The 230,686-nt window shown below is 59.1% G+C and carries 221 protein-coding genes, 5 tRNA genes and 3 pseudogenes (2 of these 229 cut by a window edge); 66 read left to right on the plus strand and 163 right to left on the minus strand.

Annotated elements, in window-relative coordinates; translation table 11 throughout:
- The 5 genes from ACO9S2_RS13180 to ACO9S2_RS13200 form a co-directional block, all read left to right on the plus strand.
- On the plus strand, window positions 1–958 hold the 3' portion of the coding sequence (locus ACO9S2_RS13180) for a molybdopterin-dependent oxidoreductase (protein ID WP_423722838.1). It extends 80 nt beyond the left edge of the window; 958 of the gene's 1,038 nt are visible here — the last part of the coding sequence; its start codon lies off the left edge, out of view; its stop codon occupies window positions 956–958.
- Between the two features lie 223 nt (window positions 959–1,181).
- The gene (locus ACO9S2_RS13185; RefSeq protein WP_423722839.1) at window positions 1,182–1,628 is read left to right on the plus strand and encodes a hypothetical protein; all 447 of its coding nucleotides are present in this window, start codon (window positions 1,182–1,184) and stop codon (window positions 1,626–1,628) included.
- A gap of 96 nt (window positions 1,629–1,724) precedes the next feature.
- The gene (locus tag ACO9S2_RS13190) at window positions 1,725–2,276 is read left to right on the plus strand and encodes a hypothetical protein (RefSeq protein WP_423722840.1); all 552 of its coding nucleotides are present in this window, start codon (window positions 1,725–1,727) and stop codon (window positions 2,274–2,276) included.
- Window positions 2,277–2,869: 593 nt separating this feature from the next.
- On the plus strand, window positions 2,870–3,601 hold the full coding sequence (locus tag ACO9S2_RS13195) for a hypothetical protein (protein ID WP_423722841.1): 732 nt from the start codon (window positions 2,870–2,872) through the stop codon (window positions 3,599–3,601).
- Between the two features lie 110 nt (window positions 3,602–3,711).
- Window positions 3,712–4,593, plus strand: a complete 882-nt coding sequence (locus tag ACO9S2_RS13200) for an alpha/beta fold hydrolase (protein WP_423722842.1) — start codon at window positions 3,712–3,714, stop codon at window positions 4,591–4,593.
- A gap of 120 nt (window positions 4,594–4,713) precedes the next feature.
- On the opposite strand, the gene ACO9S2_RS13205 is transcribed toward ACO9S2_RS13200, so the two are convergent.
- The 3 genes from ACO9S2_RS13205 to ACO9S2_RS13215 form a co-directional block, all read right to left on the minus strand.
- A complete protein-coding gene (locus ACO9S2_RS13205) occupies window positions 4,714–5,880 on the minus strand; it encodes a hypothetical protein (RefSeq protein ID WP_423722843.1) in 1,167 nt (388 codons plus the stop codon).
- A gap of 290 nt (window positions 5,881–6,170) precedes the next feature.
- On the minus strand, window positions 6,171–6,410 hold the full coding sequence (locus ACO9S2_RS13210; protein WP_423722844.1) for a hypothetical protein: 240 nt from the start codon (window positions 6,408–6,410) through the stop codon (window positions 6,171–6,173).
- A gap of 211 nt (window positions 6,411–6,621) precedes the next feature.
- Entirely contained in the window at window positions 6,622–7,239 is a 618-nt protein-coding gene (locus ACO9S2_RS13215) for a pseudouridine synthase (RefSeq protein WP_423722845.1), read from the minus strand.
- A 451-nt stretch (window positions 7,240–7,690) separates the two neighbouring features.
- Between ACO9S2_RS13215 and ACO9S2_RS13220 the strand changes: the two genes are divergently transcribed.
- On the plus strand, window positions 7,691–7,885 hold the full coding sequence (locus ACO9S2_RS13220; RefSeq protein WP_423722846.1) for a hypothetical protein: 195 nt from the start codon (window positions 7,691–7,693) through the stop codon (window positions 7,883–7,885).
- A gap of 161 nt (window positions 7,886–8,046) precedes the next feature.
- On the opposite strand, the gene ACO9S2_RS13225 is transcribed toward ACO9S2_RS13220, so the two are convergent.
- Window positions 8,047–8,439: a hypothetical protein gene (locus tag ACO9S2_RS13225; protein ID WP_423722847.1), complete on the minus strand. Its 393-nt coding sequence runs from the start codon at window positions 8,437–8,439 to the stop codon at window positions 8,047–8,049.
- 22 nt (window positions 8,440–8,461) lie between these two features.
- Between ACO9S2_RS13225 and ACO9S2_RS13230 the strand changes: the two genes are divergently transcribed.
- Together ACO9S2_RS13230 and ACO9S2_RS13235 are read left to right on the plus strand one after the other, a co-directional pair.
- On the plus strand, window positions 8,462–9,034 hold the full coding sequence (locus tag ACO9S2_RS13230) for an OmpA family protein (protein ID WP_423722848.1): 573 nt from the start codon (window positions 8,462–8,464) through the stop codon (window positions 9,032–9,034).
- On the plus strand, window positions 9,022–9,204 hold the full coding sequence (locus tag ACO9S2_RS13235) for an OmpA/MotB family protein (RefSeq protein WP_423722849.1): 183 nt from the start codon (window positions 9,022–9,024) through the stop codon (window positions 9,202–9,204). The genes ACO9S2_RS13230 and ACO9S2_RS13235 overlap by 13 nt, the downstream gene beginning before the upstream one ends.
- Before the next feature lie 282 nt (window positions 9,205–9,486).
- Here ACO9S2_RS13235 and ACO9S2_RS13240 read toward each other — a convergent pair whose 3' ends face one another.
- Window positions 9,487–9,780 carry a hypothetical protein gene (locus ACO9S2_RS13240; protein WP_423722850.1) on the minus strand — a complete coding sequence of 98 codons (294 nt, stop codon included), beginning with the start codon at window positions 9,778–9,780 and terminating at the stop codon, window positions 9,487–9,489.
- A gap of 129 nt (window positions 9,781–9,909) precedes the next feature.
- On the opposite strand from ACO9S2_RS13240, the gene ACO9S2_RS13245 reads away from it, so the two are divergent.
- Complete coding sequence (locus tag ACO9S2_RS13245; RefSeq protein WP_423722851.1) at window positions 9,910–10,935, plus strand: S1C family serine protease; 1,026 nt, start codon at window positions 9,910–9,912, stop codon at window positions 10,933–10,935.
- On the opposite strand, the gene ACO9S2_RS13250 is transcribed toward ACO9S2_RS13245, so the two are convergent.
- The 12 genes from ACO9S2_RS13250 to ACO9S2_RS13305 form a co-directional block, all read right to left on the minus strand.
- Entirely contained in the window at window positions 10,921–11,715 is a 795-nt protein-coding gene (locus ACO9S2_RS13250) for an ABC transporter ATP-binding protein (protein ID WP_423722852.1), read from the minus strand. The genes ACO9S2_RS13245 and ACO9S2_RS13250 overlap by 15 nt on opposite strands.
- Before the next feature lie 9 nt (window positions 11,716–11,724).
- A complete protein-coding gene (gene aroC, locus ACO9S2_RS13255; protein ID WP_423722853.1) occupies window positions 11,725–12,888 on the minus strand; it encodes a chorismate synthase in 1,164 nt (387 codons plus the stop codon).
- A gap of 15 nt (window positions 12,889–12,903) precedes the next feature.
- Window positions 12,904–14,667 (minus strand): aspartate--tRNA ligase, encoded by a 1,764-nt coding sequence (gene aspS / locus ACO9S2_RS13260; RefSeq protein ID WP_423722854.1) that lies wholly within the window; start codon window positions 14,665–14,667, stop codon window positions 12,904–12,906.
- Window positions 14,664–15,512, minus strand: coding sequence for a pseudouridine synthase (locus ACO9S2_RS13265; RefSeq protein WP_423722855.1), 849 nt, complete (start codon window positions 15,510–15,512; stop codon window positions 14,664–14,666). The genes aspS and ACO9S2_RS13265 overlap by 4 nt, the downstream gene beginning before the upstream one ends.
- A 100-nt stretch (window positions 15,513–15,612) precedes the next feature.
- Window positions 15,613–17,169: a glutamine-hydrolyzing GMP synthase gene (gene guaA / locus ACO9S2_RS13270; protein WP_423722856.1), complete on the minus strand. Its 1,557-nt coding sequence runs from the start codon at window positions 17,167–17,169 to the stop codon at window positions 15,613–15,615.
- A 99-nt stretch (window positions 17,170–17,268) separates the two neighbouring features.
- The gene (gene guaB, locus ACO9S2_RS13275; RefSeq protein WP_423722857.1) at window positions 17,269–18,735 is read right to left on the minus strand and encodes an IMP dehydrogenase; all 1,467 of its coding nucleotides are present in this window, start codon (window positions 18,733–18,735) and stop codon (window positions 17,269–17,271) included.
- A 32-nt stretch (window positions 18,736–18,767) separates the two neighbouring features.
- Window positions 18,768–21,737, minus strand: a complete 2,970-nt coding sequence (locus ACO9S2_RS13280) for a 6-bladed beta-propeller (protein ID WP_423722858.1) — start codon at window positions 21,735–21,737, stop codon at window positions 18,768–18,770.
- 205 nt (window positions 21,738–21,942) lie between these two features.
- Window positions 21,943–23,007, minus strand: a complete 1,065-nt coding sequence (gene scpB / locus ACO9S2_RS13285; protein WP_423722859.1) for an SMC-Scp complex subunit ScpB — start codon at window positions 23,005–23,007, stop codon at window positions 21,943–21,945.
- Window positions 23,004–23,810, minus strand: coding sequence for a segregation and condensation protein A (locus tag ACO9S2_RS13290; protein WP_423722860.1), 807 nt, complete (start codon window positions 23,808–23,810; stop codon window positions 23,004–23,006). Before ACO9S2_RS13290 ends, scpB begins: the two co-directional genes overlap by 4 nt.
- 77 nt (window positions 23,811–23,887) lie before the next feature.
- Window positions 23,888–24,988, minus strand: coding sequence for a pentapeptide repeat-containing protein (locus tag ACO9S2_RS13295; RefSeq protein ID WP_423722861.1), 1,101 nt, complete (start codon window positions 24,986–24,988; stop codon window positions 23,888–23,890).
- Between the two features lie 111 nt (window positions 24,989–25,099).
- Window positions 25,100–25,552, minus strand: coding sequence for a hypothetical protein (locus ACO9S2_RS13300; RefSeq protein WP_423722862.1), 453 nt, complete (start codon window positions 25,550–25,552; stop codon window positions 25,100–25,102).
- Between the two features lie 101 nt (window positions 25,553–25,653).
- Entirely contained in the window at window positions 25,654–26,151 is a 498-nt protein-coding gene (locus tag ACO9S2_RS13305) for a hypothetical protein (RefSeq protein WP_423722863.1), read from the minus strand.
- Window positions 26,152–26,477: 326 nt separating this feature from the next.
- On the opposite strand from ACO9S2_RS13305, the gene ACO9S2_RS13310 reads away from it, so the two are divergent.
- Window positions 26,478–26,831, plus strand: coding sequence for a cupredoxin domain-containing protein (locus ACO9S2_RS13310; protein WP_423722864.1), 354 nt, complete (start codon window positions 26,478–26,480; stop codon window positions 26,829–26,831).
- 145 nt (window positions 26,832–26,976) lie between these two features.
- Window positions 26,977–28,470 carry a class I SAM-dependent methyltransferase gene (locus tag ACO9S2_RS13315; protein ID WP_423722865.1) on the plus strand — a complete coding sequence of 498 codons (1,494 nt, stop codon included), beginning with the start codon at window positions 26,977–26,979 and terminating at the stop codon, window positions 28,468–28,470.
- A 9-nt stretch (window positions 28,471–28,479) separates the two neighbouring features.
- Here ACO9S2_RS13315 and ACO9S2_RS13320 read toward each other — a convergent pair whose 3' ends face one another.
- The 8 genes from ACO9S2_RS13320 to recG all read right to left on the minus strand — a co-directional run bounded on the left by ACO9S2_RS13320 (window position 28,480) and on the right by recG (window position 37,611).
- Entirely contained in the window at window positions 28,480–29,013 is a 534-nt protein-coding gene (locus ACO9S2_RS13320) for a hypothetical protein (protein ID WP_423722866.1), read from the minus strand.
- Window positions 28,992–29,189, minus strand: coding sequence for a hypothetical protein (locus ACO9S2_RS13325; protein ID WP_423722867.1), 198 nt, complete (start codon window positions 29,187–29,189; stop codon window positions 28,992–28,994). Before ACO9S2_RS13325 ends, ACO9S2_RS13320 begins: the two co-directional genes overlap by 22 nt.
- 174 nt (window positions 29,190–29,363) lie before the next feature.
- On the minus strand, window positions 29,364–31,550 hold the full coding sequence (locus tag ACO9S2_RS13330; protein WP_423722868.1) for a hypothetical protein: 2,187 nt from the start codon (window positions 31,548–31,550) through the stop codon (window positions 29,364–29,366).
- Between the two features lie 509 nt (window positions 31,551–32,059).
- Window positions 32,060–32,941 carry a hypothetical protein gene (locus ACO9S2_RS13335; protein WP_423722869.1) on the minus strand — a complete coding sequence of 294 codons (882 nt, stop codon included), beginning with the start codon at window positions 32,939–32,941 and terminating at the stop codon, window positions 32,060–32,062.
- A 93-nt stretch (window positions 32,942–33,034) separates the two neighbouring features.
- On the minus strand, window positions 33,035–33,505 hold the full coding sequence (locus tag ACO9S2_RS13340) for a hypothetical protein (RefSeq protein WP_423722870.1): 471 nt from the start codon (window positions 33,503–33,505) through the stop codon (window positions 33,035–33,037).
- A gap of 189 nt (window positions 33,506–33,694) precedes the next feature.
- Window positions 33,695–34,660 carry an exopolyphosphatase gene (locus ACO9S2_RS13345; RefSeq protein ID WP_423722871.1) on the minus strand — a complete coding sequence of 322 codons (966 nt, stop codon included), beginning with the start codon at window positions 34,658–34,660 and terminating at the stop codon, window positions 33,695–33,697.
- Complete coding sequence (locus ACO9S2_RS13350) at window positions 34,657–34,980, minus strand: hypothetical protein (protein WP_423722872.1); 324 nt, start codon at window positions 34,978–34,980, stop codon at window positions 34,657–34,659. Before ACO9S2_RS13350 ends, ACO9S2_RS13345 begins: the two co-directional genes overlap by 4 nt.
- A 99-nt stretch (window positions 34,981–35,079) precedes the next feature.
- Window positions 35,080–37,611: an ATP-dependent DNA helicase RecG gene (gene recG, locus ACO9S2_RS13355; RefSeq protein WP_423722873.1), complete on the minus strand. Its 2,532-nt coding sequence runs from the start codon at window positions 37,609–37,611 to the stop codon at window positions 35,080–35,082.
- Window positions 37,612–37,769: 158 nt separating this feature from the next.
- Between recG and ACO9S2_RS13360 the strand changes: the two genes are divergently transcribed.
- Window positions 37,770–39,197 (plus strand): peptidase MA family metallohydrolase, encoded by a 1,428-nt coding sequence (locus ACO9S2_RS13360; protein ID WP_423722874.1) that lies wholly within the window; start codon window positions 37,770–37,772, stop codon window positions 39,195–39,197.
- 20 nt (window positions 39,198–39,217) lie between these two features.
- On the opposite strand, the gene ACO9S2_RS13365 is transcribed toward ACO9S2_RS13360, so the two are convergent.
- The 22 genes and pseudogenes from ACO9S2_RS13365 to ACO9S2_RS13470 form a co-directional block, all read right to left on the minus strand.
- Window positions 39,218–40,099: a hypothetical protein gene (locus tag ACO9S2_RS13365; protein ID WP_423722875.1), complete on the minus strand. Its 882-nt coding sequence runs from the start codon at window positions 40,097–40,099 to the stop codon at window positions 39,218–39,220.
- 143 nt (window positions 40,100–40,242) lie between these two features.
- Window positions 40,243–40,662 carry a DCC1-like thiol-disulfide oxidoreductase family protein gene (locus tag ACO9S2_RS13370; protein WP_423722876.1) on the minus strand — a complete coding sequence of 140 codons (420 nt, stop codon included), beginning with the start codon at window positions 40,660–40,662 and terminating at the stop codon, window positions 40,243–40,245.
- A 373-nt stretch (window positions 40,663–41,035) separates the two neighbouring features.
- On the minus strand, window positions 41,036–42,118 hold the full coding sequence (locus ACO9S2_RS13375) for an SAM-dependent methyltransferase (RefSeq protein ID WP_423722877.1): 1,083 nt from the start codon (window positions 42,116–42,118) through the stop codon (window positions 41,036–41,038).
- Entirely contained in the window at window positions 42,115–42,552 is a 438-nt protein-coding gene (locus tag ACO9S2_RS13380) for a hypothetical protein (protein WP_423722878.1), read from the minus strand. Before ACO9S2_RS13380 ends, ACO9S2_RS13375 begins: the two co-directional genes overlap by 4 nt.
- A complete protein-coding gene (locus ACO9S2_RS13385) occupies window positions 42,549–43,373 on the minus strand; it encodes a tetratricopeptide repeat protein (RefSeq protein WP_423722879.1) in 825 nt (274 codons plus the stop codon). Before ACO9S2_RS13385 ends, ACO9S2_RS13380 begins: the two co-directional genes overlap by 4 nt.
- Window positions 43,374–43,385: 12 nt before the next feature.
- Window positions 43,386–43,979: a hypothetical protein gene (locus ACO9S2_RS13390; protein ID WP_423722880.1), complete on the minus strand. Its 594-nt coding sequence runs from the start codon at window positions 43,977–43,979 to the stop codon at window positions 43,386–43,388.
- Window positions 43,980–44,083: 104 nt separating this feature from the next.
- Window positions 44,084–44,323, minus strand: a complete 240-nt coding sequence (locus ACO9S2_RS13395; RefSeq protein WP_423722881.1) for a hypothetical protein — start codon at window positions 44,321–44,323, stop codon at window positions 44,084–44,086.
- 119 nt (window positions 44,324–44,442) lie between these two features.
- Complete coding sequence (locus tag ACO9S2_RS13400; protein ID WP_423722882.1) at window positions 44,443–44,976, minus strand: peroxiredoxin family protein; 534 nt, start codon at window positions 44,974–44,976, stop codon at window positions 44,443–44,445.
- Between the two features lie 145 nt (window positions 44,977–45,121).
- A complete protein-coding gene (locus ACO9S2_RS13405) occupies window positions 45,122–45,442 on the minus strand; it encodes a PilZ domain-containing protein (protein WP_423722883.1) in 321 nt (106 codons plus the stop codon).
- 54 nt (window positions 45,443–45,496) lie between these two features.
- Entirely contained in the window at window positions 45,497–46,927 is a 1,431-nt protein-coding gene (purF, locus tag ACO9S2_RS13410; protein ID WP_423722884.1) for an amidophosphoribosyltransferase, read from the minus strand.
- Between the two features lie 24 nt (window positions 46,928–46,951).
- Window positions 46,952–49,192: a phosphoribosylformylglycinamidine synthase subunit PurL gene (gene purL / locus ACO9S2_RS13415; RefSeq protein ID WP_423722885.1), complete on the minus strand. Its 2,241-nt coding sequence runs from the start codon at window positions 49,190–49,192 to the stop codon at window positions 46,952–46,954.
- A gap of 38 nt (window positions 49,193–49,230) precedes the next feature.
- Window positions 49,231–49,563, minus strand: a complete 333-nt coding sequence (locus ACO9S2_RS13420; protein WP_423722886.1) for a hypothetical protein — start codon at window positions 49,561–49,563, stop codon at window positions 49,231–49,233.
- A 49-nt stretch (window positions 49,564–49,612) separates the two neighbouring features.
- Complete coding sequence (purQ, locus tag ACO9S2_RS13425; protein ID WP_423722887.1) at window positions 49,613–50,311, minus strand: phosphoribosylformylglycinamidine synthase subunit PurQ; 699 nt, start codon at window positions 50,309–50,311, stop codon at window positions 49,613–49,615.
- Window positions 50,312–50,428: 117 nt separating this feature from the next.
- Complete coding sequence (gene purS, locus ACO9S2_RS13430; RefSeq protein WP_423722888.1) at window positions 50,429–50,668, minus strand: phosphoribosylformylglycinamidine synthase subunit PurS; 240 nt, start codon at window positions 50,666–50,668, stop codon at window positions 50,429–50,431.
- Window positions 50,669–50,842: 174 nt separating this feature from the next.
- Window positions 50,843–51,061 (minus strand): hypothetical protein, encoded by a 219-nt coding sequence (locus ACO9S2_RS13435; RefSeq protein ID WP_423722889.1) that lies wholly within the window; start codon window positions 51,059–51,061, stop codon window positions 50,843–50,845.
- A gap of 152 nt (window positions 51,062–51,213) precedes the next feature.
- Entirely contained in the window at window positions 51,214–51,918 is a 705-nt protein-coding gene (gene purC, locus ACO9S2_RS13440) for a phosphoribosylaminoimidazolesuccinocarboxamide synthase (RefSeq protein ID WP_423722890.1), read from the minus strand.
- Between the two features lie 23 nt (window positions 51,919–51,941).
- Window positions 51,942–52,733 (minus strand): chlorite dismutase family protein, encoded by a 792-nt coding sequence (locus ACO9S2_RS13445; protein ID WP_423722891.1) that lies wholly within the window; start codon window positions 52,731–52,733, stop codon window positions 51,942–51,944.
- Complete coding sequence (purB, locus tag ACO9S2_RS13450) at window positions 52,730–54,070, minus strand: adenylosuccinate lyase (protein WP_423722892.1); 1,341 nt, start codon at window positions 54,068–54,070, stop codon at window positions 52,730–52,732. The genes ACO9S2_RS13445 and purB overlap by 4 nt, the downstream gene beginning before the upstream one ends.
- A gap of 145 nt (window positions 54,071–54,215) precedes the next feature.
- Complete coding sequence (gene nusB / locus ACO9S2_RS13455; protein ID WP_423722893.1) at window positions 54,216–54,668, minus strand: transcription antitermination factor NusB; 453 nt, start codon at window positions 54,666–54,668, stop codon at window positions 54,216–54,218.
- An 80-nt stretch (window positions 54,669–54,748) separates the two neighbouring features.
- Window positions 54,749–55,207 (minus strand): annotated as a pseudogene (gene ribH / locus ACO9S2_RS13460) (6,7-dimethyl-8-ribityllumazine synthase); the annotation flags it as partial.
- A gap of 151 nt (window positions 55,208–55,358) precedes the next feature.
- Window positions 55,359–56,567 (minus strand): bifunctional 3,4-dihydroxy-2-butanone-4-phosphate synthase/GTP cyclohydrolase II, encoded by a 1,209-nt coding sequence (locus tag ACO9S2_RS13465; RefSeq protein WP_423722894.1) that lies wholly within the window; start codon window positions 56,565–56,567, stop codon window positions 55,359–55,361.
- A 126-nt stretch (window positions 56,568–56,693) separates the two neighbouring features.
- Window positions 56,694–57,890, minus strand: coding sequence for an MFS transporter (locus ACO9S2_RS13470; RefSeq protein WP_423722895.1), 1,197 nt, complete (start codon window positions 57,888–57,890; stop codon window positions 56,694–56,696).
- 130 nt (window positions 57,891–58,020) lie between these two features.
- On the opposite strand from ACO9S2_RS13470, the gene ACO9S2_RS13475 reads away from it, so the two are divergent.
- The 3 genes from ACO9S2_RS13475 (at window position 58,021) to groL (ending at window position 61,269) form a co-directional block, all read left to right on the plus strand.
- Window positions 58,021–59,025 (plus strand): sigma-70 family RNA polymerase sigma factor, encoded by a 1,005-nt coding sequence (locus tag ACO9S2_RS13475; RefSeq protein ID WP_423722896.1) that lies wholly within the window; start codon window positions 58,021–58,023, stop codon window positions 59,023–59,025.
- Between the two features lie 266 nt (window positions 59,026–59,291).
- Window positions 59,292–59,591, plus strand: coding sequence for a GroES family chaperonin (locus ACO9S2_RS13480; protein WP_423722897.1), 300 nt, complete (start codon window positions 59,292–59,294; stop codon window positions 59,589–59,591).
- A 40-nt stretch (window positions 59,592–59,631) separates the two neighbouring features.
- The gene (gene groL, locus ACO9S2_RS13485) at window positions 59,632–61,269 is read left to right on the plus strand and encodes a chaperonin GroEL (protein WP_423722898.1); all 1,638 of its coding nucleotides are present in this window, start codon (window positions 59,632–59,634) and stop codon (window positions 61,267–61,269) included.
- Between the two features lie 534 nt (window positions 61,270–61,803).
- Here the strand turns inward: groL and ACO9S2_RS13490 are convergent.
- Window positions 61,804–63,537 (minus strand): hypothetical protein, encoded by a 1,734-nt coding sequence (locus ACO9S2_RS13490; RefSeq protein ID WP_423722899.1) that lies wholly within the window; start codon window positions 63,535–63,537, stop codon window positions 61,804–61,806.
- Window positions 63,538–63,573: 36 nt separating this feature from the next.
- On the opposite strand from ACO9S2_RS13490, the gene ACO9S2_RS13495 reads away from it, so the two are divergent.
- The 6 genes from ACO9S2_RS13495 (at window position 63,574) to ACO9S2_RS13520 (ending at window position 70,433) form a co-directional block, all read left to right on the plus strand.
- Window positions 63,574–65,874 (plus strand): hypothetical protein, encoded by a 2,301-nt coding sequence (locus tag ACO9S2_RS13495; protein ID WP_423722900.1) that lies wholly within the window; start codon window positions 63,574–63,576, stop codon window positions 65,872–65,874.
- A 143-nt stretch (window positions 65,875–66,017) separates the two neighbouring features.
- A complete protein-coding gene (locus ACO9S2_RS13500) occupies window positions 66,018–67,118 on the plus strand; it encodes a Fic family protein (RefSeq protein ID WP_423722901.1) in 1,101 nt (366 codons plus the stop codon).
- Between the two features lie 210 nt (window positions 67,119–67,328).
- On the plus strand, window positions 67,329–68,315 hold the full coding sequence (locus ACO9S2_RS13505) for a hypothetical protein (RefSeq protein WP_423722902.1): 987 nt from the start codon (window positions 67,329–67,331) through the stop codon (window positions 68,313–68,315).
- Between the two features lie 272 nt (window positions 68,316–68,587).
- Window positions 68,588–69,610 carry a hypothetical protein gene (locus tag ACO9S2_RS13510; protein ID WP_423722903.1) on the plus strand — a complete coding sequence of 341 codons (1,023 nt, stop codon included), beginning with the start codon at window positions 68,588–68,590 and terminating at the stop codon, window positions 69,608–69,610.
- Between the two features lie 236 nt (window positions 69,611–69,846).
- Complete coding sequence (locus ACO9S2_RS13515; protein ID WP_423722904.1) at window positions 69,847–70,143, plus strand: type II toxin-antitoxin system Phd/YefM family antitoxin; 297 nt, start codon at window positions 69,847–69,849, stop codon at window positions 70,141–70,143.
- Window positions 70,140–70,433, plus strand: coding sequence for a type II toxin-antitoxin system RelE family toxin (locus ACO9S2_RS13520; RefSeq protein WP_423722905.1), 294 nt, complete (start codon window positions 70,140–70,142; stop codon window positions 70,431–70,433). The genes ACO9S2_RS13515 and ACO9S2_RS13520 overlap by 4 nt, the downstream gene beginning before the upstream one ends.
- A 65-nt stretch (window positions 70,434–70,498) precedes the next feature.
- Here ACO9S2_RS13520 and ACO9S2_RS13525 read toward each other — a convergent pair whose 3' ends face one another.
- Both ACO9S2_RS13525 and ACO9S2_RS13530 read right to left on the minus strand, forming a co-directional pair.
- The gene (locus ACO9S2_RS13525; RefSeq protein WP_423722906.1) at window positions 70,499–71,449 is read right to left on the minus strand and encodes a PilZ domain-containing protein; all 951 of its coding nucleotides are present in this window, start codon (window positions 71,447–71,449) and stop codon (window positions 70,499–70,501) included.
- Window positions 71,450–72,056: 607 nt separating this feature from the next.
- A complete protein-coding gene (locus ACO9S2_RS13530) occupies window positions 72,057–72,368 on the minus strand; it encodes an RNA recognition motif domain-containing protein (RefSeq protein WP_423722907.1) in 312 nt (103 codons plus the stop codon).
- 1,248 nt (window positions 72,369–73,616) lie between these two features.
- On the opposite strand from ACO9S2_RS13530, the gene rnhA reads away from it, so the two are divergent.
- Together rnhA and ACO9S2_RS13540 are read left to right on the plus strand one after the other, a co-directional pair.
- Window positions 73,617–74,108: a ribonuclease HI gene (gene rnhA / locus ACO9S2_RS13535; protein WP_423722908.1), complete on the plus strand. Its 492-nt coding sequence runs from the start codon at window positions 73,617–73,619 to the stop codon at window positions 74,106–74,108.
- 135 nt (window positions 74,109–74,243) lie between these two features.
- Window positions 74,244–75,248 (plus strand): hypothetical protein, encoded by a 1,005-nt coding sequence (locus tag ACO9S2_RS13540; protein WP_423722909.1) that lies wholly within the window; start codon window positions 74,244–74,246, stop codon window positions 75,246–75,248.
- Window positions 75,249–75,486: 238 nt separating this feature from the next.
- Here the strand turns inward: ACO9S2_RS13540 and ACO9S2_RS13545 are convergent, their stop codons facing one another.
- From ACO9S2_RS13545 to ACO9S2_RS13595, 11 genes are all read right to left on the minus strand, one after another.
- The gene (locus tag ACO9S2_RS13545; RefSeq protein ID WP_423722910.1) at window positions 75,487–76,269 is read right to left on the minus strand and encodes a cyclic nucleotide-binding/CBS domain-containing protein; all 783 of its coding nucleotides are present in this window, start codon (window positions 76,267–76,269) and stop codon (window positions 75,487–75,489) included.
- Window positions 76,270–76,357: 88 nt separating this feature from the next.
- Window positions 76,358–77,920 (minus strand): ferredoxin--nitrite reductase, encoded by a 1,563-nt coding sequence (locus ACO9S2_RS13550; protein ID WP_423722911.1) that lies wholly within the window; start codon window positions 77,918–77,920, stop codon window positions 76,358–76,360.
- Window positions 77,921–77,937: 17 nt separating this feature from the next.
- A complete protein-coding gene (locus tag ACO9S2_RS13555) occupies window positions 77,938–78,159 on the minus strand; it encodes a hypothetical protein (protein WP_423722912.1) in 222 nt (73 codons plus the stop codon).
- Window positions 78,160–78,296: 137 nt separating this feature from the next.
- Complete coding sequence (gene cynS / locus ACO9S2_RS13560) at window positions 78,297–78,737, minus strand: cyanase (RefSeq protein ID WP_423722913.1); 441 nt, start codon at window positions 78,735–78,737, stop codon at window positions 78,297–78,299.
- A 56-nt stretch (window positions 78,738–78,793) separates the two neighbouring features.
- Window positions 78,794–79,624 (minus strand): formate/nitrite transporter family protein, encoded by an 831-nt coding sequence (locus ACO9S2_RS13565; RefSeq protein WP_423722914.1) that lies wholly within the window; start codon window positions 79,622–79,624, stop codon window positions 78,794–78,796.
- 321 nt (window positions 79,625–79,945) lie between these two features.
- Window positions 79,946–81,355 (minus strand): type I glutamate--ammonia ligase, encoded by a 1,410-nt coding sequence (glnA, locus tag ACO9S2_RS13570; protein ID WP_423722915.1) that lies wholly within the window; start codon window positions 81,353–81,355, stop codon window positions 79,946–79,948.
- Window positions 81,356–81,407: 52 nt separating this feature from the next.
- Window positions 81,408–84,092 carry a [protein-PII] uridylyltransferase gene (glnD, locus tag ACO9S2_RS13575; protein ID WP_423722916.1) on the minus strand — a complete coding sequence of 895 codons (2,685 nt, stop codon included), beginning with the start codon at window positions 84,090–84,092 and terminating at the stop codon, window positions 81,408–81,410.
- The gene (locus ACO9S2_RS13580; protein ID WP_423722917.1) at window positions 84,089–84,427 is read right to left on the minus strand and encodes a P-II family nitrogen regulator; all 339 of its coding nucleotides are present in this window, start codon (window positions 84,425–84,427) and stop codon (window positions 84,089–84,091) included. The genes glnD and ACO9S2_RS13580 overlap by 4 nt, the downstream gene beginning before the upstream one ends.
- 110 nt (window positions 84,428–84,537) lie before the next feature.
- Entirely contained in the window at window positions 84,538–85,857 is a 1,320-nt protein-coding gene (locus ACO9S2_RS13585; protein ID WP_423723110.1) for an ammonium transporter, read from the minus strand.
- A gap of 104 nt (window positions 85,858–85,961) precedes the next feature.
- Window positions 85,962–86,804 carry a DUF6733 family protein gene (locus ACO9S2_RS13590; protein WP_423722918.1) on the minus strand — a complete coding sequence of 281 codons (843 nt, stop codon included), beginning with the start codon at window positions 86,802–86,804 and terminating at the stop codon, window positions 85,962–85,964.
- A gap of 167 nt (window positions 86,805–86,971) precedes the next feature.
- Window positions 86,972–88,738, minus strand: coding sequence for an NAD+ synthase (locus tag ACO9S2_RS13595; RefSeq protein WP_423722919.1), 1,767 nt, complete (start codon window positions 88,736–88,738; stop codon window positions 86,972–86,974).
- Window positions 88,739–89,132: 394 nt separating this feature from the next.
- Here ACO9S2_RS13595 and ACO9S2_RS13600 point away from each other — a divergent pair, with 394 nt between their 5' ends.
- On the plus strand, window positions 89,133–90,005 hold the full coding sequence (locus ACO9S2_RS13600; protein ID WP_423722920.1) for a hypothetical protein: 873 nt from the start codon (window positions 89,133–89,135) through the stop codon (window positions 90,003–90,005).
- A gap of 168 nt (window positions 90,006–90,173) precedes the next feature.
- On the opposite strand, the gene ACO9S2_RS13605 is transcribed toward ACO9S2_RS13600, so the two are convergent.
- From ACO9S2_RS13605 to zorA, 68 genes and pseudogenes are all read right to left on the minus strand, one after another.
- Entirely contained in the window at window positions 90,174–91,436 is a 1,263-nt protein-coding gene (locus tag ACO9S2_RS13605; RefSeq protein ID WP_423722921.1) for a GAF domain-containing protein, read from the minus strand.
- Window positions 91,402–92,601 (minus strand): 3-dehydroquinate synthase, encoded by a 1,200-nt coding sequence (gene aroB, locus ACO9S2_RS13610; protein WP_423722922.1) that lies wholly within the window; start codon window positions 92,599–92,601, stop codon window positions 91,402–91,404. Before aroB ends, ACO9S2_RS13605 begins: the two co-directional genes overlap by 35 nt.
- 346 nt (window positions 92,602–92,947) lie before the next feature.
- On the minus strand, window positions 92,948–94,906 hold the full coding sequence (gene pilQ, locus ACO9S2_RS13615) for a type IV pilus secretin PilQ (RefSeq protein ID WP_423722923.1): 1,959 nt from the start codon (window positions 94,904–94,906) through the stop codon (window positions 92,948–92,950).
- A complete protein-coding gene (locus tag ACO9S2_RS13620; RefSeq protein ID WP_423722924.1) occupies window positions 94,903–95,481 on the minus strand; it encodes a pilus assembly protein PilP in 579 nt (192 codons plus the stop codon). The genes pilQ and ACO9S2_RS13620 overlap by 4 nt, the downstream gene beginning before the upstream one ends.
- 64 nt (window positions 95,482–95,545) lie before the next feature.
- Window positions 95,546–96,187, minus strand: coding sequence for a type 4a pilus biogenesis protein PilO (locus tag ACO9S2_RS13625; protein ID WP_423722925.1), 642 nt, complete (start codon window positions 96,185–96,187; stop codon window positions 95,546–95,548).
- Between the two features lie 3 nt (window positions 96,188–96,190).
- Entirely contained in the window at window positions 96,191–96,742 is a 552-nt protein-coding gene (locus tag ACO9S2_RS13630) for a PilN domain-containing protein (RefSeq protein ID WP_423722926.1), read from the minus strand.
- The gene (pilM, locus tag ACO9S2_RS13635) at window positions 96,739–97,842 is read right to left on the minus strand and encodes a type IV pilus assembly protein PilM (RefSeq protein ID WP_423722927.1); all 1,104 of its coding nucleotides are present in this window, start codon (window positions 97,840–97,842) and stop codon (window positions 96,739–96,741) included. Before pilM ends, ACO9S2_RS13630 begins: the two co-directional genes overlap by 4 nt.
- 746 nt (window positions 97,843–98,588) lie before the next feature.
- Window positions 98,589–99,455, minus strand: coding sequence for an RNase adapter RapZ (gene rapZ, locus ACO9S2_RS13640; RefSeq protein WP_423722928.1), 867 nt, complete (start codon window positions 99,453–99,455; stop codon window positions 98,589–98,591).
- A gap of 318 nt (window positions 99,456–99,773) precedes the next feature.
- Entirely contained in the window at window positions 99,774–100,337 is a 564-nt protein-coding gene (hpf, locus tag ACO9S2_RS13645; protein WP_423722929.1) for a ribosome hibernation-promoting factor, HPF/YfiA family, read from the minus strand.
- A 57-nt stretch (window positions 100,338–100,394) separates the two neighbouring features.
- Window positions 100,395–101,903, minus strand: a complete 1,509-nt coding sequence (gene rpoN, locus ACO9S2_RS13650) for an RNA polymerase factor sigma-54 (protein ID WP_423722930.1) — start codon at window positions 101,901–101,903, stop codon at window positions 100,395–100,397.
- A gap of 18 nt (window positions 101,904–101,921) precedes the next feature.
- On the minus strand, window positions 101,922–102,704 hold the full coding sequence (gene lptB / locus ACO9S2_RS13655; RefSeq protein ID WP_423722931.1) for an LPS export ABC transporter ATP-binding protein: 783 nt from the start codon (window positions 102,702–102,704) through the stop codon (window positions 101,922–101,924).
- On the minus strand, window positions 102,701–103,294 hold the full coding sequence (locus ACO9S2_RS13660) for an LptA/OstA family protein (RefSeq protein WP_423722932.1): 594 nt from the start codon (window positions 103,292–103,294) through the stop codon (window positions 102,701–102,703). The genes lptB and ACO9S2_RS13660 overlap by 4 nt, the downstream gene beginning before the upstream one ends.
- The gene (gene lptC, locus ACO9S2_RS13665) at window positions 103,269–103,841 is read right to left on the minus strand and encodes an LPS export ABC transporter periplasmic protein LptC (RefSeq protein ID WP_423723111.1); all 573 of its coding nucleotides are present in this window, start codon (window positions 103,839–103,841) and stop codon (window positions 103,269–103,271) included. The genes ACO9S2_RS13660 and lptC overlap by 26 nt, the downstream gene beginning before the upstream one ends.
- A gap of 162 nt (window positions 103,842–104,003) precedes the next feature.
- Entirely contained in the window at window positions 104,004–104,435 is a 432-nt protein-coding gene (gene rplQ / locus ACO9S2_RS13670) for a 50S ribosomal protein L17 (RefSeq protein ID WP_423722933.1), read from the minus strand.
- 21 nt (window positions 104,436–104,456) lie between these two features.
- Window positions 104,457–105,458, minus strand: a complete 1,002-nt coding sequence (locus ACO9S2_RS13675; protein ID WP_423722934.1) for a DNA-directed RNA polymerase subunit alpha — start codon at window positions 105,456–105,458, stop codon at window positions 104,457–104,459.
- Window positions 105,459–105,544: 86 nt separating this feature from the next.
- Complete coding sequence (gene rpsD, locus ACO9S2_RS13680) at window positions 105,545–106,171, minus strand: 30S ribosomal protein S4 (RefSeq protein WP_423722935.1); 627 nt, start codon at window positions 106,169–106,171, stop codon at window positions 105,545–105,547.
- Between the two features lie 79 nt (window positions 106,172–106,250).
- Window positions 106,251–106,634 carry a 30S ribosomal protein S11 gene (gene rpsK / locus ACO9S2_RS13685; RefSeq protein ID WP_423722936.1) on the minus strand — a complete coding sequence of 128 codons (384 nt, stop codon included), beginning with the start codon at window positions 106,632–106,634 and terminating at the stop codon, window positions 106,251–106,253.
- A gap of 39 nt (window positions 106,635–106,673) precedes the next feature.
- Window positions 106,674–107,057: a 30S ribosomal protein S13 gene (rpsM, locus tag ACO9S2_RS13690; RefSeq protein ID WP_423722937.1), complete on the minus strand. Its 384-nt coding sequence runs from the start codon at window positions 107,055–107,057 to the stop codon at window positions 106,674–106,676.
- Window positions 107,058–107,113: 56 nt separating this feature from the next.
- On the minus strand, window positions 107,114–107,227 hold the full coding sequence (gene rpmJ, locus ACO9S2_RS13695) for a 50S ribosomal protein L36 (RefSeq protein WP_423722938.1): 114 nt from the start codon (window positions 107,225–107,227) through the stop codon (window positions 107,114–107,116).
- A gap of 18 nt (window positions 107,228–107,245) precedes the next feature.
- Entirely contained in the window at window positions 107,246–107,464 is a 219-nt protein-coding gene (gene infA, locus ACO9S2_RS13700) for a translation initiation factor IF-1 (RefSeq protein ID WP_423722939.1), read from the minus strand.
- Between the two features lie 17 nt (window positions 107,465–107,481).
- Window positions 107,482–108,258: a type I methionyl aminopeptidase gene (map, locus tag ACO9S2_RS13705; RefSeq protein WP_423722940.1), complete on the minus strand. Its 777-nt coding sequence runs from the start codon at window positions 108,256–108,258 to the stop codon at window positions 107,482–107,484.
- Complete coding sequence (locus ACO9S2_RS13710; protein WP_423722941.1) at window positions 108,255–108,911, minus strand: adenylate kinase; 657 nt, start codon at window positions 108,909–108,911, stop codon at window positions 108,255–108,257. Before ACO9S2_RS13710 ends, map begins: the two co-directional genes overlap by 4 nt.
- A 6-nt stretch (window positions 108,912–108,917) precedes the next feature.
- Window positions 108,918–110,237, minus strand: coding sequence for a preprotein translocase subunit SecY (secY, locus tag ACO9S2_RS13715; protein WP_423722942.1), 1,320 nt, complete (start codon window positions 110,235–110,237; stop codon window positions 108,918–108,920).
- Window positions 110,230–110,679 (minus strand): 50S ribosomal protein L15, encoded by a 450-nt coding sequence (gene rplO / locus ACO9S2_RS13720; protein WP_423722943.1) that lies wholly within the window; start codon window positions 110,677–110,679, stop codon window positions 110,230–110,232. Before rplO ends, secY begins: the two co-directional genes overlap by 8 nt.
- Complete coding sequence (rpmD, locus tag ACO9S2_RS13725; protein WP_423722944.1) at window positions 110,676–110,894, minus strand: 50S ribosomal protein L30; 219 nt, start codon at window positions 110,892–110,894, stop codon at window positions 110,676–110,678. The genes rplO and rpmD overlap by 4 nt, the downstream gene beginning before the upstream one ends.
- Complete coding sequence (rpsE, locus tag ACO9S2_RS13730) at window positions 110,891–111,403, minus strand: 30S ribosomal protein S5 (RefSeq protein WP_423722945.1); 513 nt, start codon at window positions 111,401–111,403, stop codon at window positions 110,891–110,893. The genes rpmD and rpsE overlap by 4 nt, the downstream gene beginning before the upstream one ends.
- Before the next feature lie 58 nt (window positions 111,404–111,461).
- The gene (gene rplR, locus ACO9S2_RS13735) at window positions 111,462–111,827 is read right to left on the minus strand and encodes a 50S ribosomal protein L18 (RefSeq protein ID WP_423722946.1); all 366 of its coding nucleotides are present in this window, start codon (window positions 111,825–111,827) and stop codon (window positions 111,462–111,464) included.
- Between the two features lie 7 nt (window positions 111,828–111,834).
- A complete protein-coding gene (rplF, locus tag ACO9S2_RS13740; RefSeq protein WP_423722947.1) occupies window positions 111,835–112,371 on the minus strand; it encodes a 50S ribosomal protein L6 in 537 nt (178 codons plus the stop codon).
- Window positions 112,372–112,410: 39 nt separating this feature from the next.
- Window positions 112,411–112,806 (minus strand): 30S ribosomal protein S8, encoded by a 396-nt coding sequence (gene rpsH, locus ACO9S2_RS13745; protein WP_423722948.1) that lies wholly within the window; start codon window positions 112,804–112,806, stop codon window positions 112,411–112,413.
- A 44-nt stretch (window positions 112,807–112,850) separates the two neighbouring features.
- Entirely contained in the window at window positions 112,851–113,036 is a 186-nt protein-coding gene (locus ACO9S2_RS13750; protein ID WP_423722949.1) for a type Z 30S ribosomal protein S14, read from the minus strand.
- A 44-nt stretch (window positions 113,037–113,080) separates the two neighbouring features.
- Window positions 113,081–113,734, minus strand: coding sequence for a 50S ribosomal protein L5 (gene rplE / locus ACO9S2_RS13755; protein ID WP_423722950.1), 654 nt, complete (start codon window positions 113,732–113,734; stop codon window positions 113,081–113,083).
- A 15-nt stretch (window positions 113,735–113,749) separates the two neighbouring features.
- Window positions 113,750–114,079, minus strand: coding sequence for a 50S ribosomal protein L24 (gene rplX / locus ACO9S2_RS13760; RefSeq protein WP_423722951.1), 330 nt, complete (start codon window positions 114,077–114,079; stop codon window positions 113,750–113,752).
- Window positions 114,080–114,101: 22 nt separating this feature from the next.
- Window positions 114,102–114,470, minus strand: a complete 369-nt coding sequence (gene rplN / locus ACO9S2_RS13765; protein ID WP_423722952.1) for a 50S ribosomal protein L14 — start codon at window positions 114,468–114,470, stop codon at window positions 114,102–114,104.
- Window positions 114,471–114,516: 46 nt separating this feature from the next.
- Window positions 114,517–114,768, minus strand: coding sequence for a 30S ribosomal protein S17 (rpsQ, locus tag ACO9S2_RS13770; RefSeq protein WP_423722953.1), 252 nt, complete (start codon window positions 114,766–114,768; stop codon window positions 114,517–114,519).
- A gap of 24 nt (window positions 114,769–114,792) precedes the next feature.
- The gene (gene rpmC, locus ACO9S2_RS13775; protein ID WP_423723112.1) at window positions 114,793–114,984 is read right to left on the minus strand and encodes a 50S ribosomal protein L29; all 192 of its coding nucleotides are present in this window, start codon (window positions 114,982–114,984) and stop codon (window positions 114,793–114,795) included.
- 41 nt (window positions 114,985–115,025) lie between these two features.
- Window positions 115,026–115,439, minus strand: a complete 414-nt coding sequence (gene rplP / locus ACO9S2_RS13780; protein WP_423722954.1) for a 50S ribosomal protein L16 — start codon at window positions 115,437–115,439, stop codon at window positions 115,026–115,028.
- An 18-nt stretch (window positions 115,440–115,457) separates the two neighbouring features.
- Entirely contained in the window at window positions 115,458–116,123 is a 666-nt protein-coding gene (gene rpsC / locus ACO9S2_RS13785) for a 30S ribosomal protein S3 (RefSeq protein WP_423722955.1), read from the minus strand.
- A 58-nt stretch (window positions 116,124–116,181) separates the two neighbouring features.
- On the minus strand, window positions 116,182–116,538 hold the full coding sequence (rplV, locus tag ACO9S2_RS13790; RefSeq protein ID WP_423722956.1) for a 50S ribosomal protein L22: 357 nt from the start codon (window positions 116,536–116,538) through the stop codon (window positions 116,182–116,184).
- 46 nt (window positions 116,539–116,584) lie between these two features.
- Window positions 116,585–116,872 carry a 30S ribosomal protein S19 gene (rpsS, locus tag ACO9S2_RS13795; protein WP_423722957.1) on the minus strand — a complete coding sequence of 96 codons (288 nt, stop codon included), beginning with the start codon at window positions 116,870–116,872 and terminating at the stop codon, window positions 116,585–116,587.
- Entirely contained in the window at window positions 116,865–117,707 is an 843-nt protein-coding gene (rplB, locus tag ACO9S2_RS13800; protein WP_423722958.1) for a 50S ribosomal protein L2, read from the minus strand. Before rplB ends, rpsS begins: the two co-directional genes overlap by 8 nt.
- Window positions 117,708–117,732: 25 nt before the next feature.
- Entirely contained in the window at window positions 117,733–118,026 is a 294-nt protein-coding gene (locus tag ACO9S2_RS13805) for a 50S ribosomal protein L23 (RefSeq protein ID WP_423722959.1), read from the minus strand.
- Window positions 118,023–118,646: a 50S ribosomal protein L4 gene (gene rplD / locus ACO9S2_RS13810; RefSeq protein ID WP_423722960.1), complete on the minus strand. Its 624-nt coding sequence runs from the start codon at window positions 118,644–118,646 to the stop codon at window positions 118,023–118,025. The genes ACO9S2_RS13805 and rplD overlap by 4 nt, the downstream gene beginning before the upstream one ends.
- A 3-nt stretch (window positions 118,647–118,649) precedes the next feature.
- Window positions 118,650–119,270 carry a 50S ribosomal protein L3 gene (gene rplC / locus ACO9S2_RS13815; protein WP_423722961.1) on the minus strand — a complete coding sequence of 207 codons (621 nt, stop codon included), beginning with the start codon at window positions 119,268–119,270 and terminating at the stop codon, window positions 118,650–118,652.
- Window positions 119,271–119,298: 28 nt separating this feature from the next.
- On the minus strand, window positions 119,299–119,610 hold the full coding sequence (rpsJ, locus tag ACO9S2_RS13820) for a 30S ribosomal protein S10 (RefSeq protein ID WP_423722962.1): 312 nt from the start codon (window positions 119,608–119,610) through the stop codon (window positions 119,299–119,301).
- Between the two features lie 36 nt (window positions 119,611–119,646).
- Window positions 119,647–120,852, minus strand: a complete 1,206-nt coding sequence (tuf, locus tag ACO9S2_RS13825) for an elongation factor Tu (RefSeq protein WP_423722963.1) — start codon at window positions 120,850–120,852, stop codon at window positions 119,647–119,649.
- Between the two features lie 40 nt (window positions 120,853–120,892).
- Window positions 120,893–122,974: an elongation factor G gene (fusA, locus tag ACO9S2_RS13830; protein ID WP_423722964.1), complete on the minus strand. Its 2,082-nt coding sequence runs from the start codon at window positions 122,972–122,974 to the stop codon at window positions 120,893–120,895.
- A gap of 115 nt (window positions 122,975–123,089) precedes the next feature.
- Window positions 123,090–123,560 (minus strand): 30S ribosomal protein S7, encoded by a 471-nt coding sequence (rpsG, locus tag ACO9S2_RS13835; RefSeq protein WP_423722965.1) that lies wholly within the window; start codon window positions 123,558–123,560, stop codon window positions 123,090–123,092.
- A 31-nt stretch (window positions 123,561–123,591) separates the two neighbouring features.
- On the minus strand, window positions 123,592–123,963 hold the full coding sequence (gene rpsL / locus ACO9S2_RS13840) for a 30S ribosomal protein S12 (protein ID WP_423722966.1): 372 nt from the start codon (window positions 123,961–123,963) through the stop codon (window positions 123,592–123,594).
- 122 nt (window positions 123,964–124,085) lie between these two features.
- The gene (gene rpoC / locus ACO9S2_RS13845) at window positions 124,086–128,267 is read right to left on the minus strand and encodes a DNA-directed RNA polymerase subunit beta' (RefSeq protein ID WP_423722967.1); all 4,182 of its coding nucleotides are present in this window, start codon (window positions 128,265–128,267) and stop codon (window positions 124,086–124,088) included.
- 47 nt (window positions 128,268–128,314) lie between these two features.
- Complete coding sequence (gene rpoB / locus ACO9S2_RS13850) at window positions 128,315–132,271, minus strand: DNA-directed RNA polymerase subunit beta (RefSeq protein ID WP_423722968.1); 3,957 nt, start codon at window positions 132,269–132,271, stop codon at window positions 128,315–128,317.
- 78 nt (window positions 132,272–132,349) lie between these two features.
- Window positions 132,350–132,730, minus strand: coding sequence for a 50S ribosomal protein L7/L12 (gene rplL / locus ACO9S2_RS13855; RefSeq protein ID WP_423723113.1), 381 nt, complete (start codon window positions 132,728–132,730; stop codon window positions 132,350–132,352).
- Between the two features lie 48 nt (window positions 132,731–132,778).
- Window positions 132,779–133,285, minus strand: a pseudogene (rplJ, locus tag ACO9S2_RS13860) (50S ribosomal protein L10); the annotation flags it as partial.
- A 43-nt stretch (window positions 133,286–133,328) separates the two neighbouring features.
- Window positions 133,329–134,021 (minus strand): 50S ribosomal protein L1, encoded by a 693-nt coding sequence (gene rplA, locus ACO9S2_RS13865; protein WP_423722969.1) that lies wholly within the window; start codon window positions 134,019–134,021, stop codon window positions 133,329–133,331.
- A gap of 34 nt (window positions 134,022–134,055) precedes the next feature.
- Window positions 134,056–134,481: a 50S ribosomal protein L11 gene (rplK, locus tag ACO9S2_RS13870; RefSeq protein ID WP_423722970.1), complete on the minus strand. Its 426-nt coding sequence runs from the start codon at window positions 134,479–134,481 to the stop codon at window positions 134,056–134,058.
- A 65-nt stretch (window positions 134,482–134,546) separates the two neighbouring features.
- Window positions 134,547–135,083, minus strand: a complete 537-nt coding sequence (nusG, locus tag ACO9S2_RS13875; RefSeq protein WP_423722971.1) for a transcription termination/antitermination protein NusG — start codon at window positions 135,081–135,083, stop codon at window positions 134,547–134,549.
- A 64-nt stretch (window positions 135,084–135,147) separates the two neighbouring features.
- Window positions 135,148–135,342, minus strand: coding sequence for a preprotein translocase subunit SecE (secE, locus tag ACO9S2_RS13880; protein ID WP_423722972.1), 195 nt, complete (start codon window positions 135,340–135,342; stop codon window positions 135,148–135,150).
- 89 nt (window positions 135,343–135,431) lie between these two features.
- A tRNA-Trp gene (locus ACO9S2_RS13885) sits at window positions 135,432–135,506 on the minus strand.
- A gap of 38 nt (window positions 135,507–135,544) precedes the next feature.
- Complete coding sequence (rpmG, locus tag ACO9S2_RS13890; protein ID WP_423722973.1) at window positions 135,545–135,694, minus strand: 50S ribosomal protein L33; 150 nt, start codon at window positions 135,692–135,694, stop codon at window positions 135,545–135,547.
- Window positions 135,695–135,731: 37 nt separating this feature from the next.
- Entirely contained in the window at window positions 135,732–136,937 is a 1,206-nt protein-coding gene (tuf, locus tag ACO9S2_RS13895; RefSeq protein ID WP_423722974.1) for an elongation factor Tu, read from the minus strand.
- 94 nt (window positions 136,938–137,031) lie between these two features.
- Window positions 137,032–137,107 (minus strand) — tRNA-Thr (locus tag ACO9S2_RS13900).
- A gap of 40 nt (window positions 137,108–137,147) precedes the next feature.
- A tRNA-Gly gene (locus ACO9S2_RS13905) sits at window positions 137,148–137,222 on the minus strand.
- Between the two features lie 87 nt (window positions 137,223–137,309).
- Window positions 137,310–137,395, minus strand: a tRNA-Tyr gene (locus ACO9S2_RS13910).
- A gap of 225 nt (window positions 137,396–137,620) precedes the next feature.
- Window positions 137,621–138,565: a hypothetical protein gene (locus tag ACO9S2_RS13915; RefSeq protein WP_423722975.1), complete on the minus strand. Its 945-nt coding sequence runs from the start codon at window positions 138,563–138,565 to the stop codon at window positions 137,621–137,623.
- A gap of 42 nt (window positions 138,566–138,607) precedes the next feature.
- Entirely contained in the window at window positions 138,608–140,635 is a 2,028-nt protein-coding gene (locus tag ACO9S2_RS13920; protein ID WP_423722976.1) for an ATP-dependent helicase, read from the minus strand.
- A gap of 210 nt (window positions 140,636–140,845) precedes the next feature.
- Window positions 140,846–144,430, minus strand: coding sequence for an SNF2-related protein (locus tag ACO9S2_RS13925; protein WP_423722977.1), 3,585 nt, complete (start codon window positions 144,428–144,430; stop codon window positions 140,846–140,848).
- A gap of 140 nt (window positions 144,431–144,570) precedes the next feature.
- Window positions 144,571–146,208: an EH signature domain-containing protein gene (locus ACO9S2_RS13930; protein ID WP_423722978.1), complete on the minus strand. Its 1,638-nt coding sequence runs from the start codon at window positions 146,206–146,208 to the stop codon at window positions 144,571–144,573.
- Complete coding sequence (locus ACO9S2_RS13935; protein ID WP_423722979.1) at window positions 146,205–146,930, minus strand: OmpA/MotB family protein; 726 nt, start codon at window positions 146,928–146,930, stop codon at window positions 146,205–146,207. The genes ACO9S2_RS13930 and ACO9S2_RS13935 overlap by 4 nt, the downstream gene beginning before the upstream one ends.
- A 3-nt stretch (window positions 146,931–146,933) precedes the next feature.
- On the minus strand, window positions 146,934–148,904 hold the full coding sequence (gene zorA, locus ACO9S2_RS13940; protein ID WP_423722980.1) for an anti-phage ZorAB system protein ZorA: 1,971 nt from the start codon (window positions 148,902–148,904) through the stop codon (window positions 146,934–146,936).
- Window positions 148,905–149,286: 382 nt separating this feature from the next.
- Here zorA and ACO9S2_RS13945 point away from each other — a divergent pair, with 382 nt between their 5' ends.
- The 4 genes from ACO9S2_RS13945 (at window position 149,287) to ACO9S2_RS13960 (ending at window position 154,282) form a co-directional block, all read left to right on the plus strand.
- Window positions 149,287–150,135, plus strand: coding sequence for a hypothetical protein (locus ACO9S2_RS13945; protein WP_423722981.1), 849 nt, complete (start codon window positions 149,287–149,289; stop codon window positions 150,133–150,135).
- A gap of 77 nt (window positions 150,136–150,212) precedes the next feature.
- Window positions 150,213–152,372 carry an alpha-glucan family phosphorylase gene (glgP, locus tag ACO9S2_RS13950; protein WP_423722982.1) on the plus strand — a complete coding sequence of 720 codons (2,160 nt, stop codon included), beginning with the start codon at window positions 150,213–150,215 and terminating at the stop codon, window positions 152,370–152,372.
- An 8-nt stretch (window positions 152,373–152,380) separates the two neighbouring features.
- Window positions 152,381–153,769 carry a HEAT repeat domain-containing protein gene (locus ACO9S2_RS13955; protein ID WP_423722983.1) on the plus strand — a complete coding sequence of 463 codons (1,389 nt, stop codon included), beginning with the start codon at window positions 152,381–152,383 and terminating at the stop codon, window positions 153,767–153,769.
- Window positions 153,770–153,784: 15 nt separating this feature from the next.
- Window positions 153,785–154,282 carry a hypothetical protein gene (locus tag ACO9S2_RS13960; protein ID WP_423722984.1) on the plus strand — a complete coding sequence of 166 codons (498 nt, stop codon included), beginning with the start codon at window positions 153,785–153,787 and terminating at the stop codon, window positions 154,280–154,282.
- Window positions 154,283–154,284: 2 nt separating this feature from the next.
- Here ACO9S2_RS13960 and ACO9S2_RS13965 read toward each other — a convergent pair whose 3' ends face one another.
- The 4 genes from ACO9S2_RS13965 to ACO9S2_RS13980 all read right to left on the minus strand — a co-directional run bounded on the left by ACO9S2_RS13965 (window position 154,285) and on the right by ACO9S2_RS13980 (window position 157,053).
- Window positions 154,285–155,118 carry a HEAT repeat domain-containing protein gene (locus ACO9S2_RS13965; protein WP_423722985.1) on the minus strand — a complete coding sequence of 278 codons (834 nt, stop codon included), beginning with the start codon at window positions 155,116–155,118 and terminating at the stop codon, window positions 154,285–154,287.
- 24 nt (window positions 155,119–155,142) lie between these two features.
- Window positions 155,143–155,352: a hypothetical protein gene (locus tag ACO9S2_RS13970; RefSeq protein WP_423722986.1), complete on the minus strand. Its 210-nt coding sequence runs from the start codon at window positions 155,350–155,352 to the stop codon at window positions 155,143–155,145.
- Window positions 155,353–155,456: 104 nt separating this feature from the next.
- Entirely contained in the window at window positions 155,457–156,125 is a 669-nt protein-coding gene (locus tag ACO9S2_RS13975) for a septal ring lytic transglycosylase RlpA family protein (RefSeq protein WP_423722987.1), read from the minus strand.
- Window positions 156,126–156,426: 301 nt separating this feature from the next.
- Window positions 156,427–157,053, minus strand: coding sequence for a hypothetical protein (locus ACO9S2_RS13980; protein WP_423722988.1), 627 nt, complete (start codon window positions 157,051–157,053; stop codon window positions 156,427–156,429).
- A gap of 253 nt (window positions 157,054–157,306) precedes the next feature.
- Between ACO9S2_RS13980 and ACO9S2_RS13985 the strand changes: the two genes are divergently transcribed.
- From ACO9S2_RS13985 to ACO9S2_RS14000, 4 genes are read left to right on the plus strand one after another with little or no spacing between them, the layout of a single operon-like run.
- Window positions 157,307–158,296, plus strand: coding sequence for an ABC transporter ATP-binding protein (locus ACO9S2_RS13985; protein WP_423722989.1), 990 nt, complete (start codon window positions 157,307–157,309; stop codon window positions 158,294–158,296).
- On the plus strand, window positions 158,293–159,063 hold the full coding sequence (locus ACO9S2_RS13990) for an ABC transporter permease (protein WP_423722990.1): 771 nt from the start codon (window positions 158,293–158,295) through the stop codon (window positions 159,061–159,063). The genes ACO9S2_RS13985 and ACO9S2_RS13990 overlap by 4 nt, the downstream gene beginning before the upstream one ends.
- Entirely contained in the window at window positions 159,060–160,583 is a 1,524-nt protein-coding gene (locus tag ACO9S2_RS13995; RefSeq protein WP_423723114.1) for a GldG family protein, read from the plus strand. The genes ACO9S2_RS13990 and ACO9S2_RS13995 overlap by 4 nt, the downstream gene beginning before the upstream one ends.
- A gap of 6 nt (window positions 160,584–160,589) precedes the next feature.
- Window positions 160,590–161,969 carry a DUF4340 domain-containing protein gene (locus tag ACO9S2_RS14000; RefSeq protein ID WP_423722991.1) on the plus strand — a complete coding sequence of 460 codons (1,380 nt, stop codon included), beginning with the start codon at window positions 160,590–160,592 and terminating at the stop codon, window positions 161,967–161,969.
- Between the two features lie 299 nt (window positions 161,970–162,268).
- Here ACO9S2_RS14000 and ACO9S2_RS14005 read toward each other — a convergent pair whose 3' ends face one another.
- Both ACO9S2_RS14005 and ACO9S2_RS14010 read right to left on the minus strand, forming a co-directional pair.
- Entirely contained in the window at window positions 162,269–162,604 is a 336-nt protein-coding gene (locus ACO9S2_RS14005; RefSeq protein ID WP_423722992.1) for a DUF86 domain-containing protein, read from the minus strand.
- On the minus strand, window positions 162,588–162,887 hold the full coding sequence (locus ACO9S2_RS14010; protein WP_423722993.1) for a nucleotidyltransferase family protein: 300 nt from the start codon (window positions 162,885–162,887) through the stop codon (window positions 162,588–162,590). The genes ACO9S2_RS14005 and ACO9S2_RS14010 overlap by 17 nt, the downstream gene beginning before the upstream one ends.
- A 134-nt stretch (window positions 162,888–163,021) precedes the next feature.
- On the opposite strand from ACO9S2_RS14010, the gene ACO9S2_RS14015 reads away from it, so the two are divergent.
- From ACO9S2_RS14015 to ACO9S2_RS14030, 4 genes are all read left to right on the plus strand, one after another.
- A tRNA-Arg gene (locus tag ACO9S2_RS14015) sits at window positions 163,022–163,098 on the plus strand.
- Between the two features lie 398 nt (window positions 163,099–163,496).
- Window positions 163,497–164,339 (plus strand): hypothetical protein, encoded by an 843-nt coding sequence (locus tag ACO9S2_RS14020; protein ID WP_423722994.1) that lies wholly within the window; start codon window positions 163,497–163,499, stop codon window positions 164,337–164,339.
- Window positions 164,336–165,136, plus strand: coding sequence for a HEAT repeat domain-containing protein (locus ACO9S2_RS14025; protein WP_423722995.1), 801 nt, complete (start codon window positions 164,336–164,338; stop codon window positions 165,134–165,136). Before ACO9S2_RS14020 ends, ACO9S2_RS14025 begins: the two co-directional genes overlap by 4 nt.
- Window positions 165,136–165,639, plus strand: coding sequence for a hypothetical protein (locus ACO9S2_RS14030; protein WP_423722996.1), 504 nt, complete (start codon window positions 165,136–165,138; stop codon window positions 165,637–165,639). The genes ACO9S2_RS14025 and ACO9S2_RS14030 overlap by 1 nt, the downstream gene beginning before the upstream one ends.
- 412 nt (window positions 165,640–166,051) lie before the next feature.
- On the opposite strand, the gene ACO9S2_RS14035 is transcribed toward ACO9S2_RS14030, so the two are convergent.
- Together ACO9S2_RS14035 and ACO9S2_RS14040 are read right to left on the minus strand one after the other, a co-directional pair.
- Complete coding sequence (locus ACO9S2_RS14035) at window positions 166,052–166,189, minus strand: hypothetical protein (RefSeq protein ID WP_423722997.1); 138 nt, start codon at window positions 166,187–166,189, stop codon at window positions 166,052–166,054.
- 16 nt (window positions 166,190–166,205) lie between these two features.
- Window positions 166,206–168,953: an SBBP repeat-containing protein gene (locus tag ACO9S2_RS14040; RefSeq protein WP_423722998.1), complete on the minus strand. Its 2,748-nt coding sequence runs from the start codon at window positions 168,951–168,953 to the stop codon at window positions 166,206–166,208.
- A 390-nt stretch (window positions 168,954–169,343) separates the two neighbouring features.
- Between ACO9S2_RS14040 and ACO9S2_RS14045 the strand changes: the two genes are divergently transcribed.
- The 3 genes from ACO9S2_RS14045 (at window position 169,344) to ACO9S2_RS14055 (ending at window position 171,677) form a co-directional block, all read left to right on the plus strand.
- Window positions 169,344–170,831, plus strand: coding sequence for a hypothetical protein (locus ACO9S2_RS14045; protein WP_423722999.1), 1,488 nt, complete (start codon window positions 169,344–169,346; stop codon window positions 170,829–170,831).
- A 154-nt stretch (window positions 170,832–170,985) separates the two neighbouring features.
- Complete coding sequence (locus ACO9S2_RS14050) at window positions 170,986–171,240, plus strand: Lrp/AsnC ligand binding domain-containing protein (RefSeq protein ID WP_423723000.1); 255 nt, start codon at window positions 170,986–170,988, stop codon at window positions 171,238–171,240.
- Window positions 171,237–171,677, plus strand: a complete 441-nt coding sequence (locus ACO9S2_RS14055; protein ID WP_423723001.1) for a hypothetical protein — start codon at window positions 171,237–171,239, stop codon at window positions 171,675–171,677. Before ACO9S2_RS14050 ends, ACO9S2_RS14055 begins: the two co-directional genes overlap by 4 nt.
- Window positions 171,678–171,732: 55 nt before the next feature.
- Here the strand turns inward: ACO9S2_RS14055 and ACO9S2_RS14060 are convergent, their stop codons facing one another.
- From ACO9S2_RS14060 to ACO9S2_RS14125, 14 genes are all read right to left on the minus strand, one after another.
- On the minus strand, window positions 171,733–173,145 hold the full coding sequence (locus ACO9S2_RS14060; protein WP_423723002.1) for a sigma-54-dependent transcriptional regulator: 1,413 nt from the start codon (window positions 173,143–173,145) through the stop codon (window positions 171,733–171,735).
- 9 nt (window positions 173,146–173,154) lie between these two features.
- Complete coding sequence (locus tag ACO9S2_RS14065) at window positions 173,155–174,309, minus strand: sensor histidine kinase (protein ID WP_423723003.1); 1,155 nt, start codon at window positions 174,307–174,309, stop codon at window positions 173,155–173,157.
- Window positions 174,310–174,550: 241 nt separating this feature from the next.
- On the minus strand, window positions 174,551–176,803 hold the full coding sequence (malQ, locus tag ACO9S2_RS14070) for a 4-alpha-glucanotransferase (RefSeq protein ID WP_423723004.1): 2,253 nt from the start codon (window positions 176,801–176,803) through the stop codon (window positions 174,551–174,553).
- 210 nt (window positions 176,804–177,013) lie between these two features.
- Window positions 177,014–177,871: a universal stress protein gene (locus tag ACO9S2_RS14075; protein WP_423723005.1), complete on the minus strand. Its 858-nt coding sequence runs from the start codon at window positions 177,869–177,871 to the stop codon at window positions 177,014–177,016.
- A 22-nt stretch (window positions 177,872–177,893) separates the two neighbouring features.
- Window positions 177,894–178,823: a 1-phosphofructokinase gene (gene pfkB, locus ACO9S2_RS14080; RefSeq protein WP_423723006.1), complete on the minus strand. Its 930-nt coding sequence runs from the start codon at window positions 178,821–178,823 to the stop codon at window positions 177,894–177,896.
- Window positions 178,824–178,868: 45 nt separating this feature from the next.
- Complete coding sequence (locus tag ACO9S2_RS14085) at window positions 178,869–179,708, minus strand: formate/nitrite transporter family protein (RefSeq protein WP_423723007.1); 840 nt, start codon at window positions 179,706–179,708, stop codon at window positions 178,869–178,871.
- Window positions 179,709–179,716: 8 nt separating this feature from the next.
- Window positions 179,717–182,542, minus strand: a complete 2,826-nt coding sequence (gene fdhF / locus ACO9S2_RS14090) for a formate dehydrogenase subunit alpha (protein WP_423723008.1) — start codon at window positions 182,540–182,542, stop codon at window positions 179,717–179,719.
- Window positions 182,539–184,086 carry an NADH-ubiquinone oxidoreductase-F iron-sulfur binding region domain-containing protein gene (locus ACO9S2_RS14095; protein ID WP_423723009.1) on the minus strand — a complete coding sequence of 516 codons (1,548 nt, stop codon included), beginning with the start codon at window positions 184,084–184,086 and terminating at the stop codon, window positions 182,539–182,541. Before ACO9S2_RS14095 ends, fdhF begins: the two co-directional genes overlap by 4 nt.
- On the minus strand, window positions 184,083–184,553 hold the full coding sequence (locus ACO9S2_RS14100; protein WP_423723010.1) for an NAD(P)H-dependent oxidoreductase subunit E: 471 nt from the start codon (window positions 184,551–184,553) through the stop codon (window positions 184,083–184,085). Before ACO9S2_RS14100 ends, ACO9S2_RS14095 begins: the two co-directional genes overlap by 4 nt.
- Window positions 184,522–185,925 carry a hypothetical protein gene (locus ACO9S2_RS14105; protein WP_423723011.1) on the minus strand — a complete coding sequence of 468 codons (1,404 nt, stop codon included), beginning with the start codon at window positions 185,923–185,925 and terminating at the stop codon, window positions 184,522–184,524. Before ACO9S2_RS14105 ends, ACO9S2_RS14100 begins: the two co-directional genes overlap by 32 nt.
- The gene (locus tag ACO9S2_RS14110) at window positions 185,909–186,133 is read right to left on the minus strand and encodes a DUF2934 domain-containing protein (RefSeq protein WP_423723012.1); all 225 of its coding nucleotides are present in this window, start codon (window positions 186,131–186,133) and stop codon (window positions 185,909–185,911) included. The genes ACO9S2_RS14105 and ACO9S2_RS14110 overlap by 17 nt, the downstream gene beginning before the upstream one ends.
- Before the next feature lie 33 nt (window positions 186,134–186,166).
- Window positions 186,167–187,120 (minus strand): universal stress protein, encoded by a 954-nt coding sequence (locus ACO9S2_RS14115; protein WP_423723013.1) that lies wholly within the window; start codon window positions 187,118–187,120, stop codon window positions 186,167–186,169.
- Entirely contained in the window at window positions 187,117–187,545 is a 429-nt protein-coding gene (locus ACO9S2_RS14120; RefSeq protein ID WP_423723014.1) for a hypothetical protein, read from the minus strand. Before ACO9S2_RS14120 ends, ACO9S2_RS14115 begins: the two co-directional genes overlap by 4 nt.
- A gap of 34 nt (window positions 187,546–187,579) precedes the next feature.
- Window positions 187,580–188,062, minus strand: a complete 483-nt coding sequence (locus tag ACO9S2_RS14125; protein WP_423723015.1) for a universal stress protein — start codon at window positions 188,060–188,062, stop codon at window positions 187,580–187,582.
- A gap of 477 nt (window positions 188,063–188,539) precedes the next feature.
- On the opposite strand from ACO9S2_RS14125, the gene ACO9S2_RS14130 reads away from it, so the two are divergent.
- The 7 genes from ACO9S2_RS14130 (at window position 188,540) to ACO9S2_RS14160 (ending at window position 194,097) form a co-directional block, all read left to right on the plus strand.
- Complete coding sequence (locus tag ACO9S2_RS14130) at window positions 188,540–189,403, plus strand: universal stress protein (RefSeq protein WP_423723016.1); 864 nt, start codon at window positions 188,540–188,542, stop codon at window positions 189,401–189,403.
- Window positions 189,404–189,416: 13 nt separating this feature from the next.
- Complete coding sequence (locus ACO9S2_RS14135) at window positions 189,417–189,584, plus strand: FmdB family zinc ribbon protein (RefSeq protein WP_423723017.1); 168 nt, start codon at window positions 189,417–189,419, stop codon at window positions 189,582–189,584.
- Window positions 189,584–189,949: a c-type cytochrome gene (locus tag ACO9S2_RS14140; protein WP_423723018.1), complete on the plus strand. Its 366-nt coding sequence runs from the start codon at window positions 189,584–189,586 to the stop codon at window positions 189,947–189,949. The genes ACO9S2_RS14135 and ACO9S2_RS14140 overlap by 1 nt, the downstream gene beginning before the upstream one ends.
- 95 nt (window positions 189,950–190,044) lie before the next feature.
- On the plus strand, window positions 190,045–190,626 hold the full coding sequence (locus ACO9S2_RS14145) for an isochorismatase family protein (RefSeq protein ID WP_423723019.1): 582 nt from the start codon (window positions 190,045–190,047) through the stop codon (window positions 190,624–190,626).
- Window positions 190,623–191,957 (plus strand): nicotinate phosphoribosyltransferase, encoded by a 1,335-nt coding sequence (locus tag ACO9S2_RS14150; protein WP_423723020.1) that lies wholly within the window; start codon window positions 190,623–190,625, stop codon window positions 191,955–191,957. The genes ACO9S2_RS14145 and ACO9S2_RS14150 overlap by 4 nt, the downstream gene beginning before the upstream one ends.
- A 50-nt stretch (window positions 191,958–192,007) precedes the next feature.
- Complete coding sequence (locus ACO9S2_RS14155; RefSeq protein ID WP_423723021.1) at window positions 192,008–193,438, plus strand: pentapeptide repeat-containing protein; 1,431 nt, start codon at window positions 192,008–192,010, stop codon at window positions 193,436–193,438.
- A complete protein-coding gene (locus tag ACO9S2_RS14160; RefSeq protein WP_423723022.1) occupies window positions 193,435–194,097 on the plus strand; it encodes a dienelactone hydrolase family protein in 663 nt (220 codons plus the stop codon). The genes ACO9S2_RS14155 and ACO9S2_RS14160 overlap by 4 nt, the downstream gene beginning before the upstream one ends.
- Before the next feature lie 7 nt (window positions 194,098–194,104).
- On the opposite strand, the gene ACO9S2_RS14165 is transcribed toward ACO9S2_RS14160, so the two are convergent.
- Complete coding sequence (locus ACO9S2_RS14165) at window positions 194,105–194,638, minus strand: adenylyl-sulfate kinase (protein ID WP_423723023.1); 534 nt, start codon at window positions 194,636–194,638, stop codon at window positions 194,105–194,107.
- A gap of 78 nt (window positions 194,639–194,716) precedes the next feature.
- A complete protein-coding gene (locus ACO9S2_RS14170) occupies window positions 194,717–195,805 on the minus strand; it encodes a phosphotransferase family protein (RefSeq protein ID WP_423723024.1) in 1,089 nt (362 codons plus the stop codon).
- Between the two features lie 450 nt (window positions 195,806–196,255).
- On the opposite strand from ACO9S2_RS14170, the gene ACO9S2_RS14175 reads away from it, so the two are divergent.
- Both ACO9S2_RS14175 and ACO9S2_RS14180 read left to right on the plus strand, forming a co-directional pair.
- On the plus strand, window positions 196,256–196,810 hold the full coding sequence (locus tag ACO9S2_RS14175) for a cold shock domain-containing protein (RefSeq protein WP_423723025.1): 555 nt from the start codon (window positions 196,256–196,258) through the stop codon (window positions 196,808–196,810).
- Entirely contained in the window at window positions 196,811–199,234 is a 2,424-nt protein-coding gene (locus ACO9S2_RS14180; RefSeq protein ID WP_423723026.1) for a Lon protease family protein, read from the plus strand.
- Between the two features lie 143 nt (window positions 199,235–199,377).
- On the opposite strand, the gene ACO9S2_RS14185 is transcribed toward ACO9S2_RS14180, so the two are convergent.
- The 4 genes from ACO9S2_RS14185 to ACO9S2_RS14200 form a co-directional block, all read right to left on the minus strand.
- Window positions 199,378–199,767, minus strand: a complete 390-nt coding sequence (locus tag ACO9S2_RS14185; RefSeq protein WP_423723027.1) for a response regulator — start codon at window positions 199,765–199,767, stop codon at window positions 199,378–199,380.
- Window positions 199,768–200,026: 259 nt separating this feature from the next.
- On the minus strand, window positions 200,027–200,416 hold the full coding sequence (locus ACO9S2_RS14190) for a response regulator (protein ID WP_423723028.1): 390 nt from the start codon (window positions 200,414–200,416) through the stop codon (window positions 200,027–200,029).
- A gap of 253 nt (window positions 200,417–200,669) precedes the next feature.
- On the minus strand, window positions 200,670–201,455 hold the full coding sequence (locus ACO9S2_RS14195) for a L,D-transpeptidase (protein ID WP_423723029.1): 786 nt from the start codon (window positions 201,453–201,455) through the stop codon (window positions 200,670–200,672).
- A 145-nt stretch (window positions 201,456–201,600) separates the two neighbouring features.
- A complete protein-coding gene (locus tag ACO9S2_RS14200) occupies window positions 201,601–201,750 on the minus strand; it encodes a hypothetical protein (protein WP_423723030.1) in 150 nt (49 codons plus the stop codon).
- Window positions 201,751–202,058: 308 nt separating this feature from the next.
- Between ACO9S2_RS14200 and ACO9S2_RS14205 the strand changes: the two genes are divergently transcribed.
- The gene (locus tag ACO9S2_RS14205; protein WP_423723031.1) at window positions 202,059–202,475 is read left to right on the plus strand and encodes a hypothetical protein; all 417 of its coding nucleotides are present in this window, start codon (window positions 202,059–202,061) and stop codon (window positions 202,473–202,475) included.
- Window positions 202,476–202,504: 29 nt separating this feature from the next.
- On the opposite strand, the gene ACO9S2_RS14210 is transcribed toward ACO9S2_RS14205, so the two are convergent.
- The gene (locus ACO9S2_RS14210) at window positions 202,505–204,289 is read right to left on the minus strand and encodes a glycoside hydrolase family 15 protein (protein ID WP_423723032.1); all 1,785 of its coding nucleotides are present in this window, start codon (window positions 204,287–204,289) and stop codon (window positions 202,505–202,507) included.
- 48 nt (window positions 204,290–204,337) lie between these two features.
- Between ACO9S2_RS14210 and ACO9S2_RS14215 the strand changes: the two genes are divergently transcribed.
- Together ACO9S2_RS14215 and otsB are read left to right on the plus strand one after the other, a co-directional pair.
- A complete protein-coding gene (locus ACO9S2_RS14215; protein WP_423723033.1) occupies window positions 204,338–206,587 on the plus strand; it encodes an alpha,alpha-trehalose-phosphate synthase (UDP-forming) in 2,250 nt (749 codons plus the stop codon).
- Complete coding sequence (gene otsB / locus ACO9S2_RS14220; RefSeq protein WP_423723034.1) at window positions 206,584–207,411, plus strand: trehalose-phosphatase; 828 nt, start codon at window positions 206,584–206,586, stop codon at window positions 207,409–207,411. Before ACO9S2_RS14215 ends, otsB begins: the two co-directional genes overlap by 4 nt.
- A 50-nt stretch (window positions 207,412–207,461) precedes the next feature.
- On the opposite strand, the gene ACO9S2_RS14225 is transcribed toward otsB, so the two are convergent.
- Window positions 207,462–207,716 carry a hypothetical protein gene (locus ACO9S2_RS14225; protein WP_423723035.1) on the minus strand — a complete coding sequence of 85 codons (255 nt, stop codon included), beginning with the start codon at window positions 207,714–207,716 and terminating at the stop codon, window positions 207,462–207,464.
- Window positions 207,717–207,884: 168 nt separating this feature from the next.
- Entirely contained in the window at window positions 207,885–208,094 is a 210-nt protein-coding gene (locus tag ACO9S2_RS14230; RefSeq protein WP_423723036.1) for a hypothetical protein, read from the minus strand.
- Between the two features lie 214 nt (window positions 208,095–208,308).
- On the opposite strand from ACO9S2_RS14230, the gene ACO9S2_RS14235 reads away from it, so the two are divergent.
- The 10 genes and pseudogenes from ACO9S2_RS14235 (at window position 208,309) to ACO9S2_RS14280 (ending at window position 222,038) form a co-directional block, all read left to right on the plus strand.
- The gene (locus tag ACO9S2_RS14235; RefSeq protein ID WP_423723037.1) at window positions 208,309–209,145 is read left to right on the plus strand and encodes a hypothetical protein; all 837 of its coding nucleotides are present in this window, start codon (window positions 208,309–208,311) and stop codon (window positions 209,143–209,145) included.
- A 48-nt stretch (window positions 209,146–209,193) separates the two neighbouring features.
- Window positions 209,194–210,462 (plus strand): hypothetical protein, encoded by a 1,269-nt coding sequence (locus ACO9S2_RS14240; protein WP_423723038.1) that lies wholly within the window; start codon window positions 209,194–209,196, stop codon window positions 210,460–210,462.
- Window positions 210,463–211,223: 761 nt separating this feature from the next.
- Window positions 211,224–212,366: a glycosyltransferase family 4 protein gene (locus ACO9S2_RS14245; protein ID WP_423723039.1), complete on the plus strand. Its 1,143-nt coding sequence runs from the start codon at window positions 211,224–211,226 to the stop codon at window positions 212,364–212,366.
- Window positions 212,359–213,705, plus strand: coding sequence for an MFS transporter (locus ACO9S2_RS14250; protein WP_423723040.1), 1,347 nt, complete (start codon window positions 212,359–212,361; stop codon window positions 213,703–213,705). Before ACO9S2_RS14245 ends, ACO9S2_RS14250 begins: the two co-directional genes overlap by 8 nt.
- Before the next feature lie 92 nt (window positions 213,706–213,797).
- A complete protein-coding gene (locus ACO9S2_RS14255; protein WP_423723041.1) occupies window positions 213,798–214,523 on the plus strand; it encodes a BON domain-containing protein in 726 nt (241 codons plus the stop codon).
- A complete protein-coding gene (locus ACO9S2_RS14260; RefSeq protein ID WP_423723042.1) occupies window positions 214,523–215,812 on the plus strand; it encodes an MFS transporter in 1,290 nt (429 codons plus the stop codon). The genes ACO9S2_RS14255 and ACO9S2_RS14260 overlap by 1 nt, the downstream gene beginning before the upstream one ends.
- A gap of 12 nt (window positions 215,813–215,824) precedes the next feature.
- Window positions 215,825–217,990, plus strand: a complete 2,166-nt coding sequence (locus ACO9S2_RS14265) for a glycogen debranching N-terminal domain-containing protein (RefSeq protein ID WP_423723043.1) — start codon at window positions 215,825–215,827, stop codon at window positions 217,988–217,990.
- A gap of 345 nt (window positions 217,991–218,335) precedes the next feature.
- Window positions 218,336–219,360 (plus strand): annotated as a pseudogene (locus ACO9S2_RS14270) (cation:proton antiporter).
- A 332-nt stretch (window positions 219,361–219,692) separates the two neighbouring features.
- Window positions 219,693–221,189 (plus strand): OmpA family protein, encoded by a 1,497-nt coding sequence (locus ACO9S2_RS14275; protein WP_423723044.1) that lies wholly within the window; start codon window positions 219,693–219,695, stop codon window positions 221,187–221,189.
- A 651-nt stretch (window positions 221,190–221,840) separates the two neighbouring features.
- Window positions 221,841–222,038, plus strand: a complete 198-nt coding sequence (locus tag ACO9S2_RS14280; RefSeq protein WP_423723045.1) for a hypothetical protein — start codon at window positions 221,841–221,843, stop codon at window positions 222,036–222,038.
- 180 nt (window positions 222,039–222,218) lie between these two features.
- Here the strand turns inward: ACO9S2_RS14280 and ACO9S2_RS14285 are convergent, their stop codons facing one another.
- Genes ACO9S2_RS14285 through ACO9S2_RS14295 form a run of 3 tightly spaced genes read right to left on the minus strand, consistent with a single transcriptional unit; the run spans window position 222,219 to window position 223,699 of the window.
- Entirely contained in the window at window positions 222,219–222,653 is a 435-nt protein-coding gene (locus tag ACO9S2_RS14285; RefSeq protein ID WP_423723046.1) for a cyclic nucleotide-binding/CBS domain-containing protein, read from the minus strand.
- Between the two features lie 10 nt (window positions 222,654–222,663).
- Window positions 222,664–223,119: an HPP family protein gene (locus ACO9S2_RS14290; protein ID WP_423723047.1), complete on the minus strand. Its 456-nt coding sequence runs from the start codon at window positions 223,117–223,119 to the stop codon at window positions 222,664–222,666.
- A gap of 58 nt (window positions 223,120–223,177) precedes the next feature.
- The gene (locus ACO9S2_RS14295; RefSeq protein WP_423723048.1) at window positions 223,178–223,699 is read right to left on the minus strand and encodes a hypothetical protein; all 522 of its coding nucleotides are present in this window, start codon (window positions 223,697–223,699) and stop codon (window positions 223,178–223,180) included.
- 339 nt (window positions 223,700–224,038) lie between these two features.
- Here ACO9S2_RS14295 and ACO9S2_RS14300 point away from each other — a divergent pair, with 339 nt between their 5' ends.
- From ACO9S2_RS14300 to ACO9S2_RS14320, 5 genes are all read left to right on the plus strand, one after another.
- Window positions 224,039–224,944 carry a universal stress protein gene (locus tag ACO9S2_RS14300; protein WP_423723049.1) on the plus strand — a complete coding sequence of 302 codons (906 nt, stop codon included), beginning with the start codon at window positions 224,039–224,041 and terminating at the stop codon, window positions 224,942–224,944.
- Entirely contained in the window at window positions 224,937–227,738 is a 2,802-nt protein-coding gene (locus ACO9S2_RS14305; RefSeq protein WP_423723050.1) for a cation-translocating P-type ATPase, read from the plus strand. The genes ACO9S2_RS14300 and ACO9S2_RS14305 overlap by 8 nt, the downstream gene beginning before the upstream one ends.
- Window positions 227,739–227,740: 2 nt before the next feature.
- The gene (locus ACO9S2_RS14310; protein ID WP_423723051.1) at window positions 227,741–229,072 is read left to right on the plus strand and encodes an efflux RND transporter periplasmic adaptor subunit; all 1,332 of its coding nucleotides are present in this window, start codon (window positions 227,741–227,743) and stop codon (window positions 229,070–229,072) included.
- An 89-nt stretch (window positions 229,073–229,161) separates the two neighbouring features.
- Window positions 229,162–230,394, plus strand: a complete 1,233-nt coding sequence (locus tag ACO9S2_RS14315) for an ABC transporter permease (protein ID WP_423723052.1) — start codon at window positions 229,162–229,164, stop codon at window positions 230,392–230,394.
- Window positions 230,395–230,403: 9 nt separating this feature from the next.
- Window positions 230,404–230,686: the 5' portion of a helix-hairpin-helix domain-containing protein gene (locus ACO9S2_RS14320; protein ID WP_423723053.1), read on the plus strand. 623 nt of this gene lie beyond the right edge of the window; only the first 283 of its 906 coding nucleotides appear in the window; the start codon lies at window positions 230,404–230,406; its stop codon lies off the right edge, out of view.

A 230,686-nucleotide genomic window follows, 5' to 3' on the forward strand; every position in this document is an offset into this window, starting at 1 on the left:
AACCGGCGGCTGCGACGCCGTCGGCTCTGTTTTTGGACGCATGTTTGCGATTCCGCCGCGGGAAACCACCTACTTTACTCCGAACGCGAAATTCTACGTAGTGAACTATGCCGACAGCGCCGTCTCCGTGTCGCGCGAAGTCAATATTGAGCAGTGGAAACTTCAGATCAAAGGCGTCGTCAAGAACCCGCTGTCGCTGGGGTGGCGCGATATTTTGAATCGCGATTCCTATGATCAAGTCTCCACATTGATGTGCATCGACACCTTGCCCGGCGGCGACAGCATGGGCAACGCGACATGGCGCGGCATTTCGCTCAAGAAACTCCTGCAAGAGGCAGGGGCCGATGAAGACAGCGCGCGCGATGTCATCTTTCGCGGCATCGACGGCTACGACGACAGCATTCCCTTCACGCGGGCCATGCAAGACGACGTCATGCTCGCCTTTCTGATGAACGGCGAAAAGCTGCCGAAAGAACATGGTTTCCCGATCCGCCTCATCGTGCCGGGGCTGTATGGCATTAAAAATGTGAAATGGATCGTCGAGATCGAAGTGTACCCCGGAGATTATCAAGGCTACTGGCAGCGCAAAGGCTGGACGGACGACGGCACCATCAAGATTTTCTCCCGCATCGATTCACCCGGCCATTACCAAGGATTGCGAGGCCCCGAACACAAATTCCGCGGCATCGCGTTCGGGGGACCGAACAGCATCAGCAAGGTGGAATTGAGCTTCGATGCCGGCCGCACGTGGAACGAGTGCGAGATCGAGAAACCCATGTCGCTCTACTCCTGGGTGATCTGGAACTACACGTGGAAGCCGCCGAAACGCGGAAAATTCCAAACGGTCGTACGGGCGTGGGACACGAAAGGGCACCTACAGATTGCAGACATCGTCAGACCCCAGCCGGCGGGAGCAAGCGGGCTGCACACGATTATCGCGGAGGTCGACCATGTGTGAGTCCCCCTCTGCGGGCAGCTGTCGTCGCTCGGCTTCACACCCGAGAAGTCAAGCCTTTCGACCAAGACAACCATTTCTGCCCGTCCATATCATTTCACTGATATTCGTGGTCATCTCCCTCCCGGGATGCTCAGCTTATCTGGCTATGCAGCAACCCGAACAAAGGCACCTCAGCGCTCTTGAACCGGGAACACCTCGTGCCGCAGTCATTGGAACATTGGGCATGCCCGAGAGCGCACAGATCGACCAGGGTACAAGAATCGACCTGTTCCACTTCAAAGAGGGCTACGCCAGGGAAGTGAAGGTACTCCGAGCCACTTTTCATATCACCGCAGACGCGTTTACGCTCGGAATGTGGGAACCATTCGGGATTCTTTTTGAGCATTGGGCCAGCGGGACAGACGTCAGGTTGCGAGTGCACTACGATGCGCAGGATCGCGTGAAGACCTTCGACATCCTTTCCACTGCGAACGCGCTACTTATTACCGCACCCTCAAAAACTCCCCCTGCCCTGGCAGAAGTTCCCCTTTCGCCTTCCATGACTTCGGTTCTCATGCCGCAGCTTATCACCGCGTACCCTCAAAGACTCGCGGTGATTCTTCCGCAAGCGGGACCGACCTCGTCGTTCGTCTCCTCCGGCCTCGATCTCACATTGGCCTACCTTCGATAATTCCACCCGTCGATGACCATCGTGGAACGCGAAAGTCTCGAACCGATGACACAAGAACTCCTCTTGCAGCACACAGGCAGAGTGCAGGACGACACGATGACCCGAATCGGGGGATGGAAAGGGGCGGACGCGCTCCTCATGGTGAGGATTGAACAAACACCGGCTGGCCGGCTTGAGAATATTGCACAGCGCGGGGGCGAAGAGGTTCAAGCGGTTGAAATCCGCTTGGCTCAGGTCGAAAGCGGCCTACTCCTGTTCCGGCAGACGGCAGTGGCCACCATCCAGGTTCCGGCTCCGGAATCAGATCGAATATGGCCGGATGAGGTTCTGGAGACCGCCCAGCGCAGAACACTCAGGGCCGCCTACACCCATGTACTGGCAGCATTGGCAGCTTCGTTTGGCGACAATCCCTTGGGGCTGGTGCCGGATGTGACAACTCGCGGAGGAGGAATCCGGCATCTGGGCCTGCTCCACGGTAGCCCTGGGCATTATGCCGACCTCAGACAAGGCGACCTCGTCATCGAAGCGGATGGCAAACCTTACGTGAGCGTGACACAGCGCCTCGCACTTCCAGTAACGCCGCTCGTGGAAAGGGATGGCGTGCGAAAGGCAGTCCGTGTTTTGCCGGTGAGGGAGAGTGGAGGATGATGATACGTCCGCAGCCGACCGGCGCAAATGGACGGCACACCATCGTGCCCGGGATGGAATCAGTCCGACAACAAGATCCGCCCGGCGTTGTCCCGAAGGTTTAATGTTTACCGCCCTCGCATGTCCGATCCAACACCTCTCTGAGTCTTTATTTCTGAAGCACGTGCTGGATAATCCATCAAAGCCACGGCTGGCGATCCACGCTTACAGGATCCGCCGAACATCAACCTTCGAGCTCACCTCACACAACTTGAGTCCTGACACGGCAACGGTAGTCACGGACAATGGCGGCCGGGCGTCCTGCCAATGCCGGAGATCCGGCCTCGGGCGCCTTTCAGCAGGCAGGGAACCGTGCTCATCATGGCCATCCGGCCGCCGACCTCAGAACGCTCCTTTGCCCTCGCCGGGCTGATCGAGAAACCATCCTTCGGCATCACCCCGATCGCATGTAGGCAATGCGGGCAATCTCGACACGATCCTCAGGATAGACACCAGTCATCCACTCTCCTCGCTCACAAGGCCTCCGGCATAACATCCCACGCCCCTTGCTCCTTCTTTGCCGTTTTGATACAAGCCGGTCCACCGGATCACCCATGTCGTTGACCATTGTCTTCATCGTAGCCATCACCGCCGCCATTCACGCCCTGTTTGGCGTGGGGCTGCTGCTGTTCGGCACTCCGCTTCTGCTCATCCTCGGGTACGACTACCTGACCATCCTGCGCTGGCTGCTCCCGATCGCCCTGGCGATCAATCTGCTCCAAGTCTGGTTTTATGCGTCACGTGTCGACTGGGCCTTCGTGCGCACCTGTGTGCTCTTCAGTCTTCCCGGCGTAGTCGCTTGCTCTCTGGTCGTGACGCGCTTCGATCTGGCCATCAGACCGATCGTGGGGGTCCTCCTGATCCTAGCAGCAGTGCAACGCCTGTCCTCCTCGACCGATCGAGCGCTTGCGCACGTCATGCGCCACACCGCGCTCTACTGCGTCGTCATGGGAGCCGTACAAGGTCTCACCAGCTTAGGGGGATCGTTGCTGAGCGCGCTCATCCACTCAAAAGCGTACGACAAGGACCGCGCGCGAGCCACGACTGCGGCGACCTACGGAATTTCCCTGATCGTCCAACTGCTCTTACTGTTGAGCGTCACCCCTTCAGGCACTACGCCCATCGGCTACCCCCTGCTGTTGGCCGCTATCGGATTGGGCACCTTCGCGCTGGTGGAGCAAACACTCTATGCCGCGCTAGACCGGGATCGGTATCACGCCATTCTCGCGGGTTTTCTCTTCGCCTCCGGCCTCCTACTTCTGGGAAAGACCGCCCTTTCGTACTAAACCAGAGCCACCCGACAACCGGGTGAAATGCCCCTCTAGCACGCACCCACGGGATTCGCTATCCTCCCGATGTCCACCGGCTCATGCATCGACCTCAACTGGAGGAACCCATGCCATTGATCATCGTCTTGATTCTTACCTCATTGACTGTCATGACAGGCTGCAACACCGTGCCCTCCGCATCGTCTTCCTCATGGACGTCCCAGGCCGCATCGGAGCCTCACCGGCGATCGATCGCGATAGATGGCGTCACACTCAGCATCTTGGAAGCCGGCACCGGTGATCCAATCATCTTCGTGCACGGCGTCGTCACCACCAGCAACATTTTCCCCAAATATCTCAGCGCGTACTCACCGGACTTCCGGGGTATTGCAGTGGATCTGCGCGGCTATGGCGATTCGGAGAAACCGGCGGAAGGATTCACGATCGCACAATTCTCGAAAGACCTCATTGCGCTGGCCGACAAACTCGGCTTCGAGAAACCTGTGTGGGTCGGCGTGTCGATGGGCGGGATGATTTTGCAACAGCTGGCCTTGGATTATCCCGATCGGGTCCGCGCGCTTGTGTTGGTCTCGACGACGGACGGGGCCATGGTACTCGACAAAGACCTGCCCACCATCGGCAATCCGCGAGATTTTGGTGAAGTCTCTAAAAATATCATCGTCGAGAGCTTTCCGCCCGGCACTTCCCCTACCCTCTACCAGCCGTTGCTCGACCGCATTCCGACATGGAACGCCACCGTCCTGCGTGAAGCCTTGACGGACATGGCCCGCGCCAACGTCCATGGGCAGATCACGAAGATCGACGTGCCGACGCTCATCGTTGTAGGCGCCAAAGACGATGTCGCAACGCCGGCGATCGCGCGTGGAATTCAATCACAGATATCCGGCGCCCGACTCGTCGAGTTCAACACCGGTCATTTCATGATGGCCGAAGACCCGGAACGATTTCGCACCGTGTTGGGGAATTTTCTGCGGGATATCAAGCGATAGCGAATTGACCGCGTAAGGCGCCCGGCTAGAAGCCGTTGACATCCGCAACAAGCCGGCATATCTCATCCCCGCACGATCGAGCCATACCGACCCGACGAAGAGGGTGCTGACAGAGGCCCGTTATAGAGCCCGCTGAACATCAGCGCCCTGCTTCGCTAAACAGGGCTCCAGGCCTGGCTCAGCCGCGGTGGTCACGACAATGGCGGCCGGGATATCCTCCCAATGCCGCAGATCCGGTTTCAGCGCGCCTTCCAGAACCTGCGGGGCGGTGCTCATGATGGCCACTCCCCCGACGATCGACAACTGACAGAGCGCCCCCTTGCCGTCACCTGCCGCATCGAGCAGACACCCACCGACCATGACGCTGGCTCCTGCAGCCAGAGGAATAAGGCTGTACGCCACGCCGAACGGAAGCCGGATCCAGGTTTGCACGTTCAGCAGCGGATGATAGGCCCCGCTATGGCGCATGGCCACCTTCTCGAACCAGCTTTCCGTTGACAATCGAAGTCCGGTTTCAGAAATGCAGGTGTTCATGAACGGCTGTGTGGGCGTGACAGAAAAATACCCGCTGGTGGAGTTGGTGAATTCCAGGTCCCAATCGAGCCGGGGGAACGTGCCGACCCGATACACCCGCCATGAGGCCTCGGCGCCGTCTCCGCTATCGATCCGGCGCACCCGTTCGCCGGCAAAACGACGCAGCGCCGCGTCCTCCTTCTTAGTCAGATGAGGCAGATCCCGGAGACGCAACCAATCGACGCGAGCCTCACCGATCTCTCCCAGCTGTTCCCACAGGATGGCGGAAAGCAGAAGGTTGACCGGATCTTCGCCGTAATTGTAGATCGGCGCAAACAATTCATGATCCAGGGTCCTCAGCTCAACCTTGGCCTCTTGATCCTTATGCACCCGGAGGTAGCTGGACGCCAGCAGGATGCTCAGATAGCCCCGCTCGTAACTTTCCATCACATACTCGATGAAGGTGCCGTCGGGAACAAATACATTGGCAGCCTCTCTTGTGACAGAGAATGATTTGTGCCTGAACTCTGATCGGGCTTGGGCTCCATACGTCAGCACCAGGTCATCGCAGTGCGCCGTGAATGCGGCCGACAGCAGATTCAACACCTCGATTCGCTCAGCATCCTGGAGATTCTTCTCAAGCTCGCCGCAGACCGGATCGGCTTGCTTTCGGACTTCCGTCGCAGGGCATCCCATCAGCGTGCCTGCAAGACAGACCACGCCGGCACACAACGCCAAGACCCCTCTGATTGCGAACTGGCGAGAGCTAGACATTCCGCTTCTTGAACATCATGAGGCCCGCGTAGATTGCGGTAACAGTCCCTCGACAGACCGGGAGACAGTCCGCAAGGCCCGCTCGGGAAGACGGAACATGCCGGTATCTGATCTCGCTCAAGAGATAGGCTCGATCGCCACCGGCTTTGTGTGATGGCTGGCTAAGGCCCGGCAACGGCGCTGCACAGGGTCAATCGGGCACATAAGACCACGGCTTGCCCTGGCCGGTGCGGTGGATCCGAAAGGCACGGGTTCAAAATTTCGGTCTCCACGTGCATCCATAGAGTGCGTTACTTGCGGCGTATCGCGAGATGCTTGGGCGGTCGACCCACGCGGATCTTACCCTTCCTTGCCCGGAAGCGCCGGCCCTTCTCAAGCTTCTTGAGCTGAGACTCGATGCCTGCTTCAACAATACTGGTGAGGGTGAGCGTGGGAGTCCAATAGACAACGGTGCGCATGCGTTCAATCAGCACCGTCGGCAGCGAGAGCGTGATTCTAGTCTTGGGCTTTATAGGACGAATAGGTTTCATATGGCGTGACAGCTACCGAATTAGAGGTTGATACGCTTGCGAGGAATGTGTCTTCCCCTCCTCGCCGTTGACGATCTACAGCCTAATACAGCCGCCTCTCCAACACAAGCCCACATTCAACACCAATGCCGTAGTGGATTCCCCCGATAACAGGCCATCCCTTACCTTGCCTCTCTCCAACCCCGGCCCTATAGCCACAACCGTGCGACACTCACCGACGCCTCACGATCCCCCTTGGCCTTCCTCCCGGTTCCGCACCTTGAGCAATCTGCGCCACTTCCTGCTCCGTGAGTTCCCGCCACTGGCCGGGCTGAAGGTCCCCCAGCACCATCGGCCCGATCGCCACACGCACCAACCGCAGCGTCGGATGCCCGACCGCAGCGGTCATGCGCCGGACTTGCCGGTTCATCCCTTCACGCAAGGAGATCTCCACCCATGCGGTCGGCACGGTTTTGCGAAACCGGATGGGCACGGGGCGATCGGGAAGCGATGGCTCCTGCTCAAGCAGTCGGACCTCGGCGGGCCTGGTCCGTTTTCCACTCAACAACACACCATCCCGCAGCCGCTTCAAAGCTCCCTCGTCGGGAACCCGCTCCACTTGCGCCAGATAAACCTTCTTCAATTTGTGCTGGGGATCCGTAATGCGATGTGCCAGCACACCATCGGAGGTGAGGATCATTAACCCTTCGCTGTCATGATCGAGCCGCCCTGCTGCATAGACACCGGGCAGATCGATATAGTCCGCCAATGTCGGCCGTCCCTCGGGATCTGTAAAGCACGGCAACACCTCATAGGGCTTATTGAAGAGAATTGTCCGGGGTTGTCGCATCTGCATGGTCTCGCAAACAGATTGGCAGGCACAGGCAACAAGGTCAAGGCCGGCGAGGCTACTCCAGGAAGCCCGCCCACACGGCAACACGCTCCGGCGATCGATCTGTCAGGCTCGCACAGCCGGCTGCCGATTCCGCCACAATCGTGCCCAATGGCAGCAACACACCATCAGCTCTTGTCCCGACCCATATGATGCGGAGATCCGTAGGCACAGGCCTACCAATCTTCCAGCTTCTCCCGATACACATCTTCCTCATTCGCTCCACAAACCGCACAGTCGTCTCACAATGCCAAAGGATTGCTGGGGTTGCCCAAGATGAAACCCGCCCGTGCCTTTGGCCCGCCGTATCACTGCGGCACTCCAATTGCTCCCTTTCCCATCGACGGTCTGGCACACCGGCGGCAGCTCGAAGATAGCGCCCACTATTTCTCAACCAGGTGGTTTCACGATGCTTCGGTTTGCACAGGTGCTCGTATTGGCTACATTTTTCTCTGGCGGGTTGGGCATACGGATGGTCTTCGCCGCGGAACCGGCCCCGGCGGACCAAACTGACAAGAAAGACCGGATCGGCTCGAAAGCCGACGATCAGAAAACGGACGTAAAAGCAGACGCCACCGGCAAGTACGCCACCCTTTGCAGGTAGCTGCCTACAACCCCTTCACCTCCGACGACGCCAGCAGTATCCACAGGCCCCCCTTCGCATTCAGAACACATTGAGAATGGCTGAATTTCCAGCACTGCCCGCCATCCATTACGTGGGCATTGAGCTTGCTCAAGGAGAGAGCTCCTATTCGTCCACCTCCTTCACAGGAGGAGACAGTGTACCGACAGACCCCGCTCCCTTCCCTCGCCTTCCGCACCGCATCCCTGATACTGCTCTTTGCCATCGCGCCGATAGGATGTGTGACCAAGGACGCCCATATCAAGGCTCTGGGCGAGATGAATGCGGCCAAGAAGCTCTCCGCCGAACGGGCTACGGAACTGGAACAGCTCAAGAAACAGTCTCAGGCGCAAGCCGATCAATTCACACAGCAAATCGCAGGCCTGCAGCAACGCCTCGATCAAGAGGCGGCCCTGAGGAAAACGGCCGAGGACACGGCTGCGGCTATCGCCAAAGAACGCGAAGCCCTGGAAGCCCGTTCCGGCGAGTTGCAATCCAACCGGGAAGACGGCAACCGCGCAAGCGGAAATCTCCAAACTGCGTCAGCGCGCGACAGACATGGAAGCGGAAGCAGCCCGAGTTGCCAAAGAGCGGGAACAACTCCGTCAGCAGCAGTCGCAACTCACCGCCACGCTCGAACAGGAACACGCGCGGCTGAAAGCCGGAGAGGCGGAGAAAACCCGCCTGACACAGGAACAAACCCAAATGACCGCCAGCCTCGAACTGGAACGCCAACGCCTGAAGGCGGAAGAAGCCGAGAACGCCCGCCTCGAACAAGAGCGGGCAGCCAAGGAAGCGGAGATCGCCCGGCTGACGCGCACGCAGGAAGAGCTCTTGAGATCGCTGCAAGATGAGATTGCGAAAGGCAACATCACGATCCAGCAGGTCCGCGACCAACTCACGATCAACATGGTAGATCGGGTCCTGTTCGACTCAGGCCAGGCGCAGGTCAAACCGGCCGGCATGAAAGTCTTAAAACAGGTGGGGGACGTGCTTAACAAGATCACCGACAAGCAAATCCGGATCGAAGGGCACACGGACAACGTCCCCATCAGCCTGAAGCTGCAGGACAATTTTAAACGAACTGGGAGCTGTCGACGGCCAGGGCCACCACCGTCGTGCGCTACCTGATTGATCAGAGCGGCGTGGACCGCCAGTACCTCTCGGCTGTCGGCTCTGCCGACACACGCCCCGTGAGCCCGAACGAAACCGAGGAAGGTCGGAGTGCGAACCGGCGCATTGAAATTGTCCTCCACCCCAAAGACCTCTCGAAGATCTCAGGGCAGTTGGCCTCCAAATAACCCGTCCGCTGACTCGGGCGCCCATCATGGAGACATGATCGCCGCCTCCACCCTGCCTGACGACTTCACGCTCTCAGGGAACATTTCCTTCTTACGGCCACTGGATGCACCAGCCTGACGCCGGCCGCAACCGGCACAATCCTCCCCCGACGTCTCGCAAGCACAGACAACGCTTGCGCAGACAAACCAATGACTCGCTCCCTGGCGGGAACCGTAACAAGACACCCTCTATGGTTTATTTTCATAAACAGGAGAACAGGATCGGAGAGCAAAAAGGCGAGTCTAATTATTCAGCTTCTCGTTGATTTTCCTGCCAGCTTTTTCAAAGCCCTCGCCTGTTTTTGTCGCGGCTTTCTTCAGCTTCCGTTCAATCTTATCGCCGACGTGTTTGTCTTCCACTTTTTTGACGACCGCTTTCGTCTTCTCTTCGATCTTCTGCCCGACGCGTTTCGCGGAGTCTCCGATTCGCTCCAAAATCCCCTTTGACTCCTCGGCCACCCCGGTGCCGGCTAGAAACACCAGGACCACACAAGACAAGACACAAACAACCCACCAGCGAGATATCTCTCGAGCCATTGCAGACTCCTTCCTGAGTAAAAGCATACCATGCAAGGCTGGACTTGTCCCTTCACATCCCCCTTCCATCCCACCCTACCCTGTAGATTATACTGTCAGATGTCACCTCCTTTCATGAAAGGACTACTCATGCCTTGGACGTATGCCATGGGTTCACGCTTCCGTAGTTCCGCCCTATCCCTCCCCATAGTCCTGCTGCTCGGCCTGGCGGCGCCTGCCCAGGCGGAGATCACGCCCTCGGCCCTCGACCGGGCGAAACTCGCGACCATCGGAGTGCTGGAGGACACGCAGGATCAACGCACCCCCGACAAACCGGGAAAGCTTCTTGTTCGTGGCACCGGCTTTCACCTGCGCGACGGCTACATCGTCACAGCCAGGCACGCGGCAGAGAAGCACGATGCCACGACCGGAACCGTCATTGAAAAACAGATCCGCATCCTGACGACTGATCTCCACGAACTCCCAGCCGACCTGGTCGGAGACAGCGCCTTCATGGATGTCGTCGTCTATCGCGTCGCCGAAGCACATCGCCCCAAGCTGCGCGCCACCGCCTCCTTTGCCTCCGGCGATGTGCAGCCGGGCCAGGAAGTCTTCACCGTCGGCTATCCGATGGGCTGGGGCCCCACCATGTCCTTCGGACACCTGGGCAATACGAATACGTTTCTCCAAACAGTGGACACGCGGTTGATCCAGGCCGACGTCGCCGCCTGCAGCGGCAACTCCGGCGGCGGGCTCTTCAATGACAAGGGCGAGGTCGTTGGGATCATGCACGCCATCATTCAAACCGAACGCGACGACTCCACCGCCCATTGCAGCCGCATGGCCTTTGCCATCCCGGCAATCTTAGCTGAACGGATCGTGAACGCGGCCCTGGAAGGAAAGCCCCTGACCTTCTCAAAAATGGGTATTCAGATGATGGCCGTAAAGGACGGCACCAAGTGGCGCATGGCCGTGAAAGAGGTGAATGAGCCGTCCAAGTCAGCCGGTATCCAAAAGCACGACATCATCATCGCCATAGACGAGACCGAGGTCGATGATGCTAAACATTTGAAAAATTATCTGATTGAACGCACGATCCCCGGCCAACAGGTCCGTGTCAAAGTCCGGCGCATCGATACAGATCTGACCTTTACGGTGACACTAGCAGGCGGGTGACCCTGGGAGCGCCTGATACCAGCTGTTGGCCCGGACAAGGGTCACCGGCTGGTCAAACAGGCGACTGAGGTGTATGTCGGTGAGCAGGTTGGCTTTACTGCCATCCGCAACAATCTGCCCTTCTTTGAGCAAAACTACCCGCTCGATCTCCGGCGGAATTTCGTGCAGATGGTGGGTGACCAGGAGCACCGTCTTTCCTTTGCGGATCTGGGCGCGCAAGAGATCCAGATATTGAAAGCACGCTTTCAGATCGAGTCCACTCGTCGGTTCATCCAGGACCAGCACGGACGGATCGTGCACCAGCGCGCGACCGAGGAGAAACCGGCGTTGCTCGCCGGTTGAGAGGTGACCGAACCGGCGGCCGGCCAGAGACTCGATCCCCAGTTCCCTCATCACCTCGCGCGCCCGCGCGACCTGCGCCTCGCTGAACTCCTGATACTCGTACGTGTCATTGCTCGCATAGAAGCCGGACAAGATGACGTTCAACCCCTCCGCGCAGATCAGATAGTCGCGCTGAAGATCGTGTGAGACGAGACCGAGCCGCCTCCGTACCTCCCAGACATTGCTGTATTCTTCACCGAAAAGCCGGACGCGGGTCTCGTCCAATGGCACGGGATGCACGCCGCCGGCCAGGAGCTTGAGCAACGTCGATTTCCCGGCGCCGTTCGGTCCCAAAATCGCCGCATGCTCGCCTTCCTGCAGGGCAAAAGAAAAGTCTGAAAAGACGCAGGTATCTCCCCGATAGACGGTCGCTTTGTGAATATCGATGATGGAGGACATAGAAGCCCGCTAGGCTTCGTGGGGATTGGAGTGAGTTTTTGTGGAACCGACAGACTTGGATGACTTGGCGGACTTATTCGGAGATGCTGGAATCTTCGGCGTCGCCGTCTTCACGTCGGCATTCTGTGCGCGATGCAGCAAGGCGTGATCCATGAGGACCAGCGCCATCATGGCTTCGGCAATCGGCGTGGCCCGGATGCCGACACAGGGATCATGACGGCCGCTCGTCTCCACGACGACGGCATTGCCGCCTTTGTCGATTGAACGGCGCGGGATGCGAATGCTCGAGGTCGGCTTGATGCCGATGGTTACGACCACATCCTGGCCGGTCGAGATGCCGCCGAGGATGCCGCCCGCGTTGTTGGAGAGAAATCCTTCCGGTGTCAGCTCGTCGCCATGTTCGGAACCGCGTTGCGTGACCGAGGCAAAGCCAGACCCGATCTCGACCGCCTTGACCGCGTTGATGCTCATCATCGCGCCGGCGAGATCCGAATCCAGCTTCGCATAGACCGGACTGCCCCATCCGACCGGCACATGTTCAGCCACGGTCGTGATTTTGGCCCCGACGGAATCACCGGCCTTTCGCAGCTCATCCATGTAGGCTTCACACTTGGCCACACCGTCAGGATCGGCCGAAAAGAACGCGTTGTTACCAACCGAGTCCCAGGTCTTGAAAGGCAGCTCTATCGGTCCCAATTGGCTTAAATAGCCGCGGATGACGACTCCGTACATCTCCGAGAGCCACTTCCTGGCAATCGCCGCAGCGGCCACACGCACCGCCGTTTCCCGCGCTGAGGACCGTCCACCGCCGCGATAATCTCGAATGCCGTACTTCTGCCAATAGGTATAGTCGGCATGGCCGGGGCGAAACGAATCGATGAGGTTGCCATAGTCCCGGCTGCGCTGGTCTTCGTTACGAATTAAGAGGGCGATTGATGTGCCGGTCGTCTTCCCTTCGAACACTCCGGAGAGAATCTCAACGGTGTCCGACTCCTGCCGTTGAGTGACGTGCCGGGACGTGCCGGGTTTTCGTCGATCGAGATCATGTTGAATGTCTTCCGCGAAGAGGGGCAAACCAGGCGGGCACCCGTCGACGACACAACCGATCGCCGGCCCGTGGCTTTCACCAAAGGAGGTGACGGTGAACAGGCGCCCGAAGGTATTACCGGCCATGGGAAGAGGACTCCTCTACTCCACGAGATCGAGCTTAATGCGCAGTTCCTTCAACTGCTCGGAACTCACGGCAGACGGAGCATCCGTCAGCGGGCACTGGGCCTTCTGCGTCTTCGGGAAGGCGATGACATCGCGGATCGAATCCGCCCCGCCCAGCAGCATGATAAGCCGGTCCAGCCCGAAGGCGATCCCTCCGTGCGGTGGCGCGCCATATTCCAATGCCTCCAGGAGAAAGCCGAACTTGGCCTGAGCCTGATCCTTGTTGATGCCCAGCAGATCGAGAATCTTCAACTGAATGTCGCTCCGGTGGTTGCGGATGCTTCCGCCGCCGATCTCGCTGCCGTTCAGCACCATGTCATAGGCCTTCGCCCGCACCTTCAAGGGATCGGAATCCAGCAGAGCCAAATCTTCGTCCATCGGCGCTGCAAAGGGGTTGTGCATGAAGATATAGCGCTTCTCTTCCGGTGAATAGTCCAGCAAGGGGAACTCCGTCACCCAGAGCGGCTTCCACGCGTTCTTATCGATCAGATTCAACTCTTCGCCCAGCAGCAGACGAATCCGTCCCAGCACATCGTGCACCACCGAGGGCTTGTCGGCCCCGAACAGCACCAGGTCGCCTGGTTTCGCCTCAGGCAATGAGGCAAAGAATGATTTGGCATCGAGGAACTTTGCAATGACCGACTCCAACTGGCCTTCGGTTGTGATCTTCAGCCAGGCAAGACCCTTGGCGCCGAAACTCTTGGCCGTCTCGCCCAATGCATCGATGCGGCTGCGCGGCATCGTCGCGCCGCCCTTCACGATGAGGGCCTTCACCAGGCCGCCCTTGGTCGCAGCATCCTTAAACACTTTGAATTCGGAGGCCGCACCGAACGCCGTGACATCGTGCAACGGCATGTCGAAGCGGAGATCGGGCTTGTCCGATCCATAGCGGCCCATCGCGTCGGCATAGGTCATCCGCGGGAAGGGCGTCGGCAACTGCACGCCGCCCGCCTCGCGGAACACGGTGACAATCATCTGCTCCATCAAGCTCATGACGTCCAGCCGATCGACGAACGACATCTCCAGATCGATCTGGGTAAATTCCGGCTGGCGATCGTTCCGCAAGTCTTCGTCACGGAAACAGCGGGCGATCTGGTAGTACCGGTCCATCCCGCTGACCATGAGGACCTGTTTGAACAACTGCGGCGACTGCGGCAGCGCGAAAAAGGTGCCGGGGTTGACGCGGCTGGGCACAAGATAGTCCCGCGCGCCTTCCGGCGTACTCTTCGTCAGAATTGGGGTTTCGATTTCAAGGAAGCCTTCCTTATTGAGGAAGCCCCGCACCGCCTGCGCGATGTCATGGCGGGTCTTCACCAGCTTCTGCATGCGGGGACGCCGCAGGTCCAGAAACCGGTACTTCAAGCGAATCGCTTCCGTGACCTCGGCATCGTCTTCGATCAGGAACGGCGGGGTCTTCGCTTCATTCAACACTTCGACCGCATCGACGAAAATTTCTATCTCGCCCGTCGGCAGATTCGGGTTTTTGGATTCATCCGGTCTGGCCATCACCTGTCCGGTCACCGACACCACACACTCGCTGCGCAGCACGTGCGCGCTTTCGTGAACGGCCGCATTGCGCTCGGCATTGAAGACCACCTGCGTCAACCCCGTGCGGTCGCGCAGATCGACAAACATCACCGTGCCGTGGTCACGGCGGCGCTGAACCCACCCGTTCAACACGACCGTCTGCCCGACATGGGTCTTGTTCAATTCGCCGCACCGATGCGTTCTCGCCTTCATGCCACTCGTCTCGCTTTCTTCGGAGAATACCGTTTCGTCTTCGCAGGCTTGGCCCACCCCTCACGCCGCTTAGGGCGAGGCGGCCGCACGCCGGGATCTTTCCCTTCCTGCTCCAGTGTCCGCCGCTGTTCGACGACTTCACGCAAGGCATTGGCCTCACGATCCGTCAAGAAGCGGAACTCGCCGGATGTCAGTCCGCCCAATGTTAGCGGTCCCATTTTTACCCGCGTGAGTTTGATCACCGGATGGCCGACGGTTTCAAGCATCCGCTTCACCTGATGCTTCCGGCCTTCATGAATCGTAATCTCCACCCAGGAGTTGGCTTCGGCCTTTTTGATTTTCTTGACCGTCGCCGGGCTGGTCATGCCGTCTTCGAGTTTCACGCCCCGCTGAAGGTCCGCGATCTCATCGTCCGTCAGGACGCCCTTCACTTTGATGAGATAGGTCTTGGGCACGTGATAGCGCGGATGGAGCAGCGCCTGCGCCAGATCGCCGTTGTTCGTCAGGAGCATCAGCCCTTCGCTGTCGAAGTCCAGGCGGCCGACCGGGAACACACGCACGGAGACCCCGTGCAAGAAATCCTTCACCGTCGTCCGCCCTCCCGGGTCGTCCAGCGTCGACATGACATTCTTCGGCTTGTTCAGCATGAGATAGACGAAGGGCTGTATGTTCGTGAGATGCTTGCCGTCTACCTTCACGTGATCGCGTTCCGGATCGACCTTTGTGCCGAGCTCGGTGACCACCTTGCCGTTGACGGTGACGTGGCCGCTCGCGATCAGCTGCTCCGCCTTCCGGCGCGAGGATAAGCCAGTCCCGGCAATAATCTTCTGCAATCTCACTTCCATAGGTACCTTCCGTGAAGCGTATGTCGTATCTCGTCGTTCGCTGAATCAGACGAGCTTCATCTCGTTTCACGATTCACGAGCGACGATTCACGATCTCACGCTACTCCCACTCAATCGTCGAGGGTGGTTTCGAGCTGATGTCATAGACGACCCGATTCACGCCTTTGACTTCGTTGATGATCCGGCTCGACATCTTGCCCAGGACCTCGTTTGGAATCTTGGCCCAGTCGGCGGTCATTCCGTCGAGGCTGGTCACCGCGCGAATCGCAATCACGTTCTCGTAAGTCCGCTGATCTCCCATGACGCCGACCGTGCGGATCGGCAGGAGCACCGCGAAGGCCTGCCAGATATCCCGATAGAGTCCCGCGCTCCGGATTTCCTGATCGACGATGGTTTCCGCCGCCCGAAGAATCGCCAGCCGCTCTTTCGTGACGGACCCGAGCACCCGAATGGCCAAGCCCGGACCGGGAAACGGCTGCCGCCAGATAATCTCGTCCGGCAGACCCAATTCCTTTCCCAACACACGGACTTCATCCTTAAACAATTCACGCAAGGGCTCGATGAGCTTCAGCTTCATGCGGGCGGGCAATCCGCCCACGTTGTGATGCGTCTTGATCGTCGCCGAGGGGCCTTTGAAACTGACGCTTTCGATCACGTCCGGATACAACGTGCCTTGAACCAGATACTTGATGCCCTTGAGTTTCTTGGACTCTTCGTCGAAATTCCTGATGAACTGCCGGCCGATAATCTTCCGCTTCCGTTCAGGATCCGACACGCCCTTGAGCGCGGCCAGAAACTGATCGGTCCGGTCGAGGATCCGCATATTGAGGTGCATCTGCGACGCAAACGTCTTCTTCACCTGCTCGCGTTCACCCGCCCGGAGCACGCCGTTATCGACGAAGATGCAGGTGAGCTGATCGCCGATGGCCCGATGGGTCAAGGCGGCCGCCACGGAGGAATCCACCCCTCCGCTCAAGGCACAGATCACCCGTTCCTTGCCGACTTGCTCCTGAATCTGCTTCACCGCGGTGTCGACATAGGACTGCATCGTCCAGGTCGGTTTGCACCCGCAAATCTCATAGACAAAATTCTGGAGGATCTTGGCCCCTTCGGGCGTATGCGCGACTTCCGGATGGAACTGGAGGCAGTATATCCGGCGCTTGTGATCGTTTCGCTTCATCGCCGCAATCGGCGAATTGCTCGTGTGGGCGATCGAGCGGAAACCCGCGGGCATGCGCTCGATCCGGTCGCCGTGCGACATCCAGACCACCGTCGTTTTTCCCTGGCCGATGCCTTTGAACAAATCGCTGCGGTCGTCGATGACAAGATCCGCCCGGCCATACTCCCGGTGCGGCGCCTTCACGACATCTCCGCCGGATAGATGCGTCACCAGCTGCATGCCGTAGCAGATACCGAGAATGGGAATGCCCAGGTCGAATAATTCTTTTGGGACGGAGGGCGCTTTCTTTTCGTAGACGCTCGACGGCCCGCCCGAGAGGACGATGCCTTGCGGGCGATATGCCAGGATCGTCGCGAGCGACGCCGTGCAGGGGAGGATCTGCGAGTAGACCTGCGCCTCACGGATCCGCCGGGCGATCAGCTGGGTATACTGCGAACCGAAGTCGAGGACCAGGATTCTATTGTGCCAAAGTTCCATGTAACCGTCGTTCGTGAAGCGTGAAGCGTCGTATGTGTAGAGGGGGGAAGCTGAATCTAGGTTGCGAGATACGGTTCACAAGAGACGTTTCACGCGAGGTTATTCCCAATCCATCCGGTAGTTCGGTGCTTCTTTGGTGATGATCACGTCATGCACGTGGCTTTCGCGCAGGCCGGCCACCGTCTGGCGAATAAACGTCGCCTTCTGCTGAAGATCCGCAACCGTCCTGCACCCGCAATAGCCCATGCCGGACCTGACCCCGCCGACCAACTGATAGACGACCGCCGACAACGGGCCTTTGTGCGGCACGCGGCCTTCGATGCCCTCGGGAACCAGCTTCTGCACCGGACGGCCGCCTTGTCCGTAGCGATCGCCGCCGCCCCGCTCCATGGCGCCGATCGAGCCCATGCCGCGGTAGACCTTATAGGTTCTGGCTTGATACAGCACCGTCTCACCCGGCGACTCTTCGGTTCCTGCCAGCAATCCGCCCAGCATGACGGAGGAGGCGCCGGCCGCCAAGGCCTTCACGATGTCGCCGGAGAACTTGATCCCTCCGTCGGCAATGATCGGCACACCGGTTCCGCGCAGCGCCTTGGCACAATCGGCAATCGCGGTCAACTGCGGCATCCCCGCCCCCGACACAATGCGCGTGGTGCAAATCGACCCAGGGCCCACGCCGACTTTCACCGCATCGACGCCCATCTTGAGGAGATCCTTGGCCGCCTCCGCCGTCGCGATATTGCCGGCGACCAACTCCAAATCCGGATGCTGCTTCTTGATCCGCTTGACCGTATCCAGCACCGCCTGCGAATGGCCGTGCGCCGTGTCCACGACCACCAGATCCACACCGGCTTTCTTCAGCAGGCTCGCGCGCTCATCGGTATCCGGCCCCACGCCCAGTGCCGCGCCGACCCGCAGACGCCCATGCGCATCCTTGCAGGCGTTGGGATACTTGATCCGCTTTTCGATGTCCTTGATCGTGATGAGCCCCTTGAGCTCGAAATGCTTGTTCACGACCGGCAGCTTTTCAATCCGATGCTCATGGAGGATCTCACGGGCCTTTTCCAGACTGGTGCCTTCGGGAGCCGTCACCAGTTTTTCCCGCCGCATCACCTGCGACACCTTGAGATCCATCCGGTTCTCAAACCGCAAGTCGCGGTTCGTCAGAATCCCGACCAGCTTTCCATGCTTCGTCACGGGAATGCCGGAAATCCGGTATTTTGCCATCAGGGCATGAGCGTCACGAATCGTTTCATCGGGCGAGATGGTGATCGGATCGAGAATCATCCCGCTCTCGGATTTCTTGACCCGATCGACTTCCGTGGCTTGATCCGCCGGAGCCAGCACCCGATGAATGATGCCGATGCCACCCTCACGGGCCATGGCAATGGCCAGCCGCGACTCGGTTACGGTGTCCATCGCCGCGCTGATCAGCGGGATATTGATCCGGATGTTGCGCGTGACGAAGGTGTGCGTCTCGGCTTCGTTCGGCAACACCCGAGACTTCGCCGGAACGAGGATCACGTCGTCGTAGGTGAGACCCAATCGCGGTTCTTTATCCAGCATGCTCTCCTTGCACCACCCCTGCTATACGCTCGTTAGGCCCGCTGCGTATTTTGTCCCTTATCGAGCTCCGCCATGGCTTCGGCGTCTTCCTGGAGCCGCTCGCTGCCTTCGTCGGCAGGCATGAATTGCTGCACCCGGGTATTTCCGCTGTCGACGACGAACACACTGCCCTTGGCATCGACCGCAATGCCGTACGGGAAGTTGAACTGCCCGTCGCCGTTGCCGTAGCCGCCCCATTGGGTGATGTAGTTACCTTCCTTGTCGAACTTCTGGATGCGCTGGTTGCCGGCATCCGTCACGTACACATCGCCGGCTCCGTCTACCGCGACGCCCCAGGGATTCCGCAGCTGTCCGGCCTCCTGCGCGAGCGGACTGCTCGCATGGCCCGCTTCGGCGCTGCCGCCCCATTTGGTCAGCAACTGCGGCAGCACGTTCGTGCTGGTGTCGAACTTCTGGATGCGGTGATTGCCCATGTCCACCACATAGACGGCTCCGTCGTTCTGGTCGACCGCAATGCCGCGCGGGAAATAGAACTGGCCGTCGCCGCTGCCGAAGCTACCCCAGGCCATGACGAATTCGCCGGCCATGTCGAACTTCTGCACGCGGAAGTTGGCGCTATCCACCACATAGACAAAACCGCGCACGCGGTCGACCGCAATGCCCCAGGGCGCGTTGAACTGGCCTTCGCCGTTTCCGCGCGACCCGAACTTCATCAGGTACCCGCCGAGCTTGCCGTCGAACTTCTGGACGCGATGGTTGTTTGTATCGACCACCCACACATCGCCCTTGCCGTCGCACGCGATTCCGGTGGGGTTGTGGAAATTGGCGTTGGCCGATCCGAAGTTTCCCCAGAGGATGATGAAGTTCCCGGCGTTATCGAACTTCTGAATGCGGTTATTGCCGTTATCGACGACGAACAGGGAGCCCTGCTGGTCCACGCACAATCCATACATCGGGGCCATGAATTCGCCGCCGTGCAGGAGCGACGCGCCGCGGCCGGGCTTGCCCCACTTGGAGACGCAGAGGTAGCCCGAGGTATTGACGAGGATCGTGGCGCTGGCCGGCGTCGATACGTTGTTGCCGACGTCTTTGAACCACACATAGATCGTCTTCTGCCCGTCAGCCGGCGAGAGAATGAACGGGATCGTCGCGCCGAACTTGACCGCCGGCGTGACATCGACCCAGCCCGGCGTGCCGGCCATCGGCGTCAACGGACTTTCCGAGATGAAGTAGGCGCCGACGCCGGTATCCAGATCGGTCGCCGAAATGGTCACCACCACTTCCGGCGAATTCGTCATGAACGCGCCGTGATTGATGACGGCGTAGGGATTCTGCGGCGCGGTGATATCGATCAGCACCGGCATGGCCGTGACTTCTTCGGAGAGTTCGCTTTCCGCCCCGTCCTCAAAGACGGCGCTGATCGCATAGAAGTAGGGCGTGTCGTTGGTCAGACCGGTGTGGGTGTAGGGATTGGTCACCCCTTCGATCTTCGTCCCGCTTTGCAGCGTCAGATTCGGCACGGTCCCGAAATACAGGTTGTAGGAGATCGCCCCCGGGACTTCCATCCAGCTCAGGAAGATTTCCGTATCGCCCGGCTTCACCGCGACGCTGCGCGGAGGCTGCACCGTCCCGGTCGCAGGCGCCTTGGCGGACTGCTCCTTCCCGCGCGAAATCTCTTCTTCGGTCGGCACGTACTTCACGACCCGGTTATTGCCGCTATCGACGACAAAGACCGCCCCTTCTTTATCCACCGCAATGCCGTAGGGGAAATTCAACTGTCCTTCTGTTTTTCCGCGATTGCCGAACGAACAGAGGAACGTGCCGTTGCCGTCGAACTTCTGGATCCGGTGATTGCCGCTATCCACCACATAGACATTGCCGAGCGAGTCGCAGGCAATCCCCCAGGGCGACTTGAACTGTCCTGGGCCGTTGCCTTCACGCCCCCACTTCATGAGGAAGCTGCCGCGCGCATCGAATTTCTGGATCCGGTTGTTGCTCTCGTCCGCCACATAGATATTGCCGACGAAATCCACCGCCACGCCGCGCGGGAAGAAGAACGCCCCGTCAAAGCTGCCGTCGCGCCCCCACTTCAAGAGCGGCTGGCCGTCGGCCTGGAACTTCTGAATGCGGGCATTGCTCGTATCGGAGACGTAGACGTTGCCCTCTTGGTCCGTCGTCAGCCCCCAGGGCACATCGAACTTGCCCATGTCGGCGCCGCGCCAGGCGAAGCCGAACTTGCCCCAGGCCTTCATCACGTTGCCTTCGAGATCGAACTTCTGCACGCGGTTGTTGCCGCTATCGGCGATGTAGATCACATCGTCCGGCCCGACCGCCAACCCGCGCGGGTAATAGAAGAGGCCTTCCTGCGAACTGGGCTCCCCCCCCCACCGGGCGAGGAACTTTCCGTCCTTCGTGAACTTTTGAATCGAATGATTATCGGTATCGGCCACGTAGATGTTGCCGTCCTTGTCGAGCGTAATACCCGTGGGAGAGCTGAACTCTCCCTCATCGACACCTTCCTGACCGATGCTCATCGCCAGCAGATAGGGCGACGGAATCGCCATGACTTCCTGCGACTCCGGGCTTTCGCCTTTTTGCGTCACCACCGTCACCACATAGTGGTAACAGGTCCCGTTCGCCAGGTCGTCGTGCAGGAACGGCGAGGTGGCTCCTTCAAGACAGCTGGCCTTCTCCTTCTTCACCCCAATGACGGCCTTGAAATCCTCGGCGCTGGCGATCGGGCGCGTGAGTTCGGAGAACTTGATCTGCACGCCCTTCGTGGTTTGGAAGTAGAGATTGTAGTACATGGCATCAGGCACCGGATCCCAGGTGATCGTGACGCGACCATTCCCCGGTTTGGCCTGCACGTTCTGCGGGGGCGGCGGCAGTTCTTCATCCGCAGCGACCGAATCGCCGGCACCCCATTCGCTCTGAGTGCCTTCGGCGGACAAAACCAGCCGATCGAACCGGAACATCTCGTCGAGAAGCCATGCCTTCATCATAGGTGTTGCCTCGTGTTGCTAAAGCGGTCCCGTGCCAAGAACAATGGTTCTTTCAATAACTTAGGATTGGACTGGCGAGTCTAACAAAGGGCTTGAAACAGAGTCAAGGCGAGGACATTGCCGTGGAATCTGCGCGCTCCCTCTCATCATCACCATCACCGAAAACCGGCCGGACGCATGCGCGGTACAATGCGCATGCGTCCCTCTACTCAACCGGCTCGCCGACTAATTCGCCTTCGATCTTCGACGGATCGGTTGGCTCGACCGCTTCATCCGGCAACCCGTTCTCCCCGGTCACCGATTCTTGAGCAGCCGCCATAATGGAATCTTCCGTCGCAGCAGCCTCTTCGGATTCGAGTGTATCCGCACCCCCAGCGCCTTCAGCAGATGAGTCTTCCTGCTCGATCGCGACTGTCTCTGCGAGCAGCTCGACGGACTCACCGGCTCCGTCATCTACGGCCGTCAGCGGATCGGTCGCCTCAGCCACTTCTATGGAGACGGCATCCAGTTCGATCAACCCGTCCTGCTGCAGGTTCGCCTCGATCGATTGCACACCGTCCGTCAGCACCAACGCGTCCGCCTCGCCCATCGGCAGCATCGACTGTTCCGACTCGCCCAGCTCTTTGAACTCGCGCAATGGCGGCAGTTGCGAGAGATCGTTCAGTCCGAAATGCTCAAGGAAGAATTTCGTGGTGCCATACATGATCGGGCGGCCTGGGACTTCCTTGCGGCCCACAATGCGCACCAGTTTCCGCTCCAGCAAAGTCCGCACGACCCCGGACGTCTCCACCCCGCGAATTTCCTCAATCTCCGATTTCACGATCGGCTGCTTATAGGCGATGATCGCGAGCGATTCGAGCGCCGACCGGGACAGTTTGGCGGCGGATTTGGCCTTGTCCAACCGCTTGATCCAGGAGGCATACTCCTGCTTGGTCACCAGGCGATAGCCACCGGCGATCTCGGCCAGCCGGACGCCCCGGCCCTCTTGCTCTAAATCCTGCCCCAGCCCCTGCAGGGCGCGCACAATCTCCGCCTTGCTGACGTCACCGATCACGGCCAGCAAGCGCTGGACGGACAGCGGCTCAGGCGAAACAAACAAAAGCGATTCCAGGATGCCTTTCAGCTCCCGTTCAGCAATTGCCTGGACATCCTCACTGCGGTCCACAGGCACTTCGACGGCACCGGACTCGGGTGTCTCCGAAACGTCCACAACCGGGCCGGCTTCCGCCCCGGCGGTCACGTCAGTCATTTCGTCGGTCATGGGCGTCATGTCCCCCTCCATTCAGCATCCGAATCATCCAGCTCGGCAGGATCGGGCACCAGCGAAAACGCCCGCGACACCAGGATCGGCCCGAACGTCTCTCCTTGAAAGACCCGCGCGACACGCAGCCGGATCAACTCCAACAAAGCCAGGAATGTGACGATGATTACGAGCCGATGGCAGGATTCTTCAAAGAGTGCGGCAAAGGCGACTGAATCCTTGCCCTCGAGCGTTTCCAGAATTACATTCATCCGCTCGCGAACGGTCAGATTGTCCGGAATGATCTCGATAAGTTTCTTTCCGGGATTGCGCTGCATGATGCCGTTGAGCGCATCCACGAGATCGAACAGGCTCACATTGTCCAGCAGGGTTTCATCGGACTCGACTTCCACGGGCGGGCCCGGCTCGCGGCTGAAAATGTCACGCCACATTTTCTCCTGCCCGTCGAGCTGGCGGGCCGCCTCCTTGTAGGTCTTGTACTCCAACAGCCGCCGGACCAATTCTTCGCGCGGATCGGGTCCGTCTTCTTCATCCTCGGCCGCCTCATCGGCCGGCAGCAGCATCTTCGATTTGATTTGCAGAAGCGTCGCGGCCATGACGAGGAATTCCCCGGCGACGTTCAGATTCAATTCCTTCATCGCCTCGACATACTCCAGATATTGCTGGGCAATCATGGCGATGGGAATGTCGTAGATATTGATTTCGCTTTTTTTGATGAGATGCAGCAGAAGATCCAGCGGCCCCTCGAAATTTTCGATGCGGACCTGGTAGGGAAGCTCGGTCTGTGCGAACCCGTCGGTGTGTTGCTCCACGGGTGGCGTTATACCAAGTTATAGGGGGGTGGGGCAAGCCTGAAACTATATATAGGGGGTCAACCTAAGATGCTGATTTACTTCATCTTGAGCGCATAGGCGACTAACACCGCCGCGACCAGGAGAAAAAAGAGGGTGACGCCGTAGGACATCGCTTGGGATTTCCCCCCCTTCCCCTGCCCCTCTTGTGAGAGGCCTTTCACGCCAGTCATCGTCGGCGCCTGATCGAACCGGGCCTTGGCAAGGTCCTCGCCCCGCTTGAACTCCGCGTTGGAAAAATCGGCGGCCTGGAGAAACTGCGCGCCCGCGAACTGGGTGTTTCCGGCAAACACCGCGAACGCGAAGAACGCCTCCCGGCTGAAAATCGCCTCGGCAAAACTCACGCCCTTCTTGAATTGCGCCCCGGAAAATCCTGTCCCCAACCCGAACCGGGCACGGTCGAACTGGACCGGTTGCTCGAAGACGACTTCTAAAAATTCGGTCATGCCATCGAAGAGGCTTCCCTGACAATCGACAACCCCGTGAAAGACCGACCGGTGGAACCGCGTGTGCGGACCGAATCGCGTCTCGGCACAGTGAAACGACTGCGCAAATTGCCCTTGTATGAAATAGGCCTCCCGCTCGAATTTCGCCCGATCGATCGTGACCGCTCCCTGAAACACCGCCCGCGACAGATCAAACCCGTCCTTGAACTGGGTGCCCCGCAAATCGAGCGGTCCTGCAAACTGCAGCGTGCCCTTCACAGACCGGTGGCGCAGAGCCCCCTGCATGATCGAGTCGCGAATCGTGATGGGCCCCGGAACCATGCGCAACTCTTCGGCGTCGAGCGCGCTGAGGGCCGCCTGCTGTTCAGGGGTTAACCCCTTGGGCATCTGCGACTTGTACAACGGCAGTTGATCGAAGATGAGATCGCCCTGAACCACGACTCCAATCAGGTCGACCGCTTCCCCCCGGGTAATCGCCTTCATAACCGCCGCCGCCCCGACTGCATTCGCTTCCCGCTCGGTGCCGGTACAGTCGGCTCCCAGATGTTTCATCAGCGGGCCCGGTTTCCCGGCCGGTGAAGACTCGATGGTACAGGCAGCTTCAACCGGCTTTCCCGGCATCAGGAGAGCACTCCCCGCCGTGAGGACCATGACGATGAAACACAGCGATTTGAGAGACAGGATGTTCAGCATGTGCATGACCGCCGTTATACGGAATGCCCTCCGACAAGGCAAGGCGAGCAATGGGGGATGGATGATAGCAGTATCCGACTTGAACAGATGCGCCGCCAATAATGGGGTGCGTTACGAGCCCGTCTCCAAGCCCTCGACGATCGCCCGATACTCCTCCTCGGTCAACCCGTGCATGCCGAGGCTCAACCGCCGGCTGAGTTCCGCCTGATCCGGGACCTGCAAGACCCGCTGCAAGAGCGCATGGGTGTGCTGTGGGGAAGACGCCCACTGTTTCGTCAACGCGACACGGACAAAACCAAATCGTGCTTCGGTCTTGAAATCATCGCGCAGAAACTCGTCCATATCCTGAAGCGGCAAAACAGGCGAGGTGATGCGCACATCCGCACAGATCCCTACCTTTAAGACATACACCAGGGCATGGGAGTCCGGCGTCAGAAACCTGGTCAGATTGTCCCGGATCAGGGCCGTACAACAACCCCACAAGCCGTGGGACAGTTGCAGTTCCGCGCTCTCGCTCGAACTCCGCTCACGGAGCGTGCCGGCCACAAAAAGAAAATGGCTCATGCGGCTAGCAGAGAGATCTTAGGCAAGGGCACAGAGGCACACAACCCCTTCACTGCCCCCGGCCCGCCGCAGGCAGAGCGCCAGGGCGGACCAGGAAACCGTTAGCTGTTCCGAAAATCGTCGGTGTCGTCGAGCAGGTCTTCGGACTTGTCGAGAAAGTCGACATCCTCGTCATCCTCACCATCGTCCAGGGCGAGATCTTCCTGCATATCCTCTTCGACTTCACCTTCCAGCTCCAGTTCATCGTCGAGGATGTCTTCATCAAGCTCCGCCTCTTTGGGCGCCTCGACGGAGGCGGGCACCGCCGCAGCAATCTTCCGTGGCGCTTCCTCAGCGGGAGGAGCGACAACCTTCTTGGCGGGAGCGGCAGGCTTGCTCGCAGGCGACAGGGTCTTTTTCTTCGCAGCCGGTTTCTTCTTGGCCGCAGGCTTTTTCGCGACTGGCTTCTGCTTCGCGGCAGGCTTCTTGGCTGCCGGCTTAGCGGGCTTGACTGCGGCCCGTTTCTTGACCGTCTTTTTCGCCGCCGCCTTCTTGGACGGCTGCTTTGCCTTCGCCTTTCCCGACGACTTCTTTGCGGCTTTCTTCTTGACCTTCGCCATCAGTATTCCTCCTCTAGAGTCCACAACGCCTGGCGTCTCGCATTGCGGCCTCCATCTAGCATGAACCTATAGGTTCTTGCAACCGGCCGCTTTTCACGCCTCCGGCTGCGACTTTTCCCCTGGCGGGTTAGGGGAAGAACCACCCTCCCAACCGCCCTGAACATCAAGAGACTCCCGGACTAGCCGACTACGCCCTTGACCGTGGTAAGATCCTAAATAAGCCGGCAACAGCGATGAATCGTTTGGAGCCGTAGGGCCTCTTATAGGCATATGGATAAGGCAAGCAAAGGAGCGCGTATACCGTGAAGTGGTCTCTGAGCGTTGTCATGAGCAGTCTCCTGGTCGCGGGGCTGGCCTGGCCAACCACCGCCACACCGCCCTACACCGTGATTATGATCGAGGACGGTTCTCCCTATTTCGCGCCGGTTCGGGCAACTGTCGCCACCGGCAGCCCCATCCGCTGGGATAATCCCACGCCGACCCACCACACCGTAACCCATAACGGCTGTGTCGAAGACGGCAGCCCCTGTTTTTTTGATTCCGGTACCATCCCGCCGGGTGAGCAGTTCGATATTCAAGGTCTTCCCCCCGGCCGCTATGCCTACCACTGCCGCATTCACCCCATCATGCGGGGAGTGCTCACGGTCACCGACTCGGCTTCCGGCTCCTCGCAGCTTTAACACGTTGTTCGTCGCTCGTATCTCATCCCTCGCAGAGAACCCGCGAGATACGCTTCACGAATCACGCGTCACCCGTGCCTAGGTCTTGCGAGATTACCGTTCGCTCCTGTAGGCTGCGCCTTCCCACGGGGGAGGGTCGCACGCCATGAAGCCCGTAGCCGCAGTCCAAGAACCGCTCAAACTGACCGGCGAGACGCTGAATCTTCTCGCCTGGCACATCCCCGACCTCGTCGCCTATCAACATCGCGAAGACGAATACTGGCTCGCGCCGCTCGACGACAATTTCCCGCTCATCCGGCTGAACCAGACCGGCGTCGAAATGCTGAAATCGATGAACGGCCACATCACCGTCGGCGCGCTGCTCGAAAAGTACGGCAACAAAGTCTGCGGGCCGGACGGCCAGCCGGGCCAATGGCACCTGGAACGCTGGGCCACCCCGAACTACTCCCTCTGCTACTTCGGCACCGAGCCGCCGGGCGGCCACCGGCACAAGGCCAAGTGGGACATTCTGCTCCAGCAGATTCGCGAAGGCTGGTCAGGACAGGAAGGGTTCGAGGGCGAAGGACACCTGGAAGATTTCCATCATCATGAACTGACCCACAGCAGCACTGAGGACGACGGCCACTTCGACCTGATCGAAACCACCGTCTCGCATCTCTTCCGCGAACCCAACGAAGCGTTGGGCGGACTCACCTACGGCCGGCTCCTTATGCGGCAACTGCGCAAGCTGGGCTGGTTCAACCCGAAGCCCAAAGTCATCCTCGAAATCGGCGGCGGGCTCGGCTACGTGGCGCGCGAACTGGGCAAGGAACTGCTGCCGTTCGAACGCCAGTCCATCAAGTACATCTCGCTCGACATCACCAGTCCATTTCTGAAGCTCCAGACCAAGCGAGCGAAGGAAGGCGGGTGGGGCGGTATCGGCACGAGGGCCAACGCCGAAGCGCTGCCGTTCACGGACAACTCCGTCGATCTCGTGATCGACAACGAAAACATGGCCGACATGACGCCGGTCAAACTGACCCGGCAAGAGTTGCTGACCAACAAGGGCGAGACCGAGCAGCATCAGGAAGCGCTCGACTGGATCAGGCGGCTCCGGCTTCCGATTGAGGCCGATCCGCCCGACGACGTGATTTTCAATTTAGGACCGATCCGCTTCGTCGCCGAACTGTGGCGCGTGCTGAAACCGGGGGGCCATGCATTTCTGACCGAATTCGGGATAGAAGAAGGCTGGCCGGCGCCTGTGAAGCTGCCGGGGCATACCGAGTACGAAGTGCAATACAGCCATCTGCGGCAGGCCGTGCGCTGGCTCGGTTTCCAGGAGCGCTACCTCTCGCTCCCGCAGCTCCTGGCGATCAAGCCGGATACGAAGGTACTCTGTACCGGCGCGGCCTATACCATCCAGCGGTTCTGCCAGGCCATGAACAAGCCCTTCACCGTCCGCGCCTACACCGAAAGCGAGCTGAAGCAGGCGCTCGGCGACATGCTCCCCAAAATCCACGGCGCCCACTACCACGACGTGGTCGATCCCGCCTGGTTCGGCCTCATCGACTTCAAAGTGCTGTTGCTGGAAAAGCCCGGCGGCGCACCGAAAGCCCAGTTCACCGAGACCAAGGGCTATCGGTGGTATTCACAGAAGTAGCAACTCGCGCTAGCGGGCAATACCTAGCTTACCCTTCCATTCTTCGACATAGCTCCAATCAATGCCGAGTTCGTCCTGGCGAGCCCTGATTTTTTCAAGATCAGCCTGATCCTGCAGCCGCCCCGCGATTGTTTTGAGCAGAATCAAATCCTCGATGGCAAGAATGGGTATTTGCAAAGAGCCAAACTCCACCATGCGTCTACGCGCAAGCGCGGTCCGAAGATATTCCGAATCGGCCAACAGGATATCGACGACCACCTCCTGTCCACCACAAATGTCCACCGTGCGCCAGATTGAAACCCCATGGAACACCATCGGAGCGGGATACACAATGAGGGAATCGAACTGAGGCGACAGCAGAGATCGCAGCTCCTCACGAGTCGGCTGATCGACAAGCAAGAGGAGATCAATATCGGTCGTCGCCCTTGGCTCGACGAGCGCACTGTACGCCCAGCCTCCCGCTAAGGCATACAACAACCCTCGGTTATTAAAGTCTGCAATAAGAGTGGAGAGCGCCTGAACTAGGAAAGATTCCGCTGCCATGCCTGCTCTTTCGCGCGCCGGATTTCATGCATCACCTGCGCCATGGCATCGCCCGTTGGCCGCTCCTGCTGCAAGACTGATTGTCGGAGCGCCAATCCAAGCTCGGTCAGCTCAATCGTTCGGCGAAGATTGGCGACAATCCGCGCATCGTCGCTATGAACAGATTGTGGTTGCATGGCCAGGAACTCCCATTGAGCAGCCTGAAAAGAAGTGTACAAGAGTCCTGAATCCAGGGTACCGTCGGTTGCGGTTCCTATGCTAAAGAGCAGGCGGTGCGCCGAAAGCCCAGTTCACCGGGACCAAGGGCTATCGGTGGTATTCGCAGAAGTACCCGCTCTTGCCCTATTCCCCTATCCACCCGGTTGCTGCTCGCCGGCAGCGTTTCTGCTTTCGGCCTGCCCATTCGCCACAGCCGCCGCGTCTCGCGGAGGCAGAACAAATCCGAGCGGATCCCGGACGAATTCTTTGAGCAGCCGCCTGGCGAGTTCCAGCATATCTGAACGGGGAAAATCGTAGGCCCGCAATGCGGTGTGAAGCGAGAGAAAAAAACTGACGCCTAAGTTCAACACGAACATCACGGCCACGCCGGCGATGGCATAGAGAAACCACCCGTCCCGATACCATTCCGCCTGGAGCGACGCGCTGGCCAGCGCCAGCATGCCGCTGGAGAGCGTGACGTGCCGGACATCCAACGGAATCCCGAAAAACATGCCGAGGGCCGGCGTCATGCCCAGCATCATTCCGAGGGACACGTTCGTACCCCATCCCGCAATGTTGCGCGAAACCCCGTCCGCCCATCGCGCCATCCGCTCGCTCCCGAAGACCCGACTGCCCCAGGCATGTTCCGCCAGCGCCTGCGGCAGCGTGTGATAGACGGCCCAGTTTTCGATCCAGCCTCCCGCCAGGGTCGACAGCCACAGGATGACCCCGGTCAACGCCGCGAAGATCACCGTCCCGCTATTCACCGGGCTGAGCGTCTCGTACACATGCTCCGCAGTGTGCGGATCGAGCAGCGGCCCGCCGGTGAGCAGACGCCAGACCGCATCGAGCACGTAGGCCGACGCCGACACAACCAGCACATTGCTCACGGCCGCCGCGATCTGGGAATAGGAAATCCGCTTGATGAACGTGACGATCTCGTCGAGACGCGCGACACCGGCTTGCTCGCGCAGGATCGTCGCCAGCGTCGCCGCCGTCATCGCCGGCTGCTTCGTGGCAAGGATCAAATGACACGTCTGCATCAGCAGAAAACTGACCGCATAGTTGAGCCCGTACCCCAGGCCGGCCAAAAACGGCGCGAGCCCCAGTGTGAATATCGCCATCTTGATCGCCGCGGTGAACGACGTGAGGATCCCGCCGCCCGCGGCCGCCGCCCAGATCTGCCGGTACTCACGCCTGCTCTGTGCAATATAATGTTCCCCCGTCACCCCGGACCGGTCGACGATCTTCCGGTGCAGCAGGCGCGTGTTGGATTCGAGGAGATGCGTGACGCTGCCCTCATGAAGGCTGGACTCGACGAGGGTTGAGAGAAACGCATGCACAGCCCGGGCATGCAGCAGGTCGTCCTGCGCGGTCATCACTTCGACCATCGGCCCCATCCGCCCGAGGCAATGGTGAAGGACTTCCAGCCCGTAGACGATATCGACGCTGACACCCGCCGTTTCCAACCGGCGCCGAATCCACCGCATCTCGTTCCGGCACTCCGCGGCTGTGTCGCGCCAGACCGCCCCGATTTCGCCGATGTCCGCGCCGGCCTGCCAGAGTTCAACCAGCCGCTCGCTGGTTCGCGCCAGCCGGTAGAAGGGCGACTCCATGATTGACGAGGGACGCCGGCTTCGCGCGCGAAGCTTGTCGGACAAGCCTTGCGCCTGCACGCGTATGGCCAGCAGACGAAATCCGTCGGCAAAGGCCGCGGCCAGCGGATTGGCCCGCTCGGGAATGTGGAGAGGGATCAAGGCCGAGAGAATTCTCGCGAACAGACGCGGAGGGATCCCGGAAAACCACTTTACCTCGACGTGACTGCGATACTGACGCTGCAAAAGATGGGTCAGATCCCGGTCGTTCCTGACGGAGGGCAGCACCTTATTGACGAGCCGGTTTCCCACTTCGACCAGCAAGCCGCGGTCGCAGGGCAAACCGGCCGAACCAATCAGATTGACCGCGTCGGTTTCCTGAATGATCCGGCCAACGGCGGCCTGCACATCCTGCCTGACGGCCGGAACCCGCTCCAGCACATCGAGCAACAGCTCCCAATAGAGATAGGCCTCGCGCCAGCGCATACGCGCGCCGAGCACCTGCAAAGAAGGGCTGGCGCCCACGCGGGTCCAGTGAATCAGCCGGAGCCAGGCCTCCAGACGATCGCCGAGAGACCCGGCGCTGACGAGATCCTGCAGGTGGGTCGCCAGCGCGTTTCTCGTCTCGCTGCCGACGCTCGACGGGCCGAAGAAGGCCAGCACCTGCTCCCGAACTGTCCCTGCAGCACTGGAGACAGCCCCTTGCGCTAAAGCCGCGGGCCTTTCTGTCGGCTCGTCGCTCACAGCCACTCCACGAGTGAATGAGGTCAGGTTCGGACTGTACAAGACTCCCTAACCGGGAGCAACCTTGGTCGGGGGTTCTATGCGAGGAAATAAGGCGGGTGCCGAAAGCCCGGTTCACCGAGAACAAAGGCTATCGGTGGAATTCGCAGAAGTAGGGGGATTGAGGGTAGCCTGATGGTTCCCTGGGCTCACCAACCGCACACACAAGAATTATCAAACTCTCATATCAAGAGCGGTGCTCGCCAGGGTCAATGGCGCGTCTCGGCGCGCCAAGGGTTGGGTGAGTGAAAGAATGCGCGCAGTGGGGAACCAACCAGGCCACCCTCAGCTGAGTAGAACGTGTGAACGGGGGCGCGTTGAGCAAACGCAGTGCAGGATAAGCTGGTCGCCCTGGTGTCAAGTCAAGAAACGCCCCTCATACCCTCACCCGCATAACGATCACGAATGACTGGCTAACGCCTGGCATATTAACCGTATGCGGTTTGTTGCAGGCCAGTTGTATGCGCAGGTTAACCGGTATCTTTTGATTTCTTCCGGCTCCTTTGGCTCCGAGCGGTCCTGGATGGTGACTTCGGACTCGTGGGAAGAAGGATATGGCGGTGAGTAACGGTTCCGACGCTGACGTCCTCTGGAGGTACTAGATCCGCCTCGGAAACAAGGACTATATACCTGGTTCGCTTCAATTCGGCATCCCCAAGCATTCCTCCACTGTAAATTGCCGCCTGGTCTCGTGCTTCTTGAGCTTTCGTCGCAATTTCATCTGGCCGCTTGATGAGTTTCCACTCGGTAAGAACCAAAGCACGCGCAGTCCTTGTCATGACCTCTGCATGTTGCTTAACAGGATCACCAAATACAAGGTCCGTGGCGCCTCCAGGGGCAACGATTTTGAACGCCCAAATCCCATGACTCAAGAGATGGACTGCTCCGAGCCGTTCACAGGCTGTTTCGTGCCTCTTGAAGGCGAGTTGCCATTTCTTGCGGATGTCCTCATCCACCACAAGCTGTCGCCGAAGATGCTCAAACGCCAATTCCGTGAGGCTCCGGCCGTCAGACTCGGTGTCCCGAATGAGATAATCGAATTGCGAACGAAAAGAGGCAAGGGGAGCAAGAGTTTGAATGTCGACTGCACCATCATTGAAGCTTTTACCCCAACCCTGCGCGACATACTGCTGTAGTGCCACAAGTGCTTGCTGAGGGAGTTCGCTAGCATATGTCTTGCCGAGGTGGTCAATTTCGGCGATGATTGCCTTCAGTTCCGGGAGGAGCGATTTCCGAACGACACTGAACGCGTCAGCACTGTTCACCCTGAATGCTGACACAAGAAACTCCCCTGAACGGATAAGACCGTCGATTCGGCCAGCCAAGTCTCGCCACTGTTCAAGCCAGGTCATACCGATATATATCCTGCCTTCTAACGCTTGAATTCAGCGGACAGCAAAAGCTAATCTTTTTGACGGTCCGCTGGAATGAGTTGTTGAAACTCTTCATGGGAACACCTTAACCCCATTTTCTTCAAGCCACTTAAGCAAAAAATTGACATGAGCAATTTCGTTTTTGCACTTTTCCAGCTGCCGTTTAACCTCAGCCAAAACCACGGGGACTTCTACTTTCCATATTTCGTCCACTTCCAGATGGTCTTTGAATATTCCGAAGTAAAACGCCTTGTTCCTTGTTACCCGATTCAGATTGTTTGAAGTAATCCGATCCATTTGGAAGCTGCAACCTTTATTCGTCGAGACCTTGATGCGCCTGATACTTGCCAGATACTCATAGGTGTTTCCGCTTTTATCTTGTGCATCAGCGGAGTCTTTCTGCGGTATCAAATCATGGCCAAGAATTTCGGCCATCATCAACTCTTTGATTACGCCAGGCTGAAGGATATTTGGCACCCCGTGCTTTTCCAGGGCTATACGTTGAGCTTCTTTGAGAAGATCAAACAATTCAGATGCTGGCATTTGAGACTTCTAGCGATAATTAGAAATATCCGGATATGCTACGGATCTTCGGTTTCCTGTCCGTGTACCACACCACGAGGTTTCTCGCCGATGAACTGTGGACTCCTATCTATTCAACGGCTTCCTCCCCGCCAAGCAAGTTATCACTGCTTCTTATTCGGATTAGCCAGCACTATCTCTTTGAGGGGATCACATCCCGTCCGGAGCGCTCGCTCGCCCGACTAATTCAATCAGCACCCCTTCCCGCAACCCCAAATCGCTCACCAGCACGCTCGACATGCCCAAGGTCTCCATCACCGTCCGGATGATGATCGCGCCGGCGGCGATGACTTCTTCGCGGTTCTTTTCTAAGCCTGGCAGGCCGATACGGTCGGCTCTCTTGCGGCTGAGCAGGGTCTGCTCCAGTTCCTGAACGGTGGCGAGTGTCAGCTTGTAGTTATGGATACGGGCCGACACATAGGCGGGGAGCTTCTGCGCCATGGCCGCGAGGGCGGTGATGGTTCCGGCAGTGCCGACGAAGGTGGCGGTCTGGTAGCCCTTCATATCGGCGACGGCGGCCTTTGTTTCCCGCGCAATCCAATCCCGCGCCTGTTGAACCTCCGCAATGGTCGGAGGATCATGGTGGAGCAATCGTTCACACAGGCGCACCACGCCGATGTCGATGGAGCGGACAACCGGCTGCTGGCCCGGCCGATCCAGAATAAACTCCGTACTCCCGCCGCCGATGTCCAGCGCCAGCATATCGGTCACGCCGGCAGGAAGGCCGGAGCGAATGCCGAGCAACGTGCGCCGTGCTTCCTCGTCACCGGTAATGACTTCGACATCGAACCCGGTTTCTTGCTTAACCTGACGGAGAAACTCGTCACGATTGCCGGCATCGCGGACGGCACTCGTGGCCACCGCCGTGCAAGCATCTACGGCGTAGCTGTCGATAACCTCCTTCCACTCCCGCAAACACTGGATGACCCGATCCATCGGGTCCGGACTCAAGCGCTTGTTCTGATCGACGCCTTCCCCCAGGCGAAGAATCCGCCGGTCTGACCGGAGTTCTTTGAGGGACGCGCCGGGAGGCAGATCGGCGATGAGCAGCCGACAGGTGAGGGTGCCGATGTCGATGCCGGCCAATCGAAGGCTACGTGGGGCTGGCTGGGTCATTGCTCGTTCCGAATCTCGTCCATTTCTGATTCCAGTTGCTTCCGGGCATCTTTCAGTTCCTGAATCTCGCGCACCACCCGGCCAATGTCTTCGTCATACATCACCCGCTCCGCCGTCTCGCCCCGCTCCTTCATCTCGACCGCCCGCTCGCCGATGTCCTTGTAGAGATCCGACAATTGCTGATCGATCTTCCGGACCTCCAGCCGCATCCGGAGCAATTCCGTCTCTTCCAGCGCTCGAGTGGCGGCATGCGCCGTCCCCAATCGCAGCGTCGCGATGCCGGAACGAAGATCATCTTTTAGGCGCTGTAATAGTCCCATACAACTCCCGGTGATCAGTGATGTGTGATCAGTGACGTGGGAACATTCCGCCGGCCTTCTTTCCACCGATCACTCATCACGCATCACCCCTCACTCACGTTAACTGACCGACCCCAACTCCAATTTCTTCTCCCACTTTCTGAACATGGCCTCTTTCAGGCCTTGATGCCCCGGCGCGCTCAGTTGCGGGTCCTGCTTCAACAGGGAGAAGGCCTCCAGCCTCGCCTGCTGCAGGAGATCGCTGTCTCTCACGATGTTGGCCACGCGAAACTCGGGCATGCCCCATTGCCGGAACCCGAAAAACTCCCCCGGTCCCCTGATGCGCAGATCTTCCTCCGCGATCACGAACCCGTCGTTCGACTGCACCAGCGCATCCAGCCGCTCCCGCGCGTTGGACGCCGGCTCTTCTGCCCCGAGCGGATGACGTCCAAGCTTCGGACGACTGCGCGCCAGCCAGGTCGCCATGAGCAGACAGTAGGATTGCTCGGCCCCGCGCCCCACCCTTCCACGCAGTTGATGCAGTTGCGCCAAGCCGAATCGCTCGGCGTGTTCGATCATCATGATCGTGGCATTCGGCACATCCACCCCGACTTCAATTACCGTCGTGGCGACGAGCAGATGAATCTTCCCGGCCTTAAAATCGGCCATGACCGATTCTTTCTCAGTTGGTTTCATTCGCCCATGCAGCAACCCGACTGTGAACCCGGCAAACTCGCCGTTCTGCAACTGCTCGGCCCCTTGAATCGCCGCCTGCAAGTCCGTTTTTTCCGATTCCTCCACGAGAGGATAGACGATATAGGCCTGACGCTGGTTCCGCAATTCATCTTTAAGAATCTGATAGGCCCGACGGCGCTGCGATTCGCTGAACAGAAACGTCCGCACCGGCCGGCGCCCCGGCGGCAGCATGTCGATCACCGACACGTCCAGATCGCCATAGACCGTCATCGCCAGCGTGCGCGGGATCGGCGTGGCCGTGAGCACCAGCACGTCCGGCTTGTAGCCCTTGTCGATGAGCGTCTTCCGCTGCATCACGCCGAACTTGTGCTGTTCATCGACGACCGCCAACCCCAGATTCTTGAAGCCTACACCTTTCTGGATCAGCGCATGCGTCCCGATGGCCACCTGCACCTCACCGGAGGCCAGTTGCGCCGCCTGGGCTTTCTTCACCACTGCCTTATCGCTTCCGCGCAGCAAGGCCACGTTCAACCCCAGCGACGCCAACGTATCTTTGAGATTGCGATAGTGCTGCTCGGCGAGAATTTCCGTCGGCGCCATGAGGGCCGCCTGATAGCCTGACCCGCAGGCCATGACGATGGCGTGCAACGCCACGACGGTCTTCCCGGAGCCGACGTCGCCCTGCACCAGCCGGTTCATCGGCCGTTGCGAGATCATGTCGCGATAGATCTCCCGGATGACCTGATCCTGCGCAGCCGTCAGTTGAAACGGCAGCAGGCGGCTCAGCTTCCCGACGATCGGCGCCCGGGGATTGAACGTGAGCCCCTTGGGCTGTTCCTGCACCGACCGCTGCCTGGTCGCCAAGGCCATCTGGAGAAGAAACAACTCTTCGAAGGCGAGGCGCCGGTGCGCGGGCGTCTTGCCCTGTTCCAGCAGTCGGGCGTCCGTCCCCGCTTTGGGAAAATGCACATCCTGGATGGCTTCTTGGATCGGAATGAGCCGCTGGCGGGCTCGTAGCGTGACCGGCAGGTGATCCCGTAGCTCGCGCGCATGCTCGTCCAAGAGCGTCTTCACCAGCACCCGCGCCTGGCGGGACGTCCAGCCTTTGGTCTCGTGATAGACCGGCACGATGCGGCCGACATGGAGCGCGGACTCTGCGCCTTCCCCCACCACCTCGTACTGCGCGACATCCATCCGGGGCACCATCCACCCCTGCCGCCCCGCGATCACCCGCCCGCTCATCATGACGCGCTTCCCCACCGCCAGCACATCTTCGAGGTACGGTTGATTGAAAAAGACGACCTGCATCCGGCCCGTCTCATCTTCGATGCCGACCTCCAGCACCGAGAGGCGGCGGTTCCTGGTCCGTTTGGCCTCGCACTTGGCGATCGTCCCGCAAATCGACGCGGCCATGCCCGGCACCAGATTGCCGATCGGCGTCATCACCGACCGGTCTTCGTAGCGCCAGGGAATCGTCCACAAGGCATCTTCGACCGTGGCGATCCCCAGCCGCTGGAGGAGGCTCGTGCGTTTCGGCCCCACGCCTTTCACAAACTGGATCGGCTGATTCCAGAGATCCTGCCGTTCATGGCGCGCAGCTGACGGCATCGTTCCGGCCGGTTCTGCCACGCCGGACAGCGGCTCGGCCGCCGCCTCCCGAAGCAGCGTCAACAGAGTGCAGGCAGCCTGGAGTCGCCGTCGTTGCTCGGCAAGCGGAAGGGCGGACTGAAAGTCGATGAACAATTCGCGGAGAAACCGCAGGCGGGTTTCGATGACCGGTGGGATCCCCTTCTGCGCCAGGGCCAACTGCACCTGGCCCGACACGAAGGTGCTCAGATTTTTCACCGCGCCCGCGTGGGCGCATTCATCTTTGGTCGCAAACTCAATCGGCCTGGCAAGACGGTCGAGCCATTCCTGAAACGTCGCCGGCACGGTGGACTCGGAAGGAGTCTGCATAACTGGCGCGGATCGTAACACACCCCCGCACGGCACTCAATGAAGCCCGGCGCCGGCCGCTCGATCACGCCCTTTCTCCAAGCTCGCCTCCCCCGTGCAAATGCACCGAATTGTTTGTCAGTCCTGCCTAGGGTGATACACTCAGCGGCAAGGTCACCATGTATCGCCGCAACATTTTCCATATCCTTCTCCCCTTGGCCCTCTGCTTGGGCGTCTTTACCACCTACCATCTCTTCGTCAAGGATCTCTCGCCTGCCACGCCTGAGGCCCCGGCACCGGTGGTGGACAGCGCGCCCTCCCCCTCCATTCCGATAGTCTCGCAAGCCCCGGCGCGCCCGACCGACGAAGAACTCAAACAGGCCAGAGCCATCGATCCCGCCGTCATTCCCGATACCCCTTCCAGCCAACTCCTGGAAGCCGTTCGCGACGAGATCGAAAGAAAGAATTTCACCGTGGCGGAACGTAGGCTGGCCAACCTGCCCCCGTCGCTCTTGTCCGACGCCAAGGCAAAGCCCTACATCGCCATTCTCTGGAACAACCTGGGCCTTGAACAGGAGCGGATCGACGGCACAAAAGCCTCGGTCAAGGCGTTCAAGAAGGCCGCCGCGCTGGACAGCGCCAATCCGGTCATCCAGCTGAATCTTGCCCACGCCTACTGGGAATTACGCGATCCCGCGCTCAATCAGGATTTCCTGACGGCCTTGACGAGCCTGGCCCCCAACGAGCCCTTTCCCCATCTCGCGATGGCCGATCTTCTGTACGATCAGGACCACCTGACCGAAGCGGCCGCGCACCTGGCCGAGGCGACGGAACGGGCCGGGAAAGATCCCCGTGTGCAATCCTACCTCGCGGCAGTCACCGCCAAGGTGCGCCATACGGACGCGGTGGAATCCCGCATGCACGCGCGTAACAGCGCCCATTTCATGGTGAAGTACGACGGAGCGGAGGATCACGGCACCTGGACCACGGTCCTGGAGATACTGGAGGAAGCCTATCGCGACATCGGCCAACGGTTCAGCCATTTTCCCGCCAAACCCATCGTCGTGGTGCTCCACACCAAAGACACGTTCCAATCGGCCACCGGCAGCCCGGCCTGGGCCGACGGGCTTTACGACCCCGTCCTCGGCCGCATCCAGATCCCCACGCAGGGCGCGACCACCGATACCCAATGGCTGACCCATGTCTTACGCCATGAATACGTCCATGCGCTCCTTCATGATCGTCTGGAAGGCCAGATCACCTCCCTGCCTGTCTGGCTCAATGAAGGACTCGCCATGCAGCTGGCGGGCGATCCCTGGCCGGACCTCGACCAGGCCATGCCGAACGGCGGCTCCGTGATCCACTTAAAATACTTGGAAGGGGGATGGGGGCAGCTGCCACAGAACGCGGCGACGCTCGCCTATCTGGAAGCAAACTCCGCCACGCATTACCTGATCGAACGATTCGGGATGAGCCGTGTGGCGGAATTGCTGAACGCCTTCAAAGCCAAAGCCACCGTCGCGACGGCCCTGCAAGACAAAATCTTTCTCTCCTACGACCAGTTCCATCAGCAGTGGCTGGATACGTTTCTGCACAAACACAGCTAGCCTGTTCCATCGACGAACAACTAGATTCGCTCTTCCAACCCCTGCCGTTCGTGAATCCCCGGCCAGGTGGGCAACGCTCGCGCTTCGTCCTCCACAGCCTCCGGCTGGGATCCCTCGTCTTCTTCCTGCGCAAGCAGGTCCTCCCACAGCAGCTGACGGCCGTCGCTCTCAAACATGCGGATCCGGAAATCATACGACGGATGGGACCCGCTCACATCGCACCCCGTGGCCACATACCGGTTGGCAATGCGCTCAGCGCGGGGGCGGCTGCCGGTCGAGAACTCGTCCTGCCACATCAACCCGCCCGTCACCGGATCGAGGGCCCGCAGGAGGAACAAGGGAACGGAGGCGTCGGAGGGCGAATCCGCGATCCTCGTCACCCTCGCCGGACGGGGCACAACCGTCGATACAAATTGGCCCGGGCTCGCCGCGCCCCGCGGTGTGAGGTTCAAATTACCTTCCCACTGAAACTTCCCGGTTTTGGCGTCATACACACGCAGGACAAAATTTGAAAGGTCCGTCGCGCCCGGTCCTACGCCTCCGGCAAAAATCCGCTCGTCCGGCCGCGGCCCCTTGGCGATGCCCTCCTCCTTCACATCCAATTCATAGGTCTCGTCGGACAAAACCTCTCCGGTCTCGGCATTGTATGTCTTTACTGTGATGGTCGATACGTCACCGATCTGATGGCCGAACCCTGCCGCCACAATCGCCCCTTTACCTCCGTCATTCCCGGCCCAGGCGAAGGCGGGCCATATCAGGCACCCTCCAAGAAGCCAGGCCAGAGACTTGATGGGACAACGCAGTCGACGCGAGGAGTGGCGGCGTCTCGTGACCTGCACTTTGGGGGACATCCCGCCGATCAAGGATTGAATGAACCGGGTGATCCAGGGAAAGAATGGCATGAGCCCCTCCGTGATGTTGAGGCATTCTGCCTGCGAGATCTCTCAGCGGTAAATTCCCCACTGTGGGAAGACGCCCCCCCGAAATGAGGGGGGAGGGTCGGAGGCGACCAGGGAAGGCAGGAAAGACAGCTCAGATTCTACGTCTATAGGCGTGAATCAGGCGGTACGACCGAGCCGAAAAACCGGTACCGGTACCTGGCGACCCACCCATAGACCCGTCCGGCCAACGCCCTCACGAAGGCCCAGCGCAGAATCCACCGCAGAACCCTCCCGCCGGGAAGCCCGGGAAGCAGCGGAAGGAAGGCATTGAGCCCTTGCGACACCTCCCCTGACGGGTGCACCAGAAAAGCCATCGCGGGGGGCCCCGGTCGATACCGATCCCCCAGGACTCCGGCTGCTTCTTCACTCTCGTAGGGAATCATGCGCAGGCCCGACCCGGCCTCACCCAGACCGGCTCGATCCAGTCCATGCTTGGCCGTGACACAGAGCCGGCAACGCCCATCGTAAATGAGCAGACTGGGATGCCGAGGGTCCAAGGGGCAGGGAAGCGGAGGATCCGTCATGATGAGTGCAGGCTACCATCCGGCAAATCGACCGCTCAAGCAGCCATTGCCGATGTCCCAGGACCAGGCTATAGTGCCGGCATGACACGCCCATGGGGATTGCTCGCCAGCCTGATCGGTCTCATCGCCGTCGGAGTCGCGACGCTCTTTGTTTTGCAGAATCAGCCGGGACAGCCGGAACCAAGCGGCCTCTGGGTCGGATTTCTGATCGGCATTCCGATTGGACTGGTGGTGACAGTCCGGCTGGGATTTCGATGGGCCCTGATGGCAAGCGTGATCTATAGCACCGTCGGGCTGGCGCTCGACCTGTCGACGATGGTGCAGGTGATCACCAAAGACCAGCCGACGCTGGCCATGCTGGCGACGAGCGGATTCAGCGGGCTGTTGAACTTCCTCGTGATCGCGTTCGGCGGGCGCGCGTTCCTGGACGTTTCCCTGGCGCCACCGCCTCCAGGATCCCGTCCTCCCAGTCCTCCGTCCCCCGCTTCAGACGCAACACCTTGACCCGTCCAAACCCGGCGTCTTTCAGCCAGTTCGTCGTGTCCGCCGCCGAATAGGTGTTCCCTTCTTCCGTGAACAGCAGCATGGAGACCGCAAAGAGACTCGCGTCGGGGGGATTGAGTCCCTCGCGATCGTGCAAAAAGGCATCCTGGATCAGGAGGCGGCCGCCGGGATTGAGCGCCGCCAACGCCCGCCCGAAAATCGCCCGGTTCATCTCCGGCGAATAGATGTGCAGCACGTTCGAATACCAGATGATATCGTAGGTGCCTGTAATAGATTCATGAGTGAAGTCGAGCGGCACATAGCTGAGCCGGGCTCCGGCTTTGTGCGTGGCGGCAATTTGCCTGGCAACCTCCAGCGCGGCCGGACGGTCCCCCACGGCTGCGCGCAACCCAGGATTCTTAGCAAGAAACGCCAGCGCGTAGGTGCCGGGTCCGCCACCGAGATCCAGAAGGGTGGCGGCTCCGCGTAAGTCCATCTGCGCCGCAATCTTCGGCGCGGTTTCAAGCGTCCGATGATGCATCGCCCAGGTAAACCGCCTCCGGTAATCCGGCTCTTCCGGCTCGTCATGATCCAGCGGGCGCCCGGTTCGCACAGACTCGTCCAGGCGGCACCAGTCCTTCCAATGACTCTTGATGAGATCGAGATAATCGCCCCGATAGGCCGCATGCCCGGCATTCAAGGCGGTCGCGCCCAGCCGGCTGTTCCGGTATGACTCGCCCTGTTTGACCAGGACACCGGCCATCGCCAGATTGCGGCACAGGATGGAGAGCCCACGCTCGCTCACGGCAAGCTTTTTGGCCAACTGCGGGATCGTCCAGCGCCGCTCCCCGATGACCGTACACAGGTCCAGATCCAGGGCTGCCAGGAGAATACGCGGCAGCCGATAGGCCGAGACCGCATCGCGAAATTCCTCGAACGTCGTGAGAGGCGTGAACTTCGAACGTTCGCTCATCCTGATCGTCCGATCGTCCGCACGCACCATGTGGTGAGGGAATGCACCGCGGCGGGGTTTGTGATATCGACCGTGCGTTCGAACGTCACGGCCACAAAGTCATCGTTCATGTCCGTCTGCTCTGAAAACCCTGACTGTAAGAGTAGTTGGCGGTATTTCGAGACGGCAGGCTGGATAAAGTACTTGGCCTGCTTGGCCAATTCGTCTGTCCCCAGATCCTCGGTGGTCCCGTCCGACATCAGGCTTTTGACATCGTCCATGGCGATCCCGTACTGGCAGAGCACCCGCCCGTCCGGCGTCAATTCGTACAACCAGCCGTCGGAACCGAGATCCATCGTCAACGGTCCGCCCGGCTCCAACTCAGCGAGTTGGGGGAAGGCCTGACAGAGCGACTGTTTGAGCGGCGTCCATGAGGACGAGACTGGATCGGTCATGCGTGGGTCTCTCGACGGGAAGCAGGCGTGGCCGAACCATTTAACCGGGCCCGCAGCGCCGCCAGGCGTTTGGTGTTTTCTTCCAGCTTGGGAAGCTCATACTTGCGGTCCATATAGACCACCTGATCGAGCAGGTCGGCGGCTTCCTGCAAGCGGCCCATCTCCTCATAACACTGCGCCAGCACATACCGTGCGCCGCCGGCGCGCAGTTCGTCGCGCGATCGCTCGGCGATGGACTGGCTTGTCTGGCAACAGGCAATGGCATCGTCGTACCGTTGTTGAATCAGGAAGGTCCGGCCGATCATGCGCCAGGCATCCGCCACCCCGCCCTGATTGCCCAGACGTCTCATCAACACGAGCGAATGCTCGTAATGCTGGATCGCCTGATCGAATTGCCCCGTCTCCCGCGCGACCAGCCCGAGGTCGGAAAACAGCACCGCCTTCCCCGCTTCATCATGCGCCTTGGTCATGAGATCCAACGCTTCCAGGTAGTAGGCGCGTGCGCGATCCCACTCCCCGGCATCGGCCCGGAGATTGCCTAAATTCGCCAGCGTGGTCCCGATCCCCTTTTCATCCCCGAGGATCTTCTGCAATTCCAGCACTTCCTGATAATAGGCTTGCGCCGATTCGCGCCGGCCGCTGACCGCGCAGATATTGCCGAGATTGCCCAGCGTCGCGGCCATCGCCCGCTGATCGCCGGTCAGCCGGTCGCATTCGAGCGCCTTGGCATAACAGGTGTACGCATCCGTGTAGAACCCGCGTGAAAAATGCTCGTTCCCCTGGCGGTTCAATTCTTCTGAGAGACCGTTTCGTAACGCCATGCGACGAGCCCTTTACTGAAGCGCCTGTTCCACGACCGATTTCGCACCGCTCATGATCGACGTGCCGTCCCCGACGATCACCGCGTCGAACTGATACTTGAGCAGCCGGCGCAACCCCTCTTTCGCCTTCTCACGATCCGCGTATTTCTCCGCCGGCAACATCGACAAGGCGCCGGCCGGCTTGCCGATCAGCGCATCGCCGAGAATCAGCGCCCCCTTGCCCTGCGGGATGAAGAGCGCCGACTCGCCGGGAGACTTCTGATCCTTCAGATGGATCACCCAAATGCCGCCGGGGAGCAGTTCCTGATCCTTGAACGTTTTGGTCGGCTGTAATTCCATCTGCGCCGCGTCGGCCTCCGGCACAAACACCTGACACTTGAATTCCGTCCGGACCGTCGCCGCCTCGCGCACATGGTCGCGGTTGGTCACGATGAGATAATCCACCGGCCCGTTTCTGCGAATGAAGGTGCCGGCCTCCGCGGTCATGGGAGGCGGATCGACGAGAATCTTATGCTCGCCCACCGTGAGAAACAGACCGTTGAAGTCGAGCTGTTTCTCATCGGAAAACCAGGACCACTGCCAGACGCCGGGTAGAAGGGGCTTCATACCGATCGTCCTGCAAGCCATACGAGACTCGCCCGAGAGCATTCGTTCATCTTCATGCGCATCGCGTTCCCGCCTTTCACGCTTGTCCCGCTCATCGCGCTGTTTCAGAGACCCGCGACCGCGTCTTTGACGGTCTTGGTGACTTTGGCGAGAATGCCGGCTTCGTTGGGAAGGTCCAGGATGTCGTCTTCCGGCACGGTAATAAATTTGCGGTTCGGCCCCTTGGTGAGCGAGATCAGAAACATGCTGTTCGACGGCGTGACGGGAATCACGACCTGTACGGCCCCGTCCACCCCCTTCACCAGATCCAGGAATTTCTGCTTGCCGGCTTCCATTTCATCCATTCTGTTCTCCCCTCACCCACCCGGCGTGGCGACCAGGGCATCCCGGGATGCGCGCGTCGAACGAGCACCGCGTCATCGTGCGCGTTCCACACACAGCGGGACGCTGGCTGACGCGCCTCTTACATCTTATTCCCGCCGCCCGCCAACAACTTTTCAACCTCCGCCGTAATCACGTCCGCTCCGGCAAGATCCATATTCCCGACCCGTTGCCAGCGGATAATGCCGTTCTGATCGATGACATACACGTTCGGAATGAACTTGCCGCCGCCGTAGAGCTTATCCGTCACCTTCCCGGGATCGAGCAGATACGGATAGGTCACCTTCACCGGAAAGGCCGACAAAAACTCTCCGACATCCTTCTTGGAATTGCCTGATGAGTTGACGCCGATGACCGTCACCTCTTTCCCCTTGGTCATCTCCGAGACTTTCTGAAGGGTCGAGCCCTGCATCATGCAGGGATCACAGATATGAAACAGGCCGAGCACGATGACTTTTCCCTTGTAGGCATCCAGCGACACCGTTTCACCGGTGATCGCGGTCAGCGTAAACGAGGGGGCCTTTTCACCGACCTTGAAGAACCCGGCCGCCAGCACGAGGTGCGCGGCAAACACCGGGACCAGCAGTGCACCAAGTATGAATAGGACCCGTTTCATCAGAGCCTCCTTTCTTCCAGAGCCGTACTCAGTCCTGAGCCCCGAGAACGCGCTCGCAACTCAAACGCAGCACCGGACAGTCAGCACGTCCGCCGTCATCCTAGCACGCGAAAATTTTCAGGGGCAACCGTGAGGGCGGACGTTTTCAGGAAGACGGGGACGCATCGCTCTGATTGAGCATGTCTTGCAATTGAGCCTTGGCATTCCCCTCGAACCGGACGAACTCGACGCCGAAGCGGAAGTCTTGTTTCCAGCGGACCGTCGCCATGGCAACGTCGATAGGATTCCGCGCCCCAGTCAGACGGATGTGAATCCGGAGTGTTTGGCCGACGGCGACATCAAGCGGGCCGTCGATCTCCCCGCCGGTAATCGTCAGATTGCTGAGCATGCCGTCCCCGCTCCCCTGTTCCCCATAGATGGTCACGGGGTAGTCCACGCCGATTCGCTCCCGACCTCTTGACTGCATTCGACTGTCCCTCCCTTGAGGCCGCGAGCAATGGCCCCCTCGCACACCCTCCGCTCAGCGTGACGGCTCAAAGAGACCGAGTTGCAGCTCTTCCGCCCTGGTAAAGGCGATCGGGTACTTCTCCGTGAAGCAGGCGTTGCAATACTGACTCGGCACACCGGGGGCCGACTTCAGCATGCCGTCGAGACTGAGATAGGCCAGCGAATCGGCCGTAATGTATTTGCGAATTTCTTCGATCGAATGGTTGGAGGCGATGAGCTCTTTCTTCGTCGGCGTATCGATGCCGTAAAAACAGGGCGACACGATGGGAGGAGAGCTGATGCGCATATGCACTTCTTTCGCGCCCGCGTTCCGCAGCATCTTCACAATCTTCCGGCTGGTCGTGCCCCGAACCAGCGAATCGTCCACCACCACCACGCGCTTCCCGTACAGCACTTCGGGGACCGCGTTCAATTTCACCTTCACCCCGAAATGACGGATCGACTGCTCCGGCTCGATGAATGTCCGCCCGACGTAGTGATTGCGAATCAACCCGGTCTCGAAGGGAACCCCGCCGCCCTCGCTATACCCAAGAGCCGCCGGCACGCCGGAGTCCGGAACCGGAATCACGAGATCGGCCGGCACCCACGACTCCTGCGCAAGCTGGCGCCCCAGCGCCTTGCGCGTCGCGTACACCGCGTTCGCGCCGAAGATCCGGCTGTCCGGCCTGGCAAAGTACACATACTCGAACACGCACATGGCCGGATCGACCTTGGGAAAGGGCCGGTGGCTGTCGATGCCCTGGTCGCTGATCACCACCAACTCCCCCGGATCGATTTCACGCACGTACTCGGCATCGAGCAAATCGAAGGCACAGGTCTCGGATGCAACGACCCAGCTTCCCCGCACGCGCCCGAGGCAGAGCGGCCGCAACCCGTGCGGATCCCGGACCGCGATCAACCCGTTGTCGGTCATCAGGACGATCGAAAAGGCGCCCCTCACCTGGTTCAGCGCATCCATCACACGCGCCAGAAACGTGCTGGCGCGGGAATGTGCGATCAGGTGAATGATGACTTCGGTGTCCGACGTGGATTGAAAGATCGCGCCGTAGGCTTCCAACTCGTTGCGCAGGAACTGCGCGTTGATCAAATTCCCATTGTGCGCGAGGGCGAGATTCCCGAAGGCGAAGTTGACGATCAGCGGCTGCACATTCTTCAAATCGTTGCCGCCCGAGGTGGAGTAGCGATTATGGCCGATGGCCATGTGACCGGGCAGCTTGTCCAGCACCGACTTGTGATAAATGTCGGCGACCAGCCCCAGCCCCTTTTGGACCCGGAACTGCTCTCCGTCTCCGGACACGATGCCCGAGGCCTCCTGCCCGCGATGCTGAAGCGCATACAGGCCCAGATACGTGAGGTTTGCCGCTTCCTCATGGCCGTAAATGCCGAACACGGCGCATTCGTCGTGAAATTTGTCGGGTGTGATGAGAGGCAATTCTTTCGTCATGGTCCTATGAGCCTACGAGCCAGATCAGGCTTGATTCAGCGTCCGCTCCAGTGAAAAACCCCAGCGATCCGCGAGCGTCTCCACCGGCACATCGACCGTGTTCGTCGCCGCCTGCCCCTCTCCCAGATGAATCACCAGCGACGCCCCGCCCACCGCGCCAATCACCGCCGCCGGGACGCCCAGCCCCCTGGCATGATCCAGAATCGCCTGCCGCTGCGCCGGCTTGGCGGACACCACGACACGCGACTGACTTTCCCCGAACAGCAGCGCATCTTTTCTCAGGCTGCCGGAGGTTAATCGTACCACAGCGCCGCGCGGCCGGTCAGGACCTGACAGGCAACATTCCGCCAACGCCACAGCCAATCCCCCATCCGAGCAATCATGCGCGGATCGTACGAGCCCGGCACGGATCAATTGTAACACACAGGATTGGACGGCCTGCTCCGTGTCCAGATTCAGGTACGGCGGAGACCCTTGCTCGCGGGCATGCATGACCTTGAGATATTCAGAGCCGCCCAGATCCTCCCGCGTCGCACCGAGCAGAATGATGTCGTCGCCGTCTTCCCGGAACCATTGCGTCATGGTCTGATCGGCCGATTCGATCAGCCCGACCATGCCCAGCATCGGCGTCGGATAGATCGACAGCCCGTTCGTCTCATTGTAGAAACTCACGTTGCCGCTCACGATGGGAATCTTGAAATGCTCGCAGGCATCCTTCATCCCTTCGATCGCCAGCACGAACTGCCACATAATGTCCGGCCGCTCGGGATTGCCGAAGTTCAGACAGTCCGTGAGCCCGATCGGCTCGGCCCCGGAACAGGCCAGATTCCTCGCCGCCTCCGCCACCGCGAGCCGCGCCCCTTCATAGGGATGCAACAGGCAATAGCGGCTGTTGCAATCCACCGTCATCGCCACCGCCTTGTTCGTCCCCTTGATCCGCACGACCGCCGCGTCAGACCCCGGACGGACCATCGTATTGGTCCGCACCATGTGATCGTACTGCTCGTACACCCAGCGCTTGCTCGCGATCGTCGGCGACTCCAGCAAGGCCAGCAACGCCGCGTTCGCGTCCTTCACATCGGGCATGGCGTCGTAATTCAGGTTGGTCAGCATGTCCTGATAGGCCGGGGGTGAATAGGGCCGCTCATAGCGCGGTCCCTCGTCGGCCAGGGCCTTGGCCGGAATTTCCGCCACCACCTTGCCTTGGTCCAGCACGCGCAAGATGCCGTCGCCCGTCACCTTGCCGACCACCGCCACATCCAGATCCCACTTCTTGCAGATCCGGATGCAGTCCTCTTCCTTGCCGGCCTTCGCCACCATCAACATACGCTCTTGCGACTCTGACAGCATCAGTTCATAGGGGGTCATGCCGGGCTCGCGGCGCGGCACATGCGTCAGATCCAGATCGATGCCGTTCCCCGCCCGCGAAGCCATCTCGCAGGACGAGCTGGTCAGCCCGGCCGCCCCCATGTCCTGAATCCCGACGAGGAGATCGTTCGCCATCAATTCGAGACAGGCTTCCAGAAGCAGCTTTTCCTGGAACGGATCGCCGACCTGCACCGTCGGCCGCTTCTGCTCCGACGTGTCGTCGAACGAATCGGACGCCATCGTCGCGCCGTGAATCCCGTCGCGGCCCGTCTTCGAGCCGAAATAGATCACCGGATTGCCGACGCCGGCCGCCGTGCCGAGGAAAATCTTGTCTTTGCGCGCGATGCCCAGACAGAACACGTTCACCAGCGGATTCAAGGAATAGATATCGTTGAAGACGATCTCGCCGCCCACCGTCGGCACGCCCATGCAGTTGCCGTAACCGGCAATCCCTGCCACGACGCCTTTCACAATGTGGCGGTTCTTCGCCGTGTCCAGCCCGCCGAACCGCAGCGAATCCAGCAAGGCAATCGGCCGCGCTCCCATCGTAAACACATCGCGCAGAATCCCGCCCACACCCGTCGCGGCCCCCTGATAGGGTTCAATAAACGACGGATGATTGTGCGACTCCATCTTGAAGACCACGCACAGCCCGTCGCCGATATCCACCACGCCGGCATTCTCACCGGGGCCCTGGATGACGCGCGGCCCGGTCGTGGGCAGCTTCTTCAAATGCACGCGCGACGACTTGTAGGAGCAATGCTCCGACCACATGACGGAGAACATGCCCAGCTCGGTCAAATTCGGCTCACGCCCCAAGATCTCGACGATCTTCTTGTATTCGTCGTCGGTGAGATTATGCTGGGCAATCAACTCTTTCGTGATAACAAGCGACATCGACAAATTCCTCTATTGGCCATCACACCACGAGATGATTACTGCACCTCGATCGTCACCGATGCTTCGGCGGCGAGGGTCTTGTGGTCATGATTGGCGGCCACGACTTTAATTTCATGCTTGCCCGGCGTCAGGCCCTTGAACGTCCCGGGGAATTCCTTCTGATATTGCCCGTCGAGATACACGTGGGCATGAGTCGCATGCTGGCCTTTCGCCAGTTCATATTTCAGTTCAAGTGCATCGCCCCTCACGACCGCCCCATTTTCAGGACTCACGATCTTGATCTGAGTCCCATCCTCATCGGCCGCCCAAGCCGACAGGCCCGTCAACATCATGACCGCGACAAGCCCCGCCACAACGAACCGCATCATGCCGACCTCCGCATAACAATTGACGCCAGATAAAACGATCCCGCTTCGATCACACCTTAACCTTCATAGCCTTAAACAACGATTCGAAAATCAGCCGCCCGTCCCTATTTCCCAACACATCTTCCGCGCAACGCTCCGGATGCGGCATCATCCCGAGCACATTGCCCTCTGGATTGATGATCCCGGCAATGTTGTCGAGCGAACCGTTCGGGTTCGCCCCCGGCGTGACTTTCCCTTCCGGGGTGCAGTAACGCAGCACAATTTGCGCATTGGCCTGCATGGCCGCCAGGGTGACCGGATCGGTGTAGTAGTTGCCGTCCGCATGGGCCACGGGAATCTTCAACACCTGGCCGGGATTGCACGCACCGGTGAATGCCGTGGCCGCATTCTCCACCCTCACGTAGACATCCTTGCAGATGAAATGGAGAGACTTGTTCCGGAGCATCGCGCCGGGGAGCAGCCCCGCCTCGAGCAGAATCTGAAACCCGTTGCAGATGCCGATGACGGCGCCGCCATCCTTGGCAAACTCCTGCACCGCCCCCATCACCGGTGAGAATCGAGCGATCGCGCCGGTACGAAGATAGTCGCCATAGGAGAACCCGCCGGGGATCACGACCAGGTCGACCCCCTTGAGCGAAGTCTCCTTGTGCCAGATCATCTGCACCGATTGCCCCAGCACCTCCTGAAACACGTGCTGGCAATCGTGATCGCAATTGCTGCCCGGGAAAACAATGACGCCGACGTTCATGACCACATCCTCGTGATGCGTGATGGGTGATCAGTGATGCGCACGTGAGAAGTACTCAGATTGAATTGTTCCGGCCCGGAGCCAATCTTCAACTCGTCCCTCATCACCCGTCACTCCTCACTGCAATTCATACCGGTATTCTTCGATGATCGTGTTCGCCAGGAGCTTCTCGCACATTTGCTTCACTTGCGCGTCAGCTTTGGCTCTATCCGTTTCATTCACATCCACTTCCATGTACTTGCCCACCCGGACATTCGCCGCGTTCTTGAACCCGAGCGAATCGAGCGCATGCTCGATCGCCTTCCCCTGCGGATCCAGAATGCCCTGCTTCAACGTCACATGAATCTTGGCTTTCATACCGTCCCTCTCTGCTTCTTGCCCTTACTCTTCTTATCCCTATTTTCCTGAGAAGTGCGTGTGCATGGTCCCGCTGCGCGCATTGACCGAGCACCGCCCCTAATTTCGTCTCACATCAATTCTTGTGTGCGCGGGCAGCGAGCACAGGGCCATGCACACGCGCTTCGCCCCTCCCTACGCTCCAGTGTCCGGCGGCTTCGACAATTCGGTCATGTGCTTCCGGGCCCAGGTGATGCCCACCATCAGCCCCACGCCCAACAGGGTCAAGGCAATGAAGCCCAACCTATGCAGCATGGACTCCGTCAGCACCGCAAAGGCCGCCACGCACGTCGTCCCGATCCCCAAGGATATAATGGGGCCGTTGTCGCGCACAAAAATGACGAACCGTTTCACCCTCTTCTCCTCTTTTGTCTCCCCTTACCCTTCGCGGGTGAGACGGGCTTGATGCGCTTCCTTGCGCGCATGCACCGAGCATCTCCCACAATCTCGTTTCTAATAGAGTCCGGGATGCGCGGGGCGCGAGCAAGAAGCGCGGCAAGCCCGTCTCACCCGCATACCCTCTTCAGCACTTCCTGATAGGCTTCTTCGATCCTGCCCATGTCTTTGCGGAACCGGTCCTTATCCATCGACTCGCCGGTGGACATATCCCAGAGGCGACAGGTATCCGGGGAAATCTCGTCGGCCAGCACCAGCTTGTTATGAAAGACACCGAACTCCAGCTTGAAGTCCACCAACTGCATTTTCCGGCCGGCGAAGAACGGCTTCAACACCGCGTTCACCTTGTGCGCCAACTCGCGTAAATCCTTCAGCAACGCCGGCGTGGCCACATTCATCAGTCGCAGATGGTCGTCGTTCACGAGCGGGTCGCCCAGCGCGTCGTTTTTGTAATAGAACTCCACGATGGCCGGCTCGATGGCGTCGCCCTCTTTGAGCCCCAACCGCTTCGCCAGGCTGCCGGCGACAATGTTCCGCACCACCACCTCGACCGGCACAATGGTCACTTTCTTCGTGAGCATTTCCCGGTCGCTCACCCGCTTCACAAAGTGCGTCCGGATGCCTTCCTCTTCCAGCAGGGCGAAGAGCCGTTCTGAGATCTTGTTGTTGATGATGCCCTTCTCGACGATGGTGCCGCGCTTCTGGGCGTTGAAGGCCGTCGCGTCGTCCTTGAAATACTGCACCACCTCGTCCGCCCGTTCGGCGGTAAAAATCTTCTTGGCTTTGCCTTCGTAGAGCAGGGTCCCTGTCGTCATGAGCCTCTCCCGCGATTCCAGCGCTACTGCGCCAACACTTCGATCAACTGATCCAGCGACCACACCGTCCCCACCAACGTGGGATTGCCCACCCGCCGGTTGTGCCTGGCTTCTTTGACTTTATTTAAGGCCAAGACGAGGGAATGAAAATCTTCCGGCTTGGCCGTCTCAAAGTAGGTAATGAAATCGAAATCATCGAGACCGGTCGCATGGTAGAGCTTCCGCTTGACCGTCTTGTGGTAGGGCAAGGCCGCTTCCGTATGTTCCTGCATCATCGCCGCGCGCTTCTCTTGAGGCAGCAACCACCACTCCGTATCCTTGCGGATCGGAATGACGATGGCGTAAGGGCCGGACTCGCTGGGAGCTTTGAGATCCGACTTCAGCTGTTCGGAAAAGCCCGGCACATAGTTCGCCTTCTTCGTCAGCCCGTTGAAGACCACCACGCTCGTCACATGCTTGCCGAAGGGGCTGTTCTGGAGATCTACCAGAAATTGTTGCGTGTCTTTCAATTCCGTCGCGTGCACCCGGAGAAGAAAATCGGCGTGGTCGGACAATCCCCGAAGCAGGTACGTGTCGATGGCCAGCTTTTCCCGATGCTGCTCGACCACCCCTTTGAATGAGGTCAGATGCGCGATTCTCGTCGCCTGATCCAGCTTGCCCCAGTCGGCGTCGAACCGGAACGCGGCAAAGGTGCCGTACACGCCGGGTTCATTCAGCAGCTTGTCCCGATCAGCGGCAATAGCCGGCATCGCCGTCACACAGCCGAGCGCGAAGAGGACACAGGCCGTCACAACCCCTCGCCAACCATCCATCATCGTCGTCCTCCTCGTCTCCCAACGCTGGCGGCCTTGGCCGTCCGGCGGGAAAACACCCGGCGGTAAATCTGGTCGAGATGGCGCAGATAATATTTCGGATCGAAGCAGGCGGCAATTTCGCCCTTCTTCAGATGGTGCGAAATGAAGGGGTCCTGACTCACCAATTCCTGCAGATCGCCGGCCCCTTTCCAGGAAGCCATCGCATTCCGCTGCACGGCTTCGTAGGACTCCTTGCGCTGCGCCCCCTTTTCGACGAGGGTGAGCAAGAGCCGCTGCGAATAGACCAGGCCGCCGGTCAGATCGAGGTTGCGCTGCATGTTCGCGGGATAGACGACCAGATCCTTCATCAGATCGGTCACCTTCGCCAGCATGTAGTCGATGAGGATCGTACTGTCCGGCATGATGACCCGCTCGACCGAGGAATGGCTGATATCCCGCTCGTGCCAGAGCGCGACGTTCTCCATCGCCGCCAGGCTGTTCGCGCGCACCAGGCGGGCGAGACCGCAGAGGTTCTCCGATACGATCGGATTGCGCTTGTGCGGCATGGCGGACGAGCCCTTTTGCCCTTCGGAGAAAAACTCCTCCGCTTCGAGCACTTCGGTCCGCTGGAGATGCCGGACTTCGACGGCGATCTTCTCGATGCTGGCGGCCAGCAGCGCCAGCGCCGCGGCATAGGCCGCATGCCGGTCCCGCTGCACCACTTGATTGGACACCGGATCGGGCGTCAGCCCCATCTTGGCACAGACGAATTCTTCGACTTCCGGCCCCTGGTGCGCGAAGGTCCCCATCGCGCCGGACAGTTTGCCGACGGCGATTTCCTGCCGGACGGCCTTGAGCCGCTCCCGATGCCGGCAGAACTCTTCGTACCAGATCGCCAGCTTGAAGCCGAACGAGATCGGCTCGCCATGAATCCCGTGCGAGCGGCCGACCATCACCGTCATCTTGTGGCGCAGCGCCTGCTTCTTGAGCACATCGATAAGTCCTTCGAGTCCTTCGAGGATCAGATCGAGCGCCTCCGTCATCTGCACCGCCAGCGAGGTATCGACGATGTCGGACGAGGTCAGCCCCATGTGCAGAAAGCGATGCTCCGGCCCCACCGTGTCCATCAGCGACTCGAGAAACGCGATCACATCGTGCTTCGTGACTTTCTCGATTTCGGCGATCCGCTCGACATTGATCCTGGCCTTCTTGCGGATCTTCGCGGAGGTGCCGCGAGGCGCCTGACCGGCCTGTTCGAATGCCGCGCAGGCCTGCAACTCCACTTCCAGCCAGATTTCGTATTTATGCTTGAGGTCCCAGATGGCTTTCATCTGCGGGCGCGTATACCGCTCGATCACGATACCTCCTGTCGGCTGCTGAAAAAGCCCTGCAGCTTTGTTCTCGCTCGTGCGCATCCCTCAACGTACCTTCCAGGTACGCCTCGGGCTCCACACTCCCTGCGGCCTCGCTGGAGGCCTTTTTGAGCAGCCGCTAAATCCAATTTCATCGCCTGTTCCAAACCGGCTTGTCCGGCGTCGCGCGCTTCAGCTCCAGCTTCGGCTCGGTCGCCAACACCTTGTCCAGAATCCCGTTCACGAACTTCGAGGCTTCTTCGTCGCCGAAACTCTTGGCCAGCTCGACGGCTTCGTCCATCGTCACCTTCGCCGGCACGTCATCCATCCAGAAGAGCTCGTAGAGCCCCGCGCGCAAAATGTTGCGGTCGACGATCGGCATGCGGCTGACCTTCCAGTTCGTCGCGTACCGCCCCATCAGCGCATCCAGGTCACGCTGTTTCTCCAGCACCCCTGAGACCAGCCGCTCGGCAAACGCCTTCGTCTCCTCATCCACATTGAGCGGCTTCCAGAACTCATCGAGCCAGAGCCCCTTCTTGCCGTGGATGTCGTACTGAAACAAAATCTGCAACGCCCGCTCGCGTGCCTCATGGCGTGATCCCATCGCTACTGCCCACGCTTTCGCGCGGCGCGTTTCGGGCGCGGCGCCGGCTTCACCGGGGCCGCCTCCGGCGCCAGCGCCTTGAGCTGCCTCACCACCGTCGCCATCTCGATGGCCGACTTCGCCGCCTCGCCGCCCCGATTGAACTTGACCGGATCGGCGCGCTCGATCGCTTGCGCCACCGTATCCGTCGTGAGCACGCCGAAGATGAGGGGAATATCCGTATCGAGCATGGCCTGACCGATACCCCGGCTGGCTTCCGCGCTGATATAGTCGAAGTGCGGCGTGTCGCCGCGAATGACCGCGCCCAGACAAATCACCGCGTCGAACCGGCCTGACCTGGCGAGCAGCCGCGCGACCAGCGGAATCTCGAACGCCCCCGGCACCCGCACCACATCGATTTCCTCGGCCTTTGCTCCGTGCTTGGTCAGCCCTTCGATGCAGGACGACAGCAGCTTGCTCGTGACAAATTTATTGAACTTTGCGACGACGATCCCGAATCGCAGCCCCGTCGCATCCTGAGAACCTTTTCGGAGTTTCATGCCTACCTTCGATCCCCTTTATCACTTCAACTGGGCCAACCGGGCTGCCCTCAACTGCGCGCATCCAACGAGCACCGCCCTTCTCGATAGACATCCTATGGATTGTGCGTGCGCGTTGGGCGAGCAAGAGGGCTGCCCAGTTGGCCCACACTCACACTTTCTTGAGAAGATGCCCGAGCTTTTGCTTCTTCGTCCGGAGATACCGCACATTCGCGGCACGGGGAGCGATCTCAATCGACACGCGTTCGACGACCTTCAACCCATAGCCTTCGATGCCCACGATCTTCCGCGGATTGTTGGTGATGAGCTTGATCTCGTGCAAGCCCAGATTCACCAGGATCTGCGCCCCGACGCCGTAATCCCGCAAGTCGGCTTTGAACCCCAGCTTGAGATTGGCCTCGACCGTGTCGCTGCCTTCATCCTGGAATCCGTAGGCCTTCAGTTTATTGAGGAGACCGATGCCCCGGCCCTCTTGATTCAGATAGAGCAACACGCCGCGGCCTTCGGCCTCGATGATTTGCATGGCGCGATGGAGCTGATCCCGGCAATCGCACCGGAGCGAACCGAGCGCGTCCGCCGTGAGGCACCCCGAATGGACACGCACCAACGTCGGCTCACCGGTATCCACCTTGCCTTTGACCAGCGCGATATGCGTGGCGCCGTCCACTTCGTTTTCAAAGGCCACGGCTTCGAAGTCACCGAAAATCGTCGGCAGATGCGCCTGCGCCGCCCGCCTGACGAAGGTCTCGCGCTGCATCCGGTATTCGATGAGCGCCTTGATCGTCACCATCTTCAACTTGTGGATCTTGGCGAACTTGGCCAGCTCCGGCACGCGCGCCATCGTCCCGTCTTCGTTCATAATTTCGCAGATCACGCCGGCCGGCTGCAGCCCCGCGAGCCGGGCCAGATCGACGGATCCCTCCGTCTGTCCCGCCCGCTTGAGCACCCCGCCCTTTTGCGCTTTCAGCGGGAAGATGTGGCCCGGCCGCGCAAGGTCGCTGGGCTTGGCCTTGGGATCGACCGCCACTTGAATAGTCGTCGCGCGGTCCGCCGCGGAGATCCCCGTGGTGATCCCTTTCCGCGCATCGACGGAGACGGTGAAGGCCGTGCCGAACGTGGCCGTATTCTCAATGGCCTGCGGCGGCAACTGCAGTTCTTCGACCCGTTCCGGCGTCAGTGCCAGACAAATGAGCCCCCGCGCGTGTTTGGCCATGAAGTTGACCATTTGCGGGGTGACTTTTTCCGCAGCAATGACAAGATCGCCTTCATTCTCTCGATCTTCGTCATCGACGAGAATGATGCACTTGCCCTTCCGGATGTCTTTGAGCGCGTCTTGGATGCTATTGAATGGACTGGCCATAACTCCGCTGCCGAATGTTCAATGGTGAATATGCAATGAACGGTCAATTTATCATTTAACATCGACCATTTAACATTGTTTTTTTGCCCCCTTTTTTGCCCCCGATGTTCAACCGGGGAAATAGCATCAGGATGAGCGGGTGAATCCCCCGGTGCGCAGGCCGATGAAGACAGTTCCCCAGGCACAGACGCCCAGCCCGGCAAAGAACCAGAGGCCTAAGTCATAGCTGCCGGTCAGGCTTTTCAGCCCCTCCACCCCCAAGGGGAAGAGAAATCCGCCGAGCCCCCCGACCGCCCCGATGAGGCCGGACGCCAGCCCGATTTGCCTGGGAAACCACTCGGCCACCATCTGAAATACGACCCCGTTGCCAAACCCCATGGCCCCGATCGTGACGATCATCATCGCCATCGCCATGGTCTGCGAGGGGCTGGTCACGGCTACAACTGACCCGATAAGGACCGGAAAAACAACATAGAGCGTCTGCGCCCCACCTTGCCGGTCGGCAACATAACCGCCGAGCGGACGGATCACGCTGCCGACCAGGCCGCAAAGCGCCGCCACCGATCCTGCTGCCACCGCGTCAAGTTGGTAGGTCTCATGGAGCAGGACCGGCAAGAGGCTGCACAACCCCACAAAGCCGCCGAACGTAATGGCATAAAGAAAGCAGAGCCAATAGGCCGACCGTTCCCGGATGAGCCCGGCGGCATGATGCCACCATTCAACATCGCGACGGTGCCGGTCTCCCAGCCTTCCGTCACGGACCAGGAGCACGAACAACACGAGGGTCGCCGTCACAATTCCAGCCATGACCCCGAAGACCTGCTGCCACCCCAACATCTCGGCCCACCGCGGCGCGAAAAAGAACACCAGCACCGTGCCGATATTTCCGGACGCCGCCAGCCCTAATACTAACCCCTGCGAGGATGGCGGGTAGGCCTGCCCGGCTAAGGGCAAGGCAACCGCGAAACTGGCGCCACCCAGGCCCAGCGCAAGAGCGATTCCCCAGAGACCGGCCAATGAAGGATCGGCCAGCCAGCCCCACAGCAGCACCGCCCACTCCCCGATCAGGATCATCACCGCCGTCTTTTTGGCTCCGAACCAATCGCAACTCCATCCACCCCACACACGCAACACCGCCCCGCCGAGCAGCGGCAACGCGACCAGAACCCCCAAGTCCGTTTCGGCAAGGTTCAGCGCACGGCCCATTGAGAGGCTGAGTGCGCCGATCAAGAGCCACACCATAAAACTCACGGTCAGGTGCAGCCAGGCGCCGACGAGCGTGGGCCAGTGGCCGCTTCTCAGAATCTGCCAGACATCGTACACGTACCGGCCTCCGATTGAACTGGTCACTATAGGGGAGCCGCTTTCTTGGGCGCAAGGGAAGTGCGGCCAGGTATTTGCCAAGAGACAGCCTTTGTCCCTCAGGGCGGTTCTGCTATAGTCAGACTCCTATATGAGTGGCCGCGACCCTTCACAGGACGAGACAGACGACGCGCTGGAACCGGAAATCCTCGAACCGTCCGACGACGAGGTTGTGGAGGCCGAGGCGGCGCCGGTCGTGCTGGATATCCCGGCATCAGACGGACGCCAGCCGGCCGACGAACATGCCGTCGTCCCGGTCACCACCCTGCAACAGTATCTGGCCGAAGTCCGGCGCTATCCCTATCTCTCGAAAGAAGAAGAACTCCTTCTCTTCCATGAATATCAGGTGAACGGCAGCCGCGAAGCCGCCGTGAAACTCATCATGGCCAATCTGCGGGTCTCCGTCGCCATCGCCTCCGAATACCTCCACACCGGCGCCGACCACATGGACCTGATCCAGGAGGGCAACGTCGGCCTGATGCAGGCCATCAAGAAATTCGACCCCAAGAAGAACGTGCGTTTTTACGCCTATGCCGCCTGGTGGTCACGCGCCTATATTCTCCGCTACCTCTTGAATAACTTCCGCCTCGTAAAGATCGGGACCACGCAGGACCAGCGGAAGCTCTTCTACAATCTCAAGAAAGAGAAGGCGAAACTCGCCCGGGAAGGGTTCGCCCCGGATACCAAGCTCCTGGCAGACCGGCTCAACGTCCGCGAACGCGACGTGATCGAGATGGACCAGCGGCTGGGGAACTGGGAGCTGTCGCTGGATCAACCGATCGGCGAGGAGCAGGACGGCACCCTGCTGGATGTCATTCCTTCTCAACAATCGGGGGTGGACGAACTGATTGCGGATAATGAACTGCGGACCCTCTTCCGAAAGAAGCTGGCCGAATTCGCCAAAACCCTCGATGAGCGGGAAGAAGACATCCTCCGTAACCGGCTCCTCTCCGAAACCCCGCTCACGCTCGACGATTTGGGGGACAAATACGGGATTACAAAAGAACGGACCCGCCAGATCGAGGCCCGTATCATCAAACGGTTACGGGAATACATCAAACAGGAAGTGAAGGATTTCGACCGTCTGAGAACCTAGTTCTTTTTCGTCTCTGCCAGGCCCTGGCCACTAGAGTTCAGGAAACTCAACGAGTTATGATTCCCTCTGTCCAATCTTCTGGTTGGTGAAAGAATTTCTTTTCGTCCCCCTTGACTTGGACCGGCCTCGGGCTATCTCTCCCTCTGTGTTGCACGGGAGCGTGCGTCTGCGAGCGCGGACGGCGACAGTCTAGCCGACAAGTGTGACTCGCTTTTCAATCGTTTCAACGTTTACCAAGTTTATTCATCGCACGAGGAGGGTCTGTTATGAGCACTGCAGAGAAGGACAAGAAGAACGTCGCCAAGGGTTTCCAGCCCCTGGGTGACCGGGTGTTTGTCACCTACACCGAGGAACTGGAGCGGACCGCTGGAGGCATCTATGTGCCGGATTCCGCGAAGGAAAAGCCGCAGCGTGGCGTGGTCCAGGCCGTGGGCAAGAAGGTCGAAAACGTCAAGGTCGGCGACCAGGTCCTGTTCGACAAGTATTCCGGCAGCAAACTCCGGATCGAGGACGAAGAGTGCTTGATCCTCAAGGAAGAAGATATCCTCGGCATCTTCACCAGCTAATTGACTCACAAGACGACGACTGAACTAACGGAGGAACCACATGGCCAAGCAACTACTGTATAGCGAGGCGGCTCGCGCATCGATTCTCAAGGGCGTCAACCAGCTGGCGGACGCCGTCAAGGCGACCCTCGGCCCCAAGGGCCGGAACGCCATTCTCGACAAGAAGTTCGGCGCCCCGACCATTACCAAGGACGGCGTGACCGTTGCCAAGGAAATCGAACTCAAGAACCCGTACGAGAACATGGGCGCCCAGCTCGTCCGCGAAGTCGCCAGCAAGACCAGCGACACCGCGGGTGACGGCACCACCACCGCCACCGTGCTGGCCCAGGCGATCTTCCGCGAGGGCGTGAAGAACATCACCGCCGGCGCCAACCCGATGGAAATTCAACGGGGCATCAACAAGGCCGTGGAAGTCGTGATCGGCGAGTTGAAGAAGCTCAGCAAGCCCTGCCAGAACAAGACCGAAATCTCCCAGGTCGGGACGATCTCAGCCAACAACGACAAGACCATCGGCGACCTCATCGCGGAAGCGATGGAGAAGGTCGGCAAGGATGGCGTGATCACGGTCGAAGAAGCCAAGTCGATGACCACCTCGCTGGACGTCGTCGAAGGCATGCAGTTCGATCGCGGCTACATCTCCCCCTACTTCGTGACCAACGCCGAGCGGATGGAATGTTCCGTCGAAGAACCGCTCATCCTCATCAATGAAAAGAAGATCAGCAGCATGAAGGACCTCCTCCCGGTCCTCGAGCAGGTCGCGAAGATGGGCAAGCCCCTCGTGATCATCGCCGAGGAAGTGGAAGGCGAAGCCCTCGCGACCCTCGTGGTCAACAAGTTGCGCGGCACCCTGAACGTGGCGGCCGTGAAGGCCCCGGGCTTCGGCGATCGCCGCAAGGCCATGCTGGAGGACATCGCGATCCTCACCGGCGGCCAGGTGATCTCGGAAGACATCGGCATTAAGCTCGAGAACGTGAAGCTCACGGACCTGGGCCGCGCCAAGCGCGTGACCATCGACAAGGACAACAGCACCATCGTCGAAGGCTACGGCGACCCGAAGAAGATCGAAGCCCGCGTGAAGCAGATCAAGGCCCAGATCGAAGAGACGACCTCCGACTACGATCGCGAGAAGCTCCAGGAGCGCCTCGCCAAGATCGTCGGCGGTGTGGCCGTCATCAACGTCGGCGCCGCGACCGAGACCGAAATGAAGGAAAAGAAAGCCCGCGTCGAGGACGCCCTCCACGCGACCAAGGCGGCCGTGGAAGAAGGCATCGTCCCCGGCGGCGGCACGGCCTACCTCCGCTGCATCAGCGCTCTGGATTCCCTCAAGCTCTTGCCCGAACAGCAGGTGGGTGTGAACATCATCCGCCGCGCGCTCGAAGAGCCGATCCGCCAGATCGCGATCAACGCCGGCATGGAAGGTTCCGTCATTGTCGAGAAAGTGCGCAATGACAAGAACACCAGCTCAGGCTACAACGCGGCGACGGAAGAATATGTGGACATGATCAAGGCCGGCATCATCGATCCGACCAAGGTGTCGCGTTGCGCCCTGCAGAACGCGGCCTCCGTGGCGGGCTTGATGCTCACCACCGAAGTCATGATCACCGACATCCCCGAAGAGAAGAAGGAAGCCGCCGGCGGCCACGCAGGCCACAGCCACGGCATGGAAGGGATGTACTAAGACACACTGAGCTGCTGGCGAATAGCCGATAGCTCGGAGTGAACAGCGAAGGGCCCGGCGGGAAACCGTCGGGCCCTTCGTGTTTTGTGACCACTGCGCGCACCCGCATCTGTGACGCCCCCGACGGCTGCGAGGAGCTCCCATGATCGTCGAAGTGGGATCCAACGAAAATTGCGAGGCGAGTATCTTTGCGCGATTCAAAGAAGCCGGGCACACGCGACCGGTTCTTTAAATTCGACTTATGACCGCAATCCCGCCGGCGAGTGGTACTGGGTCACAGGCAGGAGTGACAATGCATCCGCACCAGCCTGTCCGACCTACGCGCAGCTCGTGGAGGATTCTGGAGCAGATTGGCCTACTTGATTTACGGAGGGCTCTACGGGCTCCGGTTCAGGCCGATCCAACCCGACGAGGCGTGGACCCTCGCAAGCCCGAATCAATGGGGAGAAGCCTACCTCTTGCTGGCCAGCGAACGCGACATGCAATACGCCAACGAGCGGCCCGCCGGTCTTGAATCTGCGGACTGTTTGAAACCTAGCTTCTTGGGCCCATCGCGCGGAGCGTCGCCTTAAAAACCGCGGACGACTTGGGACTCTCAAAAAAAGCGCGGAACAGCTCATGCACCACGGCGGTATGGGCGGCGTGGTCGGCTTGGAAGTGCTTGAGGGCGGCGGAGCGATCCATACCTGTGTAGCCCATGCGGATGGCGCAGCGTTCGAGTTCCTCCTCCTGATCCGGGAGGGAATGGGTTTGCAGATCGTGGACCATCTGCAGTTTGTGCTCCGCGTCACGGAGAAAAACATACGCTGCAGTCAGGGCATCCCGGTCCTTGGCGGAAATCAGCTTGAGCCGGACGAAACGCTTCAACGCGCCCAGCGTGCTGCGGTCGAGCAGCGCCGGAAGCCGCTTGCCCGCCAATACCTGAATCGTTTGCACGAAGAACTCGATCTCGCGGATGCCGCCGACGCCCAGCTTCACGTTCCGCCGTTCGTGGCCGCGATCGGCCATCTTCGCATCGATCATGTCCTTCACGGCCCGCACATCGCGCACAATCGCCAGCGCCCCTTCCAAATCCGGCTTGGCCGAGGCCGAACCGAAGATGAACGGCTTGACCGTGCGGAGAAAGGCTTTGCCGACGTCCGTTGAACCGGCGATCGGCCAGGCTTTCAACAGCGCCAGCCGTTCCCACACGACCCCTCTGGTCCGGTAGTATTTGTCGTAGTCTTCCAGCGAGCGGGTCAACTGCCCGACCGACCCCTCGGCCCGCAGACGCAGATCGACCCGGAAAATATAGCCTTCGTGCGTCTGCTCGGAAATGGCTTTGGTCAGGCGCCGGGCCAGATGTTCGAAGTACTCTTCGTTGGAGATGGGGGTGACCGGTTTCCCGGCCGCTCGCGCGCCCTTTCGCTTCGGGGCTCTGGTCTCCCCGTCATGGGATTCGCAGATGTAGAGCACGTCGACGTCGGAGCTGTAGTTCAGCTCGTGCCCCCCGAGCTTACCCATGCCGATGACGGTAAAACCTGTCTCCACCCATTTCCCCTCCCGGTTCTTATGCATGGGGGTGCCATGCTCGACCTGCAAATCGGCATCCACCACCCGATAAGCGGCATCGATCAACACGGAAGCCAGATCGGACAAGGCGCCGGTGGTCTCCGGCACATCGGCCAGCTTCAGTACATCGCGCACGCCGATGCGCAGCATTTCACGCCGGCGAAATCGCCGCAGCGCATCCAGCTTGAGCTCCGAGGCCGTCAACTGACCCAACTGCTGCTGAATGGCCCTTTCCAGACCGGCCCTGGTCGGCGGCTTCGACAGCACCTCCTGCTCCGCCAGCCAATAGATGAGCATCGGATCGCGGATGAGAGTAAAGGCCAGCGAGTCGCTGTTGCCGAAGATGGTGCAGACCAGATCCAGCATGCGGGGAGAACTGCGGAGATATTCGAGAAAGGACGAGCGCGACACGTTCGAGAGCAACCGCTCCCAGTGGTTCAAGGCCTGATCGGGATCGGCGGTCCGGCTGACGGAGTCCAGCAGGAGCGCCAGAATCGCGGCCAGCTGCCGCCGGTGATGCGGCTCCCCCGCCATGGCTTGCAGATTGGCGTCCGCTTCTTTGACGCGCTGGATATTGTACGCACGGAGTGTCGCCTCCAACTGCCCCGGCTCCAGACTGGACGCGAGAATAAGCGGAGTCGGATCAGGTCCGACTGGCCGCACCAGTGCAGGACCGACACTGGGTTTTACAAACGAGACGTTCCGGGCGCGTGTCATACGCGGGCATTATACTGACCGGCTCCGGCTCACACAATGAAGCCGAGTTCAGGTATACTGCGCCCCATGGCGGATCTCGACCGGTCACGCGAATCGCTGTTCTCCACGCTGCATCCGCTCTGTCCCGCCGTCGAAGACGACGTCCTCCGCGATTTCGTCTCGCGGATGGACGCCGAATACTTTGAACGCTTCCCGCCGGTCACCATTGCGCACCACGTCCAGCTGGCCAGCAGGCTGACACCGGACCATCCCTGTGAACTGTCGGTCCGGCCGGGGCGCAATCAGCACATCGAACTCAGCATCGTCGCGTACGATTATTTCTCCGAGTTCGCCACCATCTGCGGCCTGCTCTCCGCCTTCGGCCTGAATATCGAAGAAGGACGCATCTACACCTTCGTCGACGCGGCGGCCGCGCCGGCCGCGAGGGCGACAACCTGGCCGTCCAGGCGCCCCCAAAGCCGCCCCGGCCTCAGCCGCAAGAAGATCGTCGATGTGTTCCTGGTGCATCCTGTCAGCGGCGAACGCTTCTCCGCCGTCGAACAGACCGCGCTCACCCAGGCGCTGACCGGCATGATCCGCCTGCTGGACAACAGCCAGTTCGAAGAGGCCCGGCAACACGTGAACCGCCGACTGGTCGAGCGATTGGGCAAACAGCGGAGCGCCTTCACCGGCCTCCTCCACACCGTGCACATCACATTCGACAACAGCCAGTCTCCGACGGACACCATTATGGACATCCGCTCGGACGACACCCCGGCCTTCCTCTACGCCTTCGCCAATGCCCTGGCGATGCGCAACATCTATATTGCCAAGGCCCAGTTCGAAAACGACGGCACGAAGCTGCACGACCGCTTTCACGTCCGCAATCGCTACGGGCAGAAGTTGCTCGACACCGCCGAACAGGAGCAACTGCGCCTCACCGCCGTGCTGATCAAGCAATTCACCCACGCCCTCACCTGGGCGCCCGACCCGGCCAAGGCGCTCGAATCGTTCGACCAGTTCCTCGACCTCATCGTGCAGGACACCGGCAAGAAGGCCAAGAGCCAGGCGCTCGACTTTCTGAGCGACAAGCGCACGTTTCCGATCCTGGCGCGGCTGCTCGGCGCGAGCGACTTCCTGTGGGAAGACTTCCTCCGCCGCCAGCACGACAACCTCCTGCCGATGCTCACGGAATACCGCGACGCCCCGCTCATCAAGCCGCAGGCCACCCTGCGCAAAGAATTGAACCGGGTGATCGCCAAGGCCAAGACCGACGACGCGCGCAAAGAGGCCCTGAACCAATTCAAGGATCGGGAATTGTTCCGGATCGACATGAAGCACATCGTGGAACCGACGACCAGCCTCCCGGACTTCTCGCTGGCCATTTCCCAGCTGGCGGAAGTCATCGTGGAGCGGAGCCTGGCCGATTGCCAAGCCAAGCTGAACAAGCTCTATGGAGCGCCCCGCCTCGCGAACAAAAAACCCTGCCCCTTCGCCATCCTCGGCGCCGGCAAATTCGGCGGGCGGGAGATGGGCTACGCCTCGGACATCGAAGTCCTCTTCGTCTATGGCGGAGCGGGACGGACCAGCGGCAAGCAGGGCATCGACAACAGCGAATACTTCGAGCGCCTCGCGCAGGAACTGTTGCAATGGATCGAGGCGAAACAGGAAGGCATTTTCCACATCGACGTCCGCCTGCGTCCCCACGGCGGGAAAGGCTCGCTGGCGAATGCGTTCGAGGAAGTGTGCAAGTACTACAGCGCCGGCGGACAAGCCGCGCCGTTCGAGCGACAGGCGTTGATCAAGCTCCGCCATATCGCGGGCGACGCCTCGCTGGGCAAGCAGGTCGAAGCCCATCGGGATACGTTCGTCTACAGCGGAGCGCCCTGGGATCTGGCCCTGGCGCTGGACCTGCGACGCCAGCAGATCGCCCAGCTCGTCGAGCCGGGGAAGCTCAACCTCAAACACAGCCACGGCGGCATCGTCACCATCGAGTACGCCGTGCAATACCTGCAAGTCATGCACGGCCATCGGCACCAGAGCCTGCGCACGCCCAACACGCTTCAGGCCCTCGCCGCGCTCGTCGAAGCGGGCCTCATCCCCCGCGCAACCGGGGAGAGCCTCCGCAAAGCCTACCTGTTCATTCGCATGCTCATCGACGGCCTCCGCATGGTGCGGGGCAACACCAAAGACCTCGTCCTCCCGCCCCCCGACTCAGACGAGTTCATCTTCCTCGCCCGCCGCGTCGGCTACACGACGGACGATTGGCAGGCAGGAGCGAAACACTTGCAGACGGATATTGACGGGCACATGAAGCTGGCAAGGGAGTTCTTTGAGAAGATGTTCGGGAAGGTGTGACTGGAAAACATTCCGCCCTGCAGCAAACCTCCCTCGTAATCGACTTGAGACCAATACCTACCACCCATCCGTGAGCTAATGAAAACCTCCATTCGGCTCACATTTCAACTCCCACATGAGCCGAATAGGTATATAATCGGCTCATGCCGTACAACTGGCAACAAAGCGACTGGCCCAAATTCCGCTATGATCTCTCCGGGATCGAAGAGGTTTTGCTAACCCTTGCCGAGAAGACCGGTCACACAAACGGACTCTTGAAGGGGCTGGCGGCCGACGCGCAGGTGGAAACCAGCATCGAGATGATGGTCGTCGAGGCGCTGACAACCTCCGCCATCGAAGGCGAACTGCTGAGCCGCAAAGATGTCATGTCCTCGATCCGGAGGAATCTCGGCATGGAGACCGGCCCTCCCGCAGGAGACAAGAGAGCCCAAGGCGCCGCCGCGCTCATGATCGACGTCCGAAACACTGTTACCGCCCCACTGACCGAAGAGACGCTGTTCGACTGGCACCGGATGATTATGCGGGGCCACCGGCATATCGCGGCCGGCCAGTGGCGGACGCATGCCGAACCGATGCAGGTCGTGTCCGGGCCGGTGGGACATGAACGGGTTCATTTCGAAGCGCCGCCATCCTCACAAATTCCGGAAAAGATGGCTCGTTTCATCCAGTGGTTCAATGACACGGCTCCAGGCGGGACAAAGGAGATTCGGAAGGCGGCCGTACGCTCGGCGGTCGCGCATCTTTACTTCGAATCAATCCATCCCTTTGAAGACGGCAATGGCCGCATCGGACGGGCCTTGTCCGAAAAGGCGCTCTCGCAGGGGCTCGGACGGCCCGCATCATTGAGCCTGTCGCGGGCGATCGAAGCCAACCGGAAACAGTATTACGAGGCGCTGCAAGAGGGGCAACGGTCGAACGAGATCACCGCCTGGGTGACCTGGTTCGTCACCATGGTGCTCGAAGCGCAGATTCAGGCCGAAGAACAGATCGAGTTCACCTTGAAGAAAACGAAACTGTTCGACCGGTGGAGAGATCAGCTCAATGACCGCCAGATGCAGATCCTTCGCCGCATGCTGGACGAAGGCCCGGCCGGCTTCGAGGGCGGCATGAGCGCCAAGAAATACATGACCATCACCGGAGCGTCCAAAGCCACGGCCACGCGTGATTTGCAGGATCTCGCGGACAAAGGTATCGTTGTGCCAGCCGGAGGCGGACGCAGTATCCATTACAAGATCAATCTGTAGAACAATTCATCCGCGGCGACACGAGGAACTTGGCCCTCCCGCCGCGTCGGCTACACGACGGACGATTGGCAGGCAGGCGCGAAGCACTTGCAGACGGACATCGAGCAGCACATGACGCTGACCAAATCCTTCTTCGAACGGACGTTCGGGGCCCTGTGAGTTACAATCCGTCATACTGCGCCTACGCGACCTGCCACTCATGAGACCCTCATGACTCATCGGTTCACCCCCCGACGCCCATGGCAACGAACAACCCGGTCGTTCGTGCTCATGTCATCCCTCGTACTGTGCGCCGCCTCGGTTACTTGGGCTGAGACCGAGGGGCGTCATCTCCTGGTCGCCATAGGACCTGAACAGCCCGGCACATCAGGGCCCGACGCCTCCGTCGTGCCTGCCGAACCGACCCCGGCGCCAACAGCGCCCCAGGCCGAGCGCCCGTCGCATCTGCTTCCCTTCTGGGCTGAAGAGGCCAGGAAGCGGGGCCACGAACTGCCTCTCACCTACGGCCTGTCGCCCACCTTCACCTACACGGCGCAGGACTTCAGCATCCGGGACCTGAAAATCGGCCTCGGGAACGCGCCGCCGACCACGCCCATTGCCTTTCTCGGCTTCGATCCCATCCGGGTCAAGGCGTACAACACCATGATGCGCTTCGACGCCTGGGTCCTGCCGTTTCTCAACGTCTATGGCCTGGCGGGCTACAGCTCAGGGAAGGGCGACACCACGGTGACGATTCCGGCCATCCCCACCGTCACCACGCAACCATCGCGGGTTCCCCTCACCATCAATTACGAGGGCCCCACATACGGAGGGGGCATGACGCTCGCCGGCGGGTACGACTGGTTTTTCGCGACCGTGGACGTTAATTTTACCTTGACCGACCTGCGCGACGCCTTCACCTCCGATATCAAAACCTTCATCTTCGCCCCGCGCCTCGGCTGGCATGGCACCGCCGGGTGGTTCAAGGGCGGCGTGTGGGCAGGCACCATGTATATGAATCAAACGGAACTGCTCACCGGCACCGCTGCACTCCCCTCGGGCCTACCGCTGAACTTCGAACTCAAGCAGCAATCGATCGACCAGTGGAATGCGCTGCTGGGATTCATGTGGGAAATTTCTCCTCGTTTCGTCTACCTGTTGGAAGGAGGCCTCGGCCCACGCGAACAAGTCACTACCTCCCTCGCCTTCCGGTTTTGATCCCAGCCCATCTTCGATATGTACGCAAACCAGACCACAAGAGGGCTAGCGCATGGCGTGCAAATCTGGTCTAATCCGCCCGATGCGACACCGACGCGCCCGACATACCACAGACAACTGGCAAGCAGGGACCAGGCATTTGCAGGCGGACATCTTAAGGCACAGGAGCTTGACACGAGAGTTTTCTGAGAAGACATTTGGGGGATTGTGAGCCCTCTTATTTAAATGTGTGAATGCAAGACCTGATGTAGCCCCGATTGGGATTTAGCTTGATGACCGACCGCTATTACAGAATTAAGAGTCCAATACTCCTCACTGGCGCGGGATTTTCTAAGCCGTTTGGCGGTTACCTTGCGAGTGAGATGTGGTCTCTCATATTTAACCAACTCAGCTCTGGTAATTACAAAGCACTCAAAACCATCCTACGTGGTGAGATGAACTATGAACGCGCTTATGATCTCGTCATGTCTGGAAGCGACTTTAGCCTTGCCGAAAAATCAGCTTTTTCAAACGCCCTCTTAGAAGCTTATAGCGAACTTGACCGTTCTATATGTGTTCATCTGGGAAACAACAGATCCCAGATTCAATGCCTTCGGTACTTTATCGAACGATTTGCAGGCGAAGGACAGGAGAGAGGATTTGTTTTCACCCTCAATCAGGATGCTCTGCTCGAAAGGTTCGCGTCTCTGGGAACAGGGATATTTCAGATCCCGTCTTTAGGCCACCCCGACTGGTTTTCAGGCAGGTTGGAGAACCAGCCTTTCCCTGAAATCGACATATCCAACCAACCCCATCTGGAACAATTCAGGAATAATTTCTGGTCGAAAGGAACTGGACTGCAGAATTTCCTATACATAAAACTCCATGGATCGTATGGCTGGAAATCCTCACGAACCGGAAACGGTATGGTCATTGGCCATGACAAAGCTGGCAGCATCTCAAGAGAACCACTCTTGAAATGGTATCTCGACGTCTTTCGTGAAGTTCTGTGCACGCCGAACATAACTCTCGTTGTTGCCGGCTATGGTTTTATGGATCGCCACATCAATGAAGTAATAATTAAAGCGGCCAGTACGGGTCTACAACTGCACGTTATTTCACCGATGCAGCCAAGAGACTTTAGAAATCACATCCTGTCAGTCACGGCAACAGCCGGTAACGTTTCTGTACCTTATGGGGCTGAAATATGGGAGATGTTGAGCGGGTATCACTGCACCTCCGCAGATAAGATGGTGCCGACCAGTGCGAGCGCCCTGCCTGGAAGTACTTTCTTCAGACAAGTAGGAATCCATTAAGCTTAGATGAACAAAGGGGCGGGAATCTTTTCTGATCGCTTGGCTTGATGAACTCACCACCAACCTGGCCTCTTGATATTCAACAGCCTGCTTCTTGGCCTCAGCTCGTACGCCTGATATTCACCCTTACCCGCATACGTTGCGCACAGCGGCCACCGCCCCATCAATTTGACGACACCCCATCTTCCACTGTATTCTGACGACCAGAATTGTGGTCATCATCACGAGAGGTCGCTATGGCTAAAACTTTGTCCTTATCGGAAGTCAAAACCCGCCTACCTGAACTCGTGGCGGGGGTACAAGAGCGCGAGGAGGAAGTCATCGTCACGAAGAATGGCCGTCCGGCTGCCATCTTGATGAATGTCGATGAATATACCCGCCTTAAAGAGACCTTGGATGTCCTGAGCGATCCGGCCATCATGAGTCAAATTGCCGAGAGCCGGGCCTTTTACAAAACGAAACGCAAAGGACTCTCGTTTGAAGACGTGTTCGGCGAGCCCCTGACGCCCGTCAAGAAGCGGCGAACTGCGTGACCCCCTTCCGGCCGGACATCCCTCCGCATGTGGCGGACGTGATCCGCTCGCTCCATCTCGACCTTACGCGATTGATCAAGTCAGCCATTCGCGCCATTGCCGCCAATCCCGAATGTGGAGAGCCGCTCCAGCGGGAACTCGACGGGTTACGGAAGTATCGCGTTCGCCGCTTTCGCATCGTCTATGCCATCGATCAGAAGGCACGAGTCATTCGCCTGATGGCCGTTGGCCACCGTCGATATGTGTATGAGGAGCTGACCGAGCGGATTCGACGAAAGACCCGAGAATAAGGGCCTCAAAACCGAACGCTCTCCATTTCGCGTGACACATCACAAAGCCTGGATAACTTCCCCCGTTACGCGGCCCTTGTTCGACACAACTGTGCGATTTGCCGCTGCACCGCGGGACGCACGCTGGTGAACGACAGGCCGAATTCACGAGGACTGATCCAGCGCACCGTCGCCCCGTCGATGATGAACGGGTGGGCCGCATCCTGCGGGAAGATGCAACATTCCACGCTCTCCCCGACCGGGACAGCCGCAAAACTCGTGATGCGACAGCCCCACGGCGAGAGGTCACGCAACACGCCCTCCCCGCTCATCCCTCGATCTTTCGCGGAAAACTGACTCCGCAAACAGACCGGGGCACGGGAATGCCGACGCTTCTCTGCCGTACGAGTCCGTGCCGCCGTCTGACTGAGCCGGTTCGAGAGCCGGGATGGCTGGACAGGCCGATGGGCCACGCCGGAGAAACCCGCACTCGCTCTCTCGAATAAATGATGGCCCCTCAGACTTTCCGCCTTCCGGCTCAGCCATTGCCCGGCCTGTTCCATGAATGCATCCACATGAGGCTTCAATTGCCGGCCACGCGTCTTCACCTCTTCCATCCAGACATCCCAGGGACCTTGGGACTGAGGAACCGGCCCTCGCCCGCCTGAGTTCAGACGCGTGATCCGTTGCGCCACTTCACGAAACCCCGGGTCCTCTCTTTTGATCCGCCCATACAGCTCAAGGCTCTCCTCATGCCGGCCCAGCAATTCCAATGTCTGCCCCATATGATAGAGAATGTGTCGTTGTTCTTCGGATGACACCGTGGGTGCCACGACCGCTTGCCGGAATGCCATGACCGCTTCTTCATGGCGGCCCGCCGCCTTCAAGCACAAGGCGATCTGCACATGCGCTTTTCCAGCATATTGAGGATCGAGGGCGGCTTTTTTGAAATCGTCGATCGCCTGAGGGAACATCTGTACCCGCTTGAGTACCAGCCCACGGTCATAGTGATCGAATGCCGACATCTGTTTGTCCATGCCTACGCCTCCGTGTTCTCGCACCATGCCCCGGGATACAAAGCCGGATGACGAACTCTGCAAGACTAACGCCTTGCACCGGAGCCCTAATTTCCATCACTTATCGAGTCGAGATGCTTCGCAGAGGGATCGAGAACCCGACAGAGCGGCCAATATGGTACGCGATACTGTAATGGACCGGAATGAACACTTGGCATGCGAGAACCAAAGCGGTCGGAACTCGTTTGTGATCAGGCCCGTTTCATGCGGCGGGGCAGGATCATGACGGATGTGGGGCGATGCACGGGTAGGACCAGCCTGGTGCGAGCAATGGCATCCAATAGAGCGGGGTCTGCGTTCAGAACGTCACCGTCATCTGCGCCTAGCCATACCCATGAAACCGTGTCGCGGTGTTGTTGCCTCCATGGAGAGGGTTTGGCGCTAAAGATGGGGGCATCGCTCCTTCAGCCAGAGCATGCCCCCATCATTGGCTTTTGGACTCCTTCCCCTTAAACTCAGGACCAAGCAGGCCGCGGCTCTCGAATACTTTCACTGGGAGCAGCAGCCCAAGCCAAACGGCCTGGGCTCGAAGGACGACCGCGGCGGCAGCCGCTCAAGAATTCTTTACCTACCAGCGATCGCGCTGGCCGCCGACGCCGGTCGCCCCGCGCCCGGCGCTTCCTGCGCGCGCCTCTTGAGGACGAGCTTCGTTCACTGTGAGTGTGCGTCCGCCCATTTGTGAGCCGTTCAAGGCGCTAATCGCGGCTTGGGCCTCAGCGTCGGAGGACATTTCGACAAAACCGAACCCCCTGGACTGCCCGGTGAACTTATCCGTGATGATCCGCACTGAAGCGACCACGCCGTGTGGCGCAAACAAGTCACTCAGCTCCTGCTCCGTCGCCGAATAGGGTACCCCACCGACATACAGCTTCACACCCATCGGATTTCCTCCTTTAATGATTAGGACTTACTTACGGCCCATCAATTGGCTGGTCACTTGTACGTCACCAGACATGAATACTGTATCGGTCGCCGTTCGATTCTATTGTCATGGTTTGTACGACAGAAGAACCGGAGGGGAGGAACCGAAGGAGTCGAGATTTTTTTGACAGTCCGGTTTCGCAGACCACGGCGCCCTATCGCTCAACGTTCAGGCCTTGCTCTACCAAGATGCCTGGCTCGCATAGGTACGAGGGAAGCGCTCCTCCCGACAAAGATTGAGGGTCAGGGCTTGTAATCACACACAGCTTCCATGATGGCCATCCATTGAAGACGTCCTCCCCTTCTGCTCTTCTGTCCGGTCACACGCACCGGCTGCGTCGTGAGGAATGGCGTCTTCCCCGACGCAGAAAGTCCCTCTCGAATAACCAGGCCCCTCGCCACATGAATCCCCTGTAGGTAATTCACCCTCCCGGTTTCGCCGCACAATCAGGAACTTTGATCGACTCTTCTGTTTGGGTGCAGCTGTTTCCCTACAACCCTACAGCTCTAGAGATGCAGCAGCCTACATTTACCCTATCAATCCATGGTTTCCGCGGCCAGACAGTGGCATCGGCCTTGCTCATAGTCTTTCAATCATGACGCTCACACAAATCAACTTCGATGAGGAGTGAACATGAAAGTCCTCTGTGCCTGGTGTGAACAGGACGGGAAGCAGGCGCTGATGCGTGAGAGTGCAGCCGACGCTCACGCCATGGTCACACATGGTATTTGTGACGATCACGAATCCATTCTCCGGAAGCAGGTTGAGGACCTCACTCACGGGCGCAGACAGGACTCGCTACGCCCCCGTCTACTTCGCCAATCTGACGCCGCATAACAAGCCTCGAACTCGTAACGGGCTTTCCGGACGACTTGTATGTTGGTCACCTTCCGAATCGATGAGCTCACGGTCCACTGAATAGACAGACTGGGCGTAGCCGGCCACAAGCATCAGCACTTTTCCCATCGGCCCCTTGTCCAACTCACATGAATCCTCGGACAGCTCTTCGAACGGGAGCCTGTCGTCCGACTGGGAACAAACTCAATGAACCGGGAGTCCGTTGTAAGGTCGGCAGGCCCTTGAAGGGCAGCGTATATCCTCTGTATTCTGCACACGATCAGATGACACCATGACCTGGCCTGGCCTGGCCACACCAAAGGGCCTCGATCCCAAGGCTCAGGGAAACCAATGGAGCACAGTGGACCCATGATCGAGATCTACACAGACGGTGCCTGTAGCGGCAACCCCGGACCGGGCGGATGGGGCGTGCTGCTCCGCGTCAGCACAACTGAAACGGAGTTGTGCGGCGGCGAGCCGGCGACGACGAACAATCGCATGGAACTGCTCGCCGTGATTGAGGCCTTACAGTCGTTCAGGGAGCCGGTGGAAGCGCTGGTCTATACCGATTCGCAGTATGTCCAGAAGGGCATCAGCGAGTGGATCCACAACTGGAAGCGGCGCGGCTGGAAAACGGCAGCCAAGGAGCCCGTGAAAAATGAGGACCTCTGGCGCCGCCTGGATGCGTTAGCGGCCGGCCATACCATCGAATGGCGTTGGGTCAAGGGACATGCGGGTCATCCGGACAATGAACGGGTGGACGCCCTCGCTCGCACCGGCCTGGAACAGGCCCGCCGCGTCGGCAAGGCAGTCGGCGGGACAGTCGAAGAGAAGGACCCGGGGGCCGGGAGGCTTTTTTGATCGCGCAATGCGATGAGATACCGACCGGTCCCCTTTCGCCGGGTAGGGCGGGGGCTTTTTCCATTCCTTCAAACATTTCTCGCCAGCGGCCCGGATGGCTATCAATCATGCGTGCCGCCATGGCATCATCGCCGCATGAAAAGCGGTCTCTGTTGCTGGTGCACGATGGTGTTTTACTTCCGTCCTGATGTCATACGATCGCTCCTGATCCTCATCTTGTTGGTTGCTCCCCTTGCTGCCGCACAAGCAGAGAACGTGGCGCCCGGTGCCCACTGGGGCGCCATCGACTTTCCCGATCGGGACCGTACCTTGATGGCGGGATTTACCGTGAATCGGTTTACGGAATTTGATGCACACCGGGTGCGCTTCAATGGTGTCACTGAAAGCGCAGGATTCAATTTCGCCACAGTCAGTTGGACTGACCGTATCAAGGCACTTCCCGGTTGGTCCGGCAATCTGACGATCGGGGCCGGGCCTACCGGGGAGAACCCCTCAAGCAATATACAAAATACCTACCATAGTTGGACCAACCAGGCTGTGGTTCCTGTTGATCAAACACGCTCTGGTTGGGATGCCATGGTCGGCGGATCGCTGACCAGATGGGACAAACTGTTCTCGGCCCGTGACACCGGGTTTGCCGGCATGGGGATCGCCGCGGGATCCCTCTATCAAGAACTGTACGGGCGGATCGGGCTGCGGCAACTGTCGCTGGCGGAGCTCGTGGCCTGGATGCTTCCCGGCACGGAGCCGGAATTTCTGAAAGATGTTTCTCGATTCGTGCGGTTTTCCGTCATGGGGCGGTATGGCCTGCTCTATGGAGGCTCTGCCTATCACAGCGACGTCATTGCCTCGCAATCCTATCTGGGGCAAGCCTCGGTGTCGTTCGCGGATTATGGCGTGGGCGAAGGCCCGGCGCCACGATGGGAACTGGAATTGGCGCTTACGTACGATTCCGGCTTGTTTGAGTCCCCCAATGGAATAAGGCTGACGCGCCGTTTTGGGTCCATTGCCCTGCGGTTTCCGTACGGGACGCTTGAGACGTGGAACGATTGGGTGGGGTCAACGGACTCCGGCCCGACCTTCGGCATGAGCCTCATGCTGAATGTCCTTCAACTCTACCCGCTCTTCGCCGGCAAGTGAGCACCGGGACCGACATGGAGGGATCGGAAGTCGTTGCTGATTGTGCCGCACGATCACAGGCCGACCGTTCCCATCTTGTGGCGGAACCGAACCGCTCACCCTGTACCTTCCCCCGATCCCCTTACGCTTCGGTTTCGCATTCTCCGGGCTTCCGGGCACTGGGAGGAGATCCGGTTCGTCCGGCTGGTTTGGTTTAGAAAACCGGGCCAACCAGACGAACGCGAAACAGTCGCCTGTGCTAGCGGCCCTTCGATTCGGCTGGTTGCTCGTACGCCCGGCAGACGTCTGCCAGTGAGAGCACGCCGATGATCGTTCGGTCGGCCGTGACGGCCAGGTGGCGAATGCCTTCCTTCTTCATGAGGGCGGTCGCCTCGGCCAAGGACTCGGTCTCTTCAATGGTCACCACGGGCTTGCTCATACACATCACGACCGTGGTCGTGTTGGGATCGAGCCCCTTGGCCACGGCCTTCCGGCTAAGGTCGGAATCCGTGACGATTCCGATGTAACGGGAGCCGTCATCCACGATCAACGACCCGACTTTGTACTTTTGCAGCAGGCGCCCCGCTTCCTTGATGGTGGCGGCACGATGCACGCTGCGCACATCGTGGGACATGTACTCTTCGACCGTCCCCCGCAACCGGTTCTTGCCGTCACGGCTCCCCTGCCGGGTCGCCTGCACACGGTGGCGCAACTCCAGGTCTGCGAGGCAGCTTTCGAGCACCTGCCGGCGCTGCTGAAGGCACTCGCGTTCCACATCATGCATGCCGCTTTCCTGCGCTTCTTCGGGCAGCAGGACGGACTCGCCGCTCTTGGCGTAAAAGTAGGCCTCGGCTTCGTCGGACGCGGCGCCGAACACCTGTCCGATGAGGTCCTCGGCCGCTTCATCGAAGTCCTCCAGCGAGGCGCTCCCCCGCTTGCGCGAGAGAAAGGGCTGGAACTTGACCAGCATCTGCTTCATCCGTTCGATATAGCGATCGAGAATATCGCTGCGTGTCAATCCGGTCCGTACTCGTTTCGGCATGCTGTTCCTCCTACGTTGTGCGCAGGAGAATAACCTAAGCCGGGCGTAGGCTCAAGATCCTCCTCGCATAGGCTGCGATCCATGCGCGCTACGCAGTGTTCGGCACAGCCGACTCCTTTCCTACCGATGCTTTCCTGGGACCGCCGCCCCGGACGCGATGCATCTTGTCCCTGGTGTGATAGGGCAACAGTCCTTCCAGCACGGCCGGGAGCTTCTCGCAGGGTACGTCCTCCATGATCTTGATGGCCAGCTTCGGATCGGGCCCCGACCGCCCGCCGACGAAAATATCGACGGCCTCGACGACTTTGCCGTCGATCTTGGTCTTCTTGCCCAGTAACCCGACATCGGCCACCAGATGATTGCCGCAACTGGCCGGGCATCCGGACCAGTGCATGGTGATGGGTTTCAGCGTTCCGCCGAGCCGTCCCTCCAGGGCTTTGGCGACCTCGACCGCCCGGCTCTTGGTTTCGATGACCGCCAGGTTGCAGTAGTCGTTGCCGACGCAACTCACCAGCCCCCGATAGAGCGCGGACGGGTTGTAGGCGAACTGCTTGAGCAGCGGCTCTTCCGCCAACTCGCCGATCTTCCGGTCGCTGATGTTCGTGACGATCAACGCTTGGCCCGGGGTAATGCGCACCTCTCCCGTTCCGTACTTCTCGGCCAGGCTGAGGATCTTCAGCAGATCGCCCGCCTTCATGCGTCCCACGAGGACTTTCAACCCCGCATAGTTCATCCCCCGTTGCCGTTGCCGAAAGATCCCGACGTGATCGGTCTCGCCCGGCTTCCGCGCATCGTCGCCGGCCGGCGCCAGCCGTTTGCCGACTTTCGCCTCGACTTCGGCGCGGAACCGGCCCGTGCCCCATTCCTCGAGGAGAAAGGCCAGGCGGGCTTGCGTGCGATTCTCCCTCGGCCCGTGGTCCCGATAGATCTCCAGGATCGCGCAACAGACCTCCAGCGCGTCGGCCGGATTGACGAACACATCCAACGGAGTCGCGATTCTGTATCCGCCCGATCCCAGCTTTCCCCCGACGAGGACGTTGAATCCCACGCATCGGTCGTGGCCGAGATCGTAGTAGGCCGGCACGAGTGCCAGGTCCTGCGTCTCCATGTGCACGCAGTTATGCGGACAGCCCGTGACCGCCACGTTGAGCTTGCGCGGCAGATTGGAATAGGCCGGGTTGCCGAGAATCTCGTCGTTGATCGCCCGCACCAGCCCGGTGGTTTCGACGATCTCGTCGGGATTGAGCCCGGACACCGGGCAGGTCATCACGTTCCGCACGTTGTCCATGCCGGTTTGCAGCGATGTGAGCCCCACCCCCTCCATCTTGGCAAACACCGCCGGCACGTCTTCGATCTTGATGTGCCGGAGTTGGATTTGTTGTCTCGTCGTCAGGTCCAGCAGACCGTTCCCGTACGTTGAGGCGATCTCCGCGAGCGCCCGCAGTTGATACGTGGTCGTTTGGCCTCCGGGAATCCTGACCCGCACCATGAAAAACCCCGGCGTCGGATCCCGCAAGAAGAGGCCATACCACTTGAGCCGCTGGATGTCGGCTTCAGGAATCGACGCCCACCCCGTCATCGCGTAGTGGGCAATCATCTCCCGCACGGCCAATCCGTCTCGCTCAGTCTTTATCGCCTCGATCTTGTTCATCCTCTCCTCCTCACAGCCTAGTTGGTGAACTCCACACGATACCCGGCAGGGCCGGGCAACAATCGCACCACCCCTTCTCGACTCCACCGGTCGATGGTGAGAAAGACCTGGGCATAGCAGTCCTTCGGCAACATCTCGACCACATCGTCCAGCGTACGAGGGCTGCGGTCCCGCAGCAGATCGACCAGCGCCCGTTCCACCCCGTTCAACGCCCGATCACCCGCCCGTTCCCCGTTCATCGCCGCCTCCTTTCTGTCATCCCCTCAACGCAAAAGCGCCAGCCTCCAAGATGCCCCCGTTCAGGAGCCCCGGAAGCCGGCGCCATTGCCAGCCGAACGGCGCCGACATCATCGGCGGCGCCTGTTTTCCGATCCTGTTAGAACGTCTTATATTCGAGCCATTTGCCGTTCAGCGTAATTTTGCACCGGGCCTCGCCCTGGCTGCCTGTCACTTTTTCCATATCCAGCGTGAAATCGATGGCGCTCATGATGCCGTCGCCGAACATCTCGTTCGCCTGGTCCCGCATCGAGTCGCCATAGACCCCGATAATCTCCAACAAGCGGTACTTGAATGGATCGGTCGCGTTCGGGAAGTCCGTCCGGACCGGGAACTTGCTCAGTGCCGCGGTCGTCTCGGCATCCAGCTCCAGCATCGCCCCGACCTTCTTCGCCTCGTCTAGCGTGAACTTATGGTTCCCGTTGAGCGCCGCCGCCACAAAGGTCGGGTTCTTGCCGACGACCTTGGCGACCTCGGCAATGGTGACGTTCTTCTTTTGGCGCTTTTCCTTAATCGCCTTCCGGATTTCATCTTTCGACATATTCATCTCCTCGTGTGAATGTGAGCCTGCTCTCTCTCTCTCTCTGATCTCCCCGCTTACGACCGCACCACTGCCGGCGACACCGGCGCAGAAACAGTCACCGGCTCCGCTGCTTCGACCCGGTACGGGCTGACCAGCCAGTAGAGCCCTCCGACGAACAATCCGCCGCCGACGACATTGCCCAGGACCACGAAAAGCTGGTTGTACCAGAAGCCTCCCCAGCTGATACCCGCCTCATGCGGTAGGAGCAACGCCATCCCCAGGAACGACTGGTTGGCGATGCTGTGCTCGAACCCCGTCCCGATGAAGGCGAACAGGCACCAGAAGATCAGCATGATCTTGGCGGCGTCATTGCTGGTCCGGCCGGACATCCACACCGCCAGGCAGATCAGCCAGTTGCAGAGAATGCCGCGGATGAACAGCTCCCACGCCGGCAACGACATTTTCGTCGCCGCTACCTTCCCGATGAATTCCGCCGTCGGCCCTTTCGCAAACACGCCGGACTCCACGACCAGCCAGGCCAGGGCGAGCGACCCGATCAAATTGCCAACCCATGACCAGACATTGAATTGGACCACTTGCGACCAGGTGACGCTGCGGGATAATCCGCCGATCGCGCCGATCATGTTGTTGCCCGTGAACAGTTCAGAGCCCGCGAAAATCACCAGGGTCAGCGCGATCCCGAACGAGGCCCCCATCACCAGTTTCACGACCGGCGAGCCGGCCGCCATCAGCGGACCGCCGAGACTGAAGATCAACGCAATCCCGAATCCCAGATACACCCCGGCCATCACCGAGAGCAGCAGATAGCCGCTCAACGACCGATCGAGAAATCCGAACTTCTTCTTCGCCAGCCCGGCGATCCGCTCATGATCCGCGAGATGCATCGTATCCTCCTTGGCTGAGGTGGAATGCCCGTCGCCGTTGCCTTCACAAACAAAAAGGCGCCCTCATTCCCGCCAGGGAACAAGGACGCCTTCGTCCTTTCGTGAGGTGCCGCTGCACCTCCGGTGAGACGGCATCGTCCCACCACTGCTCTTGAAACACAAAGGCGCCCGCCATTCATTCCTGAATGACGGACGCCTTTGTCCGTGTCATGATTCTGTGAGCAGGCTTGAAGCGCCGTTGCCTCAAGTTAGCTCGTAGGAAGCTTGTAGCATGCTTCCCGGGAATCCGTCAACCCATACGTTCCAATGGGCCGGGAATCTCTAAATATCGTAATACAGGAAGAACTCGTACGGGTGCGGACGCAGCCGCATCGTATCGACTTCCTTGGTCCGCTTGTAGCTGATCCAGGCCTCGATCAGATCCTCCGAGAAGACCCCGCCTTTGAGCAGGAATTGATGGTCTTTCTCCAGGTTGTTCAGGGCCTCGTCCAGGCTGCCCGGCATGGTCCGGATCTTCGCCGCCTCCTTGGCCTCAAGATCGTAGAGGTCCTTCTCCGCCGGTTCGCCCGGGTTGATCTTGTTCTCGATGCCGTCCAGGCCGGCCATCAGCATGGCCGCGAAGGCGAGATAGGGATTGGCGCCGGGATCCGGGAAACGCACTTCAATCCGCTTCGCCTTGGGGCTCGGCGAATACATCGGGATACGGATGCCGGCCGACCGGTTCCGGCTGGAATACGCCAGCAGCACCGGCGCTTCGAACCCCGGCGTCAGCCGCTTGTACGAGTTGGTCGTGGGATTAGTCAGGGCGGCCAAGGCCGGCGCGTGCTTCAGAATACCCCCGATGTAGTGCAGGCACATCTGCGACACGCCCGCATACTCTTTGCCCGCGAACAGGGGCTTGCCGTCCTTCCAGATGCTCTGGTGGGTGTGCATGCCGGACCCGTTGTCGCCGAAGATCGGCTTCGGCATGAAGGTCGCGGTCTTGCCGTGACGGCGCGCCACGTTCTTGACGATGTACTTGTACATCATCATCTTGTCGGCGGTCCGCACCAGCGAATCGAACCGGATGTCGATTTCGGCCTGTCCCGCGGTGGCCACTTCGTGGTGGTGCTTCTCGATCTCGATCCCGGCCTTCTCCATTTCCAGAACCATTTCGGTCCGGATGTCCTGCTGGGTGTCGGTCGGGGCCACGGGGAAGTAGCCTTCCTTGCTGCGGATCTTTCCGCCCAGGTTGACACCCTCCTGGCCCATGTTCCAGACGCCCTCTTCGGAATCGATGAAATAGTAGCCGCTGTGGTTCGTCTGGTCGTAGCGGGCATGATCGAAAATGAAGAATTCGGCTTCCGGTCCCCAGTAGGAGATGTCGCCGATCTTCGTCGTCTGGAGATACTTCTCCGCCTTCTGGGCGATGTAGCGGGGGTCGCGATCGTAGGTCTCGCGCGTGATCGGATCGACGACGTTGCCGACCAGGCTCAAGGTCGGCACCGCGCAAAAGGGATCGAGGCAGGCGGTCGCGGGATCGGGCACGACCAGCATGTCGCTGTTGTTGATCGCCCGCCATCCCCGGATCGAGGACCCGTCAAGGCCCGACCCGTCCTTGAACAACCCTTCCGTCAACTCCCCGATCGGGATCGTAAAATGCTGCCAGGTGCCGATCAGATCGACAAACTTCAAGTCCACGACTTGAACCTTGTTCTTCTTCGCATACTCTAAGACTTCACGAACGTTCATCCCCTCCTCCTTTCAGGATCCCCACACCAACTGCGTGAGACCTTCACCACGGTTATGCTGCCTTCACATCCAAAAACTGCTCGATCTCCTGCCACACTCCCTGACGAATCCGTTCGATCTGCTCCGGCTGCTCGATTTTTCCGCCCTTGGCATCCGTCACGTAGAACACGTCGGCGACCTGGTCGAGCCGCGTGGAAATCCGCGCCGCATGCACCGACAGGCCCTGCCGGAAAATCGCATTGGTGATCACGTATAACAACCCCTGCCGGTCGTCGGCGAACACATCGACGATGGTATAGCGGTCGGACGTCTCGTTGTCGATCCGCACCTCGGTCGCCTTGCCCGCCGGAACGGCCGGGCGCAAGGCCGACAGCCGCGTGCCGCGCCTGACGACCTCCTCGACCGGCACCTTGCCCTGCAGCACGGACCGGATCATGTCCCCGATCGCCTCACGACGTTCGTCCGGCGGCGCCCCGCTGTAGTCCGGGTCGCTCACCTGGAACGTATCCACGACCACGCCGTCCTGCCGTGTCAGAATCTGCGCATCGAGAATCTGCAGCCCGTTCGCGGCCATCACCCCGGCGATCTTCGAAAAGATCCCCGGAATCACGTCGTTGAACGTCACCACGGCATATTCGCAGGTCCCGAGCGCCCCATTGAATTCGGCATCGACCAGGACCTCTCCGGGACTCAACCGCCGGATCGTGGCCAAATGGGCGGCGATCCGCGCCGGCGGCGTCCCGTAGGCATACCGCAAGGGAAACTGGCGCAGCTGCGCTTCGACCCAGGGCTGGGAAATCTCGACTTGGGCGCGCAATACCGGTTGCAGGAGAACGTCTGCGGCAATGCGCTTCAGCCGTTCCGGCGCATCAGCGGCCTCCCGCTCACCGGACACCTCCTGCATCGTCCGAACATAGAGTTCGACCAGCAGCGACTCTTTCCATTTGGTGAGCACCCCGGGACCGACGGCTGCGATATCGGCGGCCGTGAGCACCAGCAGTTTCCGCAAGACTTCGGGCGTCCCGACTTCTCTGGCAAACGGTAGCACGACCTGTTCATCGTTGGGATCGCGGCGAAACGCCGTATGCGCCATCATCAAATGCCGATGCACCAGAAACACGAGGGTCCGGCGCTCGGCCTCGTCGAACCCCAAGCGCGTCGCCGCGTCATCGGCGATCCGTCGCCCGACTTCGCTGTGATCCTCTTCCTGACCTTTGCCCAGGTCATGGAGGAAGACGGCAAGATGCAGCAGATCCTTCCGCTTGATCTCCCGATAGACTTCGCCCAGCATGCCCTGATCCTGCGCGAACGACTCGACTTTGGCGACGGCCAGCAGGCTGTGCTCATCGACCGTATACTTGTGGTACTGATTGAACTGCATGAGTCCGCGAACCGCCGAACAGACCGGAACCAGTTTTTCCAGCAAATGGGCGCGATGCATGGCTTCGAGCGTCTTGGCGGTGCCGGGGCCGGCCAGAATCTGCCGGAAAGTAAGGCTGGCCTCCGGTGTTTGAAATCCCTCATCCGACAGGCCTTCCATATGCCGGTGAATGTCTTCCAGGAGAGAGGATTCGATCGACAGCCGCTTCGACCGGGCCAGATCGAAGAGCCGCATGAGCAGCGCGGGACTCTCCAGGACGCGCGGGCGCAAGTCAGGGGGGACGGTCAGCGTGTCCCGGTTCTGCACAAAATAGGTGTCCACCTTCGGGAGGGGCAGCCACTGCGTCATGCGCTCCCAGAGCGAGTGCGACTTGCACCGCCCGACGAAGCGCATCGTCGCCTCATGGAGCCCCATCGTGTGCCGGTAATACTGCTGCATGAACTGCTCGACGGCGAGGAGATGCGGCCGGTCTTCGAAACCGAACCGGGCCGCCAGCCACACCTGTTCGTCGAAGGAGAGGATTTCCTGCGCCATCCCGGCATGCACATGGAGCAAGCCCCGCACGCGCAGCAGAAACTCTCTCGCCTCGCTGACGGTGGCGTAGTCCTGCCGCGAGAGGATACCCCGATCGGACAGTTCCCGGATCGTCGACGCCTGATAGCGGGCGATTCCCGCCCATTGCAACAGATGCAGATCGCGCAGCCCGCCCTGGCTCTTTTTCACATTCGGTTCCAGAAGGTAGACCGTCTCGCCGAACTTTTCATATTCCCGGCGGCGCTCGGCCAGCTTCTGCTCGAGATATTTATCGACACCCGTCGTCGCCACTTTGCGGACGTAGACGGAGTGAAACTCCTGAAACAGCTGGGCGTTGCCCGCCAGGAACCGGGCCTCCATCATGGAAGTGCGTACCGTCGCATCGCTCAATCCCAGACTGACGCAATCCTGAATCGTGCGGACACTGTGGCCAACTTGAAAGCCGATGTCCCAGAGGGGGTGGAGGACCTGCCGGACGAACTCCGGCACAATCTTCGCGGCCTCGGGACGGAACAGGATCATCAAATCGATGTCCGAATAGGGCGAGAGTTCGCGACGGCCGTAGCCGCCGAGGGCGACCAGACAGCACTGCTGCAACGCGGCGGCCATCATCGCCTCGCCGCCGTGACGCCCCGCGATCCGATACCGGCCGACGATCAAGGCGTCGGCCAGGTCCGTCTGTGCGGCCACCACATCGGATCCCGACGCCCCCTCCATCAGACACTGCGTGATCGCCTTCCGCTGCTCGGCCAGCATGGATCCCAGCGACGCCGGATCGGCATCCGAGAGGGCCAGGACCTTTTGATCGGACGAGACGTTCACAACGCGGTGTCCCCCGTTTCTCCCGTCCTGATCCGGACGGCCATGCTCAGATCGCGCACGAAGATTTTCCCGTCGCCGATGCTGCCGGTCTTGGCCGTGCGCGTGATCGTATCGAGCACCCGCTGGACCTGGCTGTCCGGCACGGCCACCTCGATCTTCACTTTCGGCACAAACTCGATCGTATATTCCTGCCCGCGATAGGTCTCCTTGTGACCTTTCTGACGGCCGAATCCTTTGACCTCGGTGACGGTCATCCCTTGAACGCCGATCTCGAGGAGCGCGTCCTTGACCTCATCGAGTTTGAACGGCTTGATAATCGCCTCGATCAATTTCATGTCGTTTCCTCCTAGAAAAGCCGACCGCTCCCGGCCGTCAGCGGTCGGCAATCCGGAACCTGCCCGTCCCTCTTCGCTGACGGCTCATTGCCGACCGCTGTTCGTCTCGCTTACGAATAGGCGCGTTCGTTGTGCTGGCTCAGGTCCAATCCCGTCGCCTCTTCCTCGGGGGCGACGCGGAGCGCCGTCATCCCGCCCACCAGCTTCAGCAACACGAACGTACCCGCCGCCGAAAAGACGGCGACGACTACCGCGGTCAGCAGCTGCACGCCGAACTGAGCCGCGTTGCCGAAGAAGAGCCCGTCGGCCCCTGCGGCATTGATCGCCTTGCTGGCAAACAAGCCGGTGGCGAGAATGCCCAGGATCCCGCCGACACCATGAATCCCCACGACATCAAGGGAGTCATCATAGCCGAATCGCCCCTTCCACACAATTGCGAAATAGCACGCCAGGCCAGCGATTGCGCCGATCAAGAGGGCTGAAAACGGGCCGATATAGCCGGCCGCCGGCGTCACCGTCGCCAGGCCGGCCACGGCGCCGCTCGCCACGCCGAGGACTGTCGGCTTCCCGCGATGCCCCCACTCGACCACGCACCACACCAACGCCCCCATGCAGGCGGCGAGATGCGTCGCCAGGATCGCCGACACCGCAAGGCCGTTGGCACCCAGCGCGCTCCCGCCGTTAAACCCGAACCAGCCGAACCACAGGAGTCCCGTTCCCAGCAAGGTCATGGGAAGGTTATGGGGCGCCATATAATCGGTGCCATAGCCGTACCGCTTGCCCAGAACGATGGCGCACACCAGCGCCGCGGCGCCGGAACTGATATGCACGACCGCGCCCCCGGCAAAATCCAACGCGCCCATCCTGGCCAGCCATCCGCCTCCCCAGATCCAATGGGCCACCGGAGCATAGACCACGAGCGACCAGAGGGCGGCGAACAAGACCATCGCGCTAAATCGTTTCCGCTCGGCAAAGGCGCCGGCAATGAGTGCCGGCGTAATCGCCGCAAACATCAGTTGGAACAGCATGAAGGCGGTATGGGGAATCGTGGGCCCATAGGTCGCATGCGGGTCCGCGCCCACCCCGCTCAGCCCGATCCACTCCAACCCGCCGATCACACCGCCGTGATCGGGGCCGAAGGCGAGACTGTAGCCGACCACAATCCACAGCACACTGACCACGCTCATAATCATGAAGCTCTGCATAATCGTGCCCAGCACGTTTTTGCTGCGAACCAACCCGCCATAGAACAACGCCAGGCCCGGAATCAGCATCAGCAATACCAGCGCCGACGACATGAGCACCCAGGCCGTGTCACCCGTATCGACCTTCAGGGCCGCCGCCTGCGCGCCGGCGTCCGGAATGCCGATCAGCAACGAACCCAACAATCCCGCCCCTGCACCGAGCAGGGCGGCGAACCGTTTTTCCATGGCCACGATCTGCCTCCTTTGCATTGAGAAGCAAGAGGGCCGGAGCCGGAGACGAGAGGATGGCTTCGTCCTCTCGCCCCCCGCCCGTGCCCCTGGCCCAACAGTTAGAACGTCTTCGTGAACTTCAGCTTGTAGAAATCCTCGTTGTCGCCGTAGTCATGGCCCGCGGTAAACCGGAAGGCCATCCCTCCCGCCAACTTCATTTCCACATAGGGACCGAGCCACCGGTAGTAGTCCTGCTGCGCGTAGGCCGCGCTGTTATCGCGGGTGCTCAACAGATGCTCATAGTGCAACCCGAACGAGAACATGCTATTCACCCGATAGCCGGCATTCACCCAATAGTGCAGGAAGTCCCAGGTCCCTGTCCTGCCGTCGGCGCGGCCCGGATTCGGGGTCTCCGGGACCGTGCCGTCCGTCCTGCCGGACTTATAATAGCCCATATAAAACTCGCCCTCGAACCGGTTATCGAGATAGTTCGCCGTCAGACTCGGCACCCACCCGTCGAACGCTGTGGTGCGCGCGTTCACATTGCTGCCGCCTTTGCTGAACGACCCCGCACGGCTCGACAACAACATCCCGTGCACGGTCCCGATCATCGGCGTGATAGAAAGCCGCTTATCCAGGAAGGTGGCGTTGAGCCCCAGATCGAATTCGAGCCAGGGATTCTGGTCATGCGCTCCGACGCCGCCTATATTAGTCCAGTAGGTGGTGCTGAAAGCTAACGCCACATCCTTAGTCAATCCGTAGGTGCCGTATAGAGCAGGATTGAATCCGAAGAAGCTGTCGGCCTGCAGCGCCATCGTCACGGCCACGGGATGCTTCGTCTGGTCCATGAGATCGTCCGTCACGCCGGCGCGAGACTTGGAGGGAAACAGAGCAAGAAGACCAACCCCTAAGACAACTCCAAACACCCATCCTCGTACATTCTGTCGCACTCGCTTTTGCATGGCACCTCCAGAGAATGAAATTCCATTATCCCGTCAGCCTCTCAGAGAGAGGCCGACATGCCTAGAATCTCTGGCGCCATTGCCAGCGAAGATGACCGACGCCCTTGTCGGCCTCCGTCCGCCCAAGCAGAGAAGTCCCGCGGAGCCTCTCTGCGACACTCACACTGTCATCGATAGCCGTTTGTGATCGGCATCCGCCGATCCTTGCCGAACGCGCGATGGGTGATCTTGATCCCGATCGGCGCCTGGCGGCGCTTGTATTCGCTGCGGTCGACCAGTGCAATCACCCTGGCCACGACCGCCCGGTCGAACCCCATCGCCGTGATTTCCTCCAGCGAGCGATCCTCCTCCACATACGCCTTGAGAATCGGATCCAGCACCGGATAGGGCGGCAGACTGTCCTCGTCCTTCTGGTTCGGCCGCAGTTCCGCCGTGGGCGCCCGATCCAGGACGCGTTTGGGAATCACCGCCGATGTTCCCATGGCATTGCGCAACCGGGACAGGTCATACACCATCGTCTTGGGCACATCCTTGATCACCGCAAAACCGCCCGCCATGTCCCCGTACAAGGTGGCATAGCCGACGCTCATCTCGCTTTTGTTCCCTGTGGTCAACACCAGATGGCCGAACTTATTGGAGAAGGCCATCAGCAAGTTGCCGCGGATACGGGCCTGGAGATTTTCCTCTGTTGTATCCACCGGCCGTCCGGCAAACGACGCGGCCAGCGACTGCCGATAGGCATCGAACGCCGGGGTAATGGCAATCGTCTCGTAAGTCAGGTGAAGGCGGCGAGCCAATTCTGCGACGTCCTCCCCACTCGCCTGAGCGGTGTAGGGCGAGGGCATGAACAGCCCCAATACGTTCTCGGCACCGAGCGCATCAACCGCAATCACTGCCGTGAAGGCAGAGTCGATCCCCCCGCTCAAGCCGATCACGACTTTCTTGAATCCGTTCTTGCGGACATAGTCCTGCACGCCGAGCACGAGGGCGTCATACACTTCCGCCAATTCTTCCCGTGGGTTCTGGAGAGACGGCACCACCCTGATCCGCTTCGAGGGAGCGGGCAATTTCACCGTCACCCGTTCAAGCGCGCCAGCCAGCTTGCCGCCAAGAGCCTTCGTCCGCCGCTGGGCCATCCGCTGGCGGGCCACGGCGTCGACATTCACATCGACGAGGAGAAAATCCTCCTGAAAGGCCCTTCCCCGCGCGATCACCGCCCCGGTCTGATCGATCACGAGACTGTTGCCGTCGAAGACCAATTCATCCTGCCCACCCACCGTATTTGTGTAGGTCACGATGACGCCGTTCTCCCGTGCCCGCGTCGCCAGCATCTGCTCTCGGGTCCGGCTCTTGCCGATATGAAACGGCGAGGCATTGATGTTGACGATGACTTCCGCCCCTGCAGCAGCCTGGACGCGGGTCGGCCCGTCTGGAAACCAGATGTCTTCGCAAATATTGACCCCGATCGTCGCCCCTCGAAGGCTAATCAGCGGCAACCTCCGGCCGGGATGGAAATAGCGGCTCTCATCGAAGACGCCGTAGTTCGGGAGGATCCACTTGCTGTAGCTGGCCATCATCCCTCGCTCGCTCAGAACGGCCGCGGCGTTCGACAACTCATGCTGCCCCGCGGCGACCACCGGACGACGGGTCTTCATCTCGCCGGCCTGTCCCTGTCCGACATAGCCGACCACCGCGAGCAGGCCCCGGCACTCCCTGGCAATCTCATCAAGCGCCCGCAGATTGTCCGCGACAAACCGCGACTTCAGCAGCAGATCTTCCGGGGGGTAGCCCGTCACCGCCAACTCCGGAAAGGCCACCACATCGGCCTTGGCTTTCCGGGCTTCCTTGATCCACAATTTGATCGCACGGGTATTCCCGGCAATATCGCCGACCGTGGGATTCATCTGAGCCATGGCGATGCGGAGAATGCGCATCAATTTTCCCTGAGCAACGTGACGCGCACGACACCGGATTGGTCAGAATGGCAGCCCGCCGAGGCCGCAGGACGCGAAATCCACAAGGCGTACTGTTTGAAGTACGTTGAGTGGGTTGAGTGTCCGGGAACGAAGTTGGGGGCCATTCTCACCAACCCGAGCAAAAAAAAACGCCCTCTGGCTTTCCTTCCCATAAACGGGGGAAAATGCCGGAGGACGTCATTGTCCGCCTAACGCAATCGGTACAGCTTGGAGACTCCATTGTCTCCGAAAATGATGGGCAGACTTATAACAATGCCACCGTTGGTCTGTCAATGGGGATTACAGCCATTTATCGGTTTTCCCGGGGATTCGCCGGCATGCCTGTGCTAGACTGCCGTTCTGAAAGGGCACTATGAACACGCATTCCCCTCGCAAGCGAACTGCTGCGCTCCCGCTCATCCTGGCAGGGCTACTCTTCTGCTCGGGATGCGGAGCGTTTTCCGACCAGACCTTGGTCGTCGATAGTGCGGTGGGCGCCGTCTATCTGCAACAGCTCTCCAACAGAGGCGCAACCGTCCGCTATAGCGGTCCCCTCAAGTCCTTCAAGGCCAGCCATCCGGCGACTCTGGATCCTGATATCCTGGCTAAAATATTCACGGGGCTTCATGTCGGCATTATCTCCGCGGACAACCAGGGCAACCCTCGTGGGATCAAACCGACGCCTGTCTTCTCGTCCCGGGAGGTTGCCTTCCTGAGCCCGGCCGTCGCCGGCGCGCTCAAACGGGCGCATCCGGATCAGCGGGTCAAGTTTCAGGTCGGGAGCGGGAACGACGTGACAGATGGGACGCTCTACGTAGACGGACCGGTGATGCACATTGCGTTCACCCACTACCATGCGCCGGCCGAGCGGCCTGACGAGCAACTCTCGATCTACGCCCTGTCGTTCGAGCCGAGTGACTTCCAAGTTCCCTCGGCCACACCGCAGACCTGGATGGAGATTGAACGGGATCAGCCCAGGGTCTCGCTCGCCTACGAACTGCTGGCGAAACTGCCTTCGGTCCTGCCGCTTGCCCCGCCCTCACCGGATCCCGCCATAGCCATACCAGGGTCGGCTGCCGGCCCTGCTCCTCAGGCCACCGAGACCACCCCGGACATGAAGGCCGCCGTGGACAAACAGGCGCAGGAGCTGGAAGCGTTGCGAGCCGAGCTCGAAGCGCTGAAGAAACAACTCCAAGAGCAACAATCCGCCTCACAACCGGGTGCCAGGCCGAAAAACGCGCGATAGCGACAGGGATGTAGCTTGGGGGATCCTCCGAATCAAGGCTGCGGCAGGCTCAACGGCAAATCTCAAGACAAGTCGCCACAGGGGGGCTCAGAAGCGTAAGTTCGACACCGAGCACGTTTCGACGACCCGGCTCATCGGCGCTCAAATGTATCTGAAGATTGCACCGGCCTACGCCCCGCGCTTTTCGGCTCGCTCCTGGATGTCCCCGGCGAGCAGAATTGCTTCGGCGATTTCCCGCATGGACTTCCGCAAATCCATACTTTGTCGCTGGATAAGCTTGAAGGCCTCTTCTTCAGTGAGTTTTTGGGATCGCATGAGATACCCCTTGGCGCGATCCAGGAGTTTTCGCACCGCGAGGGCTTCCTGCATTTCAAAGGACTTTTCCAGCAAGGTGGTGTGTTCGATGGAAATCGCCGCCTGATTGGCGATCGCTTGCATCAATTTCACCTCTTCGGCCGTGAAGTTGTGCGGGACCGAGGTGTAGCTATTGATCACGCCGATGGCCTTATCCCGCATCATCATCGGAACCGACAGCAGTGAGCACAGGCCTTCCTTCACCGCCAGGTCGGGATACATGTAATCCCGTTCCTTGGTCACATCCGGCACAATAATCGGCCGCCGTTCCTGGACCGCATGCCCGCTGATGCTCTGGCCGGCCTTCAGATTGGGCTTCCGCCGGTACTGTTCGCTCAAGCTTTGGGTGGCCGCGATACGAAGCTCTCCACTGGCTTCGTCGAGCAGCATGATCGAACAGATTTTCGAACCCAGCATTTGCGCGGTCATGGTCACGATCAGCTGCAACGTGTCATCGATAATCCGGTTGGAGGCCACGGTTTCAGACACCTGCGACAGCGTTTCCAGTTGCAGGGCCTTTCTACGCATCTGGTCATACAACCGGGCATTTTCAATCGCCCCTCCGACCTGATTCGCGATCGTGGTGAGGAGCGCGAGTTCGTCCTCGCGGTAGCGGCGGGAGCGCTTGTGCTGCACGTTAATGACGCCGATGACTTCCTTCTTCGCGAGAATCGGCACGGACACAAAGGCCTGGTAACGATCTTCAGGAAGGTTATTGAAGAATTTGAACCGCGGGTCTTCGCTGGCATTGCTCGGGATGACCACCCGGGTACGCTCTCGTGCGACCCACCCGGTGATCCCTTCGCCGAGCCCGATCGTGATGCGGCCGATCAGGCGGGGATGCGGGTTCTTCGATGCCCGCAGGATCAATTCATCCCGACCGTCGGACAGGAGGTACAGCAGGCAGGCATCCGCTTTCGTGACCTCAACGACGACCTCGACGATATGCCGCAACACCGCTTCGAGGTCGAGGGTGTTGCTGATCGAGTCGCTGATGCGATGCAGAACATCGACCTCCCGGGTTTTTTCCCGCAGCGCCTGTTCAAGTTGTGCCGAAGCTAACTTCTTGTTTTCCATATCTCCTACTGACTATCGACCCGCGGCTGCGCGACAGGAAGAGGGCCCCGCCTTCCGTCGCCCCCTTACACCGCCCCTGAGAAGCCCGGAACCAGTCCGAAAATACCTGGCGTTCAAGCGGCGCGATCCGGACCCGACCGATGGCTTCAGGCCACACACCGATGACTTTTCCTTGAGAGACCTTCTTGTCGTGCTGCATGGCGGTCCACATCTTGTCGGCTGAACGCGTCGTCGCCCGATCTGACAGACCTGCCTCCCGTACCAACTCCCTGATTCGCGTCACTGTCTCATCAGCGCAATAGCCTTGCTCTCGCGCCAACTCCGCCTCAAGCACCAACCCGACTCCCACGGCTTCCCCATGGATCAACGACCGGTAACCGCCCAGCGCTTCAAGCGCATGACCGATGGTATGGCCGTAGTTCAAAATTCTCCGCCGATCTGACTCGCGCTCGTCTTCAGCCACCACCCGAGCTTTAATCTCGCATGAGCGTTTGACGATCTGCATGACCGCCTCCTGCTCAAGCCGCAACAGCGCCGGCATGGCTTGTTCAAGATACGCAAAGAACTTCTTGTCGGCGATGATCCCGTATTTAATGACCTCCGCCAGCCCCGCAACCCACTCCCGTTTCGGAAGCGTCTTCAATAACTGCGGGTCAATCCACACGGCATGGGGCTGGTGAAATGCGCCGATGAGATTCTTTCCCAATCGGTGATCCACGCCGGTTTTCCCCCCTACACTGGAATCGACCTGGGCCACCAATGTGGTGGGGACCTGAACAAAGGGAATCCCTCGTTGATAAATCGAAGCCGCAAACCCCGTGAGATCGCCGATGACCCCCCCTCCGAGCGCCACCAGAAACGATTGCCGCTCAAACCGATGCTTGGCGAGCACATCAAGGATCTTGCCGATAGTCGAGAATGTTTTTGTTCCTTCACCGGGAGGCAGGATGATCGGAACGGGAGTAAACCCTTCTCTCTTCAGCCTGGCGATCGTCGGCTTGAGGTAATGCCGCGCGACATGCCGATCCGTGACAAGCCCTACCAATCCGGGGGTAGTCAGCGATCGCAGCCTCACTCCGATCTTCCGAACAAGCCCGGGACTGATTGTGATCTTGTAACTCCGGTCTCCCAATGAAACGGGGACCTCATATTCTTGGTGTGCCATGATCGTCACAATTGACCGCCAAGAGGGGCGGCCCGGAATGATCCATCGCCTTCCGGACAGTCCTCTCTGCACTGACCGTTCTATCTTTGAGATAAGCCCGAGTGTGTACCAGGCTCGACGCTGGAGGGATGGTAGCACAGCGCTGAGAATACTAAAAGGTTATCGACGCCCGGCAAATGCCCGCCTGCCTCCTCGAGTGCCGGGCCAGATATACGCCCGGGCCTAGAAAACACTTGACCCGTACCCGTTGCCGCTTCGGCAACGGGTACGGGTCGATGTCCAACCGGCTTCATGTACTGCAGCTATCCCGATTTTCCCACTGAAATCACGACTGCCCCCTCAACTCCTAAATCGCTCGCATGATCGAGGGGGTGATAAAAATCAGCAGCTCTTGCTTTGAAACAGACTCCGACTTATTTTTGAACAACCACCCGAGCACCGGGATACGGGACAAGTACGGAACGCCCTGCACGTTGTTGCCCTGCGTATCGACAAAGACTCCGCCGATCACCATCGTCTCGCCGTCGCGCACGACAACCTGCGTCGTGGCCTCTCGCCGGTCAATGCTGGGTCCGGCAGGATTGCTTCGTGCGCCCACGGAATTACGCGTGGCGCGCACTTTCATCATGATCTGCTTGCCGACCTCCCTCGGGTCTCTCGACGTGATCTGCGGCGTGACATTCAACTCCAGATTCGCATCCACAAATGTCGTCTGCGTGCCTTGGAGCGACGTGGTTTGGAATGGAATGGACTCGCCCTGAGAGATCTTGGCCTCCCGCTTGTCTAACGTCGTGACCTTGGGAGAGGCGATCACCTTCGTCAGTCCCAGCAACTCTCCGGCGGAGAGCCGCAGATCAAGCGCAAACCCCGGAGCAAGCTTCCCGAATTGATATCCGATGGCCGGCACCGCCGGGAGACCGCCCACCTGCGCGGGGAGATTCACGATGAAATCTCTGGGAATATTCGTGCCGCCGGTACCCGCCACAGGGGCAAACGCCCCGGTGGCATTGCCGGCAAACGCAAATGAGTTGGGGCCAAAATCGGAATTCTGAACACCCCACTGGACCCCCAAGCCTCTCGCATAGACCGTGTCCGCCTGAACGATACGCGCTTCGATCTGCACCTGAGGAACCTGCAAATCAAGGCCATCCACCAGTTGCTTCAGAATGGAGAGTTTGGTCTCAGTCTCCCTCACAACGAGGGCATTACTCCCTTGACTGACCGTCATGACCCCCCGGGGGCTGAGATACTGCCGGAGTGAGGTCAACAGTTCCTGCGCTGGAAGGTTCCGGATATAGAATACCCGGTCCACCAATTCCTCCGCTTTGACCTTCGCTTCCTTTGCCCTCGCTTCCTCATCCTGCTGCTTGGCAAGATTGGCCAGCGAGTCAACCCACACAATAGTGCCCTGACGAATCATGCCCAACCCATTCATCTTCAGCAGCATATCGAGGGCTTGATCCCACGGCACACTCACCAACTTCATCGTCACCTTGGCTTTGACCCCCTCGCCCACCACAATATTGAACCCGCTCACCTCCGCGATCAGCCGGAGAATGTTGCTGATATCGGCTTGCTGAAAATCCAGGGAGATCCTGCGCCCCACAAAGCGGGTCTGCCCCGCCACAACATCTTGCGTCTGCACATCATCCGATGGGGTGGCGTCTCCCGCCATTTGAACCGTTCGCGCCTTGAACTTTCCCTGATACAGCCCCACAAACATGGCGCCTCTGTTGTTCACACGCGCAAGAGCATCCGAACGAACCGTATCGGAATCCATGTCTCGGGCGGGGCCGGCCTCCAGGGAGGACGCGTGGTCGGCTGCGGCAGGCTTGAGCGTCACCACGATATCGCTGCCGACAGAGGTCACCACGGAAGCCGGGCGATCAAGGAGATCAAATACCAGTCGAACCTTATCGGCGTGGTCGCCCATCCGGACTCTCTTCAACAGCGGGTGCCGCCCGAGAATCACCGGGGTCTTCAGGGCATGCGATACGGCCGCGAGGTCCACCACCAATCGGTTGTCGTCCAGCCGTTTCGCATCGTGAAACAACTTTCCGTCGCCTTTCACCACCACCGTGACCCGATTCCCCTCAGGACGGACCTCAACCTTGGTCACCATTCGGGCCGGCATATCCGCCAGATCGTTTCTGGCGGCGAGATCTTCCTGATCCCTCACTTCTCCCCCGGCGTCGTGTGCCGGTTCTCCGGCATACGCCGTGGGAGCCCCAAGGATCAGGCCCAAGGCCCCCATGAACCATGCCTGGAGGACATACTTGTTCGTAACCACAAATGGTGTTTTCATTCTACGCCCTCTTTCGGATGGAGAAGCTTGACGTGTTCCCGCTCCTGTTTCTTGCCATAGACATCGGTAAACCGCTCTTGCACGATGATGCCTCGCTCCGTAATCGCACTGACGACGCCGTTGTTCTGCCCCAATCGAGTCCCACGCCTCACCGTATAGCCGAATCCCTCAGGAGTTTGGACCATCGCGGTATATCCGTAGGCGCCCCAGACAATAGCGATCAGGTTGAGCTCCGTTAAATTGACTCGTTGAAGCGGAGGCAGGTTGGCATCCACCTTCCCAGGCTGGAGCTCCTGCACCACAGGGGCAAACGGATCACGACGCCCCGAGGGATCGTAACCAAGCCCAACCCCCGTCTCAGCCGCCGGCAGGTCCACGGGAAGAGGACTCACTGCCTCCGGAGGAGTCACGTTCATCGCAGGCGGCATTGGCGGCCGTTGAATGTCCTGAACGGGCGCCACCTTGATAGACTCCTGCCGGAGAGGATTAATTTGGCTGGGAGGTGTCGTAGTGCCGGCCGACACGCCCGGCGTCGCTGCCGTGGCGCAGACCATCCACCCCCCGAGCAGAGCCATGTGCCAATATCGGGACCGGGATATTTGGTGACACGAGCCGAACCTTCGCATAACTCCTCGATTTCTATTTTCCAGCCGCAGCTGGCTTTGCGAGATTTGCTGCCGGCACGGCAGCGACTTGTTTCTGGGACGGGGCCGCATAGGCCACCAGGTCAAACTGCGTTTGTGACACAACCCGACCCTGATCCATCTTCGGAGATCCAATCCTCAATCCGGATACCGTAATAATCCTCGGCAAACGGTTGATGCGATCAAAAAACAGTGCCGCCGTGTGGTACGCACCGGACACTTCGACGTTCACCGGCATCTTCACAAAAAGCTTGGACGCATCTTCCGCCTGAGCCCCCGGTTTCCACAACTTAATATCCAGTCCCAGCCGCACCCCGAGATCCGACACCTGCTTCAGCAACATGACCGCTTCTTCTTCCGGAGGCAGACGTTCCTTCTTTTTGGCCAGTTCGATCTCAAGCTGCTTGTTCGCAGCCACCAGTTCGTCAAGATGCTTCACCTTGATCGTCAACGTCTGCACCTCGCCATCCAATCGCGCATTCTCGGCCTGCAGGACCTCGATGGCCGCCGATTTCGGCTCGGCAATATAGAAGTAGAACCCGGCGATCAATGCGCCGACGAGCAGACCCAACAAGGCCAGCTTTTGAGCAGCCGGAATGTTCCGCAACATATCGAGATTGAGAGCTGGCACGGCCATACGTCAGCCTTTCAGGCGAAATGCCATCCTGAACTGGTAAATATTGATCTTGCTTTCGACTGCGGCCCGGCTTTCCTGAAGATTGATGTTTGAAAAGAAGTCCGTCCGCCGGAGATTATTGACGAACTCGACCACATCGTCGTTCGTGAGGGCGCGCCCTTCCAACTCCACGGTCTCCGCTGAAACCTTGAGGCTGATCAGCCACACCTTGAGCGGCTCAAGACTTTGGCTGACGTAGTCGAGCACCTTGACGGGTCCCACCCGGGACTGCTCCAACTGGTCAATGATTCGATTTTTGTCTTCCAGCAGCTTCTTTTTCTGTTCAAAATCTTGAACCTGCTTCACCTGCTCTTTCAGTTGCGCAACCTGCTTTTCCTTATCCCGCTTATCCTCTTGCCGCGCTTCGATCTCGCCATCCAACACGGATGAGTACCACCAGCAGCTCGCCAGAGTGATCAGGAGCGCTCCGACCCCCAAGAGCGCCTGTGCCCGCACATCATATTGAGGCTTTGCCGCTCGGCCTTTGGGCCCCGGAAGAAGATTGATGCGAATCATCGGTCCCCCACGAATCTCAAGGCCAACCCGACCGCCACAGAAGCCAGCGGTGCCATTGCCGCCAATTCGTCCTGATCAATACTGCCCGCCGTCGTATCGATTTCTCCGAACGGATTCGCCAATTCTACCGGCGTATGCATATGATCGCCCAGCTGTTGCACTAACCCTTTGGTGCGCGCGACACCGCCGCACACCAGCACCCGGTCAAGCCCCACATCGGGAGCGGCCGTCTTGAAATAATCAACCGTGCGCGCGATTTCCGAGGCCACTTCTCCATTCACACTGTCCATGACGTGTTCAATCGACCCAACTCCCGCATGGCCGGCATCTTGACCTTTCTTCGCCTCCTCCGCCTCCTCGTACGACATTCCCATTTCACGTTGAATGGCTTCGGTATACCGGTTCCCGCCGAGAGGAATATCCCGCGTAAACAACGACACTCCGCCGCGTATGATGTTCACATTCATGACGCTGGCTCCCACGTTGACCAATGCAGTCGTTTCATCCCGCCCCATGGGATAATTTATGGCATGCATATTCTCAATGGCGAAGGCATCGACATCCATGATCATCGGCAGCAATCCCGCGCCTTTCACAAGCTCCGTCAACTCATTGATCTTGTCCTTCTTGGCGGCCACAAGAATTACGGACATCTCCCCGCTCTCGCTCTCCTCCGCGGAAGGGAGCACATGGAAATCAATATTGACTTCGTTGATGTCGAACGGGATATATTGCTCGGCTGCGAGCTTGACCTGCCCCTCGAGTTCTTCATCAGGCATGGGAGGGAGACTGATTTTCTTGACGATCACGGCATGGCCGGAAATCGACACCGCCACCTGATTATTCTTGACCTTCAACTCATCGAACAGCTCGCGGATGGCCGACACGACGCGCCCCTCGTCCATCACCGTTCCATCGACAATCACTTCAGGCTCAAGCGGCTTTATCCCGAACTTCTGCAAGGCATACCGTCCCTTGGACTCTTTCAACTGGACCAACTTGATGGCGCTTGATCCGATATCCAATCCCACAAGCTGACGCTTTGGCGTCAAGAGCGAGACAAGATCGGCTTCAAAGATGTTTTTGAATGAACTGAGCATAAGCCTCACCAAGCAACTCTACATGACCATCGGTTAAACGCGAGCGAATTGTGCATTTCCTCAACACGCCCTTGGATACTGCATTTGCCAGTGCCTCGAACTCGCGGCGGGGAACCCAACGCCCCCTCTTGGGACTGACATCTCCACAGGTACGTCCTTTTCTCTATGCACAAGCGAAGTATAGTTCATGTCCCCGACCTGTCAAGAAATCCCACACTTCTTTCGATTTCACATCTCAAATCGGAAACACTTACAATCTTCTTCGACCAATGTCTTGCGCATGCGTCGGGACTCCGCTTCTTGCCAATTGCCCGCATTCAGCACCATCCGATTCCCCACACCTGCATGCCCTCAAGCCCCCGGCCTGCCAACCGACTCATCGGGCATCCCCAGTCTCAGGCTCTAGTATCATGTCGGCATAGCGCGACGTGAACTTGAGGCCTTGCTGCCAACACTTTTTCAATACGGCGAACTTGAGGACCCGTCCGGCAGGCATTGCGCCTCCCTCAGAAACGATGCGGCTGAGCCGAAGCCCTCACTCAGAGTTCGGCCTATCTGCATCATCAGGGCTCAGGACCGGGACACATCCTCTCCCGACAGACCGCAGTAGCGCAGAAACCCGCTCTGGTTCAGGAGATCGGTGCAGCGGACACTCCTGCACCCGTCGCCCCGACGTTTTCAGAAATGTTCAGGAAACAGACTCGCAGCGACGAGGAGCGAACCAGAACACGTACAGAACCGGCTGGCTAGGATTTATGAAGATCGCGGTGTTTGAGAATGACGTCCAGCCCAAGCGCAGAAAGACTTTCCCTCAGACGACCGGCAATCGCCACGGATCGATGCCGGCCTCCGGTGCACCCGATGGCAATCGTCAGGTAACTACGCTGTTCTCGCTGGTAGAGGGGAATGAGAAACTTCATCAGCCCATCAAGTTGGCCTATCAACGAGATCGCATCCGGATCCGTCAATACGTAGGAGCGAACACGAGGGTCGTCGCCGGGAAGCGGTTTGAGATCGGGCACAAAAAATGGATTCCGGAGAAAACGGACATCGAAGAGCAAATCAATGTCGTACGGGACACCGAATTTGTATCCGAACGTCAGCAAGGTGACCGTTAACTTTCGAGTCGCCGATCCCCGTGCAAATTCCTTGGTCAACAACTCTCGGAGTTCATGAACTGTAAGATCCGAGGTATCGATAATCCGATCGGCATGACGGCGCAGTTCCGCGACACGCTCTTTCTCGTACCGGACCCCTTCGAGCACCGGCACCTGCGGCATCAATGGATGGGGACGGCGAGACTCTGAAAAGCGCCTGACCAGCACCTCCTCTCTGGCTTCCAGAAACAGCAAGTAGATCGAATAGCCAAGCGTCTTGATCCGATCGAGGGTCCCGACCAAGTCAGGGAGAAAGACGCGCTCTCGAATATCGACCCCCAACGCCACGTTGGAGATTTCTCCTCCTTGCTGTTTGCAGAGTTCCACAAAGGTCGGAATCAGAGTCGGCGGAAGATTATCGATGCAGAAATACCCTGCATCCTCAAACGCCTTCAGCGCATGGGACTTTCCAGACCCTGAGAGTCCGCTGACAATGACCAGGTTGAGCTGCGCCATATTCCTCTAGTTAGAGGCCTTTGTTGAGGCCATGAGCGGGAAAGAAAGACCCAGGCCAGGAACACCAACTCCGGTCAGGTATCCACCCTTGCCCGGTATCCAAGCCGGTTTGGCCCCCCACCAAGGTCGGTCTCTCAAGAGAGACTGCACAGCTATGTGCGGAACTTAAAGTGCGCGCCATACCGCGGCGGACTAATCCCTGAATCCCGCGCGGTACGGAAATGCGAGAGGCGCCCCCTGCACAGCACATCATGGCAATCAGGGGGGTACCGGTGGCAGACTTGGTTAGCGCCTTACAACCCAAATCACTGCCCGGACTCAGGACCTGATGCCTGCTCGGGATCGTGGCCGCACAGCCTCCAGATGAGGCTCAACCACCACCACTTGGCCATCCGCCGACCGCTGTGCAAGAAAAATCTTGCCCGTTTCAGGGTTCGCAAACAGCATGAAGGATTCACTCTGGGTGCTAAAGTGGCCATGCACCTCTGTAAGAGCAAGCATAGGCACGGCACGCCGCTCCACCGTGACCTGAGGCTCAGCAGGCAACTCATTGGCAAGCGCCCGCACTGATCGAGGACGCGCGGCTTTTGCCGGCTTGTGACTGACCAGCCGATCTTTCAGCTTTCTGAATTGGACATCGATCCGATCCGACAAGGCATCAATCGTTGCATACATTTCTCTGGTCGACGTCTTCGCCTGCACGCGCTTCCCGTTCACGGTGCACACCGCTTCAGCTTTGTGCTGCAGTTTTTCGACGCTCAAGACCACTTGAATCGTCCCGACCTTCAGTCCGTAGCGATCCAGCCGGTCAAATCGAGTTTCGAGATAGCGGCGCAACGCTGGCGTGACATCCATATGACGACCGGTAATTCTCAGCTTCATGTCTTCCTTCCCCCCTACCCTCCGGTGTCATGGCCTGGCCCCACCGGACCGTTGAATTTAAAAAAACCGCTTCCGCTGGCTCGCCGACGGAATATTCTCCTCCGCACGATATTTGGCCACCGTCCGTCGTGCAATCAAGACCTGCTGAGTCTTAAGACGAGCGGCGATTTCCTCATCCTTTAAAGGACGCTGATGGTCCTCTTCGGCAATCATCTTTCGAATCATCTCTCGTACTGTCACGGAGGAGAGCATATCGGACGGCTGATCCACCCGCTGAAGCCCTGCATTGAAAAAGAACTTGAGTTCCAGCATTCCCTGCGGACAATACATATACTTATTGGCGGTGACGCGACTAATCGTCGATTCATGCATTCCGATGTCTTCCGCAACCTGCTTCAGCACCAACGGTTTGAGATACTGGACGCCCTTCTCAAAGAACTGCTCCTGAAACTTCACAATACTCGTGACCACTTTCACGATGGTCTTATTCCGCTGCTCAATGCTCCGAATCACCCATTGTGCCGCTCTCAACTTCTCATCGAGATAGGACTTGGTTTCGGCCGCCCCGCCTTGGCCGGACGCCATCAACTGCTTGTAGTAGGGGCTGATCCGCATGCGAGGCAAGCCGTCGTCGTTCAACAGCACGACCCACTCGCCTTCATTCTTTACGACAAAGACATCCGGCACGATCACATAATTCTGCGTATTGCTGAAAGGCCGGCCTGGCTTGGGCTCCAAATCACCGATGAGCTTGGTGGCTTCAAATACTTCTTCGACCGTCACATCCAACGCTTTCGCGATCTTGCCGTACTGCTTCTTCTCCAAATCCTTCAAGTGATGCAGAATAATCCCTTCGACGACCGCACCCTTGAGCGCTCCAGGTCTCGCGCCAAGCGATCCCATGGGATTCTTTCCCAGATGCCCAAGCTGGAGCAACAGACATTCAGGCAAATCACGAGCGCCCACACCCGTCGGATCGAAGGTCTGAATATCCTTCAAGACGGACTCGGCTTCGGCTTCAGTGAACTCCGTGCCGCTTATCACCTCGGCCAACGAAATGCGCAGGTAGCCGTCATCATCGAGGTTGCCGATGATAAGACGCCCGATGGCCTTCTCCCGTTCGGACAAACCGGACAAGGAGAGCTGCCACAAGAGATGCTCTTCGAGAGAGGTCGCCTTCGCCACCGTTTGTTCATAGGAGGGGAACTCGTCTTGGGAGGAGGAGGGATACTCTGAACCTCCCGACCGGCGGTCGCTTCCAAAATATTCTTCCCAGCCTGCGGCGGAAAACTCTTCCGGCGATCCCCGCTCCTCCAGCGTGCCGGATTCCTCTGATGGTTCCTGAGGCGTCTCGGCAGGAGCACTTTCGGCCTTCTCTTCCGTGGCACTGGCTTCAACTTCTTCAACCTCCGCCGCCACCTCGTCGAGCAAGGGATTCTCCAGAAGATGCTGCGCCAGACTCTGTTGCAACTCAAGCCGGGACAACTGCAACAGCTTGATCGCCTGCTGCAACTGCGGCGTCATGATCAGTTTTTGACTCAGTTTGAGATCAAGGCGAAGCTTCATGGCGAACCGAAGAACCCCCTAGAGTTTGAACCGTTCCCCGAGATACACCGCTCGGGCTGTCTCGCTCTTCACAATGGCATCCGGAGACCCCGTCTCCAAAATCAGTCCTTCATTGATAATATACGCACGATCCACAATCGAGAGCGTCTCTTGAACATTGTGGTCCGTGATGAGAATGCCGATTCCCTTCTCTTTCAGCCGGAGAATGATTTGCTGAATATCCGCCACGGCAATCGGATCAATCCCGGCAAACGGCTCATCCAGCAACATGAAGGACGGATTGGTCGCCAGGGCGCGTGTAATTTCCAATCGCCGCCGCTCCCCGCCGGATAAGGCATAGGCCATGCTTTTACGAATATGCAAGAGATCAAGGTCCTTGAGCAACGCGTCGACTCTGGTCGCCCGATCGCCCCGAGGATACCCCAGGACTTCCAAAATCGCCAAGACATTATTCTCCACCGAAAGCCGGCGAAAAACGGATGACTCCTGCGGAAGGTACCCAATTCCTCTTCTGGCCCGTTGATACATGGGCAGCTTGGTAATGGACTCGCCGCTAAAAGTAATCTCCCCCTCATCCGGCTGGCACAGGCCGACCATCATATCGAAGATGGTCGTTTTCCCAGCTCCGTTCGGCCCGAGAAGACCCACCACTTCACCGGCGTGCACTTCAATCGCCACCCCCTTCACCACCTTGCGTCCGCGAAAGCTCTTCACCAGTCCGTCGGCCCGGAGACAGTCGGTTGGCTTGTCGGCAACCGATGATGGCAAGGCCCCGGGCTCTACCGATGCGCCTTGGCTCATTGACTCCGGCCTCCCTCACCGTCAATCCGAAGATGGGTTCCTCCCTCTACAACGCTCCGATCCTCATCAAGGTAGATAATGATCTTTTCTCCGCTGACTCGGGTTCCCTTTTCCCAAGCCACGGGATCACCGGTCAAAGTGACAATTCGCCGGCTGTTATCGAATACCGCCTTGTTGGAGGTGGCGTTGCCCCCCTCCCGCTCGATTCTCACATGGCCCGTGGCCTCGATTTGCTTGACCGATTGACCGGATGAACCAGGCATCACATCAGACTTCTTAGGAGCCGACTGAGAAGACGTTGAGCCTGACCGCTTAGAATCGCCCGCCTGCGCCTTTTGATCCCCGCCTCCACGAGGATGGAAGGAGACCACCATCTTATCCGAATAAACCATCAAGGTCCCTTGAGTCAGAACCACCGTCCCCTCAAATATCGCCAGACTATCCTGATTCCGCACCGTCATTTTCTTTGCCGTGATATTGGTGGGGGGAGCAGCCGCCTCCTGAGGCTTGGCCTGGCCGCCATCCGCTGATTGAACCGACAATGCACTGGCCGGGGACATGAGATTAAGAAGCAGGAGACACATCCACATGTACATTATCCAACACCTCAAACTCTTCGGACTCCATATGCCCCAACAGGCCACGCCCCGTAATTTCAAGTCCGTTTCCGACAATGCGCACCGGATCGTCCGTGCGGAGAATTTTCGTGGCATCGGTCCAGGCCAAGTGATTCGTATAGATGGTGTACCCGCTTCCGGTCTCGATCACAAGCGGGTCCGTTCGATTCGCAAGCACAAAGTCTTTTGTGGCCGTATCAAGCGACCCTTCCTCGCCAGAAACCGTCAACTCTTTTCCGGCCTGGCCGTAGAGCGTCACCTCGACCTCATTCAGAATCGCCCGCCTTTCCTGCTCGAACAAACGCGCCTGTTTGGCCTCCACCTTCCACTGCACCACATCCCCCTTGGTCTGAGTAAAGGTGAACTCTGAAATCTTGGCATCGGCTTGTTCAATGGTGCCGGGCGAGGCAGAACGACTCACAGGAACAGAATCAGCATTGACAAAGAGGAGATAAGCAAGAAATACAGCCAACACTCCGCTCAGGGCCAGAAGAATCCGCCTTGCGACCACCTCCCACATGCTATACACAATTCCTTATACGGACAGGAGACATCCACGGCACAATCGATAGTAGCATTCAGTCCCCGGCAAGTAAACGGCCCGGAAGGGAGAGCGTAAAGCAAGGGCTCCTCACGCATGAAACGTGAGGAGCCCTTAGAAAAGCAATGCAGCGAGCGGAAACTATGCGGATGGCTCGGAAGGAGTAGCAGGAGCTGCGGGAGCAGTGACGCTGGCTTTCTTTGTCAGAGGCTTCTCCACCTTCGATACAAGCTCAAGAGCCACCAGTTCTGCGCCATCCCCGATACGCCGACGAGTCTTAATCATTCTGGTGTATCCACCCGGCCGATCGGTGAATCGTCCTGCGACATCACTGAATAGCTTGGACACGACGTCCTTGCTCCGCAAGAAACTCAGCGCCCGACGACGAGCCGACAACGTGCCTTCCTTGCCCAGCGTAATCATCCGATCCGTAAACCCACGCACTTCTTTGGCCTTGGCTTCGGTCGTTTCAATACGTTCATGGTCTAACAACGATGTGACCATATTCCGAAACAACGCCCACCGATGCTTCGTCTGCCGACCGAGTTGCCGACCTTTTTTTCTGTGTCGCACGGCGTTCCCCTTCGCTGAGAATTACTCTGACTGCTGACTTCCAGTGCTGGACGTTTCGGCCTCAACCTTGCCGCCCAGCGTCAGACCCATTTCAGACAAAATTTCCTTGATTTCATTGAGAGACTTCTTGCCGAAGTTCTTCGTTTTGAGCATTTCGTTCTCGGTCTTCTGAACAAGATCTCGAATCGTCTTGATATTCGCATTTTTCAGGCAATTCGCCGCGCGAACGGACAGCTCAAGCTCATTGACGCTCCGCGACAAATTCTTATTTTCTTCATGGAGCGACTCTTCATACCCAGCCTCCCGCTTCCCCTCACCCCGTTCTTCAGGGTTAATGAAGATGTCCAAATGGTCGCGAAGAATCCCCGCCGCCGTGGACAACGCATCCCGCGGGCTGATCGTGGCATCCGTCCAAATCTCCATCGTCAACTTATCGTAATCCGTCATCCGACCCACGCGCGCATTCTCGACATGAAAATTCACGCGCTTGATGGGGGAGAAAACAGAATCGATTGCGATGACGCCGATCGGCAAACCTTCCTCTTTGTTCCGCTCGGCCGGCATATATCCGCGGCCGTGTTTGACGGTCATTTCAATATCCAGCGTCGCGTCCTTATCGAGCGTGGCAATGTGCAGGTCAGGGGTAAGTATCGTGACATCCGCGTCATGGATAATATCAGACCCCTTCGCCTCACCCGGCCCCTTTTTCCGCAAGCGGATGGTCCGCGGCTTGTCGGTGTGCAGCGCCAGGCGGAGACTCTTGATATTAAGAATGATGGAAGTCACATCTTCCGTAACGCCAGGAATCGTTGAGAACTCGTGCAGCACTCCCTCAATTTTCACGGTGGTGACCGCGGCCCCGGTCAGCGAGGACAGCAAGACCCGCCGCAATGCGTTTCCAATCGTAGTGCCGAAACCCCGTTCAAATGCCTCGGTGGTGAATCGGCCGAATGTTGGGGAATGCGCATCACTGTCGACTTCCACCCGCATCGGGACCTGAAAGTCTTTCATCGCTTTAATCATGACTCCCCCTTGACTACCATCGAGTGACAAGCCTACCGACGGGAGTGCATCACTGAAACACACCCACTCCCTCTCGGCCTAAAGTTCTATCGAGAATACAACTCCACCACCATCTGCTCGTTCACAGGCAGAGTGATTTGATCTTTGGCCGGCAACGCCCGAACGGTGCCTTTAAAAGCGCCCTTGTCGAGTTCCAGCCAGTCCGGAATCCCGCGACCATCCACGCCTTCCAGAGCCGCCTGAATTGAAGGAACATTCCGGCTGCGCTCACGAACCTGAATGACATCTCCGGCCTTCACAATTGCCCCGGCGACCGTAATCTTCTTGCCGTTCATCGTGAGATGTCCATGGCTGACAATCTGACGCGCCTGCTTTCTGGATGCGCCAAACCCCAGCCGGTAGGCGACATTGTCCAAGCGGCATTCCAGCAATCGCAAGAGAGCATCACCCGTGACACCCGACTGCCGCTCAGCCCGCTCAAAGACACCGCGGAACTGGCACTCTTGGAGCCCATAAATACGCCGCAACTTCTGTTTCTCACGCAACTGCTGGCTATAGTCTGAGATCCGAGGACGAGCCTGACCATGCTGGCCCGGCGCATAGCTCCGTCGCTCGATGGCGCACTTTTCGGTCATACACCGAGTGCCCTTCAAAAACAGCTTTTCACCTTCGCGCCGGCAAAGCCGACAGACTGGACCCCGATACTTAGCCACTACTCTACCTCCGGTTACAGGACGCCCGCCGTCAGGCGACCATAATTACGACTATCGTGCATCATCAACCGAGTCGGAACTAGACACGCCGCCGCTTTGGCGGGCGACATCCATTGTGAGGAATCGGCGTCACGTCACGAATCAGGTTGATGCGCAACCCTGCGGCCTGAAGCGAGCGAATCGCCGACTCACGACCGGCTCCGGGTCCGTTCACATAGACATCAATCTGTCTCATTCCGCTTTCCATAGCCTTGCGCGCCGCAGTTTCTCCAGCACGCTGCGCCGCGAACGGTGTACTCTTACGAGACCCCTTGAATCCCTGATTGCCGGCGCTCGCCCAAACCACCGTGTTACCGCTCATGTCCGTGATGGTGACAATCGTGTTATTGAAAGACGCCTGGACATGCGCGACTCCGTTTTGGACGATCCGGCGCTCTTTCTTCTTACCTTTCTTCACACTCATACAGACTCCTTCACTCGTTCACGAGAGCTAGACGCTCGGTCAGGCCTTCGAGGTTGGTCTTGGTTTGCTTCCTACCCCTGACCGTCGCCCCTTCCTGGTCCGGGCATTGGTCTTGGTACGCTGTCCACGAACCGGCAAGCCTTTGCGGTGACGCAACCCGCGATACGTCCCTGTGTCAATCAGGCGTTTGATGTTCAAGGACATCTCCTTCCGGAGATCGCCCTCAACCCGATGATCCCGATCAATGATCTCTCTGAGCTTGACGATCTTATCTTCGCTCAGATCCTTGATGCGGATGGCTCCATCAACACCCGCCTCTTTCAAAATCTTGCGGGCTGCGGTTCTCCCGATTCCATAAATGTACGTGAGTCCGATATCCGTCCGCTTGTCCCTCGGCAAATCAATGCCTGCGATACGTGCCATGATCTCTCCCCTTCCTACCTATGTCCGTAGACGAGCACGGGCCTTGTTTCCCAGCTTTACCCTTGTCGCTGCTTATGCCTGGGGTTTTCGCACAAGATCCTGACCACGCCCTGACGACGGACCACTTTGCATTTTGCACAAATCGGTTTCACTGAAGACTTTACTTTCATAACTCGTCTGCGCTCCTACTACTTGAATCGGTATGTGATCCGGCCTCTCGTCAAATCGTATGGAGACATCTCCACCGTGACTTTGTCTCCGGGAAGAATCCGGATAAAATGCATCCTCATCTTCCCTGAAATATGCGCCAGGAGGATATGGCCATTATCGAGTTTGACGCGAAACATGGCATTGGGTAACGTTTCTGTCACCGAGCCCTGAACTTCGATAACATCTTCTTTTCCCACGTACTCCTAGTCCTCACTCACGCATGCCGTTCGGCAGCATCTCCGACACGTTGACTCAGCACACGGGCAGGCCCGGCTGGCTGAATTGCCACGGTATGCTCAAAGTGGGCTGAAAGGCAACCGTCTGCCGTCACCGCCGTCCATCGATCATCTAAGACTCGGACGGCGCTTCCACCCATATTGACCATCGGTTCAATCGCTAAGACCATCCCTGGCTGCAATCGTGGCCCATGGCCAGGCTTTCCATAGTTGGGAACCTGCGGCTCTTCGTGCAGTTGACGCCCGATTCCATGCCCCACAAACTCGGTGACTACCGAGTAGCCGGCGGCTTCAACATGCCGCTGGACCGCATGAGAAATATCCGTCAACCTTTTCCCGACGATCGCCTGCTCAATGCCGAGGTCCAGCGCTTCCTTCGTGACCCGGATGAGTCGGGCCACCTTCTCATCGACTCGACCAACAGCCACTGTTACGGCAGAGTCGCCGTAAAACCCGCCAACAATGGCGCCGAGATCGAGTCCAATGATATCTCCATCCTTGAGCTTGCGCTTGGAGGGAATACCGTGGACAACTTGATCATTCACGGATGCACAGAGCGTCTTCGGATAGCTGCGATATCCCTTAAAAGCCGGAACCGCTCCTCTCGATCGGATCGCTTCTTCAGCGATGCGATCAAGATCATCGGTTGTAACGCCGGCCCGAGTTTCACGCCTGACAATCTCAAGCGCTTCGGCTACCACTCGCGACGCCTCTGCCATAACCGCAATTTCTTCAGGCGTCTTCAGAATGATCATGCCGTCTTACGCGTCGCCAACACCTTCGTCAGATTTTGAGACACCGTCTCCACAGACCCGCTGCCGTCAAGATTCGACAATAAGCCCTGCTTCTCATAAAAACTGATCAAAGGGGCCGTCTGCTCGTCATATACTCGCAAGCGTGTTTCGATGGCCTCTCGTTGATCGTCGCTGCGCTGAATAAGCGGCCCCCCGCAACGATCGCAAATCCCACTCACCTTCGATGGCGCAAAATCAAGGTGGAACGTTGCCGGGCATTTCTGGCAACTGCGCCTCCCGGTAAGACGTTTAACCACATCCTCGCGGGACACCTGAAAGTTGATAACCCGGTCCAAACTGATCTTCCTGTCCACCAGGACCTTTGCCAACTCTTCGGCCTGTGGAACGGTCCTTGGAAACCCGTCGAGAACAAAGCCCTTGCCACAGCTAGGATCACTCAACTTGTCCCGCACAAGGCCAATCACAACTGAATCAGGGACCAGCTTTCCTTGATCCATAAAGCTCTTGGCTTCTAATCCAAGCGGAGTCTGACTCCTGACCGCCTCGCGCAACAAGTCCCCGGTGGAAATCTTGAGGAGACCATTCAAGGACGCGACTTTGTCAGCCTGCGTCCCCTTTCCCACCCCAGGCGCTCCCAGAAAAACCAGCCGCATAAGCCCTTACCCGCTCCGACCGCGCAACGGGCCCATCCCCTTGCCAAGGAAGCCCTCATAATTACGCATGAGCATATGAGACTCGATCTGCTGTGCCGTGTCGAGTCCCACACCGATCACAATCAAGAGGGAGGTCCCGCCAAAGTAAAATGGGACGTTCAGCTTATAAATCAAGAACTCAGGAATAACACAAACGATGGCTAGATAAATAGCCCCGGCAAACGTTATTTTTGTGAGGACGTTATAGATATAGTCAGAGGTGCGCTGTCCAGGCCTGATCCCGGGAATAAACCCGCCGTATTTTTTCATGTTGTCAGCCATATCGACGGGGTTCAACACAACAGCGGTGTAAAAGAAGCAAAAGAAAACAATCAGTCCGACATACATCAAGGTGTACAACACCGAGCCTGGAGCGAGTTGCGCACCGATAGCTTTCACCCACGGGGTTTCAAAAAAACCGGCGATCGTAGCGGGAAAGGCGATAATCGACGATGCAAAAATAGGGGGAATAACGCCTGCCGTATTGATCTTCAATGGGATATGCGTATTCTGGCCGCCATAGACCCTTCGGCCGACAACCCGCTTGGCATACTGTACGGGAATTTTCCGTCTCCCACTTTCAAGAAATACAATTGCCGCAACTACCCCGACCATTAAGAGTGCCAGGCCAACCAGCAAGACGATATTCAGCTGACCGATTCTATACAAATCAAAAGTCTGAGCCACCGCCGCCGGAAGGCGTGCAACGATCCCAGCGAAAATGATGAGTGAGATACCGTTTCCGATTCCTCGCTCGGTAATCTGCTCGCCGAGCCACATGAGAAACCCAGTGCCTGCCGTCAGGGTAATCACCGTCATCAGGCGGAATGCCCAACCGGCATTGAGCACAAACGCGCCCTGATTCATCTGTTCAAGACCGATGGCGATACCGAATCCCTGAATCAACGCGATAACAATGGTCCCGAACCTTGTGTATTGAATAATCTTTTTGCGGCCACGCTCCCCCTCCTTGGCAAGTTTGGAGAGATGAGGAATGACCACCGTGAGTAGCTGAAGAATGATCGAGGCGCTGATATAGGGCATGATCCCCAGCGCGAAGATGGTCAGGCGAGAGAGAGACCCTCCGGAGAAAATATCCAGAAACCCGAGCAAAGCGCCGCCTTGTTTCTGGAGAAAGTCGGAAAGAGCATCGCCGTTGATTCCAGGAGTCGGGATATGCGCCCCAACCCGATACACCACGAGCATGACGAGGGTAAAGAGAACCCGCGTCCGCAGTTCAGGAATCTTAAAGATATTCTGGAAGCTGGTAAGGAGTCGCTCAAACACCGCCGATAACCTCGACTCGACCTCCAGCTGCCTGAATCTTCTCCGCGGCAGCCTTGCTGAACTTGTGCGCCTGGATCACAAGTGCCCGCTTCACCTCGCCGTTGCCCAAAATCTTGATCGGAAGACTTTTCCGCTTGACCATACCGGCATCAACAAGGGCTTGCGGGGTCACCATGTCAGGACCGGCCCATGACTCAAAGCTCTTCACATTGATGATGTTGAATTCAGCTCTGAACGGATTCGTGAACCCGAACTTCGGCAGACGCCTTACGAGAGGCATCTGGCCGCCTTCAAATCCAGGCCGCTTTGCTCCACCGGATCTGGCCTTTAAACCCTTGTGCCCCTTGGTTGCAGTCTTCCCATGACCGGAACCCGGGCCACGACCGATACGCTTGCGACGCTTCTTTGCTCCCCTTGCAGGGGTTAAATCATGCAGATTCATGGTTTTCCAACCTCAAGAAGATAACCAACCTTGTGAATCATCCCACGAACCTGGGGCGTATCAGGATGAACCGCTGTCTGTCGAATATGCCTGAGCCCAAGGCCTCGCAGAACGAGGCGATGCTTTTCAGGCGTGCCGATAGGACTCCGCATGAGGGTCACGCGAACCCCGGATGCATTTGACTTCGTGGCTTTTGATTGGTTTGCTGAGCTCATCCGACAATTGCCCTTTCACGCTGTCCACTTCCAGCCTCACGCCGAAGGCGAAGCACTTCTTCAGGATTCCGTAATTGGCAGAGACCTTCAAGCGTCGCCCTGACCGTATTGAATGGATTCCCGCGGCCAAGCGTTTTAGAAATAATATTATGCGCGCCGACAAGCTCAACAACCGCCCTGACTGCACCGCCGGCAATGATTCCGGTCCCATCGACAGCCGGCTTCAAAAGAACGTGTTCGGCACCGAAGAGACCATGAACCTCATGCGGGATCGTTCCGCCCTTGAGGGAGACGTGCACAAGGTGCTTCTTGGCCTGTTCAACCGCCTTTGCAATAGCGACTGGAACCTCGGCGGCTTTTCCTTTGCCGATCCCCACCCAGCCATTACCATCGCCGACGACCACCAGGGCGCAGAAGTTAAAACGCTTGCCGCCCTTCACCACCTTGGCGACGCGGTTGATGAAGACGACCTTGTCTTTCAGGTTTAGCTCATCTGGATTTACTCGCACGCGATTCCTCTCTTCTTCCTTCCCACCCCCCTGGGCGAGAGTCACTTAAGTAAACGGTCTAGAACTGAAGCCCCCCCTCGCGAGAAGCCTCAGCGAGAGCTTTCACTCGTCCATGGTACATACGTCCGCCTCGGTCAAACACGACCGACGATACATTCGCCGTCTTTGCCCGGTCGGCCAGAAGTTTCCCCACGGCCTTGGCAGCCTCAATGCTCCCCGTCGACTTTAAGGAAGTCCTTAATGCTTTATCAAGGGAGGATGCGGCAGCCAGCGTCGAACCCTTCAGGTCATCGATGATTTGTGCATAGATATGCGATCGGCTGCGAAACACGTTAAGCCGCGGGCGCTCGGTGGTGCCAAATACCCGCTGACGGACCCGCTGCCTTCGCTGTTCAAGTTGTCGTGCTTTTTCTGCTGTATTCATGGTGCGCCTATTTCCCCGTCTTGCCTTCCTTCTTACGCAACGTTTCGCCCATATACCGCACGCCCTTTTGCTTGTACACATCGGGAGGCTTGATGGCGCGCAGATTCGCGGCAACTTGCCCAACCAATCGCTTGTCGATTCCCTTGACGTTGATCAAAGTCTGTTTGTCGATCTTGACATCAATCCCGGTTGGAACCTGGTAATTCACCGGATTGATATAGCCGACGTTGAAGCTCATCGTCTTGCCCTGCAGCGCCGCCTTGTAACCGACCCCGGTGATCTCCAGAGATCGCTCGTACCCCTTCGTGACGCCGTGAATCATGTTATTCAACTCGGCACGAACCAATCCATGGAGGGCACGCACCCTCCGGTCATCACTGGAACGGCTGACGAGAACATGGCCGTTCTCAACCGCGACCGCGACACCCTGAGCTAGAGACCAATCCAGCTTTCCGAGCGGTCCCTTGATCGAGACGGTCGGACCAGCGACTTTCACTTCCACTCCAGATGGAATGGCAATCGGCTTTTTCCCAATCCGTGACATGGTTGTCTTTCCTTAATCCTTAGCCTTTAACCGACACTCTTACCATACCGAACAGAGCACTTCACCGCCGAGCCCGTTCTTTCTGGAATCCGCATCTGTCATAATGCCTTTCGATGTCGAAAGAATCGAGACGCCGATCCCGTTCCGCACCTTGGCAATTTCCTTGCTGCCGACATAGACCCGCCGCCCTGGCTTACTGATACGCTGCATGCCAGTAATCATCGGCTGGCCTTCGCCGACATAGCGAAGCTGAACCGTCAACACGGGATGGCCGTCTTCGGTCGTTGACTCCACGCCATCAACGTAGCCTTCCTTCTTAAGGATATCCAAGACGGCACGCTTCAGTTTTGAGGCAGGCACCGAGATGGTGTCGTGTCGCCGCTGCGAGCCATTCTTTAACCGAGTGAGGAGATCGCTAATTGGATCAGTAACCATGCTGCTCCCTTTTCTTTCCCTTCTATCTCAAATGCCGCCGGCCGCTACCAGCTCGACTTGCGAACGCCGGGGATATCCCCCTTGAGGCTCAACAAGCGGAAGCAAATTCTGCACATACGAAAGCGATTCAAAAACCCGCGTACACGGCCACACAATGGACATCGGTTGTAACACCGGCTCCCAAACTTTGGCTTGCTGACAGCCTTATTCCGTAGCGCTAAACGTGACACATAAACTCCTTCTGCTCAATGGCCCGATCAGGGCCTGATTAGCCTCAGGCCCTGAATGGCATGCCAAGATGCTTCAGCAGCGCCTTGCCTTCGTCGTTCGTCTTCGCCGTCGTCACGATCGTGATATCCATGCCGTGAATCGACGCCACTTCGTCATACTTGATTTCCGGGAAAATCAACTGCTCTTTGAGACCAAGCGTATAATTCCCACGACCATCAAATGCCTTTGGGGAGACGCCCCTGAAATCCCGAATGCGCGGCAGAGCGAGCGTCACCAACCGGTCAAAAAACTCGTACATGCGCCGGCTTCGTAGCGTCACCTTCGCACCAATGGGAAGCCCCTGGCGCAATTTGAACCCTGCAATGGCCTTCTTCGCCCTGGTAATGACCGGCTTCTGCCCCGTGATCGTACCGAGTTCCGTCACCGCTCCCTCGAGCAACTTGACATTCTGAATCGCCTCTCCCATCCCGACGTTCAGGACAATGCGCTCGAGCTTGGGTACTTGCATCACATTTTTGTAGCCAAACTCTTTCATAAGAGCAGGCACGACTTGTTGCTGATACGCGTCTCTGAGTCTCGGTTTAAAATGGGACTCGTGACTACCCTCGTCCAATGCCTGAGGCGCCGCCACGCCGTCTTTCTTTGATGACTTTCGCTCAGACGGCTTCGCTGTACGCCCTTTTTCAACCTTCGCCATGCGTTACTCCTCAACCTACTCGACAATCTCGTTCGACTTCTTGCTGTACCGAACCCGTCGTCCATCTTCCAGCTTACGCATTCCAAGACGCGTCGGCTTCTGAGTGACGGGACAGAAGAACATCACGTTTGAAATGGCGATCGGAGCCTCTCGCTCAAGAATCCCGCCTTGCTTTGCCTTCTGATTGGGCTTGGTATGACGCTTGATCATGTTGAGTTTTTCAACGATCAGCTTCCCCTTGGCCAAATCGACGGACAAAACCTTCCCTGATTTCCCGGACTCACGACCGGAAATCACGACCACCGTGTCGCCTTTTCTAATTCTGCTTTTCCGAAGTGCTTGCACAACGCCCCCCGCGAAATCGTCCCTATAACACTTCCGGTGCCAGGGAGATGATTTTCATGAATTTCTTCCAGCGCAACTCGCGCGCGACCGGACCGAAAATGCGCGTCCCGATCGGCTCGCCATCTTTATTTATCAACACGCAGGCATTCCGGTCGAACTTGATGTAGGACCCGTCCTCTCGACGAACCTCTTTCGTAGTGCGAACGATCACCGCACGGCTCACATCGCCCTTCTTCACGCTGGCCTGCGGGATAGCTTCCTTCACCGCTACCACAACGATATCTCCGAGCGAAGCATACCGACGGCGAGTCCCCCCGAACACATGGAAACACATCGCCTGTTTCGCCCCAGAGTTATCAGCGACATCCATATAGCTATAATTCTGAATCATGCTCGCGATCTTCCTTACAAGCTAGACAAACGGACCAATGAACCCCTTACTTCCCAATCACTTCAACCACACGCCAATGCTTATCTTTGCTGATAGGACGTGTCTCAACCATCCTCACCCGATCGCCGATCTTGCACACATTCTGCTCATCGTGCGCCTTAAACTTAGTGATCCGGCGAAGCACTTTGCGATAGATGGGATGGATCACCGATCGCTCAACCGCGACCACCACGGTCTTGTTCATCTTATTGCTCAACACGCGACCAACCCACTCGCGCTTACTCCCTGCATCTGACATAGTCTCTATCCTTTACCCTAAAGTTCAGACCTTTGAGACTTCCCGCAAGACGGTCTTGATTCGCGCTAGATCGCGCTTGGCTTTCCGAATCTGCATCGGATTTTCAAGCCGTCCCGTGCCGAGCTGAAACCGAAAATTAAACAACTCCTGAACAAGTTGTTTCTCTTTTTCGAGCAACTCCTGGGCCGTCAATTGTCGCAATTCCTTAACATCCAACGCCATATACGCTACTCCTCAGCGAACACGCACTATTCCCGTTAAAACTCTCCGCGAGTAACACACTTTGTCGCCACCGGCAATTTATGAGAGGCCAGCCGGAATGCTTCTTTCGCCACATCAAATGGCACGCCGTCCATCTCATAGAGAATTCGGCCCGGCTTGACGACGGCAACCCAATACTCAGGGTTACCCTTTCCTTTACCCATACGGGTTTCGGCCGGCTTCTTCGTAATGGGCTTGTCCGGGAATATTCTGGTCCAGACCTGCCCACCTCGCTTCACAAAGCGAGTAATCGCAATTCTTGCCGCTTCAATCTGACGACTGGTTACCCAGCCCGGCTCCAGCGCCTTGAGACCGAACTCGCCAAGCGTGATCTGGCCACCACGATAGGCCTTTCCGGTCATCCGGCCCTTCTGCATCTTTCTGAACTTAACTTTCTTTGGCGCTAACACAGTACGTTCTCCTTCCCCTTATCGCCGTTCGAGCATGGCTTCTGATTTCAACGGTTGAGCGGGAAGCAACTCGCCCTTATAGAGCCAGGTTTTCACACCGATCTGCCCCATCGTGGTATGCGCCTCCGCAAAACCGTAATCCACCTCAGCACGCAGCGTATGTAGAGGAACCCGCCCCTCACGGTACCATTCCGTTCTGGCAATCTCTGCACCGCCCAATCGTCCAGCAACCATAATCTTGATGCCCTGCGCGCCGAGCCGCAGCGCGGACTGCACGCTGCGCTTCATCGCCCGACGGAATGCCACACGTTTTTCAAGCTGAGTGGCCACATTTTCGCTGACCAATTGAGCATCGAGCTCAGGCTTCTTAATTTCCTTTACGGTAATGTACACCTGACCACCGTATTGCTTCTCCAATTCCGCCTTCAACTTATCGACTTCAGCACCCTTACGACCGATGATGATACCAGGCCGAGCCGTATGAATAATCACACGGGTCTGATCACCGGATCGTTCAATTTCCACCTTTGAAACCCCGGCATGGTAAAGCTTGGCTTTGACCATTTTCCGGATCTTGATGTCCTGATGGAGCAACTTGGCGTAGTCTTTTCCGGCATACCATCTTGAATTCCAGGTGTAATTGTAGCCGAGCCGGTAACCGATTGGATGTGTTTTCTGACCCATACGACGTTTGCCTCAATATGCGGTGACGGTTTTTCTACAGGAACCCACTTGCCGATCGTTACTTTGTTTCATCCCCAACCGTCGGTGCTGCAACAACGACAGTGATATGGCTGGTCCGCTTCTGAATCGAATTGGCACGCCCCATGGATCGTGCCCGGAAACGCTTATAAATTGGGCCGCAATTGACAAACGCTTTCGAGACCACCATCGACTCGCTGTCGCCCATCTCCTTCTGCTCCGCATTAGCGACCGCAGACCGGAGAATCTTCTCGATCACCCGAGCTGCCTGACGGGGAGTGTGCTTCAGCATCGACAGTGCCATCGGAACCTGTTGTCCGCGAATCATGTCAACGACTGGCCGAGCCTTCCGAGGCGCGACACGTACGAATCTGAGAATTGCATGTGCTTCAGTCATGTCCTATCCTTTACCAGATAACCAGCCGGACAATCCGGCCCACTGATTACTTAAGAGCAACCGCTTTCTCAGTCTTCGCCTGCCCATGCCCCTTGAAAAAGCGAGTGGGCGCAAACTCTCCCAGCTTATGACCCACCATGTTTTCGGTGACGAAGACCGGAATGAACTTCTTGCCATTATGGACGGCAAAGGTGTGCCCGATCATATCCGGGACCACCGTCGATCGGCGCGACCAGGTCTTAATAATCTTGCGATCCTTGGTCTGATTCATCTGCTCGACCTTCTTGAGCAAATGGTCATCAATAAACGCGCCTTTACTAATTGATCTAGGCATTGCGCACTCCTGACTTACGTCGAGCAATAATGAACTTGTCGGTTTTCTTATTCTGCCTGGTCTTGTAACCCTTCGTGGGCAGTCCCCATGGTGAAACCGGATGAGGATTTCCCTGGCCTGATTTTCCTTCTCCACCGCCGTGCGGATGGTCAACGGGATTCATGACAACACCGCGAACGTGCGGGCGCTTTCCCTTCCACCGAGTCCGTCCGGCCTTACCCACGCTCACATTCTCATGATCGAGGTTTCCAACCTGACCGACAGTCGCCATGCAGGCTGACAAGACCTTGCGCATTTCACCGGACTTCAAGCGGATCTGCACGTACTCACCGTCACGCCCCATCACCTGCGCGGACCCGCCAGCGCTCCTGATCAACTGTCCACCCTTACCGGGCTTTAACTCGATATTGTGAATCGTCGTACCCAAAGGCATGCTGGAGAGTGGAAGCGCATTTCCAGGGCGAACCTCGGACGTCGGACCCGATTGAATCTGATCATTCACGCTCAATCCGACGGGCGCGAGAATGTACCGCTTCTCTCCATCTGCGTAATTCAAGAGTGCAATACGCGCCGACCGATTAGGATCGTATTCGATCGAGGCCACGCGAGCCAGGATGCCCACCTTGTCACGCCGAAAATCGATCTTGCGATAGAGCCGCTTATGCCCACCCCCACGAAACCGAACGGTGGTCCGTCCATCGGTATTTCTTCCACCAGTGCGCAAATGGAAGGCTGTCAGCGACTTTTCAGGCTTCTTCTTGGTCAAATCCTCCGTCGTCACGGCAGACATGCCGCGGCGTCCAGCCGACGTCGGTTTAAACGATTTTAATCCCATGCTCAGCCCCTACCTTCCCTCATCTCTATGCGCTTTCGTACATCTCAAGCTTCTCACCCTCTTTCAGAGTGACGAAGGCCTTCTTCCAATCAGACCGCTTCCCTGAGAATCGTCCAAGACGCTTGGTCTTTCCCTGGACATTCATGACGTTTACCTTCTTCACCTTCACCTTCAGAAGAGCCTCGACAGCCTGCTTGATCTGTAGACGGTTCGCATCTCGATGGACCACAAATCCAACCGTATTCGTCTTCTCTCTGAGGCCGGTAATTTTTTCAGTTAAAAGCGGCTGAACCAAAACCGCGTGCATGCTCACTTTCATGACCACACCTCACTCACGCGGGCGAGCTCTCGCTCAGGAATCAAGACAATCTCCGCGCGCACCACGTCATAGACGTTCAGACGGTCAGGATGCAAAACTGTAAGCGAGGAAAGATTTCTCGCTGCCTGCAGGACATTCGGCTGCGCATCCCCGGCAATCAGGAGCGCATGCTGATTCGCCCCAAACTGCATCAACGCCTTCGCCAACAACTTCGTCTTCGGCTGCTCGATCGACAGATCAGACACGACGATCACTTTCCCATCGGCCAGCTTCGCAGATAACGCGCTCTGCAATGCGGCACGATACTTCTTCTTCGGCATCGTATAAGAATAGCTTCGAGGCTTCGGACCGAAAACCGTACCGCCATGGCGCCACACCGGAGACCGAAGAGATCCCGCTCTGGCACGACCGGTATGCTTCTGCTTCCAAGGCTTTTTGCCAGACCCGCTGACTTCGCCACGACGCAAGGTCGAAGCAGTGCCCTGCCGCTCACAGGCCCGCTGCATAATGACCGCCTCATGAACCAATGCGGCGCGAACCTCAGAACCAAACACGGCCTGTGGCAATTCAACCGTGCCAACCTTTTTCCTCTTCAAATCGACAACATCGACCGTGGGCATGACCTAACCCTTCTTCGACTTTCTTACAACAATAAGGCCATTCGTCGCGCCTGGGATAGCCCCTCGAACGAACAGCAGATTTTCCTCGGGCCGTGACTCGATGACTTTCAAACGCTGAGCCGTGACACGTTCGGCCCCCATATGCCCGGGCAACGTTTTCCCCTTCCAGACTCTCGACGGAAACGAACTGGCGCCGATCGAGCCTGGCGCGCGATGAAACATCGAGCCGTGCGACTCAGGACCACCGGCATAATGATGCCGCTTGACGACGCCCTGAAATCCCTTGCCCTTTGACACCCCGATGACGTCAACCCAGTCGCCCTTTTTAAAAATACCAACGGTCACCGATTGACCGACCGTCACATCGCCGTCCATCTTGAACTCTCGCAACGTTTTGGTCGCAGGCGCATTATTCTTCTTCAAATGTCCCAACTGCGCTTTGGAGAGCTTGCGTTCATTGACCTCGCCGAAAGAGAGCTGAACAGCCTCATACCCGTCACGCTCTTTCGTCTTGATCGTCACCACCCGGCACGGCCCCGCTTCAATCACGGTGACAGGCGTCAACCGGCTCTCATCGAACACTTGGGTCATACCTAATTTTTTACCGAGCAACCCGTTTGTCATTGCATCCCGTCCTTCAACAGCGCCCAGATCACAACTTGATTTCGACGTCAACACCGGCGGCCAGATTCAACTTCATCAACGAATCCATCGTCTCCGGCGTGGGCTCCATAATGTCAAGTAATCGCTTGTGCGTCCGCATCTCGAACTGCTCGCGAGACTTCTTGTCCACGTGAGTCGATCTCTGGACGGTGAATTTTTCAATCTTCGTGGGCAGCGGAATCGGACCGACCACTTTGGCGCCGCTGCGCCGAACGGTCTCCACGATTTCAGCCACCGACTGATCGAGGACCCGGTAGTCGAACCCGCGCAACCGAATTCTGATTCTTTGATCGACCTTCACGCTCTACTCCCCATCCTATCGGCTAAAGAAAATGTCTTACGCCAGAATTTCGGTCACGACGCCGGACCCGACGGTCTTGCCGCCCTCGCGCACCGCGAACCGCAACCCCTGATCCATCGCGATCGGGCTGATCAACTCGGCCATCACACTCACGTTGTCGCCCGGCATGACCATCTCCACACCCGGATTCAACTGCACCACGCCCGTCACGTCCGTCGTCCGGAAGTAAAACTGCGGACGGTAGCCGTTGAAGAACGGGGTATGGCGCCCGCCTTCTTCCTTCGTCAACACGTAGATCTCCGCCTTGAACTTGGTGTGCGGCGTGATGCTCTTCTGCTTCGCCAGCACCATCCCGCGCTCGACGTCTTCCTTCTTCGTCCCGCGCAAGAGCACGCCGATGTTGTCGCCCGCCTGCCCCTCGTCCAGCACCTTGCGGAACATTTCCACGCCGGTCACGACGGTGGTCTGCGTCGGCCGCAAGCCCACGATTTCGATTTCGTCGCCCACCTTCACAATGCCGCGCTCGCACCGGCCCGTCACGACCGTGCCGCGCCCGCTGATGGTGAACACGTCTTCGATCGGCATCAGGAACGGCTTGTCGATCGGCCGCTGCGGGGTCGGAATGTAGGTATCAACGGCATCCAACAGCTTGAGGATGGAGGGCACCCCCAACTCGCTCTGATCGCCTTCCATCGCCTTCAGGGCGCTGCCATGGATGATCGGGGTCTTGTCGCCCGGGAAGCCGTACTTGCTCAGCAACTCCCGCACTTCCAGCTCGACCAATTCCAGCAGCTCTTTATCATCGACCTTGTCCGCCTTGTTCAGGAACACCACGATGTAGGGCACGCCCACCTGGCGGGCCAACAGGATGTGTTCGCGGGTCTGCGGCATGGGGCCGTCAGCGGCGCTCACCACCAGAATCGCGCCATCCATCTGGGCGGCGCCGGTGATCATGTTCTTGACATAATCAGCGTGGCCCGGACAGTCGACGTGCGCATAGTGCCGGTTGGCGGTTTCATACTCGACGTGGCTGATGGCGATGGTCATGATCTTGGTCGCATCGCGGCGGCCCTGGCTCTCGCTGGCCTTCGCCACCTCATCATAGGGAATGTACTTTGCCATGCCCCGATCGGCGCAAATCTTCGTCAATGCCGCCGTCAGCGTCGTCTTCCCGTGGTCCACGTGCCCGATCGTCCCAATGTTTACATGCGGCTTCTTCCGCTCAAATTTCGCCTTCGCCATACCAACTCCCTCCCTCTACACTTACCTTAACGATCAACGACTACTCGCCGCGGTACTTCGCTATAATCCCCTCTGAGATTTGACGAGGAACCTGCTCGTACCGATCGAACTCCATACTATAAGTGGCCCTGCCTTGAGTCCGAGACCTCAAGTCAGTCGCGTAACCAAACATCTCACTTAGCGGGACGGACGCATCGATGGCCTGGGCACCAGCTCGAACCTTCATCCCCTGCACCTTGCCACGCCGCCCGTTCAGGTTACCGATCACATCCCCCATAAACTCTTGAGGAACCAAGACCTCCACCTTCATAATCGGTTCGAGCAACACAGGATCCGCCTTCTTACAGGCATCAGCAAAAGCCATAGACCCGGCGATCTTAAACGCCATTTCGTTTGAATCGACATCATGGTAGGAGCCGTAGGTGAGGGTCACACGAATATCGCGCAGCGGGTACCCGGCAATGACGCCGGCATCCAACCGTTCCTTGACACCTTTCTCAACAGCCGGAATAAATTCCTTCGGAATCACACCGCCGACAATCTTATTGACAAACTCAAAACCCTTGCCAGGCTCAGACGGCTCCACAGTCAACACAACGTGACCGTACTGACCACGACCACCCGTCTGCTTCACATACTTGGACTCCGCCTCAGCCTTCCTGCGGATCGATTCACGGAACGCCACCTCAGGCTTACCGACGTTAGCTTCAACCTTAAACTCACGGAGCATACGATCGACGATAATCTCAAGATGCAACTCGCCCATACCGGCAATGATCGTCTGAGCCGTCTCTTCATCGGTGCGAACTCGGAACGATGGGTCTTCCTGCGCAAGCTTCTGGAGCGCAAAGCCCATCTTCTCCTGATCGACCTTCGTCTTCGGCTCAATGGCCATCGCAATAACAGGCTCAGGGAACTTCATCACTTCAAGAAGAACCGGCTGCTTTTCCTCGGACAGCGTATCTCCGGTTGTAGCACCCTTGAGACCGACAGCCGCACAAATATCTCCGGCATAGGCAACGTCGATCTCTTCACGCTTATTCGCATGCATCTTCAGCAAGCGACCGATACGATCCTTCGTTCCTTTCGTCACGTTCAACACGGGAGAACCCGTCTTGAGCGTGCCAGAATAGACGCGGAAAAACACCAACTGCCCAGCAAAAGGATCGGTCATCATCTTGAATGCCAGCGCCGCAAATGGCTCACTGTCATCAGGCTTACGCTCAACTTCTTTCCCGGTGTTCGGATCAACGCCCTTTACCGGAGGAATATCAAGGGGAGAGGGGAGATAATCAACCACTGCATCCAACAGCTGCTGAACGCCCTTGTTCTTAAAAGCAGATCCACAGAGCACGGGAGTCACCTTCATGGCGATGGTCCCCGCGCGGATTGCCCGCATGACCTCCTCCTCTGTCAGCGGAAGCCCGTTCAAGTACTTCTCCATCACCTGCTCATCAAACTCCGCCACTGCGTCGATCATCTTCTCGCGATACGATTTCGCCTGATCAAGCAGATTGTCTGGAATCTCACCGACCACATACTTTGCCCCTAACGTCTCATCGTCGTAAAAGAACCCCTTCATCTTCACGAGATCGATGGTGCCGCGAAATTCACCCTCACGCCCGATGGGAATCTGGATCGGCACCGGATTAGCACCCAATCGATCAATAATGGATTGGACGCTTGCAAAGAAGTCTGCGCCGATCCGATCCATCTTATTCATGAAGGCAATGCGCGGAACGCGATACTTATCCGCCTGGCGCCAGACGGTTTCGGACTGCGGCTCGACACCCTGCACGGAGTCAAACGCCGCAACGGCACCGTCGAGCACACGAAGAGAACGCTCCACCTCAATGGTAAAGTCGACATGTCCTGGAGTATCGATAATATTGATGCGCCGATCACGCCAGAAGCAAGTGGTGGCGGCGGCGGTAATCGTAATCCCGCGCTCACGCTCCTGCTCCATCCAGTCCATAGTAGCAGCGCCTTCATGGACTTCACCGATCTTGTGCGTCAATCCCGTATAAAAGAGAATTCGCTCGGTTGTGGTGGTCTTACCGGCATCAATGTGGGCCATGATGCCGATGTTTCTTGTATTCTCTAATGATGTTTGCCTAGCCACTTGAATCCTCTAAAAAAACAAACGTGCCGCACGTTAAGCCGAACACACTGCCGCGATTCATAGGCACCACGCATCTGCAGATCGCAGCACGGCTCAACTGCAGCACAGAACGACGCTACCAGCGATAATGCGCGAACGCCTTATTCGCCTCTGCCATCCGATGCACGTCTTCCCGCTTCTTAACGGACGCCCCCGTATTGTTGGACGCATCAAGGAGCTCGGCAGCCAACCGCTCCCGCATGCTCTTACCGCCGCGAGTGCGCGAATACTCAGCCAGCCAGCGAAGCGCCAAAGAAATCCTCCGAGCAGGCCGAATCTCGACCGGAACCTGATACGAGGCACCACCAACACGACGCGACTTCACCTCTACAACCGGCTTCACATTGTCAATGGCCGCCTTAAACACCTTGAGCGGATCGTTGCCAGTTTTCTCCTGAATCGAATCAAAGGCTCCGTAGCAAATCCTCTCGGCAGTGCTCTTCTTCCCGCCACTCATAAGCGTATTGACAAACTTCCCGACAAGCTTGTCTCGATACCGCACATCAGGAAGCACTTCGCGCTGATCTAAAAATCTACTTCTTGGCATGTGAAAATCTCTTCCTCGTTAGTTCCCCAAACTACTTCGGACGCTTTGCCCCGTACTTCGAACGACTCTGCTTACGATCAGCCACACCCACGGCGTCAAGCGCGCCACGAACGAGGTGATACCGCACGCCAGGCAAGTCTTTGACACGTCCACCACGCACCAGGACAATGGAGTGCTCCTGCAGATTATGGCCAACACCAGGAATATACGTCGTGACTTCCATTCCGTTTGTCAACCGCACACGAGCCACTTTCCGCAACGCCGAGTTCGGCTTCTTGGGAGTCGTAGTATAAACACGAAGACAAACGCCCCGCTTCTGAGGACAGCCTTTCAGGGCCGGGCTCTTCGTTTTGGCCTTGACAACATTCCGGCCCTTTCGCACTAACTGATTGATAGTCGGCATTGTATTTAAACCCTCGTCAGAATCTCTAACAGCGGTGCCTTCAAATGCAGAGCCGTCGGATTATAGTGATGCAACTGCCGCCTGTCAAGTAATCTTGAGGCGTACAGCATTTTTTCATCATTTTATGATCTTGCCCCGTCTCCCGAACCAGCTGCGACGCGCTCCTGGCCGATAGAGTCGGCCCCGTGAACAGCGGCCACAGCGGCCGGCTCGGACTTTTCACTGATCACAAACGTATCCCGATACTCCTCAAAGCCGCTTCCCGCAGGAATCAATCTTCCCACGATCACGTTCTCCTTCAAGCCGAGGAGATTATCCTCGCGCCCATTGATCGCGGCCTCGGTCAATACACGCGTGGTCTCCTGGAACGAGGCAGCCGAAATAAAGCTATCGGTGGTCAATGCTGCCTTAGTAATACCGAGGAGAACCGGCTTACCCAATGCGGGCTTGCCGTCCTTCTCAAGGACCCGCTCATTCTCCTTCTCAAACAGCGCCTTGCTCACCTGGCTACCCGGCAGGAATTCGGTGTCGCCGGGATCCTCGATGCGCACCTTGCGCAGCATCTGCCGAACAATGATTTCGATATGCTTGTCATTGATCGAAACGCCTTGCAAGCGATAGACGTCCTGCACTTCGTCAACGAGATACTTCTGCAACTCGTTGGGCCCCAACACGTCAAGAATATCGTGGGGATTTGCGGATCCGTCCATCAGTGGCTCACCCGCCCGCACCCAGTCGCCCTCGTGCACGTTGACGTGCTTTCCCTTCGGTATGAAGTATTCCTTCACATCACCCATCTTGTTATCGACGAGCACTTTTCGCTGCCCCTTCACAAACCCGCCGTACGACACTTCGCCGTCGATTTCGCTGATAACAGCTTGCTCTTTCGGCTTGCGCGCCTCAAACAATTCGGCGACACGGGGCAGACCGCCGGTGATGTCCTTCGTCTTGGTCGTTTCGCGAGGAATCTTGGCCAAAACATCTCCAGGATGTACTTCCTGACCTTTTTCGACAAAGATGTGCGCGCCGACAGGCAAGAGGTACCGCGCCACATTGGTGCCGGCCGCCACCTTGGCCGTCTTCCCGCCTTCATCCTTGATCGACACGCGCGGGCGAAGCGTCGCGCCGGAATGCTCGATGATCACCTTGCGAGACAAGCCCGTGACTTCATCGAACTCATCCTTCATGGTGACGCCTTCGACAATATCTCCGTAGGCGACCTTTCCGCCGACTTCGGTCAAGATCGTCAGTGAGTAGGGATCCCACTCAACCAGCTTCTGCCCTAATTCGACCTTGTCGCCGTCCTTGATCTTGATCTTCGCGCCATAGACGACCGGATATTTTTCCCGCTCACGACCGCTCTCATCCACAATCGCAATTTTGGCATTGCGATTCATCACAACCCATTCGCCTTCCTTATTGCGTACCGCAATGCCGGCGTTGTGGACATCGGCGTTCTTCTTCGCGTCGAAGCTCATGAACCGGATGCGGCCCGCGTGCTTCGCCTCAAGAACCGTTTGCTCAACGACCTTGCTCGCCGTACCACCGATGTGGAACGTTCTCATGGTCAGCTGAGTGCCCGGCTCACCGATCGATTGCGCAGCGATCACACCGACGGGCTCGCCCTTTTCAACGAGCCGTCCTCTGGCAAGATCACGACCGTAGCAGGCCTGGCACACACCACGAGGCGCCTGACAGGTCAGCACCGATCGAATCTTGACGCGATCGACACCGGCCTCCACAACCGCCTTTGTGCGCTCCTCGTTGATTTCTTCGTTACGCGACACGATGATTTCGCCGGTCACCGGATCACGGATATCCTCTGCGGCCAACCGGCCCAGCACGCGCTCTTCGAGCGGCTGAATGACCTCGCCGCCTTCGACCAGCGCACTGACCATAATCCCGTCGTGCGTGCCGCAATCGATTTCATAAATAATCACGTCCTGCGCGATATCGACAAGCCGTCTCGTCAAATATCCCGAGTTCGCCGTTTTCAGCGCTGTATCGGCCAAGCCCTTACGAGCACCGTGCGTGGAGATGAAGTACTGCAACACTGTCAGGCCTTCGCGGAAATTCGCTGTAATCGGCGTCTCGATAATTTCCCCCGACGGCTTCGCCATCAGTCCGCGCATACCGCCCAACTGACGGATCTGCTGAGAGCTGCCTCGAGCACCGGAGTCCGCCATCATGAAGATGGGGTTGAAGGCTTCCGCCTTCCCGGGATCTCCCCCCGCGCCAAGCTCCTTCATCATTTCGTTGGCAACCTGCTCGGTGACGTGGGCCCAAATATCGATCACCTTGTTGTACCGCTCACCGTTGGTGATCAGTCCTTCGGCATACTGCTTTTCTATTTCGTTGACTTCCTTTTGCGCCTTAACGATCAGGTCTTCCTTCTTCGACGGGATGTGCATGTTATCGACACAGATCGACACACCCGCTCTCGTCGCATAGAAGAACCCGATGTCCTTGATCTTGTCCAGGAAGACAACCGTCTCACGATGCCCCGTCTGTCGATAGACGGAGTCGATCAACTTGGTCATTTCCTTCTTCGTCATCAGCTTGTTGGCCGTGGCAAACGGCATCCCGGCCGGAAGAATTTCGGAGAGCAAGACGCGGCCCACCGTCGTCTGGACCAAGGCACCGCCGAGACGCACCTTGATGCGGGCGTGCTCTTCGACTTCACGTGCATCGAATGCGATCCGCACTTCTTCGGGTGATCCGAAAATCTTGCCTTCCCCCTTGACCCCGAGCCGCTCCTTCGTGAGCCAGTACACGCCCAACACCATGTCCTGCGAAGGTACCGCAATCGGCTTTCCATTGGCGGGCGACAAGATGTTGTTAATCGACATCATCAACACACGAGCCTCGACCTGGGCCTCAACGGACAGCGGGACGTGCACCGCCATCTGGTCTCCATCGAAGTCGGCATTGAAGGCCGCACAGACCAGCGGATGCAGCCGGATCGCCTTGCCTTCAACCAAGACCGGGTCGAACGCCTGAATACCCAACCGGTGCAATGTCGGCGCGCGGTTCAGCAGCACGGGATGTTCCCGGATCACCTCATCCAGCACATCCCACACTTCCGGACGCTCTTTTTCGACCAGCCGCTTGGCACTCTTGATCGTCGTCGCCGCGCCCCGTTCTTCGAGCTTGTGGAAGATGAACGGCTTGAACAGTTCCAAGGCCATTTTCTTCGGCAACCCACACTGATGCAAACGGAGCTCCGGTCCGACCACGATGACCGTACGACCCGAATAATCGACGCGCTTACCGAGCAGGTTCTGCCGGAAGCGGCCTTGCTTCCCCTTGAGCATGTCGCTGAGGGACTTGAGCGGTCGTTTGTTGGGCCCACGAATAGCCCGTCCGCGACGCCCGTTATCGAACAGCGCATCCACCGCCTCCTGGAGCATGCGCATTTCATTGCGAATAATGACGCCGGGGGCTTTCAATTCCATCAGCCGCTTTAAGCGGTTATTCCGATTGATCACACGCCGGTACAGATCGTTAAGATCGGAGGTGGCAAAACGACCGCCATCCAACGGGACGAGCGGACGCAGCTCCGGGGGCAGCACCGGAATAACATCCATGATCATCCACTCCGGCTTATTGCCGGACTTACGAAATGCCTCGAGTACTTTCAACCGCTTCGCGTATTTCTTCTTCAAGGCGGCGGACGCCGACGTCTTCGCCTTGATCTGAATCTCATCCCAGAGTGCATTGATGTCGATCTTGCGCAGCAGCTCGCGGATCGCATCAGCGCCGATTCCGACTTTGAATCCGCTGGATCCAAATTCAGACTGCAACGTCCGCAATTTATCTTCCGGCACCAAGTCCTTCTCTGACAGGTCCGTCGATCCCGGATCGACACACACATAGCTTTCGAAATAGAGGATCTTTTCCAACTGCTTGAGGCTCATGTCGAGCAGAGTCCCGATACGGCTGGGGACGCCCTTCAAGAACCAGATATGCGCCACCGGCGCAGCCAGCTCGATGTGGCCCATCCGCTCTCGGCGGACCTTGGACTGGATGACCTCAACTCCACACTTATCGCAGACAATGCCGCGATGCTTCATGCGCTTATATTTGCCGCAGTTGCACTCCCAGTCCTTGATCGGACCGAAAATCTTTGCGCAGAACAACCCGTCTTTTTCCGGCTTGAACGACCGGTAGTTGATCGTCTCCGGCTTCTTCACTTCACCGTACGACCACGAGCGGATCTTCTCAGGCGACGCAATGCGAATGCGCATCGAATCGAACGACACCGAATCACGCGGCTTTTCAAACAATGAATATACGCCTTCCAAGGTAGCAACCTCCTCTGATGCCGGCTGCCTGGCCGGCATTCAAGCAGTTAGTCTTGCGTCTTGACCAGCTCGACATCGAGCCCCAGACTCTGCAACTCTTTGACCAAGACGTTGAACGACTCAGGCAACCCGGGCTCCAGGAATGGCTCGCCTTTGACAATGGCCTCGTACATACGCGACCGGCCAGGCACGTCGTCAGACTTCACCGTCAAGAATTCCTGCAAGGTGGACGCAGCACCATAGGCCTGCAACGCCCAGACTTCCATCTCTCCCAATCGTTGACCGCCAAACTGTGCCTTACCACCCAGCGGTTGCTGCGTGACCAGCGAGTAGGGACCAATCGACCGGGCGTGAATTTTATCATCGACCAAATGGTGCAACTTCAGCACATACATATAGCCGACCGTGACAGGGCTGCCGAAGGTTTCTCCGGTACGCCCGTCCACCAACTGGCTCTGACCGCTCGTCGGCAGCTTGGCCTTCTTGAGCAGTTCCTTGATTTCCTTTTCCGACGCGCCGTCGAACACCGGACTTGCCACCTTGATGCCCAAAGCCTTGGCGGCCCAGCCCAAGTGGGTCTCCAGAATCTGTCCGACATTCATACGCGACGGCACTCCGAGAGGGTTCAGCACGATTTCCACCGGCGTTCCATCCGGCAAATACGGCATATCCTCTTCCGGCAACACACGGGAAACCACACCCTTGTTCCCGTGACGTCCAGCCATCTTATCGCCCACCTGAATCTTGCGCTTCATGGCGATGTAGACCTTCACCAGCTTGATCACGCCGGGAGGCAGCTCATCGCCGCGTTTCAGACGGCCCACCTTTTCATCGTAGAGCGTCTGCAAGATTTCGATCTGCTCCTTCGCCCGACGCTCGACATCTTCCAATTCCTTCTGCTCATCCGGATCGCTCAGGATGATATGGCGCAACGTTTCATCGGGCAACCGCTTGAGAATATCCGCGGTCATCTTGCCCTTCTTTTTCAGAATCACATCGCCGGTATCCGGATCCATCAAGTCACGGCCTACCACCTTGCCGAGGAGCAACTTGCGGATCTTCTTCGTCTTCTCTTCGTCGATGATCCGCAGCTCCTCATGGTGGTCGCGCTGCAGCTTCATCTGATCGTCGCTCTCGATGCTCTTCGAACGCTCATCCTTATCGAGGCCCTTGCGGGAGAAAATCTTCACGTCGACGACAATCCCCTCCACACCCGGCGGAACCGTCAACGACGTATCCTTCACATCGCCGGCCTTCTCGCCGAAGATCGCGCGCAGCAGCTTTTCTTCCGGCGTCAGCTGCGTTTCACCCTTCGGCGTCACCTTGCCGACAAGAATATCGCCGGGCTTCACTTCGGCGCCGATCCTGATGATCCCGCTCTCGTCAAGACTCCGCAAGGCTTCTTCGCCCACGTTGGGAATATCGCGGGTCACCTCCTCCTTGCCCAGCTTCGTATCCCGCGCTTCCAACTCGAATTCTTCTATGTGGATCGAGGTAAAGGCATCTTCGCGCACCAGCTTCTCACTCAGGAGAATGGCGTCTTCAAAGTTATAGCCACCCCACGGCATGAAAGCCACGAGGATGTTCTTCCCGAGTGCCAGTTCGCCATGATCGATCGCGGGACCGTCGGCCAAGACCTGCCCAACCTTCACCGGCTGCCCCAGCCGCACAACCGGCGTCTGAGTAATGCACGTGCTCTGATTGGAGCGCTGGAATTTGATCAGATCGTAGACATCCAGACCGGAATCTTTTCCCTTCCGGCCGTCCTTCATTTCAGCACGCACCACGACCCGCGTCGCATCCACACTTTCAACCACACCCGCTCGGCGGGCCTGCACGACATAGCCGGAGTCGCGCGCCACGACGGCTTCCATGCCGGTTCCGACCAGCGGCGACTCCGAAGTTACCAGCGGCACGGCTTGCCGCTGCATGTTCGACCCCATCAACGCACGGTTGGCGTCGTCATGCTCAAGGAAGGGCACCAGGGCTGTCGCCACGCTGACCACCTGCTTGGGCGACACGTCCATATATTCGATCTTGTCCGGAGTAGCCGTAACGAAATCACCTCCGTGCCGTGCGGTAATCGTCTCCGTCACCAGGCGGCCGCTGCCATCGACCGGAGAGTTCGCTTGCGCGATGAGATACTTATCGCCTTCTATCGCGGAGAGAAACTCGATCTCATCCAGCACGCGGCCCTTCACAACCTTGCGATAGGGCGCCTCGATGAATCCAAACTGATTGATTCTGGCATAGGTCGCCAAGGAGGTAATCAAACCGATGTTCGGACCTTCCGGCGTTTCAATCGGACAAATACGACTGTAATGGGACGGATGAACGTCGCGAACTTCGAAGCCAGCCCGCTCTCGGGTCAACCCGCCCGGTCCTAGAGCCGACAAGCGGCGCTTGTGCGTGATCTCAGCCAGGGGATTGGTCTGGTCCATAAACTGGGACAACTGGCTGCTGCTGAAAAATTCCTTGACTGCGGCCACCACGGGCTTGGCGTTGATCAAGTCATGCGGAAGCACCGTCTCCATATCGAGGAGATTCATACGCTCCTTGATGCTCCGCTCCATACGGACCAGCCCGAGACGGAACTGGTTTTCCAGCAACTCGCCCACCGAGCGAACACGCCGGTTACCCAAGTGGTCGATGTCGTCGATCTCCCCTTTGCCCATCTTCAAATTGACGAGATAGCGGATGACTTCGACAATATCCTGTGCTGTTAATGTCCGTTGCTCAAGCGGAAGATCCAAGCCTAACTTCTTATTGAGCTTGAGCCGACCAACCGGGGACAAATCGTACCGTTTGGAATTGAGGAAGAGATTATCGAACAACGTCCGCGCGGTTTCGACGGAAGGCGTTTCTCCCGGCCGCAGGCGGCGATAAATTTCCACCATCGCCTCTTCCTTCGACTCGATCTTTTCCATCTCCAGGGTATCGAGAATCACGGGCGTCGCTGTGGCGGTGTCGAAGTAAATCACCTTAAACTCTTCGACGTCGCTTTCGACGATCTTCTCCAATATCTCGGAGGTGAGGCGCTGATTCTTCTCTACCACCGTATTCTTCTTCGAATCCACGATCTCGGTCAAAATGGCGCGCCCGATCAACTCCGCAGGAGTAAGAGGAATCTCTTTAACGCCAGCCGCTTTCAACTTGGCGATCAACCCCTTAGTGAGCTTGGCCCCTTCGCGCACCAGCGGTTCCTTGCTCCCCTTTTCCGTGACTTCGGCGGAGCAACGAAGACCGTGGTGAATTTCAGGATCCAACTTGCGGAGCATCTGACCTTTGACGACCCGGATTTCCTCGACCGGGTAATACATTTTCAACAGATCGTCACTGGAATAATTAAAGGCCTTCAGCAAAATCGTCGTCGGCATTTTCCGCCGCCGATCGATCCGTACATACAGAATGTCGCGCGCATCGAACTCGAAATCCAGCCACGACCCCCGATACGGAATAATCCGAGCCGAATACAACACCTTGCCGCTGGCATGCGTCCGCCCCTTGTCGTGGGTGAACGAGGCGCCCGGAGACCGGTGGAGCTGACTGACAACCACCCGTTCCGTTCCATTGATGATAAACGTGCCGCGCTCGGTCATCAGCGGCAATTCGCCGACATAGACCTCCTGCTCACGCACGTCCAACACCTTTTTGCGTGGCCCCTTATCTTCCTTATCAAACACCACGAGTCGGACACGAAGCTTCAACGGCACCGCGAAGGTCATGCCTTGCTCGATGCACTCCCGCTCGTCGTATTTGGGCGTACCCAAGGTATAGCTGGAGAACTCCAGGACAGCCGTATTGTTGTAATCGGGAATCGGAAACACGCTGGCCAGGGCCGCCTGCAAACCATGATCCTTCCGGCGCTCGGGCTCGACCTCCATTTGCAGGAACTCTTCGTACGAGCGCTTCTGAATTTCAATCAGGTCAGGGATGGCAATGCTGGCCCGGATGCGTGAATAATCTTTCCGTTCGACGAACTCCTGAAGAGTCGTTTCGGACATGCGCACTCCTCCACACACTATGGTTGGCGACGGGTGCCGTCGCAGGCACGGCACCCACAGACTGTCGGACGACGATGCTTACTTGACTTCGACCTTCGCACCGCTCTCTTCGAGCTTCTTCTTCATCGTGTCGGCTTCTTCCTTCGTCGCACCAGCCTTCACCGGCTTGGGCGCGCCCTCCACGAGATCCTTCGCTTCCTTCAAGCCAAGGTTGGTCAATTCGCGCACCACCTTGATGATCTGGATCTTCTTGTCGGCCGGCGCTGCGGCGAGAATGACATCGAACGAGGTCTTTTCTTCCGCCGCCGCTGCCGCTCCGCCACCCGCTGCCGGAGCAGCAGCCACGGCAACAGGGGCCGCGGCGGTGACGCCAAAACGGGTCTCCAACCCCTTCACCAACTCCGCCAAATCAAGCACGCTCATGCCCTCAATGGCCTTGATCAATTCTTCCTGCGACAATTTTGAAGTAGTTGCTGACATGTCCCCTTCTCCTTTCCGTTTATCCTCAATGGCTGCAATGACTCGCACAAACTTTGACAACACTGCGCTCAGCGTATAGACCACGCCGCGAATCGGACCCTGCATGGCCGAGAGCAGCATGGCAATGAGCACTTCCTTCTTGGGAAGCTTGGCCACCGCCGCAAGTTCTGCCGGCTGAACCACCTTCCCTTCCAAGACCCCGATCGTGATCTTGATCTTCTCTTCGCGCTTCTCCAGCCCGATCCAGTCCCGAAGAACCTTCGTTGGCAGCACCGGATCGTCATAGCCGATCACCATGCCGGTCGGGCCCTTCAGATGCGTCGCAAGGCCGGCGAGACTCGTCCCCTCAGCCGCCCTGATCGCCAGGGTGTTCTTGACAATCCGGTACTCGGCCTTCGCCCCGCGGAGCTGCTTCCGCAGCTCCGTGACCTGATTGACAGGAAGCCCCACACTCTCCGTTAAGATGGCCAGTCGCGCGCGACCGAACTTCTCGGTCAACTCCGCTACCGCCGTCGCTTTCTCTTCCTTCTTCATACGTGACCCTTTCTCTGCAGACGCTGTTGAACCCAGCGCTCACTTAACTCCACTGCTTGGTCAACGCCACCGTATCCAACTGCACTCCAGGTCCCATCGTGCTCGAAATCGTGGCAGTCTTCAGGTAACGCCCCTTGCAGGACGCAGGCTTGGCCTTGATCACCGACTCAATGATGGCCGAGGCATTTTCATAGAGCTTATCGATATCGAACGAGACCTTTCCGACCGGCACTTGCACGATGCCCGCCTTTTCGACCTTGAACTCGACACGCCCCTTCCGGATTTCAGCCACAGCCTTGCCCACCTCGAAGGTGACCGTTCCGGTCTTCGGATTCGGCATCAGACCGCGAGGGCCGAGCTGTTTGCCGAGCTTACCGACCGCCGCCATCAAGTCCGGTGTGGCAATCGCGCAATCAAAATCCAGCCACCCCCCCTTGATCTTCTCCATGAGATCATCAGATCCCACGAAATCAGCTCCGGCCTGGCGAGCCTCCTGCTCTTTTTCACCCTTGGCAAAGACCAGCACACGGACCTTCTTGCCGGTCCCGTGGGGCAGCGACGCCGTCCCTCGCACCATCTGATCCGAACGCTTCGGATCGACCCCTAAACGCAGGGAGAGATCAACCGACTCATCGAAATTCGCATAGGCCGCCTTCTTGACGACATCGACCGCCTCACGCAGGATATACGTGCGCGGCTCGACCTTCTCCAACGCGGCCTTCATCTTTTTTCCCATACCTCGTACTCCTTCTTCCCGAACGTCGTCCGCCCTACCCCTGAACCACTACGCCCATACTGCGGGCCGTCCCTTCGATAATCTTGATCGCCCCTTCGAGATCGGCCGCATTCAGATCGGACATTTTTTTCTGCGCGATCTCGTTCAGCTGCTTCCGCGTGATCTTGCCGACCTTATCCTTCTGCGGCACACCGGACCCCTTGATGATGCCGGCAGCCTTCTTCAACAAATCAGACGCCGGCGGCGTCTTCATGATGAAGGTAAAGGTGCGGTCTTTGTAGACGGTGATGACCACCGGAATAATGCTGTCGCCTTCCTTCTGGGTCTTGGCGTTGAACTGCTTACAGAATTCCATAATGTTGACCCCGTGCTGACCAAGCGACGGGCCGACAGGAGGAGCCGGATTGGCCTTCCCCGCTGGAATCTGCAACTTAATCTGAGCTGATACTTCCTTTGCCATGTGAATCTCCTCAGAACGTCAGAATCACTCCACGCACTCTCAGTGACCACTGAATACGACGATCGCTAAATCCGCTCAACTTGCAAGAAGCCAAGCTCCACCGGGGTCGAACGGCCGAAAATGCTGACCATCAACTTCAGGCGGCTATGATCTTGATCCACCTCATCGACCACCCCGTTGAATCCCAGGAAGGGGCCATCGATGATCCGGACATTATCGCCCTTGATAAACTTCACCTGTTCGCGGGGCCCGGCTTGTCCGGCATCCACCTGCTTGAGCAAGGAGTCGACTTCCTCCTCGGTCAGCGGCAGCGGCTGCGCCCCTCCGCCGACGAATCCTGTGACCTTTGGCGTCTCCTTGATCATCTGCAGAGTTTCATCCTGGAGCGGAGTCTCCAGTTCCACCAGCACATAGCCGGGAAAGAACTTCCGCCTGGATGTCCGCCGCTTGCCGTCCTTGATTTCAATCACGTCTTCGGTCGGGACCAATACCTGGCCGAGCTTTTCGACAAGCCCCATCTGATTTGCCCGCTCCAAGAGACTGGTCTTCACGCGTCCCTCGAATCCCGCGTACGTATGGATCACGTACCAGTTTTTCGTCATGCGTCACCCTCAGGTAGAGAAATCAGGACGCGTCTCCACGAGACGCTTATCCGGCGAACCACGATCAAATAATCTTGCTCACCAACCACACGAGAAACGAGTCGATGACCGACAGGTACAAGGACATCAAGACACAGAACACAATCACAACCGTGGTCGAACCGATGGTTTCAGCCCTCGTCGGAAACGATACCTTCTTCAACTCCGCCCGCACATCCGCGACAAACGCCTTGATCGATTCGGTCATTCGCTTGAACATCGCGCCCTCCGCTCCCTACCCCGATACCGCCTTGTGGATCTATCCCGTCGGGCTTAATTCGACCACCCCCCGGTCGAGCAAGCTCTGCATGGCAGGGGCACTAGGATTTGAACCCAGACTTTCGGTTTTGGAGACCGACGTGCTGCCATTAACACTATGCCCCTACACAGACTGTTGAACCGGCTCGAGAGCCGACTCCAGCCTACTTCACTTCCTTATGGGCAACGTGCTTCCGGCAGAACTTGCAGAACTTGTTTCGCTCCAACCGGTCAGGATCGTTCTTCTTGTTCTTATTGGTCGAATAGTTCCGCTGCTTGCAGGCCGTGCAGGCCAAATCAATAATCTCTCTCATCGCAATTCTCCCACGCTGTCATCAGACAGCCGTCTCATTACGCCAGAATTTCGGTCACGACGCCGGACCCGACGGTCTTGCCGCCCTCGCGCACCGCGAACCGCAACCCCTGATCCATCGCGATCGGGCTGATCAACTCGGCCGTCACACTCACGTTGTCGCCCGGCATGACCATCTCCACACCCGGATTCAACTGCACCACGCCCGTCACGTCCGTCGTCCGGAAGTAAAACTGCGGCCGGTAGCCGTTGAAGAACGGGGTATGGCGCCCGCCTTCTTCCTTCGTCAACACGTAGATCTCCGCCTTGAACTTGGTGTGCGGCGTGATGCTCTTCTGCTTCGCCAGCACCATCCCGCGCTCGACGTCTTCCTTCTTCGTCCCGCGCAAGAGCACGCCGATGTTGTCGCCCGCCTGCCCCTCGTCCAGCACCTTGCGGAACATTTCCACGCCGGTCACGACGGTGGTCTGCGTCGGCCGCAAGCCCACGATTTCGATTTCGTCGCCCACCTTCACAATGCCGCGCTCGCACCGGCCCGTCACGACCGTGCCGCGCCCGCTGATGGTGAACACGTCTTCGATCGGCATCAGGAACGGCTTGTCGATCGGCCGCTGCGGGGTCGGAATGTAGGTATCAACGGCATCCAACAGCTTGAGGATGGAGGGCACCCCCAACTCGCTCTGATCGCCTTCCATCGCCTTCAGGGCGCTGCCATGGATGATCGGGGTCTTGTCGCCCGGGAAGCCGTACTTGCTCAGCAACTCCCGCACTTCCAGCTCGACCAATTCCAGCAGCTCTTTATCATCGACCTTGTCCGCCTTGTTCAGGAACACCACGATGTAGGGCACGCCCACCTGGCGGGCCAACAGGATGTGTTCGCGGGTCTGCGGCATGGGGCCGTCAGCGGCGCTCACCACCAGAATCGCGCCATCCATCTGGGCGGCGCCGGTGATCATGTTCTTGACATAATCAGCGTGGCCCGGACAGTCGACGTGCGCATAGTGCCGGTTGGCGGTTTCATACTCGACGTGGCTGATGGCGATGGTCATGATCTTGGTCGCATCGCGGCGGCCCTGGCTCTCGCTGGCCTTCGCCACCTCATCATAGGGAATGTACTTTGCCATGCCCCGATCGGCGCAAATCTTCGTCAATGCCGCCGTCAGCGTCGTCTTCCCGTGGTCCACGTGCCCGATCGTCCCAATGTTTACATGCGGCTTCTTCCGCTCAAATTTCGCCTTCGCCATAACCTCGTCTCCTTAAGTCAATAAAAACCGCTTACCCATTCCATCCCGCCACAGAGGACCGCCGAAGGGGGTCCAGATCGGGACCGGCGTGAGATGGAGCCCACGACGCGGATCGAACGCGTGACCTCGTCCTTACCAAGGACGTGCTCTGCCAACTGAGCTACGTGGGCCACATTTTTCATCTCACGGCACCCATTGCGCACATCTCGATGGAGCGGGCGATGGGATTTGAACCCACGACAGCCAGCTTGGAAGGCTGGAACTCTACCACTGAGCTACGCCCGCCCGAATTCCCAAGAAAGTTCACCGCCATCCACACAACGACACAACCCGCAAACATCCGACTGTGCATTCAACTCGCCGCACCTGTGCTGGTGGGCAGGCAAGGATTCGAACCTTGGAAGACATAAGCCAGCAGATTTACAGTCTGCCCCCTTTGGCCACTTGGGTACCTGCCCGTTTCTCCACACATCCGTTTATTGCTCGACACCGAATTCATCGGAAAATTCGCAGACTTTCCCATGACAATCATGCGCGAAAAACTAGAGTAAGCCTGTCCGCACACAGCTCTCTCCCCTCTTCGCGAAAGAGGAACGGCTGATCTGGCGAACCAGGCTAGTTTAGGAAACGCTCGATTCTATTGACGAAGTCCTGTCATGTCAAGAGGAGAATAGGGCTCTTTCTTACTTTTTTCTTTCGCTCAGCATGTCGGAGGCGCACTGATGCCGAGTCTGAAAATTATTCACGTGACGCACACTCTCCATAGCATTGCTTGACAATTTATCAGGTAAACCAACGACTTGCTTCATTAACCTCATCGCTTCACCGACCGAGATACGATCACTGAACGCCAAGAACCGCTTCTGCGTGACTCGCCGCTCTTCCGGATCTTGAGGAACATAATATCCGCGCAGCTCTCCCGATTCCATGGCACGCTGGAACCGGGCCACCCACTGCTCACCGAGTTGGGGGGAACCCAACATCGACCGCCCCCCCTTCTTTTCGAGCTCAAGCTGGTTCCACACAGCCCAACCAACAAAGACGGCCCAGGTTTCATTCAGCGCTTCCCAGGCTTCAGCATCGGAAAGATACCGCACCTCCGTTTCCTGGCTCCGCTGGACCACAGGAGTGATGGCAACCTCCCGATAACGACAGACCTGCATCTCCCTGGCAAAGACCAGCAGATCGTCAGGCGAAATCCCTCCCACGGACCGCCCTTCCCCTTCGCGTGACTCCAGAAAGTCCATATAGGCATGGAACAGCTCGTGATAAAGCACCTCCAACTCTTTGGATGTCATGGTCTTGAGCGAACGCAAATCACGACCAGCCGCATGAAACGACAGAGTTCGGTTCAATACCATACGATGCTCGCCCGGATGATACTCGGCAGCATAGGTCCGAAGATCGTCGAATTCGAAATGCACAAAGTCCGAAGGGATCGCCTTCAGAAACCCAACCGGTAGACGAAGGCTACCTGCGCCACTGATCAATTGCTCCCACATCCGTCCCGCGGCAGCATCTCTGCTTCCTTCCCCTGCCGGAATCGCCCAGACAGGACAAACCGCCAGCGAAACGAACAGCACAGCAACGGCGATCCTCAAGGCTATGTGAGTGCAATACGCAGGCATGGCAACGATGAAAACGGAAAGATGAGGGAAAGATTGCCCAGGCTAATAGTCAGAGCCCCGATAGCTGCCCCAATCACCCCGGCCACCCTCCTCAACCAATGCAAGCGTATCGAAGAGGTCGGATGGCACGTGATCCAGAAATCGGGAAGGCTTCGATAGCAGCATCCCGCTGGTCTTGTCGTAGACATTGATCGGATAGGTGAGAAAGAGGTGGCGCTTGGCCCTCGTTACCGACACATAGAATAGTCGCCGTTCTTCTTCGAGATCCTCATCCGCCACGAAGGAATAGACCGACGGAAACTTCCCGTCCACCACCCAGATAACAAAGACAGCTTGCCACTCCAGCCCCTTGGCGGAGTGAATCGTGGAGAGCACCAGCCGCTCGTTGTCGCGGTCCGGAGCTTCGACATCCACCGCGCTGCCATCCGGCGGCTCCAGCGCAAGGTCCGCCAGAAACGCGTCCACCGCCGGGTAGCCTTCCGCAATGGCATGCAGATGGTCGAGATCCCGCGTGCGCTTGGGATAGTCGTCGTACTGCTCCTTGAGAATCGGAAGATAGTATTCGTAGATGTGATTCACTTGTTCCGCTGGCTGCCGGTCCTCAGATCCGGACAGGCTCTCCAGCGTATTCGCCAGATTTTTCAGCCCCTGCCCAGAACGACCGCTCACCCCGCGCAACACCTCGAACGGCTGCCCGGTCTTCACAATCGTCGCCAGCAGGTCATGGGCCTTCTTCGGCCCCACACCCTCAACCAGCATCAAAACCCGATTCCAGCTCACCGTATCCAGCGGATTGGCGATCACCCGCAGATGCGCCAGCAGATCCTTCACATGCGCCGTCTCGATAAACTTGACGCCCCCGCGCTTGATGAAGGGCAGGCCCTTGCGCGAGAGCTCGATTTCCAGATCGAACGAATGAAAGCTGGAGCGGAACAGCACCGCCACTTCACTGAGCGGCACGCCCTCTTCGCGCAACTCCAGAATCTTCTGCGCAATAAACCGCGACTGTGCATTCTCCCCCGCCGCTTCCACCAGCGAAGGCAACGGGCCGTCGATCTTCCGGGTGAACAACCGCTTCGTATATTTCTCCGCCGCTTCATCGATAATACAGTTCGCCAGGTTCAGAATCGGCTGCGTGCTGCGGTAGTTCTCTTCCAGTTTATAGATCTGCGTGCAGGGGAACAGTTGCGGGAAGTCCATAATATTCTTGAACGTCGCCCCGCGGAACGCATAGATCGACTGCGAATCGTCGCCGACCACCATCACATTGTTATGCGACGCGGCCAGCTTCCGGACGACCTCGGCCTGCAAGCGATTCGTATCCTGGTACTCATCGACGAGAATGTAGCGATACTGCCGCGAGATCGTCGCCCGCGCCGACTCATCCATCAGCAAGAGCTGGCGAAGCATCACCAGCAGATCGTCATAATCCAGAAGCTGCTTCTGCCGCTTCGCCGCCTGATAGGCATTCTTCAAACGGCTTAAGTCTTCCATGTGGTCGCCGAAGTGGCTGAACTCTTCGAGGATGATCTCTTCCAGCGGACGCAGCGTATTCTCGCTCTTGCTGATCATCTCCATGATCGTCCCCTTGCGGGGAAAACGCTTATCCTTTTCATTGAGTCCGAGTTGCGACCGAACCAGCGCGATCAAATCCTCCGCATCGCCGCGATCCAGGATCGTGAAACCGGGCTCCACACCGATCGACCGGCCATAGCGGCGCAGCAATAGATTCGCCACCGAGTGGAAGGTCCCGCCACACACCCGCTCGCTACGCGCGCCGATCAGCTCACCGGCCCGCTGCAACATTTCTTGCGCCGACTTGCGCGTGAACGTGAGGAGAAGAATGTTCGAGGGATCGATACCTGAATCGATCAAGTAGGCCACGCGATAGACCAGCGTCCGCGTCTTGCCGCTCCCGGCGCCGGCGATCACCAGCGACGGGCCTTCGCCCGCTGTCACGGCGGCTAACTGCTGTGGATTCAGCGCCGCGGCATAATCGATCGACAGCTTACGCGGCGCAGCCTCGTCATCGGAGCGTTTGAGAATGTAGGTTTTGACGTCTCGTTCCATGAGTTACCAGAGGAAGGCTGAACGACATGATACCAATCAGCGGGCTGGGCTGTATAACATACCGCCGGAGCCCTTCTCAACGAGCGCCAAGCAGGTATATCGCGGTAAAAGCTTCTAAAACAACACATCTCGAGAATTTGGGATGGCAAGCGATAACGAATTACCACCTAGCTCGTATCGCTCAAAAACTCACATATTCTCCGTATCACTTTAGAGAGCCACGTGCTCCGGTGAGACCAAGAAACTTTCTATCTCCGTCATCGTAACGCGATATTCTTGCAGCAAACTTGCTAACTGTTTCCGACCTATAAGCTCAACACCAAGAACTTCCGCCTGGGAATGCGCGTTTCCGTTGAATTCCCTATTCGTCAGTGCCAGCTTTTTGAAACGCACTCCAGGAAACTGTAATGCATACAACCTCTCTCCAGCGACGATCTCTTTGACGGCATCCCACCCTAAAGATCCCGCTTCAGATGAGGAGTGTTTTACCTGAATAAGTTCGCCCACGTTAATCGTCTTGGCAACCACATCAACACCACCATCCCCGCTTGTAGGCGTTAATTTAACTGACTTAAACCCTCGTTGTTTCCAAAGAGCCGCAATCATAGCTTCAAAATAGAGTGGCTCCAGACTGTCCGCATCCTCAATCAGAATTTGCTCCTCGAAAACGTCTTTCCCAACACCAATCACATCTTCAAACTCATTCGGAAGAATATTGCCAGTACCGTTGAGCATGTCCCCAGAAAGCCCCCGTTTTTTCTCAAGCAGTCGATCTAACTTGACATCGAATGTGACAAACTCCTCCGCGCAAACAACTGGGTAATACACGTACACCTCGCGGGTTTGTCCAATGCGGTATGCTCGATCGGTCGCTTGGTCTTCCTTGGCCGGGTTCCAAGTTCGGGTGAAATGAATGACATGATTCGCCGCCTGAATATTGACGCCGAACCCAACAGCAATTGGCGACAAGATTATGACTCCAAACCCTGGTACCGACTGAAATTTCCTGATGTGCTTCTGCCTGCTGTCGGCACTCGACTCCGCTGCAGCAGTATCCCCATTGATGATGTCGGGACGAAGATTGAATACCTGCTCAACGTAGTACGCTAACATCAATTGCATGTCGCGAAATTCACAAAATATGATCGCCTTCTCGCCTCGCCGTTTGATCTGCTCCAGAGTTATTATCAACCAGTCGAGCTTGGGGTTCTTTTCCCGCGCCTGAGCCAAAGGTTCATGATCAAAAGCCCTACCTAGCTCTCTAGGATCTGTACAGACTTTACGAAGATAGTGCAGTAGTCCAAGCTGATTTTTGAAAGCCCCGCTATACCTATCGACATGCCTCAAGCGGTACTGTTCAATCGCTTGACCGTAGAGTTCTCGTTGATAAAGAGACATGGGGAGTGTGCGCGCCTTTTCAATAACGATTTTCTTCGGAAGGTCTTTCGCAACCTCCGTCTTTAGCCGTCTCAAGATTTGCGGCTCAATACGCAGACGAAGCTCCTCGAGTTTTTGGGCCTGTCCATCAGTCTCACACTCGATCGGACGACGGTACTGTTTCCCAAAGTCATTCAACGCCCCCAGAAGGCCGGGCTGGATAAAATCGAACAGGCACCAAATGTCGGCAAGCGAATTCTCGACAGGCGTGCCCGTGCATACAATCTTGAACCCAACGTTCTGCTTTTTGGCAGCACGTGTGACCATGGCAGCCGGATTTTTGATCTTCTGAGCCTCATCGCAAATCATGATGGACCAATGTACAGCGGCCAGGGAAAACTCAAGATCGCGTAGGGTCTCATATGTTGTTAGAACAATCTTTGAATCGCCTAACCATCCCTCCCTTAGAAATCGACTGAACCCTCGTTCAATAAGGTCTCTTTCAATCTCATGGCTCTTTGCTCGTAACCGACCGATTGAATCGCCATATAGGGCAAGTAGCGGAATTGTTCCAGGCTTGAAAAACTTTTCCACCTCTTCTTTCCAGTTCTCAAGCAGTGAAACGGGAGCCACAACAAGAATGGGTTCTAAATTTGAATCAGCCTCCAAGGCTGCAGCGATCACCGTCAATAACTGCAATGTTTTCCCTAGCCCCATGTCGTCCGCGAGAATGGCACCACGACAGTACTGAGGCGCTTTTGAGATCAAGTGCTGAAGCCAGGCAACGCCGACCTTTTGGTGGTCCTTTAACGCGATCCCTGACCTGAATGAGCTAGGCAAACTAGGCGGGCGGTTGTCGAACTTCAGCTCAGAAGCTCGTGACTCCAGATACTCAGCAGACCCAATATTTGTTTGAATAAGAAGTTCCTCGCGCTCCCTCTTTTTTGTGGCTTCAGATTGAGAGCCTTTCGACTTGTCTTTTTCATATCGTGGGCCTAACTCATTCAGGAGGCTTTCCGCCACCTCGACAGAAACTGTATCCGCCATCCCAGGTATTTCAACAAAAGCCTTTCCCTTTGAGCGTGCTTCCTCAACAGTCTCCTTGAGCGCCTTAAAAACCTTATTATCGACACAAAGCTCGAATGTCTTTCCGTTTCCGAGATCGACAGAAACTAGCTGCGCAGTTTCTGCCCCGCTTTCAGGGAACCACGGATCTTTGTCAGCTCTTGGTATATAGGGAGAGACAATGTTGGGCTGTACCCCGATGCCTGTTACCCGCTCTGAATATCGCTTAAGGTCCAGCACCTCTGCCGCACGGATACTGACCTTAGGCCGAGTCCACCGTTCGTAAATATTCTTAAGGATATCAAGCTGCTCTTGTGTATCGCCGACTAAATGGAGACTATGCCCACGCCACTCACATAGCTCCAATCCCGTATTCAATTTGGACTCAACCTTAATGACAAAGATGCGCAAATCGTCAGGGCTACCGAACAACTCTAGTTTGGAATATGGAGATTGGGCATCAGCGATGGTGATGGTTACCCCTGCCTGAGCTATCTCGCTATCACGCAATTGCCAGTGAGCTGTGAACCGCTGAAACACGATTCCCGCCTCATACCTCGCTTCCTCAAATTGCGCCTCATCAATAACAAGATCTGCGTCATCTCCCAATGTGGCATATGGATTACTGAGAAACCTCTCAGCAAATGAGCCAGCGACCCGGCGACCCGGCATCTTTTTGATCGCCCGTAAAACAGTACGTACTGGTGGCGTGAGGATCACCTCGATTAATTGATCCTCACGAAGAATCTTGTAAGACTCCGGCACATCACGCCGCGTATCAAACTGTACAAGCCAGTTTTCCGGCGCACCGGCAAACCAAGGTTGAACTTCTACTACACTCCCCTCGCCAACATCGGTCTTGCTCAATTGGATGTGTAATTGCTCTGGGGTCAGGACAATCGTATCGGCGAGAAACTGATCCATCCTTGCTTCTGCAAGCATTGCCAAGCGACGAATTTTCCCCCAGTGTCTTCTATTGGACTGAGCCGAACGTTCACTGTCTGCATAAAATTCTTGGACTGCCCTCAAGACCGCGAACACATCCTTAGCCAACAAACTTCGGTTCGTCCCCTCTCGAGCAACCGGCCCAGTTAACTCTACCGATCCCACGAGAACACCATTTACGAACCAGCCATCAATACCAATAGCGAAGTCCTCATCATCGAGAGTATTTTCGCTTCGCAAAGCCGGTTTTAGACCTCCAACGGATGGCAATTCCAAAACGCTCAAGCCGTCGGCTTGCTCCTTGTCAGCCAACAGCTGATAAATCACATCCCACGACAAGCTATAGGTGCCCGCGTTTTGCCTCGCCCGCCCTGCCAGGGCCAATTCACTGAGATAGTGTACTGCCAACGGATTCGCGATCCTTATCGCCTCGCTATCCGGTCTTAGTTTAGAAATCGTGTAACTGGCCGAACTCTTGGAATACGAAACCCACAGATGCATCAGGCTCCGTGCTTCGCTTTCGGCTGTCCGAAATCGCTTTATGAAACTCATCTGTCTTTTATCCAAACGCTATTGCGACGCTCAAACTTAAAACCCCACTGACCTAGTGTTCCGCTTATCTTTGGATTATCTGCATTCGCATATACAACAAGCTTGCCACCCTCCGCGCGCTGATCGATGAACCGCAGGCCGCGCTCAGCACAAAAGCTCCTTAACAACTGATCAAATTCACGTGGCGCAAACACCCCCCCAGACTCCCCTGCTAATCCTGTCTGTCGGCCATTACTTGGATTACGGTTTCCGCCACTATAAGAGACTCTTTCCTTTGTTATCCCTGCATGTTCGGCAATCGCGCGGCGAAATTTCTCCTCCCATTTTTCGTGTCCATCAAAGTGCTTCAGACTTCCGAGATTGCGAGCATGCTTTAGATCCTCCCGAAGGCGAAGCGCACCGCGTAGCGAAAATGGCGGATTCCCACCATCAAATAGGTAAGCCGCATTACCAGTCTCTCCGAATTCGACAACCAATAGCCGGCCTATCTTCATTACGAAAGCGTTGTTTCCGGAAGTGGCTCCTTCGAGATTTAGAGCTTGATCACCCATTAGGCTTCGCAGCTTCTTAAAGTCAGGGTTCCAATTACTCCTAGCGCCGGAGCCTAAGACAAACCAAACGCTCTCAATAACCGATACGTATTCGGCCCAAAATTTAACTCTGCGTGACGCAGTAGCACCATCCTGGCTAAGCAATTCAAAGAATTGCCCGATAAGCTTGCGCTTGAGCCAATCAGAAACCATTGTTCGTGCTTCCGAGGACACGCCATCCCAACGCGGGACATTGGATATGAGCAGGGGATTTCCTAACAACTCGGTGGCAAATATACTAAGAGCCGTATGCTCCCCATGAGAATCCATGCGTGCATATCGGTCGAGAATTCTCTTTATCCCTTGGAATTGAATCGCTGGATTTGCTCTTAGCAGGACCAGTAGGCCATCAATATGACTCTTGAATCGCTGGTCGTCTGAATCACATGCTGCCCGAACGGCGCCCATGAATACATCTGTTTGAACCCAGGAGTTCGTGGCAATCCCAATCCGAGTAAACACATCACGCACATGAGACAGGTTTCCGTCGAGAACAGCTTGACCGTACCGTGCGCATGGATCGTCCCCGAACAAATTGCTGTGCTCCACGACTGTCTCAGCCCACTCTGGCATCGCCTCATGACGAATTGAAGCTACTCCAGCACTCAAGAATTCGCGAATCTGATTCCAGGACTGACGGATTTCGCTATTTCCATCTTTAGGTTGATATTCGAAGTACACACTCATCAGCGCTTGAAAACAGCGCCGGAATTTTCTGGCCTGAGGCCGGAGTTCGCCTACGATATGAAGCAGTTCCCCTACGAGTCGGGGGTCGCGCAAAAGGAGAATTCGTTCCGGAAGTACCTCTGTGGCGATTCCAAAGCAAGCAAGCTTTACCTCTCGAAATGAGTCGACTTGCCTTGACCTAGAAAATTGCCTCACAGCTGCCGCGATTACGTCCTTGTCAGGCGCAGCGCCAACTCCGAAACGCCGCTCTACTTTGCGTGCCAGCTCTGCCATTGGCCTTGCCGAACTAAAGCTTTCACGCCGAAGTCTAGTGTTCGCCTGGCTGAGTCCAATGCGAAGTTGGTCAAGTGCGTTCATCCGGCCCCCAAAGCACAAGTACCAAAGTTGCCGCGTGGAATATGGGGTTTACTTGGGTGGACTTCTCCGACATTGAAGAACTCAAGACGGAGCTCTATCCGTCTACTTTCTTCGTCAGATGCCTTTGCGGAATTGAAAGAATAACCGCCAACCAGAAATAACTCCCTGATCTGTTCCTGCTCGTCGGGAGTCATCCGAACTTCGCCAGACTCCGGCTGGCTTAACAACACACAAAGCACCCGCTGGCTACGTTGCAGTGAGAGGTTCAAGTTCAGAAGGTAGGTACCGCGCGGATCGGCAAATCCTTCCACTACAATTCGCTTCAACCACTTCTGACCGAGCTGATTGCGAGCAATCGACAGCACCTGCGGGACAAATTTCCTCAATAGAGCTGCCTGATCTGCGCTCAACCGATGACTACCCGTTTCAAATCGAGCCCTATCCCCGAAATCTATAACATTTCGGTTCTTATCAATTGAAATTCCAGGGAACTGCTGCGCCGACTCCTCAACCTGGGCAAGCAACTTCTCAAGGTCATCCTTTCGCTCTGCCTCAGCCTTTTCAGCTTCCGTTACGGTCTTTGTGACGGCAAGGAGTGCTACGCTCATCGCTACAAGAAACAGCACCATCAGCGCAGACATCAAATCAGAGAACGATATCCAGAATGGTTTTTCGGGCTCATCCTTGCCGCCCCGCTTGAGAATAATTCGTGTGCCAATCATCCATTACTTCCCGGGCAACTTGTCGAACACGCCTTCCAGATCACCAATCGCGCCTGCAAGTGCGCCCGTTGCGCGTTGCAAATGTTGATGAAAGTCCCCGTTAACCTTCTCAAGGGTCGAGTTAACCTGTGAGCCGAACGCGGCGTGTGCTTCGGCAAGGACCTTTGTGACTTCCTGCAAATACTTTTCGGCTTCTACCTCAGCCTCGCGCAAAGCAACTGCAGATCGCTCGATACGAGAGACAATATCGGCAGTCAACGACGCTTCCCGCCTCGCAGATTCTACTGAACCACTGAGCGCCGCAATCATCTCCGCTAGAGATTCGCGCGTCGCCTTGTAGTCATTAATTGCCGCATTAAGCACCATGGACGATCCAGTAAGCGTTCCGGAAACATCGCTCATCTGCTTGATCAGCCCTTGGGCGCGATCCAGCGTACTTGTCGTCGCGTTACCTGCCTGTGCGAATTTCTCCGATGCGGCATACAATCGATCTGCACCAAGGTTCATCTTGGTCACCGCGTCTATTGAGATCCGCTCCATAGCGTCCACAGCGGTTTTCATCGTTTGCGCAGTAGCCACAGACTGATCCAAAATAGTGCGAACTTCGGCAGATATCGCCGACACTGCCGAAGTCGTGCCTTGCTCGAGCATTTGGTGCCTTTGGACATCTTTGTCCGCAGAACTGTCCACCATTTCCTTGAGCGAGCCAACTGCCAAGGCTACTTGTTGACTCATCGTGGAAAGCGCTTCATGAAGCTTCTGATTAGTTTCGCTCTGCGACTGCCCAAACTGCGCACTCATTTGCTGAATCAGGGTTTGGACTTGCGTGTCCATCGCCGCTTGGCGTCCTTCGATCGCTGCAATCGCATCATTTAACTTATCCGTCATTGAAGTTGTTGCATGAGCCCCAGTAGTACCTATATCCGCCACCAGTTGTTCCAGCTTACCTACTGCCCCAGCCATTGCATCGATAGTTTGTTGCTGCATCTGGTTAATGCCCGCAATCTGATGACCAAACAAATCGCGAAGCTGCGCTGTCAGCGCAGCCATAGTATCGGTGAGCAACTTGTTAACTGCCTCGCCCTGATTTCCAGACACCTGTTTAACTGCTTCGCTGATATTGGTGAGTGGCCCCTTCAGGCTATCGTCGACACCCGCGACAATTCGATCTGCGATCTGCGTGGAACTCATCGTGTTGGCCGCTATTTGCCTCTCGGTCAAATCCTCCAGGATCTGTTTCAAATCCCCAACCAACGACTGTTTGAGTTGCTTCGCCTCCTTCGCGGAGGCCTCTGAAGCCTGCACAAGCCGAGAAAGATATTCTTCGCCAGCCCCAGCTTGAAACCTTCCATCCAAGAGTTGGCATATCGTTTCGACACGTTTATATAGCGCCGTAATCAGCCACTTCTCGACAAATGTAACCAGCATGGCAAGGCTGATCGCTGCTGCCGACACGAGAAACGCCTGATGTACTCCTTGGAGCAGCGCATTAAGGCTTTGTCGGGCAATAGCGGCGCTTTCGGAAACTTCGAATGCCTGCAGGCCGTGGATAAGCCCAAGAAAAGTACCGATGATGCCAAGGCCCGTCAGGATCCCAGGAAGATGCCTGAAGAATTCTGTCCGGAGCACATTATCTACCAGCGTTTCCGTAGAGAAGAACGCCTCGGCGGGGATCGTGGATCTCTCTGCTATGACTTCAAATTGCCCAGAGCTCGGATTAAGTTCTTTCTGCTGATGTAGGGTTTCTTTGAACTCTTTCCATAGATGTTCGAGAACCTTATCGCCTTGAAAGACTGGCTCCAGCGCAATAGATTGTTTCCCTTCCAAGTCCTGAAGACCTGTAATGACCCGCCGCAACTGCAATACCTGCCGCAAGCCAGGGAAGAGAAACAATGCCAGAAACAGTAGCACTGACACCGCCAGAAATGACGCGACAATGTAAACGGGCGTAGCATGGCCTAGCAGAATGCTCATCAATAACCTATCTCACTGTGGTGGAGTAAGAGGACTTGCACCGTGGATGATGCAACGCAAGGAAAGGCCGTCATACCGGTGCTCCGACGTATTGCCCATGAGGGAGGCAGCTCACCTAGCACATGGCTGTATCAAGCGATTAGGGAGCCACGAATTTCATACTCTAGAGGGTGCCGAGAACCCACGCAACCCCCTCCTTGGTAGCAATTTCAAAACTGCGCGTACGAATAGGGCTTCCGAACGCCCGACAATTCTGCCGACGCCTACTCGGCGTTACCCCAAGACGAACGAAAATTTGTGTCTCAGCGCAAATCCCCGAATCCACCCCTTTCATCCCTAAACATCCCTCCGCTATAATCGCGCTCCTTGAACAGGAGCACCTATGGGAACCGCCAACAAAGAATACCAAGCACAACTGCGCCAGCTTGCCGAACTCATGCTCGCCGTCTCGGGCGAATCCGTCACCATGATGAAGCGCAACGCCCCGGAGCAGGCGCTGAAGCTCAAGCGCCAGGATGAGTGGGGCATCTACCTTGAATTTCTCAAGATCATGTTCAACGTGACGGACCGGCTCACGGCCCTGCACATCCCGATCAAGGACCAGTTGGAATTTATGAACGGGCTCGAAGACGCGGTGACCACTCAGCTCAAGGCGGTGCTCGAACCGGCCTTCGGCAACAACGCGGATCAGATGGAGATCGTGCTGACGATCGGCAACGCGGTGGCCGAAAGCCGTGAACTCTATGAGAAATACAAATATCTGATCACGGAAGATTCCAAACAGAAGAACGAGATGTTCCAGGCCTTTTCCGAGCGCGTCGCCGAACTGATCGGCGCGCCGCAAAACGGCCAGGTCATCGCGGCGGCGACGCTCTGCGCGAGCGCGATCATTCCGGCCATCAGCGCCGTGCTCCAGGGCCAGGCGCCTCCTGCTGCCGCGCCTTCGACGCCGGGCCAACAGCCTGCGGCAGCGACTGGAAACGGGGAGCCGGCCAAGAAGGGCCCGACGGGGCAGGACATCAAGCTCGTGAGTCTCATGTCAACGGTCACCGGCGAAGAAGTGGAAACCCGCTGGGGTCTCCACCCGCGCTTTCGCCAGGATCTCACCCCCGCTGAGCTGCAACAACTCACTAAACTGCTCAACCGAGTGGCAAAAATCCTTGGCGAACGCTACGCCGCCGTGGCATTCTCCGAGGAATGGAATTCATGGCACAAGGCCGGACACGCCTGACCGCTCCCCCTCAGCCCGGGTGCGCTCCATTCCAACGTCTGTAATCTTGCCAATACGCTTCACGCAAAGGAGCCCCTGTGGATACTGCTGAAACCGCCAACCCTGTTCCGAAGCATCTGCCGCCCGGCCTGATCCGCCTGGCCGAACTGTCACAAAATCTCTGGTGGAGCTGGAGGCTGGAGGCCCGACAGCTGTTCGAGCTGATCGACCCCACGCTCTGGTACTTCACGCATCACAACCCCGTCCGGCTGCTCGCGGAGGTGACACCGGAGCGGCTCCAGCAACTCGCGCACGATCCCACCTTCATCCGACACTACTCCGCCGTCATAAGAACCTTCGACGAATACCTCCTGGGAACGGGCACCTGGTTCGGAAAAACCTATGGCCGGCCACAGAGCCCCTCTATTGCATATTTTTCGGCTGAGTTCGGGATGCACATTTCCATACCGATTTACAGCGGCGGACTCGGCATTCTCGCGGGCGATCACTGCAAAGAAGCCAGCGATCTGGGTGTACCCCTCGTCGGCATCGGCTTCATGTATCCCCAGGGCTATTTCCACCAGCGGATCACGCCCGAAGGATGGCAGGAAGCGGCCTATGCCCCGTTCAAGCGAGAGGAGTCGCCGATCCGGCCCGCCCTGACCCCGGACGGCACTCTGTGCAAAATTTCCGTCGTCATGGGCGATCGCACGGTAACCGCGCAGGTCTGGAAAGTCGATGTGGGACGCGTGGCGCTGTATCTTCTGGATACCGACGTGCCGGAAAACACGCCGGAAAACCGGGGGCTCTCGGCCCGTCTCTATGGCGGCGATCAGGAAATCCGTTTGTGCCAGGAGATTCTCCTCGGCATCGGCGGCGTCCGGATGCTCAGAGCGCTAGGCATCGCTCCCACCGTCTTCCATGCGAATGAAGGGCACTCGGCCTTTCTGACACTCGAACGCATTCGCGAACTCGTCCAGAAGGGTTCGTCTCACGCCGAGGCCAGCGAACTTGTGCGGGAAAGCACCGTCTTTACCACGCACACACCGGTCCCGGCCGGCCACGACATTTTCCCTCACTACCTGATGGATCGCTACTTCGCCGGCTATTGGGAGCAACTCGGACTGACCCGCGATGAATTTCTTCGTTTGGGAGAGACTCCGGAATCGCGCGGGCAGGGGTTCAATATGACCGCCCTCGCCATTCGGCAGGCAGCCCATGTCAATGGCGTGAGCCGCGAACATGGCCGCGTCTCCCGCGACATGTGGCAACACATGTGGCCGGGACTGGCCGCGGATCTGGTGCCGATTCAAAGCGTGACCAACGGCATCCATGCGCCGACATGGATCGGACCGGACATGAGCCAGCTGTACAGCAAGTTTCTCGGACCGGACTGGGCCGAGCGCTGCGACGACCAAGCCATGTGGCAACGTGTGAGCGATATTCCCGACGGCGAACTCTGGGCGGTGCGAAAAACAATGAAACGCAAGCTGATGCGATTCATCCGCGAACGCGCCAGAACCGGCTGGATTAACGGTCAACTCCAGACGTCGCAGGTCATCGCCCGGGGCACCCTGCTCGACCCGGAAACGTTGACCCTGGGATTTGCCCGCAGATTCGCCACCTATAAACGGGCGACACTCCTTTTCCGCGACCTGGAACGGCTCAAGCGCCTGTTACAGAATCACTGGCGCCCGGTGCAAGTGGTGTTCGCCGGCAAGGCGCATCCCGCCGATGAACCGGGGCGCTACTTCATCCATGAAGTCGTGAATTTCTGCAATGACCACAAGCTCGGCGGCCATGTCGCGTTCCTGGAAGACTACGACATGCACATGGCGAAGTTTCTGGTGCAAGGCGTCGATATCTGGTTGAATACCCCGCGTTTCCCCTTGGAGGCCAGCGGCACCAGCGGCATGAAAGCGGCGTTGAACGGGGTGATCAATTGCAGCCTGCTCGATGGCTGGTGGAAAGAAGGCTACAACGGGGCGAACGGATGGGGGATCGCTCCGCTGCCGCCCTCGGCCGACCAGCACCAGCAGGACGAGCACGACGCCGAAGAACTCTACCGGCTACTCGAAGAAGAAGTGGTGCCTCTCTACTATCAGCGGGATCTCGACGGCACGCCGCGCGGGTGGCTGCAAATGGTGAAGGAATGCATCCGGACCGTGGCCCCGCAATTCTGCACCACACGCATGGTAAAGGACTACGTGGAGACGATGTACAGCAGGGCCTCGGCACGCCCCCCCCGCTCATGGTAAAGTCCGGCATGCGGGCCCGTTCACCACATACGCCTCATCCTTCTGTCGTGGCGGGCTTCGTCGCCACGCTGATCCTGTCTTTCGGCACAGGAGCGGCACCCGATGCCTTCTCCGCCGCGCCCAACGCCTCAGTTCCGGAGAGGGAGGCGGCGGTCCTCTTCAAGGCGGCGGACTATCCCGCCGTCATCAAACTTTTCCAGGACTTGCCCCCGGACGCAACCCCGTCGAAAGAACTCCTCAGGCTGTCGTTTCAGAGCTATGTCAAACTTGGGCGCGGCGAAGAGGCCCTCAAGATCTATCCTCGAGTCAAAGGCGAGGGACAAGCCGATGACCCGACTCTGCTCCGTCCGCTTGCGCTCAGCCTGATTACCAGCCGTGTGCGAGATCCCAAGGAGCATGTGCGGATTGCCGCCTACACCGTGCTCGCAGAACTGGGACTGCCGGAAACCGCCTCGGTCCTTGAAGACGGCCTGCTGGACTCATCGGTCTTCGTGCGGGCCCGTGCGGCGGAAGCGATCGGGAAAGCCGGGCTGGCCACCAAATCGGGCGCGCTGAAGCGCGCGCTCACCGACGAAGCACCCAGCGTCCGCATCGCGGCCATGAACGCGTTGGGCGATGCCCGCGTCACAGACATCACCCCGCGCCTGATCGAAATCGGCCGAACCGAGGAGGGGGCTGAAGCCATCTTCGCCTACGCCGCGCTGTACAAAATGGGGCAAACGGACAAGTTGATCGATATCACCAATGCGGCCACGCTCCCGGATGCCGAAGTGCGCATGGCGGCGCTCGGCGTGCTCGGCCGGCTGAAACGGCCCGCAAGCCTGGCGGTCCTGAGCCAGGCCGTATACGACCCGAACCCGTCCGTCCGCGCCTTTGCCGCGGGAGCTCTGGGAGAATTCGGATCACCCGGGGGAGTGGCGCCGTTGACCCATGCGCTGGGCGACGACATGGCCATGGTCCGGGGTGTCGCCGCCGGAAGCCTCGGACGGCTGGGCCTCAAGGAAAATCGCCCCTTGTTGCAAGCCCTTACTACCGATCCCAGCATTCAGGTCCGGGCCAGTGCGGCGGAAAGCCTGTTGCGCCTGGGCGACACGTCGGTGTTGCTGTTGGCGGCGGATCTCGCCCGTAACCCCGATCCCTCGATCCGGGGCGCCGCCGCGCAAGCCCTCAGTGCGACATCGGATAAACAGGCCCTCTCCGTGCTGCAAGCGCTGCTGCAGGATCAGCAGCCCCTGCCGCGCTTGATGGCCGCCAAAGCATTGGGGAAAGTATCGGGTCCGGTGATTCCGATTCTCGTGAAAGGGCTACAAGATTCCGATGAAGCCGTGCGGATCGCCGCAGCCGGCAGCCTGTTGCGACAAACCACCCACTCCGGCAAACCGGCACGTCATCCATAAGGGCTACGGACGGATATGTTCAAATTTCTGCTTCTCGTGACAATGCTGGCCGCCTCGTTTGGCGCGGGCTATTACTTTGGTCAGCGGCCTGTCGGCACGCTCCAGCAAACCGTTGCGCATCTCTCGGAACGCTGGACCGTCTCCCAGAAAACCATCGCGGACCTCCAGCAATCAATCACCAATCTCTCGCGGAATGTCATCGATACAACCGTGGGGATCGAGCAAGACCTCCGTCGCCGGCAAGGACTGGTGGAGGCCAAGTCCCGCCTCGTGCAGGCGAAAATCCAAATGCTTGATCGGAACTTCGGAGAAGCGGCCAAGGAACTGGGCCAGGCTGGAGAGGCGCTCGACCAGGCGGTGAAAGGCGAGAAGCCCGACAACGCGACGAACGCGATACGCGATTTCGCTGTCCGGATTAAAACACTGCGTGGGGAGATGACGAAGGGACAACTGATCCAGCTGAAAAAGCTGGATGAAATTCAGCAGGCGCTTGACCGGTTACTCAACAAGTAGAGCTATGCGTTTGCCGGCTGCGACACCGGCTGCTTCTTCCACTTCGCCAGAATCCGTTCTACACGCATCTTCACGACCATGTCCGGATCCTTGAGCATGGGCTTGATCGCCTCACGCCCCCGTTCATCGCCGATCGATTCGAGCGCCGCCGCCGCCGTGAGACGAGTAAACCAATCCTTGTCTTGAAGCATCGCGATCAAAGGATCGATGGCCTCGCCGCTTTTGATCCGGCCGAGGCCCAGGACGGCCTGCTGGCGGACCATTTCATCCTTATCCTTCAAGGCGGCAATCAGCTTGGGAACCGACGGCTCGCCAAGCTCGACCAATGCATTGATGGCATCGTCCTTAAACTCGTCGTTCTTGAGCTGCTGCATGAGCGGGTCCAGGACTCGTTCGTCGCGGATCTTGCCCAGCGCCCCGATGGCATACTTGCGCACATCCCAGTCGCGCAACAACTTCAACAGGGTTTCGACAGCCGGAGAACCGACCTGTCCGAGGGCCTCGATAGCGACCTCGCGGACCTGCCAGTCGCCGTCGCGGAGCGCGCGCGCCAAGGGCTCCACGCACCGCTCATCCCCCATCTCGCCCAGCGTAATGACCGCTTCACGACGCACGACCCAGTCCGGATCATTGAGGAGATCGATCTGAATCTCGATCTCATCCTTGACCTTCTCTTCTTCGAGCGCGACAGTTTCCGTCGCCCCGATTGCCTGGTCCTGGCCTTCCGGCGCCTCCCCAAGTGCTAATGCGTCTGCGACCTTGTCGGTCAGCTCGTCGCTGGCAGGGGTGGGTGAAGAGGAATCAGGTGCCGGAGAGTCGTTGCCTTGGTGTTCCATGGGTACGTCCTGCTAATGAGTTGACTAGGCTGAGGCCTTCGCTTCGCCCTTGCTTCCGGCCGCGTGTTTCTTCCGCAACGCGAGCGCGCGCCGACGGCGCTGTTCCCGCTTCAGGCGCTTCCGCAACGCCCGCACCGCCGCATCGCCTTGGGCCTTATCCTGGCCGGATACCGTTGCGCTGATCTTCTTTTTCAATCTGGCTTCATCGGATTCTGCTGCGGTTTTCTTCGCCATACCGTCTGACTCCTTGTATTCGAATCGATACTGGTTGAGGGCCCCACCATTCCGAACGTGGGCGACCCAGTGTAGTGGAGTGGTTCCGGTGCTGTCAACCGCGGCTAGCCGAGTATCAACGTAACGTTTTCCGTGTGGGCGGTATGGTCGGCGGCCAGCATCGATCCCGTCCGCCTAATACGACGCTGCAAGAGGATATCTGTGGGAGGCAGCCGATGCACCGGCGTCATCGCGGGATCCGCAAGGGCCAGCACCGAAACCGGCGGGACCCGCAACTCCGGCTGGTTGAGGCGGTGAATGCTCAACAGAGGAGACGTGGACGAAGCCGACTCCTCCGCCGCAAGCATGAAGTCCGGACGACGATCTCCGATCACTTCAAGCTGGATCACAGACAATCCGCCGTGAATCATGCCCAAGCGATCTGCCGCCGCAAGGGACAGATCGAGGATGCGCCCGTTCACATAGGGACCCCGGTCGTTGATGCGGACCCGCACATGCTTTCCGTTGGTCAAATTGGTGACCCGTATCATGCTCCCGAGGGGAAGAGTCCGGTGAGCCGCCGTCAGCGCGCCCATGTCAAAGATCTCTCCGTTCGCCGCCTGCTTCCCGTGGAACTGCTCCCCGTACCAGGAGGCAGTCCCCCGCTCCTTAATCCCGACATCCAGGTCAGACTCCCCCTTCGGCACCCACGAGCAGGCCCCCAAGAAGAGGCAGCAGATCGCAACGACGACTTGGTACATCCGCCTGGTTCTCTGTTGAACGCGGTCTGTCATAATCACTTTCATCCTCCTCTGCAGGCCGGAATCAACTGCTCACGACGACAGCCTACGGGAGGCCGGGAGTCCCCAACAATACCGACTGCGTAGCCCATCTCCCTACCTTTGTATGAAGATGAAACACCTCATACGCAGGACAGAAATGAACAATTTGTGTGCAAAAAAGATGAAAGGGTATCGCCTATATAATGGATAGGAAGGGGAGAGTCAACCGGCAGGAACAGGGATCTGGGTCAGAAAGACGGAGGCCGACGGTCGGGGGAGGCGGGAGAAATCCTCCCGCCTCCCCCGGCAATTGTTATTGAAACCTGAGCGCAGCCCCCTCAAATTTTGTCTGGCTGACAAACTTTTCAAAGTTCCGTTCCATCACTTCGCTGAGGATTTCCTCTCCATCTTCAGGGCCGTACCAAAACACCGTGTAGGTTCCGGTATAACTGGTCGTGCTGGTAATAGAACTCCCGTCGGCTTGATTGGCTGCTTGAATGATCAGTTTGTTCTTTGCCGTGATGTCGGTGGAACCCAAGGCCCCATGGGCATCAGCCGAGAGATCCTGGACCTTTCCTGAAATCACGACATCGGCCCCGCTCGCCTCGCCGGCTGAGGGAGCATAGTGCGCCTGCCACCCCTTGCGGGTCAGATACTCGGCCAGGGCTTTGGCGGTTGCCTCACCCACTGTCCCACTCTTAACCGTGTAAGGCTCGTCGGTGCCCCAGAAAGAGTGCCGGTTCCCGAGTTTTGTCCGATCAGCCCGGTCATCCTGAAAGGGCGTCACGGCGACCTTGACCCCGCTGGCGGGAGCCGACCCGGCCGGCGTGGCCGCTGGCTTGATGCCCACATTGATCGGCACCGCATCCCCCTTGCTTGCACATCCCCCCATCCAGACCACAGCACCCAGCAAGACGGTCCCTAAGACAATGTGTTTCACAGATGCCTCCTCCTCACGAAAAATGAGATGATCTTCCGGCAAAACCCGGTTCAAGTTATTCGCAAGATTGCGCGGGAAAAACTGTAGCAGGACCCTCCGCGCCTGTAAAGATCGCCGTGCTCGTTCCGGCCACATTCAGCACGCCCCTCCCTCAGGCCATATTGACTGAGTCCGGCGGAGTCAGTAAGATCCGCAGGGTGAACGTGAGCTAACCGCCAGATCCCTCAGCGTTGATCGCACAACCATCACATCCATGATCGAAGTTCAGAACATTACCAAGCGGTATGGAAACATTACCGCTATCGACCGCGTGACGTTTTCTGTGGCCAAAGGCGAGGTGCTGGCCTTTCTCGGTCCGAATGGAGCCGGAAAGACCACCACGATGCGCATCCTCACCTGTTTCATGCCGGCCACGGAAGGCACAGCCAGGGTGGCGGGGTTCGATTGCGCAGATCAACCGATGGAAGTCAAACGGCGCATCGGCTATGTTCCGGAAACCCCGCCGGTCTATCAGGAGTTTACCGTCTCCGAATACCTGACCTTTGTGGGCAATCTGCGCGGGATGAAAGGGAAAGCCCTGACCTCCGGCATTGACCAATCCATAGAAAAACTGGCTCTCGGCAGCGTCCGCCACCGCCTGATCGGCAACCTGTCACGCGGATACCGGCAGCGCGTTGGGCTGGCTCAAGCTGTACTCCACGATCCACCTGTCTTGATTCTAGACGAACCGACCGTCGGGCTGGATCCGAAACAGATTATTGAGATTCGGGACTTGATTAAGAGTCTGGCCGGCTCCCATTCGGTGATTCTCAGCACCCATATTCTCCCAGAGGCCACTGCCGTCTGCCAGCGCGTGGTCATCATCAGCGGGGGCCGCATCGTGGCCGAAGACACGCCGGACCAGCTTTCGGCGCGGCTGAGACATTCGGAAAAGATTTCCGTCACGATCAAGACCGCCGGAGACGACTGCGCCGCACAGCTCCGATCGATCCCGGGCATTCTCAATGTCTTCCCCGTACAGCCGGCCGGCACGTTTCTGCTGGAATGCGCGTTGGGCGAGGACAAGCGCGATGAGATCGCCCGCTTCGTCATCGCGAAACAATGGAGGCTCCTCGAATTGCGGACGATTTCCATGACGCTCGAAGACGTCTTCCTCCAGCTCACTCGGCATGAAGAGGGCGTCGCCCAGCAGGGTACTGCGGTGATCGAACAACCCGGCGCCGTGCAGGAGGCCGCATCATGACCCCAGTCCAAGCGGTGATTGCCAAGGAACTGCGCGGCTACTTTGTCTCCCCGATCGTCTATGTCGTGGGCGCCATTTTTCTCCTGATCTTCGGGCTCCTGGCCTATCTCTATGTCGTCTTTGCCGGCTATCAGGCCATCCAGCTCATGCAGATGCAGGGCGGACAGGCGCAGCTCAATCTGAACGACCTGGTCTTTCGCAACCTCTTCGCCAGTATGCGCTTCGTCCTGCTGATTATTCTGCCGATCCTGACCATGCGCCTCTTTGCCGAAGAGCGAAAATTGCGCACGTTTGAATTTCTGATGACCTCGCCCATCGGCATCAATGAGATCGTAGCCGGCAAGTTTGTGAGCGTCTTCCTGGTCTTTCTCGGCCTCCTGGGACTCACCGGGCTGGTTCCGACGGTGCTCATGCTCTTCAGCGACTTCGACTGGAACCCGATCTGGACCGGCTACCTCGGCATGGCCCTGCTGGGCGCCCTGTTTCTCTCCGTCGGCCTTCTGGCCTCCGCGATGACGGAGAATCAGATCGTGGCCGCCTTTCTGAGCTTCGGCATGCTGCTGATCATCTGGCTGATTTCAGGGCTGGGCACCCTGATGGGCGACACGACGCTCGGACAAGTGATCTCCTACGTATCGTTCATGGAACATTACGACCGCCTCGTGCGCGGCCTCATCGACACCAAGGACCTGGTGTATTTCTTCAGCAGCCTGGTCCTCATGCTGTTTCTGACCCACCGGGTGGTGGAATCGTCACGGTGGAAATGACACTCAAAACCCTCCCGCTCGGCATCATCGGCATTCTCCTTTCAGTCGCCGGCCTCGTGGGCTACAGTCTGCGCCCGGACTTGCTCTGGCCCGTGACGGTCGCCGAAGGCCTCGGGCTGCTCTGCCTGATTCTGTTCTTCATCCTCCACTTTGAAGCCGTGAAAGCCTTCTCCAGCCGCCGGTCCACCCTCATGGGGGCGAACAGCCTGCTGATGATCCTGCTTGTCGTCGCGATTCTGGTGATCGTCAACTTCCTGGCCTCACGCCACTCAATACGCTGGGACCTTTCGGAGAATCAGAACTTCACCTTGGCCCCGCAAACCCATCGCGTGCTGCGCAATCTGCCGCACGAGGTCAAAGTGACCGTCTTTACAAGGGAAAAGGACCCGGGCTATCAAGGCTACAAAGAGCGGCTGGAAAGTTATCGCCAGGCCTCGACGAAGCTGACCGTGGAATTCGTTGATCCGGAGCGGCAGCCGAAAATCGCGCAGAACTACGGCATCTTCCGGACCGATACCGCCATCTTCGAGAGCAACGGCCAGACCATCCGCGTCACCTCCCCGTCGGAGGTTGAACTCACCGGCGCCTTGCTGCGCATTTCCAAAGAGGCCAAAAAACGTATCGTGTTTCTCGAGGGCCATAGCGAGCGTAGTCTGGAAGACAAGGAACGGAACGGCCTGTCATCCGCCAAAGAGGCGCTGACCAAGCAAGGCTATGAAATCGGAACCCTCTCGCTCTTGAAGGAAACGGCCGTACCGGAGAACACTTCGATACTCGTCGTGGCAGGACCCCAGCGCCAAGTCACCAAGGAGGAGCAGGACCGGATTCAAGCCTATGTCGACAAGGGCGGACATCTGCTGTTGATGGTGGATCCTGACACTCAGACGGAGCTAGGCCCGCTGCTCGCGCATTACGGCCTGGGACTCGGCCCCGGCGTGCTCGTGGACCTGCAGGACCGGCTGGCCCAGGGCGATCTGACTGCGCTGCTGGTGCGCACGTTCACGGAACACGAAATCACCCAGGATCTGACCTCGGCAGTGCTCTTCCCCCTCTCCAGACACCTGACGTTCGACGAACAGGCGGGTAAGGACTGGGACTATGTGCCGCTGGCCAGAACCTCGCCGAACAGCTGGGCTGAAACGAACCTGCAAGGGCGCGTCGTCAGCCTCAACGAGAACGAAGACATAAAAGGGCCGTTACCGATGGCGGCGGCGCTCGCCCCGAAGAAAGAGCCGGAAGAAGGGAAGCCAAGACCGGCCATCGTCGTGGTCGGCAACTCCACCTTCGCCACCAACGCGTTTTTCAACTTCCCCGGCAACAGCGACTTTTTCCTGCACACCGCCGGCTGGCTGGCCGAGGAACGGGACCTCATTTCCATCGCCCCCAAAGAACCGGCGCTCCGGCCCTTTATCCCCAATCCCACGCAAGAGCGGACGCTGCTCTACATTCAGGTCCTCTTCCTCCCGATCATGACCTTCTTGACCGGCATCATGGTGTGGAGAAAACGGCGCCGTTTGTAACATGCTATGCGCTACTGGCCAACAATATTACTGCTGCTGATTCTCGCGGGACTGGGGGGCTACCTCTATTGGATCGAGCTCCCGGCCAAGCAGACAGAAGAGAAACAGGCCGTCACGCAGCAGGCGCTGCTGTCGTTTCCCGAATCCGACATCGCCGGACTCAGCGTCACGACCCCGCAGGGCAGCGTCGAGATGAAGCGGAACGAGGCCGGCGCCTGGATGATCACGGCCCCGTTGCAGACTGAGGCCGATACGCGCGAAGTGCAGGCCATGATCCGCGCGCTCGTGACAGGGAAAATCCTCCGCACGATCGAAGACAAGCCCGGCACACTTGCGCCGTTCGGCCTGGAACAGCCCGTGACCACCATCACCGTCACCGCCGGCCCGCAGCAGGAGACCCTGGCCATCGGTGACAACGGCCCGCTCTCCTCCACGCTCTATGTGTTGCGCCAATCGACCCACAGCGTGGTGCTCACCGACCTGACGACAAAGAGTTTCGTGAACAAGACGCTGCTGACCTTCCGGCGAAAAGATCTCTTGCACTTTGTCCAGGCCGAACTCGAACGCGTGCGCTTAACCTACCCGACGACCGAGATCGTCCTCTACAACATGGCGAAGAATAAGCCGAAACCCAACTGGAAAATCCGCTACCCCATCGAAGCCGAAGCGGATCAAACCGAAGTCCGCTCCCTCCTCTTTAAGCTGGAAGACCTGAAAGCCCTCGGCATGATCGATCCCGGTCCCGAACGGACCGCCATCGCCCAGACCCTGACCGCTCCGCAATTGAAGATTGCCTTGCACACCGCCGATGGCGACCAAACCGTGAAGCTCTATCAGCCGGATCCGGCCAGCGGCGAAGCCTTTGCCGAAACCAGCCCGGACGCGCCCCTCTATCGCATCAATCCGATGGTCATCAAAGATCTCGCGCGCGACCTGTTCACCCTCCAGGACAAGCGGCTCCTGGGCGTGAACCCTGCGGACATCGCCATGCTGGCCGTCAAAACGCGCGACAAACACTATGTCCTGATAAATGAGAACGGCGAATGGGTACTGGAAGACCAGCCCACGGAGAAACTCAACCAGGAAGCGGCAATTTTATTCGTCAGCCGCGTGGCCAACCTGCCCGCGGAAGAACGGGTGATCAAGCAAGCCGGCCCGCTCGCCCCTTACGGACTGGTCGCCCCCACCGCGGAATTTGTGGCAACAGGGCGAGACGGCAAGATCGCCGGGCGGCTCACGCTTGGTAGCCAGGCGAACAACCTCGTCTATGCCACCGGTGAACGCCTCCAAGGCGTCTTCCAAGTCCGCCCCGATCTGCTCGCCCAAGTCCCCACGAAAGCAGAACTCCTCGCCAAACCGGCGGAGAAAACGTCATCGACTCACTGAAAACGGGTTCACAGACCATCACAAGACCATCCGTGGCCCTGTGGAACCTACCAACTCGTTGAAATTCTAGGCGACGCACGCTGATTGTGGATCGAGATCACTTGGGCGCGCAGGTACTGTCCAAGATCCAATTCTCAGAAAAGTTATTTTGGACAAGAGTGGGTGGGAGTCTTTTATCGACAGGCCAAACGCGTTCTCGGTATAAATTAACAGGCTGCACAGCTAGACCCCGTACGCCTCACATCCTGAATCATCGCGGTTCTGACAAATGCCTCCCGTCCCCCTCTTCCCTTACAGCCCTAGGGGTTCAGCATTTTTCGCACCTCTTGATCGAGTGCCGGTACTTTGCTTTGGACGATATCCCAGACGATCTCCGCATCGAGACCGAAGTATTCATGAATCAAAATATCTCGAAGGCCGGCTATTTTCTTCCAATCCGGCACAGGGTGTTTCGCGCGAAGCTCCGGAGGGAGTTTCTTGACAGCTTCCCCAATCACTTCAAGATTCCGAACGACCGCATCAAGAGTTTTCTCATCCTCAAGGAACGCCGTTTTGGAAAGGCCCGCGGTATACGCCGTGATCTTTCGCGTGGACTCGAGGATGTCTTCCAGGTAAACCCTAGAATCCCCGGGCATACACGGTTTCTCGCTGGATGATCGGCAGGAGTCGCGGCTTGATCGAGCGGACAGTCACCAGATCCACTCGGGACTGGAAGAGTTCTTCGAGAAAACTCTTGAGATCCATATAGAGGTCGAAAGACGTGTCTGAAAACTCGACAACAAAATCGAGATCGCTCTCCTCGGTGGCCTCGCCCCGCGCACAGGATCCGAACAGACCAAGCCGGCGCACGCCGAGCTTTCTCAGGGCCGCCTGATTCTGCTCAATGAGGCTGAGAACCTCTTCTCGATTTTTCATCATTGCCTGCTTTCCCGATGATTCTAGCATAGGAATGCCTGACAGACGCTAGCAGACTGTTGAAAAACTCCGCCAGCGACGCTCTCGCCGCAACTCGCCTAGACATTTGTCCGTCCTTTCAGTATCGTAGGTCCCACGCCCCCGTAGCTCAGTTGGATAGAGCAGCGGTTTCCTAAACCGAAGGTCGTACGTTCAATTCGTATCGGGGGCACCAAACCACACTTCGTGCGTACCGCGCGCTCCTTGTCGAATTATCGTCACTGTCGCGCGCGGAGAGACACCTCCAAGAGGGTCCTTCATCCCCGGAATACAAGATCCGACCCTCTTTATCCTCTGTACATGTCAAGGTGGGCGCCCAGGTGTGGGTCCCTCCGAGTCCGCAACCGCGCCACGGCATGAATGGAGACCGTGGCACGCCCGCATGCTCTCCACTCACAACTCAGATATTCGCTGTTTCCCTTTGCTGGGGTGGGGGAAACAGCATTGATGGTTGAGAGATTGATGCTCTTATCGTTAGGCACTCGCTTAGTGGGCGCCCCCTGGGAATCCAGGAAGGTTTCATCAGCTTAAACGCCATACAAGGGAGAGCAAAATCACCAGTAGATTGCCTTCATGGACAAACCATGGCTAGAATGTGCATCGCGACAACACAAACAACGGGATTTTAGCAATAAGCCTATGACAGAACTTTCATATAAGGACTGGCAAGTAGAAGTCACGCGGGTCACTGCATTTTACAACCCGTTACCAACCGAGACAACACAACAATGGAACTCGTGGTGGAACGATCTAGTAGGCGTACCACCCGAAAACTCAAACTTTAGAAAGAGAGACGGGGTATCCCAACATGACGGCCCGTTCCATGGAGCAGTTCTAATACTTGCACTTCAACCCAGCAGGATTGATTGGTATCTGAAAGCTAACGGAGAAGAGCAAAACATAGAAGGTTTGGGAGAGTCCGCCTTCTTAAGGCCTGAAGCAATAACAAAGTTCCAGGAACTGGTAACCAAATGGATGCAGCTTGGATCATATCCTTCTGTGAACCGCATAGCTCTAGGCCAAGTTTTGCTCCACCCTGTAGAGAGCAAAGAAGCCGGTTATTTATACCTTGGCAACTTTCTACATTCTGTTCGCTTAGAGCCAGAATCCAGCGACTTCATGTATCAGATAAACAGACCCCGACAATCAAATGTGGTTAATGGTCTGCGAATCAATAGACTACTTAAATGTGCAGTAAGGTTGTCCGCGCAACTTTCTTTCTCTGTCCCTATGGATACAAAAGAGAACTCTGCGTTTGCAAGGCAAGTGAAAAGTAACCATGCCTGCAGAGTGGAGTTAGATATCAATACCGCTCAGGAACACACAGGTCAATTCGACAGAGCCGCTTCTGAGCGCATCCTTGGCGAGCTGATTAATTTGGCGAAAGAGATAGCAGAGAAAGGGGAAACGCCGTGACCAGGAAAGCACCTTGGCGGTCAACATGCGAAGTTGACTGGACCAGTTCGCCACCAGGCACCGCCTTAAACCAACAGGACCTTGAGTCCGCTGACTCTTCCAGTGCCGGAGAATGGACCGAAGCCGCCTTCAGGCCTTTGTGTTTCTCCATCCTCCCGGGTTGGACTCAGAACGCAGCACAAGAGACTCCTCTTGTCCTTTCCGCGCTTGCGGCTACAAACAACTGGTCCTGGCTCGGGAACTTTTCTGAATGTATGCTTCCCGCAACAGAAGAGGCTAATGCATTTACATTTTTGTCGGGCTATGCTCAGGTTGATTGCGAAGCCACGGACACAAATTCTTCTTCAACTGCGATTACGCTACAGACTCGAACTGATGTCGCCAGTTTAGTCGAAAATCTTTTTAGGCTTGGCAGGAATGAGACATTCGAAGACGGAACAGAAAGCCTTTTCTCCCAACAGCTTATCGCCTTGCTAAGCAAACATGGACAGAGTGCGCTCCTAGAAATTGCCAGAATCATAGCTAAAGAAAAAACCGACGCTGGTGTGGCCGCTGAAGCACTCAAATGGATCGGGCGGACAAAACACCCCGCCACTCATGCGTTTCGACGCTGGATCCTCCTTAGAGGATTGACTTCATCCAGTGCTGTAGTCCGCGAAGGTGCCATCCTAGGATTAGCCTTCATGAAAGATCCCGCTGCAATTCCATCTCTCAAAGAGGCGTTTGATAGAGAACAGACATACGAACTTCGAGATGACCTCTCGCATGTTCTGCAGCAACTTCACAATCTCCTTTAATGCCTTTCTACCTACGGGCCATCAACAGAACTCGTTGGTCCAGCAGTCCTCGGCCAACCTGGCTGCTCAAAAACGAGATCCCCGCACAGGCTTTGGCTGATTTCGTGCCACGCCCAGCAGAGAATCTCTCTCTCTGGTACATCGAGGATGATCGCTTAAACGTGGACCGAGTGGCTGCTGCCATAGCTTCTGCCCGGACAAAATTAGACAAACTGGACTATGCCACGTTCTCTATTGATATCATCAAACAGTTGGACTTAAAGGTTGTCCAATCTCCAGGCACAACGCCTGACGCTACGGCCAACACACAATGGCATTGGGAATTGATTGAGCTTTCAGCCAACAAAGCGAATCTTTTAGTGCATGAACTGTATCCGACCATACAAAAAGCACGCCTAATGCCCGATGTTGTGGAGCGATTGATACGAGAAGGAATTCGTTTAGACCAACTAAGAACAAAGAGCATTCCCGATAAACTATTAAACGACTTAGACATCAAATAATTCAGAACTACCGATCCAATCAATTACTAGACTTTAGGACATTCTCTCTGTTCGGCATTGGTCGAGACCCCACGCACTTGCCCATACATAAAAATTCTCCACTTGAACTATTGCTCCATCACAGATCTTTTCCCAGGCTGAGATCAACCACGAGAACGCTAGTGACTCAACCGCCTCACCTACTCCCACCCACGTCTTAATATCCGACCGCGCAAACCAGAATTGCTTCAGTTCCGTCCAAACCAAGCTTGCTCGTACTCGGCGCCTTCTTATTGAAGCAACGGGAGAAACGCCTCCAACATTATTTCTACTCCAATATTTCGTGCATACCGCTGGCCTCTGTTTCTCATTATCGTACTCACGACCAACAGAGAAGCATCTCCAGATGCTTTGTCTTTCCTGCGATGCTTATTCACGCCACCGTGCCTACGCTGTCAATAAATTCGGTGTTGAACGAAGCAGGCTTGTTCGCAAACAAGCCTGCTTGCTGGATGACCAGAATAGGTTTTAACCAGAAGGGGTGCCGCGTTGGGTAGCCCTTCTGGTTCATGTGAGGCTCGAACTGACTAGGGGATGGTTGAGTCATAGACCTGGCCGTCGTCGACTGCGGTCAATCCCTTCTTCAGGCTCAGGGGGACGCCGACTTTAACTGCGCCGGTGCAGAAACCGCCCTTGCCGTCTTCGGCCCTGAACGAAAGTTGATAGACTCGGCCGTTGCCCTTCCCCGATCGTTCAGCTCGAACCGATGCGAAACCTGCTTGGATTGCTGCATCCGGGCTCATGTTGTCACTGTCCGTAGATTTAACCGGCTCATCCTGAGTCACACCGGTGACGGTGATGGTCACCGCATCACCGTCCGGATCGGTTACACCCGTCACGGCGATAGGAACAAGCTGATGATCGGGTGACCAGAGAGTAGTAGGCATGGCCTGTGCCGCGCTGCAGACCGGTGAATCATTGGTAGTTATCTTGGCGACAAAGGCGTCGTCGGCGCCGCCAGGAATACCCTGGATGAGACTGTTAGCCGTGCCTGGGAAGCTAGTCCCCAGCGTGCGGGTCCACCCGGTTACATACACGTTGCCGGTGCTATCACTGGCGATAGCGTTTGCAGTATCTTGGCCGCTGCTACCCAGATAGCTCGAATACACAATGCCAGTTCCAGACGCGTTTAGCTTCGCCACGAATCCATCAGAGTCTCCCTCAAGTACGCTTTGAATAGGACTGCTCCCCGTACCCGGGAAGCCAGAACCCGGCGTGCTAGTGGCCCCGGTCACATATGCTTGCCCGATCGTATCAACTGCGATCCCCTGTCCTTCGTCAAAACCGCTGCCGCCCAGATATGTAGAATAAACTATGGCGGTGCCAGTTGAGTTTAATTTGGTGACAAATGCGTCGTAGTCACCACCCGCAAACGTGCTTTGGATGAGGCTGCCTACCGTACCAGGAAAGCCGAGCCCCGACGTCAACCCAGTCACATAGGCGTTCCCGGCTGAATCCACGGCAATTCCGGCGCTGTGGTCTTGCACGCTAGTACCCAGATAGGTCGCATAGACGAGGGCCGTGCCTTCTGCGTTAATCTTTGCGACAAACGCGTCGCCACCACCAGCAGAGGTGTTCTGGATGAGACTGCCCGCCGTACCCGGAAAGTTGGATCCCGCCGCAAAGGTGTCGCCTGTCACATAGGCATTGCCGACTAAGTCCACAGCAATTCCGGTGCCTCGATTAGTGCCGCCGTAACCGCCCAGATAAGTCGAGTAGACGATGGCCGTGCCGGCAGTGTTGATTTTGGTAACGAAAGCATCTGAGGAGCTGGCGCTATGGGTGCTCTGGATGAGACTACCCGCCGTACCCGGAAAGCTGGATCCTCCTGATTGGGTTGTCCCGGTCACGTAGGCCTGCCCGGCCTGGTCCACAGCAATTCCGTAACCCCAGTCAGGGGCGCTGGTGCCCAGATAAGTCGCGTACACGAGAGCCGTGCCGGCGGCGTTGAGCTTCACGACGAAAGCATCGAATTGATTGCCCCCACCAAACGTACTCTGGATGAGGCTACTCGCTGTGCCTGGGAAGCCGGATCCCGAGGTGGCTCCGGTCACGTAGGCATTACCGGCCGTGTCCACCGCGATCCCGCGCCCTTCATCCTGACGGCTGGTACCCAGATAGGTCGAGTAGAGGAGTGCCGTGCCCGCCGCGTTGAGTTTAGCGACGAAGGCATCCCAAGTCTCACCGCTGCCGCCAAAGGTGCTTTGGATCAAGCTGCCCGATGTGCCAGGAAAGCCAGACCCTGGCGTACGGGTACGCCCAGTCACGTAGGCCTGCCCGGCCTGGTCAACAGCAATTCCGTAACCCCAGTCATGGTCGCTCCCCCCTAGATAGGTGGACCAGGACAGCACGGGGTCGATGATGAGCGGCAGGCTCGCGTCATAGGAGGCGACCTGAAACGCGACGTGTGTCATTTCGCTTGCCTGTAGGCCAGCGGGAACAGCGGCCAGGAGCACATAGGTGCCAGCCAGGACGTGCTTGTGGCCGTGAACATCCCGTTGATACACGACCGGCTTGTGCATCCGGAGCGTGGCTGGGCTTCCCAATGCTGTATCCGTCGGTAATTGGTGTGCGGTGAGGACGAGGTCGCCCTTTTCGTCTACGCCGATCGTCTCGACGCCCTCGAAGGCCAATGTGATCTGCTTGGGGTCGGCGCCTGGCGCCACGATAAAGTCGTATTCGAGTTGGCCCTGATTTCCGTAGTACACCAGATCCACACCGGGATAGACGTCTTTGTATTCGACCTTCTGATACGTCGGTATGTTCGTGCGCCACTTCGACGGATCCTCCCCGAGAATGTAATTAACGATGCCTGGGAGTTTGTCGAGCCCGACTATCTCGGCCTGCGGATTGGCGCCATCGAATTTCATCCGCACCACCGATTGCGAAGTGGGCGATGGGCTGCTGGAGGGCAGGCTCTGATTGATGTCACCGCCTCGGCCCTCACCCTTGGCATCCCTCGTTCTCAAGGCCAGCACCGCGTCTTTCGGCGTCAAGAACAACTGGTGCCCAGGCCCGCGCGTGACAAATTGTACGGAAGGATCCCACTGGCCTTGATTGGCTTCGAAGCTCAACGGCAGACGTCCATAGGCGGACTGCACGCGAGCCGTTGATGCCGGTGGTTCCACAGCCTTTGGCGAGTTCGCCCACAGCGTGGCCGCAGGCGCCAAGCTCACCACGACGGCGAACGTGAGGCCCTTTAGAAGAGTAAGACGCGGCCTGCTGACCTTCATGTCGTGCAAACGAACCAGTGGGAGGCGAGGATGGGAAATCATTGGGCGATCCTTTCGTACGTGGGAGGGAGCGCAATGTGAAAACACTGTGGATGGTTGGGGCCACACTACCCTTCTGGTATAGATGGGCATACCCCCCCGATGGAGGGGTTGAAATAGCAGAATTAAGCGTGAGTTTGAGGCAAGCTCTACGCCCTAAGGATGGCTACGGGCAATTCCCTCCCCCGTCGATTGGCCGGGCTTGGACTTCATACCCCAAAACGCTCGTCCGGTTTTAAACGCTGCCATCTCGCAACGGCCTGCGCTTCAGTTGCAGCCAAGATCCGTACGACATTCGGCTTCTGCATCCGCCTGGCCCCGGATGGGTCTGGTCAAAATCCCTCCTTTCCTTGCCAGGTTGAACCCCCTGGGCTAGACTTTTTTCAATTACCTATGGCACGTCCACGAGCCGCAGACAGCCCCCGTTCCAAATCGAAAACCGCGCTGGTCGAAGAGATCACGCGCGGCATCACGAAGTTTTCTGAAATCATCGCACTCATCGACGACTGTAACAAAGAAGGGTTTCCTTATCGGGACGGAGCCAGGGCCAAGGCCGAACTGCAACTCAGAGAGACAATTCGCCGGGTTTTCGGAGAGCGGTCACCTGAATTTCACGCCCACCGGAACCACAAACTCCGCATATCAAACAGCACGGAAACCAAGCAAAGCATCACGTTAATCAAGTCCCTGGTCGAGTCACTGGAGCAGAAGAAGCTGGAGCTGCAAGGGATCACCCCGCCAACACCGGCACCTGAAGCAGAACCGGAATTGGAAGCAGAACCGGAACCCGCCCCTTCTCAGACAAAGCCGCAATTGACGTTGGTGCCTCCGGCTCCATCGGCCCCGGTCACGATGAGCGAGCCGGCTGCCGCTCCGATACCGCCGCTCCCCACTGCAGTCGCCCCACCGACGCCTACAGACTCCGCACCGTCTTCGGAACCGCTTCCAACGCCACCACTCCCTCCATCGTTGCCGGCGGCACCGCCGCCACCTGTGATGCCGGTTGCCTCGCCGCCTATCCCCGCGGCTCATGTGACCACATCACAAATCCGCGCGGCATCGCCTCAGCCGCAGCCCCCTGCCTCCATCCCCGCCGCACAACCGACTCCGACCGCCACGTCAGCCCCCAAGCCGGACACCACGCAACCGATAGAGCCAGTGGCGCCACTCGCCTCTATCCGGGTCGCCCCACCTCCCGACAAGAGCACCACGGACATCCCTCCGGTCGGTCCCACGCACATGGCCGAACCGCCATTACCTCCGGAAGCACCGGTCAACACCGCCTGGTCGAGCACAACGGCATCCATCCCACGCCCGACATTTGTCACCGAGAAACCTGCCGCATCTCCTAACCAGCCTGGGTCCAACCCGGCCCCCTCCCCTGTCACGGCGGCGCCGCTCGAAAAAGGTCCCGAGGCAGACCCCGATCCGCTCCCTGCGCTCCGGAAAATCTGCACCCGCTTTCATGCCGTCGCCCGGCAGTTACGACTGCGCAAAGACTATCGTGCGACGCTGGAAGTGGACGACGAGTACGACTTGCAGGATCTCCTGTGCGCCCTGCTCAAATTTGAATTTGAGGAAGTCGGATCGGATGAATGGACGCCGCCTTATACGGCCGGGGCTCCCCGCACCGCCTTGCTCATCGATAAGGAGCGGACGGTCGTCATCGCCAAAAAGACGCGCCCCGGCCTGACAGCCAAAGACCTGACGGAGCAAGTTGCGGCCGACAGGCAGCGGTACGCCGCACGAACCCACTGCACCAACCTGTTCTGCTTTATTTACGATCCGGAAGGCCGCATCGGAAGTCCGAAGCGGCTCGAAACGGACCTAACCAGCGTGAGCGACAACTTTACCGTTGACGCGCTCGTCGCGCCAAAGTGAGATCATGCCAAGAAAATCAAAGTCCCAACCCGCCGCCGCCCGCGCTACATCCCCCGTGTTGACAGTACCGGCGCAAGTTCGTTACGGTGGTTCGCAGGCGCCTCCATCCCCGGTGCCATTCACCATTCATGCTCCTGCATCCGGAGAGAACCTGATGTCCGACCGTGCCTATATCCTTATCAACGTGAGTCCCGGGCTCACCTCCAGCGTCGTGAAGGCCCTGGAACTCATCAAGGAAATTAAGACCATCGATCCCTGCTGGGGAAAACCTGATATCATCGTGGTCGCGGACGTCCCCGATCAGGATGCGCTGACGCAATTGGTCCTGAAACGGATCCACGATATTCAAGGCGTGACGGAGACCGACACGCACCTGGTCTACCGTCCGACCGGAGGCCCGGCCAAATGAACCTGCGGATGGGACTGGTACTCGTTGCCTCCATGCTGGCGCTGAGCTGCAGCAGTACGCTTCAACCCTTGCCGGACGACCGAATCGAGACACGGTTGGCCGCTCCAATCGAGCAGGTCAAGGCCGCGCTGACCCAGGTCCTCACTGAAGGCGGGTATGAGGTGGACTGGAACGATGACCACACGCTGACCACCGGCTACCGCGATGAAATGCAGGGTCCCTGGAACTGGCTCTATCGCTGGCGGTTCGGCACGATCAAGAGCCGGGTGCAGGCATCGGTCGCCGCAGAAACCGACCAGAGCACGGCATTGAAGCTGGAAGTATTCTCCGAAGGAAAAGACGGGATCTTCACGAGCTGGGAAGACGTCCAGAGCGCCCTTCCGCAAAGCGCAGAGAATCAACTCCGGCTGCTCAAGAACACCCTCAAGTTACTCTAATTCACGTTGAGGCTGAGGTTGAGGGCGGGTTTTTCTGAGGCCTTTCGGCTGGACCTTAGCCTGCGTCTCGATCTCCGCCATCCGGCTCATCGCCCAGATCAAGCCCGAACCGCTCCGCCATGCGATACAGGGTCCGCCGGTCGATCCCCAGGATTTTCGCCGCCTTGACCTTATTACCCTTGGTCTCTTTCAGCACCCGCACCAAATGGCGTTTCTCCACTTCTTCCAGCGTCAGGCACACCTCATCACCCTCACGGCCAGGCAGCGAGTTGACATCGGAAGACTGTCCCGTACCTTTCCGTATCGACTCGGGTAAGTCATCCGGCGTCAGCAGCGGGCCATGACTGAGAGACACCGCCCGCTCGATTGCATTTTCCAGTTCCCGCACATTCCCCGGCCACCGGTACTCCTTCAGCAGCGCAATCGTCTCGGGCAAGAACCCGCGCACCGCCGCCGCCCCCCCGCCCGCGCATTTCTGGAGAAAGTGATGGGCCAGCATCGGGATATCCTCTTTCCGGTCCACCAGCGACGGCAGGGTAATCCGCACGACATTCAAGCGATAGTAGAGATCGTCCCGGAACTTGCCGTCCTTGACGAATTGCTCCAAATCCCGATTGGTCGCGGCAATGATCCGCACATCGACCTTGACGGACGTCGTACTCCCGACGCGGCGCACCTCTTGATCCTGCATCACGCGCAACAGCTTCACCTGGAGCGCGGGCCCCAGCTCGCCGATTTCATCGAGAAAGAGCGTGCCGCCGTTCGCCGCCTCGAACAAGCCGGCCTTCATCCCGACCGCGCCGGTAAAGGCCCCCTTCTCATGCCCGAACATTTCCGACTCCAGCAGCGTGTCCGGCAAGGCCCCGCAATTGACCGGGATGAACGGCTTGTCGCGGCGCGGGCTGTTCGCGTGAATCGCCCGGGCGATCAATTCCTTCCCGGTCCCGCTTTCCCCCTGCAGCAAGACCGTGCTCCGGCTCTCGGACACCCGCGCCACCAGCTTGTAGACGTCCAGCATCGCCGGGCTGCTGCCGACGAGCGGAGACCACTCGTCCTTCCCCTTCAGCTCTTCGCGAAAGCGGGCGTTTTCCCGAACCAGGCGGCAGTGGTCGAGGGCGCGCTGCACAACGAGCTTGATCTCCTCTTTCCGGAACGGTTTGGCGAGATAATCAAACGCGCCCTGCTTAATGCCCTCGATCGCCCCTTCGAGGGACCCGAATGCGGTGAGCAGCACGATCGAGGTATCCGGGCTGAAGTGCTTGAACTCGCGCAGCACGGTTAAGCCATCGACGGCGCCCATACGAATATCGGTGAGGACCAGGTCGATCTTCCCCTGCTTCCCGCGGGTGATCGCATCGGCGCCATTGGCAAACGCCTCGACGTCGTACCCTTCCTTCTTGAGCGCATCGGCCAGCAGATCGCGCGCGACCGCGTCATCGTCCACCACGAGAATTTTCGCTGCCGCCATCCTCAGCTCCTATGCAACCGTTGCCGTTGCGGGATTCATTCCGGGCAACGATATCACAACGATCGTGCCTTTCCCTACTTCGCTCTGGAGCGTCAACGTCCCTCCGTGCGCCTCCACCGTCTCACGGCTGAGAAACAGGCCGAGCCCCGTTCCCGTTCCGATGGCTTTGGTCGTAAAGAATGGCGTAAACGCTTTTTGCAAATCCGCCTCCGGCATGCCGCACCCGGTATCTCGCACGGAAATGGTCACCATGGTCGTCAGCGGCGTTTCAGCCGCGCGCTGTGCCGCCTCGGCCTCTTCCGGCGATGCCGTCCTGGCGGTCGCCTCCACCGTCACGGCTCCGCCCTCCGACGTCGCCGCCAGCGCGTTGGCCAGCACGTTGACCAGCACTTGATGCAGCTTCTCGGCATCCGCCCACACCATCGGCACCGCATGCGCGATGTCGACGCGCAGGGAGACGCCCTTCGCCTGGAATGCCGGTTCCATCAGCGCCGCCACAGGACTGACGACACGATCGACCGGCAGCCAGATGGGATCCGGCCTCCGCTGACGCGTCGAGGACAGCAAATCCTGGATGATCCGCACCACCCGATTGAGCTGGCCGTCAATCACCTCAATTCGCTTCTTCATGTCCGGCGTCACGCTCGGCTCCTCCCCCAGCGCCTGCACATGCCACGCAATGGAATGCAACGGGGTGCCCACCTCATGGGCGACCGAGGCGACCAGCTGTCCCACCGCGGCCAATCGCTCGGACCGGTTGAGCTGATCCTTGACCTCGACCAATTGCGCATTCGCCCGCAGCAGGTTTTCGGTCTCTCTCGCCAGGGCGGCGCGGGCCGCCTCTTCCCGGGCCTTCCGTTCCTCCCAGCTCATCCCGAAATAGGCCACGATCAAGAGGACCCCGACCACCACGGTCCGGTTGATGACCGCGGCCTGAAACCGGCCCGGCTTCGTGGGCTGCAGCAATCCGGCATAGGTCGCCACCACACAGGCAAAGACCGTCACCAGCATGAGGCGGCGGTTCCGGAGAATCGCCACCAGAAGAATGGGCAGGACGTAGCCGTACGCGCCGACCACGTTGGCCGGCGCGAACTTCTCGACAATGAGGATGATGAGAAAGCACGCTCCCGCGATGCTCAGCACCAACCGGTTGCGGATGTTCATCGTGAAACGCTCATTCCCGGGTAGAACGCCATGGACTGATATAGCAGGCTACAGAAAAGCTGACAGGCACACAAGAATCCAATATGGCTGATCGCCCAGAACCGGAACATTATGGATGCCCACAATGGCTGTCAGCAAGGCCGCAGCGAGTGCAGGGACGAGGCGGACCATCTGAGGTACGTTGAGGATCTGAACGATGCGGGAACGCCGCTGACGGACTTTTTCAGCAGCCTGCCAGTCCTTACACAACCGGACGGGCAGCGCGCAACCGGGCCGCGAGGGCTTCGAAGCGGGGGTCCTGCAGGAGATCTTCAACAGAGCGACTCAGCTTCCGGTACCAATTGGGATGCTGATCGACAGTGCCCGGCACATTCGTTTGCGCGCGCTCGCCGATCACATCTTCCACATTGGCCAGCACCAGCCAGGCAGGGGTGCGCGCCAGGTAGACGTGGATAGCCACTGCCAACTCCGGAGTCATGAGGGGGATGTGGACGGGATCGTCGGAGAGGCCGGCCGGCAACAGCCCCTCGGCCTTCAATGCCGCAAGCAGCCGGACCTTATCGACTTGCCGGTCGGCCAGCATCGCGCGCCGCGCATCATCATCGGGAATGAGCCCGAGCTTTTCGCGCGTCTCGATATCGTAGCCTTCCCAGTACCCGCTCAAGGTCGGGAGATCGTGCGTGGTCACGACACCGAGCGCTTGGGCCGGATACGACCCCGGCGACTTAAAGCTCCCATCCCCGTTCCGTTCGAAATACAACACGCGGTACGAGAGCACCCCGGCCGCCCCCAGGCGATCACGAACCCAGTCGGGCACGGTTCCCAAGTCTTCACCGATCACCAGCGCCTTGGCCCTGACGCTTTCCAGCGCCAGAATCGCCAGCACATCGTCCGCCGGATAGTGGACGTAGGCGCCTTTGGACGCGGGCATTCCCCGGGGAATCCAGAAGAGGCGGAACAGCGCCATCACATGATCGATGCGGACGGCGCCGCCATAGCGGAGATTATTGCGCAACAACTCGATCAGGTACTCATACCCGCTTGCCCGGAGCCGCACGGGATCAATGGGAGCCAGCCCCCAATTCTGCCCCTCCGGTGCGAAGGCATCGGGTGGCGCCCCGCAATCCGCCTGAAGGGCCAGCACCCCCTGAAAACGCCAGCCGTCCGCCCCGTACCGGTCGCTGCCCAGGGCCAGGTCATGATAGAGCCCGATCGGCATGCCCGCATCGTTCGTGAGACGGCGTAATGCCGAGACCTGCTCCGCCACCAGCCACTGGACGTATTGAAAAAACCGGACGCGCTTCATATGCCGGCGCTTGAACTCGGCGACGGCGCTCGACGTCGGCGTCCGATACTGCTCCGGCCAATCGGCCCAGACGACCGAGGGCGACTGCACAAACTGCCGCTCATCTTCGAGCGCCTGGAACAGGGCATACTGCAACAGCGATTCACCTTCCTGCTGCACAAACGAATGAAAGAACCAGCCGCGCGCCGTCTTCGGCTGCAGTTCCGGTTCCGCTCCATCGAAATTCTCCCAGAGAAAGGCCCGATAGCAGAGATCCAGGACGCTGCGCTTGGCGGAAGCCACCGCCTCGTAGTCAACGAACTCAGTCGTCCGGGCCGCCTCGAGCTGCGCACGGAAGGCGGGATCGGCCAGCCGCTTTTGCACCTCCGGAGAGGTTTTGCATTCCGCAACCTGTTCGATATCAAGATACAGTTCGTTCAGATACAGGCGGCTGTTCGGGGAATAGGGACTGATATGGTAAGGCTTCGTATTCTTCAAGGCATGGAGAGGATTCAGGCCCAGCAGGCCGCAGCCGAGAGTCTTCCCCCCCCACTCCAGCACCGTGGCCAAATCCTTGAAATCCCCGATGCCCCAATTGCGTTCACTCCGCAGTCCGTACAACTGGAGGGCGAGCCCCCACAGACGGCCCCCCGATTGCAGCGTCTCCGGCACATAACAACGGTCAGGCGCCACAATGACCCGAAACTGCGCTTCAGCGATCGCCTCTCCGCCCTGCACCCAGACCTTCGCATGGTAATACCCGAGCGGCAGACCATCCGGCAGCGCGAACGTCAGCCGGACATAGCGGCGATTCGCAATACTCCGACTCTCTTCGATCGGCAGGTTGGGGCCCTCCTGCCGCTCATGCCGCTTTTCTCCGTTCTCCGCATACAACACCCAATGGACCTGGAGGCGCGCGTCATCGCCGGATTCACACCGCACGTGCAGCGACCACAGTCCGGGCGACTCGCCGACGCGCAGCACGCGCACCGGATCACATCCCTGCACCCACGGACGATGGTCCCATGCCGTGAGTTCTTCGACCAGCGCCGCTCGATCAGCGACTCGAAACCCCATCGCTGAAAGAATGGCCCGCCGGGTTTCATCGGTCGTGACGTGGCAGGTACCGGCAATATCGTGATACTCGGCAGCGATGCCGGCCCGTTCGGCCAGGAGAGAGAGCAGTTCAGTTTCCGGCTGATCGTACATGGGGCAGAGTGTGGGTGAAGACCGGCATCAAGTCAAGCTATCCTGTTGTTTCTGTAAGATATTTTCGATGACTGAAGCCTTACATGTGGCGCCCCTCTGCGGCTGACCAGAGAGAGGCACGACGACGTTGGTGATTGTGACAGCGTAATCAGCGCACGGCAGACAGCCGTCGTATATTCCAAACAGACGCACTTGCGACGAAATCCCCTTTTACCGGACCACAAGCACGGAACAGGCGCTGTGTTGCACCACGCGGGTGGACACACTCCCCAACAACGCCCGGCCGATCGCGCCCAGCCCCTTGGCCCCGGTCACGATCAAATCGGCTTTGTGCTGTTTGGCAACCTTCAGAATTTCTTCAGCCGGCTTGCCGAGCTTCGGGGCTTCCTGAATTTGGAACCCGGCCTTCGCCAGCTTGTCCGCATAGCGCTGCACGATCGCCTTCCCCGCCTCGCGCACTTCCGGATACTTGAGGAAGGGCATGGCATGCACCACCACGACATTGACCGGCTCCTCTTCCGGCCCGTTGATCTGGGGAGCCACATTCCGGACGAGAAACCGCACCGCCTTGTCTGATGCCGGAGAACCGTCGATCGCCAGGACGATCTGCTTGAGCGGACGAGCCGCCTCCTTCACCACGAGCACCGAGCAGGCCGCGTGATGAATCACATCGGTCGACACACTGCCCAACATAAAACGGTCCAGCGCATCCAGCCCGCGGGAGCCGACCGCCAGCATCCCCACACCTCTCCCCGCATGCCTCACGATCGTCGGCGCCACTGAACCCCGGTCGATCGTGACCGTTCCGCTCAGCCCCAACGACGACAGCAGCGCGCTCGATTCCTTCTTGGCGGATTTCGCGCTATCTTCCATGCGCTTGATTTCCTGCTGAATGTATCGCTCGGTCCCCGCGATCACGGGCTGAACCATGAACGGCGCCCGCAGGCCGGCCACATCGATGACGTGCAGCACGCGCACCACCGGTTTCACCGCCAGCGGGAGCTGCGCCACCCACTCGATCGCCCATCGTCCGTACTTCGATCCATCTGTGGCCACGAGCACTTTCATAGAGCCTCCATCACCAATCAGGTTACAACGATACCACTTTGATCTTTTGGGCCAACCGGCGGACATCCGCCTCGCGGCAGAGCTGATTGCCCGGAGCCAGGGTCGCCGCCGTCCCCGCCGCCGTGGCCACACGCACGCACTCCTCCAGCCCCTTGCCCGCCGCATGGGTAAAGACAAACCCCGCCACGGTCGAATCGCCCGCACCGACGGTGCTGCGAACCGTGACCGCCGGAGGAGTCGCGCGATACCGCTCCTGCCGGCCGATGAGCACGACCCCCTTCGAGCCACGGGACACCATCACCACCTCGACTCCGGCGCGATGCACCCGCTCGGCGGCACGGAGGATATCGGTCTCCGACTTGAGCGGTTTTCCGGTCAACCGCCGCAACTCATTCACATTCGGCTTGATCGCAAACGGTCTGGCCCGCAGCCCGGATTTGAGGCAGGGACCGTCCGCATCCAGCACCGCCCGCGCGCCGCGCGCTTGCACGACCTCGACAATCTGGCCATAGGCGTCAGCCGGCACCCCGCCGGGGAGGCTCCCGCTCACCACCACATAGGCGTCCTGCAGGTCGAGCAACTTCAAATGCGTGAGGAATGCGGCCCATTCGTCTCTGCTCACGACCGGACCCGGCGAGTTCAGCATGGTCTGCGTCCCACAGCGCTGCGTCGTCACGATGATATTGCGCCGCGTCTCCTGGGCGATCGGGGTGAAATAGCAGGTCACCCCTTCGGCTTTGAGCAGCGCCACCATGGCCTGGCCGGTATGCCCGCCGATAAATCCCAGCGCCATGCTGTCCCCGCCCAAATGCCGGATGGCGCGGGAGACATCGATGCCTTTCCCGCCCGCATAGAGACATTCGCGCTTCACGCGATTGGCGTCATCGACACGCAGTTCCTCGACATCGAGAAAATGATCCAGGGCCGGGTTGAGCGTAATGGTATAAATCATACGATCCCGTAAAGAGCGAGACGTCGGGCGGAACTACGACGCCCTCTAGCCTCGAACCTCGGGCCTCATGCCATCCCCGCGAAGATACACGAACCAATAGACAAGCGCTACGAGCCCGGTCCCGCCGATCAGATTGCCGACAGTCACAAGGCCCAGATTCATCAGCGCGCCGGACCAGGACAGCGGATCGGCGCCGGACGCCGTCAACGCGATCCCCAACGGAAGAAAAAACATATTGGCCACGGAATGCTCAAAGCCGCAGGCGACGAAGGCGCTGATCGGAAACACGATCGCCAGAACTTTGTCCGCGACGCTCCGCGCCGCCATGCAGAGCCAGACGGCCAGACAGACCAGCACGTTGCAGAGAATGCCCCGGGCGACCGCAGAAACAGGATCGAGAGCCACCTTGCTGCGGGCAATGTGCACCATCGTGTCACCGACCGCTCCGTCTCCCAGTGCAGGCACCCCGGCCAGCAGCACCAACACCACCGTACCGAATGCGCCGAGCAGGTTGCCGAGATACACCCACACCCAATTCTTGATCACCTGGCTGGTCCGCACACAGCCGACGGCCCAGGCCATGGCAATGAGATTGTTCCCCGTAAAGAGCTCCGCTCCGCCCACCACCACCAGCACCAGCCCCAAGCTGAACGTCACTCCTCCGGCCAGGCGCAGCAGTCCGAAGGGAACGGGAGCGGCCTCTCTCCCGGTCGTCACCGTCACCGTGTAAAACAACGCGCCCAGTGAAATAAACGCGCCGGCCAGAAGCGCGAGCGCGATCATCGTGGCAACCGGCGTCGTGACTTTCGCCAGCCCGATTCGACAAACACGGTCGGCAATCTGGGCGGGGGCATAGGCATCAGTGGTGGGATTCGACTGTTCCAACGGACCCCTCAGAGTATCAATTGCCGTCGCATGTGCCGGAGTTCTGCCTCATCCTCCGCGTCAAGCTCCTCGCGTTCGAGCCGTTCCACCCGAACGACGGAGACCTTGTATTCCGGACACTTCGAGCTGTCATCCGCGCTCGACGAGAGCAGCACGTTCACCTCGCTGGCCGGGAAGTGGAAGCTGGTGAAGAGTTGTCCCGGCTGCACCCGCTCGCTCATGACAAGGGGGAGAGCCGCGCTGCCTCTCGGGCTGACCAGCCGGACGAGCTCCCCGTCCGCGATCCCGAGCCGGGCCGCATCATCCGGATGCATCTCCAGGGCATCGGCATCCACCACCTTGAGAATGTCCGTCCGCCTCGTCTGGGCCCCGCAATTGTAATGTTGCAGAATCCGCCCCGTGACCAGGGTAAAGGGATAGTCCTCCGTCGGCGATTCCCCCGGCGCCAGGTAATCCACGCCCACAAATTGAGCCTTGCCTCTGGGGAAGCTCTCGCGATGCATGAGGGCGGTCCCGGCATGTCCCGAGGCCGGCACCGGCCACTGCAAGCCGGACGGCGACTCCAGCCGATCGTAGGAGACGCCCGCAAACATCGGCGTAAGCCGGGCAATCTCATCCATAATCTCGGACGGGTGGCGATAGGCCATCGGATAGCCCATGCGGGTCGCCACCTGGCAGACCACTTGCCAGTCGGGAAGAATCCCGTCCGGCGGATCGACCACCTTTCTGATCCGCTGCATGCGCCGTTCGAGGTTCGTGAAGGTGCCGTCTTTTTCCAGGAACGACGCGCCGGGCAGCACAAGATGGGCGAACTTCGCCGTTTCACTCAAGAAGAGGTCCTGCACGACGAGAAACTCCACCCGCCTCAGGGCCTCGTGCACCTTCTTCAAATTGGGATCGGTCTGGGCGACGTCATACCCGATGATCCACAAACCCTTTAACCGGCCGGCCAGCGCCGCGTCCCACATATCGGGCGTCTTCATCCCCCGCTTGGTCGGCAGGGGACGGCCGGTGACCTGCTGATGCAGCGCCCCCAGCTTCGGATCGTCCAGCGATTGATAGCCGGCAAAATGCGTCGGCAGGCACCCCACGTCCGACGCACCCTGAACATTGTTCTGGCCGCGGAGCGGATTGATGCCGGTTCCCGGCCTGCCGATATTCCCCGTCGCCAGCGCCAGATCGACCAGGGCCATCACGCCGTGGCTGCCCCAGCGATGCTCCGTCACGCCCAGGCCATGCACGCAGAGCGAGGCGCCGCTCGTCGCATAGCGTCGGGCCGCCTCGCGAATGAGCGCTGCAGAGACGCCCGTGATCTCTTCGGCCCACTCCGGCGTGCAGGGCTCGACCGTCTTCAGCCAATCGTCGATCCCCTCGGTTCGGGACTCGATAAACCGCCGGTCCAGCAATCCCTCTTTCGCGATGACATGCGCCATACCGTTCAACAGAGCCACGTTCGTGCCCGGCCTCAGGGGCATATGCAGCGTCGCCAGCCGCGCCAGTTCCGTCCGTCGCGGATCAATCACGATCAGAGGCACGCCGCGCCGGTGCGCCTGCTTGATACGCGCGCCGACGACGGGATGCGATTCGGTCGGATTCGCGCCGACGACCAGAATCAACTTCGCCTGATCGAGATCCTCAATCGAATTCGTCGCGGCCGACGCGCCCAGCGTTTCCATCATGCCGGTGACCGTCGCGCTGTGGCAGACCCGCGCACAGTTGTCGATGTGGTTGGTTCCCATCACACAGCGAATAAACTTGCCGACGAGATAATTTTCTTCGTTCGTCCCTCGGCTGGAGGACACCGCCGCCAGCGCATCGGCGCCGTGCTCTGTCTTGATCCGCGTGAACTCTTGGGCAATCCGGTCCAGGGCCGCCTCCCAGGAAATCTTCTGCCACTCGTTCCCCTTGCGCAGCAGCGGCATGGTCAGCCGATCCGGCGCGTCGATGTAGGTCCAGCCGAACCGGCCCTTCATGCAGGCGTGCCCTTCATTGGAGGGGCCGTCGTCGGCCGGTTCCATCGTCACGACCTGTCCGTCGCGCACCCCGGCATTGAAGGCACAGCCGACGCCGCAGTAAGCACAGGTCGTCCGCACAGACTGTGTCGGGCTTCCGAGCTGCAACACACGCTTTTCAACCAACGCGCCGGTCGGGCACTCCTTCACGCAGGCGCCGCAGGACACGCAGTTGGACTCGGCAAACCCACGAGCTGATGGCTGATGGCTGATGGCTGAGAGCTCATATCCTCCTGCCGTCGGTCTGGACTCAAATCCGCGTCCAAACATGGTCAGCGCAAAGGTGCCCTGGATTTCGTCGCAGGCGCGGACACAGCGTGCGCAGGAAATGCAGATCTTGTTATCAAAGGAAAAGAAGGGATTCGAGCTGTCCCGCACATCGGCCCGGACGGCCGGCCTGCGATACCGGACCTCCTCAAGCCCCGCCGCTTGAGCCACCTCTTGCAATGCCGGAGACAGGGTCCCGTCAGCCGGCTGCTCCGACAGCAGGAGTTCCACGACATTCCGCCGCAGCTTGGTCACTCGTTCAGACTGTGTCCGCACCACCATGCCTGCCTGCACCGGCGTCGTGCAGGACGCGGGCGTTCCTTTCTGTCCCTCCACCTCACAGACACAGAGTCGGCAGGACCCGAAGGGCTTGAGATGATCGGAGGCACAGAGCCCCGGCAGGGCAAGACCAGCCCGCTTGGCCGCCGTGAAAACCGTGTCTCCACTCTCGGCGCTCACGCGTCGGCCATCGATGGTCAAAGTGACCACGGACTGGTCCGAGGCACGCAGCAAGGGGCTCGGGGGGGAACTCCGCGACGGTGATTCGTCCTTCATGATCGCCTCTTGCCTCTTGCCTCTTGCCTCTTGCCTCTTGCCTCTTGCCTCTTGCCTTTGGCCTCTCGCCTGAACTCTTCCGGGAATTGTTCCAGCGCCGACAAGACCGGATAGGGTGCCCGTGCCCCAAGACCGCACAAGCTCGTCGCCTTCATCGTGTCGCCCAATTCGGCCAAGAGGGCCAACTCCGCCGCCGTCGCCTGCCCGCGCTGAATGGATTCAAGAATTTCACGCGCCCGCAGGGACCCCACGCGGCAGGGGATGCACTTCCCGCAGGACTCGTCTGCGACAAAAGCCATGAGATGCCTCGACAGTTCGAGCATATCCGTTTCGTCGTCGAACACGACGATTCCCCCATGGCCGAGAATCGCATCGGCCTTCGCAAAGGCATCGAAACAGATCTGAATGTCCAGCTGCGCCTCGGTGAACAGACTGCCGAGCGGCCCGCCGACCTGCACCGCTTTGAACCGCGCCCCGTCCGCCATGCCCTGGCCGAACCGGTCGAGCACCTCACGTAGCGTCAGCCCGAACGGCACCTCGACCAGCCCCGGCTGCTTCACCCGTCCGCCGAGTTGAAGCACGGTAGTGCCACGAGACCCATCCGTCCCCATCGACGCATGCCAGGCCCCGCCCCGGGCGAGGATCTTGGGCACGATGGCGAAAGTGAGCACATTGCTGACAATGGTCGGCTTGCCATAAAGACCGGATTGCGCAGGATGAGGCGGGCGCGCGCGCACCACCCCGCGCCGGCCTTCGATGGACTCCAGCAGCGCCGTCTCTTCGCCACAGACATACGAGCCCGCACCCGACAGGACCTCGATAGAAAACAGCCGCCCCTCCCACTCCAGCAAGCCGGCCGCTTCCGCCCTTTGGATCGCTTCGCGCAGACTGGCCGCCGCAGCCGGATATTCCTGACGGCAATAGACGTAGCCGGCCTCGGCCCCGATGGCCCTGGCGCAGACCAGCATCCCTTCGATCAAACGGAAAGGATCGCCCTCCATCACCATCCGGTCGCAATAGGTCCCGGCATCTCCCTCGTCGGCATTGGCCACCACATATTTCCGGTCCGCCGGCGTGGTCGCCGCGACTTCCCATTTCTTCCAGACCGGGAAGGCCGCGCCCCCTCGTCCACGTAACCCGGAGGTCTTGATCTCCTGAATAATCGCCTCCGGACTCATCTGCCTCGCCGCATCCAAGCCGGACCAACCGCCATGCGCCCGATAGGCATCGAGCGCCAATGGCTCAGTGATGCCGAAATTGGCAAAGGTGTGGCGCGTTTGTCCGGTCAAAAATGGAATCGCCGAAACAGAAGTTCCCCCGACACCCGCAAGAATGTTTGGGAGATCGTCAGGAATGGCGCGGCACCAGGCGACCCGCCCGTCAGGACCGTCGCGCTCGACCATCGGCTCCAGAAAGAAGGCCCCGCGCGACGAAGTCCGAACAAGTTGCACGTCGGACCGATGCTGCCAGCTATCGGCGAGGCGCCGCCCTCCGGCCGCAAGAGACGAGGTATCGTTTGGAAGATAGAGTCTGACAGGATTCATTGATACCGTTCCAGCAACACGGCCACATCCACCGCTGAAACCCGTCCGTGGAGTTCGTGATCGATTCTCACGCTGGGCGACACGGCGCAGTTGCCGACACAGGACACAGGCTCAAGCGTGAACCTCCCATCGGGAGTCGTCTGACCCACTTCGATCCCCAGGCGCGTGCGAATCTCCCGCAGAACCCGGTCACAGCGGTTGGCCAGGCACGACTCCCCCATACAAACCTGAATGCGGTGCCTGCCGACCGGGTGAGTATTGAGGGAAGGATAATACGAGAGCACCCCGGCCACATCGGCTTCGGTCACGCCCTGTGAGTGTGCGATGGCCGGAATGACCAGAGGGTCGATCAGACCATACCGGTCCTGAACGGCATGGAGGACACGAAGAATATTCGGCGGCGCTCCGGACGCAGGGCGCAAGCGGGTGAGCAATTCATCGAGATCGTCTGGTGGGGGCGTCGTCACGGGGTACCTCATCGATCCCAACATGCCCGCGCAGCACGTTATAGTCAAATACCGGCTTGCCGATCCGCCGCCACCCGGGATCGTCGCGTTCCATCTCATCGATCAACCGGCCGACCTGCTCACGACCGGCCGGCGTCGTCGCGGCATGGCGCGGCGTCTTCCCGCCCAGGACCGGCGCCTCCCGGTCGCTCCACTCCAGATAGGCGGCCTCCAGAAACTCTTTCAACAGGACCGCATCCTGCTCCGGCGTGACGACGACGCGCAACGGCTGGTCGGCATTGAGTTCCTCGGGGGTTAACAGGTGCGGCGCCGGGTTGGTCCCCTCTCCGCGGAAATGGAGCGAGAACCCGAACGTCCCGGCCAGCTGATGCTTGAGCGCGTCGAGTCGTTCGCGCGAATCGGTTTCCACCCACAACTGAGTCGGCGTCAGCGTGAAACGGGCCACCAGGCTCTGCTTGTCCGCCGCGGCCGGTTCCCGCTGAATCCACCGCATGGTCCCTCCGGAACCGCTCGGCGAACCGCCGGCCGGCTGGTCGGCTTCAACACCCTCAAAACCGGCCAGTTGGTCGCGAAGAAACTTGAACTCGCGATGCTCGTAGAGCGCCAAGGCGTACAAATGAGGCTCCCCGTCCTTGGTACGATAGTCGATGCTGGCCACGATTTCGAGCAAAGCCCCCAGGCGCATCCGCGCATAGATCCACAGCAGCATATGCCCGAATCGTTTGGCGAATTCGTGCCAATCGCCCAGCTCGAATGAACCGCCGGTGAGTTCCATCTCACGGCGATAGTCCTTCGTCGTCTCATAAAGCGTCTGCCCCTCTTCCGCGGAAAGAATCAGCGCGCATCCGCCGACCACCACGTCATTCGTGTCCGGATCCCCCGGCACTTGCACTAATCGAGTCAGCAGGACCTGCCCCGGTTGCAGGCTCTTGGAGAAATCGCCTCCGCCTACCTGATAGGCGCGGCGATCGCCGAGAGAGCGGCAGGACATCTTCTGCGGCGATTCGCTCGAACAAACCTCCACCAGATCCATGTAGGAATGCTTCAGGGGATCCAGCCAGGCCCGCTCTTCCTCCGGAATATGTTCGGTGACCACATCCCGGAGTTGTTCGATGAGCGTGAGCTGCCCGTCTTGCGGATAGTAGTCCGCATAGATCATCAGTGTCGCCAATTCCACTTCCTGCGCGAAGGGAGGAAGCGGCGCCCTCCCCCCCGCTTCAAAGTAGGGGCGCAGCGCCTGGCTCATCGCGAGATCCCGCTGCGCCTGAAACATCGGCGAAAGGGACAAGACTTCCAGCCTGGCAATCAGCCCGTCCAGCCCGGGAGGCAACGGCGTCCAGAAACCGGCCGCCGATTCATTCGCGAGCTTCATGAATCTCTTCCATCACACTAGCCTCGGCATCGAACCAATCTTCCAGATCGCGTCCCGCCCGACGGCCGCGCTCTTCCCACAATTCATAGGCCTTCTGAGAGATGCGCTCCCACATCCCATCGGGCAATTCAATGGGATTTCCCGCGCTCGGCAGGCGTTTCGTCTTCGCCGCTGTTGAGCCGGCCCGGCTCTTCACCTTACCGCTCATGAGACACCTCCTCGTGGCAATTCGAGTTCTTCTTTACGACACGGGAATCACGCGGCGATGGCCGGCGGCAAACTTCGGGCTTCGCACCGTCAAGACAGGGCAACGGGATTGCCGCAGTACGGCCTCGGTCACGCTACCGCTCAGCGCATGCGACAAGCCCCGGCGGCCGTGGGTGCCCATGACGATCACATCCGCCGGCAGAGTCCTGGCGCTGTCCAGAATCGAGTCGGCCGGAAGCCCTCCCCGCACATGCGAGTCGGCGGTGATCTTCGCCCCTGCCAGCGCCTCCACAAAACCGGCCAGCCGCTGCGTCAACCGCTCTCTCATCTCTCCCCGCTTGCGCTCAAGCGACAAGGTAAAGTCCAACCCGTAAGAGACTGGTTCCAGCACATGCAGCAGCGAGAGAGACGATCCCGAGCGCTGCGCCAGGAGGGCCGCATACTCGAGAGCCTCGAGCGAACAATCGGAAAAATCGACCGGGACCAGCACCCGATGCAAGCCGACTCCCGCGCAAGGATGGGAATCCTTGCCGGCCTGATCGGACGGTTCGGCCCGCACGGCCAGGACCGGACAGGGAGCCGTCCGGATCACACGCTCCGCCGTACTGCCTAGCAGCACATGGGCAAGCCCCGTCTTGCCTTTGGTCCCGACCACGATCAGGTCCGAATCTTCCGCGCGGGCAGCCCCCAGAATTTCTTCGCTGGGAATCCCTGTGGCGATCCGCGTGTGCAAGGAGATCCCGCGCGCCGCGACGCGCGACTTGAGATCGGCCAGCTCTTGCGTGGCCCCCTTCATGAGTTCAGCCAAAAAGAGACGGTTGACCTCATACTCCGGATTCATGCCCGGCTGGAATTCCAGCACGTTGACCGCCGTCAACGAAGCCCGCCAGGTGGAGGCCAGACACAGGGCATAGGCCTCCGCTTGAGCCGCCCAGGGTGAAAAATCGGTAGCGAACAGGATACGCGGCCGCTCCCTCTCTATGCTCACACAGCCTCCACATTCAGCATTAATAACTCTCCCGTCATATTGGGATGGATCGAACAGCGGAACTCATGGCGGCCGGGACGGGACATGTTGAACCGGATGGCCGCCTCCCGTTTCGCATCCAGGAACACCCCTCCCAGCCCAGGCCCATAGACCACGACGCCGTCCCGTTCAACTTGCGTCGGAATCCCTTCAAACATCGTCGAGCCGAAATCGTGGCGCTCTGAGTCCTCATTCTTGACTCTGATCACCGTCGGAACCCCCAGCCGGAGCGTGCCCTGCTTCGTCACAAACTTAAAATCCTTGATCGTCACCTCGACCACCTGCTCCGGTTGCGACCAGAGCGGCAGATCCACTCCGCCCCACAAAGCCCAGGCCACGCTCAATCCCATGGCCCATCTCAACGACTGCCGTCCTCGCTTCATCATGACCTCCTCATCCTCTCTGCCTCTCGTGTACCGCTCAAGATCGCGCCTTGACCGGTAGCGGCACCGTCAGCACCGGACAACCGGCCGTTCGCACTACTTTCTCCGCTGTGCTGCCGAAGAAAATCTTATCGACGCTGCCCGACCGTCCCCCATAGCTCCCCATGACGACCAGATCGACCTTTTCCACCCGGGCCGTCTTGGCAATCTCGACGAACGGCGCCCCTTCCAAAACCACGCGCTTCATCGTAACCCCTTTGGCCGCCTCCGATTCGAGCAAACGCCGGACATGGAACCGGGCATAATGCCGTAGGCGGCGCTTTTGGGCGGGGGCATCGGACGGCACCGCCAGCAGTCCCAGTCGATTGAGGGAGGCGACAGCGCCCATATCAATCACATACAGCAACGTGACCTTCGCCTCACAGAGGCGAGCGAGATCGCAGGCCACCTGAAAGGCTTCTTCCGAACAGGGAGAAAAATCCACCGGCACCAGAATATGGGAAAACAGCGATCCCTTCATTGCCACCTCACCGTAAACGTTCACCCCCATTCACAGCAAGGGCAGTGCCACGGCATGAGGAGTTGATATGTCGCTGGCTGATTGCGCATAGACCCAATAATTGGCTCCCCACTTCTCCTGCCATGAGCCGTCGGCTGTCAGCTACCCTTCTCAAAATTGGGGGAGCCCTGCTACAGTGGAGAAACCCTTCCTGTGGCAGAAGGCGACAGGGACTGCAAGCCCGCAACCGTCAAACCTGAAACGAAAGGGGAATAAACGGGCCGAATATGTCGCTCTCTTCGATCCCTTACGCCTCTTCGCTCACCCTCACGAGACCATTAAGCAGACGGCATTGGACTTGCTCATTCCTTGTTCCAAAGGGAGGAGAGCATGACGCGCACACAATGGCTGCTGGTTGGAGCGATCGCGCTTGGCGTGGCCATCGGCATCTATCTTCTGTTCTTCTGCCCGACGGATTGCCACTAAGAGGGGAGGCCCATGAAGCTGCTGCTTGCTGTCGATGGATCTGATCAATCGTACGAGGCTGTGCGGGCACTGAAGTACCTGTCCCGCGCCGACGAGTTGCACCTGCTGCATGTGCTGGACGTGCCCAGACCGGCCTATCCGATGATGGTGCCCGAAGTCGCACAGGAGTTGTACGCCACCGTCGAGCAGAACATGCGGGAGGACGGCAACCGGCTGCTGGAACGGATCGTCTCGCTCCTGCCGATGGATGCGGGCCCCGTGACAAAGCATCTGGAAATCGGCTCACCCGCCGACCGGATCGTGGAGTATGCGGCCACGCATCAGGCGGATCTGGTCCTGGTGGGGGCGCGCGGCCTCGGCCCGATCAAGGAACGGTTCATGGGAAGCGTGTCCCACCGGGTCCTGACATTTGCTCCCTGCGCCACGTTCATTCTGCCCGGCCTCATGAAGACCTTGAAGCGGGTCCTGCTTCCCTTGCAGGGATCGCAGGATGCGGAGCGTGCGTTGCTGTTCCTGCGACAAACACCGTTTCGTGAACCGGTGACCATCACCCTCCTGACCGTCCTCCCGCAGACCACGCCGCCCTGGCCGGTGGATGCCGTGACGGCAAAGCAACTGGAGAGCGAGTCGCTCCGCGGCGCCGAATCCTTCACAGAGACGGTCGCCGCTCAACTGACGGCACTGGGCCATACGGTACAGCGCAGGGCGGTGCTCGGCGCGCCGGTGGAGGCGATTCTGCGTGAAGCCAAGACGCTGAACCCCGATCTCTTGATGATGGGCTCGCGCGGCCGCCATGGAGTGACCCGCATGGTCCTGGGCAGCGTCTCGCACGCCGTTCTCCACCAGGCCCCGTGCCCGCTCCTGGTCTTTCACTGAGGAGATCCTTGTCATGGCACCGATGTACGACTACAAATGCCTGGACTGCGGTAAGGAATCGATGATCGTCGTCACGCTGAAAGAGCACGAACGAGGCGACCTGCAATGTCCTCAGTGCGGCAGCAAAAAGCTGCAACAGTTGTTGACTTCATTTATCGCCCATACCACCAAGAAGAGTTAATGATGCGCCTGAAACCCCGATCGCTCGCGTTGGCCGCCTGGCTCAGTCTCTTCATGCCTCTTCACGTTACGGCTCAGGACTTTCCCGCCGATGTGGAGAGAGGGAAAGCCATTTACCAGCGTCACTGCTCTACCTGCCACGGCCCCAGCGGATGGGGGGACGGACCGTCGGCCGCGGAATTGAAGGTCCCGCCGGCAAACTTCCAACGGTTCCGGTCGTTCATGAAATCGGATGAGGAATTGCTCCGCACCATCGAACACGGCGTCGTCTTCAGTCCGATGCATTCCTGGAGAGGCCAGCTCACCGACGGAGAAATGCAGGACGTGCTGGCCTATATCCGTCTCCTCTCACAGCAGGGGCGGTGACGAGGCAAGGGACAATGTATTGATCTTGCGAAATGGTGCGGGGCCGGGGTCTGCAATCTCGCAATCACCAATCATACAGTACAATTCCTACTTTCATGATATCCCTCACACCTGACGATGCCCTGCTGATTGCCGACATCCAGAACGATTTCCTCCCCGGCGGCGCCCTCGGCATCCGCGGCGGAGACGAGATCCTCCCCCCCCTGCTGAGCTACATGCGCCGATTCCACACTCACGGTCTTCCCGTTTTTCTGACACGCGATTGGCACCCGCCCCATCATTGTTCGTTCCGGACAGAGGGAGGGGTGTGGCCCGTGCACTGTGTGGCCGGTTCGCCCGGCTCTTTACCGCCGGCGATCTTCGACGCGCCTGCATCGGCCGTCATCATCTATAAGGCGATCGACGCCGACCACGAAGCCTACTCGGCATTTCAGGACACTCTGCTGCATCGCCATCTCCGGGCCATCGGCGTGCGGCGGCTGTTCATCGGCGGCCTGGCGACCGATTATTGCGTGTTGAACACGGTGAAGGACGCCCGGGCCTTGGGCTATGCCGTCTGCCTGCTGACAGACGGCATCAGGGCGGTGAACCTCCGGCCCGAGGACGGTCGTCACGCCGAAGAGGAGATGATCAACCTGGGAGCGGTCCCGGTCCATGTGGAGATGCTGACCGCATGAACCCTTCGACAAGCGCACTGCTGACCGATCTATACCAACTCACCATGGCACAGGCCTACCATGAACAGCACATGCTGGAGCCGGCGGTCTTCGAACTGTTTGTCCGCAAACTGCCGCCCCACCGGAACTTCCTGGTGGCCGCCGGCCTTGAACAGGTCCTGGACTTTCTCTCGGAGTTGCAGGTCACGCAGGCAGAACTCGCCTGGCTGAGCCGGACGGGACGGTTCTCGCCGGGCCTTCTGCGCTACCTGGAGACGCTACGCTTCACCGGCGATGTGGATGCCATGCCCGAAGGAACGATCTTCTTCCCGCATGAGCCGATCCTCCGGATCGTCGCGCCGCTCCCGCAAGCGCAGCTCCTCGAGACCCGCGTCATGAACCTCCTGAACTTCCAAACCATGATCGCATCAAAGGCTGCGCGGTCCGTGCTGATTGCAGAGGGGAAACCGCTCATCGACTTCGGCCTGCGGCGCGCGCACGGGGCCGAAGCCGGCCTGCTCGCGGCACGGGCCAGCTATCTGGCCGGCTTCTCCGGCACCGCGACCGTCCTGGCCGGCATGGCCTATGGCATCCCCCTCTACGGCACCATGGCCCACTCCTTCGTGCAGGCGCACAGAGATGAAGCCATCGCCTTCGAGCACTTTGCCCGGGCCCAGCCGGATAATGTCGTCCTCCTGATCGACACCTACGACACGGAGGCCGCCGCCCAAAAGGTCGTTACGTTGGCCCCTTCGCTCAAAGCCAAGGGCATCACGGTGAAAGGCGTGCGGCTGGACAGCGGAAACCTGGCCGACCATGCCAGGAAGGTTCGTCGGATCCTGGACGAGGGAAGCTTGCCCCACGCACAAATCCTCGCCAGCGGCAATCTCGACGAATACCGTCTGAAGGAGTTGATCCTGGGCCGCGCGCCGATCGACAGCTTTGCCGTCGGCACGGCCATGACCACCTCCGCGGATGCGCCCTCGCTGGACTGCGCCTACAAACTCCAGGAATATGCCGGCCGCCCCTGCCGCAAACGGTCGGAGGGAAAGGCCACCTGGCCGGGCCGCAAACAGGTCTACCGCCGCTACGGTCATGACGGGGGATGTGAGCACGATCTGGTCACAACGCTGGATGACAGGGCCGAGGGCGCCCCGCTGCTTGAACCCGTCATGAGAACAGGCCGCCGCCTCGCTCCCTCGCCGGCATTGGCCGACATCCGCCGACGGGTGGCGACGCAACTCACGCAACTCCCAGCCCCGCTCAGAATTCTGGAGGAAGCCCGGCCCTACGAGGTGCGGATCTCATCCCAGCTAGAAGATCTCGCCCGGACTGTGGATCGTTCTCACTAAATATGGCATGGTCACGAATCGATGAATTTTACCTTTTAAGGAGACACCAGATGAAGCGAGCCTGTTTGAATGCCGATATCCTCCGGACCCTGCTGATCGTCGGGTTGACGATCGGCTCCGGCAGCATCACCTACGCCGGACAGTCAAGCCCCGCCCCTACCCATGCCGGGCAATGCAGCAGTCCCTTTAAAAACAAACCTGTTCCGGCCAAGACATTGCGCGCGCTCATCGAATCCCATGGACAGTGGCTCGAGCAACGCAACAACCCGGCATATCACCGTGCCGATCTGTGCCAGTCCGACCTGCGCCAGGCGGCGCTGACAGAAGCGGATCTGGAACGAGCCCAGCTCGAAGGGGCCAATCTCCGGCAAGCGCGGCTGGCCCACAGCAATTTGAGCCAGGCAAGCCTGGCGGGAGCTGATCTGGCGAACGCCATCCTGGAAGACAGCAACCTCTCCGGTGCCGACCTCCGGCATGCCCGCTTGTCCGGGGCGCACATGTTCCGCGCCATCGGCGATGAAGCCGCGCTCTATGACGCCGCTCTCGTCGGCGCCCGTCTGGCCGAGTCCACGTTCGAGCGGGCCCATTTTGAGGGCGCAGATCTGTCCTCGGCCGATCTGACCAATGCCAACTTCGTGGATAGCTATTTTTACGGCGCCATCCTGCAGCGCGCGACACTCGAAGGAACCGATCTGATGGGAGCCGACCTGCGCCGCACCGTCCTCACGAAGGCCAACCTGCGTCAGGCGAATCTCCAGGGAGCCCTGCTCGACAGCGCCAGACTTGAGCAGGCTCGTCTGATGGAAGCCGACCTGGAAGGCGCCTACATGGACGAAACGAATTTGCACGAGGCTAACCTGCGAGAGGCTATTCTCCGCGGAGCGGACATGCGTTACGCCAATCTACAGGGAGCGAATTTGAATCAAGCGGATCTGGAAGAGGCCAACCTGGAAGGGGCACGGCTGGTGAAAACGAATCTGCAATCGTCCAAGCTCCGGATGGCGATCTTCTATCACGCCCATATCGATGAGGCCGATTTCCGTGAGGCGCACCTATATCGGGCCGTCTTCATCGGAGCACGGGGATCACGCCCCAACTTCTCAAAAGCTGACCTGTCTGAAATCTATGCGCCGAAAACCTCCCTCCGGCAGGCTCAATTCAACGAGGCCAACCTGGAAGCGGCCAACCTCGTCGCAGCGGATCTGAGCGGCTCGCATTTCAACCACGCCAACCTCACACATACAAATCTTCATGAAGCGAACCTCCAGGATGCCACGATGGCCGGAGCCAACCTAACCGGGGCACGGCTCGATGCAGCCGATCTCCGTCGCGCGAATTTGCGGGGCGCGACGCTGACCTCCGTGACCGGGCTGACGCAGGCCCAACTCGACCGCGCCTGTGTCGACGAGCAGACCACCTTGCCGCCGGAGCTCAACCGTCCGGCTCCCTGCGGCCCCGCAAAGAAACAGGCCAAGCCATGACCACTTCACACGAGCATGCCGTACGGATCACGCGAGGCCGGGTCTCTCTTGAGGGAATACTCGGACTTCCGGCCGGTCCGCGCGGCGTCGTCGTCTTTGCGCACGGCAGCGGCAGCGGCCGGTTCAGTCCTCGGAACAACTTTGTTGCCCGCCATCTGCAGCAACACGGCCTCGCAACCCTGCTGCTTGATTTATTGACGCCGGATGAAGCCGATGATCGGGGCAAGGTGTTTGATATCGATCTGCTGGCCGACCGGTTGTTGCTGGCCAAGGCCTGGCTCGAAGAGGAACCTCGCACGAAGGAGCTGGGTATCGGCTACTTCGGAGCCAGCACCGGAGCCGGCGCGGCCTTGCAAGCCGCAGCCAGAGATCCCTCGAAGATCCAGGCCGTGGTCTCGCGAGGCGGAAGACCTGACTTGGCTGAGCCGTATCTCGCGTCAGTGACCGCGCCGACGCTCCTGATCGTCGGCGGCTGGGACGAACCGGTCATCGAGATGAACCAATCGGCCTATGAACTCCTGACCTGTGAAAAGAAACTCATCATCATCCCCGGCGCCACCCACCTCTTCGAAGAACCGGGCACGTTGGAGCAGGTGGCTGATCATGCCTGCACATGGTTTCAGCGGTATCTTCATCGGGGAGGGACAACGGCCAGGTGACGAAGTCTTATCTACTCATAAACTTGGCGTTCACAAGTTCCAGAATTTCCCCCGCTGCCTCGTGCGCGGGGACCTTCGTCGTATCGATGGTGAGATCCGGGTGGAGCGGCGCTTCGTAGGGTTCCTGCAACCCTGGCACAGTGAGGGATTCCCCCCGCTGTCCGCGCTGGTAGGTCCCTTTGTAGTCGCGCTGCATGCACGTCTCGATCGGGCAGACCACAGCCACCTCGACGAACCGCTGAATCATACTCCGGCCGAAATCGCGATAGGCCCGCCTGGTGGCGGTCGCATCGAAGATGACCGTCACGCCATGCGCCACCAAGCGCGCTCCCGTAAAGGCCAGGGCGCGATAGAACAGATCCCTCTCCGATTCGGAATAGGTTGCGGTCGGCGTGAGGACACGCCGCACTTTGTCCGACTCCAGCACCTCGACAGTGAGCCCCGCCGCTTCCAGCTTCGGCCGCAACTCGCGCACGATGCTGCTCTTTCCCGACGCGGGCAGGCCGGTGAGCCAGATGGCGAAGGCCTGATGTCGTGTCATTTCATGACCCGCCTGGCTAGGGGCTAGAGGTACCATCATTTTCTCTCTCGCCACGTGCCCCTTGCCTCAAGCCTGCCGCTACAGCGCGCAATACTCATTCACCCTCGATGGATCGAACCGCGACGCGGCGAGCACGTTCTCCATAAAGGTAAAGATCGTGCGGCGGGTCTGGATCCGCAGCTTGGGATACCAGACCGGACTGGCCAGAACCAACCCGCGAAACGCAAAGAAGGGTGCGGCACAGGCTGTAATCTCCTCATCCCCGCTCGCCTCGACATACGCCTCCCAGAACAACCGGAAGAGCACATCGAACGGCCCCTGCAGCCTGCCCCAGCGGCAGAGCGAGTAGAAGAGATAGTTCACCGTCATCGACGTCACATCGTCGGCCGGTTCGCCCCACTCCCCGCGCGACCGGTCGAGCACCACGAAGTCGATGCCCTTTTGGAAGAGGACGTTCCAGGGATGAAAATCGCCGTGCACCTGAGACAGCCGCCCAGCCTTCTCCCGCAGACGCCAGCGCCAGCGGTTGCACGCCTCTTCGACGGACCGCAACAGGTCTTCCGTGATGAAACCGAACCGCTCGGGGTAACTGTCGGTCAGGCCCATGATGCATTCGCCATGACCGATCAATTCGCGAAGACGGCGGCGATACAGGCCGGCATCCCGCTTCTTGCGCGCATGAATCTGCGCGAGATACCGCGCGAGCGCCGCCGTGCGATCCCGATCGAGCTTGCGCAGCGCCCCGCCCTTCGCGAGCCGTTCAAGATCGAGGTGATAACTCGCTCCCTCCACCCACTGATTGAGCACGAAGAACTCCTGCGCCCCTGCCACCGAGATCAGTTCCTGCTTGTCGATGAAAGCCCCCACATCGAGAGACTGTACATGACGGGGGAGCCGCCCGTAGGAATCGTAATCCCACAACATCGCCTGCGCGCGATCGGCCATGTGTTCGTGCCCGAAGGGACCGGGCTTCATCGTCTCCAGCACCGCCGATTGCAGACGGCGCCCGACACGGAACGTGACTTTGACCGGCGTGCCATAGCCATATTGTTTCTGGGCCCCCTCCGAACTGGCCTTGCCGATCACCTCGCATGACACGAGGGTGACTTCGGGACCGAAACGGGCACGAAGGTATCGTTCAAGGGACTGCTTCTTCAGCATCGGCATGAAGGAGGTCTCTCGCAAGTCATGTTCCAAGCCAAGCCCGGCGAGAGGCACAAGGCGAGAGGCAAGGGAAGTAAGAAACTCTTCTAGAATTCACCGCCGCAGACCTCTCGCCCCCTGCCCCTCGCCTCTCGCCCAATTCCCACTGGCGCATTGAGCTTCACCAACAGAAAATCCGCTGGGGCAAAACGCGCCACTCAAAGAAAAGACTAGAGGCAACGGGCAGGGAGCGAGAGGCGGGAATCGTCAATCCCCCAGCCTCTTGCCCCGCACCCCTCGCCATTTTCATAACCAGGCATATTGCTTGCGATCGGTATATTTGAGACAGATTAGCGACCAGGCTATTGGGGTGACAGGCTGATTCGACTTGCTTCTCAAGAAGCCTCAGCCTTAGCCTACGGATGCACGACGCCGGCGGAACTTTTCAGCATCCTGCCAAAAGGAGGAGCCCGTATGGATCTCGAGATCGAAAGCCGCAATATCGAAATGACCCCGCGATGGAAGACGGAAATCGAAGCCCGCATGGCAGACCTGCAACGGAACCACGACGATCTGACCCACGGGCGCGTCACCTTGACGAAAAACCGCCATCACAAGAAGCTCGACAACGTGGCCGAGGCGCTCGTCCTCATCACGCTCCCCGGCCGTCAGACATTGACGGCCCGCAAGGAAGACAAGACCTTCGAGGAAGCGATCCGGGCCGCCTTCGACGCCGTCGCCATCGAACTCCGCAAGTTTCGTGAGAAACGGGGCCGGACTGAGGTGCGCACCGCGCCGATCCCTCCTGAACGGGGCGTCATCTGCAAACGCTTCCCCCAGGAGGGCTACGGGTTCATTCTCCAAGAAGGAGGCGGGGAAGTGTATTTCCATCAGAATTCGCTGCAGGGCCTGACGTTCGAGGAGCTGGAGGACGGGACGGTAGTCGTCTTCAACCTTGAGCAAGGCAAGAAAGGCCCGCAGGCCACCGTGGTCACCCGTCCATCCCCCGTTGCAGCCAAAGGCCAGTAAATGACGACGGACAAATTCAAAGTTCCTGTTTCGATGCTCTCCCCGCTGATCGATCCCAGCCAATTCGGCTTCGAGGATACAGGCGAACTGGAGCCCCTCACCGAAATCATCGGGCAGGAACGGGCGGTCGAAGCCCTGGACTTCGGCCTGCACATGAAGAGCCCCGGCTTCAACCTCTATGTGTCCGGTCCTGCCGGCACCGGGAAAGGCACGCTCGTTCGGCAGATGGTCAAACGCATGGCCCAGGGCGCGCCGCCTCCCTCCGACTGGTGCTACGTCAATAACTTCCAGGACCCTTCACGCCCGGCCTGTCTCTCACTGCCGGCCGGGCAAGGGGCCTCGTTCAAGCGGGAGATGGCCGCCTTCATCGAAGGATTGCGGCGCGACATTCCGCAGGCCTTTGAGAGCAAGAAATATCTGGATGCCAAGGCCAAACTGCACGATGAGATTGAAACGAAGAAAAAAGCGCTTTTTCGCGACTTGACGGAAATGAGCCAGAAGCAGGGGTTCGGGTTTGAAGAGACCCCGGTGGGGTTCGGGATTGTCCCGCTCAAGGCCGGCCATTCCATGACGGACGAGGAAATGGAGGCAATGACCGAGCAGGAGCAGCAGGAACTGACGGACCGCCGCAAGATCCTGGAAGGCGAAATCCGTGAGTTCCATGTGCGCATCCACACACTGGATAAAGAAGCCGAGGACCAGCAGCGCCACCTCGACCGCCAGGTCGTGACCAAGGTGTTGGAAGGCCCCTACGAGACGATGCGGCGGACGTACCAGGATCTGGCGGCGGTGGCCGCCTATTTAGAACGGGTGCAGCAGGACATCGTCCACCACTACAAGGACTTTCTCCCGCATGAGGGACCGCACCTCCCCATTCCCGGCTTGGAACCCCGCCGGCCCGACATGACGCGCTATCTCGTCAACCTGATCGTCGAGCACGACCCGATGGGGGGGGCACCGGTCGTCGACGAGTCGCATCCGACCTACACCAACCTGATCGGCAAGATCGAACGCCGGGCGCACATGGGGGTCATGTACACCGACTTTACCGAGATCCGCGCAGGCGCCGTGCTTCTGGCGAACGGCGGCTATTTGATCGTGAACGCCCTCGACGCCCTCCGTCAGCCGTTCTCCTGGGACGCCCTGAAACGGGTGATTAAGACGGGAGAAGTGAAGATCGAAGACCCCGGGGAGTTCTACGGGTTTTCGACGGCGGGGCTCAGACCGGAGCCGGTTCCGGTCAATGTGAAGGTCATCATGGTCGGCCCGCCGATGATCTACCACCTGCTCCAGGCCTATGAAGAAGACTTCAGCAAGCTCTTCAAGGTCAAGGCGGACTTCGACACAGAAGTGGCCCGCAGCGAGCGCCAGGATCGGCAATATGCCCGGTTCATCGCCAAGCTCTGCCGTGAAGAAGGGCTGCCGCATTTCGGAGCGGATGCCGTGGCCGAAGTCATCCGGCAAGGATTCCGGTTCGCCGATCGGCACGACCGGCTGTCGCTGCGCTTCAGCCTGGTCAGCGATCTCATCCGGGAGGCCGGTTACTGGGCCAGAAAAGAAGGCCACTCTTTTGTGACCCGGGCGGACGTCGATGCCGCGATCACGCACAAACGCCACCGGTCGAACCTGGCCGAGCACTGGATCCAGGATGAAATCAAAGAAGGCACCCTGATGGTTGCGCTCGACGGCGAGGTCGTCGGCCAGGTCAACGGACTCTCCGTCCACCAACTCGGCGACTATGCGTTCGGACGCCCTACCCGCATCACGGCCCGCACCTATGTGGGCACCAAGGGCGTCATCGATATTCAGCGGGAAGCGGAATTGGCCGGCAACATCCACAGCAAAGGCGTCATGACGCTGGCCGGCTATATGGCGGGCAAGTTTGCCGGACTGCACCCCTTTGCCATGAGCGCTTCGCTGACCTTCGAGCAGACCTATTCAGAAATCGAAGGAGACAGCGCGGCCGTCGCCGAGTTAGCGGCGATTCTGTCCAGCCTGGCCGACCTGCCGATCCGCCAATGGCTGGCCGTCACCGGTTCCGTCAACCAGTTGGGCGAAGTGCAGCCGATCGGCGGAGTGAATGAAAAGATCGAGGGGTTCTTCGAGTCCTGTTCTCGCAAGGGGCTGACCGGCAAACAAGGGGTGATCATTCCCGCGCGCAACACCAAGCATCTGGCTCTTCGCCGCGATGTGGTGGAGGCAGTGGAATCGGGACACTTCACGGTCTATGCGGTGAACACCGTGGAAGAGGCCGTTGAATTGCTCACCGGCATCCAGGCCGGCGAACGCGCCATCGACGGAGAATACCCGCTCGACACGGTGTTCGGCCGCGCCGCTCAACGGCTCGCCGACATGGCCCAGGCGGTTGCGGAATGGGGAGAAGCTGAAGGACGACCGGACGGGCACATCATCACGGAGCCGTAACTCACAGCAGGCCCGGGGATGCTGTCGCCTGCCCGGCACTCCGGATCGCACTGTTCCGCGTATCTCCGCCCTCCGGGATGGCCCACACACCGGCGCTACACGTATATGCGCCCATCGCGGACATCAGCCCGGGGACACCCGGCTCATTTCACCTCACTCGGGAGCAACTGCGCGCTGATCGCTTCGATCAACTCCCGCGGGCTGAACGGTTTTTTGAGCGTATGGTGGGCCCCGAGATCCTTGGCGAGGTCGAACGCGTTCCACTCTCCCGTTCCGCCGGACATCGCGACGATCCTACAGGAAGGCTTGGTCGCGCGCAGGCGCGGAATCAGCTCCAAACCGTCCATCCCCGGCATAAAGATGTCCACAAGGATCAGATCCACGTCCTGGTGCATCAGGACATTCAACGCGTGCTGCCCATTCTCCGCGGTCATGACCCGGTACCCCGCCGCTTCGAGCGCGGTCCGAAATAGCATGCGGACTTGCGCTTCATCGTCAATCACCAGCAAGGTACGAGTCGTCGGCTCAATCATATTACGTAGTATCTCCGATCTCGACAAAGAGCGGGAAGAGCCGAATGACCAGAAATAACAGCCCTACGGCCCTGGACCTGTCAGAGTACGATGGCCTGTAAAACGATCTGGACAATGCCCTGCGGGGTTTAAACGCGCTGATAACGGAGTGCCCCGCACCGGTCCGAGTTGTCCCGGATCGCCCGGGGCCACGGACGAACGCGACTGGCAACGGCGTCGTGATCAGTGGCCTGCCGAAGCCGGAACCGGCGCGGCAGACTCATGCGTTCTCATCGGCTTTCAACTCAGCCCGCACGGCGTCGAGTATCGCGTGAGGAGGGCACGGTTTCCTGAGCGCCTGATTCGCCCCCAGCCGCTTCGCGATGTCGAGATAATCCCATTCCCCCACACCGCCCGACATGGCAATAATGTTGCGGATGGACGGAAGGGCCCGTAAACGCCGGATGAGTTCCAACCCATCCATTGCCGGCATGAAGATGTCCACAAGAATGAGGTCCACCGCCTGATGCTGCAAAAGCCGCAGGCCCGCTTGCCCGCTGTCGGCGGTCAACACACGATAGCCCGCCGTTTCGAGCGTCGTCCGGAACAGGTCCCGCGTTTGCGCGTCATCATCGATCACAAGCAGTGTGCGACGCGCCGGTGTGTCCATGGCGCGCAGTATGCCAGTGTTTGCACGGATCATGCAGAGCCGAATGGCAAGGGTCAATAGCCCTACGTAACACCATCTAACCTGGCGGGTATTCCCAGTCCCGGCGGACAAACGCCTCCCGTGGATATTCCCCCGATCACCCGGCGCACCCACACCTTCACGTGCGCGTTGACCTTGCACGGACCTCCGCTCCACGAGGAATGAGGGCAACCCTCCACCTCGACAAATGCCTCGATGTTTACCGCAGGGCCATCTATGGCTCAGTCTTCGGCGCCTCGCCGATGATATGCAGTCGCGGACCCTGTGGCAGCGGGATCACCTTGTCATCCTCCCCCTCACCGCCAAGCACCCACTCGAACAGTTTCTTCGCATCGTTGAGCTCCGGGTCTTCCGGAACACCGTACTGTTCGTTCTGCATCGGCTCGTCGTAGAGCCCGATGCAGCCATGGGATGCCGGATAGCCGGGCATATCCCGCCCGTGGATCCAATAGGACACGCCCTCCTGATTTACATAGAACCGGAGCGCATGGTTCATCGGGTAGGGCCGGTCCGTCCCCTCCACTGTGTAGAGGCAGGAGCGATGGGAATGGTGCGCGGCCGTCAGGCGAAACTCGCCGGTCGGCGTTTCTTTATCGCCGTTGCCGGACACGATAGGCAGGGCAAATCGCAGCGCACCGTATTCATAGGCGCCGAAAAACTGCTCCCCCAGGTCGATCAGAACAAACCGCTCATCCTCCTCCGCGGCGGAATAGACCAGCGGCAGCGGGTTAAAAAACTCCGCCGCCGCGAGCCGTCTTGGGACTTTGATCGAGACACCGGCATGCGCATGACGGCGGTCAATCCGGTTGAACCGCGCCACATCGCGCCAGCTGTCGCCGAACAGGCGTTCCAGCGAGTCACCCGACCGCAACAGGCGACAGTCCCATTCGACCGTCGCATCGCTCGGATAGGCGATGTCGCACAGACTTCGGTATTTCTTGGGCGGTTCAGAATACGAATCCGATGGAAGGTGTGCCCCCAGCATCAGTACGAGAAGCATGAGACCGGCTCGTCGATCCAAACGTGTCATTGGTCCGTCATTTGAAGAGCAACCTATCCGGCGCATGGCCGACGGCGGACTCCCTGTGAGCATACCGGACAGGAAGGGTCTGCCGGGGTTGTACCGCCCAACTGAGTTGTGTATCTTACTTCAAGATGCCCGCGCGTTCACCAATTCTGTTCGCCTCTCCACCGCTCGTGGCTTTGTGCGCCATCGTGGTGTTGTGCGCCTGCGTATTGATGCAGATGCTGGGGGTGCCTGCCACGCTATGGGATCCCTCTGCGGCGCCAGACACCCTCGGCTCCTCACTCTCTATTGAAGGCTTTTCGATCCCAGTCTCTATGCCGGCAGTCGTTCACGCACTTACTGCATTCTTGCCAGAATCGCTCCGGCAGCATCCGCATATCCCTCTGCTCACTCATACCCTGTTCCATCCTCCTGTAGTAACGCTCTAGCTCCGTTTCATCATTCCACGCCGTCGCGGCTCACTCCGAATCACCGGACTTACAACGTGGATGAGATTTCGACGAACCCCGGACCTTTTTCCCCTCTGCCGTTAAAAGGGGAGGTTTCGGTGACCCAACAACACGACAAGGAGAGAGGATGACGCGGACGCATGTGGCCCTGTGCCTGGGGCTCGTTCAGATGGTTTCAGCCTGCGGACACCAACCGGTGACCCAGGACCGCGCGAGCGTGCACACCGTACAAATTTCCGAGGTCGTAACGCCGAACGTTCTCTATGCCGCACCCGGGGAAGAAGTGCGCTGGACCAATCTCCGCTCAAACCCGATCCGCCTCGGCTTTCTCTCGATGAGGTTGCTCGGTGACGTGAAGTGTGACCATGGCGTCAGAACCCTGTTCGGGGTGATGAGCGACCTCGTCACGATTCCACCCGGCGAGTCGGTCAGCATCTGTTTCGTTCGTCGAGGAGACCTGAAGTACAACGTCTGGCTGGAGCCCGATAATCCCCGGGGCCCGATCACTCCCACCGCGACGATTCGCGTGGATAGCGGCGGTTAGCGCGTCCGGCGGGAGAGGCCTGCACCGGCTTAGAGCACGTCGCTCCAAGGAGGACTGACGGCAAAGGCGGCATTGATCATGCCGACATGGGAGTAGGCTTGAGGGAAATTACCGCACTGGGTATTGGTGGAGGGAATGAAATGCTCGGAAAACAGTCCGACATGATTCGAGGCCCTCAGCACGCGGTCGAGGATCGATCGCGCTTCATCCATGCATCCCAGGCGAGCGAGGGCTTGGACGATCCAGAACGAGCAGATGACGAATGCGCCGTCCGGCTTCCCGAAGTCGTCGTCCCGGACATACCGGTAGAAGAACCCGGTGTCCTCACCGCTTATCCGGAGCGACAGTTCACGGGCGATGTGCGACACCGTCGACTCGCACAGGGGGCGATTCGGGTAGCCGAGGACCGGCAATTGAGCCAGCGCGGCGTCGTAGCTGAAGTCGGCGGGTCCGTTCCGGACGGCCCCCTCGTGCACGGCCCGGAGGAGTGCATCCTCCGCCTGGATGCGGCCGCTGGTCAAATCCAGCGAGAGCGAATGGAGATGCCCGGCTTGTTTGATGCGTTCCAATCGTTCGAGTCCGGCCCAGCACAGCAGATTCGTGAAGGAATGCTCCTGCCAGCCGCTGCGGATCTCCCAAAGGCCGGCGTCCGGCTGGCCGATGCTGCGAACGCACAACTTCGCCAGGTGCGCCAACAGGGCATCGAGATCTCTCGTGCGCAAATCGACATACCGTTCGTCGAAGAAGATCGGGGTGAAGGTCAGAATCATTTCGCCATAGGCATCGTTCTGCACGTGCTCCGCAGCCTGATTGCGGCTGCGCACCGGTGTGCCTCCCTGGTAGCCGGACCAATTCGGATGCTCCGTCTCGGGAAGCGGGAGTCCCTGGCTCAGCGTGTACACCGGCCGTAGCCGATCGCGGGAGTGTTCATGCGTATGCGCAATGTTCAACAGAAATTTCAGGAAGGCCTCCATCTCCTCGAAATGGCCCAGGTTATGAAACGCCGTGAGCGCAAAATAGGCATCGCGCAGCCAGCAAAACCGGTAGTCCCAGTTGCGCTGTCCGCCCGGCTGCTCCGGGAGGCTCGTCGTCAGAGCCGCCAGGATGGCTCCCGTGTCCTCGAAGCAATGGAGTTTCAACGCGAGCGCGGACCGGATGACGGCTTGTTGATGGAGCAGCGGCACCGAACAGTTTTTCACCCAGATCCGCCAATAGCGCGCCGTCTGCTCCAGAAAGTCGTGCGTGACCTTGACGAGATCATCTTCGATCCCGAGCCCCCAGGTGAGGCCGAAATAAAATTTCTCCGTCAACGCCACCGGGGTTTCTTCGCAGAGGTAGGTCAGCGGCATGTTGGTCAGCAGACGGAGCACCTCACCCCGGATCTCGTAGCGCAGGTGGTTGCTGCCTCGCACCGGCTGCACCGGAGCCTTGTCCCAGCCGGAAACCGGCCGGCAACTGACCTGGATCACCGGAGTACCCTGCAACGGTTCGACGAGACGAAAGAGCGCCGCCGGCCGATAGATGCGGCCGTACTGTTCAAATCGCGGGCAGAAATCGGTAATCTGGAACGCATCGCCGTTCGGCAACGTGACCGTCGTAAGGAGCACATTCGTGTTCGGCAGATAGCGTTGCTCGGTTTTGAGCACGGAGGACGGGAGCGGGCTGGCAATCGAGAAGTGCCCGCCATCCGGGTCCAGCAACCGTCCAAACACCGGCGGGCTGTCGGGCCGCGGCGCACACATCCATTCGACGGCGCCGTGTGTGCCGATCAGCGCCGAGGTTTGGCAATTGCCGACCAGACCGTAGGGATACATGCGCGTAGATTAGGCGATTTGCCGCTCAATGTAAACGAGAGGTGACTTGTGCGGTTATCACTCCGCTTTTTGTTGCCGTTGGCCCTGGTGCTCGCGGGCCTGGCTTATGCCGTGATTCCCCTCGTCGACACCCTGACACTGAAATGGTTCGTGCGGGATCTCGAAATGCGCTCGAACTTGATCGGCCGCATGGTCGAAGGCCCACTGGTCGACCTCCTCGCATCGGATTCGAAGACCAAGCTGCTGAACTACTTTCACCGGATCATTCAGGACGAACGGCTCTTCGCCATCGGATTTTGCGACCGCGACGGCAAGCTCGCCTATAAGACCCTGACCTATCCGGATTCGATTCCTTGCGACGGCACCGGCACCCTCAAGGCCGGACAGACTTCCCTGTTGCGCCTGACCCAGGGGGACGTCCACATCTCTTCCGTCGGAATCGAGGGAAACGGCCGCACCTGGGGGCGCTTGATGCTCGTCCACGACATGAGCTGGGTGCAACGGCGCAGCAGCGACACGAAGTGGTACCTCTTCTATTTGTTTGCCGTCATCGGAGGGGTCATCTCCCTTGTAACGGTGCTGGTCGCGCACCTGAGCTGGCGTGGATGGGTCGCGGGCGTGCGCGCCATGCTGCGCGGCGAAGGATTGGCCGCTGTGACGGGAGACCAGCGGCCTGACGCCGAATTGCATCCGGTCGCCCAGGATCTTCGCGCCCTCATTCACGATCTTGAAGCGGACAAACGCATGCGGGACGAGAACCAGATGAGCTGGACGCCCGCGACACTGAAGAACATTCTTCATGACCATCTCGCCGGCGACGAAGTGCTGATCGCCTCCAACCGCGAACCCTACATCCACAATTGGCAGGACCAACAGCTCGAGGTGCAGGTTCCGGCCAGCGGAGTCGTCACGGCCCTGGAGCCGGTCATGCGGGCCTGCTCCGGGGTGTGGATCGCGCACGGCAGCGGCAGCGCCGACCGCGAGGTCGTCGATGCACGGAGCCACGTGCGCGTCCCGCCGGACAATCCCGCCTACGAGATCCGGCGAATCTGGATGTCGCCGGAGGAAGAAGCCGGCTACTACTACGGATTCGCCAACGAAGGTTTATGGCCCCTCTGCCATCTGGCCCACGTCCGTCCCATTTTCCGGTCCTCGGATTGGCACCACTACAAGGACATCAATCAACGGTTTGCGATGGCCATCATCGAGGAGGCCAAGACCGACAATCCGGTCGTGCTGGTGCAGGATTATCACCTCGCGCTCGTGCCCAAGATCGTACGCGACCATCTCCCGCACGCGACGATCATCACGTTCTGGCACATCCCCTGGCCCAACCCCGAACGGTACGCGATTTGCCCCTGGTATCGGGACATTCTCGAAGGGCTCCTGGGAAGCAGCATTCTCGGTTTCCACACGCGGTTCCACTGCAGTAATTTCATCGACACTGTGGACCGTTCGCTGGAAACGAGAATCGACCGGGACGGCTCCACCATCTCCCATCAAGGGAAACTGACCGCCGTGAACCATTACCCCATTTCCATCGCATGGCCGGGCCGGGAGATGGCGCAGCTGCCGCCCGTCTCCGAGTGCAGAACCCGCATACGCACGTCGAACACCCTGTCCTCGGCGCACCGTGTCGGCGTCGGCATCGAGCGGCTCGACTACACGAAAGGCATTCTCGAACGGTTCCTCGCGGTTGAACGGCTGCTGGAACTGCAGCCGGAATGGATCGGCCGCTTTTCGTTCGTGCAGATCGCCGCGCCCAGCCGCTCGAAGATCGAGGAGTACCAGCAGCTCAACCGACAGGTGCTCGCATCGGCCGAGCGCATTAACGCCCGATTCGGGCGGGAGGGCTATCGTCCCATTCACCTGCACATCGAACATCACGAGCCGCAGGATGTCAGCACCTATTACCGGGGCGCCGACTTCTGTATTGTCAGCAGCCTGCATGACGGCATGAACCTGGTCGCGAAAGAATTTGTGGCGGCCCGGGACGACGAACAGGGGGTGCTGATCCTCAGTCAATTCACCGGCTCGGCCACGGAGCTGCCGGAGGCGCTGATCGTTAATCCTTACAACATCGATCAGTGTGCGGCAGCCATGCACCTGGCCCTGACCATGCCCCCGACCGAACAACGGGCCCGCATGCGCAGCATGCGCGGGATCGTGCAGGAATTTAACGTGTACCGCTGGGCCGGCCGCATGCTGATGGATGCCGCCCGCATGCGGCAACGGGAGCGCATCGTCCGTCAAACGGGAGCACGGGACGGGCGGGCCATCACTGGAGGACGTACGTGATCTATCTACTTTCCGAAGAGGGGCGCCAGGCACTCAGGGCGATCGCCTCCAAACCCGTTCTCTACGCCTTTGACTTCGACGGGACGCTCGCGCCGATCTCGCCCGATCGCAACGCCGTCACCCTCCCGCCGTCCGTCAGCGAATGGATCAGGGAGCTGGCTAAACGGGCGCCCTGCGCCGTGGTCTCCGGCCGGGCGCTCGCCGACCTTGCGCCGCGCCTCAACGGAGCCGTGCCCTATTTGATCGGCAACCACGGCCTTGAGAGTTCATTGACGCCGTTGCCGACGCTCCTCTGGGCGGAAGGCATTTGCGCGGGATGGAAACGGACGCTGGACAGCCACATGGCTCAAGGCTTGAAGGATCTTGGCGTCGACGTTGAGGACAAACGGTATTCGCTCACGCTCCACCATCGAGGGCTCGGCACGCATACTGATATTCATCAGGTTGTCCTTTCCCTGCTTCTGTTGCTCACACCGGCACCAAGCCTCATCTTCGGGAAAGCCTCGGTGAACATCGTGCCTCCGGGAAAAGGCGGAAAAGGGTCTGCCGCCTTGCAATGGATGGTTCATCTGCGGCGAACCGGCTTGTTTTTTGTCGGCGATGACGAGACGGACGAGGATGTCTTTGCCTTGACCGAAGGGCTTGCCATGGGGGTGCGTGTCGGACAGCATACGGGGTCACGCGCGAGATACTTCATCCATCATCAGGGGGAGATCGAGGAGGTCCTCCGGTTTCTTGTCCATCGCATCGACCGGACGCCGGAATCTCTCAGCCACGGCGATCGACACGCGAACTCCAAGAGTCCGGCGGCTCATGAGCGATGAAGCTGTTTTCGGCCGGCCGAGCCTCGATCACGAAGCTATGAAAGGGCGCACTATCGAGGAGTCTCGGAACCCATTTTAGAAACCGAGCTGGCCTGGTTGCCCGGGGTGACGAACACCTCGACTCGATCACCGACCTTGAGCCCGGGATCAAGCTTGATGTCCTTACCGAGGGGAATTAAAATATTGGTGCCTTCAACGGATTTCACAACCACCAGTTCCACTGTCAGCAGGACCAACTCCCCGCGCACCGGCGCCTGCAAGCCGGCTGAATCCGGTTGGGCGGGAACCGGGATCTGCAGCAACACGAGCAACAGCGCGATAAGGCCGACTCGCCATCTGCGTGCTCTGACAGAGCGGCGCGTTGTGTGGATACCAGTGTCCTGGGTAGCAATGCGGGTAGGAACCATCATTTTGTTGCAGAGCGGCCGCAAGATTGTGGGGCGCGGCACTGAGCCGCGCCCCTCGGGACCGGCCTACTTGCCGCCCGCGTCCTTCTTTTCTTCGTCCGCAAAGACCACGTGGCCGCCCTTGTCCTTCTGCTCATCCTTCTTGTCATCGCTGAACACCACCACATGGCCACCCTTCTTCTCTTCCTTCTTCTCTTCGTCCGCGATGGCGAGCGTAGCCATCGTGCTGAAGCTGAGGAAGGCCACCAAGGCCATCAACCCGTTGAAGCGTGTCATAAAAACCTCCATGAAAAATAAAGTGAATATAGATAATAATGAACCGGTCATGCCCCGGGCACGACCGTTCCGCAACATTTAGCAAACATGCGACATTCGGCACAACGGACAAAATCACCGGATAGAGGGTTGCGTTTGTCCAATGCGCGAAGCGATTGAGGGAGGCACAATGAGCAGTATCGGGCCGCACTCTACGCTCACTAGAGACAGAACCATGCCTGACCGTGCAACGACCGTGGGCCGTCTGGAAGAGGTCGTTTCGGCCGCCGAGGAGTTCGACCGGGTCACCTCGCAAGCCTTGCCGCTGCTGCTCGACCGGGCGACCAACTCCACGAAGCGGTTTCTGCGGGAAACCGGCCAGTGGTGCGACGATGTGGCCCATGAGAAGTTTGCCTTGCGCTGGGGGGCTGAATATCTGGAGCAATTTCTTGTAGCCGGGCGGAGCGAGGTCCCCTGTCGCCCGCTCTTCCTGCTGGACTCGATGGTCGCCAAACAACATAGCCGACCAGAGCCGTTTTGCTACCATCCGGACTTGCTCACGCCGCTTGGTCGGCTGATCGACGGGCTGGTGAGTCGGGCAGCGATCAGCCGTGACGCACTGATCGCCTTGTACTACCATTGCTTTGGCCTAGCGCCCGGGCAGGTCATTACGATTTTAGGCTTGACCGAGCAGTCAGGCCAGCGGATCTACAAGAATTTCAAGCGCTGGCGTGATTCTGGATGGCAGCGGACTATGGACGACATGGGCATTACCGACAGTGACGTGCTGGACCTGTGCAGCCAACAGCAGCGTCACCCCCAGCAGTTCAATAGTGAGGCCGAGCGGATTATCCGGATCGCGCAGTCCCACTATCGGAAGAGCGAGCCGGACCATTACCCCTGTCTTTCCCGACGCCAGTGGGAGGAAATGTTCCTGGAAGGGTATGGCAGCGATTATCGAATCTGGCATCTCGCGCTCTGTCTGGACTGTTTCACAGCGGCTTGGGACTTAGGCTTCCGCGGGGCGGCAGCCATGGAGAAGCCGCAAGTGGATTTTCATGTACAGCCATAGAGAGCGACTCTTCCCGTCGGCTCTGACTACCGCAAGGAGGATATATTTATGGAACAAGAACGAGACCTGACTGATTACCGGGACCGCCTCCTCAATGCGCTGAAGACCGGTCCCCGCCGTTCTGCTTGCGGCACATCGGACGCGGTCCAGGTATTTGTGAATCAACGGCGCGTCGGGCTGTTGGACGGGAAAGGGGTTGAAGCGAGCCTGCAGGTCCAGACGGCCGTTCGCATCGACAACGTCCAGCTCCGGTCCGAAGACGGTGTGCTGCTCGGCGGCCTGTTTGCTCCCGAGTACGGATTCAGGACCAGCCGCATCTCCCTCCTGCGAGGCACGATCGAACTCCGTGTCCAGAACTACGCGCAGGGCGGATCAGTCAGCGCGGTTTCCATTCCCGCTCGAAGCTTCCTGCATCGCGCGCGGCAGGCATTGGTCGGTGTGGCCGATAGCGCGGCTCCTCGTCTGGCCACATTTGCCGGATCAGGGATGCGGACGATCGCCTTCACCCAAGCCTTGCTGGCGGTCGCGCTGGTCGGGCTGGTCACTGATCGGACCACCGGCTGGATGACGCCTGCCCGCCCACCGCTTTCCGTCACCCGGACAGAAGCTCCCTGGGCGGCCCCGCTTGCCGAAGTCGCCAAGCTCGAGCAACAACTGATCGATCTCTCGCGGATGCAGGCGAAAGCGGTGGACACTATCCAAGCGCAACAAGAGGGCATGGCTCAACTCCAGCGAACGATGGCCAAACTGTCCTCCGCTCAAGAAACCGTCGCGTCCGGCGTCCTGACCGTCAAGCAGGAGATGGAGCAGCGACGGAAGGGGACCGGTCGGGAATCCGATCGCATGACACGCGTGATGATGAGCAAAGCGCTCAGTGAGCAGGAACAGCTGGAAGCTGAGATTCATAGCCTCGTGATCGCAAACGAACGGCTCTCACGCGAGCGGGCCCAATTGGAGCAGCATAATCAGGAGCTGAACAAGCGCCTGAAAACCGCCGGTACGGACGTCTCGAAGGCCGCCGTCCCCGACCGCGAGAAGCCGGTATTGGCCCAGCAAAGCGACCCCCCTCAATTGCCACAGGTGGCGGAAGCGCGGCCGGCGACTCAGCAACCGCCCTTCTTATTCTGGGTCACCTTCAGCGAAGGCACCAGCCAGGACAGCATCGACCAGTGGGTGCGCGATATGCATGGGCGAAAGGGATCCCTGAGCGAAGGGTGGCAGGCGGTTGAAATCGTCCCGCCGACCGAGCCGATGGAGCGCTTTCTGGATCAGATCAAACACACGAAGATCGTAAAAGCGGTAAAAGTCAGCCGGTAAGCGGGGAGTTCGCTGGCACCGCAGACACATCCTGTCAGGCGCGATCCTCGCGCCTGACAGGATGTGTCCGCGATCCCCTCCCCGCTCTTCTGCCACTCCCTATGTCCTCAACCTCCCCCCCAAAAAGTGGGTTGCCGGACGGAACCTTCAGTTGCTAGGATACACAGGGCAAGACCAATAACGTGTGTATCTCGTGCGGATCTCTCACAATGTTCTTCGGGTTCATGCTATGTCCAACCCCGCAGAGGCCAGTCTCTCCGATGAGATAGCGTTTCTCTGACTCTATAGACAGGATCCCCCCCGTCGTGTGAGTCACAGCTCCCGAGCCTGTCATCACCCACATCGATGGAGACCTGAAAAGCGGTGAGCTGCGATCGACATGGAGCGCACTGACGGACTGGATTGCCGGTTGCCACAGAAGCCCGATGCGAGTCAACTCATCGAGGATGGACATAATCCGGGGCGGACAAAGGGATTTGTCCGTTGAGACGAAGGAGGCCAAGTTCGTAGGATGATGCCATGAGAAAAGAGCCGATAGCATCATGCCGCAGAGGGTGAGGTCTACACGGTCCAGGATCTTTCCGGCTGGTTCGTTCAGTTTCGAGTCGACAAGAATACACAACGGGAACGGCCCGTTGTCCCGGAAGAACGCATTGAGTCACAACTGCCGCCCGACCAACGGGCGCTTTCGATCAAGCCGGCCCGGTAAACGGTAAGATCTTCGGGATTGATCGATCAACACAGGTTGAAAGGAACGGGTCATGAAAATTGCACAGGTCTCTCCGCTCTGGGAAAGCGTCCCCCCGAAACTCTACGGCGGAACCGAACGGATTGTCTCCTATGTGACGGAGGAATTGGTGCGCATGGGCCACGACGTGACGCTGTTCGCCAGCGGCGATTCACAGACTGCGGCGCGGCTTGAAGCGATCTGCCCGCAAGCACTTCGCCTGAACACCGGCATTTTCAATCGTGATGCCCCGATGATCATGCTGCAGGAGCGGGCGCTCGGAGCCTCCGGCGACTTTGATGTGGTCCACTCGCATCTGGATTTTCTTGGATTTCCACTGGCCCGGAGAAATTCCGTGCCGGTCGTGACGACGCTCCACGGGCGCCTCGACCTGCCTGAATTGGAGCCGGTGTTCCGCGAGTATGCCGAGATGCCGCTGGTTTCCATCTCCGATGCTCAGCGCCTGCCGATCCCCTGGGCCAACTGGCAAGCGACCATCCATCACGGGCTCCCGCGCGACTTGTATACATTCCACCCTCAACCGGAAGGGTACCTGGCTTTTCTTGGGCGTATTTCCGTAGAAAAGCGCCCGGATCATGCCATTGAACTGGCGAAGCGGACCGGTCTTCGGCTCCGCATTGCCGCGAAGGTGGATCCTGCGGACCAGCAGTACTACCGGTCCACGATCGAGCCGTTGCTCGACCATCCGCTCGTCGAATTCATCGGCGAGATTTCGGATGCGGAAAAAAACGACTTCGTCGGCAATGCCCTGGCGCTCGTCTGCCCCTACGACTGGCCGGAGCCGTTCGGGCTGGTGTTGATCGAGGCTCTCGCTTGCGGCACACCGGTATTGGCCTACCGGCGGGGATCGATTCCGGAGGTCATCGATCACGGGGTCACGGGCTTCGTCTGTGAGACCCTGACAGAGATGGCGGAAGCGGTCGGACAAATCCCCATGATCGACCGGCGCCGCTGCCGGGCGGCATTTGAGGCACGCTTTACCGCGGATCGCATGGCGCGCGACTACGTCGCGCTGTATGAACAGATTCTTCACGCGCAGGCAGTCCAGACTGCCCCCAAGGTTCGCGCCCTGGGGCCTGGACCGTCCACAGACCTTCGACTCCAGGGACGACAGCAGGAACGGGCAACGCGCCTCAAGGGAGGACAGCATGCCTGAAGCATGTGTTGACACTCACGGGGACTGCCCCCCCAAACGCAATCCTCACGGGTGGGAATTGCTCAAGACGAGAGATTTCGGCCTGCTGTTCGCAGGCCAGACGATTTCTCAGATCGGCGACAGCTTGAACAAAGTTGCGCTGCTCTGGTTCGTCTATGAGTTGACCGGATCAGCCCTCAAGATGACGGTCGTAGGGCTGCTCCAGACACTCCCGCCCCTCCTGTTCGGGCCGCTGATCGGCGTGTACCTGGACCGCTTCAAGAAGAAGCCGGTCATGATCGCGGTGGATCTTCTCCGCACCCTGCTGATCCTGCTGATCCCGCTGCTGTATCTCGCCGGCGCCCTGACCCTGGACCGGTTGTATGTGCTCGTCTTCGCAACCGCCATCGTCTCGACCATCTTCGGACCGGCGCTGGCTTCCGCCGTTCCATTGATCGCCCCCAAAGACCGGCTCATTGCCGCCAATGCCTTGATGCAATCGACGACCAATGTCGGCCTTCTGGTGGGCCCTGCCGCCAGCGGGATCGGCATCGCCCTGATCGGGGCGCAGAACGTCCTGTACGTGGATGCCGCCACATTCTTGCTGTCGGCACTCTGCCTGATGCCGATCCGGATGCCGGAAACGCTCCTGGATGCGGGTCGCGCGACTGCCCGTCCCGGGTGGACCGACGGCGTGGTGAAGGATCTGCTTGCGGGGTTCCGCTTTGTGTTCGTCGAGCAGAAAACCGTCCTGCTGTTGATGCTCACCGCCACGCTCTACAGTGTCGGCGTGAGTGCGTTCGTCTTTCTGCTGCCGGTGTTTGCCAAAGATGTGCTCGCGGTGGGTCCCGTCCAATTGGGATGGCTCTGGTCCGCGCTCGGGGTCGGGATGTTGCTCGCGTCGCTCAGCCTTGCCTCATTCACGCAGGGGGATGTGTCCCGCCGCTTGCGGCTGATGTCGGGATCTTTGGCGGTCGGCGGGGCTGCCGTTGGCGCGCTCAGCGTCCTTCAAACCCCGCTTGCGGCCGGAGCCTTGATTGCGGTGATCGGAGGCAGCACCGCGATGTTCACCCCGCTGGTCTGGACAATGCTTCAGGAATTGACGCCGTCTCATCTGCTCGGTCGCGTCTTTACCAGCTTTGCGACCGGAGGCATGGCCTCCTCAATGGCGGGAATGGCCGGGTTCGGCTGGGCGGCCGACAGTCTCGGCGCCGGCGCCAGCCTGGGCGGTATCAGCATCATCCTATTGATGACGGCGATTGCCGCAGGAGTGTTCAGCCGGTACACCTCGCATGAGGCCGGTCCCGCGCCTGCGACATCCGAGGCTTTCCCGACGCAACCGGCCGTGAGCCACTCCTAGCGGATGACGGTGGCGTCTGTCATGCCGTCGCCGGAAGACGCGACACACACCGCGCTTGATTGGTAGGCCCGGCAACTGGGAGGTGCGCTGGCATGGGTTCACATTCACGGGCGCTGCTACTGACTGTCGCCACGGTCGCCTTGTTAACCTGTTGGGCCGGAACGGCTTTTTCCGAACAGCAGGATAAGGAGAAACCGCCGGAGAAGTCATCGTCAAAGCCTCCCCAGATCCAGGCGGCTCCGGACAGTCAGACCGAGCCGCCAAAACTTTCCATCGAGCCCAAGCCGCAACCTTCTACAGTCCCGCCTGCGAAGGCCGACACGCCCTCGAATCGTGAGGACAAGGAGAAGGACACCGCCAAGAAACCGGTCGGCTCGCTCGCGATCACCGTCAAGCTTGCGCTGTTGGCGGATTCCCGCCTCTTTCATTACGAGATCGAGGCCGGAGAGGATGAGAAGAGCATCACGCTGACAGGACACGTTGCAAGCGAGGAGGACAAGACCGCGGCGGCGGAAGTCGCACGGGCCGTTCCGGGCGTCAAGATCGTGATCAATAAGCTTGATGTGGAACGAGGTCTGGCGCAGGCGCTGACGAAGAAGCAGGACGAGATCATTACCCTGCTGATCAAGGAGCGGTTTGCAAAGAGTGCCACGCTGAAATCGGCGCACTTCGACGTGAAAACCGACGAAGGGATTGTCTCGCTCAGTGGAGCCGTCCGGTTCCAGGTCATCGCGCTTGAAGCGGCGGAAACCGCCCGCCAGGTCCCCGGAGTCCGCGCCGTCAAGACCGAGAAAATACGGCTGGAGGGCGAAAGCTGATGCCGGGCAGATCCGACCCCTCCGGCTCTTCCGCTTCCACGGCAGGACAGGCAGGTCTCTTCACCACGGAGTCTCGTTCCCTGCTGCTCACTCGCGACTTCGGCCTCATCTGGTCCGGACAGCTCATCTCGCAAATCGGAGACGGCATTTCGAAGCTTGCCCTGTTGTGGTTTGTCTATGCGATCACCGGCTCTCCCCTCAAGACCTCCGTGATCGGCCTGTTGCAGACAATCCCGCCGATTGTCCTGGGGCCGGTCATCGGCGTGTATGTCGATCGGCTGCCGAAGAAAGTCTTGCTCATCGTCAGCGATCTCCTGCGCGCCTTGTTGATCGGACTGATTCCCTGTCTGATCCCCGTGGAATCGTTTACCGTATCCGTGCTCTATCTCCTGGTGCTCCTCCATGCGATCGCGACCGCCGTATTCGGTCCCGCCCTTACGGCGGCGATCCCGGCCCTTGTGCCCAAAACGCAATGTACGGCCGCCAACGCCCTCCTGCAGGGCACGACAAGCCTGGGTATTATTTTCGGTCCGGCACTGAGCGGACTGGGCATCGCGGCCTACGGCTCGCAGGAGGTCTTGTGCCTCAATGCTGCGACATATATGGTGTCGGCCGTGTGTCTCATGCTGGCCCGGTTCGCCGGTTCCGCGGTGGTCAGACTCCCCGCAACGGCCCCCCCCACGATCCTACAGGATCTGCTCGAGGGGCTCCGCTACAGCCTCGTCAGCCATCCGGTCTTTCTGCTCTTGACCGGCACCGCGGCGCTCTATACCTTTGGCACCAGCGCCCTGACAGCGCTCTTTCCCGTGTTTGCCAGGAAGATGCTCGGCTTGGGGCCGGTCGAAGTCGGCTATTTGTGGGCGGCGATGGGCGTCGGACTCTTGATCACGTCGATCGGGCTGCTCTGGGTGACAGACTGGACGTTGAAGGACCGGATACGTCTGATCATCGGAACCAGTTTCTTGAGCGGTCTGGCGATCTGCGCCTTGGTCTGGACGCCCGATCCCTACCAGGCCGGCATCCTGATGGGATTGATCGGCAGCGGGATGGGCGCGTTCACGCCGATCGCGTGGGGCATCATCCAAGAACTCGCGCCGAGCCGCATGATCGGCCGCCTCTTGGGACTCTACGGGACCGGTGCCATGACTGCCGCGATCGCCGGAATTTCCGCGTTCGGATGGATCACGGAGCAACTGGGAGCCGAAACCGGCCTGCTGGGGATCGGCCTCATGCTGTTGGTGACCGGGCTGGTTGCGGGCCGCATGAGCCGCAGAAGCGCGGCGGACTGAGGGAAGGCATTAATGAACGACGTCATCTCCTGGAATGATGAATACTACATTCGGGCTTCTTCCTCGCTGGCCGACGACCGTGTCGAAGCCTTGAAGCAAGGCGAGACATTTGCCGTCTTTGATCGCCACGGCGACATCCACCCGGTCTTAGCCGGGCCGCAAGGCATCTTTCATGACGGGACGCGTTTTCTGTCCCGCTTCGATCTCTCGATCGGAGGGCAACGGCCTTTGCTTCTGAGCGCGACGGTGAAAGAGGACAACGCGCTCCTCACGGTCGAGCTCACCAACCCCGACATGATGCAGGAGGGACGGCCTTCCTTACCGCGCGGTGCGCTTCACCTCCGTCGGACGAAGTTCCTCTGGCAGGGAACCTGCTATGAACGCCTCTGCGTGCACAATTACAGCCTCGCGGAAATTCCGGTGATACTGTCTTTCACGTTTGACGCCGACTATGCGGACCTCTTCGAAGCAAGGGGCCGGCAGCGGCCACGTCGGGGGTGCCGCCTCGACACCGTCCAGGCCGGCGATGAACTTGTGCTGGCGTACGAAGGGCTGGACAACAGGGTCCGTCGCACCCATGTGCGTTGCACGCCAAGCCCCGCGCGAGTGGGATCCGATTGCTTCGTGCTTGAAGCCCTGCTGGCGCCCCATGCCAATGCCGCCTGGGATCTCACCATCGCGTGTGAAATCGAGCGGCGGCGGGCACAGGTCTCCCTCTCCTACGAGCAGGCCAGCGCCGAGGCGGACCGCGCGCTGCAAGAGGCCACCTCCCGTGATTGCCATATCTATACCTCGAATGAGCAGTTCAACGACTGGCTGAATCGGTCGTCCGCCGATCTCCACATGCTGATTTCGGAAACCCCGGAAGGCCCCTATCCCTATGCCGGTGTTCCCTGGTTCAGCACCCCCTTCGGCCGGGACGGTATCATCACCGCGTTGGAGTTTCTCTGGGTTAACCCGACCATTGCCCGAGGCGTCCTTGCCTACCTCGCCTCCACCCAAGCCACGGAGGTCCGCCCGGAACAGGATGCGGAGGTCGGGAAAATCCTGCATGAGACGCGCAGCGGGGAAATGGCTGCGTTGGGGGAAGTTCCCTTCGGTCGCTATTACGGCAGCGTGGATGCGACGCCGCTATTCATCATCCTGGCTGGCGCCTACTATGAACGGAGTGGCGACCGGGCATTCGCGCAGGCGCTCTGGCCCAACATTCAACTCGCCTTGCACTGGATCGATCAGTATGGCGATCCAACCGGCGCGGGGTTCGTCACGTACGATCGGCGATCCGCACACGGGCTGGTCCATCAGGGATGGAAGGATTCTCACGACGCCGTGTTCCATGCGGACGGCACCGCCGCAATCGGACCGATCGCGCTCTGCGAGGTCCAGGCCTATGTCTATCAAGCCAAACGGGCGGCGGCGGATTTGGCCCTCCTTGTCGGGGAGGTCAATCGAGCCGAGAAGCTGCGCCGGGAAGCCGAATCTCTCCGCGAACGATTTGAGCATGCGTTCTGGTGTGAGGAACTCGGCTCCTATGCCCTGGCCCTTGACGGGCACGGCCGACCCTGCCGCGTCCGCTCATCCAACCCCGGCCATTGCCTGTTCGGCGGGATCGCGGCCCCTGAACGCGGACTGCGCGTCGCACGATCCTTGATCACAGACGAGTTCTTCAGCGGCTGGGGCATCCGGACTGTCGCAACCTCAGAGCGGCGGTACAACCCCATGTCCTATCACAACGGCTCGGTGTGGCCTCACGACAATGCGCTCATCGCGGCCGGCATGGGTGCGTATGGACACAAAGAAGGAGTCATCAAGATCCTCACCGGGCTCTTCGACGCCAGCCTGTTCTTGAGTCTCCACCGGCTGCCCGAATTGTTCTGCGGTTTCCCGCGGCGCCCCGGCGAGAGCCCCACGCTCTATCCGGCCGCTTGCGCCCCGCAAGCGTGGGCATCCGCCGCAATCTTTCTGCTGCTCCAATCCTGTCTGGGTTTGCGGATCGAAGCCCTGGACCGCCGCCTCAGTTTCATCAATCCTGTGTTGCCTCCGTTTCTCGAACGCGTCGAGATCCGCCGTCTCGTGATCGGAGATGCCAGTCTCGATGTGATCCTCGATCGTCATCCGGAGGATGTGAGCGTCAAGGTCTCGCGCTGCGACGGCGACGTGGACGTCGTGGTGGTGTAGCGGCGATCCATGCCGGCCGGATCGTTCCCCGACAGGCACGCAACTCCGGACGTGGAAATCAGGTTGCCATGACCGTCCAATACAGGCTACCGTGGCGCTTATGCACGGAGGTCGCATGAGACTCCCTCCCTTCATGGTTCGTCGGCCGGGACAAGACAGGGTTGCTCCATCTGAGGTCCCGGTAACTGTCTATCGCCACGGCTACGACCCGCCCCATCGACTCCTCCTCCGACGTTATTCTCGCGCAAAGGATCAGGACATCATCCCCTTCACCGAAGGTGACAGCAGTTTCTCGCGCGCGCGATCGCGCGGGAGAGGGTGAAATCCTATCGAGAAAGACGATCGATGCCCCTGCTCTTTGGCGGCGCATTGCACGTCAAATTGGATGAGCTGCTGAACCTCAAGTGGGTGATCGGGACGCTGGCCGTCGTGGGCACCATCCTGTCGAGCCTGATTACAGGACTGCTCGGCTATTGGCTGTTTGATCTCGTCGGGCTGCCACTCTCCTTGCTCTATTGCCTGCTGTTCGGGGCGCTGATTTCCCCGACCGATCCGATTGCCGTGAAGGGGTGCTTCGACAGGCCCGCCTCCCCAAGGCGCTCGAATTGAAGATTGTCGGGGAATCGCTGTTTAACGACGGCGTGGGCGTCGTGATCTTCCTGGTCCTGCTGAATCTTGTCCCGAAAGCGTCGTTTGACGTAACGGATGTGCTGGTGTTGTTCCTCAAAGAAGCCGTCGGCGGCGCCGCGCTGGGGCTGGCCCTCGGCTACATCGCCTATCGCATGCTCCGGTCCGTGGACCACTATCAGGTCGAGATCTTGATTACCCTGGCGCTGGTCATGGGAAGCTTCGGCCTGGCGGATTTGCTGCATACGTCCGGACCGATCGCCGTGGTGGTGGCGGGGCTGCTCATCGGCAATCAGGGCCGTCAGTGGGCCATGTCTGAGACGACACGGGAGCATCTCGACAGCTTTTGGGAACTGCTCGATGAACTGTTGAACGCCGTACTCTTCGTGCTGACCGGACTGGAGGTCCTGGTGCTCAGCTTCCAACGCTCGTATCTCATCGCCGGACTGGTCGCGATCCCGCTCGTCCTGGCGGCCCGCTGGATCAGCGTGGTGGTGCAAGTCAAAAGCTTTAGCCTGGTGCGGGAGTTCAGCGAGCGCACGATCACCATTCTGACCTGGGGCGGGCTGCGGGGCGGAGTGTCGGTAGCCCTCGCCCTCTCCCTGCCCGCCGGCCCCGAGCGCGACGCGTTGGTCACGATCACCTATGCAGTCGTGACCTTCTCGATTCTCGTGCAGGGGCTTACGATCAACCGGGTGCTGGGGGGGAGCAGCGGGAACCAGAGTTCAGAGGCTCCTACATGAGGCGCCTCACCGATGTTGCGACAAAGGAAGGACAGGCCGTAATCGTCAGGCTCTGGGGCGATGCTCTACAAGAACCCTTATTCCGCTGTAGCTTTTTTCTACAAAAGCGGCGGCAATCGATGGGGGCATTCACGGACAAAGCCGCTGTCAGCCTTACCGGGCCGTCTAATCCCTGTTGCCGTCATAGATGGTATGGATGTTGCGGTTTCCCGTGACAGCGGCAGAACAACGCGGGAGTGCCTGGTCTCCGAGCGCGGACACACCAGGGCATGTGAAATCCAGGAGAAGCAGACAGGAGAACCAGAAACAAGGCGAATCAACCAAGGAGGGTGATGACGATGCAACGAGCACTGACGAGGATCTCGCTGGCGGCGGTCTTCATGGCAACCGGCTGCGTCAGCACAGGGACCCACAACAAGACGCTGGAGGAACTGGAAGCGACTAAGCAATCCGGGGCGGCGGCGCTGGAAAGCGCCAAGAAACAGGCGGATGAGCGAATCAGTGCGCTGGAAGCGGACAATGCCAAGCTGCGACAGGATTTGAGCGCCGAACAGGCGGCCGGCAGCCGGACGAGGCAGGGCCTTGTGACCGCCAATGACAATCTGGATCGCGCACTGCAAGGGCAAAGGACGCTAGAGGACGAAGCGAAACGCCTCCGCGAAGAGACCCAGCAGGCTCAGGTTCTCAGCGCCGAACGGCGCCGCGAGCGGGATCTCCTCCGGGTCAAGTCGGATGATCTCGAACGGAAGCTCCAGAACGCGCAGCAGGAACAGGCGTCGACGGCCAAGGCCTTGACCGAGACGAACCAGCAACTGGCGGCACTGGAAAAAGAGAAGGGACGGGTTGCGGCGGAACTGAGCGCCGCCGAGAACGCCACCCGCGATCTCACCACCAAGCTTCAGGCCGAACAGGGGAAGGTGGCGGCGCTGCAGCAGGACAAGCAGAAGCTCCTGGGAGGCACGACCACGGCGCAGGAGGAGATCGCGCGTCTCCAGAAACGCGTGGGCGAGCTCGAAACCGATGCGGCGCGGGTGAAGGACTTGGACCAGCGGCTGTCGGAGCGCGATCAGCAGATCGGCACCTTGCGGCAGGAGGCGACCGACCGCAATGCCCTGGCCGGCCAGGTGGCGCGTTTGTCCGAGGAGCTCGAACAGAGCAAACAGCGCGTCGCGGCCCTGACGGGCGAGCTGGCCACGGTGAGTGACGAGGCCGCCCGCGCGCAACAGGAGCGGGACCGGCTGCAGGCCGAGGTGGGGGCCGCCGCAGCGCGGGTGAAAGCCGGTGAAGCCGAAAAGGCCAGACTTGAGCAGGAACGGGCCGCGAAAGAGGCAGAAATCGCCCGGCTGACGCGCACACAGGAGGAATTGACGGATTCACTGAAGAAAGAGATCGAGCAGGGCGACATCAAGATTCAGCGGATGCGCGACCGGCTGACGATCAATATGGTGGACCGCGTGCTGTTCGATTCCGGCCATGCTCAAGTCAAGCCGGCGGGCCTCAAGGTATTGAAGCAGGTCAGCGACATCCTGAAGAAGGTGACCGACAAGCAGATTCGCATCGAGGGCCACACGGATAACGTGCCGATCGGCGTGAAGTTGCGGGAAAAGTTCCCCACGAACTGGGAGCTGTCCACGGCACGGGCCACGAGCGTGGTGCGGTATCTGATCGAGGAAGGCGGTGTGGACCGCACGACGATCGCCGCCGGGGGGTATGCCGATACCAGGCCGGTCGAGAGCAACGATACGGATGCGGGCAAGGCCGCGAACCGCCGCATCGAGATCGTGCTCTATCCGAAGGACCTGCAGGACACGGCGGCGCAGCCGCGCTGATAGGGGAGACGGAGGAGACTCAGGAGCCGGGTGAAGCCCGGGTCCGGCGATGATGTCGATGGTTCCGGGCCTCCTGACCGAAGAGGAGGCCCGGACCATTCTCGCGTATGTCAGACCGTTCTGCGGAAAGACCTCGAGCGGAAGGTAATCGACCCGAGCGGGCAAACCACAGGCCAAAGCTGGCCAACCATGGCGACATCCTCGCAGCCAGGGAATGGCCTTCGTGAACCGGTGTGCCTGGCCCGTTGTCTGCATCACAGAACTCGATTGTTGGGCCTGCCAGGCTCAGACAGTTGTGAGATTCCCGGTCATCGGCTGAGGATCGGCTTTGGCGGGCAGTCGCGCGGCGGCTGATGCGCGTGGAGCGATACTCGAAGGAGACCAAGAGAACGATGCGATCCACATCGATGAAGCCGGCTTCCTGCATCCCGGTGCCGACGGATTTTCAGCAACCAGCGAGACGCGCCTTTTCCTATGGTCTGCCTCTCGCGCAAGTCCTCGGGGCCGGGGTTGCGGTTGTGCACGGGATCAAGACGGTCGGCGATGTGTCCGCCCCGCCCGACAGCTGCATGTCGCCAACCGGGAGGCGTGCCACATCTTATCGTATCCTGACACATTCATCATTGAGGGGCGGGCGAACCGGAAGACGACATGGTCTGGGTCATCTTTGTATTGAGTGCGGCCATCGTCGTCGCTGGAGGGACGAAACTGTCCCGGTACGGCGACCGGCTCGCTGAGTACACGGGACTTGGACGGTTGTGGATCGGCGTCGTGCTGATGGCTGCCGCCACGTCACTCCCCGAAGTCTTCACCACTGTCAGCGCCGCCTGGCGTGGGGCGATCGCATGACTTTCGGCCTCCAGCGAACTGCGTCACCGGCAGGGCTCTAGCTCCGAGGTATCGCACCCGGACGAAAGGAAACCGCCTCATCGACGAACAAACTCACCCTGACAGGACCGGATCCGCAGCAACAGCAGAGATCAGAGGGTACACACCGCACTTCGTCTGATCCGTTCGCTTCAGGCGACTTCAAGACCAATGCTGCAACGCCTTCGTGTAGCCGAACAGCAGATCGCGCCGCGCGAGAATCCCCACCAGCTTCTTGTTGCGGACCACCGGCACCCGTGCGAGATACCGGTCCTGAAAGAGATCGGCCACTTGCACGAGTGTTTGCTCTTCCGTCACCGTCACAGGCTGAGCCGACATAATCTCCGTTGCCAGAATCTTTCGCAGGTCCCGGCCCTCGATCATCGCCTGCAGCAGATCGTATTCGCTCACGATGCCCACGAGCGTCCCGTCCTCCTCCACTACCGGCAGGCTGCCGAAATTGCGGTGTGTCATCAGATGGGCGATCGTCGACGCATCGGTGCGCGGTGTGCAGCGCGTGACCGCATCCTGCATCAACTGGCCGACCGTCAGCGTCTTGGGATCGCAGGCTGCCAGGAAATACTCCGTTTGTCGCATGGCCTCACCCTCACTTTTTTCTACGGGTTGAACCGCCGCCCACATAGGTGCGCAGAATATCGCGCCTGGCGATGATACCCACCAACCGGTCTTTCGCATCCACCACCGGCACGCGTACAAGATCGCTGGCCCGCAAGACATGCACCAGCGTCGCCACCGTCGTTTCAGGGCGAACGGAATAGGGGTTGGCCGTCATGACATCCGCGGCCGTGAGTTCTCCCAGCAGACGACCGTCGTCCATCGCAGCCAGCAGGTCATGCTCACTGACAATCCCGACCAGCGTCCGTTTCTTGTCGATTACCGGCACGGCCCCGAAACCTTCAATCATGAGCGAGGCAATCACGTCGCCCTTGGTTTGAAGGTGGGCAAACTGAACTCGCTTTTCCATGATCTGCTTCACCGTCATCGGGCCGGCATCCTTGACCCTGGCGACCTTCGTGCGCCCGGCCTGTTTCTTCGTCGGCATACTCTCCCCTCCTTCACCACAATCCCGCTGCTGATACCATGACACCCGCTGTCCGCACTCACTCGCTCGGCAACGGCCTGCTCAGGCCATGATCCTTCGCCCACCGCAGATAGATTGTCTGCTGCTTCCCTGCTTCGACGTTCACGCCTTTCAGCACGTGCTTACTGCCGCCATGAATGGCCGTGACGTTATACTGACCGGGGGCCAGATCGACAAAGAGCCAGGGGCCTTCCACCCGATCCTCAGGAATCGCCAATGCCGCCCCCCCTTTAACCGACTGAATCGAGACCGAGACTCCGGTGAGAAAGTGCTTCCCTTCCGCCGTAAAAACCAGCTTCAGCGGGAACGGCGGATACTTGGCCGCCCGTTCTTCAAGCCCCACCCCGGCCGTGAAATAGCGAGCGGTTCCCTCTCGATACAGGGGAAGCGATTGCTGCAAGGTCCTGCCATCGACCTGCCGGCTCAGCTCAATGAAATCCCCGGACCCGCTGATACGGGCGAGTGAACCCTCTTCGGCCAGACCCAGCCCTCCGTTCACACAAACCAGAAATGCACAGGCCCGCAAGATCGTTTTGTTCATGTATCCCTCCCTTCCTTTCCTGAGACCTCGCAAGGTGGGTGCCATGGGCGCACAACCCCCTTTCCTTCGTCTTTTCTCAGCCAGCAAGCAGCTACGCACCCCACGCTGCCAGGCGACCAGGAATGACTGTCGCTAATCACCACAGTCATCTTTTCCGTGCTGCTGCAAAACGCCGCAGCGAACAGCATGACAAGCAGGCCGGATGCCCCGATAATCCCTCGAAACAAGTGGAATCCCACGCAAGGTCCGGAACCGGTCACAGGCATACCCAATGCAGATTAGATACCTGCTATCGTAGGCAGAGTAACAGGATCATCCACTGGAGGGGAGGCGTCGGCTATGCGAATTCTTTGTGCCGTAGACGGGTCGGAATACTCGCAGTGGGGGGTTCAAGCCCTCGAAGCGCTCGCCAGCCGGGAGCCTGAGGCTGTCACGCTGCTCCATGCGATCGATGTGTCATCGCTTCGAACAGCCAGGGGGAAGAACCCGGTGGCAGAACGGCGGGCTCTGGCCGCGATGGAGAAGGCCGGAGGTCTCCTCCTCCGCGAGGCGGAGCGTACCGCACGGGTCGCTCTCGGACAGGCGGCCACCAGCCCTCGCACTAAGTTCCAGCGCATCCTGGCCCACGGTCCCTTGGCCTCGACCATCGTGCGGCAGGCGCGGCGGGTGAAGGCGGATCTCATCCTGATGGGTTCCCGGGGGCTCAGCGACATCCGGGGCTTTCTGCTGGGAAGCACCTCCAGACAGGTGGCCGCGATCACCCCCTGCCCGATTTTGATCGTCAAACGGCCCACCCCGCAATTCGGGCGTGTCACGCTCGCGGTCGATCACTCGAAACACTCACGCGCCGCCGCGCGCTTCCTGCGATCCCACATTCTCTCCGGGTCTGCCACCCTCACCATTCTGTCGTCGGCCGAGAGCCCGGTGAGCGACCTGGCCGCACGGTACTTGTCCGAATCGCAACTGGCCGAACTGACGACACCGGTCATGGACCGCGCGCTCGCGCTCGTCAATGCCCTGCGGGAGGAATTCATCAAAGAGGGCGTTTCCGTCACCACGAAAGTCCGGATGAACCACGTGATCGACACCATCGTCAAAGAGGTCGAAGCCCATCATGAGGACCTGCTGGTGATCGGATCGCGCGAGTTGACCAAGAGCGAACGGCTCCACCTCGGGAGCGTATCCGAAAGCCTGCTGCGCCATGCGCCCTGTTCGGTCCTCATCGTGCGAGGGACACGTGCCTGACCTCGACAAGCCACCCCTCCACCAACTGACGGTTGATGAAGTCTTCACGTCCCTGGGAACCAGAGAAGGCGGCTTGTCGCCCGAGGAGGCACAGCAGCGGCTCAGTCGGTATGGTCCCAATCTTCTGAAAGAGCCGAGTCACTATTCATTGATCTGGGGGTTCCTCCACCAATTCACCCATTTCCTGGCCATTTTGCTCTGGATCGCGACCGGCCTGGCGTTCACGGCAGAGTTCATGAAGCCCGGTGAAGGGATGCTCACGCTCGGCTGGGCAATCCTCGGTGTCATCATCATCAACGCCATATTTGCCTTCTTTCAGGAATATAAAGCGGAGCGCGCGGTGCATGCCCTCCGTCGCCTCCTCCCCGCCAGAGCATGGGTGCTGCGAAGCAACCAACCGCATGACGTGCCGCGGAGCGAGATCGTGCCGGGTGACGTGCTCTTGATTGAGGAGGGAGAACAGATCCCGGCCGACGCCCGGCTCATCGAAGCAGTTGAAATGCGCGTCGATACCTCCTCTCTCACCGGCGAATCCCAACCGAAGCGGCGGACAGCGGAGCCGGTCACCGATGGACATCTCCTGGACATTCCCAATCTCGTTTTCGCCGGCACCCCCGTGCTCTCTGGCAGAGGTCGGGCGGTGGTGTTCGCCACCGGCATGCAGACGGAATTCGGCAAGATCGCCCGCCTCTCCACGGGCGTAAAGACAAGCCTCAGCCCGCTGCAGAAAGAGATCACCAAGCTCACCCGCATCGTCGCCATGATTTCGCTGGCCATGGGAGCCTCGTTTTTCGCAATCGGGTTATGGACCGGCCTCGGCTTCTGGATCAGCGCGATCTTCGGGATCGGCATCATCGCGGCGAACGTGCCGGAAGGACTGCTCCCCACTGTGACGCTGGCCTTGGCGTTGGGCAGCCAGCGTATGGCCAAACGCCACGCCCTCATCAAGCAACTGACATCCGTAGAAACCTTGGGTTGCACCACCGTCATCTGTACGGATAAGACGGGGACGCTGACCGAGAACCGGATGCGCGTGGCGCGTTTCTACATGGACCGGCTCGAAATCGAGGTCCAGGAAAGCTGTCTGGTGATCGCCGGGCACGTCACCAGTGCGATTGAAGCCGAGGAGTATGCGCCGCTCTTCGATGCGATCATCCACTGCCACAATGCCAAGCGAGTCCGGCATACCGACGGACGCTCCATCGTCACGGGCGATCCCACCGAAGTCGCCCTGGTCGAGTTCGCGCTGGCTCACGGGCTCCTCCACCATAACCCGCTGCCCCGGATGGGCGAACTCCCCTTCGACGCGGACCGGAAGCGCATGTCCACCCTCCATTGGCGGGAGGGCCGGCTCATGGCCTTCGTGAAGGGCGCGCCGGAATCGCTCATGCCCCTGTGCAATCAGATCTTCCACCAGGGTACACGCGCGCCGATGAGCCAGGAGGATCGCCAGCGGATCATGGCTCAAAGCCGGACCTTCGCGCACCAGGCCTATCGGGTTCTGGCCGTGGCGATGCGTGAAATCGAACAAGGTATCGAGAAGCTGGACATCGACCAGGTGGAACAGAGCCTCACGTTCCTCGGCCTCGTGGCCATGATGGATCCGCCGCGCCACGAAGTGCCGGAGGCCATCGCGCGCTGCCGCCAGGCCGGCGTTCGCACCATCATGATCACCGGCGACCATCCGCTCACGGCCCTGGCGATCGCCCGCCAGATTGGACTGGCGCCGAAAGAGTCCCGCACCGAACCGGTCGGATACTGTCCCGTAATAGAAGGGCACCAGGTCGAAACGATGAGCGACGAGGCCCTGCGCCGGCTCCTCACCCCTACCCGTCCTGGCGAGACCGAGCCGGTCTTCGCGCGCGTGGCCCCCCGGCACAAGATGCGCGTGGTGTCGGTGCTGAAAGACATGGGCGAAGTGGTGGCCGTCACCGGCGACGGGGTGAATGACGCCCCGGCCATCAAGAAAGCCGATATCGGCATTGCGATGGGCATTGCCGGATCCGACGTGGCAAAAGAAACGGCGGACATGATTTTGCTCGACGACAACTTTGCGACCATCGTCAACGCCATTGAAGAAGGCCGTACGGTATTCGACAATATCCGGAAGTTTTCCACCTATGTGCTCGTGAGTAACGTGCCGGAAGTGGTCCCCTACTTGGGCTATGGATTTTTTGGTATGCCGTTGGCTCTGACGATCCCGCAAGTTCTCGCCGTCGACCTTGGAACTGATATGGTGCCGGCCATTGCGCTGGGGGCAGAGTCACCTCATCCTGGTATTATGGATGTCCCGCCACGCCCAAAAAGCGAGCGGTTGCTCACCGTTCCGCTCTTGATCAGAACCTATTTCTTCCTTGGTCTGAACTCGGCGTTCCTGGCCATGGGTGGCTTTTTCCTCTATCTCTTTACAAACGGCTGGAGTTGGGGAACCCCGTTGGACTGGTCTTCTCCTTTATATAAGGAGGCGACAACCGTGACTTTTGCCGGCATCGTCCTGGCGCAGGTTGCCAACGTCTTTTCCTGCCGATCAGACCGGCTGTCGGTAGCTCGGTTCGGATGGTTCAGCAACCCGCTCATTCTATGGGGAGTCGTCATTGAGATCACCATCCTTGCGTTGATTACGTACACCTCCTTGGGGAACGAGATCTTCCGAACGGCCCCCTTGCCTCTGTGGATTTTCGGACCGCTCATGCTGGGTGCCTTGATGCTGTTGTTGGCCGAGGAAGGTCGTAAAATGATTGTGAGCCGGTTCGTCAAGAAACCGGCTTCCGGGCCTGTCCAAGGAGTGCATTGACGATGTCCACCGATCCCGAGGAACCGACCCGCCATGCTCCCGTCACTGAGGTGATTCCACACCCTGCCACCGATCCGTCCGCGGAACGGCAGCTGCCGGTATCGCCTGTACACAGACATCCTCCCACGATCATCCCGCTCGCTGCGCCCTCGAAACGATCTCGCCTACCCTGGCTCATCGGAGGCGTAATCCTGCTGGCCGTTGCCGGATGGGGCGGCTGGTACTGGTGGAACGGCGGCCCCGCGCCCGTTCAGTACAAAACGGCGCTGGTAGATCGGGGCCCCATCACCGCCATCGTCACCGCCACCGGAACGGTCAATCCGGTCGTCTCCGTCCAGGTCGGCAGCCAGGTGTCAGGCAAGATCGCGAAGCTCTTTGCGGATTTCAATTCAGTCGTCACGCAAGGACAACTCCTGGCCCAGATCGACCCAAAACCGTTCCAAGCCCGGGTCAGCCAGGCCCGCGCCGCCGTGAAAAGCGCCAAAGGGAATCTCGCGAAAGCCAAGAATATGGCGAGACAACGCAAGCTCGAACGCAACCGCATGGCCGCGCTCCGACCGCAGGCCTTTGTCTCCCAGGCCGATCTCGATCTTGCCGAGACCAATTACCGTGACGCCGCGGCCAACGTCGAGGTCTTGCAGGCCCAATTGGATCAAGCCGAAGCCACCCTCGCCTCGGCTGAACTGGATCTCGGCTATACGACGATCTACTCGCCGGTGAACGGCATCGTGGTCTCTCGCAACGTGGATGTCGGCCAAACCGTGGCCGCGAGCTTCCAAACCCCGACGCTCTTTGTGATCGCCCAAGACCTGACCCAGATGCAGGTCGATGCGAACGTCAGCGAAGCCGATATCGGCGGCGTGGCCGAAGGCAAGACGGCACGCTTCCGCGTGGACGCCTACCCCAAGCAAGCCTTTGAGGGCACGGTCACCCAGGTGCGGAACTCGCCCATCAGCATCCAGAACGTCGTCACCTACGACGTCGTGATTACGGTGGACAACCGGGAGCTGAAGCTCAAACCGGGCATGACGGCCAACGTCACGATCGTGACCGCCAAGAAAGAGGATCCTCTGCGAGTGCCGAACGGAGCCCTGCGCTTCCGCATGCCGAATGTCCCCATTGACAGAAAAATCACCCAACTCTGGGTGCTGGATAACGCCGCACCGCCGAGACAGGCAACGGTTACGACCGGCATCGCCGATTCGCTGTTTACCGAAATCACCGAGGGACCACTGAAGGAAGGCGACGCGGTCATCGTCGGCATTGAAACAGCCGAGGAGCAGGCCCAGAAGAAACTGCCACCGGGCTTCGAACCGGGCCGGGGAATGAGATGAAGGAATATCGCTATCAGCACTCAGCGTTGGATCGTTCGGTTATTTCTCAGAGCTGAAAGCTAAGAGCTGACAACTGAAAGCGACTGACCATGTCCTTTCTCTGGCTCACGATACTATCCGCTCTCCGTATCCTGCGCCGCAATCCGTTACGGGCCGGGCTGACGATGCTCGGCATCATCATCGGGATCGGCGCAGTTGTCGCTATGGTCAGCCTCGGCCAGGGAGCGACGGCCTCGGTCCAGGCGGAAATCTCGAGCCTCGGCACCAATGTGATGATCATTATTCCCGGCGCAACCACCGTCGGAGGTGTGCGCGGCGGACTTGGCTCCATCTCGACGCTGACCGTCGATGACGCGGACGACATCGAAAAGAAGGTCGGAAGCGTGAGCATGGTCATGTATTCGACACGCGCGGTCCTGCAAGTTATTCGGGAGAACAAGAATTGGAGCACGATCGTGTTTGGAACGACCCCGGTCTTCCCCGAGATCCGGAGTTGGCCCATCGCCCAAGGAAATTTCTTCACCCAGTCGGATCTGGACTCAGCCGCCAAAGTCGTGGTCCTGGGCAAAACCGTCGCCCAGAATCTCTTTGAACCGGGCGAAGAGATCTTGGGAAGCCAGATCCGGATCAGAAATGTCCCGCTCCGGGTCATCGGCGTGCTGGCTCCAAAGGGCCAGTCCATGACGGGTCAGGATCAGGATGACTTCGTAGTGCTCCCGTTTTCAACCGCCGAGCGCAAAGTGCTGGGGACGCGGTTCCTCGGAACGGTTGGGATCATCATCGTGGCGACACAGACGCGTCAGGATATTCCCGTCGTAGTGGACGACATCAAAGACCTCTTACGAGCCAGACATCATCTCCACCCCTCCGAAGAGGACGACTTCACCATCCGCACGATGGAAGACATCGCCAAAACCATCGCTGGGACGAGCCGGACGATGATGCTGATGCTGATGGGTATCGCGTCGATTTCGCTGATCGTCGGCGGGATCGGCATCATGAATATTCTCCTCGTCTCCGTCACCGAACGAACCAGGGAAATCGGATTACGCATGGCCGTCGGCGCAAAACGCGCGCATATTCTGCTCCAGTTTCTAATCGAAGCGATCATCATGACGGCGATCGGCGGCGCGCTCGGAGTCGCGGCCGGCATCGGAGTCGCCCGGCTGTTGACCACCATGATCGGCTGGCCGACCATCATCAACACACAGGCCGTGGCCGCCGCCTTTTTCTTTTCCCTCGTCGTCGGCGTCTTCTTCGGCCTCTACCCGGCAAACAAAGCCTCGAAGCTCAATCCCATCGAGGCCCTGCGCTATGAGTGAGTCGAACTAATGGCGGTTGCAACCAGCATGCAGAATCGGGAGATCGCCCAGAAGCTCCGGGAGGTCGCACTGCTCCTGGACGAACAGGGCGCGAACCGCTTCCGCATCCAGGCCTATCGAACCGCGGCAGACAGACTCGATCACCTGGCAGTCCCCGTCTCCCGCATGCTCCAGGAACAGGGTACGGAAGGGCTGCAGACCTTGCCCGGCATCGGCGTGAGTCTGGCCCGGTCGATTCACACGCTTGTCGTGACCGGCCGGCTGCCGATGCTGGACCGCCTGCGCGGGCAGA

It is taken from the genome of Nitrospira sp. NS4 (genome assembly GCF_049546785.1).
In the GTDB taxonomy this organism is placed as follows: domain Bacteria; phylum Nitrospirota; class Nitrospiria; order Nitrospirales; family Nitrospiraceae; genus Nitrospira_D.

Bases quoted from the DNA above. Each gene is read 5' to 3' on its own strand.
- ACO9S2_RS13185 (WP_423722839.1), top strand. From the start codon at position 1,182: ATGCCCGAGAGCGCACAGATCGACCAGGGTACAAGAATCGACCTGTTC.
- ACO9S2_RS13190 (WP_423722840.1), top strand. From the start codon at position 1,725: ATGACCCGAATCGGGGGATGGAAAGGGGCGGACGCGCTCCTCATGGTG.
- ACO9S2_RS13195 (WP_423722841.1), top strand. From the start codon at position 2,870: ATGTCGTTGACCATTGTCTTCATCGTAGCCATCACCGCCGCCATTCAC.
- ACO9S2_RS13200 (WP_423722842.1), top strand. From the start codon at position 3,712: ATGCCATTGATCATCGTCTTGATTCTTACCTCATTGACTGTCATGACA.
- ACO9S2_RS13205 (WP_423722843.1), bottom strand. From the start codon at position 5,880: ATGTCTAGCTCTCGCCAGTTCGCAATCAGAGGGGTCTTGGCGTTGTGT.
- ACO9S2_RS13210 (WP_423722844.1), bottom strand. From the start codon at position 6,410: ATGAAACCTATTCGTCCTATAAAGCCCAAGACTAGAATCACGCTCTCG.
- ACO9S2_RS13215 (WP_423722845.1), bottom strand. From the start codon at position 7,239: ATGCGACAACCCCGGACAATTCTCTTCAATAAGCCCTATGAGGTGTTG.
- ACO9S2_RS13220 (WP_423722846.1), top strand. From the start codon at position 7,691: ATGCTTCGGTTTGCACAGGTGCTCGTATTGGCTACATTTTTCTCTGGC.
- ACO9S2_RS13230 (WP_423722848.1), top strand. From the start codon at position 8,462: ATGGAAGCGGAAGCAGCCCGAGTTGCCAAAGAGCGGGAACAACTCCGT.
- ACO9S2_RS13240 (WP_423722850.1), bottom strand. From the start codon at position 9,780: ATGGCTCGAGAGATATCTCGCTGGTGGGTTGTTTGTGTCTTGTCTTGT.
- ACO9S2_RS13245 (WP_423722851.1), top strand. From the start codon at position 9,910: ATGCCTTGGACGTATGCCATGGGTTCACGCTTCCGTAGTTCCGCCCTA.
- ACO9S2_RS13250 (WP_423722852.1), bottom strand. From the start codon at position 11,715: ATGTCCTCCATCATCGATATTCACAAAGCGACCGTCTATCGGGGAGAT.
- aroC (WP_423722853.1), bottom strand. From the start codon at position 12,888: ATGGCCGGTAATACCTTCGGGCGCCTGTTCACCGTCACCTCCTTTGGT.
- aspS (WP_423722854.1), bottom strand. From the start codon at position 14,667: ATGAAGGCGAGAACGCATCGGTGCGGCGAATTGAACAAGACCCATGTC.
- ACO9S2_RS13265 (WP_423722855.1), bottom strand. From the start codon at position 15,512: ATGGAAGTGAGATTGCAGAAGATTATTGCCGGGACTGGCTTATCCTCG.
- guaA (WP_423722856.1), bottom strand. From the start codon at position 17,169: ATGGAACTTTGGCACAATAGAATCCTGGTCCTCGACTTCGGTTCGCAG.
- guaB (WP_423722857.1), bottom strand. From the start codon at position 18,735: ATGCTGGATAAAGAACCGCGATTGGGTCTCACCTACGACGACGTGATC.
- ACO9S2_RS13280 (WP_423722858.1), bottom strand. From the start codon at position 21,737: ATGATGAAGGCATGGCTTCTCGACGAGATGTTCCGGTTCGATCGGCTG.
- scpB (WP_423722859.1), bottom strand. From the start codon at position 23,007: ATGACGCCCATGACCGACGAAATGACTGACGTGACCGCCGGGGCGGAA.
- ACO9S2_RS13295 (WP_423722861.1), bottom strand. From the start codon at position 24,988: ATGCTGAACATCCTGTCTCTCAAATCGCTGTGTTTCATCGTCATGGTC.
- ACO9S2_RS13300 (WP_423722862.1), bottom strand. From the start codon at position 25,552: ATGAGCCATTTTCTTTTTGTGGCCGGCACGCTCCGTGAGCGGAGTTCG.
- ACO9S2_RS13305 (WP_423722863.1), bottom strand. From the start codon at position 26,151: ATGGCGAAGGTCAAGAAGAAAGCCGCAAAGAAGTCGTCGGGAAAGGCG.
- ACO9S2_RS13310 (WP_423722864.1), top strand. From the start codon at position 26,478: ATGAGCAGTCTCCTGGTCGCGGGGCTGGCCTGGCCAACCACCGCCACA.
- ACO9S2_RS13315 (WP_423722865.1), top strand. From the start codon at position 26,977: ATGAAGCCCGTAGCCGCAGTCCAAGAACCGCTCAAACTGACCGGCGAG.
- ACO9S2_RS13320 (WP_423722866.1), bottom strand. From the start codon at position 29,013: ATGGCAGCGGAATCTTTCCTAGTTCAGGCGCTCTCCACTCTTATTGCA.
- ACO9S2_RS13325 (WP_423722867.1), bottom strand. From the start codon at position 29,189: ATGCAACCACAATCTGTTCATAGCGACGATGCGCGGATTGTCGCCAAT.
- ACO9S2_RS13335 (WP_423722869.1), bottom strand. From the start codon at position 32,941: ATGACCTGGCTTGAACAGTGGCGAGACTTGGCTGGCCGAATCGACGGT.
- ACO9S2_RS13340 (WP_423722870.1), bottom strand. From the start codon at position 33,505: ATGCCAGCATCTGAATTGTTTGATCTTCTCAAAGAAGCTCAACGTATA.
- ACO9S2_RS13345 (WP_423722871.1), bottom strand. From the start codon at position 34,660: ATGACCCAGCCAGCCCCACGTAGCCTTCGATTGGCCGGCATCGACATC.
- ACO9S2_RS13350 (WP_423722872.1), bottom strand. From the start codon at position 34,980: ATGGGACTATTACAGCGCCTAAAAGATGATCTTCGTTCCGGCATCGCG.
- recG (WP_423722873.1), bottom strand. From the start codon at position 37,611: ATGCAGACTCCTTCCGAGTCCACCGTGCCGGCGACGTTTCAGGAATGG.
- ACO9S2_RS13360 (WP_423722874.1), top strand. From the start codon at position 37,770: ATGTATCGCCGCAACATTTTCCATATCCTTCTCCCCTTGGCCCTCTGC.
- ACO9S2_RS13365 (WP_423722875.1), bottom strand. From the start codon at position 40,099: ATGCCATTCTTTCCCTGGATCACCCGGTTCATTCAATCCTTGATCGGC.
- ACO9S2_RS13370 (WP_423722876.1), bottom strand. From the start codon at position 40,662: ATGACGGATCCTCCGCTTCCCTGCCCCTTGGACCCTCGGCATCCCAGT.
- ACO9S2_RS13375 (WP_423722877.1), bottom strand. From the start codon at position 42,118: ATGAGCGAACGTTCGAAGTTCACGCCTCTCACGACGTTCGAGGAATTT.
- ACO9S2_RS13380 (WP_423722878.1), bottom strand. From the start codon at position 42,552: ATGACCGATCCAGTCTCGTCCTCATGGACGCCGCTCAAACAGTCGCTC.
- ACO9S2_RS13385 (WP_423722879.1), bottom strand. From the start codon at position 43,373: ATGGCGTTACGAAACGGTCTCTCAGAAGAATTGAACCGCCAGGGGAAC.
- ACO9S2_RS13390 (WP_423722880.1), bottom strand. From the start codon at position 43,979: ATGAAGCCCCTTCTACCCGGCGTCTGGCAGTGGTCCTGGTTTTCCGAT.
- ACO9S2_RS13395 (WP_423722881.1), bottom strand. From the start codon at position 44,323: ATGGATGAAATGGAAGCCGGCAAGCAGAAATTCCTGGATCTGGTGAAG.
- ACO9S2_RS13400 (WP_423722882.1), bottom strand. From the start codon at position 44,976: ATGAAACGGGTCCTATTCATACTTGGTGCACTGCTGGTCCCGGTGTTT.
- ACO9S2_RS13405 (WP_423722883.1), bottom strand. From the start codon at position 45,442: ATGCAGTCAAGAGGTCGGGAGCGAATCGGCGTGGACTACCCCGTGACC.
- purF (WP_423722884.1), bottom strand. From the start codon at position 46,927: ATGACGAAAGAATTGCCTCTCATCACACCCGACAAATTTCACGACGAA.
- purL (WP_423722885.1), bottom strand. From the start codon at position 49,192: ATGTCGCTTGTTATCACGAAAGAGTTGATTGCCCAGCATAATCTCACC.
- ACO9S2_RS13420 (WP_423722886.1), bottom strand. From the start codon at position 49,563: ATGATGCGGTTCGTTGTGGCGGGGCTTGTCGCGGTCATGATGTTGACG.
- purQ (WP_423722887.1), bottom strand. From the start codon at position 50,311: ATGAACGTCGGCGTCATTGTTTTCCCGGGCAGCAATTGCGATCACGAT.
- purS (WP_423722888.1), bottom strand. From the start codon at position 50,668: ATGAAAGCCAAGATTCATGTGACGTTGAAGCAGGGCATTCTGGATCCG.
- purC (WP_423722890.1), bottom strand. From the start codon at position 51,918: ATGACGACAGGGACCCTGCTCTACGAAGGCAAAGCCAAGAAGATTTTT.
- ACO9S2_RS13445 (WP_423722891.1), bottom strand. From the start codon at position 52,733: ATGATGGATGGTTGGCGAGGGGTTGTGACGGCCTGTGTCCTCTTCGCG.
- nusB (WP_423722893.1), bottom strand. From the start codon at position 54,668: ATGGGATCACGCCATGAGGCACGCGAGCGGGCGTTGCAGATTTTGTTT.
- ACO9S2_RS13465 (WP_423722894.1), bottom strand. From the start codon at position 56,567: ATGGCCAGTCCATTCAATAGCATCCAAGACGCGCTCAAAGACATCCGG.
- ACO9S2_RS13475 (WP_423722896.1), top strand. From the start codon at position 58,021: ATGAGTGGCCGCGACCCTTCACAGGACGAGACAGACGACGCGCTGGAA.
- ACO9S2_RS13480 (WP_423722897.1), top strand. From the start codon at position 59,292: ATGAGCACTGCAGAGAAGGACAAGAAGAACGTCGCCAAGGGTTTCCAG.
- groL (WP_423722898.1), top strand. From the start codon at position 59,632: ATGGCCAAGCAACTACTGTATAGCGAGGCGGCTCGCGCATCGATTCTC.
- ACO9S2_RS13490 (WP_423722899.1), bottom strand. From the start codon at position 63,537: ATGACACGCGCCCGGAACGTCTCGTTTGTAAAACCCAGTGTCGGTCCT.
- ACO9S2_RS13495 (WP_423722900.1), top strand. From the start codon at position 63,574: ATGAAGCCGAGTTCAGGTATACTGCGCCCCATGGCGGATCTCGACCGG.
- ACO9S2_RS13500 (WP_423722901.1), top strand. From the start codon at position 66,018: ATGCCGTACAACTGGCAACAAAGCGACTGGCCCAAATTCCGCTATGAT.
- ACO9S2_RS13505 (WP_423722902.1), top strand. From the start codon at position 67,329: ATGACTCATCGGTTCACCCCCCGACGCCCATGGCAACGAACAACCCGG.
- ACO9S2_RS13510 (WP_423722903.1), top strand. From the start codon at position 68,588: ATGACCGACCGCTATTACAGAATTAAGAGTCCAATACTCCTCACTGGC.
- ACO9S2_RS13515 (WP_423722904.1), top strand. From the start codon at position 69,847: ATGGCTAAAACTTTGTCCTTATCGGAAGTCAAAACCCGCCTACCTGAA.
- ACO9S2_RS13525 (WP_423722906.1), bottom strand. From the start codon at position 71,449: ATGGACAAACAGATGTCGGCATTCGATCACTATGACCGTGGGCTGGTA.
- ACO9S2_RS13530 (WP_423722907.1), bottom strand. From the start codon at position 72,368: ATGGGTGTGAAGCTGTATGTCGGTGGGGTACCCTATTCGGCGACGGAG.
- rnhA (WP_423722908.1), top strand. From the start codon at position 73,617: ATGATCGAGATCTACACAGACGGTGCCTGTAGCGGCAACCCCGGACCG.
- ACO9S2_RS13540 (WP_423722909.1), top strand. From the start codon at position 74,244: ATGAAAAGCGGTCTCTGTTGCTGGTGCACGATGGTGTTTTACTTCCGT.
- ACO9S2_RS13545 (WP_423722910.1), bottom strand. From the start codon at position 76,269: ATGCCGAAACGAGTACGGACCGGATTGACACGCAGCGATATTCTCGAT.
- ACO9S2_RS13550 (WP_423722911.1), bottom strand. From the start codon at position 77,920: ATGAACAAGATCGAGGCGATAAAGACTGAGCGAGACGGATTGGCCGTG.
- ACO9S2_RS13555 (WP_423722912.1), bottom strand. From the start codon at position 78,159: ATGAACGGGGAACGGGCGGGTGATCGGGCGTTGAACGGGGTGGAACGG.
- cynS (WP_423722913.1), bottom strand. From the start codon at position 78,737: ATGTCGAAAGATGAAATCCGGAAGGCGATTAAGGAAAAGCGCCAAAAG.
- ACO9S2_RS13565 (WP_423722914.1), bottom strand. From the start codon at position 79,624: ATGCATCTCGCGGATCATGAGCGGATCGCCGGGCTGGCGAAGAAGAAG.
- glnA (WP_423722915.1), bottom strand. From the start codon at position 81,355: ATGAACGTTCGTGAAGTCTTAGAGTATGCGAAGAAGAACAAGGTTCAA.
- ACO9S2_RS13580 (WP_423722917.1), bottom strand. From the start codon at position 84,427: ATGAAATTGATCGAGGCGATTATCAAGCCGTTCAAACTCGATGAGGTC.
- ACO9S2_RS13585 (WP_423723110.1), bottom strand. From the start codon at position 85,857: ATGGAAAAACGGTTCGCCGCCCTGCTCGGTGCAGGGGCGGGATTGTTG.
- ACO9S2_RS13590 (WP_423722918.1), bottom strand. From the start codon at position 86,804: ATGCAAAAGCGAGTGCGACAGAATGTACGAGGATGGGTGTTTGGAGTT.
- ACO9S2_RS13595 (WP_423722919.1), bottom strand. From the start codon at position 88,738: ATGCGCATTCTCCGCATCGCCATGGCTCAGATGAATCCCACGGTCGGC.
- ACO9S2_RS13600 (WP_423722920.1), top strand. From the start codon at position 89,133: ATGAACACGCATTCCCCTCGCAAGCGAACTGCTGCGCTCCCGCTCATC.
- ACO9S2_RS13605 (WP_423722921.1), bottom strand. From the start codon at position 91,436: ATGGAAAACAAGAAGTTAGCTTCGGCACAACTTGAACAGGCGCTGCGG.
- aroB (WP_423722922.1), bottom strand. From the start codon at position 92,601: ATGGCACACCAAGAATATGAGGTCCCCGTTTCATTGGGAGACCGGAGT.
- pilQ (WP_423722923.1), bottom strand. From the start codon at position 94,906: ATGAAAACACCATTTGTGGTTACGAACAAGTATGTCCTCCAGGCATGG.
- ACO9S2_RS13620 (WP_423722924.1), bottom strand. From the start codon at position 95,481: ATGGCTCTGCTCGGGGGGTGGATGGTCTGCGCCACGGCAGCGACGCCG.
- ACO9S2_RS13625 (WP_423722925.1), bottom strand. From the start codon at position 96,187: ATGGCCGTGCCAGCTCTCAATCTCGATATGTTGCGGAACATTCCGGCT.
- ACO9S2_RS13630 (WP_423722926.1), bottom strand. From the start codon at position 96,742: ATGATTCGCATCAATCTTCTTCCGGGGCCCAAAGGCCGAGCGGCAAAG.
- pilM (WP_423722927.1), bottom strand. From the start codon at position 97,842: ATGCTCAGTTCATTCAAAAACATCTTTGAAGCCGATCTTGTCTCGCTC.
- rapZ (WP_423722928.1), bottom strand. From the start codon at position 99,455: ATGGCGCAGCTCAACCTGGTCATTGTCAGCGGACTCTCAGGGTCTGGA.
- hpf (WP_423722929.1), bottom strand. From the start codon at position 100,337: ATGAAGCTGAGAATTACCGGTCGTCATATGGATGTCACGCCAGCGTTG.
- rpoN (WP_423722930.1), bottom strand. From the start codon at position 101,903: ATGAAGCTTCGCCTTGATCTCAAACTGAGTCAAAAACTGATCATGACG.
- lptB (WP_423722931.1), bottom strand. From the start codon at position 102,704: ATGAGCCAAGGCGCATCGGTAGAGCCCGGGGCCTTGCCATCATCGGTT.
- ACO9S2_RS13660 (WP_423722932.1), bottom strand. From the start codon at position 103,294: ATGTGGATGTGTCTCCTGCTTCTTAATCTCATGTCCCCGGCCAGTGCA.
- lptC (WP_423723111.1), bottom strand. From the start codon at position 103,841: ATGTGGGAGGTGGTCGCAAGGCGGATTCTTCTGGCCCTGAGCGGAGTG.
- ACO9S2_RS13675 (WP_423722934.1), bottom strand. From the start codon at position 105,458: ATGATTAAAGCGATGAAAGACTTTCAGGTCCCGATGCGGGTGGAAGTC.
- rpsK (WP_423722936.1), bottom strand. From the start codon at position 106,634: ATGAGTGTGAAGAAAGGTAAGAAGAAAGAGCGCCGGATCGTCCAAAAC.
- rpsM (WP_423722937.1), bottom strand. From the start codon at position 107,057: ATGGCACGTATCGCAGGCATTGATTTGCCGAGGGACAAGCGGACGGAT.
- rpmJ (WP_423722938.1), bottom strand. From the start codon at position 107,227: ATGAAAGTAAAGTCTTCAGTGAAACCGATTTGTGCAAAATGCAAAGTG.
- map (WP_423722940.1), bottom strand. From the start codon at position 108,258: ATGATCATTCTGAAGACGCCTGAAGAAATTGCGGTTATGGCAGAGGCG.
- ACO9S2_RS13710 (WP_423722941.1), bottom strand. From the start codon at position 108,911: ATGCGGCTGGTTTTTCTGGGAGCGCCTGGGGTGGGAAAGGGGACGCAG.
- rplO (WP_423722943.1), bottom strand. From the start codon at position 110,679: ATGAATCTGCATGATTTAACCCCTGCAAGGGGAGCAAAGAAGCGTCGC.
- rpmD (WP_423722944.1), bottom strand. From the start codon at position 110,894: ATGAGCTCAGCAAACCAATCAAAAGCCACGAAGTCAAATGCATCCGGG.
- rplR (WP_423722946.1), bottom strand. From the start codon at position 111,827: ATGAATACAGCAGAAAAAGCACGACAACTTGAACAGCGAAGGCAGCGG.
- rplF (WP_423722947.1), bottom strand. From the start codon at position 112,371: ATGTCACGGATTGGGAAAAAGCCGATTGCCATTCCATCTGGAGTGGAA.
- rpsH (WP_423722948.1), bottom strand. From the start codon at position 112,806: ATGGTTACTGATCCAATTAGCGATCTCCTCACTCGGTTAAAGAATGGC.
- rplE (WP_423722950.1), bottom strand. From the start codon at position 113,734: ATGGCGAAGGTTGAAAAAGGGCGTACAGCGAAGCCGTCTGAGCGAAAG.
- rplN (WP_423722952.1), bottom strand. From the start codon at position 114,470: ATGATTCAGAATTATAGCTATATGGATGTCGCTGATAACTCTGGGGCG.
- rpsQ (WP_423722953.1), bottom strand. From the start codon at position 114,768: ATGTCAGATGCAGGGAGTAAGCGCGAGTGGGTTGGTCGCGTGTTGAGC.
- rpsC (WP_423722955.1), bottom strand. From the start codon at position 116,123: ATGGGTCAGAAAACACATCCAATCGGTTACCGGCTCGGCTACAATTAC.
- rplV (WP_423722956.1), bottom strand. From the start codon at position 116,538: ATGACTGAAGCACATGCAATTCTCAGATTCGTACGTGTCGCGCCTCGG.
- rpsS (WP_423722957.1), bottom strand. From the start codon at position 116,872: ATGCCTAGATCAATTAGTAAAGGCGCGTTTATTGATGACCATTTGCTC.
- rplB (WP_423722958.1), bottom strand. From the start codon at position 117,707: ATGGGATTAAAATCGTTTAAACCGACGTCGGCTGGACGCCGCGGCATG.
- ACO9S2_RS13805 (WP_423722959.1), bottom strand. From the start codon at position 118,026: ATGAAAGTGAGCATGCACGCGGTTTTGGTTCAGCCGCTTTTAACTGAA.
- rplD (WP_423722960.1), bottom strand. From the start codon at position 118,646: ATGCCCACGGTCGATGTTGTCGATTTGAAGAGGAAAAAGGTTGGCACG.
- rplC (WP_423722961.1), bottom strand. From the start codon at position 119,270: ATGACAAACGGGTTGCTCGGTAAAAAATTAGGTATGACCCAAGTGTTC.
- tuf (WP_423722963.1), bottom strand. From the start codon at position 120,852: ATGGCGAAGGCGAAATTTGAGCGGAAGAAGCCGCATGTAAACATTGGG.
- rpsG (WP_423722965.1), bottom strand. From the start codon at position 123,560: ATGCCAAGAAGTAGATTTTTAGATCAGCGCGAAGTGCTTCCTGATGTG.
- rpsL (WP_423722966.1), bottom strand. From the start codon at position 123,963: ATGCCGACTATCAATCAGTTAGTGCGAAAGGGCCGGAATGTTGTCAAG.
- rpoB (WP_423722968.1), bottom strand. From the start codon at position 132,271: ATGTCCGAAACGACTCTTCAGGAGTTCGTCGAACGGAAAGATTATTCA.
- rplA (WP_423722969.1), bottom strand. From the start codon at position 134,021: ATGGGAAAAAAGATGAAGGCCGCGTTGGAGAAGGTCGAGCCGCGCACG.
- rplK (WP_423722970.1), bottom strand. From the start codon at position 134,481: ATGGCAAAGGAAGTATCAGCTCAGATTAAGTTGCAGATTCCAGCGGGG.
- nusG (WP_423722971.1), bottom strand. From the start codon at position 135,083: ATGACGAAAAACTGGTACGTGATCCATACGTACGCGGGATTCGAGGGA.
- secE (WP_423722972.1), bottom strand. From the start codon at position 135,342: ATGTTCAAGCGAATGACCGAATCGATCAAGGCGTTTGTCGCGGATGTG.
- rpmG (WP_423722973.1), bottom strand. From the start codon at position 135,694: ATGAGAGAGATTATTGATTTGGCCTGCACGGCCTGCAAGCAGCGGAAC.
- tuf (WP_423722974.1), bottom strand. From the start codon at position 136,937: ATGGCGAAGGCGAAATTTGAGCGGAAGAAGCCGCATGTAAACATTGGG.
- ACO9S2_RS13915 (WP_423722975.1), bottom strand. From the start codon at position 138,565: ATGCCTGCGTATTGCACTCACATAGCCTTGAGGATCGCCGTTGCTGTG.
- ACO9S2_RS13920 (WP_423722976.1), bottom strand. From the start codon at position 140,635: ATGGAACGAGACGTCAAAACCTACATTCTCAAACGCTCCGATGACGAG.
- ACO9S2_RS13930 (WP_423722978.1), bottom strand. From the start codon at position 146,208: ATGAACGCACTTGACCAACTTCGCATTGGACTCAGCCAGGCGAACACT.
- ACO9S2_RS13935 (WP_423722979.1), bottom strand. From the start codon at position 146,930: ATGATTGGCACACGAATTATTCTCAAGCGGGGCGGCAAGGATGAGCCC.
- zorA (WP_423722980.1), bottom strand. From the start codon at position 148,904: ATGAGCATTCTGCTAGGCCATGCTACGCCCGTTTACATTGTCGCGTCA.
- ACO9S2_RS13945 (WP_423722981.1), top strand. From the start codon at position 149,287: ATGGGAACCGCCAACAAAGAATACCAAGCACAACTGCGCCAGCTTGCC.
- ACO9S2_RS13955 (WP_423722983.1), top strand. From the start codon at position 152,381: ATGCGGGCCCGTTCACCACATACGCCTCATCCTTCTGTCGTGGCGGGC.
- ACO9S2_RS13960 (WP_423722984.1), top strand. From the start codon at position 153,785: ATGTTCAAATTTCTGCTTCTCGTGACAATGCTGGCCGCCTCGTTTGGC.
- ACO9S2_RS13965 (WP_423722985.1), bottom strand. From the start codon at position 155,118: ATGGAACACCAAGGCAACGACTCTCCGGCACCTGATTCCTCTTCACCC.
- ACO9S2_RS13970 (WP_423722986.1), bottom strand. From the start codon at position 155,352: ATGGCGAAGAAAACCGCAGCAGAATCCGATGAAGCCAGATTGAAAAAG.
- ACO9S2_RS13975 (WP_423722987.1), bottom strand. From the start codon at position 156,125: ATGACAGACCGCGTTCAACAGAGAACCAGGCGGATGTACCAAGTCGTC.
- ACO9S2_RS13985 (WP_423722989.1), top strand. From the start codon at position 157,307: ATGATCGAAGTTCAGAACATTACCAAGCGGTATGGAAACATTACCGCT.
- ACO9S2_RS13990 (WP_423722990.1), top strand. From the start codon at position 158,293: ATGACCCCAGTCCAAGCGGTGATTGCCAAGGAACTGCGCGGCTACTTT.
- ACO9S2_RS13995 (WP_423723114.1), top strand. From the start codon at position 159,060: ATGACACTCAAAACCCTCCCGCTCGGCATCATCGGCATTCTCCTTTCA.
- ACO9S2_RS14000 (WP_423722991.1), top strand. From the start codon at position 160,590: ATGCGCTACTGGCCAACAATATTACTGCTGCTGATTCTCGCGGGACTG.
- ACO9S2_RS14005 (WP_423722992.1), bottom strand. From the start codon at position 162,604: ATGCCCGGGGATTCTAGGGTTTACCTGGAAGACATCCTCGAGTCCACG.
- ACO9S2_RS14010 (WP_423722993.1), bottom strand. From the start codon at position 162,887: ATGATGAAAAATCGAGAAGAGGTTCTCAGCCTCATTGAGCAGAATCAG.
- ACO9S2_RS14020 (WP_423722994.1), top strand. From the start codon at position 163,497: ATGGACAAACCATGGCTAGAATGTGCATCGCGACAACACAAACAACGG.
- ACO9S2_RS14030 (WP_423722996.1), top strand. From the start codon at position 165,136: ATGCCTTTCTACCTACGGGCCATCAACAGAACTCGTTGGTCCAGCAGT.
- ACO9S2_RS14035 (WP_423722997.1), bottom strand. From the start codon at position 166,189: ATGAACCAGAAGGGCTACCCAACGCGGCACCCCTTCTGGTTAAAACCT.
- ACO9S2_RS14040 (WP_423722998.1), bottom strand. From the start codon at position 168,953: ATGATTTCCCATCCTCGCCTCCCACTGGTTCGTTTGCACGACATGAAG.
- ACO9S2_RS14045 (WP_423722999.1), top strand. From the start codon at position 169,344: ATGGCACGTCCACGAGCCGCAGACAGCCCCCGTTCCAAATCGAAAACC.
- ACO9S2_RS14050 (WP_423723000.1), top strand. From the start codon at position 170,986: ATGTCCGACCGTGCCTATATCCTTATCAACGTGAGTCCCGGGCTCACC.
- ACO9S2_RS14055 (WP_423723001.1), top strand. From the start codon at position 171,237: ATGAACCTGCGGATGGGACTGGTACTCGTTGCCTCCATGCTGGCGCTG.
- ACO9S2_RS14060 (WP_423723002.1), bottom strand. From the start codon at position 173,145: ATGGCGGCAGCGAAAATTCTCGTGGTGGACGATGACGCGGTCGCGCGC.
- ACO9S2_RS14065 (WP_423723003.1), bottom strand. From the start codon at position 174,309: ATGAACATCCGCAACCGGTTGGTGCTGAGCATCGCGGGAGCGTGCTTT.
- malQ (WP_423723004.1), bottom strand. From the start codon at position 176,803: ATGTACGATCAGCCGGAAACTGAACTGCTCTCTCTCCTGGCCGAACGG.
- ACO9S2_RS14075 (WP_423723005.1), bottom strand. From the start codon at position 177,871: ATGAAAGTGCTCGTGGCCACAGATGGATCGAAGTACGGACGATGGGCG.
- pfkB (WP_423723006.1), bottom strand. From the start codon at position 178,823: ATGATTTATACCATTACGCTCAACCCGGCCCTGGATCATTTTCTCGAT.
- fdhF (WP_423723008.1), bottom strand. From the start codon at position 182,542: ATGAAGGACGAATCACCGTCGCGGAGTTCCCCCCCGAGCCCCTTGCTG.
- ACO9S2_RS14095 (WP_423723009.1), bottom strand. From the start codon at position 184,086: ATGAATCCTGTCAGACTCTATCTTCCAAACGATACCTCGTCTCTTGCG.
- ACO9S2_RS14105 (WP_423723011.1), bottom strand. From the start codon at position 185,925: ATGAAGCTCGCGAATGAATCGGCGGCCGGTTTCTGGACGCCGTTGCCT.
- ACO9S2_RS14110 (WP_423723012.1), bottom strand. From the start codon at position 186,133: ATGAGCGGTAAGGTGAAGAGCCGGGCCGGCTCAACAGCGGCGAAGACG.
- ACO9S2_RS14120 (WP_423723014.1), bottom strand. From the start codon at position 187,545: ATGATGAAGCGAGGACGGCAGTCGTTGAGATGGGCCATGGGATTGAGC.
- ACO9S2_RS14125 (WP_423723015.1), bottom strand. From the start codon at position 188,062: ATGAAGGGATCGCTGTTTTCCCATATTCTGGTGCCGGTGGATTTTTCT.
- ACO9S2_RS14130 (WP_423723016.1), top strand. From the start codon at position 188,540: ATGAAGCTGCTGCTTGCTGTCGATGGATCTGATCAATCGTACGAGGCT.
- ACO9S2_RS14135 (WP_423723017.1), top strand. From the start codon at position 189,417: ATGGCACCGATGTACGACTACAAATGCCTGGACTGCGGTAAGGAATCG.
- ACO9S2_RS14140 (WP_423723018.1), top strand. From the start codon at position 189,584: ATGATGCGCCTGAAACCCCGATCGCTCGCGTTGGCCGCCTGGCTCAGT.
- ACO9S2_RS14145 (WP_423723019.1), top strand. From the start codon at position 190,045: ATGATATCCCTCACACCTGACGATGCCCTGCTGATTGCCGACATCCAG.
- ACO9S2_RS14150 (WP_423723020.1), top strand. From the start codon at position 190,623: ATGAACCCTTCGACAAGCGCACTGCTGACCGATCTATACCAACTCACC.
- ACO9S2_RS14155 (WP_423723021.1), top strand. From the start codon at position 192,008: ATGAAGCGAGCCTGTTTGAATGCCGATATCCTCCGGACCCTGCTGATC.
- ACO9S2_RS14160 (WP_423723022.1), top strand. From the start codon at position 193,435: ATGACCACTTCACACGAGCATGCCGTACGGATCACGCGAGGCCGGGTC.
- ACO9S2_RS14165 (WP_423723023.1), bottom strand. From the start codon at position 194,638: ATGACACGACATCAGGCCTTCGCCATCTGGCTCACCGGCCTGCCCGCG.
- ACO9S2_RS14170 (WP_423723024.1), bottom strand. From the start codon at position 195,805: ATGCCGATGCTGAAGAAGCAGTCCCTTGAACGATACCTTCGTGCCCGT.
- ACO9S2_RS14175 (WP_423723025.1), top strand. From the start codon at position 196,256: ATGGATCTCGAGATCGAAAGCCGCAATATCGAAATGACCCCGCGATGG.
- ACO9S2_RS14180 (WP_423723026.1), top strand. From the start codon at position 196,811: ATGACGACGGACAAATTCAAAGTTCCTGTTTCGATGCTCTCCCCGCTG.
- ACO9S2_RS14185 (WP_423723027.1), bottom strand. From the start codon at position 199,767: ATGATTGAGCCGACGACTCGTACCTTGCTGGTGATTGACGATGAAGCG.
- ACO9S2_RS14190 (WP_423723028.1), bottom strand. From the start codon at position 200,416: ATGGACACACCGGCGCGTCGCACACTGCTTGTGATCGATGATGACGCG.
- ACO9S2_RS14195 (WP_423723029.1), bottom strand. From the start codon at position 201,455: ATGCTTCTCGTACTGATGCTGGGGGCACACCTTCCATCGGATTCGTAT.
- ACO9S2_RS14205 (WP_423723031.1), top strand. From the start codon at position 202,059: ATGACGCGGACGCATGTGGCCCTGTGCCTGGGGCTCGTTCAGATGGTT.
- ACO9S2_RS14210 (WP_423723032.1), bottom strand. From the start codon at position 204,289: ATGTATCCCTACGGTCTGGTCGGCAATTGCCAAACCTCGGCGCTGATC.
- ACO9S2_RS14230 (WP_423723036.1), bottom strand. From the start codon at position 208,094: ATGACACGCTTCAACGGGTTGATGGCCTTGGTGGCCTTCCTCAGCTTC.
- ACO9S2_RS14235 (WP_423723037.1), top strand. From the start codon at position 208,309: ATGCCTGACCGTGCAACGACCGTGGGCCGTCTGGAAGAGGTCGTTTCG.
- ACO9S2_RS14240 (WP_423723038.1), top strand. From the start codon at position 209,194: ATGGAACAAGAACGAGACCTGACTGATTACCGGGACCGCCTCCTCAAT.
- ACO9S2_RS14245 (WP_423723039.1), top strand. From the start codon at position 211,224: ATGAAAATTGCACAGGTCTCTCCGCTCTGGGAAAGCGTCCCCCCGAAA.
- ACO9S2_RS14250 (WP_423723040.1), top strand. From the start codon at position 212,359: ATGCCTGAAGCATGTGTTGACACTCACGGGGACTGCCCCCCCAAACGC.
- ACO9S2_RS14255 (WP_423723041.1), top strand. From the start codon at position 213,798: ATGGGTTCACATTCACGGGCGCTGCTACTGACTGTCGCCACGGTCGCC.
- ACO9S2_RS14260 (WP_423723042.1), top strand. From the start codon at position 214,523: ATGCCGGGCAGATCCGACCCCTCCGGCTCTTCCGCTTCCACGGCAGGA.
- ACO9S2_RS14265 (WP_423723043.1), top strand. From the start codon at position 215,825: ATGAACGACGTCATCTCCTGGAATGATGAATACTACATTCGGGCTTCT.
- ACO9S2_RS14275 (WP_423723044.1), top strand. From the start codon at position 219,693: ATGACGATGCAACGAGCACTGACGAGGATCTCGCTGGCGGCGGTCTTC.
- ACO9S2_RS14280 (WP_423723045.1), top strand. From the start codon at position 221,841: ATGGTCTGGGTCATCTTTGTATTGAGTGCGGCCATCGTCGTCGCTGGA.
- ACO9S2_RS14285 (WP_423723046.1), bottom strand. From the start codon at position 222,653: ATGCGACAAACGGAGTATTTCCTGGCAGCCTGCGATCCCAAGACGCTG.
- ACO9S2_RS14290 (WP_423723047.1), bottom strand. From the start codon at position 223,119: ATGCCGACGAAGAAACAGGCCGGGCGCACGAAGGTCGCCAGGGTCAAG.
- ACO9S2_RS14295 (WP_423723048.1), bottom strand. From the start codon at position 223,699: ATGAACAAAACGATCTTGCGGGCCTGTGCATTTCTGGTTTGTGTGAAC.
- ACO9S2_RS14300 (WP_423723049.1), top strand. From the start codon at position 224,039: ATGCGAATTCTTTGTGCCGTAGACGGGTCGGAATACTCGCAGTGGGGG.
- ACO9S2_RS14310 (WP_423723051.1), top strand. From the start codon at position 227,741: ATGTCCACCGATCCCGAGGAACCGACCCGCCATGCTCCCGTCACTGAG.
- ACO9S2_RS14315 (WP_423723052.1), top strand. From the start codon at position 229,162: ATGTCCTTTCTCTGGCTCACGATACTATCCGCTCTCCGTATCCTGCGC.